Origin of the sequence: Streptomyces sp. NPDC059866, assembly GCF_042731325.1 — a bacterium.
Lineage (GTDB): Bacteria > Actinomycetota > Actinomycetes > Streptomycetales > Streptomycetaceae > Streptomyces > Streptomyces flavusporus.
Window position 1 is genome coordinate 1 of sequence record NZ_JBHWJT010000009.1, and the last position, 226267, is coordinate 226267.

Annotated in this window: 206 protein-coding genes, 3 tRNA genes and 7 pseudogenes; 136 read left to right on the forward strand and 80 right to left on the reverse strand. The window is 70.5% G+C overall.

All coding sequences use genetic code 11. The features are described from left to right. Nucleotides 1–335: 335 nt before the first annotated feature. The 4 genes and pseudogenes from ACFV7R_RS15555 to ACFV7R_RS15570 all read left to right on the forward strand — a co-directional run. A pseudogene (locus tag ACFV7R_RS15555) lies at nucleotides 336–2183 on the forward strand (HAMP domain-containing protein); the annotation flags it as partial. A gap of 158 nt (nucleotides 2184–2341) precedes the next feature. After that, nucleotides 2342–3610, forward strand: coding sequence for a poly-gamma-glutamate synthase PgsB (gene pgsB / locus ACFV7R_RS15560; RefSeq protein ID WP_385263805.1), 1269 nt, complete (start codon nucleotides 2342–2344; stop codon nucleotides 3608–3610). Beyond that, nucleotides 3607–4089 (forward strand): poly-gamma-glutamate biosynthesis protein PgsC/CapC, encoded by a 483-nt coding sequence (locus ACFV7R_RS15565; protein WP_385263806.1) that lies wholly within the window; start codon nucleotides 3607–3609, stop codon nucleotides 4087–4089. Before pgsB ends, ACFV7R_RS15565 begins: the two co-directional genes overlap by 4 nt. Nucleotides 4090–4146: 57 nt before the next feature. Next, entirely contained in the window at nucleotides 4147–5262 is a 1116-nt protein-coding gene (locus ACFV7R_RS15570) for an NlpC/P60 family protein (RefSeq protein ID WP_385263808.1), read from the forward strand. 492 nt (nucleotides 5263–5754) lie between these two features. Here the strand turns inward: ACFV7R_RS15570 and ACFV7R_RS15575 are convergent. After that, nucleotides 5755–5835 (reverse strand): annotated as a pseudogene (locus ACFV7R_RS15575) (DNA-binding response regulator); the annotation flags it as partial. A 1-nt stretch (nucleotide 5836) separates the two neighbouring features. On the opposite strand from ACFV7R_RS15575, the pseudogene ACFV7R_RS15580 reads away from it, so the two are divergent. Together ACFV7R_RS15580 and ACFV7R_RS15585 are read left to right on the forward strand one after the other, a co-directional pair. Further along, a pseudogene (locus tag ACFV7R_RS15580) lies at nucleotides 5837–6289 on the forward strand (LuxR C-terminal-related transcriptional regulator); the annotation flags it as partial. Continuing rightward, on the forward strand, nucleotides 6289–7425 hold the full coding sequence (locus ACFV7R_RS15585; protein ID WP_385264115.1) for a sensor histidine kinase: 1137 nt from the start codon (nucleotides 6289–6291) through the stop codon (nucleotides 7423–7425). The pseudogene ACFV7R_RS15580 and the gene ACFV7R_RS15585, both read left to right, overlap by 1 nt. Nucleotides 7426–7908: 483 nt before the next feature. On the opposite strand, the gene ACFV7R_RS15590 is transcribed toward ACFV7R_RS15585, so the two are convergent. Then, a tRNA-Gly gene (locus ACFV7R_RS15590) sits at nucleotides 7909–7982 on the reverse strand. A gap of 507 nt (nucleotides 7983–8489) precedes the next feature. Here ACFV7R_RS15590 and dcd point away from each other — a divergent pair. The 6 genes from dcd (at nucleotide 8490) to ACFV7R_RS15620 (ending at nucleotide 15137) form a co-directional block, all read left to right on the forward strand. Further along, nucleotides 8490–9065, forward strand: coding sequence for a dCTP deaminase (gene dcd, locus ACFV7R_RS15595; RefSeq protein ID WP_129799045.1), 576 nt, complete (start codon nucleotides 8490–8492; stop codon nucleotides 9063–9065). Between the two features lie 7 nt (nucleotides 9066–9072). Then, nucleotides 9073–9588, forward strand: coding sequence for a phosphoribosyltransferase (locus ACFV7R_RS15600; RefSeq protein ID WP_385263809.1), 516 nt, complete (start codon nucleotides 9073–9075; stop codon nucleotides 9586–9588). Between the two features lie 199 nt (nucleotides 9589–9787). Further along, a complete protein-coding gene (locus ACFV7R_RS15605; RefSeq protein ID WP_385263811.1) occupies nucleotides 9788–10471 on the forward strand; it encodes a hypothetical protein in 684 nt (227 codons plus the stop codon). A gap of 27 nt (nucleotides 10472–10498) precedes the next feature. Then, nucleotides 10499–11584, forward strand: coding sequence for a helix-turn-helix domain-containing protein (locus ACFV7R_RS15610; RefSeq protein WP_385263812.1), 1086 nt, complete (start codon nucleotides 10499–10501; stop codon nucleotides 11582–11584). A gap of 176 nt (nucleotides 11585–11760) precedes the next feature. After that, entirely contained in the window at nucleotides 11761–12621 is an 861-nt protein-coding gene (locus tag ACFV7R_RS15615; protein WP_385263814.1) for a hypothetical protein, read from the forward strand. A gap of 812 nt (nucleotides 12622–13433) precedes the next feature. Further along, nucleotides 13434–15137 (forward strand): IS1182 family transposase, encoded by a 1704-nt coding sequence (locus tag ACFV7R_RS15620; RefSeq protein ID WP_385263815.1) that lies wholly within the window; start codon nucleotides 13434–13436, stop codon nucleotides 15135–15137. Between the two features lie 685 nt (nucleotides 15138–15822). Here the strand turns inward: ACFV7R_RS15620 and ACFV7R_RS15625 are convergent. Continuing rightward, nucleotides 15823–16488 carry a YdcF family protein gene (locus ACFV7R_RS15625; RefSeq protein ID WP_385263817.1) on the reverse strand — a complete coding sequence of 222 codons (666 nt, stop codon included), beginning with the start codon at nucleotides 16486–16488 and terminating at the stop codon, nucleotides 15823–15825. After that, complete coding sequence (locus ACFV7R_RS15630; RefSeq protein WP_385263818.1) at nucleotides 16485–17279, reverse strand: GntR family transcriptional regulator; 795 nt, start codon at nucleotides 17277–17279, stop codon at nucleotides 16485–16487. Before ACFV7R_RS15630 ends, ACFV7R_RS15625 begins: the two co-directional genes overlap by 4 nt. A gap of 159 nt (nucleotides 17280–17438) precedes the next feature. Between ACFV7R_RS15630 and ACFV7R_RS15635 the strand changes: the two genes are divergently transcribed. From ACFV7R_RS15635 to repSA, 11 genes are all read left to right on the forward strand, one after another. Then, on the forward strand, nucleotides 17439–17771 hold the full coding sequence (locus ACFV7R_RS15635) for a hypothetical protein (RefSeq protein WP_385263820.1): 333 nt from the start codon (nucleotides 17439–17441) through the stop codon (nucleotides 17769–17771). 2 nt (nucleotides 17772–17773) lie between these two features. Continuing rightward, nucleotides 17774–19120 (forward strand): FtsK/SpoIIIE domain-containing protein, encoded by a 1347-nt coding sequence (locus ACFV7R_RS15640; RefSeq protein WP_385263821.1) that lies wholly within the window; start codon nucleotides 17774–17776, stop codon nucleotides 19118–19120. A gap of 78 nt (nucleotides 19121–19198) precedes the next feature. Further along, nucleotides 19199–19417: a hypothetical protein gene (locus ACFV7R_RS15645; RefSeq protein WP_385263823.1), complete on the forward strand. Its 219-nt coding sequence runs from the start codon at nucleotides 19199–19201 to the stop codon at nucleotides 19415–19417. A 5-nt stretch (nucleotides 19418–19422) separates the two neighbouring features. Continuing rightward, nucleotides 19423–19593 carry a hypothetical protein gene (locus ACFV7R_RS15650; RefSeq protein ID WP_385263824.1) on the forward strand — a complete coding sequence of 57 codons (171 nt, stop codon included), beginning with the start codon at nucleotides 19423–19425 and terminating at the stop codon, nucleotides 19591–19593. A gap of 80 nt (nucleotides 19594–19673) precedes the next feature. Further along, complete coding sequence (locus ACFV7R_RS15655; protein ID WP_385263825.1) at nucleotides 19674–20309, forward strand: DUF2637 domain-containing protein; 636 nt, start codon at nucleotides 19674–19676, stop codon at nucleotides 20307–20309. Nucleotides 20310–20330: 21 nt separating this feature from the next. Further along, nucleotides 20331–20516, forward strand: a complete 186-nt coding sequence (locus ACFV7R_RS15660) for a mobile element transfer protein (RefSeq protein WP_385263827.1) — start codon at nucleotides 20331–20333, stop codon at nucleotides 20514–20516. Nucleotides 20517–20534: 18 nt separating this feature from the next. Beyond that, nucleotides 20535–20840 carry a hypothetical protein gene (locus tag ACFV7R_RS15665; protein ID WP_385263829.1) on the forward strand — a complete coding sequence of 102 codons (306 nt, stop codon included), beginning with the start codon at nucleotides 20535–20537 and terminating at the stop codon, nucleotides 20838–20840. A gap of 92 nt (nucleotides 20841–20932) precedes the next feature. After that, nucleotides 20933–21112 (forward strand): hypothetical protein, encoded by a 180-nt coding sequence (locus tag ACFV7R_RS15670; RefSeq protein WP_385263830.1) that lies wholly within the window; start codon nucleotides 20933–20935, stop codon nucleotides 21110–21112. 5 nt (nucleotides 21113–21117) lie between these two features. Further along, the gene (locus ACFV7R_RS15675; protein ID WP_385263832.1) at nucleotides 21118–21807 is read left to right on the forward strand and encodes a DNA methylase; all 690 of its coding nucleotides are present in this window, start codon (nucleotides 21118–21120) and stop codon (nucleotides 21805–21807) included. After that, on the forward strand, nucleotides 21804–22040 hold the full coding sequence (locus ACFV7R_RS15680; RefSeq protein WP_385263834.1) for a hypothetical protein: 237 nt from the start codon (nucleotides 21804–21806) through the stop codon (nucleotides 22038–22040). Before ACFV7R_RS15675 ends, ACFV7R_RS15680 begins: the two co-directional genes overlap by 4 nt. Further along, entirely contained in the window at nucleotides 22037–23428 is a 1392-nt protein-coding gene (repSA, locus tag ACFV7R_RS15685) for a replication initiator protein RepSA (protein WP_385263836.1), read from the forward strand. The genes ACFV7R_RS15680 and repSA overlap by 4 nt, the downstream gene beginning before the upstream one ends. 140 nt (nucleotides 23429–23568) lie before the next feature. On the opposite strand, the gene ACFV7R_RS15690 is transcribed toward repSA, so the two are convergent. The 7 genes from ACFV7R_RS15690 to ACFV7R_RS15720 all read right to left on the reverse strand — a co-directional run bounded on the left by ACFV7R_RS15690 (nucleotide 23569) and on the right by ACFV7R_RS15720 (nucleotide 34575). Further along, nucleotides 23569–25002: a recombinase family protein gene (locus ACFV7R_RS15690; RefSeq protein ID WP_385263838.1), complete on the reverse strand. Its 1434-nt coding sequence runs from the start codon at nucleotides 25000–25002 to the stop codon at nucleotides 23569–23571. A 181-nt stretch (nucleotides 25003–25183) separates the two neighbouring features. After that, nucleotides 25184–26176 (reverse strand): Yip1 family protein, encoded by a 993-nt coding sequence (locus tag ACFV7R_RS15695; RefSeq protein ID WP_385263840.1) that lies wholly within the window; start codon nucleotides 26174–26176, stop codon nucleotides 25184–25186. Nucleotides 26177–26246: 70 nt separating this feature from the next. Next, complete coding sequence (locus tag ACFV7R_RS15700) at nucleotides 26247–27683, reverse strand: FG-GAP-like repeat-containing protein (protein WP_385263842.1); 1437 nt, start codon at nucleotides 27681–27683, stop codon at nucleotides 26247–26249. Between the two features lie 44 nt (nucleotides 27684–27727). Next, nucleotides 27728–29059: an FG-GAP and VCBS repeat-containing protein gene (locus ACFV7R_RS15705; RefSeq protein WP_385263843.1), complete on the reverse strand. Its 1332-nt coding sequence runs from the start codon at nucleotides 29057–29059 to the stop codon at nucleotides 27728–27730. Nucleotides 29060–29079: 20 nt separating this feature from the next. After that, complete coding sequence (locus ACFV7R_RS15710; RefSeq protein ID WP_385263844.1) at nucleotides 29080–30495, reverse strand: FG-GAP-like repeat-containing protein; 1416 nt, start codon at nucleotides 30493–30495, stop codon at nucleotides 29080–29082. A gap of 63 nt (nucleotides 30496–30558) precedes the next feature. Then, nucleotides 30559–32067, reverse strand: coding sequence for a VCBS repeat-containing protein (locus tag ACFV7R_RS15715; RefSeq protein ID WP_385263846.1), 1509 nt, complete (start codon nucleotides 32065–32067; stop codon nucleotides 30559–30561). 240 nt (nucleotides 32068–32307) lie between these two features. Then, nucleotides 32308–34575 carry a (Fe-S)-binding protein gene (locus ACFV7R_RS15720; protein ID WP_385263847.1) on the reverse strand — a complete coding sequence of 756 codons (2268 nt, stop codon included), beginning with the start codon at nucleotides 34573–34575 and terminating at the stop codon, nucleotides 32308–32310. 416 nt (nucleotides 34576–34991) lie between these two features. Between ACFV7R_RS15720 and dnaK the strand changes: the two genes are divergently transcribed. From dnaK to ACFV7R_RS15740, 4 genes are read left to right on the forward strand one after another with little or no spacing between them, the layout of a single operon-like run. Then, nucleotides 34992–36842, forward strand: coding sequence for a molecular chaperone DnaK (gene dnaK / locus ACFV7R_RS15725; protein WP_385263848.1), 1851 nt, complete (start codon nucleotides 34992–34994; stop codon nucleotides 36840–36842). Continuing rightward, entirely contained in the window at nucleotides 36839–37483 is a 645-nt protein-coding gene (grpE, locus tag ACFV7R_RS15730; RefSeq protein WP_129799053.1) for a nucleotide exchange factor GrpE, read from the forward strand. Before dnaK ends, grpE begins: the two co-directional genes overlap by 4 nt. A 42-nt stretch (nucleotides 37484–37525) precedes the next feature. Further along, nucleotides 37526–38704, forward strand: a complete 1179-nt coding sequence (gene dnaJ / locus ACFV7R_RS15735; RefSeq protein ID WP_129799054.1) for a molecular chaperone DnaJ — start codon at nucleotides 37526–37528, stop codon at nucleotides 38702–38704. Between the two features lie 5 nt (nucleotides 38705–38709). Then, nucleotides 38710–39162 (forward strand): heat shock protein transcriptional repressor HspR, encoded by a 453-nt coding sequence (locus tag ACFV7R_RS15740; RefSeq protein WP_129799145.1) that lies wholly within the window; start codon nucleotides 38710–38712, stop codon nucleotides 39160–39162. Between the two features lie 195 nt (nucleotides 39163–39357). Here ACFV7R_RS15740 and ACFV7R_RS15745 read toward each other — a convergent pair whose 3' ends face one another. Beyond that, on the reverse strand, nucleotides 39358–40191 hold the full coding sequence (locus ACFV7R_RS15745; protein ID WP_385263850.1) for a DUF6597 domain-containing transcriptional factor: 834 nt from the start codon (nucleotides 40189–40191) through the stop codon (nucleotides 39358–39360). Between the two features lie 62 nt (nucleotides 40192–40253). Here ACFV7R_RS15745 and ACFV7R_RS15750 point away from each other — a divergent pair, with 62 nt between their 5' ends. After that, complete coding sequence (locus ACFV7R_RS15750; RefSeq protein ID WP_385263852.1) at nucleotides 40254–40883, forward strand: TIGR03086 family metal-binding protein; 630 nt, start codon at nucleotides 40254–40256, stop codon at nucleotides 40881–40883. Here ACFV7R_RS15750 and ACFV7R_RS15755 read toward each other — a convergent pair. Next, a complete protein-coding gene (locus ACFV7R_RS15755; RefSeq protein ID WP_385263853.1) occupies nucleotides 40880–41212 on the reverse strand; it encodes a DUF899 family protein in 333 nt (110 codons plus the stop codon). The genes ACFV7R_RS15750 and ACFV7R_RS15755 overlap by 4 nt on opposite strands. A 56-nt stretch (nucleotides 41213–41268) precedes the next feature. On the opposite strand from ACFV7R_RS15755, the gene ACFV7R_RS15760 reads away from it, so the two are divergent. Then, nucleotides 41269–41571, forward strand: coding sequence for a Uma2 family endonuclease (locus ACFV7R_RS15760; RefSeq protein ID WP_385263854.1), 303 nt, complete (start codon nucleotides 41269–41271; stop codon nucleotides 41569–41571). A 16-nt stretch (nucleotides 41572–41587) separates the two neighbouring features. On the opposite strand, the gene ACFV7R_RS15765 is transcribed toward ACFV7R_RS15760, so the two are convergent. Next, the gene (locus ACFV7R_RS15765) at nucleotides 41588–41998 is read right to left on the reverse strand and encodes a hypothetical protein (RefSeq protein ID WP_385263856.1); all 411 of its coding nucleotides are present in this window, start codon (nucleotides 41996–41998) and stop codon (nucleotides 41588–41590) included. Between the two features lie 222 nt (nucleotides 41999–42220). On the opposite strand from ACFV7R_RS15765, the gene ACFV7R_RS15770 reads away from it, so the two are divergent. Both ACFV7R_RS15770 and ACFV7R_RS15775 read left to right on the forward strand, forming a co-directional pair. Beyond that, entirely contained in the window at nucleotides 42221–43312 is a 1092-nt protein-coding gene (locus ACFV7R_RS15770) for a sugar ABC transporter substrate-binding protein (RefSeq protein ID WP_385263857.1), read from the forward strand. A 216-nt stretch (nucleotides 43313–43528) separates the two neighbouring features. Beyond that, complete coding sequence (locus ACFV7R_RS15775) at nucleotides 43529–44575, forward strand: response regulator transcription factor (RefSeq protein WP_385263859.1); 1047 nt, start codon at nucleotides 43529–43531, stop codon at nucleotides 44573–44575. Nucleotides 44576–44590: 15 nt separating this feature from the next. Here the strand turns inward: ACFV7R_RS15775 and ACFV7R_RS15780 are convergent, their stop codons facing one another. Further along, nucleotides 44591–45547, reverse strand: coding sequence for a helix-turn-helix transcriptional regulator (locus ACFV7R_RS15780; RefSeq protein WP_385263861.1), 957 nt, complete (start codon nucleotides 45545–45547; stop codon nucleotides 44591–44593). A gap of 366 nt (nucleotides 45548–45913) precedes the next feature. On the opposite strand from ACFV7R_RS15780, the gene ACFV7R_RS15785 reads away from it, so the two are divergent. Continuing rightward, nucleotides 45914–46249, forward strand: a complete 336-nt coding sequence (locus ACFV7R_RS15785; protein WP_385263863.1) for a hypothetical protein — start codon at nucleotides 45914–45916, stop codon at nucleotides 46247–46249. A 155-nt stretch (nucleotides 46250–46404) separates the two neighbouring features. Here ACFV7R_RS15785 and ACFV7R_RS15790 read toward each other — a convergent pair whose 3' ends face one another. Continuing rightward, nucleotides 46405–46821, reverse strand: a complete 417-nt coding sequence (locus ACFV7R_RS15790) for a pyridoxamine 5'-phosphate oxidase family protein (RefSeq protein ID WP_385263864.1) — start codon at nucleotides 46819–46821, stop codon at nucleotides 46405–46407. A gap of 132 nt (nucleotides 46822–46953) precedes the next feature. Here ACFV7R_RS15790 and clpB point away from each other — a divergent pair, with 132 nt between their 5' ends. Together clpB and ACFV7R_RS15800 are read left to right on the forward strand one after the other, a co-directional pair. After that, the gene (gene clpB / locus ACFV7R_RS15795) at nucleotides 46954–49554 is read left to right on the forward strand and encodes an ATP-dependent chaperone ClpB (protein ID WP_385263866.1); all 2601 of its coding nucleotides are present in this window, start codon (nucleotides 46954–46956) and stop codon (nucleotides 49552–49554) included. Nucleotides 49555–49672: 118 nt separating this feature from the next. Then, complete coding sequence (locus tag ACFV7R_RS15800) at nucleotides 49673–50200, forward strand: YbjN domain-containing protein (RefSeq protein WP_129799062.1); 528 nt, start codon at nucleotides 49673–49675, stop codon at nucleotides 50198–50200. A 274-nt stretch (nucleotides 50201–50474) separates the two neighbouring features. On the opposite strand, the gene ACFV7R_RS15805 is transcribed toward ACFV7R_RS15800, so the two are convergent. Continuing rightward, nucleotides 50475–51668, reverse strand: a complete 1194-nt coding sequence (locus tag ACFV7R_RS15805) for a pyridoxal phosphate-dependent aminotransferase (protein WP_385263867.1) — start codon at nucleotides 51666–51668, stop codon at nucleotides 50475–50477. Nucleotides 51669–51797: 129 nt separating this feature from the next. Between ACFV7R_RS15805 and ACFV7R_RS15810 the strand changes: the two genes are divergently transcribed. The 15 genes from ACFV7R_RS15810 to ACFV7R_RS15880 all read left to right on the forward strand — a co-directional run bounded on the left by ACFV7R_RS15810 (nucleotide 51798) and on the right by ACFV7R_RS15880 (nucleotide 66781). Beyond that, entirely contained in the window at nucleotides 51798–52052 is a 255-nt protein-coding gene (locus ACFV7R_RS15810) for a hypothetical protein (RefSeq protein WP_385263869.1), read from the forward strand. A gap of 362 nt (nucleotides 52053–52414) precedes the next feature. Beyond that, nucleotides 52415–52951, forward strand: coding sequence for a DUF2617 family protein (locus ACFV7R_RS15815; protein ID WP_385263870.1), 537 nt, complete (start codon nucleotides 52415–52417; stop codon nucleotides 52949–52951). 117 nt (nucleotides 52952–53068) lie between these two features. Then, nucleotides 53069–54607 carry a polyamine aminopropyltransferase gene (locus ACFV7R_RS15820; protein ID WP_385263871.1) on the forward strand — a complete coding sequence of 513 codons (1539 nt, stop codon included), beginning with the start codon at nucleotides 53069–53071 and terminating at the stop codon, nucleotides 54605–54607. Between the two features lie 88 nt (nucleotides 54608–54695). Continuing rightward, a complete protein-coding gene (locus ACFV7R_RS15825; protein ID WP_385263873.1) occupies nucleotides 54696–55529 on the forward strand; it encodes an SRPBCC family protein in 834 nt (277 codons plus the stop codon). A gap of 41 nt (nucleotides 55530–55570) precedes the next feature. Beyond that, the gene (locus tag ACFV7R_RS15830) at nucleotides 55571–56359 is read left to right on the forward strand and encodes an aldose 1-epimerase (protein ID WP_385263874.1); all 789 of its coding nucleotides are present in this window, start codon (nucleotides 55571–55573) and stop codon (nucleotides 56357–56359) included. Nucleotides 56360–56369: 10 nt separating this feature from the next. Further along, on the forward strand, nucleotides 56370–56921 hold the full coding sequence (pyrE, locus tag ACFV7R_RS15835; RefSeq protein WP_385263876.1) for an orotate phosphoribosyltransferase: 552 nt from the start codon (nucleotides 56370–56372) through the stop codon (nucleotides 56919–56921). 122 nt (nucleotides 56922–57043) lie between these two features. Continuing rightward, nucleotides 57044–58075: a class II fructose-bisphosphate aldolase gene (gene fbaA, locus ACFV7R_RS15840; protein ID WP_129799069.1), complete on the forward strand. Its 1032-nt coding sequence runs from the start codon at nucleotides 57044–57046 to the stop codon at nucleotides 58073–58075. Between the two features lie 97 nt (nucleotides 58076–58172). Continuing rightward, nucleotides 58173–59645: an MFS transporter gene (locus tag ACFV7R_RS15845; protein WP_385263878.1), complete on the forward strand. Its 1473-nt coding sequence runs from the start codon at nucleotides 58173–58175 to the stop codon at nucleotides 59643–59645. Between the two features lie 57 nt (nucleotides 59646–59702). Next, nucleotides 59703–60116 carry a DUF3151 domain-containing protein gene (locus ACFV7R_RS15850; RefSeq protein ID WP_129799070.1) on the forward strand — a complete coding sequence of 138 codons (414 nt, stop codon included), beginning with the start codon at nucleotides 59703–59705 and terminating at the stop codon, nucleotides 60114–60116. A gap of 149 nt (nucleotides 60117–60265) precedes the next feature. After that, entirely contained in the window at nucleotides 60266–61096 is an 831-nt protein-coding gene (locus ACFV7R_RS15855) for a tryptophan 2,3-dioxygenase family protein (RefSeq protein ID WP_385263880.1), read from the forward strand. Continuing rightward, nucleotides 61089–62300: a kynureninase gene (gene kynU, locus ACFV7R_RS15860; RefSeq protein WP_385263882.1), complete on the forward strand. Its 1212-nt coding sequence runs from the start codon at nucleotides 61089–61091 to the stop codon at nucleotides 62298–62300. Before ACFV7R_RS15855 ends, kynU begins: the two co-directional genes overlap by 8 nt. A 227-nt stretch (nucleotides 62301–62527) precedes the next feature. Beyond that, nucleotides 62528–63424 carry an alpha/beta hydrolase gene (locus ACFV7R_RS15865; RefSeq protein WP_385263883.1) on the forward strand — a complete coding sequence of 299 codons (897 nt, stop codon included), beginning with the start codon at nucleotides 62528–62530 and terminating at the stop codon, nucleotides 63422–63424. A gap of 74 nt (nucleotides 63425–63498) precedes the next feature. Beyond that, nucleotides 63499–64839 (forward strand): sensor histidine kinase, encoded by a 1341-nt coding sequence (locus ACFV7R_RS15870; RefSeq protein WP_385263885.1) that lies wholly within the window; start codon nucleotides 63499–63501, stop codon nucleotides 64837–64839. Continuing rightward, nucleotides 64836–65501 carry a response regulator gene (locus ACFV7R_RS15875; protein WP_385263887.1) on the forward strand — a complete coding sequence of 222 codons (666 nt, stop codon included), beginning with the start codon at nucleotides 64836–64838 and terminating at the stop codon, nucleotides 65499–65501. The genes ACFV7R_RS15870 and ACFV7R_RS15875 overlap by 4 nt, the downstream gene beginning before the upstream one ends. A gap of 62 nt (nucleotides 65502–65563) precedes the next feature. Beyond that, entirely contained in the window at nucleotides 65564–66781 is a 1218-nt protein-coding gene (locus ACFV7R_RS15880; protein ID WP_385263888.1) for a cytochrome P450, read from the forward strand. Here ACFV7R_RS15880 and ACFV7R_RS15885 read toward each other — a convergent pair. From ACFV7R_RS15885 to ACFV7R_RS15895, 3 genes are read right to left on the reverse strand one after another with little or no spacing between them, the layout of a single operon-like run. Continuing rightward, the gene (locus ACFV7R_RS15885; RefSeq protein WP_385263889.1) at nucleotides 66747–66989 is read right to left on the reverse strand and encodes a hypothetical protein; all 243 of its coding nucleotides are present in this window, start codon (nucleotides 66987–66989) and stop codon (nucleotides 66747–66749) included. The genes ACFV7R_RS15880 and ACFV7R_RS15885 overlap by 35 nt on opposite strands. A 41-nt stretch (nucleotides 66990–67030) precedes the next feature. After that, nucleotides 67031–68638 (reverse strand): ABC transporter permease, encoded by a 1608-nt coding sequence (locus ACFV7R_RS15890; protein ID WP_385263891.1) that lies wholly within the window; start codon nucleotides 68636–68638, stop codon nucleotides 67031–67033. Further along, complete coding sequence (locus tag ACFV7R_RS15895) at nucleotides 68635–69543, reverse strand: ATP-binding cassette domain-containing protein (protein ID WP_385263893.1); 909 nt, start codon at nucleotides 69541–69543, stop codon at nucleotides 68635–68637. Before ACFV7R_RS15895 ends, ACFV7R_RS15890 begins: the two co-directional genes overlap by 4 nt. A 73-nt stretch (nucleotides 69544–69616) precedes the next feature. Between ACFV7R_RS15895 and ACFV7R_RS15900 the strand changes: the two genes are divergently transcribed. After that, nucleotides 69617–70117 carry a GbsR/MarR family transcriptional regulator gene (locus ACFV7R_RS15900; RefSeq protein ID WP_385263894.1) on the forward strand — a complete coding sequence of 167 codons (501 nt, stop codon included), beginning with the start codon at nucleotides 69617–69619 and terminating at the stop codon, nucleotides 70115–70117. Nucleotides 70118–70141: 24 nt separating this feature from the next. Here ACFV7R_RS15900 and ACFV7R_RS15905 read toward each other — a convergent pair whose 3' ends face one another. Further along, nucleotides 70142–71005, reverse strand: a complete 864-nt coding sequence (locus ACFV7R_RS15905) for a diacylglycerol kinase (RefSeq protein ID WP_385263895.1) — start codon at nucleotides 71003–71005, stop codon at nucleotides 70142–70144. 187 nt (nucleotides 71006–71192) lie between these two features. Here ACFV7R_RS15905 and ACFV7R_RS15910 point away from each other — a divergent pair, with 187 nt between their 5' ends. The 3 genes from ACFV7R_RS15910 to ACFV7R_RS15920 all read left to right on the forward strand — a co-directional run bounded on the left by ACFV7R_RS15910 (nucleotide 71193) and on the right by ACFV7R_RS15920 (nucleotide 77552). After that, complete coding sequence (locus ACFV7R_RS15910; RefSeq protein WP_129803702.1) at nucleotides 71193–72476, forward strand: adenylosuccinate synthase; 1284 nt, start codon at nucleotides 71193–71195, stop codon at nucleotides 72474–72476. 121 nt (nucleotides 72477–72597) lie between these two features. Then, a complete protein-coding gene (locus ACFV7R_RS15915) occupies nucleotides 72598–73014 on the forward strand; it encodes a hypothetical protein (RefSeq protein WP_385263897.1) in 417 nt (138 codons plus the stop codon). A 2-nt stretch (nucleotides 73015–73016) separates the two neighbouring features. Continuing rightward, nucleotides 73017–77552 carry a hypothetical protein gene (locus ACFV7R_RS15920; protein WP_385263898.1) on the forward strand — a complete coding sequence of 1512 codons (4536 nt, stop codon included), beginning with the start codon at nucleotides 73017–73019 and terminating at the stop codon, nucleotides 77550–77552. A gap of 11 nt (nucleotides 77553–77563) precedes the next feature. Here ACFV7R_RS15920 and ACFV7R_RS15925 read toward each other — a convergent pair whose 3' ends face one another. Then, nucleotides 77564–78175, reverse strand: coding sequence for a TetR/AcrR family transcriptional regulator (locus tag ACFV7R_RS15925; RefSeq protein ID WP_385263899.1), 612 nt, complete (start codon nucleotides 78173–78175; stop codon nucleotides 77564–77566). A gap of 336 nt (nucleotides 78176–78511) precedes the next feature. Between ACFV7R_RS15925 and ACFV7R_RS15930 the strand changes: the two genes are divergently transcribed. The 3 genes from ACFV7R_RS15930 (at nucleotide 78512) to ACFV7R_RS15940 (ending at nucleotide 80150) form a co-directional block, all read left to right on the forward strand. Further along, nucleotides 78512–79321 carry a hypothetical protein gene (locus ACFV7R_RS15930; protein WP_385263900.1) on the forward strand — a complete coding sequence of 270 codons (810 nt, stop codon included), beginning with the start codon at nucleotides 78512–78514 and terminating at the stop codon, nucleotides 79319–79321. A 113-nt stretch (nucleotides 79322–79434) separates the two neighbouring features. Then, nucleotides 79435–79701, forward strand: a complete 267-nt coding sequence (locus tag ACFV7R_RS15935) for a hypothetical protein (RefSeq protein ID WP_224739904.1) — start codon at nucleotides 79435–79437, stop codon at nucleotides 79699–79701. Further along, a complete protein-coding gene (locus ACFV7R_RS15940; RefSeq protein WP_385263901.1) occupies nucleotides 79698–80150 on the forward strand; it encodes a hypothetical protein in 453 nt (150 codons plus the stop codon). Before ACFV7R_RS15935 ends, ACFV7R_RS15940 begins: the two co-directional genes overlap by 4 nt. Nucleotides 80151–80202: 52 nt before the next feature. On the opposite strand, the gene ACFV7R_RS15945 is transcribed toward ACFV7R_RS15940, so the two are convergent. The 3 genes from ACFV7R_RS15945 to ACFV7R_RS15955 form a co-directional block, all read right to left on the reverse strand. Then, a complete protein-coding gene (locus ACFV7R_RS15945; RefSeq protein WP_385263903.1) occupies nucleotides 80203–80853 on the reverse strand; it encodes a hypothetical protein in 651 nt (216 codons plus the stop codon). 108 nt (nucleotides 80854–80961) lie between these two features. Next, a complete protein-coding gene (locus tag ACFV7R_RS15950; RefSeq protein ID WP_385264117.1) occupies nucleotides 80962–81663 on the reverse strand; it encodes a GntR family transcriptional regulator in 702 nt (233 codons plus the stop codon). An 89-nt stretch (nucleotides 81664–81752) separates the two neighbouring features. Further along, a complete protein-coding gene (locus ACFV7R_RS15955) occupies nucleotides 81753–83108 on the reverse strand; it encodes an aspartate aminotransferase family protein (protein ID WP_385263904.1) in 1356 nt (451 codons plus the stop codon). A gap of 184 nt (nucleotides 83109–83292) precedes the next feature. Between ACFV7R_RS15955 and ACFV7R_RS15960 the strand changes: the two genes are divergently transcribed. The 4 genes from ACFV7R_RS15960 to ACFV7R_RS15975 all read left to right on the forward strand — a co-directional run bounded on the left by ACFV7R_RS15960 (nucleotide 83293) and on the right by ACFV7R_RS15975 (nucleotide 88143). After that, a complete protein-coding gene (locus tag ACFV7R_RS15960) occupies nucleotides 83293–83904 on the forward strand; it encodes a type 1 glutamine amidotransferase family protein (protein ID WP_385263905.1) in 612 nt (203 codons plus the stop codon). Beyond that, a complete protein-coding gene (locus ACFV7R_RS15965) occupies nucleotides 83901–84359 on the forward strand; it encodes a MarR family winged helix-turn-helix transcriptional regulator (protein ID WP_385263906.1) in 459 nt (152 codons plus the stop codon). The genes ACFV7R_RS15960 and ACFV7R_RS15965 overlap by 4 nt, the downstream gene beginning before the upstream one ends. A 94-nt stretch (nucleotides 84360–84453) precedes the next feature. After that, a complete protein-coding gene (locus tag ACFV7R_RS15970) occupies nucleotides 84454–86457 on the forward strand; it encodes a serine/threonine-protein kinase (protein WP_385263907.1) in 2004 nt (667 codons plus the stop codon). Nucleotides 86458–86601: 144 nt separating this feature from the next. Continuing rightward, nucleotides 86602–88143 (forward strand): substrate-binding domain-containing protein, encoded by a 1542-nt coding sequence (locus ACFV7R_RS15975; protein ID WP_385263908.1) that lies wholly within the window; start codon nucleotides 86602–86604, stop codon nucleotides 88141–88143. Nucleotides 88144–88271: 128 nt separating this feature from the next. On the opposite strand, the gene ACFV7R_RS15980 is transcribed toward ACFV7R_RS15975, so the two are convergent. Then, a complete protein-coding gene (locus ACFV7R_RS15980) occupies nucleotides 88272–89018 on the reverse strand; it encodes an SLATT domain-containing protein (RefSeq protein WP_385263909.1) in 747 nt (248 codons plus the stop codon). Nucleotides 89019–89311: 293 nt separating this feature from the next. Here ACFV7R_RS15980 and ACFV7R_RS15985 point away from each other — a divergent pair, with 293 nt between their 5' ends. The 7 genes from ACFV7R_RS15985 to ACFV7R_RS16015 all read left to right on the forward strand — a co-directional run bounded on the left by ACFV7R_RS15985 (nucleotide 89312) and on the right by ACFV7R_RS16015 (nucleotide 95831). Then, nucleotides 89312–89650 carry a YbaB/EbfC family nucleoid-associated protein gene (locus ACFV7R_RS15985; RefSeq protein WP_385263910.1) on the forward strand — a complete coding sequence of 113 codons (339 nt, stop codon included), beginning with the start codon at nucleotides 89312–89314 and terminating at the stop codon, nucleotides 89648–89650. A 59-nt stretch (nucleotides 89651–89709) separates the two neighbouring features. Then, nucleotides 89710–90309 (forward strand): recombination mediator RecR, encoded by a 600-nt coding sequence (recR, locus tag ACFV7R_RS15990; protein WP_129799593.1) that lies wholly within the window; start codon nucleotides 89710–89712, stop codon nucleotides 90307–90309. After that, the gene (locus tag ACFV7R_RS15995; RefSeq protein ID WP_129799592.1) at nucleotides 90302–90958 is read left to right on the forward strand and encodes a DUF5063 domain-containing protein; all 657 of its coding nucleotides are present in this window, start codon (nucleotides 90302–90304) and stop codon (nucleotides 90956–90958) included. Before recR ends, ACFV7R_RS15995 begins: the two co-directional genes overlap by 8 nt. Before the next feature lie 301 nt (nucleotides 90959–91259). Further along, the gene (locus ACFV7R_RS16000) at nucleotides 91260–92537 is read left to right on the forward strand and encodes an aspartate kinase (protein ID WP_385263912.1); all 1278 of its coding nucleotides are present in this window, start codon (nucleotides 91260–91262) and stop codon (nucleotides 92535–92537) included. Further along, nucleotides 92534–93586: an aspartate-semialdehyde dehydrogenase gene (locus ACFV7R_RS16005; RefSeq protein ID WP_385263913.1), complete on the forward strand. Its 1053-nt coding sequence runs from the start codon at nucleotides 92534–92536 to the stop codon at nucleotides 93584–93586. Before ACFV7R_RS16000 ends, ACFV7R_RS16005 begins: the two co-directional genes overlap by 4 nt. Before the next feature lie 383 nt (nucleotides 93587–93969). Then, nucleotides 93970–94644 (forward strand): SigE family RNA polymerase sigma factor, encoded by a 675-nt coding sequence (locus tag ACFV7R_RS16010; protein ID WP_385263915.1) that lies wholly within the window; start codon nucleotides 93970–93972, stop codon nucleotides 94642–94644. After that, on the forward strand, nucleotides 94641–95831 hold the full coding sequence (locus tag ACFV7R_RS16015; RefSeq protein WP_385263916.1) for a hypothetical protein: 1191 nt from the start codon (nucleotides 94641–94643) through the stop codon (nucleotides 95829–95831). The genes ACFV7R_RS16010 and ACFV7R_RS16015 overlap by 4 nt, the downstream gene beginning before the upstream one ends. 30 nt (nucleotides 95832–95861) lie before the next feature. Here the strand turns inward: ACFV7R_RS16015 and ACFV7R_RS16020 are convergent, their stop codons facing one another. Continuing rightward, the gene (locus ACFV7R_RS16020; protein WP_385263917.1) at nucleotides 95862–96656 is read right to left on the reverse strand and encodes an SURF1 family protein; all 795 of its coding nucleotides are present in this window, start codon (nucleotides 96654–96656) and stop codon (nucleotides 95862–95864) included. 54 nt (nucleotides 96657–96710) lie between these two features. Continuing rightward, complete coding sequence (locus ACFV7R_RS16025; RefSeq protein WP_385264119.1) at nucleotides 96711–97085, reverse strand: nuclear transport factor 2 family protein; 375 nt, start codon at nucleotides 97083–97085, stop codon at nucleotides 96711–96713. 136 nt (nucleotides 97086–97221) lie between these two features. Between ACFV7R_RS16025 and ACFV7R_RS16030 the strand changes: the two genes are divergently transcribed. Then, entirely contained in the window at nucleotides 97222–99057 is a 1836-nt protein-coding gene (locus tag ACFV7R_RS16030) for a S9 family peptidase (protein WP_385263919.1), read from the forward strand. Between the two features lie 72 nt (nucleotides 99058–99129). Here ACFV7R_RS16030 and ACFV7R_RS16035 read toward each other — a convergent pair whose 3' ends face one another. After that, a complete protein-coding gene (locus ACFV7R_RS16035) occupies nucleotides 99130–101055 on the reverse strand; it encodes an NAD-binding protein (RefSeq protein WP_385264121.1) in 1926 nt (641 codons plus the stop codon). 208 nt (nucleotides 101056–101263) lie between these two features. Between ACFV7R_RS16035 and ACFV7R_RS16040 the strand changes: the two genes are divergently transcribed. The 5 genes from ACFV7R_RS16040 to ACFV7R_RS16060 all read left to right on the forward strand — a co-directional run bounded on the left by ACFV7R_RS16040 (nucleotide 101264) and on the right by ACFV7R_RS16060 (nucleotide 106067). Then, a complete protein-coding gene (locus ACFV7R_RS16040; RefSeq protein ID WP_385263920.1) occupies nucleotides 101264–102280 on the forward strand; it encodes a permease in 1017 nt (338 codons plus the stop codon). Then, a complete protein-coding gene (locus tag ACFV7R_RS16045) occupies nucleotides 102277–102975 on the forward strand; it encodes a TIGR03943 family putative permease subunit (protein ID WP_385263922.1) in 699 nt (232 codons plus the stop codon). Before ACFV7R_RS16040 ends, ACFV7R_RS16045 begins: the two co-directional genes overlap by 4 nt. 323 nt (nucleotides 102976–103298) lie before the next feature. Beyond that, entirely contained in the window at nucleotides 103299–104165 is an 867-nt protein-coding gene (locus ACFV7R_RS16050; protein WP_385263924.1) for a potassium channel family protein, read from the forward strand. A gap of 130 nt (nucleotides 104166–104295) precedes the next feature. Then, a complete protein-coding gene (locus tag ACFV7R_RS16055) occupies nucleotides 104296–105276 on the forward strand; it encodes an ATP-binding cassette domain-containing protein (RefSeq protein WP_385263925.1) in 981 nt (326 codons plus the stop codon). Then, entirely contained in the window at nucleotides 105273–106067 is a 795-nt protein-coding gene (locus ACFV7R_RS16060) for an ABC transporter permease (protein ID WP_385263926.1), read from the forward strand. Before ACFV7R_RS16055 ends, ACFV7R_RS16060 begins: the two co-directional genes overlap by 4 nt. On the opposite strand, the gene ACFV7R_RS16065 is transcribed toward ACFV7R_RS16060, so the two are convergent. After that, nucleotides 106045–109200: an ATP-binding protein gene (locus ACFV7R_RS16065; protein ID WP_385263928.1), complete on the reverse strand. Its 3156-nt coding sequence runs from the start codon at nucleotides 109198–109200 to the stop codon at nucleotides 106045–106047. The two genes, ACFV7R_RS16060 and ACFV7R_RS16065, sit on opposite strands and share 23 nt — an antisense overlap. Before the next feature lie 124 nt (nucleotides 109201–109324). Further along, the gene (locus ACFV7R_RS16070) at nucleotides 109325–110374 is read right to left on the reverse strand and encodes an aldo/keto reductase (protein ID WP_385263929.1); all 1050 of its coding nucleotides are present in this window, start codon (nucleotides 110372–110374) and stop codon (nucleotides 109325–109327) included. A gap of 224 nt (nucleotides 110375–110598) precedes the next feature. Here ACFV7R_RS16070 and ACFV7R_RS16075 point away from each other — a divergent pair, with 224 nt between their 5' ends. Together ACFV7R_RS16075 and ACFV7R_RS16080 are read left to right on the forward strand one after the other, a co-directional pair. Beyond that, entirely contained in the window at nucleotides 110599–111300 is a 702-nt protein-coding gene (locus ACFV7R_RS16075; RefSeq protein ID WP_385263930.1) for a TetR/AcrR family transcriptional regulator C-terminal domain-containing protein, read from the forward strand. Between the two features lie 251 nt (nucleotides 111301–111551). Then, nucleotides 111552–112541 carry an NAD(P)-dependent alcohol dehydrogenase gene (locus ACFV7R_RS16080; protein WP_385263931.1) on the forward strand — a complete coding sequence of 330 codons (990 nt, stop codon included), beginning with the start codon at nucleotides 111552–111554 and terminating at the stop codon, nucleotides 112539–112541. Nucleotides 112542–112779: 238 nt separating this feature from the next. On the opposite strand, the gene ACFV7R_RS16085 is transcribed toward ACFV7R_RS16080, so the two are convergent. Beyond that, the gene (locus tag ACFV7R_RS16085; RefSeq protein WP_385263932.1) at nucleotides 112780–113370 is read right to left on the reverse strand and encodes a flavodoxin family protein; all 591 of its coding nucleotides are present in this window, start codon (nucleotides 113368–113370) and stop codon (nucleotides 112780–112782) included. 269 nt (nucleotides 113371–113639) lie between these two features. On the opposite strand from ACFV7R_RS16085, the gene ACFV7R_RS16090 reads away from it, so the two are divergent. Both ACFV7R_RS16090 and ACFV7R_RS16095 read left to right on the forward strand, forming a co-directional pair. Continuing rightward, nucleotides 113640–113867, forward strand: a complete 228-nt coding sequence (locus tag ACFV7R_RS16090; RefSeq protein WP_385263933.1) for a type II toxin-antitoxin system VapB family antitoxin — start codon at nucleotides 113640–113642, stop codon at nucleotides 113865–113867. Next, nucleotides 113864–114271, forward strand: a complete 408-nt coding sequence (locus ACFV7R_RS16095) for a PIN domain nuclease (RefSeq protein WP_385263935.1) — start codon at nucleotides 113864–113866, stop codon at nucleotides 114269–114271. The genes ACFV7R_RS16090 and ACFV7R_RS16095 overlap by 4 nt, the downstream gene beginning before the upstream one ends. Before the next feature lie 238 nt (nucleotides 114272–114509). Here the strand turns inward: ACFV7R_RS16095 and ACFV7R_RS16100 are convergent, their stop codons facing one another. The 6 genes from ACFV7R_RS16100 to ACFV7R_RS16125 form a co-directional block, all read right to left on the reverse strand. Then, on the reverse strand, nucleotides 114510–114728 hold the full coding sequence (locus ACFV7R_RS16100; RefSeq protein WP_385263936.1) for a DUF397 domain-containing protein: 219 nt from the start codon (nucleotides 114726–114728) through the stop codon (nucleotides 114510–114512). Between the two features lie 276 nt (nucleotides 114729–115004). Further along, entirely contained in the window at nucleotides 115005–116075 is a 1071-nt protein-coding gene (locus tag ACFV7R_RS16105; protein WP_385263938.1) for a hypothetical protein, read from the reverse strand. Between the two features lie 7 nt (nucleotides 116076–116082). Beyond that, the gene (locus ACFV7R_RS16110; RefSeq protein ID WP_385263939.1) at nucleotides 116083–116697 is read right to left on the reverse strand and encodes a hypothetical protein; all 615 of its coding nucleotides are present in this window, start codon (nucleotides 116695–116697) and stop codon (nucleotides 116083–116085) included. After that, on the reverse strand, nucleotides 116694–116885 hold the full coding sequence (locus ACFV7R_RS16115; protein WP_385263940.1) for a hypothetical protein: 192 nt from the start codon (nucleotides 116883–116885) through the stop codon (nucleotides 116694–116696). Before ACFV7R_RS16115 ends, ACFV7R_RS16110 begins: the two co-directional genes overlap by 4 nt. 118 nt (nucleotides 116886–117003) lie before the next feature. Further along, nucleotides 117004–117564, reverse strand: a complete 561-nt coding sequence (locus ACFV7R_RS16120) for a hypothetical protein (RefSeq protein WP_385263942.1) — start codon at nucleotides 117562–117564, stop codon at nucleotides 117004–117006. A gap of 5 nt (nucleotides 117565–117569) precedes the next feature. Beyond that, the gene (locus tag ACFV7R_RS16125; RefSeq protein ID WP_385263943.1) at nucleotides 117570–117770 is read right to left on the reverse strand and encodes a hypothetical protein; all 201 of its coding nucleotides are present in this window, start codon (nucleotides 117768–117770) and stop codon (nucleotides 117570–117572) included. A gap of 76 nt (nucleotides 117771–117846) precedes the next feature. Between ACFV7R_RS16125 and ACFV7R_RS16130 the strand changes: the two genes are divergently transcribed. Continuing rightward, the gene (locus tag ACFV7R_RS16130; protein ID WP_385263945.1) at nucleotides 117847–118422 is read left to right on the forward strand and encodes a TetR/AcrR family transcriptional regulator; all 576 of its coding nucleotides are present in this window, start codon (nucleotides 117847–117849) and stop codon (nucleotides 118420–118422) included. A gap of 336 nt (nucleotides 118423–118758) precedes the next feature. Here the strand turns inward: ACFV7R_RS16130 and ACFV7R_RS16135 are convergent, their stop codons facing one another. Both ACFV7R_RS16135 and ACFV7R_RS16140 read right to left on the reverse strand, forming a co-directional pair. Beyond that, the gene (locus tag ACFV7R_RS16135; RefSeq protein ID WP_385263946.1) at nucleotides 118759–119301 is read right to left on the reverse strand and encodes a DUF4396 domain-containing protein; all 543 of its coding nucleotides are present in this window, start codon (nucleotides 119299–119301) and stop codon (nucleotides 118759–118761) included. A gap of 184 nt (nucleotides 119302–119485) precedes the next feature. Then, nucleotides 119486–119611, reverse strand: a pseudogene (locus ACFV7R_RS16140) (multicopper oxidase domain-containing protein); the annotation flags it as partial. A gap of 90 nt (nucleotides 119612–119701) precedes the next feature. Between ACFV7R_RS16140 and ACFV7R_RS16145 the strand changes: the two are divergent. Together ACFV7R_RS16145 and ACFV7R_RS16150 are read left to right on the forward strand one after the other, a co-directional pair. Next, complete coding sequence (locus ACFV7R_RS16145) at nucleotides 119702–120133, forward strand: hypothetical protein (RefSeq protein WP_385263947.1); 432 nt, start codon at nucleotides 119702–119704, stop codon at nucleotides 120131–120133. 205 nt (nucleotides 120134–120338) lie between these two features. Continuing rightward, the gene (locus ACFV7R_RS16150) at nucleotides 120339–121214 is read left to right on the forward strand and encodes a hypothetical protein (protein ID WP_385263948.1); all 876 of its coding nucleotides are present in this window, start codon (nucleotides 120339–120341) and stop codon (nucleotides 121212–121214) included. A 12-nt stretch (nucleotides 121215–121226) separates the two neighbouring features. Here the strand turns inward: ACFV7R_RS16150 and ACFV7R_RS16155 are convergent, their stop codons facing one another. Next, entirely contained in the window at nucleotides 121227–121685 is a 459-nt protein-coding gene (locus tag ACFV7R_RS16155; RefSeq protein WP_385263950.1) for a MerR family DNA-binding protein, read from the reverse strand. On the opposite strand from ACFV7R_RS16155, the pseudogene ACFV7R_RS16160 reads away from it, so the two are divergent. Beyond that, nucleotides 121684–122429 (forward strand): annotated as a pseudogene (locus ACFV7R_RS16160) (tRNA-dependent cyclodipeptide synthase). The gene ACFV7R_RS16155 and the pseudogene ACFV7R_RS16160 sit on opposite strands and share 2 nt — an antisense overlap. A gap of 28 nt (nucleotides 122430–122457) precedes the next feature. Here the strand turns inward: ACFV7R_RS16160 and ACFV7R_RS16165 are convergent. Both ACFV7R_RS16165 and ACFV7R_RS16170 read right to left on the reverse strand, forming a co-directional pair. Continuing rightward, nucleotides 122458–123330: a F510_1955 family glycosylhydrolase gene (locus tag ACFV7R_RS16165; RefSeq protein ID WP_385263952.1), complete on the reverse strand. Its 873-nt coding sequence runs from the start codon at nucleotides 123328–123330 to the stop codon at nucleotides 122458–122460. A gap of 38 nt (nucleotides 123331–123368) precedes the next feature. Then, a complete protein-coding gene (locus ACFV7R_RS16170; protein ID WP_385263954.1) occupies nucleotides 123369–124139 on the reverse strand; it encodes a cytochrome c biogenesis CcdA family protein in 771 nt (256 codons plus the stop codon). 126 nt (nucleotides 124140–124265) lie between these two features. Here ACFV7R_RS16170 and ACFV7R_RS16175 point away from each other — a divergent pair, with 126 nt between their 5' ends. The 3 genes from ACFV7R_RS16175 (at nucleotide 124266) to ACFV7R_RS16185 (ending at nucleotide 125546) form a co-directional block, all read left to right on the forward strand. Continuing rightward, on the forward strand, nucleotides 124266–124517 hold the full coding sequence (locus tag ACFV7R_RS16175) for a hypothetical protein (RefSeq protein ID WP_385263955.1): 252 nt from the start codon (nucleotides 124266–124268) through the stop codon (nucleotides 124515–124517). After that, nucleotides 124514–124741, forward strand: a complete 228-nt coding sequence (locus tag ACFV7R_RS16180) for a hypothetical protein (protein WP_385263956.1) — start codon at nucleotides 124514–124516, stop codon at nucleotides 124739–124741. Before ACFV7R_RS16175 ends, ACFV7R_RS16180 begins: the two co-directional genes overlap by 4 nt. A gap of 115 nt (nucleotides 124742–124856) precedes the next feature. Beyond that, nucleotides 124857–125546, forward strand: a complete 690-nt coding sequence (locus ACFV7R_RS16185) for a class I SAM-dependent methyltransferase (protein WP_385263957.1) — start codon at nucleotides 124857–124859, stop codon at nucleotides 125544–125546. A gap of 32 nt (nucleotides 125547–125578) precedes the next feature. Here the strand turns inward: ACFV7R_RS16185 and ACFV7R_RS16190 are convergent, their stop codons facing one another. From ACFV7R_RS16190 to ACFV7R_RS16230, 9 genes are all read right to left on the reverse strand, one after another. Then, a complete protein-coding gene (locus tag ACFV7R_RS16190; protein ID WP_385264122.1) occupies nucleotides 125579–126214 on the reverse strand; it encodes a DUF305 domain-containing protein in 636 nt (211 codons plus the stop codon). A gap of 38 nt (nucleotides 126215–126252) precedes the next feature. Continuing rightward, complete coding sequence (locus ACFV7R_RS16195; RefSeq protein ID WP_385263958.1) at nucleotides 126253–126954, reverse strand: DUF3105 domain-containing protein; 702 nt, start codon at nucleotides 126952–126954, stop codon at nucleotides 126253–126255. Nucleotides 126955–127034: 80 nt separating this feature from the next. Further along, nucleotides 127035–127412, reverse strand: a complete 378-nt coding sequence (locus tag ACFV7R_RS16200; RefSeq protein WP_385263959.1) for a hypothetical protein — start codon at nucleotides 127410–127412, stop codon at nucleotides 127035–127037. A gap of 2 nt (nucleotides 127413–127414) precedes the next feature. After that, nucleotides 127415–129403 carry a copper resistance protein CopC gene (locus ACFV7R_RS16205; protein WP_385263960.1) on the reverse strand — a complete coding sequence of 663 codons (1989 nt, stop codon included), beginning with the start codon at nucleotides 129401–129403 and terminating at the stop codon, nucleotides 127415–127417. Nucleotides 129404–129446: 43 nt separating this feature from the next. Continuing rightward, complete coding sequence (locus ACFV7R_RS16210) at nucleotides 129447–130424, reverse strand: M56 family metallopeptidase (RefSeq protein WP_385263961.1); 978 nt, start codon at nucleotides 130422–130424, stop codon at nucleotides 129447–129449. After that, nucleotides 130421–130795: a BlaI/MecI/CopY family transcriptional regulator gene (locus ACFV7R_RS16215; RefSeq protein ID WP_385263963.1), complete on the reverse strand. Its 375-nt coding sequence runs from the start codon at nucleotides 130793–130795 to the stop codon at nucleotides 130421–130423. Before ACFV7R_RS16215 ends, ACFV7R_RS16210 begins: the two co-directional genes overlap by 4 nt. Nucleotides 130796–131120: 325 nt before the next feature. Continuing rightward, a tRNA-Pro gene (locus ACFV7R_RS16220) sits at nucleotides 131121–131194 on the reverse strand. Nucleotides 131195–131228: 34 nt separating this feature from the next. After that, nucleotides 131229–132023: a Pr6Pr family membrane protein gene (locus ACFV7R_RS16225; protein ID WP_385263964.1), complete on the reverse strand. Its 795-nt coding sequence runs from the start codon at nucleotides 132021–132023 to the stop codon at nucleotides 131229–131231. A 175-nt stretch (nucleotides 132024–132198) separates the two neighbouring features. Further along, complete coding sequence (locus ACFV7R_RS16230; protein WP_385263966.1) at nucleotides 132199–133125, reverse strand: metallophosphoesterase; 927 nt, start codon at nucleotides 133123–133125, stop codon at nucleotides 132199–132201. Nucleotides 133126–133219: 94 nt separating this feature from the next. Between ACFV7R_RS16230 and ACFV7R_RS16235 the strand changes: the two genes are divergently transcribed. Continuing rightward, a complete protein-coding gene (locus ACFV7R_RS16235; protein WP_385263967.1) occupies nucleotides 133220–133684 on the forward strand; it encodes a GatB/YqeY domain-containing protein in 465 nt (154 codons plus the stop codon). A gap of 95 nt (nucleotides 133685–133779) precedes the next feature. Here ACFV7R_RS16235 and ACFV7R_RS16240 read toward each other — a convergent pair whose 3' ends face one another. Then, on the reverse strand, nucleotides 133780–136053 hold the full coding sequence (locus ACFV7R_RS16240; protein WP_385263968.1) for a transglycosylase domain-containing protein: 2274 nt from the start codon (nucleotides 136051–136053) through the stop codon (nucleotides 133780–133782). 418 nt (nucleotides 136054–136471) lie between these two features. Between ACFV7R_RS16240 and wblA the strand changes: the two genes are divergently transcribed. Further along, nucleotides 136472–136810 carry a transcriptional regulator WblA gene (gene wblA / locus ACFV7R_RS16245; protein ID WP_167529677.1) on the forward strand — a complete coding sequence of 113 codons (339 nt, stop codon included), beginning with the start codon at nucleotides 136472–136474 and terminating at the stop codon, nucleotides 136808–136810. Between the two features lie 81 nt (nucleotides 136811–136891). Here the strand turns inward: wblA and ACFV7R_RS16250 are convergent, their stop codons facing one another. Then, a complete protein-coding gene (locus tag ACFV7R_RS16250) occupies nucleotides 136892–138268 on the reverse strand; it encodes an ArsA family ATPase (protein WP_385263970.1) in 1377 nt (458 codons plus the stop codon). Continuing rightward, entirely contained in the window at nucleotides 138265–139242 is a 978-nt protein-coding gene (locus ACFV7R_RS16255; RefSeq protein ID WP_385263972.1) for an ArsA-related P-loop ATPase, read from the reverse strand. The genes ACFV7R_RS16250 and ACFV7R_RS16255 overlap by 4 nt, the downstream gene beginning before the upstream one ends. Nucleotides 139243–139348: 106 nt before the next feature. Here ACFV7R_RS16255 and ACFV7R_RS16260 point away from each other — a divergent pair, with 106 nt between their 5' ends. From ACFV7R_RS16260 to ACFV7R_RS16275, 4 genes are all read left to right on the forward strand, one after another. Beyond that, nucleotides 139349–139510 carry a DUF4177 domain-containing protein gene (locus ACFV7R_RS16260; RefSeq protein ID WP_003975360.1) on the forward strand — a complete coding sequence of 54 codons (162 nt, stop codon included), beginning with the start codon at nucleotides 139349–139351 and terminating at the stop codon, nucleotides 139508–139510. Further along, entirely contained in the window at nucleotides 139507–139974 is a 468-nt protein-coding gene (locus ACFV7R_RS16265) for a RidA family protein (protein WP_385263973.1), read from the forward strand. The genes ACFV7R_RS16260 and ACFV7R_RS16265 overlap by 4 nt, the downstream gene beginning before the upstream one ends. A 107-nt stretch (nucleotides 139975–140081) precedes the next feature. Beyond that, nucleotides 140082–140951 (forward strand): NUDIX hydrolase, encoded by an 870-nt coding sequence (locus ACFV7R_RS16270; RefSeq protein ID WP_385263974.1) that lies wholly within the window; start codon nucleotides 140082–140084, stop codon nucleotides 140949–140951. Then, entirely contained in the window at nucleotides 140948–141778 is an 831-nt protein-coding gene (locus tag ACFV7R_RS16275) for an MBL fold metallo-hydrolase (protein ID WP_385263975.1), read from the forward strand. Before ACFV7R_RS16270 ends, ACFV7R_RS16275 begins: the two co-directional genes overlap by 4 nt. 18 nt (nucleotides 141779–141796) lie before the next feature. On the opposite strand, the gene ACFV7R_RS16280 is transcribed toward ACFV7R_RS16275, so the two are convergent. Continuing rightward, nucleotides 141797–142618 carry a nucleotidyltransferase domain-containing protein gene (locus tag ACFV7R_RS16280; protein ID WP_385263976.1) on the reverse strand — a complete coding sequence of 274 codons (822 nt, stop codon included), beginning with the start codon at nucleotides 142616–142618 and terminating at the stop codon, nucleotides 141797–141799. A gap of 170 nt (nucleotides 142619–142788) precedes the next feature. Beyond that, on the reverse strand, nucleotides 142789–143463 hold the full coding sequence (locus ACFV7R_RS16285; RefSeq protein ID WP_133928442.1) for a Crp/Fnr family transcriptional regulator: 675 nt from the start codon (nucleotides 143461–143463) through the stop codon (nucleotides 142789–142791). A gap of 278 nt (nucleotides 143464–143741) precedes the next feature. On the opposite strand from ACFV7R_RS16285, the gene nth reads away from it, so the two are divergent. From nth to ACFV7R_RS16300, 3 genes are all read left to right on the forward strand, one after another. After that, a complete protein-coding gene (gene nth, locus ACFV7R_RS16290) occupies nucleotides 143742–144830 on the forward strand; it encodes an endonuclease III (RefSeq protein ID WP_385263977.1) in 1089 nt (362 codons plus the stop codon). A gap of 94 nt (nucleotides 144831–144924) precedes the next feature. Further along, nucleotides 144925–145620 (forward strand): NUDIX hydrolase, encoded by a 696-nt coding sequence (locus tag ACFV7R_RS16295; protein ID WP_385263979.1) that lies wholly within the window; start codon nucleotides 144925–144927, stop codon nucleotides 145618–145620. 78 nt (nucleotides 145621–145698) lie between these two features. Further along, nucleotides 145699–146898 (forward strand): MarP family serine protease, encoded by a 1200-nt coding sequence (locus ACFV7R_RS16300; protein WP_129799556.1) that lies wholly within the window; start codon nucleotides 145699–145701, stop codon nucleotides 146896–146898. A gap of 15 nt (nucleotides 146899–146913) precedes the next feature. On the opposite strand, the gene ACFV7R_RS16305 is transcribed toward ACFV7R_RS16300, so the two are convergent. From ACFV7R_RS16305 to ACFV7R_RS16330, 6 genes are all read right to left on the reverse strand, one after another. Next, complete coding sequence (locus tag ACFV7R_RS16305; protein ID WP_224734534.1) at nucleotides 146914–147093, reverse strand: hypothetical protein; 180 nt, start codon at nucleotides 147091–147093, stop codon at nucleotides 146914–146916. A gap of 262 nt (nucleotides 147094–147355) precedes the next feature. Further along, entirely contained in the window at nucleotides 147356–148294 is a 939-nt protein-coding gene (locus ACFV7R_RS16310) for an alpha/beta fold hydrolase (RefSeq protein ID WP_385263981.1), read from the reverse strand. Continuing rightward, entirely contained in the window at nucleotides 148291–148797 is a 507-nt protein-coding gene (locus ACFV7R_RS16315) for a phage holin family protein (RefSeq protein WP_129799553.1), read from the reverse strand. The genes ACFV7R_RS16310 and ACFV7R_RS16315 overlap by 4 nt, the downstream gene beginning before the upstream one ends. A 78-nt stretch (nucleotides 148798–148875) precedes the next feature. Beyond that, nucleotides 148876–150306 (reverse strand): Na+/H+ antiporter NhaA, encoded by a 1431-nt coding sequence (gene nhaA / locus ACFV7R_RS16320; protein WP_385263982.1) that lies wholly within the window; start codon nucleotides 150304–150306, stop codon nucleotides 148876–148878. Between the two features lie 222 nt (nucleotides 150307–150528). Next, nucleotides 150529–152484 carry an acetate--CoA ligase gene (gene acs, locus ACFV7R_RS16325; protein WP_385263983.1) on the reverse strand — a complete coding sequence of 652 codons (1956 nt, stop codon included), beginning with the start codon at nucleotides 152482–152484 and terminating at the stop codon, nucleotides 150529–150531. A 233-nt stretch (nucleotides 152485–152717) separates the two neighbouring features. Then, nucleotides 152718–155240 carry a bifunctional SulP family inorganic anion transporter/carbonic anhydrase gene (locus tag ACFV7R_RS16330; RefSeq protein WP_385263984.1) on the reverse strand — a complete coding sequence of 841 codons (2523 nt, stop codon included), beginning with the start codon at nucleotides 155238–155240 and terminating at the stop codon, nucleotides 152718–152720. Between the two features lie 295 nt (nucleotides 155241–155535). Here ACFV7R_RS16330 and ACFV7R_RS16335 point away from each other — a divergent pair, with 295 nt between their 5' ends. Further along, a complete protein-coding gene (locus ACFV7R_RS16335) occupies nucleotides 155536–156798 on the forward strand; it encodes a hypothetical protein (RefSeq protein WP_385263986.1) in 1263 nt (420 codons plus the stop codon). A 6-nt stretch (nucleotides 156799–156804) separates the two neighbouring features. Here the strand turns inward: ACFV7R_RS16335 and ACFV7R_RS16340 are convergent, their stop codons facing one another. Beyond that, a complete protein-coding gene (locus tag ACFV7R_RS16340) occupies nucleotides 156805–157785 on the reverse strand; it encodes an ATP-binding protein (protein WP_385263987.1) in 981 nt (326 codons plus the stop codon). Nucleotides 157786–157886: 101 nt separating this feature from the next. On the opposite strand from ACFV7R_RS16340, the gene ACFV7R_RS16345 reads away from it, so the two are divergent. Further along, nucleotides 157887–158711 (forward strand): oxidoreductase, encoded by an 825-nt coding sequence (locus ACFV7R_RS16345; RefSeq protein ID WP_385263988.1) that lies wholly within the window; start codon nucleotides 157887–157889, stop codon nucleotides 158709–158711. 355 nt (nucleotides 158712–159066) lie between these two features. Here ACFV7R_RS16345 and ACFV7R_RS16350 read toward each other — a convergent pair whose 3' ends face one another. Beyond that, nucleotides 159067–159900, reverse strand: coding sequence for an HAD family hydrolase (locus tag ACFV7R_RS16350; RefSeq protein WP_385263990.1), 834 nt, complete (start codon nucleotides 159898–159900; stop codon nucleotides 159067–159069). 589 nt (nucleotides 159901–160489) lie between these two features. Here ACFV7R_RS16350 and ssd point away from each other — a divergent pair. The 7 genes from ssd to ACFV7R_RS16385 all read left to right on the forward strand — a co-directional run bounded on the left by ssd (nucleotide 160490) and on the right by ACFV7R_RS16385 (nucleotide 165738). After that, nucleotides 160490–161590: a septum site-determining protein Ssd gene (ssd, locus tag ACFV7R_RS16355; protein ID WP_385263992.1), complete on the forward strand. Its 1101-nt coding sequence runs from the start codon at nucleotides 160490–160492 to the stop codon at nucleotides 161588–161590. Continuing rightward, entirely contained in the window at nucleotides 161587–163005 is a 1419-nt protein-coding gene (locus ACFV7R_RS16360; protein WP_385263993.1) for a TadA family conjugal transfer-associated ATPase, read from the forward strand. Before ssd ends, ACFV7R_RS16360 begins: the two co-directional genes overlap by 4 nt. Next, nucleotides 162998–163858 (forward strand): type II secretion system F family protein, encoded by an 861-nt coding sequence (locus tag ACFV7R_RS16365; protein ID WP_385264123.1) that lies wholly within the window; start codon nucleotides 162998–163000, stop codon nucleotides 163856–163858. Before ACFV7R_RS16360 ends, ACFV7R_RS16365 begins: the two co-directional genes overlap by 8 nt. Then, the gene (locus ACFV7R_RS16370; protein WP_385263995.1) at nucleotides 163855–164640 is read left to right on the forward strand and encodes a type II secretion system F family protein; all 786 of its coding nucleotides are present in this window, start codon (nucleotides 163855–163857) and stop codon (nucleotides 164638–164640) included. The genes ACFV7R_RS16365 and ACFV7R_RS16370 overlap by 4 nt, the downstream gene beginning before the upstream one ends. A gap of 126 nt (nucleotides 164641–164766) precedes the next feature. Continuing rightward, on the forward strand, nucleotides 164767–164976 hold the full coding sequence (locus ACFV7R_RS16375) for a DUF4244 domain-containing protein (protein ID WP_385263997.1): 210 nt from the start codon (nucleotides 164767–164769) through the stop codon (nucleotides 164974–164976). Next, the gene (locus tag ACFV7R_RS16380; protein WP_385263998.1) at nucleotides 164963–165337 is read left to right on the forward strand and encodes a TadE family type IV pilus minor pilin; all 375 of its coding nucleotides are present in this window, start codon (nucleotides 164963–164965) and stop codon (nucleotides 165335–165337) included. The genes ACFV7R_RS16375 and ACFV7R_RS16380 overlap by 14 nt, the downstream gene beginning before the upstream one ends. After that, nucleotides 165334–165738 (forward strand): Rv3654c family TadE-like protein, encoded by a 405-nt coding sequence (locus ACFV7R_RS16385; protein ID WP_385263999.1) that lies wholly within the window; start codon nucleotides 165334–165336, stop codon nucleotides 165736–165738. Before ACFV7R_RS16380 ends, ACFV7R_RS16385 begins: the two co-directional genes overlap by 4 nt. Here the strand turns inward: ACFV7R_RS16385 and ACFV7R_RS16390 are convergent. Beyond that, complete coding sequence (locus ACFV7R_RS16390; protein WP_385264000.1) at nucleotides 165644–168157, reverse strand: DEAD/DEAH box helicase; 2514 nt, start codon at nucleotides 168155–168157, stop codon at nucleotides 165644–165646. The two genes, ACFV7R_RS16385 and ACFV7R_RS16390, sit on opposite strands and share 95 nt — an antisense overlap. 79 nt (nucleotides 168158–168236) lie before the next feature. On the opposite strand from ACFV7R_RS16390, the gene bldG reads away from it, so the two are divergent. The 12 genes from bldG to ACFV7R_RS16450 all read left to right on the forward strand — a co-directional run bounded on the left by bldG (nucleotide 168237) and on the right by ACFV7R_RS16450 (nucleotide 186810). Then, the gene (bldG, locus tag ACFV7R_RS16395) at nucleotides 168237–168578 is read left to right on the forward strand and encodes an anti-sigma factor antagonist BldG (protein WP_024885807.1); all 342 of its coding nucleotides are present in this window, start codon (nucleotides 168237–168239) and stop codon (nucleotides 168576–168578) included. A gap of 105 nt (nucleotides 168579–168683) precedes the next feature. Then, nucleotides 168684–169124: an ATP-binding protein gene (locus ACFV7R_RS16400; RefSeq protein ID WP_224735333.1), complete on the forward strand. Its 441-nt coding sequence runs from the start codon at nucleotides 168684–168686 to the stop codon at nucleotides 169122–169124. Between the two features lie 313 nt (nucleotides 169125–169437). Beyond that, nucleotides 169438–171852, forward strand: coding sequence for a sodium-translocating pyrophosphatase (locus ACFV7R_RS16405; RefSeq protein ID WP_385264001.1), 2415 nt, complete (start codon nucleotides 169438–169440; stop codon nucleotides 171850–171852). 192 nt (nucleotides 171853–172044) lie between these two features. Beyond that, on the forward strand, nucleotides 172045–172635 hold the full coding sequence (locus ACFV7R_RS16410; RefSeq protein WP_385264002.1) for a small secreted protein: 591 nt from the start codon (nucleotides 172045–172047) through the stop codon (nucleotides 172633–172635). 65 nt (nucleotides 172636–172700) lie between these two features. Then, on the forward strand, nucleotides 172701–174230 hold the full coding sequence (locus tag ACFV7R_RS16415) for a methyltransferase (protein WP_385264003.1): 1530 nt from the start codon (nucleotides 172701–172703) through the stop codon (nucleotides 174228–174230). A 257-nt stretch (nucleotides 174231–174487) separates the two neighbouring features. Further along, entirely contained in the window at nucleotides 174488–176704 is a 2217-nt protein-coding gene (locus ACFV7R_RS16420) for a protein kinase (protein ID WP_385264004.1), read from the forward strand. Between the two features lie 164 nt (nucleotides 176705–176868). Beyond that, entirely contained in the window at nucleotides 176869–177066 is a 198-nt protein-coding gene (locus ACFV7R_RS16425) for a hypothetical protein (RefSeq protein ID WP_385264006.1), read from the forward strand. A gap of 251 nt (nucleotides 177067–177317) precedes the next feature. Beyond that, nucleotides 177318–180140, forward strand: coding sequence for a type I DNA topoisomerase (gene topA, locus ACFV7R_RS16430; protein WP_385264007.1), 2823 nt, complete (start codon nucleotides 177318–177320; stop codon nucleotides 180138–180140). A gap of 137 nt (nucleotides 180141–180277) precedes the next feature. Continuing rightward, a complete protein-coding gene (gene tmk, locus ACFV7R_RS16435) occupies nucleotides 180278–183523 on the forward strand; it encodes a dTMP kinase (protein WP_385264009.1) in 3246 nt (1081 codons plus the stop codon). 96 nt (nucleotides 183524–183619) lie between these two features. Continuing rightward, nucleotides 183620–184825 (forward strand): DNA polymerase III subunit delta', encoded by a 1206-nt coding sequence (locus ACFV7R_RS16440; RefSeq protein ID WP_385264010.1) that lies wholly within the window; start codon nucleotides 183620–183622, stop codon nucleotides 184823–184825. Nucleotides 184826–185022: 197 nt separating this feature from the next. Beyond that, complete coding sequence (locus ACFV7R_RS16445; RefSeq protein WP_385264011.1) at nucleotides 185023–186627, forward strand: alpha/beta hydrolase; 1605 nt, start codon at nucleotides 185023–185025, stop codon at nucleotides 186625–186627. Between the two features lie 109 nt (nucleotides 186628–186736). Further along, nucleotides 186737–186810: transfer RNA gene (locus ACFV7R_RS16450), tRNA-Thr, on the forward strand. A 234-nt stretch (nucleotides 186811–187044) separates the two neighbouring features. On the opposite strand, the gene ACFV7R_RS16455 is transcribed toward ACFV7R_RS16450, so the two are convergent. The 5 genes and pseudogenes from ACFV7R_RS16455 to ACFV7R_RS16475 all read right to left on the reverse strand — a co-directional run bounded on the left by ACFV7R_RS16455 (nucleotide 187045) and on the right by ACFV7R_RS16475 (nucleotide 191683). Beyond that, nucleotides 187045–188574: an FAD-dependent monooxygenase gene (locus ACFV7R_RS16455; protein ID WP_385264013.1), complete on the reverse strand. Its 1530-nt coding sequence runs from the start codon at nucleotides 188572–188574 to the stop codon at nucleotides 187045–187047. 394 nt (nucleotides 188575–188968) lie between these two features. Continuing rightward, nucleotides 188969–189322 (reverse strand): annotated as a pseudogene (locus tag ACFV7R_RS16460) (serine hydrolase); the annotation flags it as partial. A 326-nt stretch (nucleotides 189323–189648) separates the two neighbouring features. Next, nucleotides 189649–189996, reverse strand: coding sequence for a hypothetical protein (locus ACFV7R_RS16465; RefSeq protein ID WP_385264014.1), 348 nt, complete (start codon nucleotides 189994–189996; stop codon nucleotides 189649–189651). 83 nt (nucleotides 189997–190079) lie between these two features. Beyond that, complete coding sequence (locus tag ACFV7R_RS16470) at nucleotides 190080–191057, reverse strand: GNAT family N-acetyltransferase (protein WP_385264016.1); 978 nt, start codon at nucleotides 191055–191057, stop codon at nucleotides 190080–190082. Between the two features lie 77 nt (nucleotides 191058–191134). After that, entirely contained in the window at nucleotides 191135–191683 is a 549-nt protein-coding gene (locus ACFV7R_RS16475) for a carboxymuconolactone decarboxylase family protein (RefSeq protein WP_385264017.1), read from the reverse strand. A gap of 81 nt (nucleotides 191684–191764) precedes the next feature. Between ACFV7R_RS16475 and ACFV7R_RS16480 the strand changes: the two genes are divergently transcribed. Further along, entirely contained in the window at nucleotides 191765–194650 is a 2886-nt protein-coding gene (locus tag ACFV7R_RS16480; RefSeq protein WP_385264019.1) for a tetratricopeptide repeat protein, read from the forward strand. A 188-nt stretch (nucleotides 194651–194838) separates the two neighbouring features. Here the strand turns inward: ACFV7R_RS16480 and ACFV7R_RS16485 are convergent, their stop codons facing one another. Then, a complete protein-coding gene (locus tag ACFV7R_RS16485) occupies nucleotides 194839–195798 on the reverse strand; it encodes a D-2-hydroxyacid dehydrogenase family protein (protein WP_385264020.1) in 960 nt (319 codons plus the stop codon). 455 nt (nucleotides 195799–196253) lie between these two features. Between ACFV7R_RS16485 and ACFV7R_RS16490 the strand changes: the two genes are divergently transcribed. Further along, nucleotides 196254–199661, forward strand: a complete 3408-nt coding sequence (locus ACFV7R_RS16490) for a BTAD domain-containing putative transcriptional regulator (RefSeq protein ID WP_385264124.1) — start codon at nucleotides 196254–196256, stop codon at nucleotides 199659–199661. A gap of 51 nt (nucleotides 199662–199712) precedes the next feature. Here the strand turns inward: ACFV7R_RS16490 and ACFV7R_RS16495 are convergent, their stop codons facing one another. After that, nucleotides 199713–201407, reverse strand: a complete 1695-nt coding sequence (locus ACFV7R_RS16495; protein ID WP_385264021.1) for a bifunctional 3'-5' exonuclease/DNA polymerase — start codon at nucleotides 201405–201407, stop codon at nucleotides 199713–199715. Nucleotides 201408–201442: 35 nt separating this feature from the next. Then, nucleotides 201443–202189 carry a Clp protease N-terminal domain-containing protein gene (locus ACFV7R_RS16500; RefSeq protein WP_385264022.1) on the reverse strand — a complete coding sequence of 249 codons (747 nt, stop codon included), beginning with the start codon at nucleotides 202187–202189 and terminating at the stop codon, nucleotides 201443–201445. 137 nt (nucleotides 202190–202326) lie between these two features. Here ACFV7R_RS16500 and ACFV7R_RS16505 point away from each other — a divergent pair, with 137 nt between their 5' ends. Both ACFV7R_RS16505 and ACFV7R_RS16510 read left to right on the forward strand, forming a co-directional pair. Next, a complete protein-coding gene (locus tag ACFV7R_RS16505) occupies nucleotides 202327–203454 on the forward strand; it encodes a DUF2786 domain-containing protein (protein WP_385264024.1) in 1128 nt (375 codons plus the stop codon). Nucleotides 203455–203532: 78 nt separating this feature from the next. Beyond that, nucleotides 203533–205758 (forward strand): FUSC family protein, encoded by a 2226-nt coding sequence (locus ACFV7R_RS16510; RefSeq protein ID WP_385264026.1) that lies wholly within the window; start codon nucleotides 203533–203535, stop codon nucleotides 205756–205758. Between the two features lie 106 nt (nucleotides 205759–205864). On the opposite strand, the gene ACFV7R_RS16515 is transcribed toward ACFV7R_RS16510, so the two are convergent. The 3 genes from ACFV7R_RS16515 to rpmB all read right to left on the reverse strand — a co-directional run bounded on the left by ACFV7R_RS16515 (nucleotide 205865) and on the right by rpmB (nucleotide 207044). Next, entirely contained in the window at nucleotides 205865–206392 is a 528-nt protein-coding gene (locus tag ACFV7R_RS16515; RefSeq protein WP_385264027.1) for a hypothetical protein, read from the reverse strand. Nucleotides 206393–206470: 78 nt separating this feature from the next. Beyond that, entirely contained in the window at nucleotides 206471–206776 is a 306-nt protein-coding gene (gene rpsN, locus ACFV7R_RS16520; RefSeq protein WP_385264028.1) for a 30S ribosomal protein S14, read from the reverse strand. A 31-nt stretch (nucleotides 206777–206807) separates the two neighbouring features. Beyond that, nucleotides 206808–207044 carry a 50S ribosomal protein L28 gene (rpmB, locus tag ACFV7R_RS16525; protein WP_129799523.1) on the reverse strand — a complete coding sequence of 79 codons (237 nt, stop codon included), beginning with the start codon at nucleotides 207042–207044 and terminating at the stop codon, nucleotides 206808–206810. Between the two features lie 66 nt (nucleotides 207045–207110). On the opposite strand from rpmB, the gene rpmG reads away from it, so the two are divergent. From rpmG to ACFV7R_RS16550, 5 genes are all read left to right on the forward strand, one after another. After that, a complete protein-coding gene (rpmG, locus tag ACFV7R_RS16530; protein ID WP_009192555.1) occupies nucleotides 207111–207275 on the forward strand; it encodes a 50S ribosomal protein L33 in 165 nt (54 codons plus the stop codon). A 9-nt stretch (nucleotides 207276–207284) separates the two neighbouring features. Beyond that, the gene (locus ACFV7R_RS16535; protein WP_385264030.1) at nucleotides 207285–207569 is read left to right on the forward strand and encodes a type B 50S ribosomal protein L31; all 285 of its coding nucleotides are present in this window, start codon (nucleotides 207285–207287) and stop codon (nucleotides 207567–207569) included. 3 nt (nucleotides 207570–207572) lie between these two features. Next, on the forward strand, nucleotides 207573–208724 hold the full coding sequence (locus tag ACFV7R_RS16540; RefSeq protein WP_385264031.1) for a CobW family GTP-binding protein: 1152 nt from the start codon (nucleotides 207573–207575) through the stop codon (nucleotides 208722–208724). Nucleotides 208725–208729: 5 nt separating this feature from the next. Further along, nucleotides 208730–208963, forward strand: coding sequence for a 30S ribosomal protein S18 (gene rpsR, locus ACFV7R_RS16545; RefSeq protein WP_129799520.1), 234 nt, complete (start codon nucleotides 208730–208732; stop codon nucleotides 208961–208963). A gap of 389 nt (nucleotides 208964–209352) precedes the next feature. Further along, on the forward strand, nucleotides 209353–209652 hold the full coding sequence (locus ACFV7R_RS16550; RefSeq protein ID WP_206306893.1) for a DUF397 domain-containing protein: 300 nt from the start codon (nucleotides 209353–209355) through the stop codon (nucleotides 209650–209652). 92 nt (nucleotides 209653–209744) lie between these two features. On the opposite strand, the gene ACFV7R_RS16555 is transcribed toward ACFV7R_RS16550, so the two are convergent. Next, on the reverse strand, nucleotides 209745–210239 hold the full coding sequence (locus tag ACFV7R_RS16555; RefSeq protein ID WP_385264033.1) for an ATP-binding protein: 495 nt from the start codon (nucleotides 210237–210239) through the stop codon (nucleotides 209745–209747). Nucleotides 210240–210581: 342 nt separating this feature from the next. Between ACFV7R_RS16555 and ACFV7R_RS16560 the strand changes: the two genes are divergently transcribed. From ACFV7R_RS16560 to ACFV7R_RS16600, 9 genes and pseudogenes are all read left to right on the forward strand, one after another. Then, nucleotides 210582–211406 (forward strand): helix-turn-helix domain-containing protein, encoded by an 825-nt coding sequence (locus tag ACFV7R_RS16560; RefSeq protein WP_385264126.1) that lies wholly within the window; start codon nucleotides 210582–210584, stop codon nucleotides 211404–211406. A gap of 111 nt (nucleotides 211407–211517) precedes the next feature. Then, nucleotides 211518–212978: an aldehyde dehydrogenase family protein gene (locus ACFV7R_RS16565; protein WP_385264034.1), complete on the forward strand. Its 1461-nt coding sequence runs from the start codon at nucleotides 211518–211520 to the stop codon at nucleotides 212976–212978. 89 nt (nucleotides 212979–213067) lie between these two features. Continuing rightward, nucleotides 213068–213337 (forward strand): annotated as a pseudogene (locus ACFV7R_RS16570) (type II toxin-antitoxin system prevent-host-death family antitoxin); the annotation flags it as partial. Between the two features lie 80 nt (nucleotides 213338–213417). After that, the gene (locus ACFV7R_RS16575) at nucleotides 213418–214059 is read left to right on the forward strand and encodes a PadR family transcriptional regulator (RefSeq protein WP_385264036.1); all 642 of its coding nucleotides are present in this window, start codon (nucleotides 213418–213420) and stop codon (nucleotides 214057–214059) included. A 73-nt stretch (nucleotides 214060–214132) separates the two neighbouring features. Next, a complete protein-coding gene (locus tag ACFV7R_RS16580) occupies nucleotides 214133–215083 on the forward strand; it encodes an ATP-binding cassette domain-containing protein (RefSeq protein ID WP_385264037.1) in 951 nt (316 codons plus the stop codon). Further along, entirely contained in the window at nucleotides 215080–215841 is a 762-nt protein-coding gene (locus ACFV7R_RS16585; protein WP_385264039.1) for an ABC transporter permease, read from the forward strand. Before ACFV7R_RS16580 ends, ACFV7R_RS16585 begins: the two co-directional genes overlap by 4 nt. Nucleotides 215842–215952: 111 nt before the next feature. Beyond that, nucleotides 215953–217164: a WD40/YVTN/BNR-like repeat-containing protein gene (locus tag ACFV7R_RS16590; protein WP_385264041.1), complete on the forward strand. Its 1212-nt coding sequence runs from the start codon at nucleotides 215953–215955 to the stop codon at nucleotides 217162–217164. Nucleotides 217165–217264: 100 nt separating this feature from the next. Then, nucleotides 217265–218026 (forward strand): MerR family transcriptional regulator, encoded by a 762-nt coding sequence (locus tag ACFV7R_RS16595; RefSeq protein WP_385264042.1) that lies wholly within the window; start codon nucleotides 217265–217267, stop codon nucleotides 218024–218026. A 183-nt stretch (nucleotides 218027–218209) separates the two neighbouring features. Beyond that, nucleotides 218210–219178 carry a DedA family protein gene (locus ACFV7R_RS16600; RefSeq protein ID WP_385264044.1) on the forward strand — a complete coding sequence of 323 codons (969 nt, stop codon included), beginning with the start codon at nucleotides 218210–218212 and terminating at the stop codon, nucleotides 219176–219178. A gap of 13 nt (nucleotides 219179–219191) precedes the next feature. Here ACFV7R_RS16600 and ACFV7R_RS16605 read toward each other — a convergent pair whose 3' ends face one another. Together ACFV7R_RS16605 and ACFV7R_RS16610 are read right to left on the reverse strand one after the other, a co-directional pair. Continuing rightward, nucleotides 219192–220859: a threonine/serine exporter ThrE family protein gene (locus ACFV7R_RS16605; RefSeq protein WP_385264128.1), complete on the reverse strand. Its 1668-nt coding sequence runs from the start codon at nucleotides 220857–220859 to the stop codon at nucleotides 219192–219194. A gap of 123 nt (nucleotides 220860–220982) precedes the next feature. Next, nucleotides 220983–221474, reverse strand: a complete 492-nt coding sequence (locus ACFV7R_RS16610; RefSeq protein WP_053756473.1) for an inorganic diphosphatase — start codon at nucleotides 221472–221474, stop codon at nucleotides 220983–220985. A 79-nt stretch (nucleotides 221475–221553) separates the two neighbouring features. On the opposite strand from ACFV7R_RS16610, the gene dacB reads away from it, so the two are divergent. The 4 genes from dacB to hpt all read left to right on the forward strand — a co-directional run bounded on the left by dacB (nucleotide 221554) and on the right by hpt (nucleotide 226209). Further along, on the forward strand, nucleotides 221554–223149 hold the full coding sequence (dacB, locus tag ACFV7R_RS16615; protein ID WP_385264046.1) for a D-alanyl-D-alanine carboxypeptidase/D-alanyl-D-alanine-endopeptidase: 1596 nt from the start codon (nucleotides 221554–221556) through the stop codon (nucleotides 223147–223149). Between the two features lie 98 nt (nucleotides 223150–223247). After that, a complete protein-coding gene (locus ACFV7R_RS16620; protein ID WP_129799509.1) occupies nucleotides 223248–224381 on the forward strand; it encodes a zinc-dependent metalloprotease in 1134 nt (377 codons plus the stop codon). A gap of 191 nt (nucleotides 224382–224572) precedes the next feature. Beyond that, nucleotides 224573–225598 carry a tRNA lysidine(34) synthetase TilS gene (tilS, locus tag ACFV7R_RS16625; RefSeq protein WP_385264047.1) on the forward strand — a complete coding sequence of 342 codons (1026 nt, stop codon included), beginning with the start codon at nucleotides 224573–224575 and terminating at the stop codon, nucleotides 225596–225598. Nucleotides 225599–225648: 50 nt separating this feature from the next. Then, on the forward strand, nucleotides 225649–226209 hold the full coding sequence (hpt, locus tag ACFV7R_RS16630) for a hypoxanthine phosphoribosyltransferase (RefSeq protein WP_094057060.1): 561 nt from the start codon (nucleotides 225649–225651) through the stop codon (nucleotides 226207–226209). The last annotated feature ends 58 nt before the right edge of the window (nucleotides 226210–226267 follow it).

Below are 226267 nucleotides of genomic sequence, written 5' to 3' on the forward strand. Positions count from 1 at the left end.
GACGCCAACGTCAGCCGCACGTCGTCCGCGGCTACTTCGGCGGCCCACACGTCCGCTACATCCTCGAATAGAACCCTTTGAGTTTCGGATCAATAGGAGGTGTCCGGCCGCCACTGGCGGCCCTGCCGGTTCTGTTGGCGCTCGTCGCGGGCCTGACGGTGTTCGCCGTCGGGAGCGATGCCGAACGCGGCGTTCCCGAGGCCGTCCTCAGCTCCCAGCAGCACATCGCCGAGGACGGGGCGGTCGCGCTGCAGGGCGCCGTCGACCAGAGCGTCACCGATCTGCGGACAGCGGCCGCGGACTTCGCGGGCTCCAAGTCCGCACCGGCGGACGGAATGCTGGCCCGCCTCAACCAGACCTACCCCAAGTGGCGCGGTACCGCCGTCGTCGACCAGTCCACCGGTCGGCTGCTCGCCGCGCAGGGCGAGGCCCTACCGCTCGGGAAGGTGAACCTTCGGGGACTGCCGGCGAACCCGCCACCGAGACTGGTGCGGGACGACTCGGGCGTCACCCGGCTGCTGGCCTTTGCGACGCTGTCGCAAGGCGGCAGGCAGGAGTTGCTCGTCGCCTCCCAGAGCGTGAAGCTGCCGGGCATCTCCGTCGGCAAGCAGCACACGCTCAACGTCGTGGACCGTGACGGAGCCACCCTCACCTCGGCCGGGCCGGGAGCCGGCACCGAGCAGGCCAAGTCGCTGGCCGGCACCGCCGCCCGCCAGGCGCAGAGCAGGGGACCGTCGGACACCGCCGCCGGCGGCTTCGACGGTCCGAGCGGCAGCCTCGTCCGGGCAGCGGACGGCAACACCCGTACCGCCGTCGGGTACGCCGCAGTGGCCCGGGGGCTTGCCTCGAAGGAGAGTCCGAGCAGCGGACTCGGACTGACGGTCGTCACGACGGTGCAGACCGAGCGCAATGGGACCGGTGACCTGCGTCTCGCCCTCCTCGCCGCGGCCGTGCTCCTGGCCCTCGCGGCCGGAGTCACCGCCGCCCTCCACCTGGTGGTGCAGCGCCCTGTGCTGCGGTTGCGCCGCGACGCGCAGCGGCTCGGCTCGGGTGACCTCACGGCTCCCGTCCACGTGTCCCGCTTCGGAGAACCCGCCCGCATCGGCGCCGCACTGGAGGCGCTACGCCTTCAACTCCGCGGCAGGGGCGGGCCGTCGCAGGAGACGGTCGCGCAGCCACCGGCCAAGGGGCGTGTTCCGCGTGGGACCGGCAAGGGCCGGCGCCGGCTCGGACTGCGCACCGTCCTTGTGGTGTGCGCGTTCGCTCTGCTGGCCTGGCCCGCGTCGATGCTGCTGACGCTCGGCAGCACCTTGCCGCACCCGGCTGCGGTCGTACCCCGGCTGATCTCCGACGACCAGCGGCAACGCACCGAGACGACGGCGGATCGCGTGCGCAGGGGGATCAACGACGGATACGCGGACCTCACCCATCTGGCCACCATGATCGACGCTTCCCGGTCGGAGGAGGCGCGCAAGGCCCTCGACAGGTCCCTGGAGCAGCACGGCCGGTACCGGTCCCTGTACGTCGTCGACGGCGCCGGCAAGATCCTCGCCCGCGCCGGGGACGAACCCCGTACCCCGACGAAGGTCCGCATCAGGCCCGGGGTCAGGCAGACGAACACCTCCGGCACGGAGCCGGTGCTCGCCGCCGTGGCCGCTCAGCCGGTCAAGGGTGGGACGGCGACATCCGGACGCCACTATGTCGTGGGCGAGTTCAAGGTCCAGTACCTGACCGGCATCCTCAACCGGCCCGGTCTCGGCTCGGTGTGGCTGGTGGACTCCGAGCATCGGGTCATCGCGTCCAACAAGGGGTTCGTGGCCTTCGGGCGGGTCTCCGACAGCCGGCTGCGGGCCCAGATGAAGGACGATCGCACGACCAAGGGCTCCGCCGAGCTGCTGCTCGGCTGGAGGGATCCGGCGGTGGCCGCCGTGGCGCCGTGCAACAACAAGCTGGGCGTCGCGGGCGCACTCGGCTGGAAGGTCGCCTCGATCAGGTCGGTGTTCTGGATCGGCCTGCCTGAGTACGAGGCACAGCGGCGGATCATGCTCGTCGGTCTGCTGGGGGTGACCACGGGCGCCCTCTGCATCGGCTGGCTGTACCTCGTCGTCGTACGTCCGTTGCGTGAAGTCGCCCAGGGCGCCGAGGCGTTGGCAGCCGGGGACCGCCGAACGGTGCTCTACCCGCGCTACCACGACGAGGTGGGATCCATCGCCCGCAGCCTCGAACTGATCAGACAGCGACTGCCCTGCACCGACGCACCGCCCGCGCCCGGTTCCCCGGACGGGGCGCCCTCCCCCTCCCCTTCCCCTTCCCCTTCCCCGGCCCCAGGAGCTGACCCGCCATGCTCTTCCTGTACTGCGTCCTCGCGGCGTGCTGCGCCGGCCTGCTCGTCGCGGGTGTCGTCGAACAGCGCCGCCATGACGCGAATCTGGCCGTCATACCCACCCGAGTGCTGGTCAACGGCATTCGCGGCAAGTCCTCCATCACCCGGCTGTGCGCGGGCGCGCTGCGCGGCAGCGGCCTGGTGACCGTTGCCAAGACCACGGGCACCGCGGCCCGGTTCATCCACCCCGATGCCACCGAGGAGCCGGTCTACCGCAAGTTCGGCATCGCCAACGTCGTGGAGCAGATCGGCATCGTCCGGCGGGCCGCCGGCTACCGGCCCGATGTCCTGGTCATGGAGTGCATGGCCGTCATGCCCGCACTCCAGGAGATCAACCAGTCCAAGCTGATCCGCTCCACCATCGGCGTGCTCTGCAACGTCCGCGAGGACCATCTCGCCGAGATGGGCCCGACGCTGGACGACGTGGCCCGTTCCCTGTGCCGCTCGATGCCGGAGGACGGCATCTGTGTCACTGCCGAGAAGGAGCGCTTCCACATCCTCCAGGAGGAGGCCGACGCCCGGAACTGCAAGCTGGTCTACGCCGACCCGGAAACGGTCACCGACGAGGAACTGCGCGGCTTCAGCTGGTTCACCTTCAAGGAGAACGTCGCCATCGCCATCGCGGTCGCCGAACTGCTCGGCGTCGACCGCGCGACCGCGCTGAAGGGCATGTACGAGGCGCCGCCGGACCCGGGTGTGCTGTCCGTCGAGCGGTACCGCACCCCTGACGGAAAGCAACTGCGCTTCGCGAACGTCTTCGCCGCCAACGACCCCGAGTCGACGCTGATGAACATCAAGCAGCTGCTCGAGCTGGGCGCGATCCACCGTCCGTTGCACGTCGTCATCAACTGCCGTCCCGACCGTGTGGAGCGCAACGGGCAGATGGGCGCGCTCATCCCCCAGCTCGACCCGGAGACGGTGTTCCTCATCGGCCACCCCACCAAGTCGGCCGCCGACGCCATACCCACGCACTGGACCGGGAACGTCGTCGATCTCGGCGGTGACCGCCGCGACCCCGACCAGCTCACCACGGAGCTGCTGGCTCACCTGGGGCCGGACGCCTCGGTCGTCGCCATCGGCAACATCCACGGCCAGGGCGAACTCTTCCTGGAGCGGCTCGCGGCACTGCCGCCCGACTACCCCGCCGCCGCCGACCCCGCCGATCCGAGCGACGCCCTCACATCGCCCGGCGCCCACCACAACTCCTCCCACGGAGCATCCCGTTGATCCCCGCAGTAGTCACGCCGCAGATCGCCGCCATCGGCATCGCACTCGGTCTGGTGTTCTCCCTCCTGTGCTACCTGACCACTAACCTCTCACCGGGCGGCATGATCACCCCCGGCTGGCTCGCCCTCACCCTCGTCGACGATCTGCGGCGCGCCGCCATGGTCGCGGCCGTGGCAGGCCTGACCTACCTGCTGATCAAGCTGCTGCAGCGCTTCGTCATCCTCTACGGCAAGCGGCTGTTCGCCGCCGTCGTGCTCACCGGTGTCCTGCTCCAGGCCGGGCTCTCCCTGTTGCTCCAACAGCAGTTCCCGCTGCTGTTCGCCCATCAGGCCCTCGGGTTCATCGTCCCCCGTCTCATCGCCTACCAGCTCGAGAGGCAGCCCAAGACAGCGACGGTCCTCTCCACCGGCGCGGTCACCTTCGCCACCTACGTGATCTTGGTGTCCGGGCTGCTGCTGGGCGCCCTGCCCACGAAATGAGCCGCCCCCGCACCGACCTGCGGCGCCATCTCCCTTTCCCCCCATCGGAGTTGACCAGTGAAACGCCTCCTGTCCAGAATCCGTAGGTTCTCCCTGACCAGGAACACGGTCCTGTTCCTGGTGACAGCCGTCCTGCTCGCGGCGAGCTGCGAGCTGTCCCTGCAGCTCAAGCACCGTACCGACAAAACGGATGCCTCACCGGCAACACAGACATCAAAGGCATCACAGGCATCGCAAGCATCACTGGGTGACCGAATCCGGGTCAGGAGCGGCCCGCTGCACTTCGAGCGGATCGACAACCCCGCCCGCACGGTGGCACGCGACCCGCGCGGCACCGTCGTCGCCACGTTCACCGACGGCGCCCGCACGGCCGTACTGACCGGGCCCAGCAGGACCTTCGCGGAGCCGCGTACGACGGATGCCAAGGTCGTCACCAAGAGCTGGGTGCGGTTGTTGCCCAAGCCCTGGGCCCGTGGCGCGGAGCGGAGCGGCTGGTTCAGGACCTGGCTCACGTCCCGGCTCGGCAGCCGCGACCCCGACATCCTCGCCACGGCCTTCGACTACGTCGCCGGTGCCCCGGTCCGGACGACGGCAGCGGGAGTCAAATACAGCGGTGCCGCCCGCTACACACCCGACACCGCCAGCGGCTCCGGGCGTGCTGCGCAAGGGAAGCCGAAGCTGCGCACGGGCTCGGACTTCTACGACTACCTGGGCATCCCCTGGACCTTCCCCGACACGGTCACCCGCCGCCCCGAGAAGGACCGCGCGCGCTCCGTCGACAGCTCCGGCTATGTCCGGCTGGTGTACGGATACCGCTCGGGGTTCCCGCTGAACAGCAGGGACAACGCGGCGGGCAGCGGGCTGCAGCGGACCCCCGACGCGATCGCCCACGGGCGGCTCGGCGTACCCGTCATTCCCCTCACCGACCGCCGCCCCGCCGTCATCCAACAGCTCCAGCCCGGCGACCTGGCCTTCTTTCGAACACGGGAGCTGCCCGGCAAACGGCTCGGCCACATCGGCATCTACCTCGGCCTGGACACCGCCGACCACCCGCGCTTCATCTCCAGCCGGAAGAACGCGGGCGGCCCCACCATGGGTGACAAGGGCGGCACCTCACGGCTCGACGGCGACGGCTACTACGCCCAGGGGCTGCGAGGGGCCCGGCGCCTCTGACAGCGGTAAGGGCCGGTGCCGTCTGCCGGGCCTCGTCCGTTGTAGCGACCCCTGTGCTCACGCCGGTCGACGCCCTTGTGTAGGTCCCGGTGGTGCGGCCGCCGGCCTGTTCCGAGTTCTGAAGCGGATTCAAATGATCTCTGTCCTGATTGTGATCACCGCGGTGGTGGCTGGCCGGGTGGTCGCTGGTCGCCGGCCGGCTGGAGCAACGGCATGTGCGGGCTCCTCTGGTACTGGTGCTCGCAGGCGTGGTCACGGGCGTGTTCACCCACAGCCATATCGCTGTCACCCTGAACTCCGAGGTCGCTCAGCATGTGGCCGAGGTCATCCTGGCCGTCCTGCTGTTCGTCGACGCCACCGAGCTGCCGGGCGGGCGACTGTTCGGCAACGACCCCGGCTCCGCCGCGCGGGCACTGCTCGTGACCCTGCCACTGAGCCTGATCACGATGGTGCTGCTGGGAACGCTGCTGCTGCCCGGGCTTCCGGTGGCGCTGCTGCTGCTCGCGGCTCGGGCAGCGTCCGGACCTCCCTGAGGACGGTCAGGCCGTCCACATCCGGCATGCGGATGTCGACGGTGGCCATGCTGACCACCTTCGACACTGACGAGTGCATCCTGACCGCGCTGCGTTCGGGAGCCGCGGGCTTCCTGCTCAAGGACACCGAGCCCGAACAACTCGCCCACCTCGTACGCACCCTGGCCGCCGGTGGCGTGGTGATGTCCCCGAAAGCCTCGCGGGCTCTGCTGCGCGGCCATCCTGGGGCGGACGCGCCCCAGGTCGCGGAGGACGTGGCGCGCGTGAACCTGCTCACCGACCGCGAACGTGACGTCCTCGTCCTGATCGCGGAAGGACTGTCCAACGCCGACATCGGCACCTGCATCCATCTGAGCGCGGGCACTGTCAAGGACCACGTCAGCTCGATCCTGACCAAGCTCCGGGTCTCCAGCCGCGTCCAGGCGGCGCTCCTCGCGGAGCGGGCCGGACTGCTCGGCGACGACGGCGCCAACAGGGCAGGGGGCAACGGATGATGAGCACGGCTCAGGAACGGTGGCGGCGGGTGCCGCCCTGGGCCGTCGACGCGGGCCTCGTCGTGCTGGCCGCCCTCGACGCCTGGATCAACCTCTACGACGAGGCGACACCGTTCATATGGGCCTGCGCCGCCCTCGGCTGCGCCGGACTGCTCCTGCGCAGGCGCTTTCCACTGACCGTCTTCCTGTTGACCCTGCCCATGACCCTGTTCATGGACGTGGCGGTCGCGCCGATCGCCGCCCTGTACACGCTGGCCACGCGCACCCGCAACCGCCCTCTGCTGGCCGGCTGCGCCCTGCTGAACGCGGCGGCGAGCACCCTCGCCTGGCCCCTGTCCGACACGTTTTCCGGCGACACATTTCCCGGCGACCGCACCTGGACGCTCATCCAGTTCGTCTACACGCTGGCCACGGCCTTCGCCCCGATCCTGTTCGGCCAGCTCGTGCAGGCCAGACACGACGTGGCCCGCCAGCTCGTCGAGGTCGAAGTGGCCCGCGAACACGAACGCGCCCTGTACGCCCAGACCGTCCTCGCCCGCGAACGCGCCCAACTGGCCCGCGAGATGCACGACGTCGTCTCCCACCAGGTCAGCCTCATCGCCGTACAGGCCGGAGCCCTGCAGGTCGCCGCCAAGGATCCCGGCGCCCGCGACGCTGCCTGCACCATCCGCACCCTGAGCGTGAACACCCTCGACGAACTCCGCCACATGGTCACCCTGCTGCGCGCCTCCAGCGGCAAGGAAACCGAACTCACCCCCCAGCCCACCCTCGCCGACCTCCAGCAGCTGATCGCCAACAGCGGCATGGAGACCACCCTGACGGGCGGGCTCCCGCCCGGCATCAGCACCACCGCCCAACGCACCATTTACCGCACGGTCCAAGAAGCCCTCACGAACGTACGCAAGCACGCTCCCGGCGCCCGCGCCGAGGTGCGCCTGTGGCACGACGCGCAGCACTTCGGCGTCACCGTCACCAACACCGCCCCCACCCGCCCGTCCGTCGCCCTGCCCAGCGCCCGGCACGGCCTGATCGGCCTGAGAGAACGCGCCGAACTGCTCAACGGCACCCTCACCGCCGAACCCTCCCCACAGGGCGAATACAAGATCGAACTACGGGCCCCCACCCGGCCCGCCTGAGCACAGCCCGCCCGACACGGATCGGCGCTACTTCGCGGAACGCGACCTGGCCCCGTACCTCTCGGCCAAGGTGCTGACGTTGGTTCCCTTCCACAGGGCCTCTACCCGATCTCGTGGAGGCACCGGACAGGGCCTACCGGCCACCTCGCCGACCGGATCGGCCGCAAACCTCTCATCGCCACCGGCATGCTCGTTCAGTCGGCCGGTTTTCATCCTGCGAGGCGCGGCCTCGTTGATCCGCGTCGCGCGCGACGCACGGTCCAGCTTCTCGTCCGCCAGTACTACGGCCGCAGCCCTTAGGGGGGCCTGTCACTATGCCCGCCCGGCACACCGGCAACACCCTCGCCGCCGACACCGGCGCCAAGCTCAGGACCTCATGGCCCGCGCCGGCCAGTCCTCGGAGCGGGGGCACGAATCTGGCACGCGACCGCTGATCACCACGGACAGCAAAAAGGCCCGGGTCTCTGACCTGGGCCTTCCTCATGGAGCGGGTGACGAGAATCGAACTCGCGCTCTCAGCTTGGGAAGCTGATGTTCTACCATTAAACTACACCCGCGTAAGACGACGACCACGTCGGCGTCGGAATGCTCGCCCACTGTACCTCATCGCTGGCCCCCGGTGCTCAAGCCGTGGGGCCGGTGGCTTGTTCCGGGGGAGGGATGTGGCTGCGGGGGAACGGAGTTGGGGCGTACGGTGGAGGGGCGGGAGAGGGGTTGGGCGGGTCCGGAGTGCCGCCTGGAGGGGCATCCCTTTCGTCCCGTAATGTGGCCTTCCTCGTCAGGGCATCAAGCCAGACGCGGCTCTTTGGGGAAGGGACTTCAGGACTTGATGGAGCGCACCGTCGTCCGTTGTGCCGATGGGCACGTGTTCACCACCGCTTCGCTCCCGATGCAGCAGGCCGAACGCCTCGGCCCGAGGCGGCTCGTCCGCTGTCCGCGATGTGCGCGGTTGCGCAGCGTCGTGCCGGTGAGCTTCGAGAAGCAGTAGCGGTATCCGATCAGCAGTGGGCGCGCGGAGTCGTCACGATTGTCGTGGCTCCGCGCGCCTTGCGTATCCTCGGGACGTGCTTCTCTCAGACAAGGACATCCGGGCCGAGATCGACGCCGGGCGGGTGCGGATCGATCCCTATGACGAATCCATGGTGCAGCCGTCGAGCGTCGATGTGCGGCTGGACCGGTACTTCCGGGTGTTCGAGAATCACCGGTACCCCCACATCGACCCCTCCGTCGAGCAGGCCGATCTGACGCGGCTCGTGGAGCCGGAGGGGGACGAGCCGTTCATTCTCCATCCCGGGGAGTTCGTGCTCGCCTCGACGTTCGAGGTGATCACGCTGCCTGATGATCTTGCCTCCCGGTTGGAGGGGAAGAGCTCGCTCGGGCGGCTCGGGCTCGTGACGCACTCCACCGCCGGTTTCATCGATCCGGGGTTCTCCGGGCATGTGACGCTGGAGCTGTCCAATCTCGCGACGCTGCCCATCAAGCTGTGGCCGGGCATGAAGATCGGACAGCTGTGCCTGTTCCGGCTCAGCTCGCCGGCCGAGTTCCCGTACGGGAGTGAGCGGTACGGGTCGCGGTACCAGGGGCAGCGGGGACCCACTGCCTCGCGGTCCTTCGTCAATTTCCATCGGACGCAGGTGTGAGCCCGGCATGAGCGACGTGGACGTACGAGAGAACCTCAGCTACGAGCAGTTCGGGGTTGCCGTGCGCGAGCTTGCGCAGGCCATCGCCGATGACGGGTACGAGCCCGACGTGGTGCTGTCGATCGCGCGGGGTGGTGTGTTCGTCGCCGGCGGGCTCGCCTACGCCCTCGACTGCAAGAACATTCATCTCGTGAACGTCGAGTTCTACACGGGGGTGGGGACCACGCTCGAGATGCCCGTCATGCTCGCGCCCGTTCCCAACGTCGTCGACTTCTCCGACAAGAAGGTCCTCATCGCCGACGATGTCGCCGACACCGGCAAGACGCTCAAGCTGGTGCGGGACTTCTGTCTCGACGCGGTCGCCGAGGTGCGGTCCGCCGTCATCTATGAGAAGTCCCACTCGCTGGTGCAGTGCGAGTACGTGTGGAAGCGGACCGACGAGTGGATCAACTTCCCGTGGAGTGTCTTGCCTGTAGTACATAAGTCGGGCGAGCCGATCACGCCGTCGAAGGAAGCGCTCTGACCTGCACGCCTTCTTCACACGCTTCCTGTAATCATGAGATGGGCCTCGGCGTTGAGTCGGGGCCCATGCGCATGCCTGGAGGGGGACTCAGGGCCACTGCCGCCGTTGAGTTACTTGACGGTAGCCCAGTTCCGAACTAAAGTTCGAATGCGCCCGGTTCCAAAATTTCGCCCTCCCATGAGGTAGGATTTTTGGAACGATGATCGGGGAGGACTCTATGGAAGCCGTGTGCCACGTCGGAGACGATGCAGTCCAGCGACTGCACTCCCTCGGGCTCGTACCCAACGACATCTACACGCCGTTGGGGAAGGCATCGGCTGAGGCCCGGCTCGCTACGGAGCTGGACTCGCCTGGCATGGCCGGCTACACGTTTTGGTCGCGCTGCAACCGGTTCTTCCGGGAGCAGATGCAGGAGAAGGCTGGCTGGGGGTACAGCAACTCTCAGCAGATCCTTCGGTGTCTCCACCCGTCTGAAGATTTCGCCATCACGGCCGTCAGTGCTTCTGGTCCTGTCGGTGATGAGAACGCTTCATGGTCGGGTGCGATACGCACCAAGAACCCTAAAGGGCCCGCTGTTGCCCGCCTCGTTCAGAGGAATGAGGAGCAGCTTGCGCTGTTCTCTGTCCCTGGCCTTCGGGCTGAGGCCCCTGACGTGAGCGAGCTGCCGACGTGGTTCCTCCTCTACAAGTCGACGAAAGAAGGACTTTCCTTCGAACTTTCCATGCCTGTCCAAATGCATGGAAAGTACGTGGATACCTGGCGCGAGCGCATCATCCTCCCGGATAATCCCTTCCGAGGCCCGGAATTCGACATCAAGCGGCTGGACGAGGTCGTCGAAGATGTTGCTGTTGAGGTCCCGGTGGAGTTCAAGGGAGCAATTTAACTCGAACTACCTATGGAGATGGTCGTCATGTTGACCTCCTCGCGGCTAATTCTTGCGCGAAAGCGAAGGCGGATGACGCTGTCTCGGTTGGCGCAAGAGTCTGGCGTTTCAGTGCGAAGCTTGACGGCCTTTGAGAATGGCCATAAGGAGCCTTCATCTGAAACGCTGGATCTCTTGGCTAGCGCTCTGGATCTCCCTATTTCGTTCTTCTCGGCACCGGAGGTTGAGGAGATCGAGGTGGATGCCTTGTCGTTCCGTGCTCTGTCGAAGATGAGTGCGTTGGACAGGGATGCGGCGCGGAGTGCTGGCAGGCTCGCCATTGAGATAAATCAATGGTTGGAAGACCGGTTCAGCTTGCCTGAGCCTGATGTGCCAACCCTTCCTCACCTTAGTCCCGAGGATGCTGCGGAGCGTGTTCGTGCCCTCTGGGGGCTGGGTGAGGCTCCCATCCCAAACATGATTCATCTCCTTGAGTCTCATGGTGTGCGAGTCTTCTCGCTAGCCGCGGATTGTGTTGCTGTTGATGCCTTCTCGTTGCGGTGGAAAGAAAAGACCCCGTTCGTCTTTCTTAATCTTGAGAAGAGCGGTGAGCGAGGGCGCTTTGATGCTGCTCACGAGCTTGGTCACCTTGTTCTTCATGCTGCACACCGGATTCCTCATGGGCAAGAGGCGGAGCAGGAAGCTCAACAATTTGCCTCGGCTTTTCTGATGCCTCGGGCGGGTATTTATGCGCAGATGCTTCATGGCGCGGATGCCAAGAGGATTTTGAGTGCGAAAAGGAAGTGGAAGGTCGCCGCGGTCGCTCTAGCCTATAGGCTAAAAGATCTCGACCTAGTCACTGATTGGGGATATCGAACCGCCGTTAAGTTGCTTTCTCAGATGGGGTATCGGAGGGGCGAGCCTGATGGTATCGTGCGCGAAACATCGCAGCTTCTAAGCAAGGTTTTCTCTGCGTTGAGGGCCGGCGGATTCTCGTCGTCGAAGATGGCTGAAGACCTGGACATCACGGTTGATGAGCTAAATAAGCATGTCTTTGGGCTCGTGCCACTTGTTATTGAGGGGGATAGCGAGCCAGGGAAAGGCCATTCGCGCCCGAATCTGCGACTTGTGTAACCGCCTCAACCCGCCACTTTTCGCCTAGCTTTAGCTATCCGTCTGTCGGTGGGGCCTGTGGGTGGGGGTTGCGGTGCGTCCCTTTTGCGTATCTTGGCTAATCCCTTTGAGGCTTACCTAGTCGTGCACTAAGGTGCGAGTTGAAAAGCCGCGTGGCGGTCTTATGGGGAGGATGAGTGGGCGAGCTTTTGTATCCGGAGTACCGCAGTTACTCCGAAACGAGGGTTATCGTGAACAATGCCATGATGGCGTTGTTGGCAGGTTCGCGGCTCGCGGGGCATACTCTGCAGCTCACGACGGGTTCCCAGCGAACCCTTGGCGAACTTTTTCCCGCTGTGGAGCACATAAAGCGATTCAATCTGCGCAGCGATGCAGCTCGATCTCTCCTTCATGACGCAGATCATCATCTGGCCTCGGTAGCGCTGCCCTACGCTTTGGCCACGCACGAAGACTTCGTGATGTCGAGCATTGATCTATTGCGAAGCCAAGGCTTCCCAATACGAAGGGCCGGAAAGCCAATCAAGGCATGGAATATGCACGAGGTTTTGTTCAACTCGTCAGGCTACGCCGTCCCGGGTGACTTGCTCGAAAGTTTTCACCTCCTACGCGAGATGAGGAACTGCACTATCCACGCTGGTGGCAAGGTGCAACCGGAGCTATCGACACGCATCGCCGCGATGGGGGCAGCCTCCACGATGGAATGGCAACGCCTTAACGGACAATCCCCAAGCAGCGTTGTTCAATCTGGTCAGGTGACACTGATCGCCGAGCACATCTTCACGGCATTCGCCATCACGAAAAACCTGGGGCGAGAAATTAATGCCGCCTTGACTTCGGCGATACCCAGCTCGTCGTGGGCTCGCGCTGCGGTAGAGGACTACCAAGGCGTAACGTCGAAAATAAGAAACTCGTCAGGTTGGCGCCGCAGCCTGGTCGGGTATGCACAAAAGTACTACGAGCCTGCAAAATTGACGGAAGCGGACCTCGAACAAGCAGCGAGAGGGTTGGGGTACTGGACCCTAGCCACTTGGAGATAAAATAGGGGCTCTTCCTATTGAGCTACATCCGACAAAGTCGGAGCCGGGACTCGAACCCGGGTCTCCACTATTCTGCGGAAGTCCTGGTCATGAACCATCGGGAGCAGAACTCCAGATTTCCTGCGCGGGATCTTACCACGGCGGGAGCTGAGGGCGAGGCGGCGGTCACCTGACGTTCTGCCCTAACCCACCAACCCTTAGCTCCCATCCCGTCCGCCGTCGACCCACACACCGTGGAGCGGGCGTGGTCCCTGGCGTCCAGGTGGAGCGCGCCACTGTACGAACGACCTGGACGCCAGGGACCACGTCTGCTCGGCTCTGCCTGGGTCGGCGGTGGACGGGATGGGAGCTCCCCGCGCACGCCACTACGGGCCCGCGGTCGGGAACGGTGCCCCCTCCATCCCGGTGCCGGCCGGTCCCCCGCCGGAGGCGGACTACCTCGCTCGCCTCCGCGAGCTTGGGCAAGGAACCCCCGGCTTCTTGCCTCAGTAACAGAGGTGCGGCCTACGGCCGCGCAAACCTTGGCAGCTCGCTGCGCTCGCGCGCGACGGCGTTCGGGAGCTCCCGCCCGCCGCGTGCTTCCGGGCCGACTCGGACCTGGCGTGCCCGACGGGTCGGCACAGTCCCTGCGACTCTCCCGGCTACGCTCGCGCGGGAGCGTCCCGCAGCGCGTGGCTGCGGGGCGCCGATCCACTTTCGCAACAGGCCCTAGCTTGACTCTGTCGGGGATCTTGGAGTTTCGCGATGCGACAGCATTGTCAACGGGCATGCTCGGGTAGTTCCGATGACCGATGCAGCTGTCGAGGTGCCCGTTGTCCCTCCGCCCCCGCTCCGGTGAGCAAGTCCCGCCTCTGACCGCGCAGGTCGCGCGGGCGAGCAACCCGGGCGGCACGACGGCGATATGGGTGCGTGACCGGCTGGACGGGCTGTGGTGTGACGAGGACTTCGTCGACTGGTACCCGCGGGACGGGCGTCCGGGTCTCTCGCCCGCTCAGCTGGCCACCGTCTGTGTGCTGCAGTTTCTGCTCGGCCTGTCGGACCGGCAGGCTGCCGAGGCGGTCCGCTGCCGCATCGACTTCAAGTACGCCATGGCCATGGAGCTGGATGACCCCGGCTTCCACCACAGCGTGCTGGCCGACTTCCGTGACCGTCTCACCGAAGACGACCGGGCCGACCGCCTCCTCGACCTCGTCCTGGCCCGCCTCAAGGACGCTGGCCTGGTACGCGAGCGCACCACGCAGCGCACCGACTCCACCCACGTCCTGGCCGCGGTGCGCGACCTGACCCGCCTGGAACTGATCACCGAGGCGGTACGTGCCGCACTGGAAGAAGTCGCCGGCACCTCCCCTCACCTGCTGGACAAGCTGGTCGACGAGGAGTGGGGGCGCCGCTACGGCCGGCCGGTCCGCCTGGGCAAGAACCCCACCAAACCCAAGACCAGGATCCTCGCCACCGGAAACGACGCCGTCCTGCTCCTGGAACACCTCTACCGTCACGGGGAAGGCCGGGCGTTCGGCCCTCGTATCCAGGCCCTGCGCCAGATCATGGTGCAGAACTACCACCGTGACGCCGCAGGACGCCTGCTCTGGCGCACTGCCGAGGACGACGGACCGGGGCTGCCACCCTCGTCCCGGGCGATCGTCTCGCCCTACGACACCACGGCCCGCTACGCACGGCACGGACACATCATCAGCTGGAGAGGGTTCTCCGCTCACCTGACCGAGACTTGCGCTCCGGACAGCCCCAACGTGATCACGGACGTGGCCACCAGCGCGGCCACCACCCACGACAGTCAGGTCCTGCCCGGCATCCACACCCGCTTGTCGCGGCGCGGGCTGTTGCCGCACGAGCACCTGGTCGACAGCGGCTACACCTCCCTGGTCCACCTGGAACAAGCCGCCCGTGATCACCAGGTCACCGTCTCCGGGCCACTCCGGAGCAACCCCACCCGCCAACACCGCCGGAACGAGGGCTTCGCCCGGGACGACTTCCACATCGACTACGACCGCCGGCAGGTCACCTGCCCCCAGGGCCAGGTCAGCCAGGGCTGGCACGGCCCCTACCCGACCTCCTCGCCCACTGCGGCCCCGCTGATCGTGGCCAGGTTCACCAAGGCTCAGTGCCAGCCCTGCCCGGCCCGTGCCCAGTGCACCACCTCCCGCGAGAGCACCCGCACCGTGGGGTTTCCCCCACGAGAACTCCGCGACCTGCAGCTGCGTGTCCGTACCGAGCAGCAGACCCCCGAGTGGAAGGCTCGCTACGCGGTGCGCTCCGGAGTGGAGGGAACCGTCAACGAATTCGCCCACGGCCACGGCATGCGACGATGCCGCTACCGAGGCCAGAGCAAGGCCCACGTCCAGCACGTCCTGACCGCCATCGCCATCAACATCGAGCGCCTCAGCGGACTACCGCCGACCGAGGAAGCACCCACGCCCCGCCGGCCGACGGCCTTCCAGAGCTATCTCGACCAGCACAAGATCCCTCGGCTCACCTCCTGGCGAACCCTTGGCAGCTGACCTGGACAACTCCAAGATCCCCGACAGAGTCAAGCTAGTGGGGTTTAGTCGACCGTCTGCCCGTCGTATATACCGCCCCTGCAGGTCGGGAGCACGGGCGTCGACCGATCGATCGTTCCGCCGCCGTCCGTGCACTCACCCGGGGTGACGCTGCCGGGCGGGGTGACGCTGCCGGCGGTGGCGGTGGCGGCGCCTGTGAGGCCGAGTCCGGCGAGGGCTGCCGTGGCGATGACGGCGGTGAGGATTCGTCGAATGCGCATTTGGTTCGCCTTTCACGGATTGCCTCGGTTGGGGCACTAATCAGCTTGATGTTCACCCATGTGGGTGGCACATCATGTTGGGCCATTCGGGTGACAGTGCTGTCGGGTGCGGGGTCGGTGACGCGACCCGTCGGACAGGCCCTGGAACGAAGAGACCACCCCGGCCGGATGGGTGGTTTCTTCGTTGTTCCGGAGGGGGCAGCGTCCGCAACCATCGTCTTGGCCGTGGGCCGCTCTATGCGGTGATCGACTCATGGCCACCGGCCCTGTCCACCAGTGGGCGCGCGTCGGCGCAGCGCGGGCGGAGCGGGCCGGAGGCAGGAGCGGCGCCCGGAGCGGAGCCGGGAAGCGCGCCCGGCGGAGCGGAGCGCAGCCGGGGCTTGATGAGGTAGAGAAACCTGTAACAGCTCTCGCTCTTGCCTTGGTCAGGCTGAAGGCGCGTTGGTGGTCATGAGTCGACTCGTGAATCCGGCTTGGCACAGGCGCTCGTACGCCTCGAACACATCGGCGGGTACCGGTTGGCTGATCATGAACCCCTGCTCCGGGTAGATCATCAATCGCTGAAGCGCACCGACCAGCATGTCGATCACCAGGCGGGCGTCACCGATGGAGTCGACGTACTCGTCCAACGTCATCGGAGTGGAGGCGCTGATCACCTCGACTTCGGGCCAGAGCTTGCGTGCCGTGGCGTACGCTCGCCGCTCCTCGTACGGCTTGCTGATCAGGAGCACTGAGGACACCTCGATGCCGGCCTCTTCAAGCAGCTCTCGTGAGAAGCGGATGTTCTCACCTGTGTTGCGGGCGCGCGGCTCCACGAGAACGGCCGTACTGGGGACACCGAGCTCCAGTGCCCGTTCCTGGTAGTGGACGGCTTCACCGCGGGGCATGCGTTCCCGTGTCGTGGGGCTGGTGGCACCGGTGAACACGAGCAGTGGAACCATGCCGCGCTTGTACAGGTCCACTGCCGTGTCGGCCACCCCGAGGTCGTGGCTGCCGAGCCCGATCGCAACCGAGCATGGCCGGGGTGAGTGGCCCATCTGGTGGTAGTCCCAAACGCGCCGGGCATCTGCCCAATCCTGTGTCGAGATCACTGCTGACCTTCCCTGTCCCTCGCCGAGTCGGGCACCTTGAACTCGTACTCCCACGCGAAGCGCGATGCCGCGTGTACCCCGATGGCGAATTCCACGACGGTGCCCGTGGCCGTATAGGTCGTTCGATGCAGCTCGACGACCGGTTCGCCGGGCGGCAGTTGAAGGAGCTTCACCTCGTCCGGTGTGGCGGCACGGGCAAACAGTCGCTCTTTCATGTGATCGATCTCGTAACCCGCGTCGTACAGCACGCGAAATCCGCCGCCTCGGCCGGCGGGCCCCGGCGTGGGGTCCACCAGGCGCGTGCCCTCAACGTGCTCGGGTCGGTAGTAGCTGGTCAGCGTGTGCGTCGGCTGGTCGCCTTCCTTGACCAGCCGCGCGCGGGCGTAGACCTCGGCGCCTTCCGGTAGTCCATGTGCGGCTGCTACCTCCGGTGGCGCTACGACGCGACTGACCGTCTGGGTCTGCTCGTTCCGGCGGTACCCCCGGCCGGAGGCCACACGGTCCGCGATGAAGGCGACCTCGTCACCGTCCCGCCACTTGGCTTTGTCGTACCGGGCGATACCCAAGCGCTTGAGGGGAACTTGCTGGCGCACGACCGTGCCGTGGCCGCGCGACGAGGTGACCAGGCCTTCGGCTTCCAGCGCCTTGTAGGCGGCATGCACGGTGGCCTTGGAGCCTTCGCCTGCCTCGACAAGGTCTCTGATGTGCGGCAACTGCTGGCCGGGGGCGTAGTCACCCCTTCTGATCTGCTCAGCCAGCTTGTCTGCCAGCTCTCGCCACTTGGGCGCCATCTCGAACCCCTCTCGACGAGGTCTAGTGAAACATAGTCCTAGGACTGTTGACAGTCCTAGGACTGCGGTGCACTATCTCTCTTAGTTGCTCGCAGTCCTAGGACAGCGAGCGCCGGAAGGCCCTTTCGGGCTGCTCTGACGTCAACGCAGGGAGTACTGATGCCGTCCTTCAAGATCGACCTTTCGACCGCCGTGGTGTTCGTGGCGACCGCGCCGGAACCGAAGATGGCCAACAAGCGGACCGGAGAGCGGGCCATCGACCGCGAGACCGAGGCTCCGCTGTCGACCGTCGGCCTGCTGGTCTCCGACGAGGGTGAGGGCAACCTCTACCAGGTCACCGTTCCCGAGACGGGCGTCCCGGCCAGCCTGACGCCGGGCATGCCGGTGGCCGTGACCGGGCTGAAGGCTCGGGACTGGGAGAACGAGTTCAACGGGCAGAAGCGCCACGGGATCTCGTTCCGCGCCGTCGCGATCACCCCGCTGGGGGCCTGACCATGACGGACCTGGTCACCTGGCTGGAGGTGGGCGGTGCTGCGGCCGGTGCCGGGGGGCTCTGCTTCGCCAAGGAGCGTGCCCCGCGGGCGTACTGGTCGCTGGTCGGCCTGCCGGTCACTTGGGGCCGGTTCACCTGGACGTACGGCTCGACCATGGACGTGTGCGGGCTGACGGTGCACCCGTCCCGGCTGCGGGCGTTCATGACCCGCAACGTGGCTCGCCGCGAGGTGCGGCCGGTGCCGCCCCGGGTGCGCCGTGTCCGCCCGACCTCGACGGGGCTGCGGGTCTCCCTCCGCCTCCCCGCCGGTCTGGAGCCCGCCGACATCGTCGCCTCCTCCGAGCGCCTCCGTCACGCCTGGGGTGTGCACTCGGTGACCGTGGTGGAGACCAAGCCGGGCCACGTCGAGCTGCGCATGACGGGCTACGACGTACTGGCCAGGGTCAAGATGCCGCGTCGGGCCGTGCCCCGTGACCTGGTCGTGCCGGTGGCGCTGCGGGAGGACGGCACGGTCTTCGAGCGGGACTACCGCAAGATTCCGCACGCCCTGACCCTGGGCGCGAACCAGTCCGGCAAGTCCATGTATCAGCGCAACCTCATCAAGGGCCTCGCGCGGCTGCCGGTCGGCCTCGTGGGCATCGACTGCAAGCGCGGGGTCGAGCAATCCCGCTATGCGCCCCGCCTGTCGGCGCTGGCCACCGATCGGGAGAACGCCGGCCACCTCATCGACGCACTGGTCGGGGAGATGGAAGACCGCTTCGACCTGCTCTCCCTGTACGGGGTCTCTGACCTGTGGGAACTGCCCGAGAAGATACGGCCCGTGCCGCTGGTCGTGCTGATCGACGAGGTGGCAGAGCTGTTCCTGGTGACCTCCAAGAAGGACGAGCCCGCCCGCGACCACACCGTCATGCAGCTGGTCCGGCTGGGGCAGATGGCCCGCGCGATCGGCATCTACCTGGAGGCCTGCGGGCAGCGCTTCGGCTCCGACCTGGGCAGGGGCGCGACCGCCCTGCGCGCTCAGCTCACCGGCCGTGTGGTGCACCGGGTCAACGACAAGCAGACGGCGGAGATGGGCCTGGGCGACATCGCCCCGGACGCGGTGCTCTCGGTAACCGGGATCCGGGCGGACCGTCCCGGTGTCGCGGTGGCCGGTGACGCCTCCGGCTACTGGTCCCGTATCCGCACCCCCGAGACCACCCCGGCCGAAGCCGTCGCCGTCTGCCGGGAGTTCGCCCATCTCACCCCCGAGCTGCCGTTCCTCGCCCCGTTCCGCCCGGTGGGGCAGATCACGGTGCCGCCCATGCCCACCGCGCCACCGCTGGTGCCAGCACAGGTCCCCGGCGAGTAACCAACCCCGCTCCACGGTCGGCGCGACCGCCTCGCGCCAAGTCCGTACCCGAGCCATGCCGAAAACAGGAGGACAGCAATGGCCGGCAAGCCCTGGTTCGAACTCACTCCGGTGGAACGGGACGACGCCAACCGGCTGGGCTTTCTCTTCGAGACCTTGCAGAACGACTTGCAACTCGGCCTGGTCGTCGACCACTTCGTCGTGGTCCTGACCGATGCTCTCGACTCCGAGTTCGCCACCCGCGCCGAAGGCGCCTACCCGCCCGCCGGACACGGCTACCCGCGTCTGGAGTCGTGATCGCTATGGCCGCTCGGAAGACCGCCAAGCCCCAGATCAAGCAGTGCCCGCCCTGCAAGGGCACCGGCGAGGTATCCCGCCCCGTCCGCGTCGGCCGCAAGCGCCAGTACGCCGGCGAACAGTCCGGCATCTGTCTGGGCTGCCTGGGCTCCGGCGAGATCCCCGTCGACGACTGAACCCCTGCCGGGACCGGGCGGCCGGACAACGCTCCCCGCCCGGGTCCTGGCCCAATCCCCTGAAAAGGAGGTGAAGACCGGTGTCCGTCAAGATCCGAGCCGTCGTCCTCGTCCTCGCTCTGATCGCCGGCTCCCTGTCCTTCGCCCACCTCCACGACCTCGCCGCAGCCGCCGGCCAAACCGGCTGGAAAGCCTGGGCCTACCCCATCTCCGTCGACCTGCTGCTGGTCTGCGTCCTGCACCGCCTCCGCGGCGACCGGTCCATGGCTGCCTGGTTCTGGTTCCTGATCGCCCTGGTCGCATCCCTCGGCGCCAACATCGCCACCGCCGGCGTCCTCGACCTCGACCACGTCCCGCCCTGGCTGCGCGTCGTCGTCGCCGGCTGGCCCGCGTTGGCCTTCCTCGGCGGCACCCTCCTCGCCCACCAACCCACCGACCACACGCCGGCTCCCGCTTCGGAGCCCGCACCCGTGGTCGACCGCGCCGAGGCAACCGAACCGCCCCCGGCACCGGAGATCACCACTCCTGAGCCTGCACCGGCCCTGCTCGTGGCGGCTCCGGCCGTGACCGTGCCGCCGGCTCTGGTCGACCACGCTCGCAAGGTCGCCACCGAGCACCGCACCCGCACCGGAACCGACATCGACACGGCCACCCTGCGCGCCCGTCTCGGAGTCCCGGAAGACCTCGCCGGCGCGATCGTCGCCCAACTCGCCTAATCCATAAGGAGGTTGATCCTCGTGCGCCCGAACCGCTTCTACGACGTGATCCGCATCGGCCCGGTGAAGGTCGGCACGTTCAACAACGGACGCGGCCAGACCCGGCACACCGCCGCCTGCACCGCCCCCAAGTGCGGGTTCTCCACCGAGCACGCGAATCGCTCGGCCGCCGAACTCGCCGCCCGCACCCACCGCTGCACCGCCTGACCCGGAGGGAGACCTGTCATGCGTCTGCCCGACGAACAGCTCAGGGCCGGGCACATCCCCGCCGACCTGTACCGGCAGATCCCGCCCGGGACCGACGTGCGCCACGTCGTGATCGTCCAGGAGGCTCCGCGCTCCTACACCGGCCCGATCGTCCTCACTCTCGTGATCACCGCCGGATCCGTCGCGGTGCTGCTGGTGATCGCGTTCGTCACCCAGATCATCGCGGCCTCGATCGTCTCGGTGCTCTCGGCCACCTGCGGCATCAGCTACACGATCAGCCGCACATCCAAGCGCAAAGGCTCTCCGCCGGCGCTGGGCAAGTAACGCCCCCCGGGGCGGCCTCAACCGCCAAGTATCCGCCGCCCCGGACGGCTCCACACCTTCCAGATTCATTGATCCGAAAGGGCACACCCATCATGCCTGTCCGCGTCCCGAACCGTCCGGTCTGCCACCACTGCGACGGCTTCCCCGTCGTCTCCATCACCACCGGCGACCGCCACCGCGACCGCTCCCGCGTCCTGCTCCGCGTCGTCTGCCACGTCTGCCAGGGCACCGGCCACACCACCCCCGCCGCCCTCGCGCGGGCCGGGAAGTGATCGCCATGCGACTGCGGGTCCTGGACCTGTTCTCCTGCGCCGGCGGAGCCGCCGTGGGCTACGACCTGGCCGGGTTCGAGGTCGACGGCTGCGACATCGCCGACCGCCCCCGCTACCCCTTCGCCTACCACCAGGGCGACGCCCTCGAATACCTCGCCCACCTGATCGCCACCGGCGACATCGAGCGGTACGTCCTCGTGCACGCCTCCCCGCCCTGCCAGGCCGGTTGCGCCCTGACCGTGGGCACCAACGCCTCCCAGGGCTGGGGCGGCACCCACACCGATCTCGTCACCGCCACCCGCGAACTGCTCGACCTCACGGGTCTGCCCTACGTCATCGAGCAGCCCAACGGCCGTGCCGAGATCCGCAAAGACCTCACGCTGTGCGGCGAGACGTTCGGCCTCGGCGTGCTGCGGCACCGCAACTTCGAACTCGGCCGGTGGGCGACCGCGAGGCCGGCGCATCCCAAGCACCGGGGATACGTGCGGGGCTGGCGCCACGGCATCTACCGCGACGGCCCGTATGTGGCCGCGTACGGGGACGGCGGCGGCAAGGCCACCGTGGCCGAGATGCAGGCTGCCATGGGGATCACCTGGACCGACGTCCACGAGGAACTCACCGAGGCGATCCCGCCCGCCTACACGAAGTGGATCGGCCACGCCTTCCTGACTGCCCGTCGGGAGGTCTTCGCGTGAGGAGCCTCACCACTTCGGCACACATCGAGCCGGACACCCGCTTCTGCGTCACGCCCTTCGCAGACAGCGCCGAGCCCTTCGTCAGCCTCCGCCTTGAGGGCGAGTTCGTCGCGGTCGCGTTGATCGCCTCCCTCGGCACCTCCGAGGCACTGCGCAGCCTGGCCGCCGCAGCGATCGAAGCCGCCGGCGCCCTGGACGCCATGGCCACCGACACGCCGGAGGTGCCCGCGTGACCGACGCCGCCACCATGGCGGGCCTGGACCCGGCCACCCTCGCCGACGTGCTGAGGCTGGCCGGGTCGAACGGCTTCGACCGCATCCAAGAGCAGATCCGCCGCACCGGCGGCTGCGCCGACCCGATCCACCTGCAAGGCTCCACCGTCACCCGCGACGCCCTGACGGGACAGGTGCTGCACTCGTACTCGACGGACAGCGAACCCAGCGGACGGCTCCGCATCGCCTGCGGCAACCGCCGCGCCTCCCGGTGCCCGGCCTGCGCCTGGACCTACGCCGGCGACACCTACCACCTCATCCGCGCCGGACTGGTCGGCGACCCCGACAAAGGCACCCCTGACACGATCCGCGATCACCCGCGCGTCTTCGCCACCCTCACCGCGCCCTCCTTCGGGCGCGTCCATAACCGCCCCGGCAACCGCCCGTGTGCTTGCGGCACCCGCCACAGCGAGGACGCTCCCGAACTCGGCACCCCGCTCGACCCCGCGTCGTACGACTACGCCGGCGCGGTGCTGTGGAACAACCACGCCTCCGAGCTGTGGCGCTACTTCACGATCTACCTGCGCCGCGAGATCGCCCGCCGCGCCGGCCTCACCCAGAAGGACGCCCGCGAACAGTCCCGGGTGTCCTTCGGCAAGGTCGCCGAGTACCAGAAGCGCGGCGCCGTGCACTTCCACGCCGTGATCCGCTTCGACGGCCCCGACGGGCCCGACGATCCCCCGCCGGCCTGGGCCACCCTCGACCTGCTCACCGACGCCATCCGTGCCGCCGCCGCCCGCGTCGCGGTCGACGTGCCCCCGGCCGGTGACCAGCCCGCCCGCACGCTGGGCTGGGGCACGCAGCTCGACGTGCAGCCGATCGGCGCCTTCGGCCATGGCGAGGAGATCACCGAACAGGCTGTGGCCTCGTACGTGGCCAAGTACGCCACCAAGGCGGCCGAGACGACCGGCACCGTCGATCGCCGGATCGGCAACAAAGAGGCCCTGGTCCTGCTCCGCGTACCCGACCACCCCGCCCGGCTCATCGAGGCCTGCCTGGACCTGCACGCGCTCTACCCGGACCGCAAGCTCCGCGACTGGGCTCACATGCTCGGCTTCCGCGGCCACTTCTCCACCAAGTCCCGCCGCTACTCCACCACCCTCGGCGCCCTGCGGCAGACCCGCGCCGACTACCGCGCAGCCCAACAGCGCGAAGCCCTCGGCCTGCCCGACCCCGGCGACGACACCGAGGCGACCACCCTGACCCTCGCCCACTGGACCTACGCCGGCCACGGCCACACCCCCGGCGAATCCTGGATCGCGGCCAGCATTCGCCGGGAGATCCAGCTCAACCGTGAGACCGCCCGCGAGGAACTGGCTGGGGGTGTGCTTGATGAGCACAGCAGCTAAGTCGAAGTCTCGGCAGCAGGAAGCGAAGACAAGCGTGATGACCACGGAGGAGTGGTTGCGCATGCACCTTCGACGTGCCCCTGCGCGCGACGAGGAATGGGTGCGCCGCGCGCTCCTTCTTCAGGGGCGAGCCTGAAGCATCACCGCCATACCGGCTCGATCAGGCTGGGGTCGAAAATGCGCTTCCCTCGACCAGCCGGATGAATCATGACGGCTGACAGACTGTGTAGCACGATCTCCTGTTGGCGTTCGACGGGGAGGTCGAAGAACTCGTCCACGGTGAGATCGCCCGCTCCGGCCTGCGCTTCAGCCTGCTTCTTCTCCTTGTAGAACCGGGCGCGTGCCAACTTCAGCTCGTCCCGCGCGCGCTCCTTGGCGGGCAGAAGCTGAAGGAGCGTCGACACAGAGATCTGCTTGGACTTCTCGGCCTCGAGGAGTTGGGTGATCTCTTGGGAGATCGCTTCGAGTTCCTGTTCCTGGGACCATCGCTGATCAACTGGCGTGGCAGCGGTTGCCGCACGCTCCCGCTGCTCCTCCAGGACGAGTTGCGCGATCAGACGGTCGACTGGCTCGCCTGTGCGTCCGACCTTGCCGCAACCGCCGTTCACTACGGAGCACTGGTACTTGTACTTCGATGCCTTCGATCCGGGCTGCCATTGCTGGTTGATCTGGCCCCGGATCTTCGTCTTGCACAATGCGCAGCGAGCGATGCCGGAGAGCAGGTATTTCCGCGCCCGGTTCTTGTTGGGGTAGTCCAGCTTCCGCTCAGCGACGGCGGCACACACGGCCTCCCACTCTTCGACCGTGTTGATCGTCTCCCACTCGCCCATGACCGGCTGACCGTCGTCGCCGTAGAGGATCTCCCCGTGGTAGGTCCGGTACCCGACGAGTCGGGGACTGGTCAGGATGTGCTCCACATGGTGGTGCGCCATCCGCTTGGTTCCGGCCCGCGGATTGCCCAAGCCCTGCTCCCACCAGCGCTGACGGATGGTCCCGATGCGTACGCCAGCCAGGATCTCGCGCTGAGCCTCGCGAATGGCTGCGGCGGCCTCCGGGTCCACCTTGTTGCGAGCGTCCTTGCGCCATCCGTACGGCGCCGGCCCGCCGCTGTCCTTGCCCTGCTGGGCCAGCTCCAGGTGCTTGCGCTTGATCCGGCGTGACGCGTCGTGCGAGGACTTGTTGGCGAACGCGACCATGATGCGCGCCATGGTCCGGCCGTCCGGCGTAGCGATGTTGATGTCGTTGGTGACGGTGGCGAACTCCAGCCGGGGCCGGTCGTCGAAGATCTCGATCAGCCGTTCCAGGTCACGTGGCTGTCGGGCGAGCCTGTCCAGGTCGTACGCGACGATGCCGTCGATGAGGCCGGCACGGAGGTCCTTCAGCATCAGCTCGAACTCATCGCGCACAACGTTGCGCTTGAACGCCGATACGTCGTTGTCCTCGTAGACCTTCACGGGCTGCCACGATCGAAGATCTGCGAGACGTTCGCAGTCCTGCCGCTGACGGGCGACACCCAGCGCCTCGCCCTCGTCGTCCCGTGAGATGCGGGTGTAGATCCCCACCCTACGCGCCACGATCGGCCTCCCCTGCCTCCTGAGCAGGGTCAGACTACTAGGGTCATTCAGTCAAGTCAGCTTGGTCCGTTCAGCAGCCCGTGGTGAAGCGGACGGGGCAGGTGCTGGACGCCTGATCAGGGACCTCACATGACAGGGCCCCCGGCTGCGCGCCGGGGGCCCTGTCATGTCGTGCCGACCCTCAGAACGTGCCCAGCTTCACGATCGACAGCAGTGCGATCAGCTGGATCGCGGAGGCGCCCAGGGCCTTCGGCCACGGCAGGTCGTGGGAGCGGCTGACCATGAGGGTGAGGAGGGCGCCGCCGGCGACCCAGGTGGCCCAGCCCAGGATCTGGACGAAGGGGGCGTCGCCGCCCATGAACATCGCGACGATCAGACGGGGGGCGTCCGAGAGGGACATGATGAGCATGGAGAGGCCGACCGTCGGCTGCCAGGCGCCGTTGCCGCCGAGCTGGCGGGCCAGGGTGTGCGTGACCACGCCCAGGACGAAGGCGCTGAGCACCATGGCCACGGCCGTCGTCAGGACGATCGGTATCGCGTTGGAGAGGGTGGCGCTGATCGCGTCCTCGCGGGCGCCGTCGAAGCCGAAGACCGCGAGCAGGCCGTAGAGGAAGGTCACGACGAGGGCGGGGACCCACATCGTGTAGTCGCGCATCCGGAGGAAGGTCTGGTTGGGGGCGAGGACGATGCCCCTCAGCAGGTCCTTCCAGTGCAGACGCGGGCCGATCGGGGCCGACGGCGCGGTCGAGCCCGCGTGGTAGGTCTCCCCCTGGCTGTAAGGCTCCTCGCCGACGGAGAACGCCTGGGTGTGGCCGGGGTTGTTGGCGGCGTACGGGTCCGGGGCGCCGTGCCGGTGGCCGTCGTCGCCGAAGTACTCCGGTTCGCCGCCGCCCTGAGGGCCGTAGCCGCCGTTCGACTGCGGCCAGTGGCCGCCGCCGTAGTTCTGCTGCCCCGGGTGGGGGTGCCGCTGCGGCGCCGGGGGATAGCCGTACGACGGTCCCTGCGGCGCCTGCTGTCCGTACGGGGGGTGTTGCGGTCGCGTGTGCGGGGCGCGGTTGTCCCGGCCGCCGCGTCCGATCCTGAATCCAGCCACGTCATCGAACGTACCTGGTCTCGGAGGTCCGCGTGCCGGGCCCGGGGTTGCGGGCCCGGCTTTGCGGCCGAGCTGTGACATCCCTTACGGGGAGCACCGCGGGATACCGGGGCCGGCCCTTAAGGGGCGTCCCGCAGGGGCAGTTGGCCGGTCACTGCAGAATGCCCTGGCCCAGTCGCGGGTAGCCGGTCGCCGGCACGCCCACCGACGCCGGCCCCCAGCTCGTGGCGCCCTTCGTCGTCACGCCCGACGACGACCCGCGCAGGCTCCATACGCCGCCGTCCGCGTCGTTCTCGCCGTCGGCGCCGGCGAACAGGTCCGCGCGGCCGTCGCCGTTGACGTCGGTGAGGCGGACCGTCCAGCCGAAGCGGTCGGAGGCCTCTGCGGTGCCGGGGACGCCGGCGGTGTTCTGGGTGATGGACTGGGCGCCGGTCGTGGTCAGGCCGCCCGGCGCGCCCCGCAGCACGGTGACACTGCCGGCGAGCTTCGCGGTGCCGATGGTCTCGAAGTTGGCGGAGACCGCCAGGTCGGCGTAGCCGTCGCCGTTGATGTCGTCGACGGAGAGCCAGTGCCCGAACCAGTCGTCCGGCTCGTCGGCGCCCGGCACTCCCGGGGTGTCCTGGGTGATGGTCTGGGCGGGCTGGGTTCGGGTGCCGCTGCTGCTGCCGAGGTACACGTTGACGGAGCCGCCGTCGCCCTCCTGGACGGAGCCGGGGGGCGCGCCGGTGACGACGTCGTCGTAGCCGTCGCCGTTGAGGTCGCCCACGGCGGCGGCCGTCTGCCAGCTGTCGCTGTGCAGGACGGTCTGCCTGACCGGGCCGGAGGGCGAGCCGAGGTAGACGTGGGTGGCGTCGTAGTACGTGTACGGGTCCTCGATGAGGTACGTGCCGGTGATGACGAGGTCGTCGGTGCCGTCGCCGTTGACGTCGCCGGAGGTGAGGGCCTCGGCGCCGTGCACGATGCCCGTGTAGAGGTCGGCGGTGAGCTCGACGCTGGATGCGGGGGCGACGTTCTTGCCGATGCCGTGGTGGATCCAGATGTCCTTGCCCGTGCTGCCGACGGCGAGCTCGGGCCGGCCGTCCCCGTCGAAGTCGCCGACGGCCAGGGACATGCCGTAGGAGTCGTGCGCGGAGCGGGCCGGGTCGGCGATCGACTGGCCGCCCGACAGGCCGCTGCGGCCGCCCCAGACGACCACGACCGCGCCGCCGTCCTTGTCGCCGTCGACGTCCTCGTCCTCGGCGCCGATCACCAGGTCGGCGTAGCCGTCGTTGTTGAGGTCGCCGGAGGTGAGCCGCTTGCCGAAGTTGTCCTCCGTCTCGGCGGAGCCGGGGATGCCCGCGGTGTTCTGCGAGATCACCGTGCGGCGGGTGGTGCTGAGGCCGGAGGACGAGCCGTACTGGACGACGACGGCGCCGGCGCGGGTCACGCCGCCGACGGTGGCGTACGGCGCGGCGGTCACCAGGTCGCGGTAGCCGTCGCCGTTGAAGTCGTCGGCGTACCGGGCGGGCGCGGCAGTGGCCGTGGCGGGCAGGGCGGTCAGCAGGCCGGTGGTGAGGGTGGCGGCCAGGAGGAGGGTGCGCTTGCGCATCGGGTCCGTTCGGGAGGTCGGAACAGAGAAGTCGGGAAGTGCGCTCAGTCGGCGAAGGAGCCGCCGAACTCCGGGAGGACGAAGGCGCCGGTCGTCGTCGTGCCGCCCGAAGCGCCGCGCAGCACCAGGGAGGTGCCGGCCGCGCCGATGCCGAGGTCGGCCTTGCCGTCCTTGGTCACATCGCGCAGGCGCAGGGTGTAGCCGAAGGACATGTACGCGTCGGCGGGGCCGGTCACGGTCTGCGGGATCCAGGAGGAGCGCAGGCCGGACAGGCCGCCGGAGCCGCCGCGGAAGAGGTGCACCCCGCCCTGGTCCTCGTTGCCGCTGACGTCCTCGTGCGGGACGCCGACCGCGAGGTCCGCGTAGCCGTCGCCGTCGGCGTCGCCCGCCGAGACGGCGTACCCGAAGTTGTCCTCCGGCTCCGGGCTGCCGGAGACGCCGGAGCTGGCCTGGTTGTAGGTGTGCGAGCCGCTCGGTCCCGAGGCGGTGCCGCGCCAGACGAGGACCGAGCCCTTGCCGTCGGTGGACCACGGGCGGCCGAAGGCGATGTCGCCGTAGCCGTCCTTGTCGAAGTCGCCGATCGCGGCGGTCGACGCGGCGACCGTCTTGGAGGCGCCCGAAGTCAGGCCGCTCGACGCCCCCTTGAGGAACCAGGCGCGCTCGACCGGCTGGTTGTCGATGAACTGCTCGCCCAGGATCACCAGGTCGGTCTTGCCGTCACCGTTGACCTTGCCGGCGGCGAGGGCGTTCGAGTACCAGCCCGCGCCCTCCTTGTCGATCTCGCTGACGGCGCCGGTGGAGCCGGACTTGGTGAAGCCGCCCCGGTACAGCCAGGTCTCGGAGCCGCCGATCACCGCGAGGTCGGGCGAGCCGTCCCCGGTGAAGTCGCCGGTGGCCACATCGCGGCCGAAGTAGCTCTTCGCACCGGACTTCGGGGCGACGGCGGTGCCGCCGGACAGGCCCGAGGCCGAGCCCCAGACGATGGTCACCGAGCCGTGGTACTGCGTACTGCCCACGTGCTCCGTCGAGTTGCCGACGACCAGGTCCGCGTACCCGTCCCTGTTGAGGTCCGCGCTGGCGATGCTCTCGCCGAACTGGTCGTCCTCCTCGCCGGTGCCGGGGACGCCGGGGCTGTCCTGGTGGATGAACTGGGTGCGGGTGCCGGGGCCGTTCGCGGTGCCGTAGACGATCGTGACGGTGCCGCCCTTGCGGCCCGCGTCGTTGTAGCCGCCGTACGCCAGGTCCCGGTGGCCGTCGCCGTTGAAGTCGTCATAGTGCTTGGCGACCGCCGCCACGGCGGGGGCGGAGGCGAGCAGCGGGGTGAGGCCGGTCGCCAGGAGCGTGGCGGCGAGCGCGGCGGCGGTGCGTCGGGTCATGAACGGGGTCTCCTTGTACGTCACTTGGCCAGCTCCCAGCCGAAGGTCGCGCCCTTGACGCCCGCGCCCGAGGCGGTGAGGGACTTGGCGCCGGTGGTGGTCAGGCCGGAGGCGGTGCCGCGCAGGTAGGTGATCGAGCCGTTCGCGTTCTCGTAGCCGGCGCCGGTCACCAGGTCGGCCTTGCCGTTCTTGTCGAGGTCGAGCAGGCGCACCGTCATGCCGAAGGAGTCGCCGGTCTCGGCGGTGCCGGGCACGCCCGCGGTGTTCTGGCTGTACGACTTGGCGCCTGTGGTCGTCAGGCCCGTGGCCGAGCCGAACAGCACGGTCACCGTGCCGGCGTTGCGCGCCGAGCCGATGTCCTCGCCGTCGGCGCCGACGGCGACATCGGCGTACGAGTCGCCGTTGATGTCGCCGACGTCGACCGCGGAGCCGAAGTTGTCGTAGGTCTCGTCGGTGCCGGGGACGCCCGGGGTGTCCTGGTGGATGACGGTCGGGGTCTGCTGCGGGTCGGGGCCGTTCGGGCCGCCGTACCAGACGCTGATCCGGCCGCCCTTGCCGCCCGCGTAGTCGCTGAGGACGAGGTCGCCGTAGCCGTCGCCGTTGATGTCGCCGGTCGCGCCGAGGGCGCCGTCGGCGTTCGGCAGGGCGGTCAGGGCGTAGTCGGACTCGGGGTGGTCCGCGTCGCCGAAGGGGTCGTAGTGGAAGTAGCGGATGTCACCGGCCGGGTCGCCGTCGTGGTGCATCGGGTACACCCGCTCGGCCGCCTTGTCGCCCGTCAGGTCACCGGCGATGACCTCGTACGTCGTGCCGAGTTCGCCCACGCCGGTGTGGCTGAGCGGGGTGCCGGTGCGGGTGAAGGGGCCGCGGTAGAGATGGGTGTGGGTCTGGCCGGTGACGGTCACGTCCGTCCTGCCGTCGCCGTCGAAGTCGCCGGTGGCGACGCCACGGCCGTAGCCGCCCCACTCGGCGAGCTCCCCCGCCGAAGGCTGGGGAAGCGCGGAGCCGCCGGTCAGGCCGGAGGAGCCGCCCCAGATGACGGTGACGCTGCCGACGCCCTTCCGGGTGCCGATGCTCTCGAACTCGGCGCCGACGACCAGGTCGGCGTAGCCGTCGGCGTTCAGGTCGCCGGCGGCGAGGCTCGCGCCGAAGCGGTCGTCGGACTCGGCGGCGCCGGGGACGCCGGTGGAGTTCTGGGTGATGACGGTCTTCTTGGTGGACGGCACGCCCGAGGACGAGCCGTACAGCACGACCACGGCACCGGCGCCGCTCGCCGAGCCGACGTCGGCGACCGGCGCGCCGATGGCGATGTCCCGGTAGCCGTCGCCGTTGAAGTCGCTCGCGAGTCCCGAGGGCGCGGCGGTGGCGGTGGTGGCCGGAAGGGCGGTGAGCAGGCCGGTGGTCAGGGTGGCGGCCAGCAGGAGGGTGCGCTTGCGCAAGGCGTGACTCCAGGAGAGGCCGGGCCCGCGGGTGCGGGCCCGGCATGCGGTTCTACGGCGGTTTCAGTCGGCGAAGTTGGCGCCGAAGTACGGAGTGCCGGTCGACGCGACGCCCGTCCAGTGCGGGGCGACGGAGTCGGCGCCGGTCGTGGTGATCTTCGAGCCGTTGGACGGCAGGAAGGTGACCAGCCCGTTGCCGTCGTTCTCGGCGGAGCCCGCGAGGAGGTCGGCCCTGCCGTCGCCGGTGACGTCGTCGAGCTTGACGTCGATGCCGAACATGTCGTTGTCCTCGTTGGTGCCGGGCACGCTCGCGGTGTCCTGGGAGAAGGACTGGGCGCCCGACGCGGTGTTCAGGCCGCTCGCCGTGCCGTAGAGGATCGTGACCGCACCGGTGTCGACGTCGTCGCCGATGTTCTCCCCGGCGACGCCGATCGCGAGGTCGAGGAAGCCGTCGCCGTTGACGTCGCCGAGGTCGAGCTCGTAGCCGAAGTAGTCGTTGCCCTCGGCGGTGCCGGGGACGTTGTTGGTGTCCTGGGTGATGCCGGTGGCGGCGGTGGTGAGGGGGCCGCCGTCCGAGCCGCGGATCACCCAGACCTTGCCGCCCTTGCCGGAGTCGGGGACCGGGGTGCCGTCCTCGGTGGTGGTGTTCCAGTGCGCGCCGCTGACGACATCGCCGTAGCCGTCGTGGTCGATGTCGCCGATCGCGGTGATCACGCCGGGCTTGAGGGGCTCGGCACCGGAGACGTTCAGGCCGCCTGAGCCGCCGGGGATGAAGTAGTTGCGGTTCCAGCCGTAGTCGGTTTCGGTCTCGTAGCCGTCGACCACCAGGTCGGTCTCCGGGCCGCCGTTGATGTTGCCGGCGGTCAGGTTCATGGGGCCGCCCACCTCGCTGCCGTCCATGATCGGGGGCTTGATCGTGTACCGGCCGCCCGGCGCGCCGGAGGAGTCGAAGCCGCCCTTGAGGACGTGGATGGTGCCGGTGTTGCTGCCGACGGCCAGGTCGGCCTTGCCGTCGCCGTCGAAGTCGCCGGCGGCGAGGGTCTTGCCCCAGAAGTCGTGCGCGGACCGGGCCGGGTCGGCGACGACGGAGCCGCCTTGGAGGCCGGAGGCCGAGCCCCACAGGATGGTGACCATGCCGCCGTCGGTGTCGCCGTCGATGTCCTCGCCCGGGGCGCTGACGGCGAGGTCGTCGTAGCCGTCGCCGTTGAAGTCGGCGTAGGCGGAGTCCCGGCCGAAGGAGTCGCCGGCCTCGGCGCCGCCGGGGATGCCGTTGGAGTTCTGGCTGATGGTGGAGTTCGGCGTGGCGGGCTCTAGGTCGCCGGAATAGGTGCCGTCCGACACGCCGGCGGGGGTGCCGTAGAGGGCGACGATCTGGCCGGCGTTCTTCTTGGCGTTCACGTAGGCGCCGTCGGCGGAGAAGGCGACGTCGCCGACGCCGTCGCCGTTGAAGTCGGCCTGCGGGACGTGCGTGGAGTCCGCGGCCGTCGCCGTCGCCGCGGAGAACGTGAGCAGCCCGCCCGTCAGCGCGGCCGCGGTGGCCGTCGCGAGGGCGAGTCGCAGGGTGTGCTGCATGCGGGGTCTCCTGCTGCATGCGGGGATGCCCGGCGGGCATCCGCAGTCAATGGGGTGCGGACCGTCCGTGTTTGCCGGGAGTTCTCTTCGGGTCCACGTGGCAGTCGGCGATCAAGAGACCTGTGCGGACGGGCAAGGGTTGTACGTGAGTTCGGTAACTCTTGGGGAACGGGGCCCGTGAACGCCGACGCTCCCACGCCGGGAGCGGCGTGGGAGCGTCGGCCGTGGGGACCGGGTCGGTTACTTCACCGGCTCCGGTTCCGATTCCGTCTCCGTGTCCGACGAACCCTCCGGGGCGGCCGGCGTCTTCACGGAGTCCAGCAGCAGCTGGGCGACGTCGACGACCTGGATGGACTCCTTCGCCTGACCGTCGTTCTTCTTGCCGTTGACCGAGTCGGTCAGCATGACCAGGCAGAACGGGCAGGCCGTGGACACGATGTCGGGGTTGAGGGAGAGGGCCTCGTCGACACGCTCGTTGTTGATGCGCTTGCCGATCCGCTCCTCCATCCACATCCGTGCACCACCGGCGCCGCAGCAGAAGCCGCGCTCCTTGTGGCGGTGCATCTCCTGCTGGCGCAGGCCCGGAACGGCGGTCATGATCTCGCGCGGGGGCGTGTAGATCTTGTTGTGGCGGCCCAGGTAGCAGGGGTCGTGGTACGTGATGAGGCCCTCGACCGGGGTGACCGGGATCAGCTTGCCCTCGTCGATGAGGTGCTGGAGCAGCTGGGTGTGGTGGATCACCTCGTAGTCGCCGCCGAGCTGCGGGTACTCGTTGCCGAGGGTGTTGAGGCAGTGGGGGCACGTCGCGACGATCTTCTTCGCCGACTTGGGCTTGCGGGTCGACTCGTCCTCGTCGTCCTCGCCGAACGCCATGTTCAGCGCCGCCACGTTCTCCATGCCGAGCTCCTGGAACAGCGGCTCGTTGCCGAGGCGCCGTGCCGAGTCACCCGTGCACTTCTCGTCCCCGCCCATGATCGCGAACTTGACGCCCGCCATGTGGAGGAGTTCCGCGAAGGCCTTCGTGGTCTTCTTGGCGCGGTCCTCGAGGGCGCCCGCACAGCCGACCCAGTACAGGTACTCGACCTCGGACAGGTCCTCGATGTCCTTGCCGACGACCGGCACCTCGAAGTCGACTTCCTTCGTCCACTCCAGGCGCTGCTTCTTGGCCAGGCCCCAGGGGTTGCCCTTCTTCTCCAGGTTCTTGAGCATCGTGCCCGCCTCGGACGGGAACGCGCTCTCGATCATCACCTGGTAGCGGCGCATGTCGACGATGTGGTCGATGTGCTCGATGTCGACCGGGCACTGCTCGACGCAGGCACCGCAGGTGGTGCAGGACCACAGCACGTCCGGGTCGATGACGCCGTTCTCCTCGACGGTGCCGATCAGCGGACGCTCGGCCTCGGCGAGAGCGGCGGCCGGGACGTCCTTCAGCTGCTCCTCGGACGCCTTCTCCTCGCCCTCCATCGTCTTGCCGCCGCCGGCCAGCAGGTACGGCGCCTTGGCGTGCGCGTGGTCCCGCAGCGACATGATCAGCAGCTTCGGGGAGAGCGGCTTGCCCGTGTTCCAGGCCGGGCACTGCGACTGGCAGCGGCCGCACTCGGTGCAGGTGGAGAAGTCCAGCAGGCCCTTCCAGGAGAACTGCTCGACCTGGCTGACACCGAAGACGTCGTCCTCGCCGGGGTCGGTGAAGTCGATCGGCTTGCCGCCGGACGTCATGGGCTGGAGCGCGCCGAGGGCGGTCTCACCCGTCGCGTTGCGCTTGAACCAGATGTTCGGGAAGGCGAGGAAGCGGTGCCAGGCCACACCCATGTTGGTGTTCAGCGAGACCACGATCATCCAGATGAACGAGGTGCTGATCTTCACCATCGCGACGAAGTAGACCAGGTTCTGCAGCGCGGTGACGCTCAGGCCCTTGAAGGCCAGCACCAGCGGGTACGAGGCGAAGTACGCGGCCTCGTAGTGCTCCACGTGGTGGATCGCACCCTCCAGGCCGCGCAGCACGTAGATCGCGAGGCCGATGGTGAGGATGACGTACTCGACGAAGTACGCCTGGCCGGACTTGGAGCCTGCGAAGCGCGACTTGCGGCCCGCTCGGGACGGCAGGCTCAGCAGACGGATGACCATCAGGACGGCGATGCCCAGGACGGTCATCACGCCGATGAACTCGATGTACAGCTCGAACGGCAGGAACCCGCCGATGATCGGCAGCGTCCAGTCGGCCTGGAAGAGCTGGCCGAAGGCCTGGGCGAGGGTCGGCGGCAGCGTCAGGAAGCCGACCGCCACGAACCAGTGGGCGACGCCGACGATGCCCCAGCGGTTCATCCGGGTATGGCCGAGGAACTCCCGCACCAGCGTCACGCTGCGCGCGTAGGGGTTGTCGGTCCGGCTGCCGGCCGGGACCGGCTGGCCCAGTCTGAAGTACCGGACGAACTGGCCGATGGCGCGCGCGAGCAGCGCAACGCCGACCACGGTCAGGACCAGCGACACGATGATCGCGGCGAGTTGCATTGGGGGCTCCTCGGGCCTGCGAGGGGGGAGATCTGTTGATTACTAAGCGGTAACTTATGCGGTCCGTCTGAGACTACCCATTTCCTCGGTCGCACTGTAGCCAGGGGGCCGGTGATCTGCGTCGCTGAGGCATACCTGACCGTATGGGGCATGGCGCGCCAGGCTGATCCCAGTATTTCTCACATATCGTGACATTCCGCTTGGCGTGGGGCTGTGCTCTGTGCGGCTGCGGGTGAGGGTCACCGGACGGGTGAAGGCAACCTCGGCTCGTCCCGCTGCGTCTCTGCAGGTCACCGGGCGGTTGCGCGTAAGGAGCGGATAAGAGTTGAGTCCGCTCGACTCAGGTCTGTTGACCCGGCGGCGGGCGTCATGCACACTTGAGTCCGTTCCACTCAAGTCAGCTGGAGGAATCAACCATGGCACGTGCGGTCGGCATCGACCTGGGCACGACTAACTCCGTCGTCAGCGTTCTGGAGGGCGGCGAGCCCACCGTCATCACCAACGCCGAGGGCGCCAGGACCACGCCGTCCGTCGTCGCCTTCGCCAAGAACGGTGAGGTGCTCGTCGGCGAGGTCGCCAAGCGCCAGGCGGTCACCAACGTCGACAGGACCATCCGGTCGGTCAAGCGCCACATGGGCACCGACTGGAAGATCAACCTCGACGGCAAGGACTTCAACCCGCAGCAGATCAGCGCCTTCGTGCTGCAGAAGCTGAAGCGGGACGCCGAGGCCTACCTGGGCGAGAAGGTGACCGACGCGGTCATCACCGTCCCGGCGTACTTCAACGACTCGGAGCGCCAGGCCACCAAGGAGGCCGGCGAGATCGCGGGCCTGAACGTCCTGCGCATCGTCAACGAGCCGACCGCCGCCGCCCTGGCGTACGGCCTCGACAAGGACGACCAGACGATCCTCGTCTTCGACCTCGGTGGCGGCACCTTCGACGTGTCCCTCCTGGAGATCGGCGACGGCGTCGTCGAGGTGAAGGCCACCAACGGTGACAACCACCTCGGTGGTGACGACTGGGACCAGCGCGTCGTCGACTACCTGGTGAAGCAGTTCCAGTCCGGTCACGGCGTGGACCTCAGCAAGGACAAGATGGCGCTCCAGCGCCTGCGCGAGGCCGCCGAGAAGGCGAAGATCGAGCTGTCCTCGTCCACCGAGACCTCGATCAACCTGCCCTACATCACGGCCTCCGCCGAGGGTCCGCTGCACCTGGACGAGAAGCTCACCCGCGCCCAGTTCCAGCAGCTGACCGCCGACCTGCTGGAGCGCTGCAAGACGCCGTTCCACAACGTCATCAAGGACGCCGGCATCCAGCTGAGCGAGATCGACCACGTCGTCCTCGTCGGTGGCTCCACCCGTATGCCGGCCGTCGCCGAGCTGGTCAAGGAGCTGACCGGCGGCAAGGACGCCAACAAGGGCGTCAACCCGGACGAGGTCGTCGCCATCGGCGCCGCCCTGCAGGCCGGTGTGCTCAAGGGCGAGGTCAAGGACGTCCTGCTCCTCGACGTGACCCCGCTGTCCCTCGGTATCGAGACCAAGGGCGGCATCATGACCAAGCTGATCGAGCGCAACACCACGATCCCGACGAAGCGTTCGGAGATCTTCACCACGGCCGAGGACAACCAGCCGTCGGTGCAGATCCAGGTCTACCAGGGCGAGCGCGAGATCGCGGCGTACAACAAGAAGCTCGGCATGTTCGAGCTGACCGGTCTGCCCCCGGCGCCGCGCGGCGTCCCGCAGATCGAGGTCTCCTTCGACATCGACGCCAACGGCATCATGCACGTCACGGCGAAGGACCTCGGCACCGGCAAGGAGCAGAAGATGACCGTCACCGGCGGCTCCTCGCTGCCGAAGGACGAGGTCGACCGGATGCGCCAGGAGGCCGAGCAGTACGCGGAGGAGGACCACCGCCGCCGCGAGGCCGCCGAGTCCCGCAACCAGGGCGAGCAGCTCGTCTACCAGACCGAGAAGTTCCTCAAGGACAACGAGGACAAGGTCCCGGGCGACGTCAAGACCGAGGTCGAGGCCGCCGTCGAGGAGCTGAAGACCGCGCTGAAGGGCGAGGACACCGCCGAGATCCGCACGGCCACCGAGAAGGTCGCCGCGGTCTCCCAGAAGGTGGGCCAGGCCATGTACGCCGACGCCAATGCCGCACAGGCCGCGGGTGGCCCCGAGGGTGCCACCGCCGGTGGGGCCAAGCCGGCCGACGACGACGTCGTGGACGCCGAGATCGTGGACGACGAGCGTAAGGACGGTGCCGCGTGACGGAGGAGACCCCGGGCTTTGAAGAGAAGCCCGACGTCCCCTCCGGCGCCACTCCTGACGACGCCGAGCCGCAGGCCGCTCCCGCAGAGGGGGCGGCCCCGGCCGGGGACGCAAGCGCAGATGCCGGTCTGCTGGCCCAGCTGGACCAGGTGCGCACCGCGCTCAACGAGCGCACCGTGGACCTCCAGCGGCTTCAGGCCGAGTACCAGAACTACCGCCGCCGGGTCGAGCGTGACCGGATCACGGTCAAGGAGATCGCCGTCGCGAACCTCCTGACCGAGCTCCTGCCCGTGCTCGACGACATCGGACGGGCGCGGGAACACGGCGAGCTGGTCGGCGGCTTCAAGTCCGTCGCCGAGTCGCTGGAGACCGTGGCGGCCAAGATGGGCCTGCAGCAGTTCGGCAAGGAGGGCGAGCCCTTCGACCCGACGATCCACGAGGCCCTGATGCACTCGTACGCGCCGGACGTCACGGAGACGACCTGCGTCGCGATCCTCCAGCCGGGGTATCGCATCGGCGAGCGCACCATCCGCCCCGCGCGGGTGGCCGTCGCCGAGCCGCAGCCGGGCGCGCAGACGGTGAAGGCCGAGGAATCGGCCGAGGGCGACGACAAGGAGAACGGTGGCCCGGACGAGGGCTGACGTTGAACTGACGAGGAACCACGGGAAGGGGGTACGTCGGGGATGAGCACCAAGGACTTCATCGAGAAGGACTACTACAAGGTCCTCGGCGTCCCCAAGGACGCCACCGAGGCCGAGATCAAGAAGGCGTACCGCAAGCTCGCTCGCGAGTACCACCCGGACGCCAACAAGGGCAACGCCAAGGCCGAGGAGCGCTTCAAGGAGATCTCCGAGGCGAACGACATCCTCGGCGACCCCAAGAAGCGCAAGGAGTACGACGAGGCCCGCGCCCTGTTCGGCAACGGTGGCTTCCGCCCGGGCCCCGGCGCGGGCGGCGGCTCGTTCAACTTCGACCTGGGCGACCTCTTCGGAGGCGGTACCCAGGGCGGGGGCGCGGCCGGCGGCTTCGGCGGCGGACTCGGTGACGTCTTCGGGGGCCTGTTCAACCGGGGCGGCACCACGGGTACGCGGACGCAGCCGCGCCGCGGCCAGGACATCGAGTCCGAGGTCACCCTCAGCTTCACCGAGGCGATCGAGGGCGCGACGGTGCCGCTCAGGATGTCCTCCCAGTCACCGTGCAAGGCCTGTTCGGGCACCGGCGACGCGAACGGCACACCGCGCGTGTGCCCGACCTGCGTCGGCACCGGCCAGGTGGCGCGCGGATCGGGCGGCGGCTTCTCCCTGACCGACCCGTGCCCGGACTGCAAGGGCCGCGGTCTGATCGCGGAGAACCCCTGCGAGGTCTGCAAGGGCAGCGGCCGCGCGAAGTCGTCCCGCACCATGCAGGTCCGCATCCCCGCCGGGGTGTCGGACGGCCAGCGCATCCGCCTGCGGGGCAAGGGCGCACCGGGCGAGCGGGGCGGTCCGGCGGGCGACCTGTATGTCGTCGTGCACGTCGACGCCCACCCGGTGTTCGGCCGCAAGGGCGACAACCTGACGGTGACCGTCCCGGTGACGTTCGCCGAGGCGGCCCTCGGCGGCGAGGTCAGGGTCCCCACCCTGGGCGGCCCGCCGGTCACTCTGAAGCTGCCTCCGGGCACGCCCAACGGCCGCACCATGCGGGCCCGGGGCAAGGGCGCGGTCCGCACGGACGGCACCCGCGGCGACCTCCTGGTCACCGTCGAGGTAAGTGTCCCGAAGGACCTGACGGGGAAGGCTCGTGACGCACTCGAGGCGTATCGCGAGGCGACCGCGGGCGAGGATCCGCGGGCGGAGCTGTTCCAGGCCGCGAAGGGAGCATGAGTCAGATGGACGGCCGTCGACGCAACCCGTATGAGCTGACCGAGGAGACCCCGGTCTACGTCATCTCGGTGGCGGCCCAGCTGTCCGGCCTGCACCCGCAGACACTGCGCCAGTACGACCGCCTGGGCCTGGTGTCTCCGGACCGCACGGCCGGCCGGGGCCGCCGCTACTCGGCCCGCGACATCGAACTGCTGCGCACCGTCCAGCAGTTGTCGCAGGACGAGGGCATCAATCTGGCCGGCATCAAGCGCATCATCGAACTGGAGAACCAGGTCGCGGCCCTCCAGTCCCGGGTGGCCGAGCTGGAGGCCGCCCTCGACGGTGCCGCCGCGGCGATGCAGCAGCGCGAGGCCGCGGTGCACGCCTCGTACCGGCGCGACCTGGTGCCGTACCAGGAGGTGCAGCAGACCAGCGCGTTGGTGGTGTGGCGGCCGAAGCGGCAGCAGTCGTCGGACTGAGGCGTACGTGTACGTGAAGGGGCCCGGAGGATTCTCCGGGCCCCTTCGCTGCCCTCCGAGCCCTGGACGGGGAACTCCGCGCCCACTTCCCGGTAGCGCTGGACGAGTTCCGGCTTGCTCCCGCCGGAGGGCCTCGATGTCGAAGCGTTCTTTGGGGCCGGTTCACAGATGACCGTGGAAGGGAGGGTCAGAGGTTCAGGCCGAAGCGCGCCGGGGCGAGGCGGCCGCCGCGTACGCCGTCGGCGGCACGCCCACCGTCGTGGTGAAGTCCCGTACGAGATGGGCCTGGTCGGCGTAGCCGAGGTCGGCGGCGAGCGCGGCCCAGTCGACGTCGCGCCGGGTGCCGGCGAGTTCCAGGGCCTCGTGGATGCGGTAGCGGAGGATCACCCACTTGGGGCTGACCCCGACGTACGCCGAGAAGAGCCGCTGCAGCGCCCGCACCGACAGTCCCTGGCCGCGGGCGAAGTCGCCTACGCGGCGCACGGCGCGGTCGGCGCGGATGCGCTGGACGAGGTCCATGGCGAGGTCGGCCTGCGGATCGGGCGCGTGGGGAAGGGAGAGCAGGAAGGCGTCGAGGGCGGCCACCCGGGCGCGGTCGTCGGCGGGTGTGACGACCGACCGGGCGATGTCCTCTGTGGCCTGCTGGAACACCTCCTGGGCGGGCGACGCGCGGCCGGTCCAGTGCGACACCGGTTCGCCGGGTGCGTACGGCCGGAAGCCACCGGGCCGGAACTTGGCCCCGCACACCCGTCCCCGCCCGGTCAGCTTCCTGGTGTACAGGCCGAGCGCAACGCCGGTCAGCTCGCCGTACGGCGGACCCTCGTCCTCGTCCCACTGGAAGGTGAGGTTGACGGCCGGGTGCGGGACGATGCGGGAGGCATAGGGCTCGGGCAGGTCCCAGTCGATGAGCCAGTACCACTCGACGTACCGGCGCAGCGGCTCGGTGGGCTCGTGGCGGCGGAACCGCACGCGGTTCAGCAGCCCGGAGGGGTCGACGATCCCGCGGGAGTCGTGGCGGGGTGCGGCCATGGCCGGATCGTACGTCGCGTTTCTTCAAGAAGGGCAGTCCCGGGCGTCCCTACGGTCTGGATATGGACACGAAACGCGGTGAAGCGAAGAGCCACACCCTGGGTGATCTGCTGGCGAGGGCGCGGGAGCGGGCCGTTCCGGTGGTCCGGGCGGTTCCCGACGAGCTGCTCGCCGCTCCCACGCCGTGTGCCGACTACGACGTGAAGTCCCTGGTCAACCATCTGTTCCAGGTGGTCGTCGAGTTCCAGAAACTGGCCGCCAAGGGTGAGTCGGATTTCTCCTCGACGCCCGACCGGGTCGGCGCGGGTCCGGACTGGCGTGAGCGGTTCGCGGACGAGACGGACAAGCTGGTGGCGGCCTGGGCCGCACCCGGCGCGGAGGACGGCACGGCTGGGGCGTGGCAGATGCCGGCGCGGCTCGTCGGCTCGATGGCGCTGCTCGATCTGACCGTGCACGTGTGGGACCTGGCGCGAGCCATCGGCCGGGAGTACCCGGTGGACGAAGCGGCGGAGGCGGTGGTGGAGCAGCTCACCGGCACGGTCGCCGAACTGGCGCCGACCGCCCGGGCGACGGGGGTGTTCGCGGACCCGGTGGCGGTGGCGGAGACCGCTTCGGCATTCGAGCGGCTGCTTGCGCAGACCGGTCGGGATCCACACTGGACGCCCTCCGGGCCGGGGCGGAAGGGGGACTAGTACTGGTCCGGGTTGTCCCGGCGCCAGTCCCATGAACGGTCAGGAGCAGCAGCCCGAGTTGCCCGCCGGGGAGGTGCGCCGCCGAGGTCGTCGTCGCGGCCGGCGACGAGCCGTTCGTGGGACTCGGCGGGCACGGAGTACCAGGGCATCTCCCAGCCCATGAAGCGGCGGCAGCGGTCGGACTCCGCGTGGGGGCCCTGGCAGAGGACGGCGAAGGCGACGTCGCGCTGGTGCAGACAGGACAGTTCGCGGACCTGGCCGGTGAAGAAGGTGCAGCCCTCGCACTGGTCGGCGGCGGGGCGGCCGTCGTGCCACCTGTGATACGACACGAACAGCTGGGTACGTCGCCCCGGAGGACACAGAACCGTGCGGGGACGAGGACGACATGGGAGTCAGGGCCGACTCCGTGCACCTCATCGTCGAAGTTGCCTCCCCCGGCAAGCGCAACCAGGACCGCGACCGCATCCGCAAGCGCCGCGAGTACGCCCGCGCCGGCATCCCGGTGTACGTCATCATCGACGACTACGACGGCCAGGGCGCCGTCACCCTCTTCACCGGACCCCGCCCGGACAAGGCCGACTGGGAGGACATCCACCGCGTCCCCTACGGCACCGACGTCACCGTCCCCGAAGGCCCCGCCAAGGGCTTCGTCATCGGCGAGGCGATCACTGGGCCCAGGCGGGGCTGAAGTACCAGGAGGAAGGTCAGCGGTCGACCATGAACTCCAGTGAGGAGTTCTGCTCGCTCGTGCGCCCGTAGGCGTCCACGGCGAACACCGTCGCCATGCAGGGGCCGTTGTACGGCGGTGTCCACTCGATGGTGCCGGTAGTGGACAAGTGGGTGCCGCTGTCTCCGCAGGCGCCGGAGACCTCCCAGGAGTACCCCTTCAGCAGCCGTCCCTCGTCACCCGCTCCGGGCTTGGCCGTGACCTGGATGGGGAATCGCGTGCCACCCGCAGAGACCAGCGTCAGCTGCGGTGCGGCCGGGCCGGTCGCGGTGGCGGGCGTGAGGCGGTCGACGGTTGCCTGACCGGAGGGCACCGACTCGGCGCCCGCGCCGTCCACGGCGACAACGTAGTAGGCCGAAAGTAGTTGGTTGTACGGATCTTCGTTCACGCTCCAACTCCCCGTGGATGGAGGGGAAGTGAAGGGCGTCGGGAGGGGGTTTCGCGGTGTGTTCACGGGCTAAGCGGAACGTGATGTTGTCATCTCGTTAAGTAGTTTCCCTTGACGCTGGGGGGCGCCGCCGCGTTGGCTTTCCAGTCATCCGGGTCGCAGTGTCGCGGCCATGTCCGGAAGGCAGTAGAAGTGAGCTCCCGTATGCGTCGTCGTATCGCCATGTCCGTGGTCGCATCGTCGTTGACCCTGTCGCTGGCAGGCTGTGGCGTGCTGGGCGCGACGGGCGACAGCGCCGACGCGAGCCCGACCAAGGGCAACGACGTCACCGTGGGCCTGCTGCTCCCGGAGAAGGCCAACACGCGCTACGACAAGTTCGACTACCCCATCATCAAGGAGCGGGTCGCCGCCCTCACCAAGAACAAGGGCAAGGTCCAGTACGCCAACGCCGACGCGAGCGCGACCAGGCAGGCGGGCCAGCTCCAGAAGATGATCGACGACCGGGTCGACGTCATCCTGCTGGACGCCGTCGATGCGCACGCCATCGCGAGCAGCGTCGAAAAGGCCAAGGAAGCGGGTATTCCGGTCATCGCCTACGACCGGCTCGCCGAGGGTCCCATCGACGCGTACATCTCCTTCGACAACGAACTCGTCGGCGAGGTCCAGGGCCGCTCTCTCCTCGAGGCGCTCGGCAGCGACATCGACACCTCCGACAAGATCGTCATGATGAACGGCTCGCCCACCGACCCCAACGCCAAGCAGTTCAAGCAGGGCGCGCTGTCCGAGCTGAACGGCAATGTGACCATCGCCCGGTCCTTCGACACCAAGGACTGGAAGCCGGAGAACGCCCAGGCCAACATGGCGGAGGCCATCGAGGCGATCGGCAAGGACAACATCGTCGCCGTCTACGCCGCCAACGACGGCATGGCCGGCGGCGTCATCGAGGCCCTGGAGGCCGCCGGGGTGACCAAGCTGCCGCCGATCACCGGACAGGACGCCGAGCTCGTGGCCGTGCAGCGGATCGTCACCGGCGAGCAGTTCATGAGCGTGTACAAGTCCTACCCGCAGGAGGCCGAGGCCGCCGCCGAGATGGCCGTGGCCAAGGTCCAGGGCAAGGACATCCAGTTCGACGCCCTCACCCGCGACAGGGTCGACAGCCCCACGGACAAGGACATCCCCGCCCAGCTCGTCACCGTCACCGCCCTGACCCAGGAGAACATCAAGGACACGGTCGTCGCGGACGGCATCTACAAGGTCTCGGAGATCTGCACCGCCGAGTACAAGGCGGCGTGCACGGCCATCGGGCTCAAGTAGCCCGGCACAGTCCTGTACAGAAGGGGGCTCGCGTCGTCGGCGCGAGCCCCCTTCGGCGGTTGCAGGTTGTTGCAACGGAACAGCCTGGGGTGGGGGCGAACCCGGCCATACCGGTGGTTTCCCTCGGTCATCGGGGAGTGAGCCGTGTTGCGGAGCAGGTCCCGTCCGCGCATAGTTGCGCTGCGGAAGACGCTGGAACCGGGGGTGGGATGGGCCATGGCCGGGCACGGGACGGACGAGCATCCACATGGTGCTGACCGACTGTGCGAGGCCGGGGATCGTGTGTATTCCCGGGCCGTGCGGCGGGGACGCGTGTCGCGCCGCGATGCCGACGCGGTGCCCTGCTTGCTGGAACTCGCCCTGCTGCACCCCGACCCCGACGACATGGACTGGCTGGTGCCGACCTCGCCGCAGGAGGTCATGACCCGGCTGCTGCGCGGGGTGTACGACGAGATCAGCGCCAGCCAGCGGCGGATGGGCTCGGCGGTCACGGCCTTCGAGTGGTACGCCGGTCTCGGCGGGCGCACGTCCACGGCGGGAGCCGGCGAGGGCACCGCCATCCGGGTCCTGGACGGCTCCTCCCGCATCCAGGCGGCCCTGGACAAGGCGACCGAGGAGTGCACGACGGAGGTCCTCACCGTCCAGCCCGGCGGCATCCGGCGCGAGCACGAGCTCTCCGAGGGTCTGCACCGGGCGCTCGCGCTGCGCGGCCGGGGCGTGCGCATGCGCGACCTGTACAACCATGTGGCCCGGCACGGGCAGGGCCTGCTGAACTACCTCGACCTGATGGGCGACGCGGTTCAGGCGCGCACCCTGGACGAGGTCATCGACCGGCTGATCCTCTTCGACCGCACGGTCGCCTTCATCCCCGCGAACGCCGACCGCACGATGGCGCTGGAGCTGCGTCACCCCGCGCTCGTCGAGTACCTGGTGACGGTCTTCGACCGCCTGTGGCGCCTCGCGATCCCCCTGACCGCCCCTCTCCCCGACACCGGCATCGAGGGCATCTCCCACCGCGAGCAGTCCATCGCGGCACTCCTGGCGGAGGGCCACCAGGACGCGGTGATCGCGGAGCGGCTCGGGATCAGCGTCCGTACGTGCCGGGCGCACATTGCGCGGCTGTCCGAGACGCTGGGGGCGGCGAGCCGGACGCAGCTGGGCGTACGCATCGCCCAGGTGGGTCTGGACGGGCCACCACGCCCCGTCGAACCGGCGAAGGCCGCGATCAGCCTTCCTGATCAAGGATCCCCGACTGCGCGATGAGGTGGCCCGGCGCCGTCAGCCGTTGGGTCCCTCCTGCTTGAGGATCCCTGACTGTGCGATGAGATAGCCGAGTTGGGCACGGCTGCCGCTGCCCAGGGATGACGCCAGTTTGGCTATGTGAGCGCGGCAGGTGCGTACGTTCATGCCCAGCCGACGAGCTATGGCCTCGTCCACGTGGCCCTCCACAAGCAGCTTGGCGATGGAGTGCTGGATGTCGGTGATGCCGTCGGGGGCGGTTTCGTAGGGGGCGCCGGCGCTCAGCGGGACGGCGCGGTTCCACATGAACTCGAAGACCTGGATCAGGTAGCGGACGAGCCCCGGGTGCCGAAGCTCCAATGCGACCTGCCGGTCGTCGCGGACCGGGATGAAGGCGACGGTCTCGTCGCAGATGATGAGCCGCTCGACCAACTCGTCGATCGTGCGGTACTCCGCCTTCCCGTCGGTGAACTGTTCCATGTAGGCCAGCCGCTCCGGACTGTGCCGTGCAGTGTGCTGGTAGAGGGTCCGGATCCGCACTCCCCGCTCGGTGAGTGTCCTGTCGCGTTCCAGCCCCTCGATGAGCCTGTTCTCGGGACGCCGGCCACGACTCGGCTGAACCGTGAGCACTTCGACCTGGCACTGGGCTGTGGCCAGGTCGAGAGCGGAGTTGATCCGGTCGAGGCCCTCGAGGACCGTGATCGAGTGAGCCGGCGTCACCTGCTGGGCGCTGAGGGCCATGAACGGCTCGAAGGCGTCTGCCAGCTCGATCGACATGCGCCTGCGCTCGGTGATCTCGCGCTCTATGGGATTGAGTCGCTGGGCCAGGGCGACCGACGGCGGAAGGGGTACCAGCCAGTTCGGGTCGTCCGGATCAGGATGGAGGAGGGCGAAGTCCATCAGGCAGGGGGCGGATTCAACATCCGTGCGGGCGATACGTCCGGTACGGAGAGCGTTGGCGTAGAGCCGACCGCCTTCGTCACACAGCTCGGTCATCGCATGGGGATGCGTCGCATTAGTCCCATTTGTTTCCAAATCTCCACCCCCCAGGGTCCTGAACATGCAGGAACATGATGCATCGATTGTGTGGCCATGACGTGCCTGAATGAGCCATCGTCTTATCGCACGGGGGAAGAGGGGACCTTCAAGTGAGGACGAAGCCGACTATGCGTAAGAGAATGCTTCGCTCGGTGCTTGTCGCCGCCTTCTCCGCCGTCGTGGCCGTCGGGACGCTGAGTGGCCTGTCGAGCGTGAAGAGTGATGCGTCGGCGGACAGTGTGCGGTCAGCGCCAGCGGTGTCCAGTGTGACTTCCGGCGGTGGGGACGCCATCGCAGTCCCGGCTGACACTGTCTGGGACTGACATGACTACTCCACCCGACGACCGCTCCTTCCGCCGGGAAATGGCCACCGCCTACCGCTCCGGCTGGCACTTCATCGACCTGGCCACCGCCATCCCCCACAACGGTGACTCGCTGATGGTGACCGTCTTCGGCGAGCCCGTGGTGGTGACCCGGGACGACGACGGCGACGTACGGGCGTACCGGTGTCTGCGGCGGCCTCGGGGGGCGCCGCAGCCCGTGCGATGTGCCATTCGGTACGGAATGATCTTTGTGAACCTTGACCAGCGTGACCACAGGCTGGCGGAGTCGGAACCCTCCGACCCCATGACCATCTCGGCCACCCCCCGCAGTGCCTGACGCGATTCCCCCGTCGTAACAGATCGCTCAGGTGCTTCCCCCCGCAGCGGCGTCACCGTGACCTGAACACGGTGACGCCGCTGCAGTTTTCACGGACAATTCCGGACATCGCCCGCGCCGCGCCTGGCTGGAACCGGCCCCTTCGCGCCCGCCGCTCAGCCCCGCCCCAGTGCCCGCGTCAGCTCGATCTCGATCACCACGCGGGACGGATTGGGCCCCGGCGCCCGTTCGTAGCGTTCCGCATAGCGCCGCTCGGCCTCCGCGATCCGCTCCGGCTCGGTCCGCACGAAGGCCCGGCCCTCCAGCGTCGCCCACCGCCGCCCGGCCACCTGGCACACGGCCACCCGTGCCCCGTCCGGGCCGGCCGCGAGGACGTGCCGTACCTTCGCGCTCGTCTTGTTCGTGATCACCCGAGCCAGCCGGGCGTCCGGGTCGTATGTCACTCCGACGGGTACCACGTGCGGGGTGCCGTCCGGACGCAGGGTCGTCAGGGTGCACAGGTGCCGTTCCCGCCAGAAGGTGAGATACGAAGGGTCCGGATCGCCCGGATCAACGGAATAGGTGTTCGCCACAAGCCCGCAACCTAGCCGCTGGAGGCCTCCCGACTCGCCCTTGAGTGGAATAGACTCAACTTTGTGTACGTTGCCCGAGTCAGTACTGGGAGACGTGGCACCGAAGCTCACGCAAGGAGGAGAACGGATACCGTGGACGCCGAGCTGACCAACCGGAGCCGGGACGCGATCAATGCCGCCGGCAACCGGGCCGTGACCGAGGGGCACCCTGACCTCACCCCCGCTCACCTGCTTCTTGCTCTGCTCCAGGGGCAGGACAACGAGAACATCACCGACCTGCTGGCCGCCGTCGACGCCGATCAGGCAGCCGTACGCGCCGGTGCGGAGAAGGCCCTCGCCCAGCTGCCCAGCGTGACCGGGTCCACGGTCGCGCCGCCGCAGCCGAACCGCGAACTGCTCGCCGTGATCGCCGACGCCCAGGCCAGGGCGCAGGACCTCGGCGACGAGTACGTATCCACCGAGCACCTCCTCATCGGCATCGCCGCGAAGGGCGGCGCGGCCGGCGAGGTGCTGACCCGGCAGGGCGCCGACGTGAAGAAGCTGCTGGAGGCCTTCCGCAAGGCCCGCGGCGGGCGCCGGGTGACCACGGCCGACCCCGAGGGGTCGTACAAGGCCCTGGAGAAGTTCGGGACCGACTTCACCGCCGCCGCCCGGGACGGCAAGCTCGACCCCGTCATCGGGCGGGACCAGGAGATCCGGCGGGTCGTGCAGGTGCTCAGCCGCCGCACCAAGAACAACCCCGTCCTCATCGGTGAGCCCGGCGTCGGCAAGACCGCCGTCGTCGAAGGACTCGCCCAGCGGATCGTCAAGGGCGACGTCCCCGAGTCCCTCCGCGACAAGCGGCTCGTCGCGCTCGACCTCGGCGCCATGGTCGCCGGGGCCAAGTACCGCGGGGAGTTCGAGGAGCGGCTGAAGACCGTGCTCGCCGAGATCAAGGACTCCGACGGGCAGATCATCACCTTCATCGACGAGCTGCACACCGTGGTCGGCGCGGGCGCCGGCGGCGACTCCGCCATGGACGCGGGCAACATGCTCAAGCCCATGCTCGCCCGCGGTGAGCTGCGCATGGTCGGCGCCACCACCCTCGACGAGTACCGCGAGCGGATCGAGAAGGACGCGGCCCTGGAGCGGCGCTTCCAGCAGGTGCTGGTCGCCGAGCCGACCGTCGAGGACACCATCGCCATCCTGCGCGGACTCAAGGGGCGCTACGAGGCCCACCACAAGGTCCAGATCGCGGACAGCGCGCTGGTCGCCGCCGCGACCCTGTCCGACCGGTACATCACCTCCCGCTTCCTGCCCGACAAGGCCATCGACCTGGTCGACGAGGCGGCCTCCCGGCTGCGTATGGAGATCGACTCCTCGCCCGTCGAGATCGACGAACTCCAGCGTGCCGTCGACCGGTTGAAGATGGAGGAGCTGGCGCTCGCCAAGGAGACCGACCCCGCCTCCCGGGAGCGCCTGGAGAAGCTGCGCCGCGACCTCGCCGACAAGGAGGAGGAACTGCGCGGCCTGACCGCCCGCTGGGAGAAGGAGAAGCAGTCCCTCAACCGGGTCGGTGAGCTGAAGGAGAAGCTCGACGAACTGCGCGGACAGGCCGAACGCGCCCAGCGCGACGGTGACTTCGACACCGCGTCCAAGCTGCTGTACGGGGAGATCCCGGCCCTGGAGCGCGACCTGGAGGCCGCCTCGGAGGCCGAGGAGGAGGTCTCCCGGGACACCATGGTCAAGGAGGAGGTCGGCTCCGACGACATCGCCGACGTCGTCGCCTCCTGGACCGGGATTCCGGCAGGCCGGCTCCTGGAGGGCGAGACGCAGAAGCTGTTGCGCATGGAGGACGAGATCGGCAGGCGGCTGATCGGCCAGACCGAGGCCGTGCGGGCGGTCTCCGACGCCGTACGGCGGTCGCGCGCCGGGATCGCCGACCCGGACCGGCCCACCGGCTCCTTCCTCTTCCTGGGCCCGACGGGCGTCGGCAAGACGGAGCTGGCCAAGGCCCTGGCGGACTTCCTCTTCGACGACGAGCGGGCGATGGTCCGGATCGACATGTCGGAGTACAGCGAGAAGCACAGCGTCGCCCGCCTGGTCGGCGCCCCGCCCGGCTACGTCGGCTACGAGGAGGGCGGCCAGCTGACCGAAGCGGTGCGGCGCAGGCCGTACAGCGTCGTACTCCTCGACGAGGTGGAGAAGGCCCACCCGGAGGTCTTCGACATCCTGCTCCAGGTGCTGGACGACGGGCGGCTCACCGACGGGCAGGGGCGGACCGTCGACTTCCGCAACACCATCCTGGTGCTGACCTCGAACCTGGGCAGTCAGTTCCTGGTCGATCCGCTGACGAGTGAGGAGGAGAAGAAGGAGCAGGTCCTGGAGGTGGTGAGGACGTCCTTCAAGCCGGAGTTCCTCAACCGGCTCGACGACCTGGTCGTCTTCTCGGCCCTGTCCAAGGACGAGCTGAGCCGGATCGCCCGCCTCCAGATCGACCGCCTCGCCAGGCGGCTGGCCGAACGCCGGCTCACCCTGGAGGTCACGGACGAGGCGCTGGCCTGGCTCGCCGACGAGGGCATGGACCCGGCGTACGGTGCCCGCCCGCTGCGCCGCCTCGTCCAGACCGCCATCGGCGACCGGCTCGCCAAGGAGATCCTCTCCGGCGAGATCAAGGACGGCGACACGGTCCGGGTGGACACCTTCGGGGAGGGGCTGATCGTGGGACCGGCGACGGGCAAGTCGCTGAAGTGAATCTCTCCGCCGACCGGCCGGATGATGTCAGCCAAGGGCTGACAGGTTCCGTCGGGGGTTGCCACCCCCCTCCCCGCATGAGGGAGGATGGCGGAATCCGTACGAAGGGAAATTCACGGTGACCATCGACCCGTCCTCGATTCCGAACTTCGGGGGCCAGCCCCAGCCGCAGCCCCAAGGACCGGCGGGCCCCGTCGTCCCGGATCAGGACCTTGTGAAGCAGCTCCTCGACCAGATGGAGCTGAAGTACGTCGTCGACGAAGAGGGTGACCTCGCGGCGCCGTGGGAGCAGTTCCGTACGTACTTCATGTTCCGTGGCGAGGGTGACCAGCAGGTCTTCTCGGTGCGGACGTTCTACGACCGCCCCCACCCCATCGACGAGAAGTCGCAGCTTCTGGAGTCCATCGACGACTGGAACCGGCGGACCCTGTGGCCCAAGGTCTACAGCCACACCCACGATGACGGCACCGTCCGCCTCATCGGCGAGGCCCAGATGCTGATCGGCACCGGCGTGAACCTGGAGTTCTTCGTCTCGTCGACGGTGAGCTGGGTGCGCGCGGCCATCGAGTTCGACCGCTGGCTGGTCGAGCAGCTCGGCCTGGAGAAGGAGATCAACGACGCGGAGAAGCCCGAGGACGGCGAGTAGGCGAACGGCCGGAACCCGGCCGGAGCCCGGCCAGGGCACGGACCACCAGGTCACGTGCCCCGGTCGGGCTCTTGCCATTTTGCGCGCTGACCGATTGCTCCGATTGCTTCGGTTGCCCCGATTGCAGACAAGCGCATTGCCCACCCCGGTACGGCCCGGCAAATAAAGGCCCGGTAAATAAACTCGAGGGCATTCACGATTTCGAGTACGCCGGCCCGCGCGAAAAGAGCGGCGCGGATTTCATTCCGCCCCCGGGCTTCTTCCCCTGCCGCCCCTACAGCGCCCCGAGCCGCTTCACCGCCTCCTGAAGCACCTCCGTCCGCTTGCAGAACGCGAACCGCACGAACGGTGCGCCCGCCTCGCGGTGGTCGTAGAACACGGCGTTCGGGATGGCGACGACGCCGGCGCGTTCCGGCAGGCCCCGGCAGAAGGCGAAGCCGTCCCTCTCGCCGAGGGGCCGGATGTCGGTGGTGACGAAGTACGTGCCCGTGGGCCTGAAGACCCCGAAGCCTGCCTCCGTCAGCCCCGCCACCAGCAGATCCCGCTTGGCCTCCAGGTCGTCCCGGAATGCCGTGAAGTAGCTGTCGGGAAGGGCGAGGGCCTCGGCCACCGCGTACTGGAAGGGCCCCGACGCCACGTACGTCAGGAACTGCTTGGCCGAACGGACGGCCGTGACGAGACCGGGCGCGGAGGTGATCCAGCCGACCTTCCAGCCGGTGAAGGAGAACGTCTTGCCGGCGGAGCCGATCGTCACCGTCCGCTCCCGCATCCCCGGGAAGGTGGCCAGCGGCACGTGCTCGGCGTCGTCGAAGACCAGGTGCTCGTACACCTCGTCGGTCACGACCAGCAGGTCCCGCTCCACGGCCAGTTCGGCGACCGCGGCCAGCTCCGCACGGGTCAGTACGGTGCCGGTCGGATTGTGCGGGGTGTTGATCAGCAGCAGCCGGGTGCGGTCGGTGACCGCGTCGCGCAACTCGTCGAGGTCCAGCCGGAACGAGGCGCTCTCCCCGATGTGCGGCCGCAGGGTGACCGGCACCCGCGTGCCGCCCGCCAGGGCGATGCAGGCCGCGTAGGAGTCGTAGTACGGCTCGAGGGCGATGACCTCGTCGCCGGGCTCGACCAGCGCCAGCAGTGCCGCGGCGATCGCCTCCGTGGCGCCGGCCGTGACCAGGACCTCGGTGTCGGGGTCGTAGGTGAGCCCGTAGCGCCGCTGCTGGTGCGCGGCGACGGCGGTGCGCAGTTCGGGGATGCCCGGGCCCGGCGGGTACTGGTTGCCGCGGCCGTCGCGCAGTGCCCGTACGGCCGCCTCGCGGACCTCCTGAGGGCCGTCGGTGTCCGGGAAGCCCTGGCCCAGGTTGATCGAACCGGTGCGCAGGGCCAGCGCGGACATCTCCGCGAAGATCGTCGTCCCGAACTCGGTGAGGCGGCGGTTCAGGAAGGGGCGCGAGGTGTCGGTCATGGCGGTCATCCTGCGCCCAAGCTCTGGAGTTCCTCAACTCTGCTTTGGGGCGCGTGAGGGGTGGGCATTTCCCGGTCACGCACCACACGAGGCGCCCACGGGGGGCCGCTTCGGGGGAACTGGAAGGAGGGTGACGCCATGGTCATCGGCATCATCCTGGCCGTGATCGCGGTCGTGCTGGCACTGGTGGTGGCAGGCGTACGGGGCAGCGCGACCCGTTCACGGCGCCCGGCGGCGCGGGGGCACAGCCGGAGTGGTTCGGACTCCGGCGGCAGCTGGTGGGCCGGCGGCGGGGGAGACGCCGGCTCGTCGGGCGACTCCGGGGGCGGGCACTCCTGCGGGGGCGGCTCGTCCTGCGGAGGCGGCGGGGGTGGATGCGGTGGAGGCAGCTGACACGGGGCAGCTGAGCTCCTGAACGGGGAAGCGCATCCACGCCGGCGCCCGCCGGGACTTCGCTCCCGGCGGGCGCCCTTGTCGCCATTTCACGCCCCCGATCCGGCGTACGCCGTATCGCTCAGGCGTACGCCGTGGTTGAACAGTTGAACTGTGGAGCCCTCTGAGGGATGGAAACCCTACGAAGTTGGGTAAAAACACTGTGGCGGCGCCACAGTTCATGATTCCCTCTAAATCCCGACGCAGCCCTCGGACGTCCTGCGGACACCCTTCCTGACCGGGCTGACGGGCCGATCGCCCGGTGTCGACCGGGGCGCGCCGGACCACCCCGCCTTTCTTTTGCGTGCTAGCGGAGCCGACCCATGCTCACGACCCTGAACACTTCCTACACCGATACGCGCGCGGCCGACCTCGCCTGGGCGCTGGGCCGTGAACCGCTGCCCGCCCTTGCCACCCTCGACCTCGAACTGGCCGGGGCGAAGCTCCAGTTGAGACTGCTCGGCGCATCCCACCAGGTGCTCCTGCAGGAGGAGCAGGCCAGTTGCTCGGAGACGGTGGCGTGCATCCCCGGCAGCAGCACGCCCCTGCCGCTGGGCGTCGCCAAGCGGGTCGGTGACTGGGAGTACGAGTTCGCGGCCCGCGTCGAGGTCCTCTCGCCCGGCTCCTTCGCCGGCCGCGCCCAGGAACTGCTGGCCCTCGTCTCCGACCACCCGCACGGTCTCGCCGGCGTCTTCCCCGGCAGCCCGCACGCGTTCACGGCCCTGCTCGCCCAGCGCCACGAGGGCCAGGTCCACTGGCGCACCTGGCACGCCTACCCACAGGACGGACAGCTGGTGGCGACCCGGACGAGAGTGGGCGTCAGGGCGCGGGGGCGGGGCGCCGACCCGACCGGTGTGTGATGTGATGCCCGGCCCGTCCGGTGGGGCGCCCGGGCAAACCCGGAGTGCCTGTACGAACGTTGGTTCCACACGTGTGGGTGACGAAGCGTGCCATTCCTGTGACGTAACGTCGCAGTCGTGATCGACCCGTACGCACCGGCCCCGCCCGGCACGCCGCCCTCCTGGCGCGCGCCCGCGCGGATCCCCGTGCGGCAGGCGACCGGACGGTTGCTGGTCCTCGCGGGCGTCTTCGTCTGCGCGGCCTGCGGGCTCGTGTACGAACTCGAACTCGTCGCCCTCGCCTCGTACTTGACCGGTGACTCCGTCACCCAGGCCTCCGTCGTCCTGTCCGTCATGGTGTTCGCGATGGGCATCGGCTCCCTCGCCGCGAAGCGGCTGCGCCGGCACGCGGCCGCCGCCTTCGGCGCCGTCGAGGCCACGCTCGCCCTCATCGGCGGCTCGAGCGCGATGGCCCTGTACGCCGCCTTCGCCTGGACCGGCGACTGGGGCGGCCTGGGAGCCGGCGGCCCGCGCTGGCTGCTGGTCGCCTTCTCCCTCGCCATCGGCCTGCTGATCGGCGCGGAGATTCCCCTGCTGATGGAGCTGATCCAGCGCATCCGCCGCCAGGACGCGGGCGGAGCGGTGGCCGACCTGTTCGCCGCGGACTACGTGGGCGCCCTGGTCGGCGGTCTGGCCTTCCCCTTCCTTCTCCTGCCCTTCCTGGGCCAGTTGACCGGCGTCCTGCTCACCGGTGCGGTCAACGTCGTCGCCGGCGGCGCCCTCGTCCTCGGCCTGTTCCACCGCGATCTGACCCGGCGCGCCCGCCGGCTGATGCTGGTTGCCAACCTCGCCGTCCTCGGGATCCTGGCCGGGGCCGCCGTCCTCGTCGACGACTTCGAACGGGCGGCCCGGCAGGCGGTGTACGGCAGGGACGTGCGGGTGGCGCTGCAGACCGACGTCCAGGAAGTGGTCCTCACCGGCGGCACGGACGGCCGCCCACTCGACCTCTTCCTCGACGGCCGGCTCCGGGTCAGCGGCGACGACGAGCGGCGCTACCACGAGGCGCTGGTCCACCCCGCGATGAACGGTCCCCGCGCACGCGTGCTGATCCTCGGCGGTGGCGACGGCCTGGCCGCCCGGGAGGTGCTGCGGCATCCGGGCGTGCGGCGGGTCGACGTCGTCGAACTCGACGCCGAGATGGTGCGGTTGGCCGGCCGGGACCCGGCGCTCTCCGCCCTCAACGGGCATGCGTACGACGACCCGCGCGTGCACGTGACCACGGCCGACGCCTTCCGCTGGCTGCGCGGGGCGCCGACGGCGGCGTACGACGTGGTGATCTCGGATCTGCCCGACCCGGGCATCACGGCCGGCACGAAGCTGTACTCGCAGGAGTTCTACGGCCTGGCGCGACGCACCCTGGCCGACGGCGGCCGGCTCACCGTCCACGCCGGCCCGGTCACCTCCCGGCCCCGCGTCTTCTGGACGGTCGACACGACCGTCCGCGCCGCCGGCCTGCACACCGCCCCGTACCGCGTCGCGGGCCGCGACTCCGCATCGGACTGGGGTTTCGTCCTGGCCGCCCCCGGATCCACCCCGCCCCTGGACCCCGGCCGACGCGCCCCCACCCCTCGGCTCACGGGACTGCCACCGTCGACGCTGGTGCACCCGAGGTACTGAAGCGCCGTCATCACGCACCCACCGACACCGGACGAGTTACCGCCGAGGGGAGGATAAGACCCGCCCACCACGAGTAGGCTCCGCAGACATGGAGCATGAGGTGTTCGTTCCGGTTCCCGCAGACCGACTGAGCGCGGTGCTGGCCGACCCCGCGCGGGTCGCCCGGGCGGTCCCCGGGCTCCAGCAGGAGGCGGGCGCGGAACCCGTCGCCGGGCGGCTCAAGGTCCGGGTCGGGAACACCACCATCACCTACCGGGGCACCGTGCGCGTCTGCGCACAGGAGAACGGCACGTACGCCGTCGAGGGCGACGCCACCGAGACCCGCGGCACCGGCTCGGTCAAACTCGCGCTCACGCTCCGCGTCCGCGACACCGACGGCGGCTCCACCCTCACCTTCGACGGCACCGCGTCGGCGGACGGCCGCGTCACCGAACTGTCGGCTCAGGCGGTCGCCTCCGCCGTGACCCGGCTCCTGAACCGCACGGCGGAGCGGCTGGGCACGGAGGCGCAGACGCCGGAAGCTCAGGCCCCGGAGACCGCGGCTTCCGCACCCCCTCAGGAGCACACCTCCGTCTTCGACGCCGAGGTCCCGCCCCCCTCCCTCGCCCCGGACGCCGATGACGAGCCGGACGTCGCCGACGAGCCGGACGCCGACGACACCGGCGCCGAGGCGGAATCGGACCCCACCCGTGACTTCGAGGATGCCTCCGAACCGCCCGCCGAGGCGGCCCACGCACGCCGGACGATGATCGGCCGCAGCGCCGAGGAAGTGGACCACGCCCCGCCGCGCGGCCGTTACGCCCCCGTGCCGGCCCCGCAGACCGTCGCCTCGAACAGCACCCTGCGCTGGGCGGCCCCGGCAGCGGCCCTGGCCCTGGCCTCGGCGATCATCCTGGGCCGAGCCCTCCGCCGCCGTCACTGATCCCGACCACCCACCCTTGATCGGCCCAGTAGGGTCGTCCCGTGAGTAACGAAGACATCACGCTGACCGCGGGCGACGCGGAGGTGGCGCTGCAGCCGGGGAACGGCGGCCGGGTCTCAGGGCTGCGTGTCGGTGGGGTCGAGCTGCTGCGGCAGGGCGAGAGGTTCGGGTGCTTCCCGATGGTCCCCTGGTGCGGCCGGATCCGGGACGGCCGCTTCCGGGACGGGGCCGCCCTGCAGCAGATGCCCCTCAACGCCCCGCCGCACGCCATCCACGGCACCGCACGCGACGGCGCCTGGCGCACCGCCCGCGTCACCGCCGACGAGGCGGTGCTGACGTACGACCTGGTCGAGCCGTGGCCGTACTCCGGCCGCGTCACCCAGGCGGCCGCCCTCACCCCGGACTCCCTGACGCTCACCATGTCCGTGGAGACGTACGAGTCCTCCTTCCCGGCCCAGATCGGCTGGCACCCGTGGTTCAACCGCACCCTCCGGGGCAGCGACGTACAGCTGGACTTCGCTCCCGCCTGGCAGGAGGAGCGAGGCGACGACCACCTGCCCACCGGCAGGCGGACCGACCCCCGGCCGGGCCCCTGGGACGACTGCTTCGGCATGCCCGGGGGGGTCGACGTCACGCTCACCTGGCCGGGGCTGCTGGAACTGAAGGTCACCAGCCCCGAGGAGTGGGTCGTCGTCTACGACGAGCAGGAGGCCGCCGTGTGCGTCGAGCCGCAGACCGGTCCCCCCGACGGCCTCAACACCCTCCCGCGCCTGGTCACGCCCCTGGAACCGCTGGAGGCGACGACCACCTGGAGCTGGCGCCGCCTTTAAGCTGGCCGGTATGACGACGGACGTACGTGGCGCGCTGCTGCAGCAGATCAAGGACAAGGCCGTGGTGCACGGCAAGGTGACCCTCTCCTCGGGTCTGGAGGCCGACTACTACGTCGACCTGCGTCGCATCACCCTCGACGGCGAGGCCGCGCCCCTGGTCGGGCAGGTGCTGCTGGATCTGACCGCCGACCTGGAGTTCGACGCGGTGGGCGGTCTGACCATGGGCGCCGACCCGGTGGCCGCCGCCATGCTGCACGCCGCCGCGGCGCGCGGGAAGCGGCTCGACGCGTTCGTCGTGCGCAAGGCCGCCAAGGCGCACGGGCTGCAGCGGCGCGTCGAGGGCCCCGGCATCAAGGGCCGCCGGGTGCTCGTCGTCGAGGACACCTCCACCACCGGCGGTTCGCCGCTCACCGCCGTGGAGGCGGTGCGCGAGGCCGGCGCCGAGGTGGTGGCCGTCGCGACGATCGTCGACCGGGCCACCGGCGCCGCGGAGAAGATCCAGGAGGGCGCGGGGGTGCCGTACCTCTTCGCGTACTCGAAGGACGAGCTGGGACTCGACTGACCGCGGGGTCGACCATTCGGTCAGGTCTGGAAAGATGGGGCCGACGATGACGTCGCACCCAAGGTCTAGGTCAGGGCCGTAAGCACGCAGAACGCCAACCCGCACATACAAGGAGCGGACAGATGCCCATCGCAACCCCCGAGGTCTACAACGAGATGCTCGACCGGGCGAAGGCAGGCAAGTTCGCCTACCCGGCCATCAACGTCACCTCGTCCCAGACCCTGCACGCGGCACTGCGCGGCTTCGCCGAAGCCGAGAGCGACGGCATCATCCAGATCTCGACCGGCGGCGCCGAGTTCCTGGGCGGCCAGCACAACAAGGACATGGTCACCGGCGCGGTCGCCCTGGCCGAGTTCGCGCACATCGTCGCCAAGAAGTACGACGTGACGGTCGCCCTGCACACGGACCACTGCCCGAAGGACAAGCTCGACGGGTACGTCCGTCCGCTGCTCGCCGTCTCGGAGGAGCGGGTCGCGCGCGGCGAGAACCCCCTCTTCCAGTCCCACATGTGGGACGGCTCCGCGGAGACCCTCGCCGACAACCTGGCCATCGGCCAGGAGCTGCTGGCCCGCGCCGCCGCCGCGAAGATCATCCTCGAGGTGGAGATCACCCCCACCGGCGGTGAGGAGGACGGCGTCACCCACGAGATCAACGACGAGCTGTACACGACCGTCGACGACGCCATCCGTACGGCCGAGGCGCTGGGCCTGGGCGAGAAGGGCCGCTACCTGCTCGCCGCGTCCTTCGGCAATGTGCACGGCGTGTACAAGCCGGGCAACGTCGTCCTGCGTCCCGAGCTGCTGAAGGAGCTCAACGAGGGCGTCGCCGCCAAGTACGGCCGCCCGGCCGACAGCAAGCCGTTCGACTTCGTCTTCCACGGCGGTTCCGGCTCCACCGAGCAGGAGATCCTCACCGCGCTGGAGAACGGCGTCGTGAAGATGAACATCGACACGGACACGCAGTACGCCTTCACGCGTCCCGTCGCCGACCACATGTTCAAGAACTACGACGGCGTCCTGAAGGTCGACGGCGAGGTCGGCTCCAAGAAGACCTACGACCCGCGGACCTGGGGCAAGGTGGCCGAGGCGTCGATGGCCAAGCGGGTCGTCGAGGCCTGCCAGAACCTGCGGTCGGCCGGCAACAGGCTCAAGTAACCGGCGCTCCGGTTCGACGGGGCCCGGCACCCGCGCGCGGGTGCCGGGCCCGTGGTACGTCTGGCTGAAAGTCCCCCGACGAGGGATGATCGGCCACATGTCCGTGCGGCTGGCCTCCCCGCAGGGGAAGTGGATCCTGCTCACCACGGTGCTCGGCTCCAGCATGGCCATGCTGGACTCGACCGTCGTCAACGTCGCCCTGCCCCGCATCGGCCGCGACCTGGACGCCGACCTCGCCGCGCTCCAGTGGACGGTCAACGCGTACATGCTGACGCTGGCCGGGCTGATCCTGCTGGGCGGTTCGCTCGGCGACCACTACGGCCGCCGCAAGGTCTTCGTCATCGGTGTGGTGTGGTTCGCGGCGGCCTCCCTGTTGTGCGGCCTCGCGCCCAACGCCGAGGTACTCATCGCCGCCCGCGCCCTCCAGGGCATGGGCGGCGCACTGCTCACGCCGGGGTCGCTCGCCCTCATCCAGACCTCCTTCCATCCCGACGACCGGGGCCGGGCCGTCGGGCTGTGGTCGGGGTTCGGGGGCATCGGGGCCGCCGTCGGCCCGTTCGTCGGCGGCTGGCTGGTGGACGGGCCGGGCTGGCGGTGGGTCTTCCTGCTCAACGTCCCGCTCGCGCTGGTCTGCGTCCCCATCGCTCTGCGGCACGTCCCCGAGTCGGCCGACGGCAAGAGTCACGGCCGCTTCGACGTGCTCGGCGCGGTGCTGGGCGCTCTGGCGCTCGCCCTGGTGACGTACGCGCTGATCGAGGCCCAGGAGGGCTCCGTGGTCGTCGCTGTGACGGCCGTCGCGGGCGTCGCGGCCGGCATCGCCTTCGGCTACGTCGAGAAGCGCCGCCCGGACCCGATGATGCCGCTGGACATCTTCCGGTCCCGCCAGTTCACGGCGGTCAACCTGGTCACCCTGTGTGTGTACGCGGCCTTCGGCGGCTTCTTCTTCCTCGCCGCGCTCCAGCTCCAGGTCGTGTCCGGCTACTCGGCCCTCGCCGCCGGTACGGCCCTGCTGCCGACGACCGTCCTGATGCTGCTGTTCTCCGCCCGCTCCGGCCAGCTGGGCGAGCTCATCGGCCCGCGCATCCCGCTCACCGCCGGCCCGCTGCTGTGCGCGGCCGGGATGCTGCTGATGCTGCGGGTGGGCCCCGACGCCTCGTACCTGACGGACGTCCTGCCCGCGCTGCTGGTGCTGGGCCTCGGCATGGTCACCCTGGTCGCCCCGCTGACCGCCACCGTCATGGGCTCCGTCGACGCCGCACGCGCGGGCGTGGCCAGCGGCATCAACAACGCCGCCGCACGGGCGGCGGGCCTGCTCGCGGTCGCCGCGCTGCCGCTGCTCGCAGGGATGGGACCGGAGGCGTACCGCTCGGCGGACGCCTTCAACGCCGCGTTCCGGCGCGCGATGCCGCTGTGCGCGGTGGTACTGGTGGCGGGTGCGGTGCTGGCCTTCGCGTTCGTACGACGGCCCGCCCCGGACTGCAAGCGCCCCGAGTGCCGTACGCACGGCCATGTGGTGAGCCCCCCGCTGGAACGGCCGCCGCAGCCGGAACCCGGGTCGATCGCCTCGTAGAACCCGCAGGGCCCCCGTCACGGTTCCCGGTCGACCGGGATGTACCAGACTGGACCCATGACGATTCACGAGAACCTCCTCGGGGGACCGCCCCCGACCCACCTCCCCGACGACCCGGAGCCGCGCGAGCTGCTCGCGAACGGTGCCGCGCCCGCCGACGTCGCGGCGCAGTACCCGACGTCCTCGCTGGCCTGGGCCCAGCTGGCCGACGAGGCGTTCGAGCGGGGCAGCGTCGTGGAGTCGTACGCCTATGCCCGTACGGGCTATCACCGGGGCCTGGACGCGCTGCGCCGCAGCGGCTGGAAGGGCCACGGCCCCGTGCCCTGGGAGCACGAGCCGAACCGCGGCTTCCTGCGCGCCCTGCACGCGCTCGCCCGGGCGGCGGGGGCGATCGGTGAGCAGGAGGAGTACGAGCGCTGCACGCAGTTCCTGAAGGACTCCTCGCCGACGGCGGCGCAGACGCTGGGCTGATTTTTCGAGTGCGTGAGGCCCGCCCGGTGTGACCAGGCGGGCCTTGCGAGGCCCCCGGGCGATCCCTGAGGATGCGGGTGGGGACCGGGGCCCCCGTGTCGATAACGGCAGGGGCGGACCGCTACCCGGAGTTACAACAGGAGACAGCGATGTCCCACGAGGCTCACGAGCCCGAGACCCCGCATCTCGATTTCCAGGGCACGACGCCGTACGAGGACTACGTCAAGGCGGATGTGCTCACCCACCTCCAGCACACCCTCTCCGACGATCCCGGAGAGATGGTCTTCCTGGTCACGACCCAGGTGATGGAGCTGTGGTTCACCGTCATCGTCCATGAGTGGGAGACCGCCGCGAAGGCGCTGCGCGAGGACCGGGTGCCGGTGGCGGTGGACGCGCTGAAGCGTTCCGTACGGGAGCTTCAGGCGCTGAACGCCTCATGGCAACCGCTCGCGCACCTCACGCCGGCCCAGTTCAACTCGTACCGCTCCGCGCTCGGCGAGGGCTCCGGCTTCCAGTCGGCGATGTACCGCCGCATGGAGTTCCTGCTCGGCGAGAAGTCCGCGTCCATGCTGGTCCCACACCGGGGTGCCCCGCGCGTGCACGCCGAACTGGAGAAGGCGCTGCACGAGCCCAGCCTGTACGACGAGGTGCTGCGTCTGCTCGCGCGACGCGGCCACGCGATCCCGGACGCCGTCGTGATGCGTGACGTGGCGCAGCGGTACGAGGCGTCGCCCGAGGTCGAGGCGGCCTGGACGGCCGTCTACTCGGGAGATCCCGGTGACGAAGTCGCCCGGCTGGGCGAGGCGCTGACCGACGTCGCCGAGCTGGTGTGGCGCTGGCGGAACGACCACCTGGTCGCCACGCGCAGGGCGATGGGCGCGAAGCCCGGGACGGGCGGTTCCGCCGGGGTGGCCTGGCTGGAGAAGCGCGCACAGAAGAACGTTTTCCCCGAGCTGTGGACGGCGAGGTCCCATGTCTGAACTGGCCGTCAAGGCGGAGAAACTGGACGCGGCGGACGAACTGGCCGTTCTGCGTGAGCGGTTCGTGCTCGACACCGGGTCCGATCATGCGGCTGACGCCGCGGGTGTCTACCTGGACGGCAACTCGCTGGGCGCGCTTCCGGTGTCCGTGCCGGGCCGGGTCGACGACGTGGTCCGCCGCCAGTGGGGTGAGCTGCGCATCCGGTCCTGGGAGGAGAGCGGCTGGTGGACGGCGCCCGAACGGATCGGCGACCGGATCGCTCCGCTGGTGGGGGCGGCGCCCGGGCAGATCGTGGTGGGTGACTCCACGAGCGTGAACGTGTTCAAGGCCCTGGTGGCGGCGGTGCGGATGGCGGGCGCCGGGCGGGACGAGATCGTCGTCGACGCGACGACCTTCCCGACGGACGGGTACATCGCCGAGTCGGCGGCCCGGATGACGGGCTGCACGCTGCGGCCGGTGCTGCCGGGCGAGGTGCCCGGTGTGCTGTCCGGCCGTACGGCCGTGGTGCTGCTGAACCACGTGGACTACCGGACGGGCCGCCTGCACGACCTCCCCGGCCTGACGGCCGCCGTGCACGAGGCGGGCGCGGTGGTGGTCTGGGACCTGTGCCACAGCGCGGGCGCGCTGCCGGTGGGGCTGGACGAGCACGGGGCGGATCTGGCGGTCGGGTGCACGTACAAGTACCTCAACGGGGGCCCGGGCTCACCGGCGTACCTCTATGTCCGTGCCGATCTGCAGGACCGCTTCGACTCCCCCCTGCCGGGCTGGAACTCGCACGCGGACCCCTTCGGCATGCGCACCGCCTACGAGCCCGGCGCGGGCGCCGCACGGGGCCGGGTGGGCACGCCGGACATCCTCTCCATGCTCGCCCTGGAGGCGGCGCTGGAGGTGTGGGACGACGTCTCCGTCGATGCCGTGCGGGCGAAGTCCCTCGCGCTGACGGACTTCTTCCTGGAATGCGTCGGGGAGTACGTCCCCGAGGGCCGCGTCGCATCACTGACACCGGTGGCGCACGAGGAACGCGGCAGCCAGGTGGCGCTGCGGTGCGCGGACGCCGGGGATGTGATGAAGGCGCTCATCGAACGGGGCGTGGTCGGCGACTTCCGCCACCCGGACGTACTGCGCTTCGGCTTCACGCCGCTGTACGTCGGGTTCGCGGATGTGGAACGGGCGGCGCGGGTGTTGGGGGAGGTGCTGGCCTAGCTGCGGGCAGTCGTGCCTCCCCCAGTGCCTTAAGGGCCTGGGGGGACCCCCAGGGCGGCACGGGTGGGCGCAGCGGCACCCCGCCACGCCGGGCTGCCGCTGCGCCCCCCCGGCCCGTGTCAGCCCACGTCACCCGCCTGATACCGTCCCCGCCAACGGCCGTCATCCCACCTGGTCCGTCACCCCCGCTTTCGTCCAAACCCGTTTCACCGCTGAGAGGTTGGAGCATGCCGGACAACGTCCCAGCAGCCCGGGCCGCCGCCGAGGAGGAGTCGGCCTTCTCGCACCCGCCCGTCGACCCCGACGCCGTCGCCGCGTACGGCGACCACCCCGACCAGGTGATCGACTTCTACGCGCCGCGCGGCGAGGTCGGCCCGGGCGGCCCGGCGCCGCTGGTCGTCGTCCTGCACGGCGGGGCCTGGCGGGCACCGTACGACCGCCGGCATGTCACGCCGTTCGCGGATTTTCTGGCGCGGCGGGGGTTCGCCGTGGCCAATGTGGAGTACCGGCGCGGGGCGGAGGACGCGGACAGCTCGGCGGGTTCTGGTGGGGGCGGCCCGGTCGCCGGACGCTGGCCGGAGACCTTCGACGACGTCGCCGCCGCGCTGGACGCACTGCCGGCGCTCGTACGGGAGGCGCTCCCGCAGGCCGATCCGCGCCGGACCGTGCTCACCGGCCACTCGGCCGGCGGCCACCTGGCCCTCTGGGCGGCGGCGCGCCATGTCCTCCCGGCGGACGCCCCCTGGCGCACCGACCGCCCCGCTGCCCTGCGGGGTGTGGTCGCCCTGGCCCCGATCGCCGACTTCACGGTCGCCGACAAGCTGGACGTCTGCGGGGGTGCTGCGCGACAACTCCTGGGCGGAGGAGTGGAGTTCGCGGAGCGTCGGCCCTACGCCGACCCCGCGCTCCTGCTCCCGACCGGCATCGCCACGACGCTCGTCCAGGGCCGCACGGACATCGTCGTCCCGCAGGCGGTCGGCGAGTCGTACGCGGACACGGCGGCGAAGGCGGGGGAGGTGGTCGGTCTGACGCTGCTGGAGGACGTCGGTCACTTTCCGCTGATCGATCCGGCGGCGGACGCGTGTGCGGTGGTGGCGGAGGAGATCGCGCAGTTGGCCTGGTAGTACCTGAGACGGATCCTGAAGGACCCCTCTCACTGGGGACGACGCGACCCCCGCCGCCGCCTACCGTTCTGTACGTGACCGAGACGACCCAGATGCCGACCCCGCCGCCGCCGGACGCGGCCAAGCCGCGCAGCCCGGAGTTCCGGCTGGCCGCGGACGCCCTGCGCGGGCTGCGGCAGGACCTGTTCCACGACGCCTTCGCCTACCGCCCGCTACCCCGTATGAGCGTGGACGGGCCGGTGACCCGGCGGCTGCCGGGCCGCCTGCGGGAGTACGCGGCCTGGACACCGCATGTCATGATCGCCGCGGTCGCCCTGATCGCGCTGCTCATGGCCAGCGTCGACTACGACGGCACGGCCGTCCTGATCGGTCCGCTCGCCGTGCTCCCCATCCTGCTGACCATGCTCCGGCCGGTCGGAGCGTTCTGGCTGTCCATGGCGGCCACCCCGGTCAGCCAGGTCTTCGGCAGCTTCTCGGACGGCTATCCGTGGCAGCCCGCGAGCTTCGTCTGCCATCTGACCGTGCTGACGGTCGTGGCCATACGCACCAGGCCGCGCACGGCGGGGTACATGTGGGCGGTCACCGCAGCGTACGGCTTCGTGGCGGACGTGATATTCGGCCCGTCGTTCTACTACGGCGACGACACCGCCCCCATGCTGGTCTTCTCCGCGCTGATCCTCCTCGTCGTCGCCGTCTGGCACACCCGCAAGGAGGCCCGGCAGGAGGTGACCGCCCAGCAGACCGTGACCGCGCAGGAGCGGTCCAAGCGCACCCTGCTGGAGGAGCGCACGACGATCGCCCGCGAGCTGCACGACGTCGTCGCCCACCACATGTCGGTCGTCGCCATCCAGGCGGAGGCGGCGCCCTACCGGGTGGAGAACCCGCCGCCGGAGCTGGAGCGGGCCTTCGCCACCATCCGGGAGAACGCGGTGGCGGCCCTCACCGAACTGCGCCGCGTCCTGGGCGTCGTCCGCGCCGAGGACTACGAGGCCCCCGACGCACCGCAGCCCACGCTCGCCGACCTGGACGCACTGCTCGACAATGTGCGGGATGCGGGCCTGACCGTGGACAAGGCGGTGACCGGAGCGGTGCGCGAACTCCCGCAGGGCGTGGAGCTGTCGGCGTACCGAATAGTCCAGGAGGCGCTGAGCAACACCTTGCGGCACGCGCCCGGTGCGGACGCCCGTGTCGAGATCGGGTACGTCCTCGGCGGCCTCGGCCTGCGCATAGTCAACGGTCCGCCGCCCGCGCCGGACCTGGTCAAGCCCTCGCCGGGTGCCGGGCACGGCATCACCGGGATGCGGGAGCGCGTCTCCATGCTGAACGGCGAGATGACGGCGGGCCGGACGGACGACGGAGGCTATGAGGTGGCGGTGTTCCTGCCGGTGACCAGCCCGGGTGAAGGTGACGCATGACCATCCGGGTACTGGTCGCGGACGACCAGATGATGGTCCGCGAGGGCTTCTCGGTCCTGTTGAACGCGATGCCGGACATCGAGGTCGTCGGCGAGGCCGTCAACGGGCGCGAGGCGGTGGAGCGGGTGCGGGAACTCGCCCCCGACATCGTGCTGATGGACATTCGGATGCCGGAACTGAACGGCATCGAGGCGACCCGGGAGATCGTCGCCGCGGACGGTTCGGCGAAGGTGCTGGTACTGACCACCTTCGACCTCGACGAGTACGTGTACCAGGCGCTGCGCGCGGGAGCCTCCGGCTTCCTGCTGAAGGACGCCTCGGCACGCCAACTCGCCGACGGGGTAAGGGTGGTGGCGGCCGGGGAGGCCCTCCTTGCGCCCTCCGTCACCAGGCGGCTGATCACGGAGTTCTCGAAGCTGTCCGACGCCCCGCGCCTGATGTCCTCCGCGCACGCGGCGTACGGGGACCTCACCGAGCGGGAGACGGAGGTGCTGGTCCTGATCGCGCAGGGCCTGTCGAACGCGGAGATAGCCGAGCGGCTGGTGGTCGCCGAGTCGACGATCAAGACCCACGTCAGCCGGATCCTGGTGAAGCTGGGCCTCAGGGACCGTACGCAGGCGGCGGTGTTCGCGTACGAGGCGCGGCTGGTGACGCCGGGCTGAGCGAACGCCCGGCCGTCGGACACCCCTGGTCAGACGGCGGGGTCCCGGGCTAGCGTCCGTTCATGGCAGCTGCTTCTGACCTCGCCTTCGACCCGTGGGACCCGGCGTTCGTCGCCGACCCCTACCCCGCCTACGCGGAGCTGCGGGCTCGAGGCCGCGTGCTCTACTTCGAGCCCACCGACCAGTGGCTGGTCCCGCACCACGCGGACGTCTCGGCGCTGCTGCGCGACCGGCGCCTGGGCCGGACGTACCAGCACCGGTTCAGTCACGAGGACTTCGGGCGCACGCCGCCCCCGCCGGAGCACGAGCCGTTCCACACGCTCAACGACCACGGAATGCTGGACCTGGAGCCGCCGGACCACACGCGGATCCGGCGCCTGGTGTCGAAGGCGTTCACACCGCGGACGGTCGAGCGGCTGAAGCCGTATGTGGACGGCCTGGCCGGCGACCTGGTCTCCCGCCTGGTCGAGGCGGGCGGCGGGGACCTGCTGACGGATGTGGCGGAGCCGCTGCCGGTGGCGGTGATCGCCGAGATGCTCGGCATCCCGGAGTCCGACCGCGCCCCGCTGCGCCCCTGGTCGGCCGACATCTGCGGGATGTACGAGCTGAACCCGTCCGAGGAGGCGGCGACGAAGGCGGTGCGGGCGTCGGTCGAGTTCTCGCAGTACCTGAGGGAGCTGATCGCCCAGCGCCGCAAGGAACCCGGCGAGGACCTCGTCTCCGGCCTGATCGCGGCGCACGACGAGGGTGACCGCCTCACCGAGCAGGAGATGATCTCGACCTGCGTCCTGCTGCTGAACGCGGGCCACGAGGCCACGGTGAACGCCACGGTCAACGGCTGGTGGGCGTTGTTCCGCAAGCCGGACCAGCTGGCCGCCCTGCGCGCGGACCACTCCCTGATCCCCTCGGCGGTCGAGGAGCTGATGCGCTACGACACCCCGCTCCAGCTCTTCGAACGCTGGGTGCTGGACGAGATCGAGATCGACGGCACGGTGATCCCGCGCGGCGCGGAGATCGCCATGCTCTTCGGTTCCGCCAACCACGACCCCGAGGTCTTCCGGAACCCGGGGCGCCTCGACCTCACCCGCAAGGACAACCCGCACATCTCCTTCAGCGCCGGTATCCACTACTGCATCGGCGCCCCGTTGGCCCGTATCGAGCTGGCGGCCTCGATGCGGGCCCTGCTGGAGAAGGCCCCGACGCTCACCCTGGCGGCGGAGCCGGAGCGCAAGCCGAACTTCGTGATCAGGGGCCTCGACGGGCTGAGCGTCGCGACCTGACGCGCTGGGCCAGGGCCCAGACGGCGAGGCCGACCGCGATCCCGCCGAGGATCGCGAGCGGCAGTTCGGCGTAGAGGACCTTCCAGTCCGGGCTCTGCTCGAACCGCCACAGCCGTTCCCGCACACCGACCGCCCACACGGCGAGCCCCGTACCGGCCCCGGCGGCCACGGTCAGACATCCCAGAGCGGCCTGCGTACGTTCCCCCATGCCCGGGAGGGACGCGCACAGGCCGCCCGAAGGTTCCCCGGTCAGCTGCTGGTCACGTCCCGCCGCCGCAGTCCCGCCAGCCCACCGGCCACCAGCACCACCGCGATCCCGGTCAGGACGGACACCGCGCCCCACTCCATCTCCCCGCCCGGCAGCTTGGGCAGATGCCCGAACGGCGACACGTCCAGCACCGCCTGCGGAACATCCAGTGCGGGCCCGATCCACCCGATGAGCAGCACCGCTCCGGCAACGCCCCAGGCGGCCACAGCCAGCTGCGGCGACACCCCGTAGAGCAGTACCGCGAGCCCGCCGATCACCCAGATCGCCGGCAGCTGGATCAGACAGGCGCCCAGGATCGGCCAGAACTCCTTGCCGTACCCGGCGGCGAGGCCGAGCCCGGCGAGCAGCATGATCAGGACGGTGCCGCCGAAGGCGATCAGCAGGTGGCCAAAGGCCCAGCGCAGCCGTCCGACCGCACCGGCCAGCACCGGTTCCGCCCGTCCGGACGTCTCCTCGCCGTGCAGCCGCAGTACGGACGCGACGATGTACAGGGCGGCGACCAGTCCGAGCATGCCGACCATCGACGCCAGGAAGGTGTCGGTGAGGGCCGACTGGCCGCCCATGCGCCGGAAGATCTCGCGGGCCTGCTCGTTGTCGCCGACCAGGTCGGCCGCGCCCTCGGTCATCGCGCCGTAGACGATCCCGGCGAGCAGGAAGCCGATGCTCCAGCCGAGCACGCTGCCCCGCTGCAACCGCCAGGCCAGTGCCCCCGCGGTACCCAGCCGGCCGTCCGCCGGCCCCGGGCGGCTCGGCAGGAAGCTCATGCCGACGTCGCGGCGCCCGGCGAGCTCGTAGGCCGCCGCCCCCTGGATGACCGCGGCGGCCGCGAACAGCAGCAGCACCCACCACCGTTCGTTCGCGAAGGGCCGCAGGTTCTCCAGCCAGCCGATCGGCGAGATCCAGGTCAGGAGGGACGAACCGTCGTCCGTCGCCGAGTCGCCCGCCGCGCGCAGCACGAATGCGGCGCCGAGCACCGCGGCCGTCAGCCCGCGTGCCAGTCGCGCGCTCTCCGTGAACTGGGCGACGATCGCGGCCATCGTCGCGAACACCATCCCGACGCCGGCGATGCCGAGCCCGAGGGCCAGTGCCCCCGAGGCTCCCTGACCGGCCAGACCCCCGGCGATCAGCAGCGCGAGCACCGCATTGGCGACCGCCGCCGCGAGCAGCGCCGCGGTCAGCGGGGCGCGCCGGCCCACCATGGCCGAGGAGATCATCTCCTGCCGGCCGCTCTCCTCCTCGTCACGGGTGTGCCGTACGACGATGAGCAGGCTCATCACGGCGGCGAGCAGCCCTGCGTACACGCCGATCCGCCAGGCGGTCAGCGCGCCGAACGAGTCGTCGAAGACCGGGCCGAGCATGGCGCGCAGCGAGGCGTTGGTCTCCATCTGCTGCAGCAGGTCGGCGCGTTCGGCGGCGGTGCCGTACAGGTTCTTGAGCGTGTTCGGCATGGACAGCACCATGAGCGCGTTGACGCCGACCCAGATCGGGATCATGGCCCGGTCGCGGCGCAGCGCGAAGCGCAACAGCGTGCCGGTGCCGGCCAGTTGGCGCGAGCCGCCGGCCCGTACGGCGAAGGCCGCGGCGGTCATCGCGCAGCCACCTCGTCACCGATCTCGTCCTGGTAGTGCCGCAGGAACAGCTCCTCCAGAGTGGGCGGCGTCGACGTCAGGGACCGCACGCCGGACTCGCTGAGCGACTTCAGTACGTCGTTCAGCTTGTCGGTGTCGACCTGGAGGCGGACCCGCCGGTCCTGGATGTCGAGGTCGTGCACGCCGGGCAGGTGGGAGAGCCCGTTGGGCGGACCGGCCAGCTCGGCGGTCACGCTGGTCCGCGTCAGATGGCGCAGGTCGGCGAGCGAACCGGTCTCCACCGTGCGCCCCTTGCGGATGATGCTGACCCGGTCGCAGAGCTCCTCGACCTCGCTGAGGATGTGCGAGGAGAGCAGGATCGTCCGGCCGCGCTCGCGCTCCTCCTCGACGCAGCGCTGGAAGACCTCCTCCATCAGCGGGTCCAGGCCCGAGGTCGGCTCGTCGAGGATCAGCAGGTCCACGTCCGAGGCGAACGCGGCGACGAGGGCGACCTTCTGGCGGTTGCCCTTGGAGTACGTGCGGCCCTTCTTCGTCGGGTCCAGCTCGAACCGCTCGATGAGTTCCGTGCGGCGCCGCTTGTCCAGGCCTCCGCGCAGACGGCCGTACAGGTCGATGACCTCGCCGCCGGAGAGGTTGCGCCACAGGGTGACGTCGCCGGGGACGTAGGCGATGCGGCGGTGCACCTCCACCGCGTCCGTCCAGGGATCGCGGCCGAGCACCTGGGCGGCGCCGGAGTCGGCGTGCAGCAGACCGAGCAGGACACGGATGGTGGTGGACTTGCCGGCGCCGTTGGGGCCGAGGAAGCCGTGGACCTCGCCGGTCTCGACGTCCAGGTCCAGGCCGTCGAGCGCATGGGTCTTGCCGAACGACTTGTGCAGTCCGGAGACGGTGATTGCCTTCGTCATGCTTCAGAACGTACGCTTCTTTCAGAAACTTGTGAAGTTAAGGAAGCGTATAAATCCCCGATAGGATGAGCGCATGACGGAATCAGCGGAGGCCGGACGGGACGCGGAGGCCGTGTCGAAGTTCGTGGAGGGCTTCGCCGCCCAGCTCGTCGAGGCCGGGATGCAGCGTATGGCCGCTCGCGTGTTCGCCGCGCTGCTCGCGTCCGACTCCGGCGCCATGACCTCCGCCGAACTCGGCGCACAGCTCCAGGTCAGCCCTGCCGCCGTTTCCGGCGCGGTGCGCTATCTCGCCCAGGTGCACATGGTCTCCCGTGAACGGGAACCCGGCTCGCGGCGCGAGCGGTACCGGGTGCACAGCGATCAGTGGTACGAGGCGCTGACCAACCGCGACGCCGTGCTCAAACGCTGGGAGCAGACCCTGCGCGAGGGCGTCGACAGCCTCGGCGCCGCGACCCCCGGTGGGCAGCGGATCGCCGAGACGCTCGCCTTCTTCGAGTACCTGGAGGGCGAGCTCGGCAAGCTGATGGAACGCTGGCGGGAGCACCGGGACAAGGAGTTCGGCAGCAGTTCGTAGACGACAGGCGCAGGAACAAGGCCCTCACCCCGGCACCGTCAGGCCCAGCGCTCCCTCCCACACCGTCCACGTCCGCCTCCGCACCGGGCCTGCCACCGCCGCGTCCGCGCGGTACCGGAAGTCGGCCCCGGACACCGTCACGCTCCGCCCGGCCGCCCTCAGAGGTGCTGCCTCCGCACCGACCGACGCCGGCCGCACCTCCACGTCCGCAGCGCCCGAGCCGTCCGGCGCCACGGACACCGCTTCCAGCGGCTGGCCGACGTCCACCAGCGTCACGCCGTCGACCTCGACCCGCAGCCGGGAGGGCCGGGCAACGGTTCCCGCCTCCGGCGCCGCCCCTCGGGAGGACCGCGCCGGCACCAGCGTCCGTACCAGCGACTGGCACGTCCGCAGCCACGGCCGCGCAGCCGCCGCACCCGGCCGATCGTCCGCCTCACGCACGGGAACCGGCGGAATCCGCAGCGTGCCCAGCACCACCCCGTCACTGTCGTCGACGAGCAGATCCAGCCGCCGCTCGACCCCCTCCAGCACGGCCCGCGCCGCCGCCACCGCCCCCGTCGGCACACCCAGTGCCCCGGCGAGCTCGAGAGCCGAGCCGACCGGCACGACCGACAGCACACATCCGGCCAGCTCCCGCTGCCGGTGCAGCAGCGACACGGCCCGCATCAGAGCACGGTCGTCACCGACCACCACCGGCCGTCGCGACCCCCTGCGCTCAAGCGCCCGCGCGAATTCCTCCGGCCCGTCCGGCAGGCACACCTTCGTCGCCGCACCCGCGCTGAGCACGTCTTTCGCGATCCGCACGGACTCCCCGTCCGTCCTCCGGGCGACCGGATCGATCACCACCAGCAGCTGATCGGACATCGCGAAAGTCGCCACCTCGGTCATGCCTCGCTTCCTCGGGTAGCATCTTTGTGCAAGAGCCCCTTGCGCTATTGCGCCAGGGGCTTCGTCTATTCCGGGGCATCCGGTCCGACAGGTTGCGGCCGACGAAGGTCGCCGGTGTACGAGGCACAGGCCGTGCCGCGTACGCCTCTGACCTTGGACATGCCCCACCCGGAAGGGGTGTACGCGCGTGCCCGCACTTGTGCTGCTCGGTGCTCAGTGGGGTGACGAAGGCAAGGGAAAGGCAACGGACCTCCTCGGCGGATCCGTCGACTACGTGGTGCGTTACCAGGGTGGCAACAACGCCGGCCACACGGTGGTCGTGGGTGACCAGAAGTATGCCCTCCACCTGCTCCCTTCCGGAATCCTGTCCCCCGGCTGCACGCCGGTCATCGGCAACGGCGTTGTCGTCGACCCCTCGGTCCTGCTCTCCGAGCTGAGCGGGCTGAACGAGCGCGGCGTCGACACGTCCAAGCTCCTGATCAGCGGCAACGCGCACATCATCACGCCATACAACGTCACTGTCGACAAGGTGACGGAGCGCTTCCTCGGCAAGCGCAAGATCGGCACGACCGGCCGCGGCATCGGTCCGACGTACGCGGACAAGATCAACCGTGTCGGCATCCGGGTCCAGGACCTGTACGACGAGTCGATCCTCCAGCAGAAGGTCGAGGCCGCGCTCGACGTCAAGAACCAGATCCTCACCAAGCTCTACAACCGCCGCGCGATCGCCGTGGAGCAGGTCGTCGAGGAGCTGCTGGGCTACGCGGAGCAGATCAAGCCGTACGTCGCCGACACGGTCCTGATCCTCAACCAGGCCCTAGAGGACAACAAGGTCGTCCTCTTCGAGGGCGGCCAGGGCACGCTCCTGGACATCGACCACGGCACGTATCCCTTCGTCACCTCCTCGAACCCGACCGCGGGCGGCGCCTGCACGGGCGCAGGCGTCGGCCCCACGAAGATCAGCCGTGTCATCGGCATCCTGAAGGCCTACACGACCCGAGTCGGCGCGGGCCCGTTCCCGACGGAGCTCTTCGACGAGGACGGCGAGGCGCTGCGCCGTATCGGCGGCGAGCGGGGCGTGACGACCGGCCGTGACCGCCGCTGCGGCTGGTTCGACGCGGTCATCGCCCGGTACGCGACCCGGGTCAACGGCCTGACCGACTTCTTCCTGACGAAGCTGGACGTCCTCACGGGCTGGGAGCAGATCCCGGTCTGCGTCGCCTACGAGATCGACGGGCAGCGCGTCGACGAGCTCCCGTACTCCCAGTCCGACTTCCACCACGCCAAGCCGGTCTACGAGATGCTCCCCGGCTGGTCGGAGGACATCTCGAAGGCGAAGACCTTCGCCGACCTCCCGAAGAACGCCCAGAGCTACGTCAAGGCGCTGGAGGAGATGTCCGGCGCCCCGATCTCCGCGATCGGCGTGGGCCCGGGCCGGGACGAGACGATCGAGATCAACTCGTTCATCTGACATCTGATCCCTGGACTCTTTGCACGACATCCCCAACTGCCCCGTTTGCACGGGTAGTTGGGGATGTTAGTTTTGCAGTGACAGTTGCGGTTGGGTACTGGTGTTCTCCAGAGGGAGCAAGGTGCGCATCACACTGGCCGTTGACACGGAGACCGGCGACCGCGCCGGCGCCACGGACGACCTGTACGACTGGCTGCGTCAGGATCCCCAGTTGCTGAGTCTGGTCCGGCGGGAGTCCCCGGTCGGCGTCCCGGCGGGGGCCATGGGGGCGTGGAGCGAGGTGCTGACGCTGGTCCTGGCCCCGGGCGGGCCGACGGCGGCCGTCGGAGCGGCGGTGGTGGTCTGGCTGCAGAACCGCCGGGGCAACCAGACCGTCACCATCAACCAGCCGGACGGCACCCAGGTCGTCGTCTCCTCCGAGAAGGTCCGCGGGCTGACGGCGGAAGGCGCGAGCGAGCTGGCGCAGCAGGTCGCGGAGGCCCTTCGGCAGCGACCGGCCACCGACGGGACGGAAGACCGGGCCGGGCAGGGAGACTGACCATGCCGTCACGGGGGAGGCCGGACCTGACGGGGCCCGGCTGCCGGGCGGTGGTGGTCGGCACCGGAAGCCACCCGGGCGATCGGCTGGCTGCGCTCCCGTCCGCCGTACCGTCGGCGAAGGCCCTGGCCGAGGCGCTGGCCACGGAGTGCGGCATGGGCGACCGGGTCCGGCTGCTGTGCGACCCCGAGTCACCGAGCGAGGTCCTTGCGGCACTCGCCGAGGCCGTGGACCTCGCCGGACCGACGCAGGGCCGGTACGAGAGCGGAGCCGTCGTCTTCTGCCACGTCGGCCACGGACTGCGCGGGCCGGGCGGGCGGCTGTATCTGGCGACGGCGGCGACCAGGTCCCTCACCGACACCGCGCACTCCGTCCCGTACGACGAGATCGAGCGCTACCTCAGCGACGGGCCCGCAGATCCGCTCGTCATCCTCGACTGCTGCTTCGCCGGAAACGCCCGGGAGCCGCGCCGCCCGCCGGCCTCGGACCCGTTCGGCGGCAGCCGGCCCCAGGGCAGCTATCTGCTCGCCTCCGCCCTGCGCGACACCCTGGCGTACGCCCCCGAGGGCGCCGAGTACACCCTGTTCACCGGTGAGCTGCTGAACCTGCTGCGGGAGGGCGACGCAGGCGGCCCGCCCCGCCTGACGCCGGGCAGCCTCTACCGGCTCCTCGACCAGCGGCTGCAGGGCGGCCCCGCGCGGCCGTACGGTGGCGGCACGGCCCGCATGGCGGAACGGGTCCTCACCGCCAACCGCCGCTACACCCCGAGCCCCGAGACTGCCTCCACCCCCGATGACCCGGACGCGGTCAGCCCCTACCCGGGCATCGTGCCGTTCCTGCCCGAGCAGCATCACCTCTTCTTCGGCCGCGAGAAGGTGACCCGCGAGCTGCTGCGGCGCGTCGCGCAGACCCGGCCCGGCGAGCCGCTGGTGGTGATCGGCACCTCGGGCGTCGGCAAGTCCTCGCTGCTGCGGGCCGGGCTGAGCACGGCGGCCGAGGACGCGGGGCTGGGAAGCGTACGGATCGTGTCGGCGCCGGGCGCGCAGCCGTTCCGGGCGCTCGCGGAGGCCTGGGCGGCAGCCGTGGACCGGCCGCTCACCGAGGTCGTACGGGATCTGGAACAGGGCCGCTTCAGCCGCCCCGCCTCCGACGCCAAGGCAGTACGGGCGCCGGGAGTCCTGGTCGTCGACCAGCTCGAGCAGTACTTCACGCACGGCGCCGACGCGACCGAGCAGCGGCGCTTCGCCACCGCGCTCACCGCCGCCGACGGCCCCCGCATCGTGCTGGCCCTGCGAGCCGACTACCACGACGACGCCCTGCGCGACCGTCATCTGGCCCCGCTCGTGGCGCGGGACCACTTCACCGTGCCCGCCCTCGACGACGCCGAGGTCGAGGCGGCCATCGTGGGACCCGCCCGGTACGAGGGACTCCAGTGGGAGGAGGGCGTCCCGCAGATCCTGCGGCGCGAGGTGAACGAGGAGCGGGCGGGCGGCGGGCCGGGCGACGCGGCCGCGCTGCCGTTCCTGGCCCACGTGCTGCGGGAGATATGGCTGCGTCGGCGCGGTACGACACTCACCTACGCCGCCTACCAGCAGGCCGGCGGCATTCGGGACGCCGTCGCCCGCACCGCCGAGGGCATCTACGCAGATCTCGACGACGACGGCCGAGCCCGACTGCGCCGACTGATGCTGGCGATGGTCCAGGTCGCCGACGGCGAGGGAAGGCTGGTGCGCCGCCGGGTCCCGCGGGAGGAACTGGCCGGTTCCGCCGAGGACCTGCTGCGCCGCCTCGCGGATGCCCGCCTCGTCGTCGTGGACGAGCAGGGCGGTGCACAGCTCGGCCACGACTCGCTGCTCTACGCGTGGCAGCGGCTGCAGGGCTGGATCGCCGAGGTGCGCGGCGATCTGCTGCGGCTGCGGCGGCTGACAGAATCGGCGGAGTCGTGGTCCGACCACGGCAGCGGTCTGTGGACGGGGACGGGCCTGGACGAGGCGAAGGCGCTCGTCGCTGCCGAGGAGTCCTCCCGGCTCCCCGTCCGACAGGTGGTACGGGACTTCGTCACCGCCGCCGACCAGGCGCAGCGGCGCAGGCGATCCGTCACGCGGGCCTGGATCGCGGGGTTGTCCGCCCTCGCCCTGGTGGCCGGGGTGTTGGCGGGCTGGGCGTTCTACGAGAACGGCCAGGCGGCGGATCGGGAACGGAGTCTGATCGCGCGGGAACTGGCCATCAAGGCCGACATCATGCGCGAACGCGACCCGCGGGCGGCGCTGCAGCTCAGCCTCGCCGCGTACCGCACGGCGCAGACCTCGGAGACGCGGTCGAGCCTGTACGCGGCGGCGACCACGGTGGCGCCGACGCATCTGTCGCCGGCTCAGGGAGAGCGCAAGCCGGTGCTCAATCTCGCCTACAGCCCGGACGGTGAGGTGCTGGCCGCCAGTCACCGAGGCGGGCGGGTGCGGTTGTGGGATGTGTCGAAGCCCGCGGTGCCGGCTGAGGCGGGCGGGTTCAAGGCGGACGGCAACGCGGCCATCGCCTATCACCCCCGTACGCGGGTGCTGGCTGCGCAGACGGCGACGTCGCTGACGCTCTGGGACACCACCGACGCGATGAAACCCAAGCGGGTGGCGCGGCTGTCGATCGCCGAGGGCGCGACGTTCACCCTCGCGTTCAGTGGAGACGGCAGGACGCTGGCGGCGGGCAGCGAGGCGGGACGGCTCCGGCTGTGGGACGTGAGCGACCCGGCGCACCCCGCGCTGCGGGTGGAGCGGACGATCGCCGAGACGGAGGTGATCTCGCTGGCGTTCACCCGCGACGGACGTCACCTGATCACCGGCAACGGCAACGAGGAAGGGGACGGCGGACAGCCCGCCCAGGTGCGGCTGTGGGACCTCACCGATCCGGACCGGCCCGAGCTGCTGGACACCGAGCGGGCCGAGACGGTCATGGCGGTCGCCGCACACCCGAAGCGCGACCTGGTCGTCGCGACCGGGGCCAGTGGGAAGGCCGCCTGGTGGGAGCTGGCGGACGGACGGGAACTGCGGCGTGTCGAGGTGGAGGAGTACCGGGACTACTTGGGCAGCGACCCGGACGGCATTCCCTCGCTCAGTTTCAGCGGGGACGGCAGACTCCTCGCGGGCGCGGACCGGGACAACGGCGTTCACCGGCGCGACGTGACCGGAAAGGTGTCGGAGGTGGAGAACTGGCAGTCTCTCTCGGCGCTGCCGTCGGGCGAGCCCGCCCAGTCGGTCGCCTACAGTCCGGACAGCCGGTATCTCGCGGCTGGTGATGTGGCCGGCGAAATACGGCTGTGGCCCGGCCGGACGTGGGCGTCCGCGATCGAGGGCAGGGTGCCGTCCATCGTCGAGGCAGGCACCAGTGCCTTCAGCGGCGACGGCAGGCTGGTCCTCGCCCAGACCGAGAACGCCGATTACACGACCAGGACACGAGTGTGGGACATCAGTGACCTCCGTGCACCGAGGGTCCACTACACACTGCCGAAGGGCTGGGAGGCGAACTACTTCCTCAACAGCCCCAAGACACCTGTCCTTCTTGCTCATTACTGGACCAAGGGACTGGAGCACACCTTCCAGTTCTGGGAGTTCGACTCCGACGGCGGGCCGACAAGGGGCGGCAGCATCCACCTCACCGCCGACGTCCCGCGCGTCGTGGTGAGCCCGGACGGCCGGCTGCTGGCCGCGGGTTCGGCAGAGGAACGCGGCATCGCCCTGTACGACATCAAGGACCCGGCGAAGCCGGTACGCGTCGCCACGGTCGACGCACCGGTCAGCGGGGGCCTCTTCAGCACGGGAGACCTCTGGTTCGCCGGGGACCGCTCACTGGCGACCGTCGAGAACAAACGGCACCTCAGACTGTGGGACCTCTCCGACCCGGCCCGACCCCGCAAGGGAGGACGCATCAAGGACGTGGCGCTGATGAAGGGCGCGATGTACGACGCCGGGTCCCAGCAACTCGTCACGGAGGATGTCGGGGACAACATCCTCGTGTGGGACCTGTCCCGTCCCGCGTACCCGGAGGGGGGCGCCCGGATCCCCGGCGCTCCCGGTGACTACTTCCCCACCGTCAAGGGGGAGTTGGCGACAGCGCTCAGCGACGGCACCGTCGAGTTCTGGGACGTCACCGACCCCACCGATCCGAAGAAGAAGCACGACCTACTGCTCGACCGTGCGGTCTCCTCCATCTCCATGACCCCGGACGGCCGCCACGTGGTGACGGGCGGCCCGTACCGCATCTGGACCGTCGGCCCGGACGGCAGGTGGGACACCCCGGAGTTCGTCGAGCTGCCGAACGCGGAGGACGTCCAGGTACCCCGCTCGGACCTGCCCGAGGGCCCTCGCTGGCTGGCGGTCACCATCGAGCGGACCTGGGGCAGCTCCCTGGCCGACCGGAGCACCTACGTCCTGGACTTCGACAGCGACCACCTCTACACGGAGATGTGCAAGTCGTACCCCCTGAGCGTCCCGAAGGACCAGTGGAAACGGCTGTTCCCGCACCTGTCCTACCGCACGTCCTGCGACTGACACCGGCGGGCTCAGGGCTCGCAGTCGGTGCATGGGGGCGAGACGCCGAGGCAGAGATGTACGGCCGTACTCAACCGGGCGTCGATCACGGCGCGTTCTGAGAGATCCGAGGCGTCAGCGGGCGGGGTGAGGGCGTAGGGCAGGGCGGTGGTGAGGACGGCGAGTGTGACCATGTCCTGCGTGGCGCCCCTCGGCAGGTGTCCGGTCACGTGTTGGCTCAGCCAGGACCAGGCCATGTCGTGCCACACGGTCGTCGGACGCAGCACGGCGGCATGGACCAGCTCCGGGGCGGTCAGGGCCATGGTCCTGGCAACGGGGTGCTCGCGCAGCAGACGCGCCGCCCGCACCACGAAGCTGACCTCGAGACAGTGTGGCGGCGGCAGAGGGCCGGGCACCTCGCGGGCCACATGGAGCAGGCGGGCGAGCTCCGCCACGGTGGCGTCCCGGATCAGTGCTTGCGGGCCGGCCCAGTTCCGGTAGAGGTAGGAGCGGTTGCAGCGGGCCAGGCGCGCGATGTGTGTCACGCCGACCTGCCGGGGGCCGTGCTGGGCCAGCGCGTCCAGGGCCGCGCGGTGCACCGCGCCCGTCCCCGGCTGCCAAACAGAGGGGGTCGATCGACTCATGGCGGTCAGCTTGGGAAGGGCGGGGTGGTACCTGACCGGAAAAGTGCGACAGATCTGGAGGAAGTGTTGCGGTTTTTCGGGCATTGAACCGCCGCAGGGTGCTGGTCACTGGAGTTCTCCTGCCAACTGCTCGATGAGGCCCAGCGATTCACCAGGGCCCAGGGCCCTGCGGGCCGCCCTTCACTCTCCGGAGTGAATCAAGCGAACTCCCGCCCAGGAAAAGCCAGTTCCAGCTTGCGCTCGTCGCTCTGCGTGGCCATAGAGTCACGCCAACAAGAGAACGCCCCCGCGGTGCGCCAACACCCGGGGGCTCGACACCCGGAGCCAAATCTCCAGATGCGCATTCATCGTACGACGCCCACGCGCGCCTTTTCCGTCTTCTCCAACGCTCTTCTCCGCGACCGGAGCATCTCCTGGTGCGCGGTAGGCGTACTGACGTACCTCCTGAGTCTCCCGAACGGCGCCCGCGCCACCATCCGTACGCTCGCCGAACAGCGCAAGGAGGGGCGGGCCCGGATCGCCGCCGCGCTGCATGAGCTGGAGGAATCCCGTTATCTGCGGCGGGTGGTGCGCAAGGACCGGGAGACGGGCCAACTCACCACCGTCTACGAGGTGTTCGACACTCCGTACGAGGACGAGCCACCAACGGGTGATTCCGAGGAAGCCCAGAACCTGGCCTCCGGCGAGTCGGAATCCACCCCGTCGGGCGCTCCCCCTTCGGGGGAAAAGACCGGGGAACAAGAACCTCCCTCCCCGCCGTCGCCCGACTCGCACGCGCCGAGCGAGCGCACCGCGCTCGCCGCGAAGCTGCTGGGCTCCCTCGGCCGTACGGATCCCCGGCTCACGCTCGGCGCCGCCGAGGCACTGCGGCTGGCGCCGCTCGTCGAGGCGTGGTGGGACGCGGGGGCCAGCAGCGCGCAGGTGCGGGCGGCGCTGACGGACGGGCTGCCGTCGCCCGTGTACTCGCCGCGCGCCCTCGTCGAGAACCGCCTGCGCCGCAAGCGGCCCGACGCATCAACTGCCCCGCCGGTCACGACCGTCCAGGTCGAGATCCGCAAGCCCGGCGCCTCCGTCTACCGCGAGGCTGCCCGGCGGGGCGGCGCCCTCGCCCGCGCGCTGCTGCGCGGGCAGCCGGCGCCCGCGTAGGCAGACAGACTCCCGGCTCGCATCCGCGCGCCGGGCCCTTCGAAAGAAACGGAGTGCCGATGACCGTCACACTCGTACGCCCCGAGGTGGTATACCGCCGGTATGCTGTCCTCATGCCTGATACCACGATCAAGGTCGACCCCGCCGTCCGTGACCGTCTCCAGGAGCTGGCCCGCGATCGCGGCATGAGCATGCGGGACCTCGTGGCGGAGCTGGCCGGCGCCACGCCCACCAAGGAAGAGCTGCGCAAGCGGTACGAGGAGACCAAGGCGTACGTGGAGGAGCACTTCCTCGGCAGGCCGTACACCGAGGAGGACGAGAAGGCCGGCGAGAAGCTGTGGGCCGACCTGGAGGCCGGGCGCATCGGGGAGGTCCAGTGACTGACAAGGACCGATACCCGCTGCCGCGAGCCGTCATCTTCGACGACACCGCCGCCCTTGCCCTCGGCGCGGGGAACAGCATGGCCTCCCGGCTCGTCGTCGAGGCCGAGAAGGACCCAGCCCTGTGCGTCTACATCCCGGCGCTCAGCCTCGCCGCCGCCGAGCGGGAGCGAGCCGGGGTGGCCGAGCATCTCGGCGCGCTGCCGTCCGTCAACATCGAGGGGCTCGACTTCGCCGCAGCGACCGCCGTGGGCAAGCGCCTGCGGACCGCGGCCGCTGGGGATGATGGCACGTACGGCAAGGACGAGCCGGACTGGAGCGGCGCTCACGTGCTGCACCTCGCCCTGCCCACCGTCGAGTGGCCGCACGGCCGTCCCGTCCTGACGAGGACACCCACCCGCTACCGCGGCACGGGCGTCCGCACCATCCGCATCGTCGAGCAGAACTGACGGCGGTCCTGGCGGGGAGGGCGCCGGAGTGCCCGCGTCCTCCCGCAGGGCCTCAGCTGAAGACGATCATCGAACCCTGCGCGAGACTCCGCGTCGCCGCCGCATGCAGCCCCAGCCAGACGTGGCGTTCCCGGGCGAAGGGGCTGGGGTCGTACGGAGCGGGGACCGCTGGCTCCTCCAACTCCGTGGGGGCCAGCGGGGGTTGGGGGGCGGCCGGGGGGTTGGCCGGGTCGATGCCGATCGACGGGGCCACGAACTCCAGCTCCCTCAGCAGTGACTGCGAGGAGCCCAACGGGCCGCCACCGGCGAGGAGTTCGTCGTCGGAGAGCGGGTGCGGGAAGTCGACGGGGACGTACGCCCCGGCGTGGTCGTAGTGCCAGACGAGATGTGACTGCTGGGCTGTCGTCTCGAACATCTCCAGGAGCTGTTCGTAGTCGCCGCCGAGCTCGTCCACCGGTGTCACCGGCAGCCCGCAGACCTGGAGCAGGTAGGCGCGGCGCAGAAAGTGCAGGGCGTCGTAGTCGAAGCCGGCCACCGGGGCGACCTCCCCGGACAGTCCCGGCATGTACTGGTACACCGGCACCGGCGGCAGCCCGGCCTCGGCGAGCACCTTGTTGTATTGCGCGAGTTCCTCGGCGAACGGGTTGTCGGGGGTGTGGCACAACACGTCGACGAGCGGTACCAGCCACAGGTCACAGGCCAAAAGAGGGCTCCTCGCAAGCGCGTAGCACGAACGACACAGCACGGTGGTCAGGGCAGCGTAATGCGTGGGGGCCGCACGGGTCCCCACCTGTACAGGTCCCATACCCGCTCAGCTCGCGGTGAGGCTCTCGACCAGGGCGAGGGAGTGAGCGTTGTGGGCGGCGATGATCGAGCGGGCGGCGACGGTGTCGCGGCGCACCAGGGCGTCGACCAGTTCGGTGTGGTCCGCCCATAGGTGGCCGCGCAGATCGGTCACCCGGCGCAGATGCTGCACCGCGCACACCCAGGACTGCACGCGCAGCCGGTGCAGGAAGTCCACGAGGTACGGGTTGCCGAACAGGCTGCTGAGCTCGCGCCAGAAACGCAGGTCGTAGCCGATCAGGACGGTGAGATCACCGGCGTTGGCGGCGCGCTGCGCCTCCTCGCCGCGCCGGCGTACGCCCGCGAACGCGGCCGCCGCCCGCGGATCCGTGAGGTCCCGGAACTCCTTGCGGCCCTCGTCGAGGGCGTGGAACATTCCGTCGATCACCAGGGTGCGGGCCTCGACGAGGCCACGGAAGTCGCGCAGGGAGTACTCGCGGACGCGGAAGCCCCGGTGCTGGTCGGCCTCCAGCAGACCCTGCGCGGACAGGTCGACCAGCGCCTCACGCACCGGTGTCGCGGAGACGCCGTACTGCTCGGCGATCTCCTTCACCGTGAACGCCTGCCCCGGCTGCAGCCGCCCGGACAACACCTCGTCCCGCAGCGCGTCCGCGATCTGCTGCCGCAGGGTGCTACGGGTCACGGCGCCGTTGCCGCTGGTGCCGGGCATGGTCGAGGGCTTCCTCTCGCTGCGCAGAATGGCGTGCTCGTACATGTCTACGAGCACGCCACCTTACGCGTTCGGATGCCGGGCCGCGGTTATGCCGTGTACTCGTCAGCCACCGTCAGGGCGGCGTCCAGCGCCGCCAGCCCCTCCTTCAGCTCCGCCTCGGTCACGTTGCACGGCGGCACGACATGGGTGCGGTTCATGTTCACGAACGGCCACACCCCGCCCGCCTTCGCCGCTGCCGCGAACGCCGCCATCGGCGCGTTCGCCTCACCGGCCGCGTTGTACGGCACCAGCGGCTCGCGGGTCTCCTTGTTCTTCACCAGGTCGAGGGCCCAGAACATGCCCACGCCGCGTACCTCGCCCACGCAGGCGTGCCGCTCGGCCAGCTCCCGCAGCGCGGGTTGAAGGACCTCGGCGCCCAGCCGGGAGGCGTTCTCCACGACGCCTTCCTCGGCCATCACGTTGATCGTGGCGACGGCGGCGGCGCAGGCCAGCGGGTGGCCGGAGTACGTCAGCCCGCCGGGGTACGGCCGCTTCCCGAACGTCTCCGCGATCTTCCCGGAGATGGCGACGCCGCCCAGCGGCACGTATCCGGAGTTCACGCCCTTCGCGAAGGTCATCAGGTCCGGTACGACGTCGAACAGGTCCGCCGCGAACCATTCGCCGGTCCGTCCGAACCCGGCCATGACCTCGTCCAGGACGAAGACGATGCCGTACTTGTCGCATATCTCACGCACCCCGGCGAGATATCCCGGCGGCGGAACCATGATCCCCGCCGTCCCCGGGATCGTCTCCAGGATGATCGCGGCGATGGTCGACGGCCCTTCGAAGGCGATCGTCGTCTCCAGGTGCTCCAGCGCCCGCTCGCACTCCTGCTCCTCGGTCTCGGCGTAGAAGCGGGAGCGGTAGAGGAAGGGTGCCCAGAAGTGCACGACGCCGGCCGTGGCGCTGTCGGAGGCCCAGCGGCGCGGGTCGCCGGTGAGGTTCACGGCCTGCTGGGTGCCGCCGTGGTACGAGCGGTAGGCGGAGAGCACCTTCGGGCGGCCCGTGTGCAGCCGGGCCATGCGCACCGCGTGCTCGACGGCGTCGGCACCGCCGTTGGTGAAGAAGATCTTGTCCAGGTCGCCCGGGGTGCGCTCGGCGATGAGCCGGGCCGCTTCGGAGCGGGCCTCGATGGCGAAGGCGGGCGCGAACGTGGACAGGGTGGCGGCCTGTTCCTGGATCGCGGCGACGACCTTCGGGTGCTGGTAGCCGATGTTCGTGTAGACGAGCCCGCTGGTGAAGTCGAGGTAGCGCCTGCCGTCGTAGTCCCAGAAGTACGACCCCTCCGCGCCGGCGACGGCGAGCGGGTCGATGAGCTCCTGTGCGGACCAGGAGTGGAAGACATGCGCACGGTCCGCGGCCTTCACGGCGGCGCCGGCCTCGGGGTTTGGCTGAGGGGTCATGCGGCCGAGGGTAGGTGTCCGCGATACGGACGCGATATCGGCGTCCTGTCTGCGGTCCGGGGGTTTCCGCGACAGGTTGTCGACGGGTGGGAGCCGATGAGATGTATTGACAGCACGTTGTCCAATTGACAGAATGCTGTCATCGTGGAGCGCACCTTTGGAGAACGTCCTCGGAGGAGGAGTCATGAACGCAGGCCGCAAGCCCGTCCATCACGCCGTGTACGACACCCTCGCCGACTGGGAGACCGGCCACGCGACGGCACACCTCGCCCGCGCCGGGTACGAGATCCGCACCGTCGGCCCGTCCACCGACCCGGTCACCAGCATCGGCGGACTGCGCATCCTGCCCGACCTCGCCCTGGACGACGTACGCCCCGAGGACAGCGCCCTGCTGATCCTCCCGGGCGGCGACCTCTGGGACACCGGTAACGACCTCGCGCCCTTCGCCCGCAAGGCGCGGGAGTTCCTCGACGCCGGTGTGCCCGTCGCCGCGATCTGCGGGGCCACCGCCGGGCTCGCCCGCGAGGGACTGCTCGACGACCGCACCCACACCAGCGCCGTGTCCTTCTACCTCGCGGCCACCGGCTACGGCGGCGGCGAGCGGTACGTCGACGCCGATGCCGTCACCGACGGCAAGCTGATCACGGCCGGTCCGACCGAGCCCGTCGCCTTCGCCCGGGAGATCTTCCGGCTGCTCGGCGTGTACGAGGGCGATGTGCTCGACGCCTGGTACCGGCTGTTCCACGACTCCGACGCGGAGGCGTACGCCGTACTCGAGCAGGCGGGCGGGCAGTGAGCCGGGAGCGACAGGACCTGTTCAGCCGCAGCGCGCTCGGCGCGTTCCGGCTGAACGGTCAATTCCTCGCTGTGGCCGAGGAGTTGGCGCGGCCCGTCGGTCTGACGGCGGCCTGGTGGCAGGTGCTGGGGGCGGTGCTGCGGGAACCGCTGCCGGTGGCCGGGATCGCCCGCGTCATGGGCATCACCCGGCAGAGCGTGCAGCGCATCGCCGATCTGCTGGTCGAGCGTGGCCTGGCCGAGTACCGGCCCAACCCCGCCCACCGCCGCGCCAAGCTCCTCGCGCCGACGGCCGAGGGGCGGGCCGCCGTCGACCGGATCGGCCCGGCGCACGCCGCCTACGCCGACCGGCTCGCCGAGGCCCTCGGGGACGACGGGCTCGCCGAGGCGGTACGGGTGCTGGAACGACTGTCCGAGGCGCTGGAACAGGTGGGCCCGCCCGTTACGGAACCGTAGAGGAACCGTGCAGACCATGCCCTCCGCGGCCTGACGACCCGCACTATCCTCGGTCCGAACTGGGCGTGTACTTGGGGGAGGGGCGGGCGCGGCCATGGAGAAACTGGGGCCTGGGGACCCACCGAGGATCGGCGCGTACCGGCTGCTCGCGCGGCTCGGCGCCGGCGGAATGGGGCAGGTGTACCTCGCCCGGTCGGACCGCGGCCGGACCGTCGCCGTCAAGCTGGTCCGGGCGGAACTGGCCGCGCAGGAGGAGTTCCGCGCCCGGTTCCGGCAGGAGGTGCAGTCCGCCCGGCAGGTCGGCGGGCACTGGACCGCGCCCGTGCTCGACGCCGACACCGAGGCGGCCGTGCCCTGGGTGGCCACCGGATACGTCGCCGGGCCGAGCCTCCAGCAGGTCGTGGGGCACGACCACGGGGCGCTGCCCGAGCGGTCGGTACGGATCCTCGCGGCCGGGCTCGCGCACGCGCTGAAGGACATCCACGCCGCCGGGATCGTCCACCGGGACCTGAAGCCCTCCAACGTGCTCGTGACCATCGACGGCCCACGGGTCATCGACTTCGGGATCGCGCGGGCACTGGAGACGGTGACCGACGGGGGTCTGACCCGGACCGGCGCGCTCATCGGCTCGCCCGGGTTCATGGCGCCCGAGCAGGTGCGCGGCGACCGCATCACACCCGCGTGCGACGTGTTCTGCCTGGGCTCGGTGCTGGCCTACGCCGCCACCGGCAACCTGCCCTTCGGCGGCGCCGACAGCGGCGTGCACGCCCTGATGTTCCGCATCGCCCAGGAGGAACCCGACCTGGAGGGCGTGCCCGAGGGGATCGCCGACCTCGTGCGCCACTGCCTGAAGAAGGACCCCGCCGCCCGGCCCACGCTGGACGGCATCCTGGAACGCACGGGAGCGGAGGACACCGTCACCGGCGGGCGTTCCCGGGACCCGTGGCTGCCCAGCGGACTGGTGGCCCAACTCGGGCGGCACGCGGTGCGGTTGCTGGAGACGGAGAACCCCGAGGGACCCGGCGCCGAGGAAACGGGCCGCGGCCCGGACGCCACACCCGAACACGCCCCCGCCGCGGACGAGTCCGCCCCGCCGGCAACCCCCGCCCCACCCCCGTCCCTCGACCACCTCCCGACCATCGCCGCCGGCTCACCCCATCCCGCATACGGCTACCCACAACAGGGCCACGGCCACCCACAGTCACCGCCACCGGCCAACCCGTACGGGGGCCCGGCGGGCGGCGCACCGCGGGGTGGGCCGGCCGGTGGACCGTACGGCGCCCCGGGGGACGGCATCCCGCAGGGCGGCGCACCAGGGGGTGGACCGTACGGCGCCCAGGCGAGCGGGAGTTTCTACGGCGCCCCGCCAGGCGGCAGCCCCCACGGCGCCCCGCCGAGCGGCGCACCGTACGGCGCAGCCGCCCCCGGCAACCCCTACGGCGGGCTCGGCCCCACCCCGCCGTACGGCCCGCCCCCCGCCGACCCCACCGTCACCTCGCCCTACGGCCCGCCCGAGGACCGCCCGCGCCGAAGTGGGCGTGCCACCGTCGCGTTGGTCGTGGTCGCGGTGGTCGTCGCGCTTGCCGCCGGAGGGTCGGTGTACGCGCTCCTGGACGGCGGGGGCAGCCCCGATCCCGGGCCGACCGTCGCCGGGACGAGTACCGCGCCCACGGCCTCCGCCCCCAAGACGCCCGCTTCGTCCCCGACGTCCACACCGTCGGCCTCCTCCGAGTCCGCCGACGGGACGATCCCGGCCGCGTACCTGGGCACGTGGACGACAACGATCGACAACGCGAACGGGCAGCACACCCGTCGGCTCACCCTCCAGCAGGGCGAGGTGGGCGACACGGTCCTGTCCCTCACCGCCGACGGACCCGCCGAGGACGGCGGCAGCTACCACTGCGTCTTCGAGGCCGGGTTGGCCGAGCAGCCGAGTTCCGACGGCCCCGTGCGGATCGGACCGTCCACGGTGACCGTCGGCGAACCGGCCACCGCCTGCACCCCCGGCGCGGCGACCGAGATCACCCTGCAACCGGACGGCAGTCTGCAGCGGGTGAACGCGGCCACCGGGGAGAAACTGACGTACCGGCGCCAGTGACGTCCACCGGGCCACGACTGAAGTCCCGTTTCCCGTGGGTAAGTTGAACGTACAGCGAACATCGGGGCGAAGGACCTGACGTGCCCTTCGGGCAGACGTACGGTGATCCCACCATTCGGCTCTGGGAGTGGCGGGGGACCACCGGTGGAGTGGCTGACCAATGAGAACGTCATCGCTGTGGGCACGTCCGTCGTCGGTGTCCTCGTGCCCCTCGCGATGTTCCTGTACGACCGCCGGGTGCCGCGCCAGAAGCGGATCGGCTACCGCGTACAGATGGACAGCCCCATAGGTGACGGGGCGTCTCCCAACCCCCGCCTCGGGGACTTCGACGTCCCGAACATGGCCGACGCCTCGCTCGTCCTGCTGCGCATCGAGAACGACGGATCACAGAGCGTCTCCCGCGACGACTACACCGCGTTCGAGGCCTACGGCCTGACCGCCGAGTTCACGGGACGCACGGTACAGGCCGTCGCGGTCACCCAGCCGTCCGGTATCGAGCACCTGGGCAGCCACTTCAGGCGCGGCAACGGGTTCGAGCACGACGGCAACAAGGTGTACATCCCGCGTGTCCCGCTCAATCCCGGTGACCACTTCAAGCTGCTCGTGCTGCTCTCCGGTGGCCGGGTGAACGGGGAGGTCAAGCTGATCGGTGACCTCCAGGACGGTCGGGTCCATCGCAACAGGGCTCCCAAGCCGGACGAGAAGCAGCGCACGTTCAGCCTCCCGGCCCAGCTGGTCAGCGGCGCGCTCGCGCTTGCCGTGCTCGGCCTCGCCGGCATCATCCTCCTGCGAGACGGCAACCCCATCGAGTGCGAGCAGGGCGAGCTGACCGTGACCGGCTCGACCGCCTTCGAGCCGGTCGTCGAGAAGCTCGCGAAGCAGTACGAGAAGAAGTGCGAGGGCGCGGACATCTCGGTCGAGACGCGCGGCAGCGAGGCCGGCGTGGCCGAACTCGCCCACCTGGCCGAGCAGTCGGAGGAATCCGCCCGGAACGTGATCGCCTTCTCGGACGGCCCGATGGGCAAGCGCTGGAACCTGATGGGGGAGAAGGTCGCGCTGTCCGTCTTCACCCTCGTCGTCCACAAGGACGACGAACCCGCCAAGGACGTCGATCTCGGCTCGGGCGGTCTGTCCCTGCAGGAGGTGCAGGACATCTACGCGGGCAAGTACACGCGCTGGGGAGAGGTCCTGCCGAAGGAGGAGGCGATCGCCGACCTGCCCATCGTCCTGGTCAGCCGGGGGGACGAGTCGGGCACGCGGCAGATCTTCCAGGAACGGGTGCTCGGCGACTGGGAGAAGGCGCAGAGCACGTCACTGGACTGCAGGCCGCCCGAGCCCGTCGGCGACGCGGTCACCCGCTGCGAACTCGCCTCCACCAAGGACGTGCTGGACATGGTCGAGGACCAGCCCGGCGCCATCGGCTACAGCGAACTCACCTCCGCCGCGGAGCGGAAGGGCGTGCACATGGTCGCCCTGGGCGGCGACAAGCCCGACGACCGGCAGATCGAGCAGGGCGGCAGCCGCTATCCGTACAAGGACATCGAGTACGCCTACACCCACGGCACCCCGCGCCCCGGCTCCCTCGCCGCGAGCTTCCTCGCCTACTTCGACGAGTCCACCAGCCAGAAGGTGATCCGGGAAAAGGGCCACCTACCGTGCCTGCGGGACCCGAAGCTGTGCGAGTGAGTCAGGCCGCGGGCAGTCGTGCCGCTGGGGCGGCACGGGTGGGCGCGGGCGGCACCCCGTAAGCGCCGGGCTGCGCGACCCACCCCCGGCCGACCGCAACGCCGGCCACGAGGAAACCGGCGCGCCGATCACCTCGGCTCCGGCGGCCGCTGCCGAGGCATGTTCGGCCGCGCAGCCCCCGGCGGCACCGCAAGCCTCCCCTGGCCCGCACCGCAGTCCGCCCGCCCGCCGAACCCCACCGCCGACTGAATCCCCAACGGCCCGGCCCCGGTACGGAACTCCACCATCCAGTCCGCCGTCTCCGTCCGCACCAGCTCCGTCACGTCCTCGGTGAACCGCCGCAACACGGACAGGCACCGCTCGGCCGCCTCACTCGCCGTCCCCTCCGTCGGCCCCAGCACCTCCCGCACACTCTCCGACGCCCAGTCGAACTGCAACGCGAGCAGCCTGCGCTGTACGGCCTGCGCGGTGGCAACGTCCCTTATCCACCCGGACGTCACCCCGAAGAACCGGTCCACGGCCACGCACGCCACCGCGAGCAGCAGCGCCAGATACCCCCAGGGCGCCGCCCCGCCGACCACCCGGGTCAGATCCAGCAACGGCAGCGCGGCCCCGGCCACCGCCCCCAGCGCCGCCCCGCACCGCAGCGACCGCGCGGCCCGCCGCTTCCACACCCGGTCGGCGAGATACCAGGCCGCCGTGTCCAGCGCCCCCCGCTCCACCCATCGGTACAGCTCGTCCAGCCGCTCCGCGGGCTCGGCCCAGTCCCCGAGCGGAAAGGCCCGCCCGGCCAGATCGCCCGGCCGCAGCCCGGCCGCACCCTCGCCACGCCCGTCCTGAGGCGGCCCCTCGGGCTGCATCTCCGGCTGACCCACCCGGCACTCCCTACCGATCACAACTGATCACGGTGCGTGACATGTCGTACGACGTACGGCCTGTCAGTCGTACGCGACGCCTGATGTTGATGCGCCTGACCCTTCCTACCGCCCAATGGGTGGCGAAGGCCCGGGTTTCCCCACTTTTCCGCCTGGAAGAGGGTCTTGATCAGGTATAGGAGATCTGGTCGACTCACTCGAAAGAGTGCTGGAGCGACGGCCGCATGGACCACGTAGGCTCGTGCTGAACGGGAAAAGCCCGTGCCGCACGAGCCCCGGAAGAGGAGCTGATCGTGATCCCCGGTGGTGGCCAGCCCAATATGCAGCAGCTGCTGCAGCAGGCCCAGAAGATGCAGCAGGACCTGGCGAGGGCGCAGGAGGAACTGGCGCAGACCGAGGTCGAAGGCCAGGCCGGCGGCGGTCTGGTGACGGCCACTGTGAGCGGAGCCGGTGAGCTGCGCGCCCTGCAGATCGACCCGAAGGCGGTGGACCCGGAGGACACCGAGACCCTCGCCGACCTGGTCGTCGCGGCCGTCCACGCGGCCAACGAGAACGCGCAGAACCTCCAGCAGGAGAAGCTGGGCCCGCTGGCCCAGGGCCTGGGCGGCGGTATCCCCGGCCTGCCCTTCTAAGACGGGCCGCGGGAAACTACCGTACGTACTGCACGACACTCAGGAAGGGCGGCAGTCCGTTGTACGAAGGCGTGGTCCAGGACCTCATCGACGAGCTGGGGCGGCTGCCCGGCGTCGGTCCCAAGAGCGCGCAGCGGATCGCCTTCCATGTCCTGCAGGCGGAACCGGCGGACGTACGGCGCCTGGCCCAGGCCCTCCTCGAGGTGAAGGCGAAGGTCCGTTTCTGCGCGACCTGCGGCAATGTCGCGCAGGAGGAGCTGTGCAACATCTGCCGTGACAGCCGCCGCGACCCGGCGGTGATCTGTGTGGTGGAGGAGCCGAAGGACGTCGTGGCCATCGAGCGGACGCGCGAGTTCCGCGGCCGCTATCACGTCCTGGGGGGCGCGATCAGCCCGATCGAGGGTGTCGGCCCGGACGATCTGCGTATACGAGAACTTCTCGCGAGGTTGGCCGACGGGACGGTCACGGAACTCATCCTGGCCACGGACCCGAATCTGGAGGGCGAGGCGACGGCGACCTACCTCGCCCGCATGATCAAGCCCATGGGCCTCAAGGTCACCCGCCTGGCCAGCGGCCTCCCGGTGGGTGGCGACCTGGAATACGCGGACGAGGTCACCCTCGGCCGCGCCTTCGAGGGGAGACGACTCCTAGATGTCTGACGCCACGCTGCACTCCACGACACAGGACCCGGACGACTTCGCGGTCCAGATCGCGGACCAGGTAGAGAGCTTCCTGGTGGCCGTCTCCGAGGTGGCCAGAGGCGACGAGCCGGACTCGGCCGTGCCTTTCCTTCTGCTGGAGGTCTCCCAACTCCTGCTGGCCGGCGGCCGATTGGGTGCGCACGAGGACATCGTTCCCGACGAGCGCTACGAGCCCGACCCGGGCCCCGAGCCGGACGTCGACGGGTTGCGGGAGAACCTGGCCCGGCTCCTGGAGCCGATCGACGTCTACTCCGAGGTCTTCGACCCGTACGAGCCCCGCAAGGCCCCGGTGCCGGCCCGTATCTCCGACGACCTCGCGGACGTCATCACCGACCTCCGCCACGGCATGGCCCACTACCGCGCCGGGCGCACGACGGAGGCGCTGTGGTGGTGGCAGTTCTCCTACTTCTCCAACTGGGGTGCGACAGCGTCCGCGACGCTGCGCGCACTGCAGTCCGTGGTCGCGCATGTGCGGCTGAACCAGCCGCTGGAGGAACTGGACGGCCTCGACACCGACCAGGGCATGGGCGACGACACCCTCGAGTTCGAGGCCGGCAAGGTCATGCAGCAGGAGATCGCGGGCCCGCTGGGACTCCGCACCCAGTAGCTGAATGCGGCGCATCACGGCTCGTATCCGTGCGATGACCTCCGTACGCCGAACGGCTTGGACACGTAGTCGTCGGCACCGGCTCCAGGCCGGCCACCCGGTCCGTCTCGTCGCTGTGGGCGCACTCGGTCATCAGAGGCCACTTGTGACCCGCGGCACTTTTCCGAGTGTCATCAGCGCATGCCGGGCATATGCAGTCCGAGAACGAGCGGCCGGACATCTCACCATGCGATATCTGGGAAGGGAATTTCGGACGCTCGTTAAAATGAGCCGACACACACGGACTGAGCGAGGAGCGCACGTGGGCCTTGTCGTGCAGAAGTACGGAGGCTCCTCCGTAGCCGATGCCGAGGGCATCAAGCGCGTCGCCAAGCGAATCGTGGAAGCCAAGAAGAACGGCCACCAGGTGGTGGCGGTGGTTTCCGCGATGGGCGACACGACGGACGAGCTGATCGATCTCGCCGAGCAGGTTTCCCCGATTCCTGCCGGGCGCGAGCTCGACATGCTGCTGACCGCCGGAGAGCGGATCTCCATGGCACTGCTGGCCATGGCGATCAAAAACCTGGGCCACTCGGCCCAGTCGTTCACGGGCAGCCAGGCAGGTGTCATCACCGACTCGGTCCACAACAAAGCCCGGATCATCGATGTCACGCCGGGCCGGATCAGGGACTCGCTGGACGAGGGCAACATCGCCATCGTCGCCGGATTCCAGGGCGTCAGCCAGGACACCAAGGACATCACGACGCTGGGCCGCGGCGGCTCCGACACCACGGCCGTGGCGCTGGCCGCCGCCCTCGACGCCGAGGTGTGCGAGATCTACACCGACGTCGACGGCGTGTTCACCGCCGACCCGCGCGTGGTGAAGAAGGCCCGGAAGATCGACTGGATCTCGTTCGAGGACATGCTCGAGCTGGCCGCGTCCGGGTCGAAGGTGCTGCTCCACCGCTGTGTGGAGTACGCCCGCCGCTACAACATCCCGATCCATGTCCGGTCCAGCTTCAGCGGACTGCAGGGCACGTGGGTCAGCAGCGAGCCGATCAAGCAAGGGGACAAGCAGGTGGAGCAGGCCATCATCTCCGGTGTCGCGCACGACACCTCCGAGGCCAAGATCACGGTCGTCGGCGTGCCGGACAAGCCCGGCGAGGCCGCCGCCATCTTCCGCACGATCGCCGATGCCGAGATCAACATCGACATGGTCGTGCAGAACGTGTCCGCCGCCTCCACCGGGCTCACGGACATCTCCTTCACGCTGCCGAAGACCGAGGGCCGCAAGGCCATCGACGCCCTGGAGAAGAACAAGGCCGGCATCGGCTTCGACTCGCTGCGCTACGACGACCAGATCGGCAAGATCTCCCTGGTCGGCGCCGGTATGAAGACCAACCCGGGCGTCACGGCCGCGTTCTTCGAGGCGCTGAGCGACGCGAGTGTGAACATCGAGCTGATCTCGACCTCCGAGATCCGCATCTCGGTCGTCACCCGCGCCGACGACGTGTCCGAGGCCGTCCGCGCGGTGCACACCGCCTTCGGTCTGGACTCCGACAGCGACGAAGCCGTCGTCTACGGAGGCACCGGGCGATGACCATCCGACCGACGCTCGCGGTCGTGGGAGCGACCGGGGTCGTCGGCACGGTCATACTCCAGATCCTGTCCCAGCACGCGGACATCTGGGGCGAGATCCGTCTGATCGCCTCGCCGCGCTCGGCCGGCCGCAAGCTGGCCGTGCGCGGCGAGGAGGTCGAGGTGGTCGCCCTCGGCGAGGAGGCGTTCGACGGGGTCGACATCGCCATGTTCGACCTGCCGGACGAGCTCGCCGCACAGTGGGCGCCGATCGCCGCCGCCAAGGGCGCCGTCGTCGTGGACAATTCGGGCGCCTTCCGGATGGACCCGGATGTGCCGCTGGTCGTGCCGGAGGTCAATCCGCATGCGGCCCGGGTGCGTCCGCGCGGCATCATCGCCAACCCCAACTGCACGACGCTGTCCATGATCGTCGCCCTGGGTGCGCTGCACGCCGGGTTCGGACTGCGTGAACTGGTCGTCTCCGCGTACCAGGCGGTGAGCGGGGCCGGGCGGGCCGGTGTGGAGACGCTGCGGCAGCAGCTGTCCCTGGTGGCCGGTACGGAGCTGGGGACCCATCCCGGTGACATACGGCGGGTCGTGGGGGACAGCACCGGACCGTTCCCGGAGCCGGTGGCGCTGAACGTCGTGCCGTGGGCCGGGTCGGTGCGTGAGGACGGCTGGTCGTCGGAGGAGATGAAGGTGCGGGACGAGTCCCGCAAGATCCTCGGACTGCCGCGGCTGCCCGTCGCGGTGACGTGTGTCCGGGTGCCGGTGGTGACCGTGCACTCGCTGACCGTGCACGCCCGCTTCGAGGACGAGGTGACGGTGGACCGGGCCCGTGAGATTCTCGCCACCACGCCGGGGGTCGTCCTGTTCGACAATCCGGCGGCCGGGGAGTTCCCGACGCCCGCCGATGTGGTGGGCACCGACCCGACCTGGGTCGGGCGGGTACGCCGGGCCCTGGACGATCCGACGGCGCTCGAGCTCTTCGTGTGCGGCGACAATCTGCGCAAAGGGGCCGCGCTCAACACCGCACAGATCGCCGAGCTCGTGGCTGCGGAGATGTCGTGAAGGCAAGTGAACGGAAAAGGTCTCGGCGATGGCCTGATCTGTTTGTAGGATCCATGGAAGCTGTGCACGCCAGGTGAGCCGGACAAGTGGTCCGGACCACTTGTTTCGGGCCCCTCGGCGTTCGAAGATTTCCTCCCCGCCCTCCGCAACCGCGCGGAGGGCGGGGAGCGTCTATGCGGTCGCCCTTCCGGGGTGTGGAGACGCGTTGATCCAGGCGTGGGGACGCCGTGAACGGTGCGTGGGGACGCCCGTTCGTATGGGACATAGGGGAAGAGCGGACGCATGAGGGCATATGGGGCACCGTCAGTCGTGCTGCCTGACGCGAGAACGAGAATGACGCCCGGCACGTACAACCCTGGAGGGGGGAGACGTGTCCAACTGGCGTGGCAGAGGTACTCGAGTTTCCTGCGGCAACCCGCGGCACGGCCCTTCGGCCGCCCCGGCCCGTCCGCACCCGTATGGGCGCGCCCGGCGGCATGCCGGTGATCGCCCCGATGCCTGCAGCGCGGCCCGCCCGCATCCCGAATCAGCGTGACGGCGCCGACGACGTCGATGCGGCGGCGGCCGGCACCACCGTCGACCACCTCACCGAGACCTACCGCACGCACTACCGCTCGCTGCTCGGTCTCGCCGCCCTCCTCCTGGACGACACCGCCTCCTGCGAGGACGTCGTGCAGGAGGCGTTCATCCGCGTCCACTCGGCCCGCAAACGGGTCCGCGACCCGGAGAAGACGCTGGCGTATCTGCGTCAGACGGTCGTCAATCTCTCGCGCTCGGCATTGCGCCGCCGCATCCTCGGCCTCAAGCTGCTGTCGAAGCCCATGCCCGACATGGCGAGCGCCGAGGAGGGGGCGTACGACCAGTTGGAGCGCGACTCCCTGATCAAGGCGATGAAGGGCCTGCAGCGCCGCCAGCGCGAGGTCCTGGTGCTGCGCTACTTCGCGGACATGACGGAGGCCCAGGTCGCCGAGACGCTCGGGATATCGCTGGGCTCGGTCAAGGCGTACGGCTCGCGCGGCATCGCGGCCCTCCGGATCGCCATGGAGGCGCCGGCATGACCGACGAGAACGAGCGGCGGCATCCGTACGAGCCGCATGAGCCGTACGAGTGGCGTGAGCCGACAGGCGAGGAGGGGCCGGGGGGCGCCTCGCACGAGCAAGAGCCGAAGCAATCGCACGCTGGGAACGGAACTGTGAACCACGGCCCCGACGACCAGAGCCCCGAGGGGTTCGACTCGGACGAGCTGGCACTGCGCAGGATGCTGCATCAGGCGGTGCAGGAGATCGAGCCGCGCGACGGCACGCTGGACCACCTTCGGCGGGCCGTGCCCGCCCGGCGGGCGCGCAAGCGGCAGGCCGCCGTCGGCATGGCGGCCGCGGCGCTGTTCGTCTGCACCGCCGTCCCGGCCCTGGTGCACGTCTCCAACTCCACCGGTCCCGACGCCGACCCGTCCATCGCCGGTCACGGCGCGCAGGCACAGGGCGGCGCGGGCGAGGGCAAGAGCACCGAGGGCGCGGGCAGCGGCGGCGCGGCCTCCACGGACAAGGCCGAGGACCCCGGCAAGGGCAGCCCGACGCACCGGGAGACAGGCCCGGGCGGAAGCCCCGAGACCGGCGCCGAAGCCAGCCCCGACGTCGCCTACCCCTCGGCGACCAGCGCGGTCAGCGCCCCGGTGTGTACGGCCGAGCAGCTCGGCTCGGCCACCGCGACCACCGATGTCCCCGACTCCGGCGGGACGGTCTACGGCACCTTCCGGATCATGAACGTCTCCTCCGCGGGCTGTACGGTCGGCGGCGCCGGCACGGTCAGTCCCCTCGCACAGGGCGCGGCGGACCCCACCAAGATCACCGTGGTCGCCCACACGTCCGGCGACGCGGCGGCCGGCCTGCCGGACCCGTCCCTCGAGGTCCCGCAGCTGGTGCTGCAACCGGGCTCCGCGTACGAGGTGAAGTTCGCCTGGGTGCCTTCGGAGACCTGCTCCACCGACCCCGGCGGCGACAGCGGCGGCACGGGCGGTCCTTCGCCCGACCCGACGCCCACCACCGACCCCGGTACCACGACCGACGGCAGCTCCACCGGCGGCGACACCGGCACGTCCACCCAGCTGGTCACGGAGGACGGTACGGCCGACGGGAGCGTCGTCGTCTCCTACACGGCGGAGGCAGGGGCGCCGTCGGTTTCCGCGACGGTGGCCGACGCGTGTGCGGGGACCGTGTACCGGACCGGGGTGCTGTCCGGCTCGTAGATCCTCGTCGGTGCTGAGGTCCTGTTGTCCTCAGACCCCGGACGGGGTGGAAACGCGCTGCTCGTCCTCCGGCACCAGCCCCATCTCCGCGTCCCGCACGAACTCCACCTCGCGGCGGAACAGCCGGAACCACATGAAGACGACGAAGCCCGCGAAGACGAACCACTCGCCGGTGTAGCCGAGGTTCTGGAAGGCCTTGAGGTCGAGTCCGGTGTCCGGCGCCGCGCTCACCGGCACGGCCCGCATTCCGGAGTCGCCCTTGTCGAGCGTGATCCACGCGTCGTAGAGGTCGTACGGCACCAGGTTCACCAGCGACGCCGCGCTGATCGCCGCGGTCTGCCCGGACGGCAGCCCGCCCTGCGCGCTGACGCCGTTCTCGCCCGGGTTCTCGGACGCCTGGAGCGCGCCGGTGACCGTGACCTCGCCGGAGGGCGGGGCCGGGGCCTCGGCCGGGTCGGCGGCGCCGGGCAGCCAGCCCCGGACGACCGGGAGGGCCTTGCCGTCGTCGGTGCGCAGCAGGGTCAGGACGTAGTGGCCGCGCCTGCCGTCCAGTTCCCGGTCCGGGACGAGCAGCTGCTCGCCGTACGTGCCGGTCGCGGTGGTCCGGTCGCCGGAGGTCTCCTTGTCCACCGGCAGCAGCTCGGCGAGCGGCCGGGCCGCCTTGGTCTTGTCCGACGCGGCCTGCTCACCCGCGCTGCGGTGGTCCTCGACCCGGTCCTCGAACCGGCTCAGCTGCCAGGACCCCATGAAGATGCAGAAGGGGATGGCGAGCAGCACGAAGACGTTGATCCCCCACCAGCGGGGCGTCAGCAGAAACCGGTACACGCCACCAACGGTACGGGGCTCGCGGGAAGCGCCCGGCCGCGGGGTGGCTGTGGGTCAGTACCGCTCGCTCAGGTGCTCGCGGCCGGCCGGGGGCTCGTACGGCTCCGGCCAGAAGTCGGTTATGGAGTCGATCCGCCCGTCACCGGTGAAGGTGAAGAACGAGATGGCGTACATCTCCTCCAGGCCCACGGTGGCGTGGATCCAGGAGACGACGTGATCCGGCTCGGCGACGAGTCGCTCGATCCGCAGGTGCCAGTCGCCGGGGTACTCCTTGTTGAACTGCACGAACCGGTCCCGGCCGCTGATCTTCTCCCGCGTCTGCGGCAGCGTGTACACGACGTCCTCGGCCAGGGTCTCGGCGAACGCGTCCCAGTGCCGGGCCTCGGCGGTGGCCCAGAACCTCTCGACGGTCTTGCGCGGATCGGTCATCGCGGTCATGGGAGGGAGTGTGCACCCTGCCACTGACAATCGGCCCCGGTCCGGCCGGAAGGGGGGCCGGTGGAGGTTTTCCACAGGCTGGGGACCTCGGCGGCGGATTGTCGGTCGGACCAGGCAGTATGGGGCCATGACTGAGAGCAACGGGTCCGCCGCGCAGGATCAGCGCAAGCAGGGCGAGAACATGCCGGACTGGGAGAAGCGCTTCCGGGCGCCGCGGGTGTCGCTGCCCGACTGGGCGGAGGACGCACCCGACCGCTCCCTGTTCGTGTCGAACGCGACGGGGACGTACGAGCTGTACGCCTGGAACCGTTCGACGGGTGAGCAGCGCCAGGTGACGAACCGGCCGAACGGTACGACGGACGGCGTGCTCTCCCCGGACGGCGCGTGGATCTGGTGGTTCGACGACAAGGACGGCGACGAGTTCGGCGTCTGGCGCCGCCAGCCCTTCACCGGCGGCGAGGACGAGCTCGCCGTACCGGGCCTGGACCCGTCCTACCCGGCGGGCCTCGCCCTGGGCCGGGACGGACGTACGGCGGTGGTGGGCCGCTCCACCGACGAGGACGGTACGACGATCCACATCGCGCGTCTGGGCGAGGCGCCGGTGGAGATCTACCGGCACCGTGAGTCGGCGGGCGTCGGCGACCTCTCCCACGACGGTTCGCTGATCGCCGTGGAGCACACCGAGCACGGGGACGCGATGCACTCGGCGCTGCGCGTGCTGCGCCCCGACGGCACGCCGGTCGCCGAACTCGACGACACCAAGGGCGGCACCGTCGAGCTGGGCCTGGAGGTCCTCGGCTTCGCGCCGGTCGACGGTGACACGCGCCTGCTCATCGGCCACCAGAGGCGCGGCCGCTGGGAGCCGCTGGTGTGGGACGTGGCGACGGGCGAGGAGACGGACCTGGCGCTGGAGCTGCCCGGTGATGTCAGCGCCGAGTGGTACCCGGACGGCTCCGGCCTGCTGATCGGGCACAGCCACGAGGCCCGCGGCGAGCTGTTCCGCTACGACTTCGCCGCGCGCGAGCTGGCGAAGGTCCCGACCCCGCCCGGCACGGTCTCCGGCGCGACCGCCCGACCCGACGGCAGCGTGGAGTACCTGTGGTCGTCGGCGGCCGAGCCGTCGTCGGTGCGCTCGACGGCGGGCCGGGTGGTCCTCGACCCGCCCGGCATGAAGTCCCCGGGTTCGGTGCCGGTGGAGGACGTGTGGGTGGAGGGCCCCGGCGGCCGTATCCACGCCCTGGTCCAGAAGCCGGCCGGTGCCTCCGGCCCGCTCCCCACGGTGTTCGACATCCACGGCGGCCCGACCTGGCACGACAGCGACTCCTTCGCCGCGGGCCCGGCCGCCTGGGTGGACCACGGGTACGCGGTCGTGCGGGTCAACTACCGCGGCTCCACCGGCTACGGCCGCGCCTGGACGGACGCGCTGAAGCACCGGGTCGGCCTGATCGAGCTGGAGGACATCGCGGCGGTCCGGGAGTGGGCGATCACCTCGGGCCTCGCCGACCCCGACCGGCTGATCCTGACCGGCGGCTCCTGGGGCGGCTACCTCACGCTCCTCGGCCTCGGCACCCAGCCGGACGCGTGGACGCTGGGCATCGCGGCGGTCCCGGTGGCCGACTACGTCACCGCGTACCACGACGAGATGGAGGCCCTGAAGGCCATGGACCGCACCCTCCTGGGCGGCACCCCGGAGGAGGTCCCCGAGCGCTTCGAGGCGTCGTCCCCCCTCACCTACGTCGACCAGGTCAAGGCCCCGGTGTACATCTCGGCCGGCGTGAACGACCCGCGCTGCCCCATCCGCCAGATCGAGAACTACGTCAAGCGCCTGCAGGCGCGCGGCGCGATCCACGAGGTCTACCGGTACGACGCGGGACACGGCTCGCTGGTCGTCGACGAGCGGATCAAGCAGGTGAAGCTGGAACTGGACTTCGCGGAGAGACACCTGGGCGGCGCGGGCGCCTGACGGCAGCGTCGCCGTCACCGGGGGAGACGGACGGCGGGGTCGAGGGCAACCGTACGACCGCGACCCCGCCCGTCACCTTGCCGCCCGCGCCCGCGGCCGCCTCCCCAGCAGGTCCGCCAGCCCCCGCCGGGTCGCCGCCAGTACCACCCGGTCGTCGGCCCGCAGAACATACGTCGGCGGGAGGTCCCACACGAGGTCCGAGGTGGGTGGAGTGTCGCCGGGGCCGGTGGAGGACGGGCCCACCGCAAGATCCGGCCGGCGTTCCTCCGGTGCCGCCGCGTCCAGGGCCAGCACCCGCCACGACCCGGCCTGGAAGGCGTCGGCCACCGTCTTCCCCTCCAACTGCCGGATCCCGCGCACGTCCACGGCGGCGAAGAGCAGCACCCGCCGCTCGACCGGGATGGCCCCCAGCACCTGACGGCCCATCATGGCCCCGGCGAAGGAGGGCGCCGCGAGATGGGTGACGCTGCGGCTGCGGGTGAGCGCACGCGGGTGCGCGGCCCGCAGGGTGCGGTACACGGCGGCCGCGAAGTCGTCGTCGTACAGGCGGAGCACGACCCGCAGATCGGGCCGTACGGACCGGGCGTACAGCGCGGCTTCCAGGTTCGTCGTGTCCACGCTGGTCAGCGCGAGCAGGGCATGCGCCCGGTGAACCTTGGCGGCCTCCAGGACGCCCTCCTGCGTGACGTCCCCGAGCACCACCGGCACCCGTAACCGCCGGGCCGTCGCCATGCCGCGCGCCTCGGGATCGGCCTCGACGCACACCACCGGAATATGCAGTTCCCGCAGCCGGGTCAGCACACGGGTGCCGATCTTGCCGAGCCCGAGCAGCACGACGTGCCCGGCGAGTCCACGCGGCGGCCTGCGCAGCGCGGACGCGCTCCGGAACGTGCCGAGCGCCTCCAGTACGGCCGCCAGCAGCACCGGCAGCAGCAGCAACCCGACGACGGCGGACAGGAGTTGGAGGATCTGCCGTCCGGTGCTCGCGTCGGTGGCCGGGTCGTCGATACCGAGGATGTCGAGCAGCGTCAGATACGTCGCGCGCAGCGGATGGTCCCCGGTGACGACCGTCAGCGCGATCGCCAGCGCGAGCACGGCACCCACCAGGCCCGCGAGCGACCAGCGCAGCCGCCGGGAGAACAGCGACGCGAACGGCGGTACGACACCGACCCCGCGCCCCGAGGACTGCGCTGACCCGGAGTACGACACATGCTCCAGCACGACCGTGCCGCGCCCGGTCGCCGCGGCCACCTCCGCCTCGTCCGGCAGCAGCCGCGGCCCGCGTTCCCCGCTGCCCTCCGACCCGTCCGCACCGGCCGGGTCACTGCTCGTCGTCGACAGCAGCGCCAGCGTGCACAGCCCGGGATCGGCGACCTGACCCGGCGCCGGCGGGGTCCGCTCCACGGCCCGCAGCAGCAGCCCGTCGGTCTGTACGACCTTGCTGGTCCCGGCGAGCGCGGTCGCCGCCAGCGCCGGTGCGGCCGTGTCGGCGTCGGACAGCACGGTCGTGGAGGCGTCGACGGAGGCGGCCGAACCGCCGACCGCCAACGCCGCGGCCTGGTCGAGGAGTTCCTCGATGTGCTGCCCCAACCGCCGGTTGTAGAGCCGCAGGACGAGGCGCAGCCGGGGGTTGAGGCGACGGGCGGTGAGGGCGGCGCGGATGTTGGTCTCGTCGTCGTCGTACACGAGCGCCAGCGCGGTCGCCCGCTCCACGCCCGCGTCGGCGAGCACGCTCTCGGTCGGCTCGGCGGCCTCCACCAGCCGCTCGTTCCCGCCGCCCTCGCCACCGGAGGTGCCGTTGCCGTTCCCGGCGGCCCGGTTGGCCGCGTTCACCATCCGGTCGAGCAGCGCCGCCGACGCGGCCCGGGCCCGTCCGACGACCGGCTGGCGCACCCGGCGCCCGGCGGGTGGTACGACGAGCGTCACCTGCTCCTCGTACACCCCCCGCAGTTCGGCCGCGAGCCGGTGCGCGAGCCCGTCGTCACCGCACACCACCATGTGCGCGGTCGCGCCGTCCGGCTGACTCTGATTCGGAACGCTCCCCACGAGGGAAAAGACTGCCCCACCGGGACGGATGGTTCCAGCAACCGGCTGAACATCCGTTCCTCGCCCGCCGTACTGAAGGGGAGGCCTCGCACCTGGCACCGCGCACCCGGCACCTGGCGCCCGGCACCTCGCACCCGGCACAACGGAGGGACCCCGACCCGTGGCCGACACCGCCACCGAAGCAGCCCCGCGGCCCGATGAACGGGCGGGGCCGCCGGACCCGGAGGGCTGGCACCTCAGCTCCCCCCTGGTCCTCACCGTGACCCTGCTCCTGCTGCTCCTCGCCCAGGCGCCGATCCGCCGCGCCCTGTCCGCGCCGGTGATGCAGAGCTGGACGACAGTGTTCGTCGCGGTGGTCGTGCAGGCCCTGCCGTTCCTGGTGCTCGGCGTGCTGCTGTCGGCGGCCGTCGCCGTGTTCGTACCGCCGTCGGTCTTCGCCCGTGCGCTGCCCGCCCGGCCCGCCGCGGCCGTACCGGTCGCGGGGCTGGCGGGCGCGGTCGTCCCCGGCTGCGAGTGCGCGTCGGTGCCGGTGGCCGGCGCGCTGATGCGGCGCGGTGTCACCCCGGCCGCCGCACTGGCGTTCCTGCTCTCCGCGCCCGCGATCAACCCGATCGTGCTGACGGCGACGGCGGTCGCCTTCCCCGGCGAACCGGAGATGGTGCTGGCCCGTTTCGTCGCGAGCCTGGTCGTGGCGTGCGTGATGGGCTGGCTGTGGCAGCGGCTCGGCCGCGCCGACTGGCTGCGCCCGCCGGCCCGTCCGTCGTACGAGGGCCAGGGCCGGGGCGCGGCCTTCTGGGGGTCGGTGCGGCACGACGTGATGCACGCCGGTGGCTTTCTGGTGATCGGCGCGATGGCGGCGGCGACCCTCAAGGCGGTCGTCCCCGAGCAGTGGCTGCGCGCGGCGGCCGACCACCCGGTGGTGGCGGTGCTCGCCCTGGCCGTGCTCGCCGTACTGCTGTCGATCTGCTCGGAGGCGGACGCGTTCGTGGCCGCGTCGCTGACCCAGTTCTCGCCGACGGCCCGGCTGGCGTTCCTGGTGGTCGGGCCGATGGTGGACCTGAAGCTGTTCGCGATGCAGGCGGGCACCTTCGGGCGCGCCTTCGCCCTGCGCTTCGCCCCGGCGACCTTCGCCGTCGCCGTGGCCGTGGCCGCGCTGACCGGGGCGGTGCTGCTGTGAACCGGCACGCGCAGGCGGCGGTGCTGTTCCTGCTGGGCGCGTCCCTGCTGCACGCCGGGGCCACCGACCTGTCGCTGCGGTACGTCAAGGCGGGTCTGCGGCCGCTGCTGCTGGCCGCCGGTGCCGTCCTGGTCGCGGCGGCGGTGGCGACGGTGTGGTACGAGCGGCGGAACCCCGCACCGCGGCACCACGAACCCCGCGTCTCCTGGCTCCTGTTGCTGCCGGTCCTCGCCCTCATCCTCGTCGCACCGCCAGCCCTGGGCTCGTACAGCGCGATGCGCACGGGCACGGCCCTGCAGCAGCCTCCGGCCTACGCGCCGCTGCCCGCCGGGGATCCGGTCCGCCTGGGCGTCGCCGACTACGCGGCCCGCGCGGTGTACGACGACGGACGTTCGCTGCGCGACCGCCGGGTGAAGATCACCGGTTTCGTCGCGCTGGACCGGGCCGGCACGCCGTACCTGGTCCGTATCGCCCTCAACTGCTGCGCCGCCGACGGCCTCCCGGTCAAGATCGGCCTGACCGGGCGCACACCCCCGGTCCTGCAGCCGGACGCCTGGCTGGAGGTCACCGGCACCTACACCGCGCGCCGGACGAAGGACCCGGTCAACGGCGGCCCGATCCCGTTCCTCGACGTCACGACCGCGAGGCCGGTCCCGGAGCCCGCCGATCCGTACGACGAGAGCTGGAACAGCTGACTCGCCGTTGTTCATCCTGGTACTTCCGGCTGCGGCACGATCATCCGGCCGCGTGAAGGCCGGACATGGCCGGACATGAAGGACGGGAAGGGCTCCACCCGCTTCTCGCGGATCCGGATTGCGCGGTGCGCGGCTCGGGACCGCTTCCCCGCGTCTCGAATCGGGTCCTTCCCGTCAACTCCCAGCACACCACGTCTGCGGCCGGTCCACCAGGGCAGACCGGCCGGTACCGCTCGCTCAGCTCCAGGAACCCGGCCGGTTCGCTGCGGGTCGGCGAGGGCCGCCGCATGCTGGACCCGAGGCGGGTGAACCGGGGAGGTCGGATGGAATGGCTGGTCACGCTGATCGGTGCGGCGGTGGTGCTGATCATCCTGCGGGACGTGTTCCACACCCTGTGGCATCCCACCCGCCACGGTGGCCTGAGCAGGTTCGTGATGAGTCTGCTGTGGCGGCTGTCCACCCGGGGCCGCAACGCTCCCCGGGCCGCGGGTCTGGCCGGGCCGGTCGGCATGGTGACCGTGGTGGCCGCATGGGCCTGCACCGTGGCCGTGGGCTGGGCGCTGGTGTACTGGCCGCACATGCCGGGGGCGTTCTCCTTCTCCAGCGCGCTGAAGCCGGCCGAGCACTCCGGTCCGGTGGACGCCCTGTACCTCTCCCTGGTGACCGTCGCCACGCTCGGCCTGGGCGACATCGCACCCTCCGCCGACTGGCTGCGCATCGTCGCGCCCCTGGAGGCGCTGGTCGGCTTCACGCTGCTGACCGCCACCGTCTCCTGGATCCTCGGCATCTATCCCGCCCTCGCGCGGCGACGGGCGCTCGCACTGCGCGTCTCCCAGCTGCGCCGGGCCGGCTCGCCCGCCGGAAACCTGGCCTCCGATGCGGGGGCCGCCCTCCTCGACGGACTCGCGGCCGACATTGCACGCGCCTGTGTGGACTTCCTCCAGTACCCCGAGTCGTACTACTTCCACGACGGAACCGGTGACATCTCGCTGGCCCTCAACCTCGGCTACGCCGCCGAACTCGCCGAGCAGGCACAGCGCACCGGGCACCCGGGCACGCGAAACGCCGGGGCCGTGCTCGCCATCTCACTCGACGACCTCGCCGCCGTACTGGACGAACGCTTCCTGCACACCGCAGGCACCCGGCAGCAGATCCTGGCCTCCTACGCCGGCGACCACGGCAGCCGCTGAGCCGGCCCGCACCGTGGCGGGGCGCCATCGGACGCCCTGACCTGCAAGTTTCAACGCTCTGAAGCCCGCTCCAGGGCGCTGAAACCGGCTTGAAAGCGTTCTGAACCGCTCCGGCCGCAAGCTCTGCGGCATGACGACGACACATCAAGAACTCGCGATCGCAGCCACGGGGTTGTGCAAGTCCTACGGGGACAAGACCGTCCTCGACGGCATCGACATCCAGGTGCCCGCGGGCACGATCTTCTCTCTCCTCGGGCCGAACGGTGCGGGCAAGACCACGGCGGTCAACATCCTGTCCACGCTGATCTCCGCCGACGGCGGGCAGGCGCGGATCGCCGGGCACGATCTCACCGCAGAGGCCCAGGCGGTACGGGCCGCCATCGGTGTCACCGGGCAGTTCTCCGCCGTGGACGGGCTGATCACCGGCGAGGAGAACATGCTCCTGATGGCCGACCTGCACCACCTCTCCCGCAGCGAGGGCCGGCGGGTGACCGCGGAGTTGCTGGAGCGCTTCGACCTCACGGCGGCCGCGAAGAAGCCCGCCTCCACCTACTCCGGCGGCATGAAGCGCCGCCTGGACATCGCCATGACCCTGGTCGGCGGCCCGCGGATCATCTTCCTCGACGAGCCGACCACCGGCCTCGACCCGCGCTCCCGCCACACCATGTGGCAGATCATCCGCGAGCTGGTGTCCGGCGGTACCACCGTCTTCCTCACCACCCAGTACCTGGAGGAGGCCGACGAGCTCGCCGACCGCATCGCGGTGCTCAACGGTGGCAAGCTCGTCGCCCAGGGCAGTGCCGAGGAACTCAAGCGGCTCGTCCCCGGCGGTCACGTGCGGCTGCGCTTCTCCGACCCGGTGGCGTACGAACGCGCGGCGACCGCCCTGCGCGAGACGACACGCGACGACGAGACGCTCACCCTGCAGATCCCCAGCGGGGGCAGCCAGCGCGAGCTGCGCGCCATCCTCGACTGGCTCGACGCCGCCGGCGTCGAGGCCGACGAGCTGTCCGTGCACACCCCTGACCTCGACGACGTGTTCTTCGCCCTGACCGGCAGTCCCGTTCCCGCACAGACCACCGATTCCGCCGAGAAGGAGACCGTCCGATGAGCACCCCCGCCTACGCGCTCCGCGACAACCTCACCATGCTGCGGCGCAACCTCCTGCACGCCCGCCGCTACCCCTCCCTCACCCTCAACCTCCTGCTCAGCCCGGTCATCCTGCTGCTGCTCTTCGTGTACGTCTTCGGTGACGTGATGAGCGCCGGCATGAACGGCGGTACGGCGGACCGCTCCGAGTACGTCGCCTACGTCGTCCCCGGCATCCTTCTCATGACCATCGGCGGGATCTCGATCGGCACCGCGGTGTCCGTGGCGATGGACATGACCGAGGGCATCATCGCCCGGTTCCGCACCATGTCGATCTCGCGTACCTCCGTGCTGATCGGCCATGTGGCCGGCAGCGTGATCCAGTCGCTGATGGCGCTGGCCGTGGTGCTGGGCGTCGGTCTGGCCATCGGCTTCCGGCCCGATGCGACGCCGCTGGAGTGGCTCGCGGCGGCGGGGCTGCTGGCACTGGTCAGCGTGGCGCTGATCTGGCTCGCGGTCGGCATGGGCCTGGCGTCCCCCAACGCCGAGGGGGCCAGCAACCTCGCCCAGCCCCTGATGATCCTGCCGCTCCTGGGCAGCGCGTTCGTGCCGGTGGACGCCATGCCGGGCTGGTTCCGCTGGTTCGCCGAGTACCAGCCCTTCTCACCCGCCATCGAGACCCTGCGCGGCCTCCTCATGGGCACCGAGATCGGCACCAAGAACGCCGTCCTCACCGTGGCCTGGTGCCTGGGCCTGAGCCTGCTGGGCTACTGGTGGTCCAGGTCCCTGTTCAACCGCGAGCCGCGGAATTGAGTTCGCGCAGCGCCGCTGCCCGCAGTTCCTCCCGTCCCAGGGCGGCGTACTCCGACTCCGCGTCGGCGTACGCCGCCCTGTCGGCGTTCTCCGCCGCCTGCCGGGACCGGGCCAGGGAGAGGGTCGGGAACTCCCGTACCACCGGCATCCGTTCCGCCAGCGCCACCAGCCGTACGGCCGACGTGTCGCCCCGGGCGAGCCCGACGAAGCCGAGCGCGAGCAGGACCGTGCCGTACACCGGTAGTTCCACCGGAGCCCGGTCGCCGGAGGAGCCCGACGGGCCGGACAGCATCTCCAGCAGCCGCTCCCGCAGTTCCCCGGCCAGCTTCGCCACCGGCTCCAGCCGACCGTGCTGGGCGTGCGCCGCCACCGCGGCCGACTGCATCTGAAGCAACCACGGCTCCATGAACGGATCGTCGGCATACAGCAGGCTGGCCTCCCGCATCCCCTCCACAGCCTGCCGCCACAGCCCGAGTCCGACCTCGGTCAGCCCCCGGGCCAGCGCGATCTCCGCCCGGGCCGGATGATCGGGCGTGTAGATCTGGGCGGCCTCCGGCTGCTTGTCCAGGGCCGTGAGCCCCAGCCAGTACTCCGCCTCGTCGATCTCCCCGCGGTGCAGACAGGCCAGCACCAGCCCCCAGCCGATGCCGGCCAGGTCGAACCAGGCGCCGAACTCGCTGAGCTCGTCCCGCGCAGCCCGCAGATGGTCGTACGCCTCCGCGCCCCGCCCGGACTGCAGGCACAACTCACTGATCCGTCCATGCCCGAGCAGCCGCATGGCCGGATTACCCAGGGGTTCCAGCGCGTCGAGCATCCGCCGGGCGCACTCCAGCGCGCGCTCCGTCTGGTGCTCGGATTCCCATACGTAGCTGGCGACACCGGCCGCGACGCCCGCCAGCATGGGCTCGTCGGCTTCGCAGAGCTCCTGCAGCCGCGCGTACTCGGGCGGGCGTATGTCCGGGGCGGCGCACAGCACGACCCCCATCGCCCGAGGCAGGGTGTCCGGCCGGGCGGGCGGCAGGCGGCGCAGCGTGACGAGCTGGCGTACGGCGTGCGGGCCGAAGCCCATGAAGAGACTGGCGGCACACACGGCCGCCGCGCTGCGGGCCGGCTCCACGTCCTCGGGGTTCCCGGGTCCGGGGCGGAAATGGGACAGCGGCCCGGCGGTCTCGGCGGCGAGGGCGGCGAGCCGGGCGAAGTTGGAGTCGGTGGCCCACAACGAGGACAGCACGGCGGTGACGGCCGCGATGGCCGGCCCGTCGTCACGGTGCAGCGCGTGCCGCAGTGCCAGGACGAGGTTGTCCTGCTCGGCCCGCATCCGGCGCCAGGCGGGCAACGGGTCGCCACTGAACAGCACATCGTGATGAGCGCGGCCGAAATCCCGGGCCCAGGACAGGAACCGGTCGGTCACCACCTCCTCCCCGCCCGCCTCCGCCCGCCGGCCGGCGCTGAACTCCCTCAGCGTCTCCAGCATGTGGAAGCGTGCCCCGGAAGGGCTGTCGCCCACCTTGATCAGGGACTGGTCGGCCAGCTGCTCCAGCAGAGTCAGCGCGTCCCCCGCCTCGCCGAGCACGTACTCCGCCGCGTCCTCGGTGAAGCCGCCCGGGAACACCGACAACGCCCGCATCGCCGCCCGGCCCTCGGGCTCCAGCAGATTCCAGCTCCACTCGACCACCGCCCGCAGCGTGCGATGCCGCTCGGGAGTGTCGCGGGCGCCGCCGCGCAGCAGCGTGAAGCGGTCCTGGAGCCGACGCGAGATGTCGGCCACGGACAGCACCCGCACCCGGGCCGCGGCGAGTTCCACGGCCAGCGGCAGCCCGTCCAGATGCCGGCAGATCTGGGCCACCCGGTCGGCGGGCAGGTCCACACCGGGCCTCGCCGCCCGCGCCCGCTGCTCGAAGAGCTCGACGGAGGTCGCCAGGGACAGCTCCGGCAGCGCGTACACGGACTCCGAGGTCAGCCCCAGCGGGGCCCGGCTGGTGGCCAGGATCCGCAGCCCCTTCGACCGCGACACCAGGGCCTGTACGAGGTCGGCCACGCCCCGGATCACCTGCTCGCAGTTGTCCAGCACGAGGAGTACGGGCCCCGGACCCAGCGCGCCGACGATGCCGGACACCGCGTCCGCGCCGCCGGTGAACTGCCGCCCTTCCCCGGCCCCGACGGCGGAGGCCACCTCACCGGCCACGTCGTCGTCGGCGATGACACCGGCCAGGGTGACGAAATGGACCACCGGTTGCTCGGCCGCACGGCTCACCGCATGAGCGAGGCGGGTCTTGCCCAGCCCGCCCGGCCCGACGACGGTGACCACTCGGACCTCGCGCAGCAGATCCACGACGGCAGCGACATCGGCGTCCCGGCCCAGCAGGGGGTTCGGCTCGTGCGGTACGCCGTGACGGACCGGCGCCACGTCCGCGCTCAGCAACTCCTGGTACAGCGACCGGAGTTCGGGGCCGGGATCGGTGCCCAACTCGTCCCGCAGCCGACGGCGATAGGCGTCGTACCGGGTCAGCGCCGCGGCCCGGCCCGCGGTGGCCGCCTCACAGCGCAGCAGTTCCGCGAGGACCTCCTCGTCCCGCGGCAGTGCCGAGGCCAGCTCGGCCAGCGGTGCCGTCGCCTCCTCCCGTCGCCCCACCCGGGCCAGCGCGAGCGCCCGCGACCGGACCAGCGAACGGAACACCCGCACCCGGTCGGCCCGGAGCGCCACCACCGGATCGTGCAGCTCCTCTCCCGCCCCGGCGCCCACGCTCCCGTCCCACAACGCCAAACCGGCCTCGGCCTGCGCCAAGGCGCCCGCGTGATCCCTCGCCCTCGCCCGCTCGGCGCTCGCCGCCTCGTACAACAGCAGCGCGGAACAGTCGACCTGCGTCTCGTCCAGCGCCAGCCGGTACCCCGTCGCCGTGCTCACGACCAGATCGGCACCCAGCTGCGCCCTGAGCCGCGACACCAGCACCTGCACCGCCTTGCCCGGCCGTTCCGGCATGCCGTCCGGCCACAGCCCCTCCACCAGCCGGCCCGTACTGCACCCGGTACGCAGATCCTCCGCAAGCAACGCCAACAGGCCGCGCAGCCGGGGCGCGGTGATCTCCCGTCCACGGTGGGCGACTTGGGGCAGCAGGGCCAACTCGGTCGTCACGCATGCAGACTAGCCAGCGGGGCGCCGACGCACCCGTGGGGCGCCGTCCTCGCCGAACGCCTGAGGACGTGGGGATGCATCACCAGGCGCCGCCGGGGTTGCCTGCTTCAGGGGGTTGCCCGCTTCAGGCGGCGGTCCTGGACTCGACCGTGCGTCGTCGCAGCGCCGGCGTGGTGAGCGACGGCGGGGTCCAGACGCCGTCCGGCGGATAGACGTCGGTTCCGGGCGGCACGATCTCGTCGATCCGGTCGAGGACGGCGTCGTCCAGCACCACGGACGCGCCCTTGAGCGTGCTCCGCAGTTGCTCCATCGTGCGCGGGCCGATGATCACGGACGTGACGGCCGGATGCGTGAGCGGGAAGGCGACGGCCAACTCCGGCAGCGAGCAGCCCACTTCCTCGGCGACGGCGACGAGCTGCTCGACGGCCTCCAGCTTCGCGGCGGTGAGCGGCGCCGACGGATCGAAGCGGTCCGGGTGCAGGGTGGGGCGTCCGCTGCTCAGATCGAGCGCCCGGCCCTTGCGGTAGCGGCCGGTCAGGAACCCCGAGGCCAGCGGGCTCCAGGTCAGCACCCCCATGCCCAGGCGCTGCGCCACCGGCAGCACATGCCTCTCGACACCGCGGGCCAGCAGCGAGTAGGGCGGCTGCTCGGTGCGGAACCGCTGGAGCCCACGGCGGTCGGCCACGTGGTACGCCTCGACGATCTCTTCGGCGGGGAACGTGGAACAGCCGAAGGCTCTGATCTTGCCCTGCCGCACAAGATCGGTCAGGGCGGAGAGCGTCTCCTCGATGTCGGTCGTGTGGTCCGGCCGGTGCACCTGGTACAGGTCGATCCAGTCCGTTCCCAGCCGCCGCAGGCTGTCCTCCACCTCCCGGACGATCCAACGCCGCGAGTTGCCGCCCCGGTTGGGGCCGTCCCCCATGGGGAAGTGGACCTTGGTCGCCAGGACCACGTCGTCGCGGCGGCCCTTCAGCGCCTTGCCGACGACGGTCTCCGACTCCCCGGCCGAGTACATGTCGGCGGTGTCGATGAAGTTGATCCCCTCGTCGAGCGCGGCATGGATGATCCGGACGCAGTCGTCGTGGTCGGCATTGCCGACGAAACCGAACATCATCGTGCCGAGGCAGTAGGAGCTGACCTCGATGCCGGTCCCGCCCAGAACGCGGTGGCGCATGCAACTCTCCTTGGGCGACAGCCTATTGGGAATGCTGCGACCTTACGAGTTGGAGTCCGGTCCAGGGCAAGCACGGCCTGACGCCGAGCCCCTGCGCGGGGGTCTGGCGAGCCGCGTGGAGAAGCGCCGGCCGATCGCCCTCCCTTGCGGGGGTACCGTAGGTGGACGCTGTACACCTGTCCCGGCAGGGTGGCCGGCTCCGGATCTGGCCCGTACGAGAGGGGATGGTGGAGATTACCAGGCAGGCCGACGCCGTCCGGCAGCCTCGCGCCCCCTTGAGCAAGGAGCGGGTTCTGGACACCGCCGTCGCCCTGGCCGACGAAGGCGGGGTCGACGCGCTCAGCATGCGCAAGATCGCACAGGCCCTCGGCGTCGTGCCCATGGCGCTGTACAAGCACGTGGCGAACAAGAACGAGTTGCTGGACGGCATGATCGACGCCCTCGTGGGCGAGATCGATCCGCCGGCCACCGACACCGACTGGAAGACGGCCATCCGCCGACGGGTACTGTCGGCCCGCCGCATGCTGCTGCGTCACCCTTGGGCGTCCGGGGTCATCGAGGCGCGGATGAAGGCGAGGGCCGCCCCGACCCCTGCGGTGATGGAGTACCTGGACTCGATGATCGGGATCTTCCGGGCCGGGGGGTTCTCGATCGACCTGGTCCATCACGCGATGCACGTCATGGGCAGTCGTCTGCTGGGCTTCTCCCAGGAGTTGTTCCAGGACTCCTCCGACGGCGAGCCGGATCCGGACGCGATGCCGCCCGAGGAGATGGCCGCGCGCTTTCCCCACATCACCGAACTGGCCATGGCGGTCGCCCACGACGAGGAGTCCGTCGTCGGCTCGGGCTGCGACGACCAGTTCGAGTTCGAGTTCGCTCTGGATCTGACGCTGGACGGCCTCGAGCGGCTCCGGGGCACGACCTGATCCACCGGTGAGGGCCCCGGCCGCACCTGCCTGAGGTCTTCAGTCATCGCCGTCGCGTCGATTCCCGCCCGTGCGGCACACGCCTAGAACTCGGTTGGAAATCGGTCCCCTTCACTCCTTGTCAGGTGTACGCCGTACACCTACGCTCGGAGGTGTACGGCGTACACCCAGCGTTCGCTGCCGGCCGGCCGGTGCCGTACCCGGCGAAGGCAGCGGGCAGCAGCCGATCACGAGGTGATGGGGGAGACCCGATGAAGGCGATCATTCAGGACCGGTTCGGCCCGCCGGAGACCCTGCAACTGGCGGACACCGACCGGCCCGAGGCCGGGGCCGGCCAGGTGCTGGTGCGGGTGCGCGCCGCCGCGCTCAACCCCTACGACTGGCACATGCTGCGCGGCGACCCGTATGTGGCGCGGCTGACGGGAGCCGTGGGGCTGACCCGGCCGAAGTCCCGGATGGCGGGCATCGACGCGGCCGGCCAGGTGGAGGCGGTCGGCGCCGACGTGCGCGGCCTCCAGCCCGGCGACGAGGTGCTGGGCTTCTGCCCGGGCTCCTTCGCCGAGTACGCGCGCACCACTGCGGACCTGCTGGTGCCCAAGCCCGCGAGCCTGACCTTCGAGCAGGCCGCGGCCGTGCCGATGGGGGCGGTGACCGCCCTGCGCGGCATCCGGACCGTGGGTCAGGTGCAGGCCGGGCAGCGGGTGCTGGTCAACGGGGCCGGCGGCGGCGTGGGCACGTTCGCCGTGCAGATCGCCGCGGCCCTCGGCGCGGAGGTCACCGGGGTGTGCAGTGCCCGTAACGTCGAGCTGGTGCGCTCACTGGGCGCCGCGCACGTCATCGACTACACCCGCGAGGACTTCACCGACGGACGCGGACTCTACGACGTGATCCTGGACAACGTGGGCAATCGCCCGCTGAGCGGGCTGCGCCAGGCGCTCACGCCGACAGGGACCCTGGTGGCAAACGGCGGCGGCTCGCCCGGCCACCTGTTCGGGGCGATGGGCTCCATGCTGAGGCTGCTGGCGGTCAACACGTTCGCCCGGCAGCAGCTCCGCGTGATCCTCCCGACGGCCCCGGCCGGGCCGACCCACGAGGACCTGCTCGCCGTCACCGCGCTCATCGAGGCCGGCCGGCTCACCCCGGTGGTCGACCGGACCTACGCGCTGGCCGACGCGGCCGAGGGCGTACGCCATGTGGAACAGGGCCACGCCCGCGGCAAGGCCGTGGTCACCGTGCCGTGACGTGGGTTTCCAGCCGAGGCCGCCTCCCGGTACACGTACGGCCATGGTTCCACCAGCAAGTTGTCCGCACCGAGGACTGCGTCCAGCGCACGCGCCGGCTCCAGCGCCGGCTTCGAGGTGTGCGGATGCAGAGCAGCCGGCACACCCGAAGGTGTACCGGCTGCATGAATTCCCGGCCTGGGCGCCGTGCTGCCGGCAGACGCAGCGCGCCCTCGGGGCAGGCGGGGCGGCCGTTGGCTCAGGCGCCGACGGCCGCGCGTCCGGCGGCGTAGATGCGGGCCTGCTCGGCGATGCGGCGGCCGAGGTGCTCGGCGGTGGCTATATCGGCCTTGTGGACCTCGTCGGGGCCGTGGTCGGTGTGGGTCTGGGCGCCCGCGCCGAGGTAGAAGCCGAGGCGGTTGAGGTCGTCCTCGGAGGCGGTGGAGCTGTTCCAGCCCGGGTGCAGTCCGAGGTTGACCCAGGTCATGCCGTGCTGGGCCGCCAGGATGGAGAAGTACTGGAGCGTGTGGAGCTTGTCGCCGCTCTTCGCGCCGGAGTTGCTGAATCCGGCGGCGAGCTTGTCCTTCCACGAGTGGACGGACCAGCGCTTGGAGGTGGTCTCGGCGAACTGGTGGAAGGCACCGGAAGCCGTGCCCATGTAGGTCGGCGAACCGAAGACGATCGCGTCGGAGGCGTCGAGCAGCTCCCACTGCTCGTCGGTGATCTCGTCGACCTTGATCAGGTGGACGGTGGCTCCGGCCTCCACGGCGCCGCCGCGCACGGCCTCGGCGAGGACGGTTGTGTGGCCGTAGCCGGAGTGGTAGGCGATCGCGACAGCGGGGGTGGTCATAAATGTTCTCTTCCTGGCAGTGGGTCGGCCGGCTCCCTCCGGGAGCCAGGAGGTTGACGATCATCCGCGTGACGGCTCGAAGTCGACCTGTACCCACCAGACCGTGCAGCCTCCGTCCCCGTGACACCGATAGGGGGATTTGCAGGAATAAGCACCCCTGTCGCTGCCTGACGTCGGTCCGTAAGCGTCAGGGCTGGGTCGACCCATCCCTGCGATATATTCGATCATGTATATTGATACACTGTCCGGTGTATACGGAGGTGGGTCTCATGAGCAGAACCGTCATCGATCTCGACGACGACGCCCTGGAAGCCGCAGCGAAGGAGCTGGGCACTTCCACGAAACGGGACACCATCAACACCGCCCTACGTGAGATCGTGGCCCGCAACCGTCGCCTGCGCGCCCTGCATGAACTGCAGGATCTTGCGGATGAAGGCGCCCTCGATGTCGAACTCCTCCTGGACAAGCGCAAATACCGAGGTGGTTCCGCCCGGTGAGTGTGGCCGACCACCTCGTTGATACGTCGGCCCTGGCTCGCGTTCTGCTGCGTCAGGCAACCGAAGAGTGGGAACAGCGGATGGGCGCCGGGCTGATCGCCCTGTGCGACCTCACCGAACTGGAGATCCTCTACTCCGCACGTTCCGCGAAAGACCGTGAGGCGATCCAGGAACGACTGAACCAGTTCACCTGGTGCCCCATGCCCGACGGCATCCACCGGCGCGCCCGCGTCGTCCAGCGCGAGCTCACCGCCAAGGGTGAGCACCGCAGTGCCGGAGTCGTCGACCTCCTCGTGGCCGCAGCCGCGGAAGAAGCAGGACTCACCCTGCTGCACTACGACCGTGACTTCGAAACCATCGCCCGCACCACCGGGCAGCCGGTCCGAATGATCGACCTCAAGTAGCCGCTCCCGGCCGGGGGCCGTCGTCTGTGTGCGGTTGTCGCGGCGAACGTAACCGCCCGTGTCCCGCGCCTGCAAGCCGGTCACTCGGACGGGTGACGTGGGCTCTTGGCGGCAGGGAGGGTGGGTGGGCGGGTAGTTCTTTCCCCCGGTTCTTTCAGGAGGTCAGTGGCCCGCCGGACCCTCGCGGACAAGGGCCCGGTGAGTCCGGAAGGCGGACGGCGGCCGGGGCCCGGCGGCCTCAGGGACGGTGGTGCCCGGCCTTCAACTCGCCTATGAATGCGGCCCAGGAGGCGGCTTCGAAGCACAGCGCCGGACCGTGCGGGACCTTGCTGTCACGGACGGGGACGACGGCCCGGAACCCGTCGGCAACCTCCACCCAGTCGCCGCCTTCCTGATTGCTGTAGCTGCTCTTGCGCCAGGCGGCGCCGTTCAGATCGGGACGGGACCTTCGCTCCACGGTGGTTGTCCTCCATCACGGATCGGATCATGTCGAGGGCGTTCACCTGCGTTCATGGTCGGTTGAGCGCACCAGCGGGCCCGGCTCTGAGACTGCTCTGAACGCCCGTGACCGGGGCTGAATGAGACGGGTGCACGTCGGGTGGTCAGGTTCGTCAAGCCGTGGTCTCCAGGACAGGGCCGTGATGTGTCGGCCTTCGGTCTACCTTCAACTTGGCCTTGAAGAGGCCGAAAAGGCCGGCTTCGCACACTCACCACTCGTGGCCGACCAACCGGATCAGATGACATCGATGGCGACGGTGAAGCCCTCGGGCTTGTCCACGACGAGTTGCCCTTCAGGCGTCTTCATCGGCAGATTAGTGGGCAAGTCCTCGCGAGAGATGAGGTTCTTGTCCATAAGGAACTTAAGTAGGTCAAGAGACCTCTGTCGGTGCTCATTCGCCCGGCTCTCCTTGAGCGCTTCTAGGAGTAGGAGGGCTTGGCTGATGTCCTCAGGGTGAGCATCCAGGTGCTGCCTGAGCAACGACGACGGATCCAACTCCGCAGTGAGCCTGTTTCCTTCGTTGTCGACAAATGGAACCTCTACGCGAGCGTCTGCCGGCATGTCCCCTAGCGCAGCGCGCTGCCACAGCGCGTCGAACCGAGGGAGTTCCTTCTCCGGGGTCATACTGCGTGCACGGCTTGCCAGAATCTCGACCATGGCGTCAATAACGGTCCATCTAGGCAAGTTTGGACCGGTAAGTGCTGTGTGCAGAGTGCTGCGAGAGATGGACTCCCTGGCCTCCATACTGAGCGCACCGAACATTTCCGCCAAGGTGGGTCGACCAGCTTGCAGATGAAGGGTGTGTAGCGCGTCGTTGAGATCTCTCAACGGCCCATCCTCCAGTCGGGGGGCCAGACCGTAGTGCGGGTGGCCGGCGAGGACGCCGAGTCCGGTCTTCGATACGGAGTGCAGGATGCCCGCGACGAGTGCGGCCGACCGGGCTTGTGCGGCGAGGTCGGCCGCACCTTCCTGCGAGGTGAACACGACGTCGGGCCGCAGCCCGGACAGCAGGCCGCTGAGGACTGACGTGGTCCGGTGCTGGGGTACGGCGATGCAGTCCACGCTGTTCCACCGGTAGCGCAGTTCGCCCTGTGTCTCCTCATAGTGGGTGTGGTGGGCGTCGAGGAAACCGCGTAGCTGCGGGAGCTGTTCGGCTTGGTCCCAGGGGGCTTGATGGGAGCCCAGATAGACGGTCTGCCAGCCGGCTGCGGCGAGTTCCTCGGCGAGGAGTTGCTGGGTGACCTCGGCCCCGCCGATGAGGAGCGGGGGTGGGGTGCGCCGCCACGCGAGGAGGGCGGTGGGCATCGGGCGGTCACCTCGTCCAGAAGGTGACGAGGGATTCCACCGCGTGCGCGAGGTCGGCCGGGCCGGTGTCGGCGGGGATGACGGTCACTTCTCTCGCCACCGGCGGTCGCGCTCCTGAGACGAAGTAGTCCCGCGCATGGGCGAGGAACGCCGGATCGTGGAGGAAGTAGTCGGACTCCGCCGTCGTGTGCCCGGCCGTCTTGCGGCGCAGGCTCAGAACTTCGGCGGATACGTCGAGGTAGAGGGTGTGATGGGGGCGGAGAAACGGGAGCTCCTGGAGTCGGTCGCGGAGCTGGTCGTGGACGTCGTAACCGAACAGGGCGTCGAGGGCGTGGGCGTGGGCAAGGAGGGTGTCGACGGAACGGTCGAGGATCGCTACGGGCCTGGCGCTGGCGAGTGCCGCGCGGACACGGGCGTTCTCGATGTCCATGAACGTCTCGAAGGCGGCGAGCTGCGCGGCTGCGGAGTCGGTGCGGGCCGGGGGGATGTCGTCGCGGTGGGCGATGTGCTGGACGTAGCAGTCGGACACGTATGCCCGTTCCTCGATGCCGAGGTCGCGCAGGTGCTGTATCGCGGTGGACTTCCCCGCGTACGAGGGTCCTTCGAGGGCGAGGATCTTCACACTGACTCCGTCCGGTAGAAGCGTTCCGCGTAGGTTCCGGTGCCGGTCGGGAGGTCGGCGGCGGCGGTCCAGGCGTGCCGGATCGGCCGGTACATCTTTCGGGCCGGGTGCATCTGGGAGCCGTGCATCCGCAGGACGGTGGTCTTGTCGAGGATCACGTCGGTGATGTCGACCAGTTCGGTGGCCATGGTTGTGCCGGTGCGGGCGCGGAAGAGGTGTTGGTCGCATCCGGCGAGCGCGTAGGTGGACCAGAACGCGAGGTCTTCCCGGAACCATCGGCATCCGAGGCGGCCTCCTCAGCGCGCCTCAGAAGCCCCGCGCCGCGGTCGCCGTCTGCGCGGCAGAGCCAACGGCCCGTTCGGCTCGTTGCCTGTGCTGCACCCGCCATCCGTAGCGGGTGACGCCGCGCGGCTTGTATATCGACAGTGCTGTGGTCGTGAGCAGGACGGCCACGGCGGCCGCGGCGTCGGCCACGAGCTGGACCCTCAGTCCGTTGAGGTCGCCGCCGGACAGGCTCGTGCGTGCTGCCGCGTCCGCCACGCGCTCGGTCACCTGCATGTGCAGCAGAAGAAGGAACGTCGCCGCGACGGTCAGGGCGAGCTTCACCAGGACCCAGTAGTGGCGCAACAGGCCCCACGTCGTGCCCAGCGACTGGACGAGGCCGGTCAGCAACGATGCGAACGCCAGCGGGACGATCACGTACCAGCCGGTCGTCTCCATGGCGAGATACGCCCCGCGGACCCGCTGGGTGTCCGGGTCGGTCAGGCCGACGACGGCGAGGACCAGGAAGACAGCGACCGAGCCGAGCCAGCCGACCGACGACGCCACGTGCGCGGTGAGTGCGAGCCTGCGGAGGGCGGGCGGCATGGCCATCAGTGGCCGCCGTGCATGCCGGGACCCATGCCGCTCCCGGTCAGGTGCAGGATGAGGAACAGCACGACCACGGCGAGCGCCACGAGGCCCGAGACCTTCACCCAGCGCGGGGCGCCGGGAGCTGTCTCGTTGTCGGTCGGTGAGCCGGCCATGCGGACTCCCTCGGTCGGGCGAGGCCGGGCCTCGGACTTGTCTTCCATGCGCCAAGCTTTATCGAGACACTGTGTCTACGTCAAGGCGTGATGTATTGCCACCGTCACCACGTACACTGAGCGGGTGCCGAGGCTGTGGAACGAGACCATCGAGGAACATCGCCGCGCCGTGCGCGACGCGGTGCTGGAGACCACGGCGACGCTCGTGGCCGAGCAGGGGCTGCGGGGCGTGACGATGTCGCGGATCGCCGAGGAGAGCGGCATCGGGCGGGCCACGCTGTACAAGTACTTCCCGGACGTCGAGTCGATCATGGCGGCGTGGCACGAGGGGCAGATCGCCGGTCACCTTGCCGAACTCGCCGAGCTCAAGGACCGTCCCGGTACCCCTGGTGAGCGGCTCGAAGCGGTGCTGGAGCGCTACGCGTTGATCCAGCAGCAGCGGCACGGACATGGGGGAGAGCTGTCCGCCGTCCTGCACCGGGGTGACCATGTCGCGCACGCCGAGCAGCATCTGCGGCACTTCGTCCGGGGGCTGCTGGCCGAAGCGGTTCAGGCGGGCGAGGTCCGGGTCGACGTCTCTCCGGACGAACTGGCCGGCTACTGCCTGCACGCACTCGCCGGGGCCGGAACCCTGTCGTCGAAGGCTGCTGTGCGGCGGCTCGTGACGGTGACCCTGGCCGGCCTCCGTCCCCAGGACTGACTCGGCCGGGCCCCGGCGCGACGCGTAGGCAACGGGACGAGGTTGGGTGAAGGGCCCTGCGACTCGTACGGCTGGCCCTGTTGCTGCTGGGTGCCGGTGTCCTGCACACCCATGAGCCGCGCAGGGGCGCACGGTGGATCCTGCGCCCTGCTGCCCTGGTTGGCGCGGTGGTGGCACACGCTCTGTTCGCCGTCGCTGAATGGGCGAGCCGCGCGCCGCTGATGGACCTGGGCTCCGGCGCTCTGCCGGGTCTCGCCTCGTCTCGGTGACGCAAACGCGGTCGGGTCGTCCCTGTTCTGCCAGGGGCGACCCGACCGCGTGGGCCTGTGGGGTTCGTCAGTGGTAGGCGTGGACGACGGCGTGGCCCTTGCCGCGGCCGATCATCCATTTGTTGACCGGCGTGGTGATCAGGAAGGCGATCGCGAATCCGCCCAGCAGGGCCGACCAGAACAGTCCGTCGGACAGGTGGGCGTCCATCGCGCCCGGGGTGAGGGCGATGATCGCGTTGTCGACCAACTCCATCACGGCAATGGAGACGGTGTCGGCGGCCAGGGCCACCTTGACCGCGGACTTGAGGTCCAGTCCTGCCCGGCGCACGGCGAACAGCGTGAACGAGTAGCCGAAGAGGAACGCCAGCGCGATCGCCAGGACCATGGTGGCGACGTTGCCCCACATCAGCGCGGTGCCGATCATCATGCCGAGGATCTCGCCGATGGCGCAGCCGGTCAGGCAGTGCAGTGTCGCCTTCGCCGCCGTCGACCAGGACGCCCCCGTGTGACGCCCATGGTGCGCCGCTCCGGTGTGGTTGTGGTGGCCATGGTCGCCGGCGTGAGCGGAGTGGTCGTGCGTGGTGCCGGTCAGGTGTGCGCTGTGGTCCATGGCTCTCAGCCCCTTCGTCCGATGTGGCTCTGTCGAGCTCCACGGCCAGGACTGTATACCCCCAGGGGGTATGCGGCAATGGGTTGTCGGTGTGGAACAGGGCGCCGTATGGCCGGGAGTGAGGAACAGGCACGCTGGTGCTGCGGCGGGGGCAGACCGGAGGATTGGGCCGCCCCCGCCGGGGTCAGGCCCGATAGCCGAGGAGGGCCATCATCCCGGCCTCCCCCTGGTAGGCGTTGTGGCAGTGGAGCATCCACTGCCCGGGGTTGTCGGCGTCGAAGAGGATGGTTACCGTCTGCTTCGGCAGCACGGCCTCTGACGCCGACGAGCCATGGGTACGCTGATGCCGCCAGCACGAGGACGAGCGCTCCGCCCAGCGGCGCGGACGAGGGGTGGCGAGGTGACGAGGACAGCCGGAGCGGCCAGGGGCCCCCTGGGGCGCCTGCTGCTGCTCGGCCTGCTCCTCATCGGCCTCGGCGTCGTCCACACGCTGGCACATGCCGACGCCCATGACGGCGTCACCGGGCCCACGACCACCCATCACCTGGACCGGGCCGCGGCGGACCAGGATTCCGGCAGCGCGTTTCACGGACACAAGGCGGACACGGCCGGCGAAGACCCGCACCGTACGACCGCCCTTGCCGCCACGGACTCGGACTCCCTGCCCGAGGCCGACTGCTGGGCCTCCGTACCCACCGGGCCGTGGCCAGTCCCCCCGGCTCAGTCCGCAGCGGGGACCACGACCGGCTCGTGCGCGGCGCCGCCGACCGAAGGACTGCTGAGCTACCGCGCCCACTCGTCACCTCAGGCGCTGGGAGTCCTGCGGATCTAGAGAGCGGACCCGCTCCGACGGCACCACCATGCCTCGGCGCGGCTCACAGATCAGGTCCGCCGCTCCGATAAGGAGCTGCCCGACCGCTCTCCCCGTCCGTGTTCTCCCGGGCCGTCGTCCAGCGACACCTGCGCCGCACGTCCGTCACGTCCGTACAGGCGCATCACGCTGCGGACGGCCCCCGCCGAAAGGTGACATCGTTCCCGTGTCCCAGCACGACCTCGCCGAAGCCCGCTCGCTGTCGGCGCCGCCGTACGCCTCCCGCACGACGACGTATCCCTCCCGCCCACCCGCGCCGAACGGCCCGCACCTGTCCGATCGAGGCGACCCAGACCCCACACCGCGCAGCGCGGAACCCGCGCCGCCCGCGGGCAGGACCGGCGGCCGGCGCGGACGTCGCCGGGCCCCCAAGCGCACCCCGCTGCTCGGGGACTACCTGGGCTATGCCGCGACCTTCGTCGGAGCCGGGCTGATCAGCGGCGCCATCGTGCACCACCCGCTCGATCCCACCCGCTACACCCTCATCGCCGTCATAGGCGCCGCCGTCTTCCTCTGCGCCACGATCCTCAACGAGTTCGTCCTCACCCGCAGCCGCCCCAGCGCCGCGAAGGTCTGCGGCGTGGTGGCGGCCTCCCTGGCGCTGTCGTTCGGCATCGGCATGCTCAGCGGCGGTCTGCAGCACTTCGAGGATTTCCCCGAACGCGCGGCGATGCTCATCCCCTTCGGTCTCGCGCTCTCCTTCGTCTCGTACGTGCTGCGCCACCGTCCCGACCGGTGGCGCAGCATCCTCGGCCCGGCCGGGATCCTGGTGGCGGTTATGGCCGCCGTCGCCTTCGTCGGCCTGAAGGGCATCGCTCAGGAGATGGCGGCACAACCGGGCGGCGACGGCCACGGTCACAGCCACGGGGAAGAGCCCGCCACCGAAGCGGAGCCGGGGACGAGCGCCACAGACAGCCACCAGCACGAACCCGGCTCCTCCGAGAGCCCGGCCCACGGGTCGACCCCGAGTGAGAAGCCGACGACGACCACCACCTCCTCCCCGGCGGCCGATGACCACGGCGAACCAGGACACAGCCACTGACGGACTGCGCGCTCAATGCCCTTGAGCTCCGGGACGCCCCTGCTGCTCGAGACTGGCGGCGGTCTCTTCGATCAGGGGGCAGATCATGGTGGATACGTCTGCCTCCTCTGCGTGCCGGTCCGGTGCTCGGGTGGCGAGGGCGCGAGCGACGTGCAGCGAGTCGCGCAGGGCCTGCAATTCGGAGATACGGTGCTCGGTTTCTGCGAGGCGCATGTCCAAGAGGTGGGTCACCAGCGGACAGGGCGAGCGGCCGTCGTGGTGCGCATCGAGGACGTTCTTGATGTCTTTCAGGGGGAGTCCGAGCAGTTGGGCCCGGCGGATGAAGCGCAGGACGGGCAGGTGCTCGGGCTCGTAGATGCGGTAGTCGGAGGCGGTGCGGACAGGCGGATCGATGAGTCCGAGGGTTTCGTAGAGGCGTACGGCCTTGGCGGTCAGCCCGGTCTGCCGGGCGACGTGGCCGATGGTGAGCATGGGGGCTCCGTGGAGTGCGTGGTGCGGTTTGACCTTGTCCCGGGGGCAGGGTTCTAGGGTCCGGTTCGTGGATGAGCGGATCGTGGCTACGCCGCTGAGCGAGACGTGCGTCGGGGCGCTGGCGCGGGCGGAGCACGCCTGTGTGGGTGTCAGCCCGTTCAACAGCTACTTCTCGGTCGAGCGGATCCGGCTGCTGGCGGAGTGGGCGTACGGGCGATTCGCCCGCGTCGATTTCTTTGTGCCGGATGCGCCGAGCGCGTACACCTTCGAGGCGCTCGGTTACCCGCCGAGAAAGCGGCGTGGAAGGCCCGGCGGCAGGGGCAGTACACCCGCAACAGGATCCGGACGGCCCTTGACGCGCTTGGGCGGGGAAATGCCGGACGTGTGTGGGGCTGGGCCGAGCTGACGGCCAGCGCGGACTACCGTCGGCTGCACGCCGAGGTGCGTGAACTCTACGAGCAGGACCGGGAGTTCCGTGCCGTCTGCCGGGAGGCGAGGGGCTGGGTGCTGTCCGGCAGGCTGCCCGAGGGTGTGGCGGCGGACGAGCGTCAAGTCGAGTGCGCAGTGCGGTACTTCCTCGCTGAGCTGCCGCTGTTCGTCGACACCCCGTCCATCGTCGGAGCCGAGACGTCCGTCTTCTGCTACCACCGCCCGCCCGAGGTCCTGCGCCGCCTGTACGGGCGGCAGCTGGCCCGGTATCCGGCGCCGGGCCAGGGGTTCGCGGTGGTCGCGTCGGCGAACTGAGTCAAGAGGCCGCACCCGGCGGTGTCGGTCAGTGGCCTTCGGCGGTGGATATCGGCAGGCGCTCGCTGAAGGTCTTGCCGCCGTCGTGGGATTCGTAGACGCCGTCCTGGGTGGCGGCGAGGATGTGGTCCGCGGTGAGGGCGGTCAGGGCCTGGGGCCGGCCGCCGGGGACGGTGCCGGTCTGCTTCCAGGTGGTGCCGGAGTCGGTGCTGCGGTGCAGGCCGCCGGCGAGGTCGATGCCGTACAGGGCGTCGGGCGCGGGCCAGGAGAGGAAGGCCAGGACCTGTCCGGAGCCGGCGCCGAACTTCCTGCCGCCGTCCGTGCTCCGGGCGACGCCGGCCTCGGTCGTGGCCAGCAGCCGGTCGGGGTCCTTCGGACTGACGGCGATGTCGAGGGCGGCGAGCTGGGCGCGTGTGTCCCAGGTGGTGCGATTCTGGCTGACACGCAGAACCCCTTGGGTGCTGTCGTAGCCGTAGACGGTGTTGTGGGCGTACTTCAGGGCGTGGAAGTCGGTGGTGCCGCCCAGCGACAGGGTCTTCCAGGTCTTGCCGGAGTCGGTGGACTGGATCAGGCCCCGGTTGCCATGGTCGTCGCTGCCCTCGGCCGGGTGGCCGCTGCCGAGGAAGGTCTTGGGGCCGATGACGGTGAAGCCCATGTAGTCGGCCGTGTCGCCGACCCGCTGGGCGGTGCTGTTGTCGGTCACGGCGATCACGCCCTCGTGGGTGGCGACGTAGAGGCGTTTGTCGGCGGGGTCGATGCCCAGACCATGGACGTGGCTGACGGTGACGGCCTGGCTGTCGGAGCGGGCGTCCTTGGAGCCGTCGTCGGCGGAACAGGCGCTGAGCACGGCCGTGAGAAGGGCCGCGGCGGTGACGGCGACCAGGCGGGGGCGGGTCTTCATGGCTGGGTTCATTCCTCGGTGAGGCGGGTTGGCGGAGGTCACAGGGGGAGTTGGTAGGAGCCGATCCAGTAGCGCAGTTCGCCGATCATCCAGGTCCACGCGCCGCTTACCTGGAGCAGGCCGACCAGGACTAGGAGGCCGCCGCCGACCCTCATGACGGTGCGGGCGTGGCGGCGGGTGAACGACAGGGCGCTCAGCGACTTGCCGAGCGTGAGGGTCATCAGCAGGAACGGGATGCCGATGCCCAGTGCATAGAGGAAGGACAGGAACGCGCCCCGTCCCGCCGATCCGGTGGTCATCGACAGCGAAACCACCGCGGCCAGCGTCGGGCCGATGCACGGCGTCCAGCCCAGGCCGAACATCACACCCAGCAGCGGGGCGCTCGCCAGTCCGGCGCGTGGCGTGAAGCGCGGCTTGAAGGTACGCGAGAGCAGCGGGACGCGGTCCAGGACGCCCATGAACATCAGACCGAGCAGGATGGTGAGCGCCCCCAGTACGCGCGTGACGGTTTCCTGGTGGGCCAGCAGCACGTTGCCGAGTGATCCGAAGAAGGCTCCGTACGCGGCGAACAGCGCGGCGAAGCCGGACACGAACAGCGCCGTGCCGAGCAGGGCCCGGCGCCGTATGCGCCCGTCGGCCTGCGTGGCCTGGACGTCGGCTCCGGTCATGCCGGTGGCGTAGGAGAGGTAGCCGGGCACCAGCGGCAGGCAGCAGGGCGAGGCGACGGTGATCGCACCGGCCGCGAGGGCGATCGGCGCGGCCAGCAGCAGGGAGCCCGAGCTGACGGTGTCGGCGATGTCGAGCGGCAAGGCGGCGCCTTTCCTGGGCGGCGTACGGCGGCTCCCGCGCCCGGTGGGGAGGGGCGCGGTCGACAGGCACTCTATCTCCTATGTAGCTTAGGTCCTAAGTTGCATAGGAGATCGAGGAGTGCCGCCATGCGTGACCTGCTGTACGTCCTTCCGGTCCTCGCCTGCCCCCTGGGCATGGGCCTGATGATGTGGATGATGATGAGGCCCGGCCGCCGGACCCAGCCGAAAGACGCCGATCACCCGCCCTACGTGAGGTCCGCGGCCGACCAGCCCCAGTCCCCGCAGGACGTCGCCGCCCTGCGCGAGGAGATAGCCGACCTGCGTGCCGAACTGGACCGCCGCTCGGGGCAGGCATCGACGGTGGAGCGCACGCCGTGACGACCTACGCCCTGCCGCTGCTGGCGACGGCGGCGGCCTTCGGCCTGACGTACGTCTTCTGCATCCGCCCGATGCGCACGGGCCGCGCCTGCCACACCCCGGCCACGTACGAGCAGCCGGAGGCGGAGGTCAGCGCCCTGCGCGAAGAGGTCGCGCGGCTGCGCCGCGAGATCGAGGCTCACCCCGTTCCCGCGGGACCGCTCCACAAGGCTGACCCACGCTGAGCGCCCCTCTATATATGTACGGCTATGTATACGGCCGCGACGGCCCTGCCACTCCCCCGTACCGCGGGGCCGTCGCGGCGCCACGCGGGCATGGTTCCGGCATCCGGGCGGGACCATGGAAAGGCGCACCGCCAACGGAAGCAGCCGTGAGGAGGCCGAGATGACCGTCACCGGCCGCAAGGAACTGCAACACCCCCGCTTCGCTCGCCAGTACCTCAAGCTCGCCGAACAGTCCGACCGGCGCGGCGGCGCCGAGCACCGCCACCGCCTGCTCGCCGGACTGAGCGGCCGCGTCCTCGAAATCGGCGCCGGGCAGGGGCGCAACTTCCCGCACTACCCCGACACCGTCACCGAGGTCGTCGCCCTCGAACCCGACGACACCCTGCGCGCGGTCGCCGAGCAGCAGGCCGCCTCCGCACCGGTGCGGGTCACGGTCGTCGCCGGTGAGGCTGCCCAACTCCCCGGCAAGGGCGGGGAGTTCGACGCAGTGGTCGCCTCTCTCGTGCTGTGCTCCGTGGGCGACTTGGCGGGTGCGCTGGAGGAGATGGCCCGGGTACTGCGGCCCGGGGGCGAGCTGCGTTTCTACGAGCACGTGCGCTCGCCCCGTGCCTGGGTCGGCCTGCTGGAGGACGCGATCACGCCGTTGTGGAGCCGGGCCGGGGGAGGCTGTCACCCCAACCGCGACACCGAGGCCGCCATCCGCGCGGCCGGTTTCGCCGTCACCGACAGCGATTCATTCGGGTTCTCGCCCTCTCCCTTCATTCCGAAGGTCCGGCACGTCCTGGGCTCCGCCGTCCGGCCCTGATCGCCGGACGGCGAAGCCCCGGGCCTGGGCCGTCAGGCTGTCGCGCCGCGTGCCTTGAGCATGTCGGCCATCAGATCCATCTCGGCCTGCTGGCCCTCGACCATGCCCTGCGCCAGCCGCCGGACATCCTCGATCTTCGCTGTCTCGGCCGCCGCCTCGGACATTGCGACGCCACCCTTGTGATGTTCGGTCAACAGCTGCAGATAAAGGATCTCCGCGTCCTCGTCCTTCGCCTGGCGCAGCTGGTCCAGCTGTGTGTTGGTGGCCATGCCCGGCATGAGCGAGCCGTCGTGCGCCTCGTACATCGAACCGTGGCCCATCCAGGACATCGGCGGATCCTGCGAGGACTTGGGCAGGTCCCACGCGTCCAGCCAGCCCAGCAGCATGCCGCGCTGGTTGGCCTGGGTGTTGATGATGTCGTAGGCGAGCCGGCGCACGTCCTCGTCGTCGGTGCGGTCGCGGACGATGAACGACAGCTCCACCGCCTGCTGGTGATGCACCGCCATGTCACGGGCGAAGCCCGCGTCCACCGAGTCCCGGGACGGCGTCCCGCTGCCGTTGGCCGGCCACAGCAGGGCCACGGCGACCGCTACGGCGGTCAGCACCGCCGCGAGCGATCCGGCGATCAGGAGCCGGGACAGCCGCCGCGTGCCATCCCGTTCCGTCACGACGTCCTGTTCCTCGTCCACATCGATCTCCGTCGTGCTCACGCGGACTTCCCTCCGGTGCAGGCGGCACCGGGTTCGGGAGTCTGCGTGCCCTGGACGTACTTGTCGAGGAACTCGTCGACCCGCGCATCGGACGCCTTCGTGACGTTCAGCTGGTGCCCCCAGGCCGAGAGCGTGATCGGCGACGTCTGGCTCTTGTACGGGCTCATCAGGGTGTACGGCGTCTTCGTCACCTTCGCCGCGAGCGCTTTGACGTCTGCCTGGGCGGCCTTGTCGTTGTAGGTGATCCAGACGGCACCGTGCTCCAGGGAGTGCACGGCGTTCTCGTTCTGCAGCTCGGTGGTGTAGACGTTGCCGTTGCAGTTCTGCCAGACCGGGGCGTGGTTGCCGCCCACGGGCGGGGTCATGGGGTAGTCGACCTTGGTGTCGACGTGGGTCTGGCTCAGCTTCGACCAGGTCTTCTCGCCGGCGACCGGAGCCGCCTTGGCCTGCTCCTTGTCGTTGGCCTGGTCGATCAGGTACCAGCCGCCGCCCACCAGCCCGGCCAGGATCGCCGTGGACGCGACGACGGTGATGATCCGGACGCGGCGCTCGCGGGCGCGTTCGGCGCGGCGCTGTTCTTCTATCCGGGCGCGGCGGGCCGCGGCCTTGTCCCTGCCCGTGCTCTTGCCCTTGTTCTTGGGGTTGCCGGTGTTCTGGGGCTTGTTGGGGTTCGTGCTCTTGGACTTGGCGGATGCCATGGCGAAATGCCTTTCGTGCAGCGGAGATTGCAGCAGAGATCGACGGATGCCGGTTGATGAATGGAGAGGGGCATCCGGATCTAGGTCCGCAGCACTTGCAGCACGTGGAGGTTGGGTGGTCGGGGAGCCGCCGGGCCGGCAGTGACCGGTGTCGGGGCCGCGACAGGTCGCGTGTCGACGCGGGTGGGAAGAGCCTGGGGGAGGGGGTGTGGTGCGGGCCCGGTGGCCGGCGTGTCCACCACCGTCCCGCCCCCGCACTGGTCGTGGCCGGGCGCGGCGCAGGCATGCTCGCGGGTGTCGTCGCCCGGCGCGTCGGGCATGGGCGAGACGGCGGCGACGTACTGCACGGCCTGGGCGTACGTCTGGCCATGCGCGCACAGGCAGCCCACGCCCAGCACCGTGGCCAGGGCCATCCACAGGCCCAGGACCACGGACGCCGCCCGCCGCCGTGTGCCCATCGTCAGCCGCCCGTCTCCGTTGTTCCCAGTGTTCCTGGCGTTTCGGGATAGGTGAAGGAGCGGTGGATGAGGTGGTTGGGGGCGACCAGGGTTTCGCGTACGACCCGGTCGTGGTCGTCCAGCGTCAGTTCCAGGGCCAGGCGTTCGCCGGGATAGCCGAGGGCGAGCACCGTGCGCCCCTCGGCATCGGTGAACCGGGACGTCTGGGCGGCCCTGCCCTGGGCGTACGGCTCCGAGTCGATGAAGCGGTCGCCGGACAGCTCCAGCCGGGTCGGCGCGACGGCCGCCCCCGCGGTGTCGCTGGCCACCTGCTCATGCAGGGTGAACGTCTTCACCGCCCGCATCGCCTTCACCGTACGGGCCAGCAGCCCGGTGTCCGGACTCACGGGCCACATCACCCGCAGCGTCTCCTTGCCGCCGCCCCAGCCCTGCGCGGCGGCCCGCACGGTCAGCAGGTTGGCGCCGTTCTTCCACCTCACGGGGGCGTAGAAGCAGCCGTCACCGCAGCCGCGCAGCGCGACGGTCCGGGCGCGGCCGGACGCGTCGGCCAGCCGCAGCGATGCCTCGTACACCCGTGAGTCGTCGCGTTCGAGGTCGGTGGTCGGCGCGGTCAGCCGCAGCACCGCCTGTCCGGCCGACGCCGTGGCGGCGATGCCGATCTGGTCGGCCCGCCCACCCACGGTGATCGCATCGCCGGTGGCCGGGGGAGCGAACGGCAGCGCGTCGTCGTCGCCCCCCGGAGGACGGGTGACCGACAGCCAGGCCGTCACCGCCAGCACCGCGACCAGTGCCGACGCCTCGACGCGGACCAGCGTGCGGGGTGCTCTGCGGGTCATCGTGAACCGTGCGGCCAGCGCGAGCGCGCAGATGCCGGCGACGAGCGACAGCTTGACGGTGAGGACCTTCCCGAAGGAGGTGTCCAGCAGCTCGGACGGGGCGACCAGCAGCAGCCCGGACAGCGTCCCGGTGAGCAGGACGACGACCACCAGCACCAGGGCGAGACGCGAGTACCCGCCCAGCGCGGCACGGAACGCGGCATCCCACCTACGCACGATCCCGACGCGTACGAGATGCACGAGCGCGCCGATCCACACCGCGGCCGCCGTCAGATGCACCGTCGTCAGGACCGGCCCCCACCCCTCGGACGCAGCGGCAGGATGCGCCCGCAGCCCCTCCATGATCACGGCCGTCGCAAGCCCCGCCCACGCCACCGGCCGCCACCGGGAACCGGGCCTGCCCAGCGCCACCGCTGCGACCAGCCACGCCACCGTCGCGCAGACCGCGAGCACCCCGGCCCGCCCGCCCCACAGAGCCGAACCGGACGGTGAGGAGATCCCCTCGACCAGGCTGCCGCCGCCCGCGATCAGCACGACCAGCCCGAGCGAGGCCACCAGCCCACCCACCGCGCCGAATCGGGCCCACGACCGCGGCGTCCGGATCCCGTGCCGGGCCGCCAGCCGCTCGCCGACCAGCCCGCCCAGCGCCAGCGCGAACGCCGCGAACAGCACCCACCGCAGTACGGCGGTTGCCTCCGCCCCGCTGACCTGCTGCTGCCCTCCGGCCGACCCGGTGGACAGACCAGCCGCGGCGGATCCCACGGCGAAGCGGTAACTACCGCCCATCACATCGCCGTCCTGCGCGGTGGCCTGCCACTGCACCGTGTACACGCCCGCGCCCAGCGAGCCGCGCACCGGCACGGTCAACTGCCGCCCGCCCTCACTACGCGAAGGAGTCCCGACGTCGATCGTCTCCCCGGCGGTCGTTGTGATCCGCACGGTCCGCCCGCCGACGGCCTGCACTGGCTCGTCGAAGACGAGGGAGACGGCCTTCGGCGTGGTGGGCACCGCGCCCTCGATCGCCGGGGACGCGAACAGCAGCACCGCGTGCGCCTGAGAGGCCGGGGCACTGATCAGCAGCCCCGCAACGGCAAGGACCAGCGCGACGGCCAGCCGTACGGTCCGGCGGGCACAGCCGCCCCACACCTTGAACACCTAAGCATCATAGGAGCAAGCTTCTGCGCGTCGGTCGTCAGGGTCAGGCGGCACCGGTCGTCTCGGCCACCGGCGCCTCCATCAACGGGCAGGCGTGCATGTCGATCGACGCCACGGCCGGCTCGGTGGCCAGCACCACCGGCAGCGCCAGCACAGCGACCGCCGCCAGGGCCCCGCCCCACACCACGACCCGCCGCAGCGGCCGGTGAGGACCCATCAGCCGCCGCACCCGCCGGGCCACATCCCCGCCGGCCGCCAGCGCGGACGCCGGGGCCCCTGCCCCGGCGAGCTCCACCAGCGCCCCGGCCAACGTCAGCCTGCCCGAGCCACGGGTTGCCTCGTCGTCGGCCGCCATCTCCACCAGCCGCCGCGTCTCGGTTGCTGCCGTCCGAAACAGCGCCACCCGCGGAAAGGCCCGCACCAGCGCCTCCGCATACCCCAGCACCAGGTGGTGCCGACCCCGGATGTGCGCCCGCTCATGGGCGATCACCGCATCCAGGGCGGACGGCTCCAGCGCCGCCAGCGTCGCCGACGTCAGCACGATCCGGTGCCCGTACCCCGGCAGGCAGTACACCGCCGGACGGTCGTCGTCCAGCACGGTCACCCCGAGATCTGAGCGGTGGCTGCCGACGAGGGCCAGCACCTCCGCGTGCCGGGACCGCTCCCGCCGCGCCCGCCACAGCCCAGCCGCCAGACACCAGCCGACCCGGCCCACGACCGCCACTGCCAGCACGGTGCCGCTGGCAGCGACCGCCGCCCCGCCCGGTGCCGCGTACTGCGCCCGCAGTGACAGCACGCACGCCTGCAACATGTCCGCGAGACTTCCGCTGAACGCCACCGACGGCACTGCGACCGCCAGACCGGCCAGCGCGACGGACACCACCACGGTCGCGGTCAGCGCCTGCCACGCCCAGATCCCGAGCCGCGGCGAACGCGACGTCCACCCCGCCCGGGTCAGCCACATCGGCGCGAGCACCGCCAGGACGACGGCGTACCCGAGCAGCGGCAGGGCGATCTTCATCCCTGACCCCCGTCCGTCCGGTCGGCCAGGGCCGCCCGCAGCTCGGCGACCTCGTCCGCGTCCAGCTCGTCGAACAGCTTCACCAGCGTCGCCGTACGGTCCGCGCCGGTCGCCCAGACCTGGTCGATCAGCGAGGCCGCGTACTCCTCGCGGCTCTTGGTCGCCTTGTACCGGAAGGCCCGCCCGTCCTTGGCCCGGGTCAGCCACTCCTTACGGTGCAGGATCTCCATCACGGTCTGCACGGTGTTGTATGCGAGTGCCTGCGGCCGGTCGCTGTTCAGCCGTTCCAGCACCTCGCGCACGGTGAGCGGTGCGTCAGCGGCCCAGACGACGTCCATGATCGCCTGCTCCAGCTCGCCGAATCCCCTCACCGTGGTCCCTTCTGCCGTGCCCGCGTGCGTGCATTTCGCACGAAAACCTAAACGCCATAGTAGTTGCCGCCTTGTCGGGCCGAGCCGTCCTCACCGACTACGGCAGGCACGCTGCGGACCACCGCATCCGCCACTCGCCTGTAACCCGTACCCCCAGTCGGCGCGGTCTGGCCCCGCCGGGATCGCCGGGGCCAGGACAAGGACCCAGCTCCCCTGGGAGCCCGATTCCCAAGTCGGCTCCCAAATGGCTCCCAAAACGGGGCCGCACAGCAAATCAGGCCCGGTGCTGATCTCTCAGCACCGGGCCTGACCTGGTGTTTCTCTGTCGGGGTGGCGGGATTTGAACCCACGACCTCTTCGTCCCGAACGAAGCGCGCTGCCAAGCTGCGCTACACCCCGATCGCCGCCGCTTGTCGCGGCGACGACGTTTACTTTAGCCCACCGGTGGCTGGAGACGAAATCCGGTTTTCGTGCGGTGACGGATGGGGTTCGGGCGGGCGTGGTCGAGGGCGATGAGGAGGACGGCCACGGCGTAGACGGAGAGGCCGAGGAGGAGGGCGTTACCGAGGACGCCCTTGTAGCCGTGCCGGTCGACGTCGAGGAAGGAGTAGAGGTAGCGGCCGGGGGCGCCGGGGAGCAGGAACTCGCCTCGGGCGAAGGAGAAGGCCAGGTAGGCCAGGGGGTAGAGGAGCCACCCGCTCGCCTGGCGGAGGTGCAGGCGGCCGGGGGTGGTCAGAAGCAGCCAGTCCAGCAGGGCGGCGATCGGGACCGCCGTGTGGAGGGTGTGGTCGGCGATGTCCTGCAGGAGCGTCGGGGTGGTGTCACCGGTGATCGAGGCCGGCATCGCGAAGGGGCTCGCCTCGTTCGCCAGGAGCAGGTGGTGCACCAGCGCCGCGCTCAGGACGTAGAGGAGGGTCGCGCCGGTCAGGGTGGCCGGTAACGGGCGGCGGGCGGTCCAGGATCGGCGGGCGGAGAGGGTGAAGACCAGCGCCAGCAGGATGCTGCTCTGAATCGTGAAGTGACTCAGGACCCGGGGTGGGCTGCCGAGGAGCAGGTGGATCGTCACGCCGGTGGTTGCCGCCAGTGCGGTCAGCAGGCGGAAGACGGCCGTCAGGGGGCGGGGTGCGGGCGCCACCACCGCCGTGGCGGGGACGGGGGAGGGCAGCAGCGCGGGCATGCCCGGGATCGCGGGGAGGTCCGGGATGTCCCTGGGTATCGGGGCGGTCATGCCCTCACGCTAAGCAGGTCGGGCAAATGGGGCATTGCGGGTGGCCTGTGTGGGTTACTCCGCCGCCCGGTGCCGTGTGAGGTGTGGGGTGTGGGTTACTCCGCCGCCTGGCCCATACGTGGGGCACCCGCCCGGCGCCTACGTGGGGCACCCGCCCGCCCTGCCACGCCTCGAGCTACGCCCGCCCCACCAGCGTCAGCAACGTCGCCTCCGGTGGGCAGGCGAAGCGGACCGGGGTGTAGCGGCTGGTGCCGCAGCCTGCTGAGACGTGCAGGAAGGCGGTGCGGTCCTCCACCGTGTGCGTCGACAGGCCCTTCACACGGTCGGTGTCCAGGTCGCAGTTGGTGACGAAGGCGCCGTAGAAGGGGAGGCAGAGCTGGCCGCCGTGGGTGTGGCCGGCCAGGATCAGGGGGTAGCCGTCGGCTGTGAAGGCGTCCAGGCTGCGCAGGTACGGGGCATGGACCACGCCCATGGAGAAGTCGGCGGTCCCCGAGGGGCCGCCGGCGACCTGCGCGTAGCGGTCCCGCTTGATGTGCGGGTCGTCCACGCCCGTCAGTTCCACCGAGACGCCGTCGGCCTTCAGCGTGCCCCGGGTGTTCGTCAGGTTCAGCCAGCCCGCCGCGTCGAAACCGTCCCGCAGGTCCTCCCACGGGTTGTGGATCACGCCGACGGCGGGTGCGTTGCCGTTCAGACCGTGGCGGCCCTGTGCCTTTTCGATCAGGTAGCGGGCGGGGTTGCGCAGCGTCGGGCCGTAGTAGTCGTTGGAACCGAAGACGTACGCGCCCGGGAAGTCCAGCAGCGGCCCGAGCGCGTCCAGTACCTCCGGCACGCCCTCCGGGTCCGAGAGGTTGTCGCCCGTGTTGATCACGAAGTCCGGGCGCAGCCCGGCCAGCGAGCGCAGCCAGCGCTGCTTCTTGCGCTGCCCGCTGACCATGTGGATGTCGGAGACGTGCAGCACACGCAGCGGGCGCATGCCCTCGGGCAGTACCGGGACGGTGATCCGTCGCAGGCGGAAGGAACGGGCCTCGAACCCGGCCGAGTAGAGGAGACCGGCGGCCGCGACCGCCGTGATGCCGAGGGGTACTCCGTATCGCGCGCGCATGCCCCCATCGTGTCAGACCGGGCCCGGGCGACGTGCCCGGCCGTCCCTTAAATCAACAGGCGTCCGGCCGCCCACACCTGCGACAATCGAGCCCATGACCACGCTCAAGTCGAAGCTGCACGAAGACCTCAACGCCGCGATCAAGGAGCGCGACGAGCTCCGCTCCTCGACGCTCCGGCTGACGCTCGCCGCGATCACCAAGGAGGAGGTCGCGGGCAAGGAGAAGCGCGAGCTCTCCGACGATGAGGTCACGAAGGTGATCACCCGCGAGGCGAAGAAGCGGCGCGAGGCCGCCGACGCCTTTGCGCAGGGCGGTCGCCCCGAGCAGGCGGAGCGGGAGAAGGCGGAGGGCGAGGTGCTCGCCGCGTATCTGCCCAAGCAGCTGTCCGACGAGGAGCTGAACCGGATCGTCGCCCAGGCGGTCGAGGAGGCGAAGGCGGCCGGCGCGGAGGGGCCGCGGGCCATGGGCGCGGTCATGAAGATCGTGAACCCGAAGGTCGCCGGGCAGGCGGAGGGCGGCCGCGTCGCCGCCGTGGTGAAGAAGCTCCTCGCGGGCTGAGGTCGTAACCGACGACGGGCTGTACGGCAGCGATGGGGCGCCCCTCCTCGAAGAGAGGGGCGCCCCATCGCCGTACTACCGCCTCGGCCGGCCCGTCACGGCCAGTTCCCCCCGTTGTTGCCGTTGTTACCGCCGTTGTCGCCGCCCTGGATCCAGCCCTCGGGGATGGAGAAGGAGGGCGTCGGGAAGTCGCCGCCGATGAGGCCGCCGTTGCCGTTGCCGTTCCCGTTGTCACCGTTGCCGTTGTCGTTGTCCTCGTCGCCCCGGTCGCCGCGGTCCTCGTCCTCGTCGTCGTCCTCGGGGATCTCGACGAGGTTGAAGGACCCGCCTTCCTTGCCGACGAGGGCGCCGGACATGGCGTCCCGCCAGATGGGGCCCGGCACCTGGCCGCCGTAGACCTTTTCGTGCCAGACGCCGCCGATGGTGATGCCCTCCATCTGGACCTGCTGGGTGGCGCTGCCGACCCAGACCGCCCCGGACAGGTTCGGGGTGTAGCCGACGAACCAGGCGTTCTTGCGCTCGTCCGTCGTACCCGTCTTACCGGCGCTGTCCCGGTCGGTGAGGCCGGCCTCCTGGCCGGTACCGGAGTCGACCACACCCTGCAGCAGGGTGTTGACGGTGTCGGCCGTCTTCTCGGACATGGCCCGCGAGCAGGTCGACTTCGGCACCTCCAGCGACTTCTGCTCCTGGCCGATCTTCTGGGTGATCGACTCGATGGCGATCGGCGTGCAGTACATACCGCGCGAGGCGAAGGCGGCGTACGCGGTGGCCATCGTCAGTGGGGAGATGCCCTTGGAGCCGAGGGAGATGGCCGGGACCTCGGGGAGCTTCTCGCCGTTGCCCTGCACGACGTGCAGGTTGTCGGTCATCTTCACGACCGGGCAGAGACCGATGTCGGAGATCATCTGGACGAAGTAGGTGTTGACCGACTTCTCCATAGCCTCCCTGAGGCGGTACGGGCCGACCTCCGACTCGTCCTCGTTCTCGACGGTCGCCTTCTGCGGGCCCCCGTTCACCCACGGCTTGCCGGAACACGTCTGGACAGGGCTCGGGTAGTCCATGTCGTACGGCGCCGAGTACTCCTGCGTCACCGGCCGCCCCTCCTCCAGCGCGGCCGCCGCGACGAACGGCTTGAACGTCGAACCGGTCGGGAAGCCGTAGTTCGAGCCGCCCATGGAGGCGTCGACCGAGTAGTTGTACTCGGTCTCGTTCTTGCCGTAGCCGAACGGCTTCGACTGGCCCATGCCGAGGATCTTGCCGGTGCCGGGTTCGACCAGGGTGGTGGCCGCGGCGACCTGGTCGTCCTTGTTCACGTGGTCCTTGAGCGAGGCCTGGACCGACTCCTGCGCCTGCGGATCGAGGGTCGTACGGATCGTCAGGCCGCCCTGGTTCCAGATCTTCGCCCGCTCCTCCTTGGACTTGCCGAAGACCGGATCGCTCTTGAAGACCTTCTCGACGTACTTGCAGAAGAAACTGGCGCCCTTCACCGCGGTGATGCAGCCGTTCTGCGGTCGGCTGATCTTCAGCTCCAGCGGCTGCCCCTTGGCCTCGTCGGCCTCCGCCTGGGAGATGTTGCCGACATCGGCCATCCGCTGCAGCACGACGTTGCGCCGCTTGGTGGCCTCCGCCTCGTCGTTCACCGGGTCGTACCGGCTGGGCGACTGGACGATGCCGGCGAGGAGCGCCGACTCCTGGAGGCTGAGGTCCTTGGCCGACTTGGAGAAGTAGCGCTGGGCGGCGGCCTCGACGCCGTAGGCCTGCTGGCCGAAGAAGGTGATGTTCAGGTAGTTCTCGAGGATCTTCTTCTTGCCCAGCTCCTCCTCGACCTGGATCGCGTACTTCAGTTCGCGGATCTTGCGGCCGAGGGTCTGCTGGGTGGCCTGCGCGACCTTCGTCGGGTCGTCGCCGGCCTCCTCCACGAAGACGTTCTTCACATACTGCTGGGTGAGCGTGGACGCGCCCTCGGCCACGCCGCCGCTCTGCGCGTTGCGGTTGAGGGCGCGCAGGACGCCCTTCAGGTCGACCGCGCCGTGCTGGTAGAAGCGGGCGTCCTCGATGGCGACGATCGCCTTCTGCATGTACGGCGAGATGTCCTTGAGGTCGACCACCGTGCGGTCGCGTGAGTACACCGTGGCGATGTGGTCGCCCTTGGCGTCGAGGATCGTGGTGCGCTGGCTGAGCGGCGGGGTCTTCATGTTCGCCGGGAGCTCGTCGAAGCTCTCCACCGAGCCCTTTGCCGCAAGGCCCAGCGCGCCGACGGCGGGCAGCGCGATGCCGGCCATGACGGCTCCCGCGAGCACACTGACACCGAGGAACTTGGCGGCCTGCTGTGTTGGCGACAGACCACCACCCGAGCGCTTCTTTGGCATGAGGGCAGCCTACGTTCTCATTCGCCGGACACGCGTATATGCCTTGGCCTAAGCTGCTCTCAACTGTCACAGCAGTAGGGCCACGTATCAATACGTCCGGCGACCCCGAATCGTTCCGGATCCTCTCGGTCTTTTTTGCCGAGGTGGGTTGGGCACGTGTCCGAATCCGCCTTGTGTGTCACCTGGCGTCCGTTGTGACTCAGCTGAACCGTCCCGGATTGCCGGGATTGTCGCGCATGTCGTGGGCTCACTCCCCCGGGTGATCTGCCGCTTACCCATAGTCCGTTCGGGCCATTCAAGATTGGGCCCGAAGGGGGTGTTGCGCTGTGCCCACCTTCCGTAACGTCCTCAACTGGCGGCGGTGAATATGCCGCTGCCGCCGTGGGGGAGCCTCGATTCGGGAGAGGACGGCGCCGGTATGGGCTGGGTAACCGACTGGAGTGCGCAGGCGGCCTGCCGCACTACCGATCCGGATGAACTGTTCGTTCAGGGAGCAGCGCAGAACAGGGCCAAGGCGGTGTGCACCGGATGTCCGGTACGCACCGAATGCCTGGCCGATGCGCTCGACAACCGCGTCGAGTTCGGCGTGTGGGGAGGCATGACGGAACGGGAACGCCGCGCACTGCTGCGCAGGCGGCCCACTGTCACTTCATGGCGTCGGCTCCTCGAGACCGCGCGTACGGAGTACGAGCGCGGGGCCGGCCTCGTGCCCCTCGACGACGACGAGGTGTACGAGAACTACGCGGCAGTGAGCTGAGGGCGTCCCCTCGGCGTCCCCTCCGGGGGTTTCCCTCCGGCGGTCGGGGGCTGTACCCCCTCATGTGTCGCCGTCAGGCACTCATGCGCCGCCGTCAGACACGCGGACCTCGCCGTCAGGCAGCTCCGGCCGGTTGGCCGCGAGCCGGTCACCGATGTCCCGCAGTCCCGCGAGGTCATGCACATCGCCGGGCAGCGCGGCCACTTCGGCCACCGCCACCTCGGGGTGGAGCGCCGTGAAGCGGTCACGTGTGCGCTGCTCGCGGGCGAGCAGCTGCATACGCTCCGCGTGCAGCCTCAGCAGGCCCGCGGTGAGCTGGTCGGCGGATCGCTCCGAGTCCGGGTCGGCGGGGGAGCCGTCGTCCGTGACGGTGGGGGAACCTTCGTCCGGAGCAGCCGGTGGATCGGAAGCGGGAGATTCTGAACTGCCGTACGTGTCGGGAGAGTTACGAAGACCAGCTTTCCCTCCCCCCTGATCCACAATGCGGGTCTCCTCAAGATTTTCCGCGGCGGCGAGCGCCCGTTCGGCGGACAGCCGGAAGGCGCCGCTGCCGTGGACCCGGTTGAGCACCAGACCGGCCAGCGGCATGTCCTCGGCGGCCAGCCGCTCCACGAAGTACGCGGCCTCCCGCAGCGCGTCCCGCTCCGGGGCCGCCACCACGAGAAACGCGGTGCCGGGCGCCTGGAGCAGCTTGTACGTCGCGTCCGCGCGCGTACGGAAGCCGCCGAACATGGAGTCCATCGCCGCCACGAACGTCTGTACGTCCTTCAGCAGCTGACCGCCCAGCAGCTTCCCCAGCGCGCCGGTCATCATCGACATACCGACGTTCAGGAACTTCATCCCCGCCCGGCCGCCGACCTTCGCCGGGGCCAGCAGCACGCGGATCAGCTTGCCGTCCAGGAAGGAGCCCAGCCGCTTGGGCGCGTCCAGGAAGTCCAGCGCCGAACGGGACGGCGGCGTGTCGACGACGATCAGGTCCCACTCGTGCCGGGCCCGCAGCTGGCCCAGCTTCTCCATCGCCATGTACTCCTGCGTGCCCGCGAAGCCCGCCGAGAGCGACTGGTAGAAGGGGTTCGACAGAATCGCGGCCGCCCGGCCGGGGTCCGCATGCGCCTCGACGATCTCGTCGAAGGTGCGCTTCATGTCGAGCATCATGGCGTGCAGTTCACCTTCGCCGTCGATGCCCTTCACCCGGCGCGGGGTGTTGTCGAGGGAGTCGATGCCCATGGACTGCGCCAGCCGGCGCGCCGGGTCGATGGTGAGGACGACGACCTTCCGGCCGCGCTCGGCGGCCCTGAGGCCCAGCGCCGCCGCCGTGGTGGTCTTGCCGACCCCGCCCGAGCCGCAGCACACGATGATGCGGGTCTGCGGGTCGTCGAGGAGCGGATCGAGGTCGAGCACGCGCGCGGGGGAGAGATGGCGGGCGCCTTCCGGGGCGTGGGCCGGGTCCGGACTCATGCGATCCCCTGCTTCCGCAGTTCGTTGGCCAGTTCGTACAGGCCCGCCAGGTCCATGCCCTCGGCGAGCAGCGGCAGTTCGTGCAGCGGCAGGCCCAGCTCACCCAGGGCGGAGCGCTGTTCGTGCTCCAGCAGGTACCGCTCGGCATACTCCTCGGCCTGCGCCAGCAGCGGGTCCACGAGCTTCTCGGCGTTCTGCCCCCGGCGCGCCCCGCCGAGTCCGGCGGCCGACAGCGACCGCGCGATGTCGGTCCGCGGAACGGTCCGTACGAACTCGAGGTCGGCCGCGTCGAGCACCCCGGGCCGCACCATGTTCACGATGACCCGCCCCACCGGCAGCCGGGCGGCCCGCAACTCGGCGATCCCGTCCGCCGTCTCCTGGACGGGCATCTCCTCCAGGAGCGACACCAGATGAACCGCCGTCTCCGGCGACTTCAGCACCCGCATCACGGCCTGCGCCTGATTGTGTATCGGACCGACCTTGGCGAGCCCGGCGACCTCGTCGTTGACGTTGAGGAAGCGGGTGATGCGACCGGTGGGCGGCGCGTCCATGACGACGTAGTCGTACACGAACCGCCCCGACCTGTCCTTGCGCCGGACCGCCTCGCACGCCTTGCCGGTCAGGAGTACGTCACGCAGACCGGGCGCGATGGTGGTGGCGAAGTCGATGGCGCCGAGCTTCTTCAGAGCCCGTCCGGCACTGCCCATCTTGTAGAACATCTGGAGGTAGTCCAGAAGGGCCAGTTCGGGATCGATGGCGAGGGCGTGCACCTCCCCGCCGCCCGGAGCTACGGCGATCTTCCGCTCCTCATAGGGCAGCGCCTCCGTTTCGAAGAGCTGTGCGATGCCCTGCCGACCCTCGACCTCGACGAGAAGCGTCCGCTTCCCTTCCGTGGCCAGAGCCAGCGCGAGGGCTGCGGCGACCGTTGTCTTGCCGGTCCCGCCCTTGCCGCTGACGACCTGGAGCCTGCTCACGTCTTCGAGCGTAACCAGTCCGCGCCGGAACCAATCCGGGGCCTGTGGACAACGGCGGCCCCCGGCGTCCGCGTACCCCGCCGACCACAGCGGATACAGTCGGCCCATGACCAAGTGGGAATACGCAACCGTGCCGCTGCTCGTCCACGCAACGAAGCAGATTCTGGACACCTGGGGCGAGGACGGCTGGGAGCTCGTCCAGGTGGTGCCCGGGCCGAACAACCCCGAGCAGCTCGTGGCCTACCTCAAGCGGGAGAAGCAGGCGTGAGCGGGGTCGAGGCGAAGCTCGCCGAGCTGGGCCTTGCGCTGCCGGCGGTCGTCCCGCCGCTGGCCGCCTACCAGCCGGCCGTACAGACCGGGCCGTACGTCTACACCGCCGGCCAGCTGCCGATGGTGGACGGCAAGCTTCCGGTCACCGGCAAGGTCGGCGCGGAGGTCACCCCCGAGGAGGCCAGGGAACTCGCCCGTACCTGCGCCCTGAACGCGCTCGCGGCCGTCAAGTCCGTCGCAGGCGACCTGGACCGTATCGCGCGCGTCGTGAAGGTCGTCGGATTCGTGGCCTCGGCGTCGGACTTCACGGGGCAGCCGACCGTCCTCAACGGCGCGAGCGAGCTGCTCGGCGAGGTCCTCGGCGACAAGGGCGTGCACGCACGCAGCGCGGTCGGCGTGGCGGTGCTGCCGCTGGACGCGCCCGTGGAGGTCGAGATCCAGGTGGAGCTCACCCAGCCTTAGGGCGTGTCCGGCGGATCATGCCGGAATCGCGGGGCCTGGCACGCCCTGGCAGCCGGGGCGATCACTGCCTCTCGAACATCCGCTCACCACGGGATAGCCTCGCGCCCATGGTGAACGGTCAGTGGTACCCCGCGGAGTGGCCGGACCGTATCCGCGCGCTTGCGGCGGGCACGCTCACGCCGGTGACCCCGAAGCGCGCGGCCACGGTCATGCTCCTGAAGGACACCGGCACCGGCCCCGCTGTCCACATGCTGCGCCGACGCGCGTCCATGGCCTTCGCCGCGGGCGCGTACGCGTACCCGGGCGGCGGTGTCGACCCGCGCGACGACGAGCACCACGTCGGCTGGGCGGGCCCCACGCGCGCGTGGTGGGCGACACGGCTGGGCGTCGACGAGACGGCCGCCCAGGCGATCGTCTGCGCGGCCGTACGGGAGACGTACGAGGAGGCCGGCGTCCTCCTGGCCGGACCGGCCCCCGACTCGGTCGTCGGCGACACCACGGGCCCGGACTGGGAGGCGGACCGCGCCGCCCTCGTCGCCCGTGACCTCTCCTTCGCGGAGTTCCTGGACCGGCGGGGCCTGGTCCTGCGCTCCGACCTGCTCGGCGCGTGGACCCGCTGGATCACCCCGGAGTTCGAGGCCCGCCGCTACGACACCTGGTTCTTCGTCGCCGCCCTCCCCGAGGGCCAGCGCACCCGCAACGCCTCCACGGAGGCGGACCGCACGGTGTGGATCCGGCCCGCGCAGGCGGCCGCGTCGTACGACAAGGGCGAGCTGCTGATGATGCCGCCCACGATCGCGACCCTGCGGCAGCTGACGGCGTACGGCACGGCCGCCGAGGCGCTCGCGGCGGCCCCGGACCGCGACCTGACGCCCGTCCTGGCGCAGGCCCGTCTGGAGGGCGACGAGATCGTGCTCGCCTGGCCGGGACACGACGAGTTCACCAAGCACATCCCGACCGGTGGAGCCCCCGCATGACGGACGCAAGCGCCCTTCCCGGCCAGCCTCGCGGCGGGGTCCTCTCCGGCCCCGCCACCCCGCGGGCGGTCAACGTCCTCGCGCCCAACGCGTCCGCGATGACCCTGGACGGCACCAACACCTGGATCCTGGCGGAACCCGACTCCTCGGTGGCCGTCGTGATCGACCCGGGCCCCCTGGACGAGAACCACCTGCGCACTGTCGTCGACACCGCTGAACAGGCCGACCGGCGCATCGCCCTGACCCTCCTGACCCACGGTCACCCGGACCACGCGGCGGGCGCCGCCCGCTTCGCCGAGCTGACCGGCACCAAGGTGCGGGCGCTGGACCCGGCGCTGCGGTTGGGCGACGAGGGTCTGGCCGCCGGAAACGTGGTCACGGTCGGTGGCCTGGAGCTCAGGGTCGTACCGACGCCGGGCCACACCGCGGACTCCCTCTCCTTCCACCTCCCGGCCGACCGGGCCGTCCTGACCGGCGACACCATCCTGGGGCGTGGTACGACGGTCGTGGCGCACCCCGACGGCCGCCTGGGCGACTATCTGGACTCCCTGCGGCGCCTGAGGTCCCTCACGGTCGACGACGGCGTCCACACGGTGCTCCCGGGCCACGGACCCGTCCTGGACGACGCTCAGGGCGCCGTGGAGTACTACCTCGCCCATCGTGCCCACCGGCTCGCCCAGGTGGAGACGGCCGTCGAGGACGGCTACCGGACGCCGGCCGAGATCGTCGCCCACGTGTACGCGGACGTGGACCGCTCCCTGTGGCCGGCCGCGGAGCTGTCGGTACGGGCGCAGCTGGACTACCTCGAGGAGCACGGGCTCATCTAGCCCGGCCGGGCCGGTGGCTCAGTCGGGGCGGGGCGCCTTGATGCCGTGCACGCGCGCGTACTCCCCGGCGAGCCACGGCCCGAGGTCGTCGACGTACGACCTGAGAAGGGCAGGGTCTCCCGTCGGCTCGTACCCGGCGACGGCCGCGGTCTTCATCTGCTCCGCGCGCGTGGGGTGGTACGCGCCGAAGATCTCGGCCATCTCCGTCAGATCGCTGGTCCAGCCGCCCCAGCGGGGCATGACGAGCGTGAAGCCGGTGCGGACGAGATGCCGGGACATGAAGCGCACGAGCGGCCGGCGGGCCTCGTCGGTGTCGTCGGCGGCGGCGATCCGCTCGCGCCAGCGGGGCAGGAGAAGGGCGAGATCGCCGTTGGTCTCGCGGGCGAGGAGGCCATCGGGCCGGTAGCGCGGCAGGTACTCGGCGAGATCCTCCCCGAGCAGCGGCGTGCACAGACAGGCGACGAACCAGCCCAGGTCGTGCGTCTCCAGCTCGCTCAGCAGCCGCGTACGGCTGTACAGCAGCGTCCCGACGCCGTCGATCTCGGGGAACTCCTCGTCGAATGCCTCGCCCAGGGCACGAGCGGCGGCGCGGTCCGTGTCACCGGGCTCCTCGCGCAGGGCGACCAGCAGATCCAGGTCGCTGCGCCCCACGCGCGCGGTGCCGCGCGGAATCGACCCGTAGAGGTACGCGCTGTGCAGCCGCGTCCCGAAGACGTCCGGCAGCCGGTCCCGGGCGGCGGCGACGACGGGACGGAAGGGGGACTGGACGCGCTCGAGGGAGCCCTCGCGGGTGAGGTGGCCCTGGGAGTCGAGGCCTTTGGGGGGAACGGTTCCGGCCATGGGGTCACTGTGCCGTGGCCGGCCCGTACGTGCGGTGGATTTTCATCGCGTCGGCGTCAGACAGCCCGTCCGGCGTTGGAGGACGAGGCCGTTCAGGCCGAAGCGGGGGTCTGGGGGGCTGGGGGGGCTGCAGCCCCCAGGACGACGACCACAACGAGGCCTGCCAACGCTCAGCGCGAGCGCTTCGCCAGCCTCTCCACGTCCAGCAGAATCACCGCACGCGCCTCCAGGCGGAGCCACCCGCGCTGGGCGAAGTCCGCCAGCGCCTTGTTGACCGTCTCGCGGGACGCGCCGACCAGCTGGGCCAGCTCCTCCTGCGTCAGGTCGTGGACGACGTGGATGCCCTCCTCGGACTGCACGCCGAACCGGCGGGAGAGGTCCAGCAGGGCGCGGGCCACACGGCCCGGGACGTCCGAGAAGACGAGGTCGGACATCGCGTCGTTGGTCTTGCGCAGCCGACGGGCGACGGCGCGCAGCAGCGCGGAGGCGACCTCGGGGCGGGCGTTCAGCCAGGGCTGGAGGTCGCCGTGGCCGAGGCCGAGCAGCTTGACCTCGGTGAGCGCGGTGGCAGTCGCGGTACGCGGGCCGGGGTCGAAGAGCGACAGTTCGCCGATGAGCTCGCTCGGTCCGACGACGGCCAGCATGTTCTCGCGGCCGTCGGGGGACGTGCGGTGAAGCTTGACCTTGCCCTCGGTGACCACGTAGAGCCGGTCGCCCGGGTCGCCCTCGTGGAACAGGGAGTCACCCCTTGCGAGGGTCACCTCACTCATGGAGGCGCGCAGCTCCGCGGCCTGCTCGTCGTCGAGCGCCGCGAAGAGCGGATTGCGCCGCAGAACGTCGTCCACGAGTTCTCTCCTTGTCGACCTGCTCAGGGGAATCTTGCTCCCCCGTGTGTACCAGGGGACCCTGGTGCCCATTTTGCCGGACGGACCAAACAGTGTGATCTGTCACAAGGATGCCGCACGGCTGTCCCCAGGTAAGCGGCAGGGGTCCAATTGGGCGCCGATCTTCGGGGTCCAGGGCGGATGTCGGTGCAGGGCCTTAGGCTGGCCGAGTGTCCAAATAGCCGGTGAGAGCACAGGCCTAGGGGGCTGCACGGGTGGTTGTACGTCGGGATTCTGCCGTGGGCGAACAGGAGCCCGATGGCGGAAAGAAAGCGGCAAAAGCGACAAAAGGGGCGTCGGTAAAAAGCGCGACCGAGAAGAAAGCGACCGCGAAGAAGACGCCGGCCAAGAAGGCCACGGCGAAGAAGACGCCGACGAAGAAGCCGGCGGCGAAGAAGGCCCCCGCGAAGAAGTCCGCGGCCGCCGGGACGGCCACCGCCGTGACCCGGAAGGCGACCCTCGGGCGGAAGAAGGCCGTCGTCGCCCCCGAAAAGGCCTCCGCCGCCGTCAAGAAGGCCCCGCCCGCGGAGACCGTCACCCCGAAGCCGCCCAGCAACGAGTCCCGTACGGCCCTGGTCCGCCGCGCCCGCCGCATCAATCGCGAACTCGCCGAGGTCTACCCGTACGCGCACCCGGAGCTCGATTTCGAGAACCCCTTCCAGCTCCTGGTCGCCACGGTCCTGTCCGCCCAGACCACGGACCTGCGCGTCAACCAGACGACCCCGGCCTTGTTCGCCAGGTACCCGGGCCCCGAGGACCTGGCCGCCGCCAACCCGGAGGAGGTCGAGGAGATCCTGCGGCCGTGCGGATTCTTCCGGGCCAAGACCAAGTCGGTGATGGGGCTGTCGAAGGCGTTGGTGGAGGAGTTCGGCGGCGAGGTTCCCGGACGGCTCGACGACCTCGTGAAGCTGCCCGGCGTCGGCCGCAAGACCGCGTTCGTGGTGCTCGGCAACGCCTTCGGTCGTCCCGGCATCACCGTGGACACGCACTTCCAGCGGCTGGTGCGACGCTGGCAGTGGACCGAGGAGACCGACCCGGACAAGATCGAGGCCGCCGTCGGCGCGCTCTTCCCCAAGAGCGAGTGGACGATGCTCTCGCACTATGTGATCTTCCACGGCCGCCGTATCTGCCACTCCCGCAAGCCCGCCTGCGGCGCCTGCCCCATCGCCCCGCTCTGCCCGGCGTACGGCGAGGGCGAGACGGACCCGGAGAAGGCGAAGAAGCTGCTCAAGTACGAGAAGGGCGGCTACCCCGGCCAGCGGCTGAAGCCCCCGCAGGCCTATCTGGACGCAGGCGGCAAGCCGGCCCCGCCGCTGGGGGCCGGATGACGGGAGAAGCGGCGCACACTGCACAGACCTCGGAGCGGCCGGAACGATCTCGGTGCCGTCCGGCGTTGGACGTAAGCGGACGACGGGGGTGGCGATGACACGTGCGAGTCATACTCAGGGCGGTTCGGTGACGCTCAGCAAGGAGGGTCTGCCCGCCTGGCTGGACCCGGTGGTGCACGCCGTGGAGACGGTCGAGCCGTTGCAGCTGAGCCGCTTCCTGCCTCCGGCGGACGGCGCCGGCCGCCAGTCCGCCGTACTCATCCTGTTCGGCGAGGGCGAGCGCGGCCCCGAGCTGCTGCTGATGGAGCGGGCGAGCTCACTGCGCTCGCATGCCGGCCAGCCCTCCTTCCCCGGCGGTGCTCTCGACCCCGAGGACGGCGACCCCACGGCGGACGGGCCGCTGTGGGCCGCTCTGCGCGAGGCCGAGGAGGAAACCGGCCTCGACCCGTCCGGTGTGCAGCTGTTCGGTGTGCTGCCCAAGCTCTACATCCCGGTCAGCGGATTCGTCGTCACGCCGGTACTCGGCTGGTGGCGCGAGCCGAGCCCGGTCGGCGTCGTGGACCCGAACGAGACCGCCCGGGTCTTCACGGTTCCCGTGGCGGATCTCACGGACCCCGCCCACCGCGCGACCGCCGTTCACCCCAGCGGTCACCGGGGCCCGGCATTTCTGGTCGAATCGGCCCTGGTGTGGGGCTTCACAGCCGGAATCATCGACCGCCTGCTGCACTTCGCGGGCTGGGAGAAGCCGTGGGACCGCGACAAGCAGGTCCCGCTGGACTGGCGGTCATGACAGGGTGGCCCTCGTGCTGTTGCCGGGCCCCCGGCCGACCAGGAGTGATCGCGAAGTGATGAGGCGAGGCTTGAAGCGGTGAACGTGCTGGACATCCTGTTGCTGGTCGCCGCCGTGTGGTTCGCGATCGTGGGCTACCGCCAGGGCTTCGTCGTCGGCATCCTGTCGGTGATCGGCTTCCTGGGCGGCGGCCTCGTCGCCGTCTACGCCCTGCCCGTCATCTGGGACGCGCTCACCGACAACTCCGAGGTGAACACGACCGCCGCCGTGGTCGCCGTCGTCGTCGTGATCGTCTGTGCCTCGGTCGGCCAGGCCCTGACCACGCACCTCGGCAACAAGCTGCGCCGGTACATCACCTGGTCCCCGGCCCGCGCCCTGGACGCGACCGGCGGCGCCCTCGTCAACGTCGTCGCCATGCTGCTGGTGGCGTGGCTGATCGGCTCGGCGCTGGCCGGTACCACGCTGCCGACCCTCGGCAAGGAGGTGCGCAACTCCAAGGTGCTGCTCGGGGTGTCCCGGGCCCTGCCCGCACAGGCCGACACCTGGTTCGCGGACTTCTCCTCGGTCCTTGCGCAGAACGGCTTCCCGCAGGTCTTCAGCCCGTTCTCGAACGAGCCGATCACCGATGTCCAGCCCCCGGACCCCGCCCTCGCGAACAGTGCCGTCGCCGCCCGCGCCCAGCGCTCCATCGTCAAGGTGATGGGCACCGCCCAGAGCTGCGGCAAGGTCCTGGAGGGCACCGGCTTCGTCTTCGACGAGCGCCGGGTCATGACCAACGCGCATGTCGTCGGGGGCGTCGACGAGCCCACCGTCCAGATAGGCGGCGAGGGCAGGCGGTACGACGCGACGGTCGTCCTGTACGACTGGGAGCGCGACATCGCCGTACTCGACGTACCCGACCTGGACGCGCCCGCCCTCGAGTTCACCTCCGAGGACGCGGCCAGCGGTGACAGCGCGATCGTCGCGGGCTTCCCGGAGAACGGCGCGTACGACGTGCGCTCCGCGCGCGTCCGCGGGCGCATAACGGCCAACGGACCGGACATCTACCACCGGGGCACGGTCCGCCGTGATGTCTACTCGCTGTACGCGATCGTCCGCCAGGGCAACTCCGGCGGCCCGCTGCTCACACCCGAAGGCAAGGTCTACGGCGTGGTCTTCGCGAAGTCCCTCGACGACGCCGAGACGGGGTACGCGCTGACCGTGGACGAGATCCGCGAGGACATCACCAAGGGGCGTACGGCCAACCAGCAGGTGGGCAGCGACAGCTGCGCCCTGTGAGGGCCGTTCGAGGGATCAGCCGCGCGGGTGACGCAGGCGCATCGAGACCCAGCGCGCACGCCGGCGCAGAATGCGTGGGATGCCCACCCTGAGTTCCGTGCCCGCCAGTTGCGGGGTGCCCCGCTGGTGGGAGCTCAGGCCATTGCCCGAGCGGCGAGTGCGTGCTGCGTCACTGTAGTCGTGCGTCCAGCCCATACCCCGACGTCTGCCCCTGGCCCAAGGTCGATAACCGCCGCCGACGCGTCCAATTGGCCTATGCGCCAGGCATTTGGCAGTTCGTAGTACAGGCGTTCAGAACCGCATACCGGGCGCATCGGCTCGGTCACCGATCGGGTTCCGGGTCTTTCAGCCAGTTGACGAGCTCGGAGGAGAACGCCACCGGATCCTCCTCGTGCGGGCTGTGCTTTCCCGGGGGGTAACCCCCGGACCCCCAGCCGGGTGGCATTCCCGGCGCGCGTCATCGGTCGGGCTCGGGATCCCGCAGCCAGTTGACGAGCTCGGAGGAGAACGCCACCGGATCCTCCTCGTGCGGGAAATGGCCGAGACCGTCGAACAGCCGCCAGCGGTACGGCGCTTCGACGTACTCTCCGGAACCGGCCGCGCTCCTGGTCCTCATCACCGGGTCGAGGGAGCCGTGCAGATGCAGCGTCGGCACGCGCACGGGCCGCTTCATGCGCCGGTTGAACTGGAGGCCGTCGGGCCGGGCGAGGGATCGCACCATCCAGCGGTAGGGCTCGATGGAGCAGTGCGCCGTCGAAGGGATGCAGATCGCCCTCCGGTACGTCTCCACGGCCCCGTCCTCCGGCAGCCGCGGGCCGGACCAGTCCCGGATCAGCCGGCCCACCAGCGCCCCGTCGTCCGCGAGGAGCTGCCGCTCCGGGATCCACGGCCGCTGGAACCCCCAGATGTGGGAACTCGAGGCCGTCTGCTTGACGTCGGAGAGCATCGCCGAGCGCCAGCGCCGCGGATGCGGCATCGACGCGACCGCGAGGCGCCGGACGAGCTTCGGCCGCATCACGGCCGTCGTCCACGCCAGATAACCGCCCAGGTCATGGCCGACGAGCGCGGCGTCCGGTTCGCCCAGGGACCGTACGACGCCCGTGATGTCGAGGGCCAGGTTGGCCGGGTCGTAACCCCGGGGCGTGCGGTCGCTGCCGCCGACGCCCCTCAGGTCCATGGCGACGGCCCGGAACCCGGCGTCGGCGAGCGCCACCAGTTGGTGCCGCCAGGTCCACCAGAACTGCGGGAAGCCGTGCAGCAGCAGCACCAGCGGTCCGTCGCCCAGCTCCGCGATGTGGAACCGCGCGCCGTTCGCCGCGACGTCCCGGTGCAGCCAGGGACCTTCGGGTCGTACGACCGAGGCGGGTTGCGCCGAAGGGGTGTCGGGTTCCGTCATGACGACGAGCGTGCCACAGCCTCGATGGCCTCGGGCACGCGGTCCCGGGGCAGCTCGGGAAGTTCCGGGCGATCCGGTCGCGGATGCGGCTTGGCCTTCTGCAGGACGCCCGCGCTCTCCTTCACCGACGCGGCGACCTTCTGCGGGCCGCGGCCCTTCTTGGCCTTCTTCGCGAACACGAGGCCGATCAGGGCGAGGACGAGGGCGATGAGGACGTTCGCCGCGAAGGACAGCAGGAAGCAGACCGCGAGGTTCCAGTCGCTCCAGGTCCGGATGCCGTAGGCCAGGGCGAAGTTCAGCATCGGCAGGGAGAAGACGAGGAGTCCGGCGGCCGCGACGAACGCGCCCCCGGACGTCGCTCCGCGCTTGACGTCCTGCCTGATCTGCGCCTTCGCCAGTGCGATCTCGTCGTGCACCAGCGCCGACATCTCGGTCGTCGCCGAGGCGAACAACTGACCGATGCTGCGTTCGGCGCCGACCGGGCTGCCGTCGGGTGCGCTCATCGCGGTCTCCCTCTTCTGCGTACGGGTCCGTCCATGCCTGATTGCGTACGGTCCCGACTTTTGTACCGTCCCGTCAGATCATGCCGGACCGTCGTTCTCCTCGCCTGCCCCGCCCGCGACTTCGGCAAGCTCGCGTCGCTCCGCCTCCCTGACCGCGGCGAGCCTGCGGTGCTCCGCGGCCTTGCGGTCGTAGATCTCCGCCATCCGCAGGTGGTACGCCGGGTCGTGCTCCTCGTAGATGTCCGGGATGCCGTCGAGGTCGTCGTCGCGCTCCTCGGCCTCGCACAGCCGGCGGTACTTGACGTTGCGCACCTTCAGCAGCGTGCCGGCGACCAGCGCGGCTATGAGGGAGCCCGTCAGTACGGCCGCCTTCACCTCGTCCGTCAGGACCGTGTCGCCCTCGAAGGCCAGTTCACCGATGAGCAGCGAGACGGTGAAACCGATGCCGGCGAGCGACGCGACGGCGAAGACGTCGGCCCATTGGAGGTCGTCGCTGAGCGTGGCCCGGGTGAAGCGGGCGGTGAGCCAGGTACCGCCGAAGATGCCGATCGTCTTGCCGACGACCAGACCGAGGACGACCCCCAGGGTCTCCGGCTTGGTGAACACGTCCTTCATGGAGTCGCCGGAGATCGAGACGCCTGCGCTGAACAGGGCGAACAGCGGTACGGCCAGGCCCGCGGACAGGGGGCGCACCAGGTGCTCGATGCGCTGGCCGGGGGAGTGGTCCTCACTCTTGTGGGTGGTGCAGCGCAGCATCAGGCCCATGGCGACGCCGGCGATGGTGGCGTGGACGCCGCTGTTGTACATCAGCGCCCAGATCACCAGGGCGAGCGGGACGTACACGTACCAGCCGCGTACTCCCTTGCGCAGCAGCAGCCAGAAGACGCCGAGGCCGGCGACCGCGCCGCCGAGCGCCGCGAAGTCGATCGTCTCGGTGAAGAAGACCGCGATGATGAGGATCGCGAAGAGGTCGTCGACGACGGCGAGGGTGAGCAGGAAGGCGCGCAGCGCGCTCGGCAGGGATGTGCCGATGACGGCGAGCACGGCGAGCGCGAAGGCGATGTCCGTGGCGGTGGGCACGGCCCAGCCGTCCAGGGAGCCGCCGCCGAGGACGTTGGTGAGCGTGTAGACGAGCGCCGGTACGGCCATGCCGCACAGTGCGGCGACCACGGGCAGGGCGGCCGCCTTGGGGTCGCGCAGATCGCCGGCGACCAGCTCACGCTTGAGCTCGATACCGGCGACGAAGAAGAAGACCGCCAGGAGGCCGTCGGCCGCCCAGTGCTCGATCGAGAGGTCGAGGCCGAGGGCCGCGGGGCCCAGGTGGAAGTGGCTGACGGTCTCGTAACTGTCGTGCAGCGCGGGTATGTTCGCCCAGAGCAGCGAGGTGACGGCGGCGAGGAGCAGCAGCACACCGCCGACGGTCTCGGTGCGCAGCGCGTCCACGACGAAGGTCCGCTCGGGCAGCGACAGGCGTGCGAATACCTTGCGAGGGTTGAGGGGCGCGGTCACGGCGAGACCTCCGGTCGGTGGGCAGCACGGAGCACATGCCGACCAGACTTCCCGGCGCACCTGAGATCACTGTTGCGTTGTTGACGCTTTTCTTAGCTTACCTAAGATGCGGCGGACCGGTCCGGTGAACTTCACGTTAGGTGCAAAAAGGGCACCCGGCGCGCCTGTCAGGCGTCTTTCGCCGGGTGCCCTGTCGGGGCCGCCCTCAGCCCTCGAGCGTTCTCAGTCCTCGCTGGATGCCGCCGGGAGCTTCGCCTGGATGAGATCCATGACCGTGGAGTCGGTCAGCGTTGTGACATCGCCGAGCTGGCGGTTCTCCGCGACGTCCCGCAGCAGCCGACGCATGATCTTGCCGGAGCGGGTCTTCGGCAGCTCCGCCACCGGCAGGATCCGCTTCGGCTTGGCGATCGGGCCGAGGGTGGCGCCCACATGGTTGCGCAGCTCGGCCACCAGGTCCTCGGTCTCCGCCGCCGTACCGCGCAGGATCACGAAGGCGACGATCGCCTGCCCGGTCGTCTCGTCGGCGGCGCCGACCACGGCCGCCTCGGCGACGGACGGGTGCGACACGAGCGCCGACTCCACCTCGGTCGTGGAGATGTTGTGGCCGGACACCAGCATCACGTCGTCCACCCGGCCCAGCAGCCAGATGTCGCCGTCGTCGTCCTTCTTCGCCCCGTCACCGGCGAAGTACTTGCCCTCGAACCGCGACCAGTACGTGTCGATGAACCGCTGGTCGTCGCCCCAGATCGTGCGCAGCATCGACGGCCACGGCTCGGTCAGCACCAGGTAGCCACCGCCGCCGTTCGGCACCTCGTTCGCCTCGTCGTCGACGACCGTCGCCGAGATGCCGGGCAGCGGCGTCTGCGCGGAACCCGGCTTGGTCTCCGTCACGCCGGGCAGCGGCGAGATCATCATCGCGCCGGTCTCGGTCTGCCACCAGGTGTCCACGATCGGCGTACGGTCGGAGCCGATGTGCTTGCGGTACCAGATCCACGCCTCGGGGTTGATCGGCTCACCGACGGAGCCGAGGACACGCAGGGAGGACAGGTCGAACTTCGCGGGGATGTCGTCGCCCCACTTCATGAACGTACGGATCGCGGTCGGCGCCGTGTACAGGATCGTCACCCCGTACTTCTGCACGATCTCCCAGAACCGGCCCTGGTGCGGGGTGTCCGGCGTGCCCTCGTACATCACCTGCGTGGCGCCGTTGGCGAGCGGACCGTACACGATGTACGAGTGCCCGGTGACCCAGCCGACGTCGGCGGTGCACCAGTAGACGTCGGTGGCCGGCTTGAGGTCGAAGACGGCGTGGTGGGTGTAGGCAGCCTGGGTGAGGTAGCCGCCGGAGGTGTGCAGGATGCCCTTCGGCTTCCCCGTCGTACCGGATGTGTAGAGGATGAACAGCGGGTGTTCGGCCTCGAACGCCTCCGGGGTGTGCTCGGCGGACTGCCGCTCGACGAGCTCGTGCCACCACGCGTCCCGCTCGTCGTTCCAGGCGACGTCCTGGCCGGTGCGGCGCACCACGAGCACATGCTCGACGTTGTCCACACGTGCGATCGCGTCGTCGACGGCCGGCTTGAGCGCGGACGGCTTGCCCCGCCGGTAGCCACCGTCGGAGGTGATGACGACCCGTGCGTCGGCGTCCTGGATGCGGGTGGCGAGCGCGTCGGCCGAGAAGCCGCCGAAGACCACGGAGTGCGCGGCGCCGATCCTGGCGCAGGCCAGCATCGCGATCGCGGTCTCGGGGATCATCGGCATATAGACCGCGACCCGGTCGCCCTTGCGAACTCCCAGTTCCAGCAGGGCGTTGGCGGCCTTGGAGACCTCGTCCTTGAGCTCGGCGTAGGTGATGGCGCGGCTGTCTCCGGGCTCGCCCTCGAAGTGGATGGCGACGCGGTCGCCCTGCCCGGCCTCGACATGCCGGTCGACGCAGTTGTACGCGACGTTCAGCTCGCCGTCCTTGAACCACTTCGCGAACGGCGGGTTCGACCAGTCCAGTGTCTCGCTCGGCTCCTTGGCCCAGGTCAGCCGACGGGCCTGCTCGGCCCAGAAGCCGAGCCTGTCAGCCTTGGCCCGTTCATACGCCTCCGCCGTGACGTTGGCGTCGGCGGCCAGGTCGGCGGGGGGTGCGAACCTACGCTCCTCACGAAGCAGGTTGGCCAGGCTCTCGTTGCTCACGACATCTCCCTCTCGAAGGGTGTCCGTTGTGTCCCAGGCCACAGCTCATCAGACCTGGTGGTCCGATGACAAGGGTCGACTGAATATTGGTTTAGACCTGTCGAGGGTCGTACCCATGGGTGACCGGGTCGGCTTCGAACCGCTTCCGACGCCGGTCATCCCTTCCCACGGACCGCGCGCGGACCCGGTTCAGTCCTGTAACGCCCCTCACACCTCCGGACCCGGGCCACGCGTCATGCGGACAGGTCCACCGGCCGCACGGTGTCGAACACCTTCTCCTCCTCCGCATCGACGAGCAGATATGCCTGTGCCTCCCCTACGTGGAAGTACATCCCGTTCAGCTCCAGCGCGCCCTCGCGCAGCGCGCGGGACACCGACTCGTGGGCGCGCAGGTGCTCCAGTTGCTGCACGACGTTGGTCAGGCAGAGCTGCTCGACCGCGTCGGCGGGCGCGCGCCCGGCCAGCCGGGCCCAGGGCCGCCCGGTGTCGGCCATGCGCTCGAGGCTGGGCAGGCCGTGCCGCAGCCACCGCCTGAGGGGCGTCCGCGCGCCGTCCGGCTCGGAGCTGAGCAGCGCCTGCATGGCTCCGCACCCGGAGTGCCCGCACACCGTGATGGACCGCACCTTCAGCACGTCCACCGCGTACTCGATCGCCGCCGCCACCGAGTCGTCCCCGCTCTCCTCGCCGGGCTGGGGGCACCTCCCAGCGTTAGCTGGGGGAGGCACGAGGTTGCCCACATTGCGCACCACGAACAGGTCCCCGGGACCACTGGAGGTGATCATCGAGGTGACCAGGCGTGAGTCGGCGCAGGTGAGGAAGAGCTGGGACGGCCGTTGCCCCTCCCGGGCCAGTCGGGCCAGCTCGCCCCGCACCAGAGGAGCGGTGTTGCGCTGGAACGCGCTGATTCCGCGCACCAGTTGATGGCTGCTCGGCTCTTGACCGCCGGCGTCATCCGGCCCGGGCAGCCCCTCCCGGTCGCGCATGACGCTGACGTGGACGCCCTCACCGCACGTGCCCGGACCATCTCCGGCGGTCTCGGGACCGTCCGTTCCGCCCGGATCCTCACCGGCCGGCTGCGCGGACTGCGGGCGGGCCCGTTCGCACTGGTGGTTGCGCCAGGGTGTCCAGGGCCGGCATCGGCAGCTGCCCGAGTCGGCCGACTCGGGGGTCCAGGAACCTCCGTGGCGGCCGGAGGCGCCGGTGGGCTCGGCGATCCGGACCCCGGCACGGCGGCCCGTCAGTTCGACGGAACCACCCCGTGCGGTGTGCGTCTTCTGCCAGTCGTGCAGAGTCTCGTACGCCGCGTGGTCCATGAACGAGCCGTCCAATTCGACGACCACGTCCGCCCCGTGGGGCACGAGGTGCAGGGCCCGGCTGAGCCTTGGCACCGCGAGGAACGTCAACTGCCCTCGTACATGTACGTGATGGACTCCTTCCGTCTCGTAGTGCGTGATACGTGTGCGGGTGAGGCGGTGCAGGGCGACACCGACGGCCACGGCGATCCCCAGCGCCACACCCTCCAGGACGCCGAGGAGCACCACGGCGAGGGTGGTGACGGCGTACACCAGCACCTCTCGGTGGCGGGTCACCGTGCGGATGTGGTGCAGGGACACCATCTGAATGCCGACGGCCATCACCAGGGCGGCGAGCGAGGCGAGCGGGATGAGCTCCAGGATCGGGACCATCAGCAGCGCGGCGACTACTACGAGAACGCCGTGCAGCATCGTGGAGTTCCGGCTGACGGCACCGGCTCGCACATTCGCCGCGCTGCGCACCGCGACCCCGGTGACGGGCAGTCCGCCGAGGGCGCCCGAGACCATGTTGGCGGCGCCCTGGCCGCGCAGCTCCCGGTCGAGGTCGGCGCGTGGCACGGGCGGTCCCCCGGGGCGGGAGGCGGCCAGCCTGTCCACGGCCACCGCGGACAGCAGCGACTCGACGCCGCCGACCAGCGTGATCGTCAATACGGCGGCGACGAGCCCGAGCACCGGTCCTTCCGGCAGCCCGGCCAGGGCGTGGCTGCTCCACGACGGCAGGTCGACCCGGGGCAGTCGCAGCCCGCCGAGTGCGGCCACAGCGGTGGCCGCCGCCACCGCGGCGAGCGCCGCCGGGACCAGCCGTACGACTCGCCCCACCTGCCCGGGGATCCGCGGCCAGACGAGCAGGACGGCCAGGGTCAGGACGCTCATGGACAGAGCAGTCGGATGCAGGTCGGCCAGCTGGGCGGGCAGTTCGCGCACGTTGTCGACGACGGAGCTGTGGGGGGCGCCGCCGAGGACGATGTGCAGCTGGGCCACGGCGATGGTGACGCCGATACCTGCGAGCATGCCGTGCACGATGGCGGGGCTGACGGCGAGCGCGGTGCGCGCCACGCGCAGGAAGCCCAGGCCGACTTGGGTGAGGCCGGCGAGGACGGTGATGGCGCACGTCGTACGCCAGCCGTAGCGCTGGATGAGGTCGGCGGTGACCACTGTCAGGCCGGCTGCGGGGCCGCTCACCTGGAGCGGGGCGCCGCCGAGCCGGCCGACGACGAGTCCGCCCACGGCGGCGGCGACGAGGCCGGCCTGCAGGGGCGCGCCGGTGGCGAGGGCGATGCCGAGGGACAGCGGCAGGGCGATCAGGAAGACGGCGATGGAGGCCGAGACGTCGGCGCCCGCGACGGGGAAGCGGCGGTGCCGGGGCGGTGGCGGACTGTGCGGTGGGCGGGTGCGTTCGGGGCCGTAGGGGTCGGTGGTGCGGGTGGGGACGCAGGCTGACATGTTTCCCGTCTCCTCCGGGGCAGCGCGGTCGCGGAACAGGTGGTCCCGCCCGGCGGCGGGGTGGGGTCGCGGCCGTGGGTCACGGCGTGCAGCAGCGGGATGTGGCAACTCTCAGTAAATGAATCGTAATGCAGAGTAAAGGTCAGGCATGGATTTTCCCGGCAAATGGGTTAGATCGTCGCCTCAGTGAGTGAAACGAGCTTTTGATCGGCTTGTCGTACTAATTCCTTCTCCTTCTCATGCGACCTTGGCCGCGCTGCCAACTCATCGACTGGAGAAGGAAGGTGGGCGGAACATGGCCGCCACCCAGAGGATCGCCGCGGTCGCCGTGGCCGCCGCGGCCTGTGCCGCATCGCTCGCCGGTTGCACGACCGGCTCCGACAGTTCGGAGGAGGGGGCCCCCGGCCCGCAGCAGGGCGCCGGGGTACCCAGGAGCCCGGTCCGCCTGATCGGTGACGGCTCTACCGCGTTCACCGGGGCGCAGCCGTATCTGCCCCGCCCCGAGCGGCTGAAGCCCGGTGCGAAACCCCCGCAGTTCGTGGTGTTCTCCTGGGACGGCGCCGGCGAGGACAGCCAGCACCTGTTCTCCCACTTCCGCAGGGTCGCCAGGGAGAACAACGCCACGATGACGTACTTCCTCAGCGGCGTGTACCTGCTGCCCGAGGACAAGAAGGACCTCTACCGCCCACCGCAGCACTCGCCCGGCCGCTCCGACATCGGCTTCAACGACCGCGAGGGCATCGCCGACACCGTGAAGCAACTACGGCTGGCGTGGTTGGAGGGCAATGAGATCGGCACCCACTTCAACGGTCACTTCTGCGGCAGCGGTGGCGTCGGCGAGTGGTCGGTGGAGGAGTGGAAGGAGGAGATCGCCCAGGCGAAGAAGTTCGTGAAGTCCTGGAAGACCAACGCCGACATGAAGGACGTCTCCCCCCTGCCCTTCGACTACGACAAGGAGCTGATCGGAGCACGCACTCCCTGCCTGGAGGGCCAGAAGAACTTCATGAAGGCAGCCCGCGAGCTGGGCTTCCGCTACGACACCAGCGGCGTCAACAACCAGGTCTGGCCCGGCAAGAAGGAGGGCCTGTGGGACCTGTCGATGCAACTCGTGCCATTCCCCGGGCACACCTACGAACAGCTGACCATGGACTACAACTTCATGGTCAACCAGTCGGGCACCACCCCCCAGGGCGACCCCGACAAGTACGAGTTCTGGGGCGACCAGATGCGCGACGGCCTGCTCCAGGGCTTCCAGCGGGCATACAACGGCAACCGCGCACCGCTGATCATCGGCAACCACTTCGAGTCCTGGAACGGCGGCGCCTACATGCGCGCCGTCGAGGAGGTCATCGAGCAGGTGTGCACCAAACCCGAGGTGCGCTGTGTCTCCTTCCGGCAGCTCGCGGACTGGCTGGACGCCCAGGACCCGAAGACCCTCGCGAAACTGCGCACGCTGAAGGTCGGCCAGGCCCCGAAGCACGGCTGGGCGTCCTTCCTGTCCGTGCGCCCCGCCCCGGCCCCGAAGGGAGTCCCCGGGGCGCCGGCGGACAGGCAGTAGGAGTCGTCACGCGGGGGTGGCGACACTCTCACTGAGCACGAACCCGGGGTCGATCTGCGCCGCCAGGTCGACCCCGAGGCGCTCATTGCCCCAGGACTGGGCGTTCTTCAGGTGGAAGTGCACCATCTGGTGGGTGTAGCGCTCCCAGTCGCGCAGTTCGTACGTCGCGTCGGCGGCCGTGCGCAACGTGCGCAGGGCCCGCTGGTTGACGTCCTCCAGGTGCTCGAACCGGGGCGGCCGGCCCTTCTCCATGGCGCGCACCCAGTCCGAGTGCCCGACGGTCTCGAGCAGGTCGTCCCCGACTTCGGCGTGGAGGAAGTCGAGGTCGTCCTGGCCCTGAACCTTGTTGCCGACGACCTTCAGTGCAACGCCGAAGTCACGGGCGTACTCCTTGTACTGGCGATAGACGGAGACCCCCTTCCGGGTCGGCTCGGCGACGAGGAACGTGATGTCGAAGCGGGTGAACAGGCCGGAGGCGAAGGAGTCCGAGCCTGCGGTCATGTCGACCACGACGTACTCGTCGCGGCCGTCCACCAGGTGGTTCAGGCACAGCTCCACCGCTCCGGTCTTGGAGTGGTAGCAGGCGACCCCCAGGTCGGCGTCCGTGAAGGGGCCGGTGACCATCAAACGGACGTCCCCGCCGTCGAGTTCCACCGGCCGGGCGCAGGCGTCGTAGACCGGATTGTCCTCGCGGACCCGGAGCAGCCGCGAGCCCTCGCCCGGCGGTGTGGTCTTGATCATCGAATCGGCCGAGCCGATGCGCGGGTTGGAACCGCGCAGGTAGTCCTTGATCAGGGTGAGCCGGTCGCCCATCGCGGGCAGTCGGGCGGCCTCCGCTTCCTCGAGACCGAGCGCGGCCCCGAGGTGCTGGTTGATGTCGGCGTCGATCGCGACGACCGGGGCGCCCGAGGCCGCCAGATGGCGGATGAACAGGGAGGACAGGGTGGTCTTGCCGCTGCCGCCCTTCCCGACGAAAGCAATTTTCATGTTCACCAAGGGTAGTGGCATGCTGGCGGTGCGTGGCAGGTGCAGGTGAAGAAGACCACTCCATCGTGGGGTGTGCGCCCGGGGTGGCTAGGGTCGTACTCATGAGTACGACAGGTGGGACCGCCGATCCGTTCGCGGCCCTGGGTGCGCTGCCCGGTGTGGCCGAGTCGGTGGAGTCCGTGCGCAAGGCCGTGGACCGGGTCTACGGGCACCGGATCATGCGCCGGCGGAGCAACGAGATCACCTCCGAGGCGGCGCTGCGTGGTGCCCGCGGTTCCGCGGCGCTGTCCGGCGCGGACTGGGCCCTGGAGGAGGTGCGCCGGCGCACCGACTTCAGTGGGGACGACGAGGCGCGGCTCGTGGGTGCGGCGCTCCGATTGACCGCCGAGGCCGGTCAACTGCTGTCCATCTGGCGGCAGTCGCCCCTGCGTGTGCTGGCCCGGCTGCACCTGGTGGCCGCCGCGGACAAGGCCGAGCAGGTGGGGCGGCCCCGTCGGCCGGGCGAGCCCGTCGACGAGCCGCTGATCGAGCAGCCGCTGCCGGATGCGGCCGAGGTGTCCGGGCGTCTGGAAGGCCTGGCCGAACTGATCATCGCGGGCAGTTCGGCTCCCGCGCTGGTCACGGCGGCCGTCGTGCACGGTGAGCTGCTCGCGCTGCGCCCCTTCGTCTCGCACAACGGCCTGGTCGCGCGCACGGCCGAGCGGATCGTCCTGGTGGGCAGCGGCCTCGACCCGAAGTCCGTCTGTCCGGCCGAGGTGGGGCACGCCGAGCTGGGCCGCACGGCCTATCGGGAGGCGTTCGACGGCTATCTCTCCGGCACTGCGGAGGGCATGGCGACGTGGATCGCCCACTGTGGCAGGGCGGTCGAGTTGGGCGTGCGCGAGTCGACGGCGGTGTGCGAGGCACTCCAGCGCGGGGCGGCGTAACCGTCCGAAAAGGGTTGCGGCGGTACGAGTTCTCGTACCGCCGCTGGCATGAGCGCCGAGTTACCAAGCGTCCTCGATATGTCGCCCATCAGGTCGGGAACTTTGCCCGTCACCTGGTGCGGCTGGCCCGTAATCGACGGGTCGACGTCGCGTGGGTGCCCAGTGTTCATGCTCGGTCCGTGGGGCCAGTGTGCGAATTTAGGTTGATCCCTTCGGATGGCCTTGGTCTCGCGGGCCGTTAAGTCCTTTGTACTCCAGGTCCGGAGTGAGTGGAAGTGGCGGCTGCACTTCTTTACTTTTAGCCCTAAAGCCGTATTAAACGGGCGCCGGTTTTCCCGGCGTGGGTGTGGCCAGGTCAGACGGCCGTCGCCCGGCGCCGGTTCGCGTACCAGACAAGGCCGGCGGTGGCCGCCGCGGCCCCTATGGCGGCGGCCGCGACGAGCGCCGGACGCGGCGGTACGGAGAGGGCGGGCAGCCGCTGCTTGAGCCGGACCGGGCGGTGGAAGTCGAGAATCGGCCACCCGCGCGCGAGTGCCTCACGGCGTAGTGCGCGGTCCGGATTCACGGCGTGCGGACGGCCGACGGACTCCAGCATCGGCAGGTCGGTCGCCGAATCGCTGTAGGCGTAGCAGCGCGACAGGTCGTACCCCTCGGACGCGGCCAGCTCCCTGACGGCCTCCGCCTTCGTCGGGCCGTAGGCGTAGTACTCGATCTCGCCCGTGTAGCACCCGTCGTCGCCCACGACCATGCGCGTGGCGACCACGCGGTCGGCGCCGAGCAGTTCGCCGATCGGCTCGACCACCTCGGAACCCGACGTGGACACGATCACCACATCGCGTCCGGCGGTGTGGTGCTCCTCGATGAGGGAGGCGGCCTCGTCGTAGATGATCGGGTCGATGATGTCGTGCAGCGTCTCGGCGACGATCTCCCTGACCTGCTGGACGTTCCAGCCGCGGCACAGCGCGGACAGGTATGCGCGCATGCGCTCGATCTGGTCATGGTCGGCGCCGCCCGCGAGGAACACGAACTGGGCATATGCGGAACGCAGGACCCCCCGGCGGTTGATCAGCCCGCCTTGGTAGAACGACTTGCTGAAGGTGAGCGTGCTCGACTTCGCAATGACCGTCTTGTCCAGATCAAAGAAGGCCGCTGTGCGGGGCAAGGGGTGGTTTTCCACGCCCCAGAGCATAGGGGCAGCCCATTCGGCGTAAGGTGGGGCGCGTGGGTTTGCCTGAGAGGGCTCTCGGGTACACCATGGAAGTCACGGATCGTTCGCGACCGTGCTAACCCGGTCCGACTCCTCCCCCCCCGAGTCGGCCGTGGGGACGACCCCCGCTCTCCCCCCCGGCGGGGGTCGTCGCATGTCCGGGTGGGTTTTCTTGTTCTCCCTGTGGTCGCGGTGCGGCCTCGAGGCGGCTGCGGCCGCCTCTTTTGCATGCCCATGATCCATCACTGTCGGTAGTCGTCGGACTGCTCTCCGGAAGTCGCACAGAAGATGGTGCAGGGCTCACCGGTATGGGTGACGGCGATATTCACAACCATCGAGTTGTCCACAGTTATCGACCAAGATCCACACGATTTCCGGGATCGCTGCACCGTGATTCCTGCGCAGCCGCTCGCGGCGAGTTCCTGACCGGTTCCGTTTGCCGGACGCGTATGGCCGGTTTCTGTCGGCTGTCCATATGGAGGCCGCCGGCCGGTTCTTCACACGTTCGGGAACCGCGGGGCCGCAGGGGCTGCGCGAACGAAGCAGACAAGCAGCGAAGGGGGAGGAAACCGTGACCGGAACCTTCACACACGATCCGCCGTCGGCCGCCGGAGGGCGGCAGAGCCGACCACTGATCATCACCGAGGACGCCGAACTCCTCGACGACCTGCTGCGCCTGTGCGCGGCGGCCGGGGCCACACCCGAGGTCCACCCCTGTGTGCCGGAGCGGGGCGGCGGCTGGGAGGCGGCACCACTCGTTCTCGTGGGGGACGACGCCGCGCGGCGGGTGCGAGGAGCCGCGCGCAGACACGGAGTGGTGCTGGTCGGCCGTGACCAGGACGACCCCGGTGTGTGGAAGCGGGCCGTCCGGATCGGTGCCGACCACGTCCTGATGCTGCCCGACGGCGAGCAGTGGCTGGTCGACCGCATCGCCGACGTCGCCGAGGGTGTCGGCCGGCCCGCGCTCACCGTCGGCGTCATCGGCGGCCGCGGCGGCGCCGGAGCGTCCACGTTGGCGTGCGCACTCGCCGTCACCTCCGCGCGCGAGGGACTGCGCACCCTCCTGGTGGACGCCGATCCGCTCGGCGGCGGACTCGACGTACTCCTCGGCGGTGAGACCGCCGAGGGACTGCGCTGGCCCGCCTTCGCCGCCTCGCGCGGGCGGGTGGGCAGCGGCGCCCTGGAGGAGTCGCTGCCCCGACTGCACTCGCTGCGGGTGCTGAGCTGGGACCGCGGCGACTGCGTCGCCATCCCGCCGCAGGCCGTACGGGCGGTGCTCGCCGCGGGCCGACGCCGGGGCGGCACCGTCGTGGTCGATCTGCCGCGCCGCATCGACGACTCGGTCGCCGAGGCCCTCGCCCAGGTCGACATCGGACTCCTCGTGGTCCCGGCCGAGCTGCGCGCGGTCACGGCGGCCGGGCGGGTGGCGTCCGCGGCCGGCATGGTGCTGCGGGACCTGCGGGTGGCGGTACGGGGGCCGTACACGCCCGGGCTGGACGACCGCGAGGTGGCCCGACTGCTCGGACTGCCGCTGGCCGGCGAGGTGCCCGTCGAGACGGGGCTGCTGCGCCCCCACGAGGGCAAGGCGCCGCCCGGCGCGGCCCGCGGTCCGCTGGCGCGCTTCTGCACGGGGTTCTGGGAGCGGGCGCTGGTCGAGGCGGGTGCCGCATGAACACCGTCACCGGGCCACTGCTGGACGGCGTGCGGCAGCGGCTGGCCGAGAGCGGCGCCGAACCCACCCCCGCGCGCGTGGCGCAGGCGCTGCGCGAGCAGGGGCGGGTGCTCGGAGACGCCGAAGTTCTGGGGGCCGCCGAGCAGTTGCGGTGCGAACTGGTAGGCAGCGGGCCGTTGGAGCCACTGCTCGCCGATCCGTCCGTGACCGACGTACTGGTGTCCGCTCCCGACCGGGTCTGGGTGGACCGGGGTGGCGGTCTGGAGCTGACGTCCGTCTCCTTCCCGGATGCGGCGGCGGTACGACGGCTCGCGCAACGCCTGGCCGCGGTGGCCGGGCGGCGCCTGGACGACGCCAGGCCGTGGGCCGACGCCCGGCTGCCGGACGGCACACGACTGCATGCGGTTCTGCCGCCGGTCGCCGTGGGCTGTACGTGCCTGTCCCTGCGCGTCGTGCGCCCGCGCGCGTTCACGCTCGACGAGCTCGTGGCGGCGGGCACGGTGCCGCCGGGCGGGGACCGCGTGCTGCGGGCACTGCTCCGGGCGCGGCTGTCCTTCCTGATCAGCGGCGGGACGGGCAGTGGCAAGACGACGCTGCTGAGCGCGCTGCTGGGGCTGGTCGGGCCGGGTGAGCGGATCGTGCTCGCCGAGGACTCGGCCGAGTTGCGGCCGGACCACCCGCATGTCGTACGCCTGGAGAGCAGACCCGCCAACCAGGAGGGCGCCGGGCTCGTCACGCTCCAGGACCTGGTGCGGCAGGCGCTGCGGATGCGGCCGGACCGGCTGGTCGTGGGAGAGGTGCGCGGACCCGAAGTGGTGCATCTGCTGGCCGCGTTGAACACCGGCCACGAGGGCGGCTGCGGGACCGTCCACGCCAACGCGGCGGCCGACGTACCGGCCCGCCTGGAAGCGCTCGGCACGGCGGCCGGGCTCGACCGGGCCGCGCTGCACAGCCAGTTGGCGGCTGCCCTGTCGGTCGTACTGCACCTCGTCCGCGACAGGACCGGGCGGCGGCGGATCGCCGAGGTCCATGTGCTGGAGCGGGACCCTTCGGGGCTGGTCAGGACGGTACCGGCGCTGCGGTGGGGCGCGGAGGCGTTTGTTCGCGAGCGGGGCTGGAAGCGGTTGTGGGCGTTGCTCGGCGGGGCGGGGTTGCCTTCCGGCGGGGCGGGTGAGACGGAGCTGCTTTCCGGCGAGGACGAGTGGGAGTCGGGCTGCGGCAGGGATGAGGAGGAGGTGCTCTACGGCAGGGATCAGCGGGGGCTGCTTGGCGGTGGGAACGAGCGGGAGCTGATCGACGGAGGGACAGAGCGGGGGCTGCCTGGCAGCAGGGATGAGCGGGGGCTGCTTGGCGGTGGGAACGAGCGGGAGCTGTTTCGCAGCAGGAGCGAGAGGGGCGGTGAGCGGTATGGGTGAGACGGCGTTGAGCGTGGCCGTCGTATGTGCCGGGGCGGCGGTGTGGCTGATGGGTGGCCGGTACTCCGGAGCGCGGCGGGCGCAACTGCTGCTTGCCGGCGGCGGGGTGGTGGGCAGTGGGCCTCCCGGGTGGCGGCGGCTGGCCGGCGAGCTGCGGCGGGTGCGGGGGCGGCTGCAGACCGAGTGGTGGGCGGTGGTCGCCGGCGCGGTGCTCGCGGTGCTGGGGTCGTCGGTGCTGCCGGTCGTCGCGGGGGCGGCCGGAGTGCCACTGCTGCGCCGGGCACGGCTGGCCGGGGAGGCGCGACGGACACGGGAGCGCCGGGCGGACGAGGTGATCGTGCTGTGCGGGACGCTCGCCGGCGAGGTGCGGGCCGGTCGGCAGCCGGGACAGGCGTTGCTGAGGGCCGCGCGTGACTCCGGGGGGCTCGGCGACGCGCAGGCAGCCGTGCTGGCGGCGGCGCGGTTCGGCGGGGACGTGCCGGGGGCGCTGGCGGCCGCGGCACGGCAGCCGGGGGCCGACGGGCTGCTGGGCCTCGCGGCGTGCTGGCGGGTCGCCGTGGACCGGGGCGCGGGACTCGCGGCCGGGCTCGACCGGCTCGAAGCGGCGCTGCGCGCCGAACGGGACCAACGTACCGAGCTGCGCGCCCAGTTGGCCGGCTCCCGCTCCACGGCGGTGATGCTCGCCGCGCTGCCCGCCCTCGGCCTGTTCCTCGGCGCCGCGTTGGGCGCGGACCCGCTGCACGTCCTGTTGCACACCGGCGCCGGGCTGGGCTGCCTGCTGATCGGCGGGGTGCTGGAGGGAGTGGGGTTGTGGTGGGCGCTGCGGATCGTGAAGGGAGCCGAGTCGACATGAGCGCGGACGTTGTCCACAGGCTGGGGGTGGTCCTGGGGGTCGCGCTGGTCCTGGCGTGGTTGCTGCGGCGGATGGAGGTCGCGCGGCGGGAACGCCGGGTACGGCGGCGGCTGGCCGGACTGCTGGCCCTGGACACCACGATCGCCGGCCCGCGGTTCGAGGTGGCGGGCGTGGTGCGGCGGTGGTGGCCGACGGTCGGTGTGGTGGGCTCCGGATGGGTCCTGGTCGGTGGGGGCGCGGGTGTCCTCGTGGGACTCGTCGGTGCGGTCGGGTTGTGGCGGTGGCGTCACCGGCGAGCCGTGCCGGACCGGGGTGAGGAGTCCGACGCCCATACGGCCGCCCGGCAACTTCCGCTCGCTGCCGATCTGTTGGCGGCCTGCATCGCGGCCGGCGCCGGTCCGGCGATCGCCGCACAGGCCGTCGGCGAGGCCCTGGGCGGCCCCGTCGGGGAGGCGCTCGCCCGGGGTGCGGCTGAGGTACGGCTCGGCGGCGAACCGGCCGAAGCCTGGCGGAGGTTGGCTGCGACACCGGGCGCCGCAGCCCTGGCACGGCTGCTGGAACGGGCCGGCGTCTCCGGGCTCCCCGCGGCCGGACCCGTCGCGAAGATCGCCGAGGACGCCCGCGCCGAATGGTCCCGCACCGCGACGGCTCGGGCCCGGCGGGCGGCCGTCATGGTCACCGCGCCCGTCGGGTTGTGCTTCCTGCCCTCGTTCATCGCGGTCGGCGTGCTGCCCGTGGTGATCGGGCTGGCGGGCGGGGTGCTGGGAGGGGGTGGTGGTTGAGGGGCGGCGAGGGTGTGGACGTACGGCGGACAGCAATTGACCACAGCAGTGAGCGCTGAGCGCTCAACCAATGAGCAACCAATGGTCGGCAAGCGATCAACGGCAGGGAACATCACGGGGGTTGAGATGAACAAGGCAGTACGGGCGTGTGTGCGCGCCCTGGTGTGCGGGATGCGCGGCGGGCGGAAGGAGGCCGGAATGGTCACCTCCGAGTACGCGGTGGGAATCGTCGCGGCGGTGGCCTTCGCGGTGCTCCTCTACAAGGTGGTGACGAGCGGGCAGGTCAGCGCGGAGCTGCAGGAGATCGTGAAGGATGCCCTCGATGCGCGGATGTGAGCGGCGTGCGCGGTGCGCGGACCAGGGGTTCGTGACGGCGGAAGCGGCCGTGGTGCTGCCCGTGCTGGTGATGTTCGCGATGGGGCTGGTGTGGGGACTGCTCGTCGTGGCCGCGCAGATCCAGTGCGTGGATGCGGCACGGACGGGCGCCCGTGCGGCGGCCCGGCAGGACCCGCACGACGCGGTCGTCGAAGTGGCTCGTGAGGCTGCCCCGCCCGGGGCGAAGGTCACGCTCAGCCGGGAGGGCGATCAGGTCCGGGTCGTGGTGGTGGCCGAGGCACCGGCGCTGGGCGGTCTGTCCTACGAGGTACGGGAGGAGGCCGTCGCGGCCGCCGAGGAGACGGCGGAGGCGGGCGGATGAGGGGCGGTGAATCGGACCGCGGGTCCGCCACCGTCTGGAGCGTCGGTGCGATCGCTGTCCTGTGTGTGGTGTTCGGCGTCGTACTCGCTCTGGGGCAGGCCGTCGTGACCCGGCATCGCGCGGCCGGCGGCGCGGACCTCGCGGCCCTCGCCGCGGCGGACCACTGGGCGCAGGGCGGCACGGCGGCCTGCGCCCGGGCGGACCGGGTGGCGCGGGCCCAGGGCACGCGGCTGGTGAGGTGCGTGCTCGTGGGTGAGGTCTCGGACGTGACGGCGGCGGCCGGGCGGGGGCCGTTCGCGGCGGAGATCAGGGCGCGGGCGGGTCCTGCGGGGCCGGTCCCGCCGACGGACCTTCCGGCTCCCCCGCCTTCCCCTCGGGCGCCCCCCGCAACAGCACCGTGAGCAACCGCACTGCTCCCCGTTTGTGCAGCGGATCGTTGCCGTTGCCGCACTTGGGGGACTGGATGCAGGACGGGCAGCCGGCGTCGCACTCGCAGGAGGCGATGGCCTGGCGGGTGGCGGTGAGCCAGGCGCGGGCGGTGCGGAAGGCGCGCTCCGCGAAGCCCGCGCCGCCGGGGTGGCCGTCGTACACGAAGACCGTCGGCAGGAGCGTGTCCGGGTGCAGCGGGACGGACACGCCGCCGATGTCCCAGCGGTCGCAGGTCGCGAACAGCGGCAGCATGCCGATGGACGCATGCTCGGCGGCGTGCAGCGCGCCGCCGAGGATCTCCGGGCTGATGCGGGCCTCGTCCAGCTGTTCGTCGGTGAGCGTCCACCACACCGCGCGCGTGCGGAGCGCACGAGGAGGGAGGTCGAGTTTGGTCTCGCCCAGGACCTCGCCGGTGATGAGGCGGCGGCGGAGGAAGGAGACGACCTGGTTGGTGACCTCCACGGAGCCGTAGCACAGGCGGCCCTCGCCCCAGGGGATCTCCACGTCCGTCTCCAGCACGGAGATCGACGTCGTGTCGCGGGCGACCGTCGAGTACGGCGGGTTGGCCTCCTCGACCAGGGCGACCGAGTCGTCCAGGTCGAGGGAGCGGACCAGATACGTACGGCCCTGGTGGAGGTGGACGGCGCCCTCGTGCACGGTCGTGTGCGCGGCGCCGGCGTCCACCGTGCCCAGCAGCCGACCGGTGCCGGCCTCGACGATCTGGACGGGTCGGCCGCCCTCGCCGCGGATGTCGGCCAGGTCGGCCGCCCGCTCCCGGCGGGTCCAGTGCCAGGCCTTCGTCCGGCGGCGCAGCAGCTTCGCGGCCTCCAGCTGCGGGAGCAGCTCTGCGCATGCGGGGCCGAACAGCTCCAGGTCGTCCTCGACCAGGGGGAGCTCCTCGGCGGCGGCGCACAGGTGGGGTGCGAGGACGTAGGGGTTGTCGGGGTCGAGGACGGTGGATTCCACCGGTTGGTCGAACAGGGCCTCCGGGTGGTGGACCAGGAACGTGTCCAGTGGGTCGTCACGGGCGACCAGGACGGCCAGGGCGCCCTGGCCCGAGCGGCCCGCCCGGCCGGCCTGCTGCCACAGGGACGCGCGCGTACCGGGATAACCGGCGATCACGACCGCGTCCAGGCCCGAGACGTCGACGCCCAGCTCCAGGGCGGTGGTCGCGGCCAGTCCGAGGAGCTCGCCGGAGTGCAGGGCGCGCTCCAGGGCACGGCGCTCCTCCGGGAGGTAGCCGCCGCGGTACGCGGCCACGCGCCGGGACAGCGAGCGGTCGATCTCTGCGAGCCGCTCCTGGGCGATCACGGAGATCAGCTCGGCGCCGCGCCGGGAGCGTACGAAGGCGACGGAGCGCACGCCCTGCACGGTGAGGTCGGTGAGCAGGTCGGCCGTCTCGGCGGTCGCCGTGCGCCGTACCGGCGCGCCCTTCTCGCCCCGCATCTCGGTGAGCGGGGGCTCCCAGAGGGCGAACACCAGCTCACCGCGCGGGGAGGCGTCGTCGGCCACCTCCACCACCGGAAGGCCGGTGAGGCGGCCGGCGGCCACGGCGGGCTCGGCGGCGGTCGCGGAGGCCAGCAGGAAGACCGGCGACGCGCCGTAGCGCGCGCACAGTCTGCGCAGCCTGCGCAGCACCTGGGCGACGTGCGAGCCGAAGACGCCGCGGTAGGTGTGGCACTCGTCGATGACGACGTACTTCAGCGACTTCAGGAAGGAGGCCCAGCGTGGGTGGGACGGCAATATGCCGCGGTGCAGCATGTCGGGGTTGGTGAGGACGTACGTGGCGTACTGGCGGATCCACTCGCGTTCCTCGAACGGGGTGTCGCCGTCGTACACGGCCGGCCGTACCGCCTGGCCCAGGGGATGTGAAAGTTCCTTCACGGCTCGGCACTGGTCCGCCGCAAGTGCCTTCGTGGGGGCCAGATAGAGGGCCGTGGCGCCGCGGCCGTTCGGAGCTGCCGAGCCGTCCAGGAGCGTCGAGAGGACGGGGACGAGGTAGGCCAGGGACTTGCCCGACGCCGTGCCGGTGGCGACGACGACCGAGTCGCCGTCCAGGGCGTGCTCGGCCGCCCGGGCCTGGTGGGCCCAGGGGTGTTCGATGCCCGCGGCCTGCACCGCCGCGACGACCTCGGAGCGGATCCGGTCGGGCCAGACTGCATGGCGGCCCGCCCGCGGGGGCAAGTGCTCCGTATGAGTGATGCGCGAAGCCCGGCTCGGCCCCGAGGCGAGCCGGTCCAGGACCGTGCCCGGCGCGGGGCGGGAGGCGGTGTCCGTCGGGGTTCGATCGGATCGGTGATTCTTGGCCATCGGCACCGAGTCTGTCACCGGCGTGACGGACAATGGGTCCAAGGCGTCGTGCACGCCTGCCGGTAAGTGATTGAATGCCATCGCGGCTGGCGAACCGTCCAGGGAGCTCTGCCGAGATGTCCCGAGGACGACCGCTCGATAGCAAGGTGCTGGAGGATCCGTGGACCTGTCCCTGTCGACCGAGACCATCGGCGATCGCACGATCGTCAGGGTCGGTGGCGAAATCGACGTATATACCGCGCCCAAGCTGCGCGAGCAGCTGGTCGAGCTGGTGAACGACGGCAGTTTCCACCTCGTCGTCGACATGGAGGGCGTGGACTTCCTCGACTCCACCGGGCTCGGCGTGCTGGTCGGCGGCCTGAAGCGAGTGCGAGCCCATGAGGGCTCACTGCGCCTGGTCTGCAACCAGGAACGCATTCTCAAGATCTTCCGTATCACCGGCCTCACCAAGGTGTTCCCGATCCACACCTCGGTCGAGGAAGCGGTGGCGGCCACCGACTGATCACCGCCCCGGGCCGTGTGCCCGGGGTGGAAGAGTTGAAGACGGGGGCTGGGCTGTCGGCGGCCCGGCCCCCTGACAGCACGCCCGTAGCTCCGAGGGGGATGCATGGCCACCGTCGAACTCCGCTTCAGTGCGCTGCCCGAGCACGTCAGGACCGCCCGACTGGTGGCGGCGGCGGTGGCGCGCAGGGCCGGGGTGGACGAGGCCGTCCTCGACGAGGTCAGGCTCGCTGTCGGCGAGGCCTGCTCCCGTGCCGTGGGCCTGCACCAGAGCAGCGGGATCACGGCGCCGGTGAAGGTGGCGCTGATCGAAGAGGAGAAACAGTTCTCCATCGAGGTCGGCGACGAGGCGCCGCACGCCGCCCCCGGGGGCGGAGAGCCCGGAGCCGCCGCCGACGACCCCGACGCGGAGGCCGAGGAGGACGAGATGGGCCTCGCCGTCATCAGCGGCCTGGTCGACGATGTGGAGGTTTCCACCGGGGAGCACGGCGGCCTGATCCGTATGACGTGGCCGACCACTCCGCCGCCGGCCGCGGCGCTCCCCTGACACACAACCCGAACAGCCGCACACCCGAGGGCCCTGCTGAGCAGGGCCCTCGGGTGTTTTTCCGCTAAGGGCACCGTAATTCGTGAAGGAATTCACGATCAATCGCTGCTCCGCGACCTTGATCAGTGGGTGAATTCGATCAAGCGTCCAACGGGTCTGGGGCATTACGACTTTCGGGTTCCGCGGTCTCCTGCGATCATTTGCTCCAGAGCATGTGAAGGCGAATTCCGTTTGCCGCGCCCTGTTTTGATCAGGTCCGGCTCCCTACAATCCGTCCACATCTTGAGCTCAGCCCAAGCGTCAAGGAGGACGAATGGCGGGGCTTTCTACCCCTCATCGGTTGGACCACACCGCAGACCACACCACAACCTTCGCAGCCGCAGTGCTGACCGACGACAACCGCGTCATGGTGATGGTCATCGCGGCCGTCGCGTTGGCTGCGCTCGTGGTCGCCGGCGTGCTGTTGCGCCAGGTGCTCGCGGCGGGCGAGGGCACCGACAGCATGAAGAAGATCGCAGCGGCCATCCAGGAAGGCGCGAACGCCTATCTGACCCGACAGCTGCGCACGCTCGGCGTATTCGCCGTCGTCGTGTTCTTCCTGCTCATGCTGCTGCCCGCGGACGACTGGAATCAGCGCGCCGGACGATCGGTGTTCTTCTTGATCGGCGCGGCGTTCTCGGCAGCCACCGGCTATATCGGCATGTGGCTCGCCGTACGCAGTAACGTGCGGGTCGCCGCGGCGGCCCGGGAAGCGACTCCGGCGGAGGGTGAGCCGGAAAAGGATCTCACTCTCGTCTCGCACAAAGCCATGAAGATCGCTTTCCGTACGGGTGGCGTCGTCGGCATGTTCACGGTGGGGCTCGGTCTGCTGGGCGCCTCCTGTGTGGTGCTGGTGTACACGGCCGACGCGCCGAAGGTGCTCGAGGGCTTCGGCCTCGGGGCCGCACTCATCGCCATGTTCATGCGTGTCGGCGGTGGCATCTTCACCAAGGCCGCCGACGTCGGCGCCGACCTGGTCGGCAAGGTCGAGAAGGGCATTCCGGAGGACGATCCGCGCAATGCCGCCACCATCGCCGACAACGTGGGCGACAACGTCGGCGACTGTGCCGGGATGGCGGCCGACCTCTTCGAGTCGTACGCCGTCACCCTGGTGGCCGCGCTGATCCTGGGCACGGCGGCCTTCGGCGACGCCGGACTGGCGTTCCCGCTGCTCGTCCCCGCGATCGGTGTGGTCACCGCGATGATCGGCATCTTCGCCGTGGCGCCGCGCCGCGCCGACCGCAGCGGGATGAGTGCGATCAACCGTGGCTTCTTCATCTCCGCGGTGATCTCGCTCGTCCTGGTGGCGATCGCCGTGTTCGTCTATCTGCCGTCGTCGTACGCCGACCTCGACGGCGTCACCGACGCCGCGATCCGGGCCAAGGACGGCGACCCGCGGATCCTGGCGCTCGTCGCGGTGGCGATCGGCATTCTGCTCGCCGCCGTGATCCAGCAGCTCACCGGCTACTTCACCGAGACCAACCGGCGCCCGGTGAAGGACATCGGCAAGACCTCGCTCACCGGCCCTGCCACCGTCGTCCTCGCCGGTATCTCGGTCGGCCTCGAATCGGCCGTCTACACCGCTCTGCTGATCGGTCTCGGCGTCTACGGAGCCTTCCTGCTCGGCGGTACGTCGATCATGCTGGCGCTGTTCGCGGTCGCGCTGGCCGGCACCGGTCTGCTCACCACGGTCGGCGTGATCGTCGCCATGGACACCTTCGGGCCGGTCTCCGACAACGCCCAGGGCATCGCCGAGATGTCCGGGGACGTCGAGGGCGCGGGCGCACAGGTGCTCACCAACCTGGACGCGGTGGGCAACACCACCAAGGCCATCACCAAGGGCATCGCCATCGCCACCGCCGTCCTGGCGGCGTCGGCGCTCTTCGGCTCGTACCGCGACGCGATCACCACGGGCGCGCGGGACGTGGGCGAGAAGCTCAGCGGCGAGGGCTCGCCGATGACGCTGGCGATGGACATCTCGCAGCCCAACAACCTCGTCGGCCTCATCGCGGGCGCGGCGGTCGTCTTCCTCTTCTCCGGGCTGGCGATCAATGCGGTGTCGCGGTCGGCGGGTTCGGTGGTGTTCGAGGTGCGGCGGCAGTTCCGTGAGCGGCCCGGGATCATGGACTACACCGAGAAACCGGAGTACGGAAAAGTCGTCGACATCTGTACGAGGGACGCGCTCAGGGAGCTGGCCACGCCGGGTCTGCTCGCGGTCATGGCGCCGATCTTCATCGGCTTCACGCTCGGTGTCGGCGCCCTCGGCGCCTATCTGGCGGGCGCGATCGGCGCCGGCACGCTGATGGCGGTGTTCCTCGCCAACTCCGGCGGCGCCTGGGACAACGCCAAGAAGCTCGTCGAGGACGGCCACCACGGCGGCAAGGGCAGCGAGGCGCACGCCGCGACGGTGATCGGTGACACGGTCGGCGACCCGTTCAAGGACACCGCCGGTCCCGCGATCAACCCGTTGCTGAAGGTGATGAACCTGGTGTCGCTGCTCATCGCGCCCGCCGTCATCAAGTTCAGCTACGGCGACGACGAGAACCTCGGCGTACGGATTCTGGTCGCGGTGCTCGCCCTCGTGGTGATCGTCGGCGCGGTGTACGTCTCCAAGCGGCGCGGCATCGCCATGGGGGACGAAGAGCCCGACCGGAGCTCCAAGTCGGCCGACACGGCGGTGGTTTCGTAGGCTGTCGGACAAGTCCCGGCTCAAAGGGCGGGCGGGAGGCGCGTGTTGACGCGTCGCCCGCCCGTCCCGCTGTGTTGACGCTCTAGCCGTGAGCCTTCTCTCTCCTGGCGCGAATGACGTAATTATGGTCATATTGGACGCTTGTCATGCGGTTGTCGCCCGCTTGGCGTGTATGTTCCGGGGCCGAGAGCCATGGAAGGGACCAATCCGGTGAACAAGAAGCTCGCGGCCGCACTGTCCGGCGGTGCGGTACTGGTACTGGCGCTGTCGGGATGCGGCGGCGACGACGGCAACGAGAAGCTGGATGCCTGGGCCAAGCAGGTCTGCGACGCCGTGCAGCCGCAGGCGAAGAAGATCGCGGCGGCGAACGCCGCGATCCAGAAGGAGACCTCGGACAGCAGCACGCCGACGGAGGTCCAGAAGACCGACGCGCAGGCCTTCCAGGACATGTCCGACGCCTACAAGGCGATCGGGACCGCCGTGAACAAGGCCGGCCCGCCGGACGTCGAGAACGGCGAGAAGAAGCAGCAGGACGCGGTCAAGGAGCTCAACGGCATCTCCTCGTCGTACGCCTCCCTGAGGAAGCAGGTAGACGCGCTCGACACCAAGGACCAGGCCAAGTTCGCCGACGGTCTCAAGGACATCGCCACCGAGCTGGACAAGCTCAGCCAGAGCGGCAACGACGCGCTCAGGACCCTGGAGGAGGGCGAGGTCGGACAGGCGATGGCCCAGCAGGAGAGCTGCCAGGGCGCATCCGCCTCGCCGTCCGTGACGCAGGGCTGACGTTCGCCTGCCGCCACTGCGTCACCGCGGTGAGCCGTGCGCGGTGACCGTCCGAGGTGGTCACAATGGGGGGTGTGAGTAACGCCAGCCTCTCCCCCCTGCCCTCCGCCGACCGTCCCGACGTCACCGCTCGGTTGCGCGACGCCCTGCTCGGGGCCGCCTTCACCGCCGACGGACTGCTCGAACTGCTCGGCGCTCCCGCGTACGCGGCGCTGGCCCGCGGCGAGACCGTGCCCGCACTCCGGGCGACCCGCGGGGACACGCCGCTGGAGATGCTCGTACGGCTGTTCCTGCTCCAGCAGCCCGTGCCGCACGTGCGCGTGGAGGGGGTTCTGCCCGTCGCCGAGTGCCTGGAGAGCGGGTGGCTCACGCGGGTCGGCGGGGACGAGCTCGCCGCGACCGTGGACGTACGGCCGTACGGCGGCCTGGACGGCGAGGACTGGTTCATCGTGTCCGACCTGGGATGTGCGGTCGGCGGCGCAGGGGGGATCGGACGGCGGGACGAAGGCGTCGTCCTGGGAGTGGGCGGCGCCTCCACCACCCTGGCCGGCCTCACCGTCCGCACGCCCGTGGCCTCGGCCCTCGACCTGGGCACCGGCTCCGGCATTCAGGTCCTGCACGCCGCCCGGCACGCCACGCGCGTGACGGCGACCGATGTGAATCCGCGCGCGCTGCACATCGCCGCGCTCACGCTCGCGCTGTCCGGCGCCCCCGCCGCGGACCTGCGCGAGGGATCGCTCTTCGAGCCGCTCCGGGACGACGAGAAGTACGACCTGATCGTGTCCAATCCGCCCTTCGTGATCTCTCCCGGCGCCCGGCTGACGTACCGCGACGGCGGAATGGGCGGGGACGATCTGTGCCGCTCGCTCGTTCAACAGACGGGTGCCCGCCTGAACAGGGGCGGATTCGCGCAGTTCCTCGCCAACTGGCAGCACGTGGAGGGGGAGGACTGGCAGGAGCGGCTGCGGTCGTGGGTGCCGCGCGGGTGCGATGCGTGGATCGTGCAGCGCGAGGTGCAGGACGTCACGCAGTACGCCGAGCTGTGGCTGCGGGATGCGGGCGACCACCGCGGTGACGTGGCCGAGTACGAGGCGCGGTACGACGCCTGGCTGGACGAGTTCGAGGCGCGCAAGGTGAAGGCCGTGGGGTTCGGCTGGATCACCCTGCGCAAGTCGGGGGCCGCGGTGCCCTCGATCACCGTGGAGGAGTGGCCGCATCCGGTCGAGCAGCCGCTCGGTGACACGGTCCGGGCGCACTTCGAACGCCTCGACTACCTGCGGGCACGCGATGACGCTGCCCTGCTCGAAGAGCGCTTCCGGCTCGCCGCGGAGGTCGTCCAGGAGCAGGTCGGGCTCCCCGGCGCCGAGGACCCGGAACACGTGGTGCTGCGTCAGAACCGCGGTATGCGCCGGGCCACGAAGGTGGACACGGTCGGTGCGGGCTTCGCGGGCGTCTGCGACGGCTCCCTGACCGCGGGCCGGATCCTGGACGCCATTGCCCAACTGGTGGGTGAGGACCCGGTGTTGCTGCGGGATCGGACGCCGGCGCAGATTCGGTTGCTGGTGGAGCAGGGGTTTCTTGAACCGGCGGGGTGATCGTCGGCCGGGGGTGTCGTACGCCCGGCTCGGGGCGCGTGAGGGTGGGGCGTACGCCGGGAGTGACGGTGTGCGTGAGTTGCTTGGCGTGTTGCCTCTGAGGTTTGAGTGGTTCATGAGGCGCATGGACTTGGTGCGAGCAGATCTTCAGAGATTGATCCTGTGAAGGTCTCCTGTCAGTGGCGCCTGCGAAGCTACCTTCGAGAGACGGACTCGGACGCGTCCTCGGGGAGGCGCGCTGTCTCGGGGGAGGCGTGATGGCGGGGGAGACGCCGGACCAGGGCGAGGGCCGGGTCATCAACGGCCGGTACCGACTGCTGCGCACACTCGGCGCGGGCGGAATGGGCCGCGTGTGGCTCGCGCACGACGAGGAGTTGGCGTGCGAAGTCGCGATGAAGGAGATCGCGCTTCCGGATGTGCCGATGGACGCGAGCGAGCCCGCCCAGCGCATCGCACGGGCCCGCAGCGAGGCCCGGCACGCGGCACGCCTGCGCGGTCATCCGCATGTGGCGACGGTGCACGACGTGGTGGAGCACGAAGGGCTGCCGTGGATCGTCATGGAGTACGTGCCCGACGCGGTCGATCTGCAGGCGGTGATCCGGAGTTCGGGTCCGCTGCCGCCCGCCCAGGTGGCCCGTATCGGCCTTGCCGTGCTCGACGCGCTCAACACCGGGCACCGTATCGGCATCCTCCACAGGGATGTGAAACCGGCCAACATCCTTCTGGCCCCCAACTCTTCCGGCGACCCGTACGCGCGCGTGCTGCTCACCGACTACGGCATCGCGCTGCAGCCGGGATCGCGCGAGCCCAGGATCACCGCGACCGCGGGCATCCTGGGCACCCCCGGCTACCTCGCCCCCGAGCGTGCCCGCGGTGAGCCGCCCACCCCGGCCGCCGACCTGTTCTCCCTGGGCGCCACGCTGTACACCGCCGTGGAGGGGCGCGGCCCCTTCGACCGCGATGACGAGTACGCGATTCTGACGGCCCTGCTCGGGGAGGAACCGACGCCGCCGGCCCGTGCGGGCCAACTGGCACCCGTCCTGCACGGGTTGCTGGTCAAGGACCCGCTGCGCAGGTCCGCGCCGGACGTGGTCGCGCGCAGCCTGGAGCGCGTGGCACAGGGGATGCCGGATGCCGGTCCCGCAGGGCAGGCCGCGGGCGCGTTGGCGGGAGCCGGTGCCTTCGGCCCGCCGCCGGGCGCGTTCGGGCCGCCTCCCGCGGGGGGTGCGGGCGGTTCCGGGAACCCTGGTACGCCGTCGGCTCCGCAGACGCCGGGCGCGCCACCGACGCCGAACACTCCCGGCGGCGGCTGGGGCCCGGACACGCCGGGGTCCGGTGCCCAGGGCGGCGGCGCGGACACACCCGGTGGGTCGGCGCACGGCGCCTGGCCACCGCCCGCCCCGCAGGGTCCCTACGACCGGGGCAACCCCTACGCGCAGGCGCCCGGCTCCCTCTACGTCGGCGGCGGACAGCCGCCGTACGCGGCGGGCAGTGGTTCCCCGACGTACACGGGCGGTTCCGGGGGGCAGGCCGGCCCCGGTCGCGGCGGCGACGGGCCGTCGGCACCGGCACCCAAAGGCGCCCGGAAGCGCCTCGCGCTCGTCGCCCTCGTCGTCGCCGGCGTCCTTGTGATCGCCGGCGGCACCTGGGCGGCCGTATCGCTGACAGGCGGAGACAAGAACGGTGTCGACAACGCGGCGGGCAAGTCGCCGTCGCCCGGCACGAAGGGGTCGCCGTCGCCGACCGAGCCCGTCCTGCCGTACGGGGACGTGGTCGGCCTGACCAGGCCACTGGAAGCCGGTGACTGTGTGCAGGCGGTCTGGACGGGGGCGCCGTTCAAGTCGTCCCCGAACCTCGGCGTGGTCGACTGCGCCGAGGACTGGCCGGACGGCCAGGTCCTGAGTATCGAGACGGCCACGGACCACGCCGACGCGCGCGCCGGCGGCGCGAAACGGTGCGAGGAGCAGAGCCGCACGGTCGTCGACGCGCTGCCGGACGCGGACGTCTACGCCGTGGTGCCGACCGAGGAGGGCTTCACCGCGGCGGGCAGTGGTACGGCATGTCTCGTACTCGGCCGTCATGCCGCGATAGGCGGCGAAGTGGGCCGGTTCCGCGACGCGGGCACGGACCTGTGGGTCGGCCAGATGAGCATCGGCGACTGCTGGACCTACAAGGAACTGGACGACGGCTACGAGGCGCCTCTCACCGACTGCGACAAGCCGCACACGGAACAGGTCATCGGGACCGTGCAGGCCCCCGCGAGCATGAGCTACGCCAAGGGCAGCGACAACGCGACCGAGCTGTGCGAGAACAAGTTCGAGTCCACCTGGGCGCCCGGTGCGGAGCGGACCGTCTACGGCTGGGTGGCCGACGAGGAGGACTGGGAGGCCGGCTTCAACAAGGTCGTGTGCACCGTGAGCCGGATCGACGACAAGAAGACGACCGGAAAGATACCGACGCCCGGCGAAGTCTGAGATCAGCTGAAATCGGCCGAAAAAAATATCCCCGGGCCGGCCGAAGGTGGATGCACAGGTCCGTCGGCCTCGCGTTCACGTCAGGTTCGCCTGTGCGCAGCCTGCGCGTGTCAACCTCCCGGGACTGCGCACTCGCGAACGGGAGAAAAGGGGCACGGGGAGCCATGGAGAGCGGACCGGCGATCTTCGCGGGACTGGTGTTCGCCCTGTTCGGAGGCGGGCTGCTGGTGTGGACGGCGACCCGGGTGCACCGCCGCGAGCCCGTCGCCCAGGGTGTGAGTCCCGTCGCATCGGCGACCGTCGCGAGTGTCGTCGCGGTGCTCGCGCTGGCCCTCGGGACGTGGTGCTTCACCCGCTTCTGAGGCCGCCGGTGGTGCGTTCACCTGGGTAATTGAGAGATCACGCTCCGGAACGGCGGATCAGATCGGTGGGCACTCCGGGCGGCAGGAATGGCGGTAGTCGGGTTACCGTTCGAGTGGCCGTTGTGGGCTTTTCCCGTTTGACACGGGGGCGGGATGTACCGTCACACTCCGCAGCGTCAGCCGTGAAAGGTGTCCCGACCCCGGGAGCAAGGCCTGGGGAGGCCCAGCGTCGACCGGAGAGAAGAGCGAAGTTGTCCCCGACCAGCGAGACCGCACAGGGCGGCCGCCGACTCGTCATCGTCGAGTCGCCTGCCAAGGCGAAGACGATCAAGGGCTACCTCGGCCCCGGATACGTCGTCGAGGCGAGCGTCGGGCACATCCGCGACCTCCCCAACGGCGCCGCGGAGGTGCCGGAGAAGTACACCGGCGAGGTCCGGCGCCTCGGTGTGGACGTCGAGCACGACTTCCAGCCGATCTATGTGGTCAACGCTGACAAGAAGGCACAGGTCAAGAAGCTCAAGGACCTGCTGAAGGACTCCGACGAGCTCTTCCTCGCCACCGATGAGGACCGGGAGGGCGAGGCCATCGCCTGGCACCTCCAGGAGGTCCTCAAGCCGAAGATCCCGGTCAAGCGCATGGTGTTCCACGAGATCACCAAGGACGCGATCCGGGAGGCCGTGGCCAATCCGCGCCAGCTCAACCAGAAGCTGGTCGACGCCCAGGAGACCCGCCGCATCCTCGACCGCCTCTACGGCTACGAGGTCTCGCCGGTCCTGTGGAAGAAGGTCATGCCGCGCCTGTCGGCCGGCCGCGTCCAGTCGGTCGCGACCCGGCTCGTGGTGGAGCGGGAACGCGAGCGCATCGCGTTTCGTTCGGCCGAGTACTGGGACCTGACGGGCACCTTCGCGACCGGCCGCGCGGGAGACTCGTCGGATCCGTCGTCACTGGTCGCCCGCCTCCAGACCGTCGACGGCAGGCGGGTTGCGCAGGGCCGCGACTTCGACTCCCTGGGACAACTCAAGAGCGCGAACACCCTCCACCTCGACGAGGCGAACGCCCGCGCCCTCGCCGCCGCCCTGGAGGACACCCGGTTCTCCGTCCGGTCCGTCGAGTCCAAGCCGTACCGCCGCTCGCCGTACGCCCCGTTCCGTACGACGACGCTGCAGCAGGAGGCCAGCCGTAAGCTCGGCTTCGGCGCGAAGGCCACGATGCAGATCGCGCAGAAGCTGTACGAGAACGGCTACATCACGTACATGCGTACGGACTCCACGACGCTGAGCGACACGGCGATCGCCGCCGCCCGCGCCCAGGTCACGCAGCTGTACGGTGCCGACTACCTGCCGCCGCAGCCGCGGACGTATGCGGGAAAGGTCAAGAACGCGCAGGAGGCGCACGAGGCGATCCGTCCCTCGGGTGATCGCTTCCGCACGCCCGCCGAGACGGGCCTGACCGGTGACCAGTTCAAGCTGTACGAGCTGATCTGGAAGCGGACGGTCGCCTCCCAGATGAAGGACGCGACGGGCAACTCCGTCACGGTGAAGATCGGCGGCACCGCGGCCGACGGCCGGGACGTCGAGTTCAGCGCGTCCGGCAAGACGATCACCTTCCACGGCTTCCTGAAGGCCTACGTCGAGGGCGCCGACGACCCGAACGCCGAGCTGGACGACCGCGAGCGCCGGCTGCCGCAGGTCGGCGAGGGCGACCCGCTGTCGGCCGAGGAGATCACGGTCGACGGGCACGCCACCAAGCCCCCGGCCCGCTACACCGAGGCCTCGCTGGTCAAGGAGCTGGAAGAGCGCGAGATCGGCCGCCCGTCGACGTATGCGTCGATCATCGGCACGATCCTCGACCGCGGCTATGTGTTCAAGAAGGGCACGGCACTCGTCCCGTCCTTCCTGTCCTTCGCCGTGGTCAACCTCCTGGAGAAGCACTTCGGGCGGCTCGTCGACTACGACTTCACCGCGAAGATGGAGGACGATCTCGACCGCATCGCGCGCGGCGAGGCGCAGGCCGTGCCGTGGCTGAAGCGGTTCTACTTCGGCGAAGACACGGGTGCGGGCGGTGCCGCGGACGCCGGCAACGGCGACGGGGACCACCTCGGCGGCCTCAAGGAGCTGGTGACCGACCTGGGCGCGATCGACGCGCGCGAGGTGTCCTCGTTCCCGGTGGGCAACGACATCGTGCTGCGCGTCGGCCGCTACGGGCCGTACATCGAGCGCGGTGAGAAGGACTCCGAGGGCCACCAGCGCGCCGACATCCCGTCCGACCTGGCGCCGGACGAGCTCACCGTCGAGCTCGCGGAGGAACTGCTCGCCAAGCCGAGCGGCGACTTCGAGCTGGGCGCGGACCCGGAGACCGGCCACACGATCGTCGCCAAGGACGGCCGCTACGGTCCGTACGTCACCGAGGTGCTGCCCGAGGGCACCCCGAAGACGGGCAAGAACGCCGTCAAGCCGCGTACGGCCTCGCTGTTCAAGTCGATGTCGCTGGACACGGTGACGCTCGAGGACGCGCTGAAGCTGATGTCGCTTCCGCGGGTCGTCGGCACCGACGCGGACGGCGTCGAGATCACCGCGCAGAACGGCCGCTACGGCCCGTATCTGAAGAAGGGCACGGACTCGCGGTCGCTGCAGTCCGAGGACCAGCTCTTCACGATCACGCTGGAGGAGGCGCAGGCGATCTACGCCCAGCCGAAGCAGCGTGGCCGTGCGGCCGCCAAGCCGCCGCTGAAGGAGCTGGGCGAGGACCCGGTCAGCGGCAAGCCGGTCGTCGTCAAGGACGGCCGCTTCGGCCCGTACGTCACCGACGGCGAGACCAACGCGACCCTGCGCTCCGGCGACAGTGTCGAGACGATCACCCCGGAGCGCGGTTTCGAACTGCTCGCCGAGAAGCGCGCGAAGGGGCCCGCCAAGAAGACGGCCAAGAAGGCGGCCGCGAAGAAGGCTCCTGCGAAGAAGGCGACGGCCGCGAAGAAGACCGCAGCCAAGAAGACGACCGCCGCGAAGAAGACCACGACGGCCAAGAAGACGGCCGCCAAGAAGGCGACGGCTTCGAAGACGGCGTCGGACGACTGAACCGAGGCCGGCCGTCAACGGGCCGCCCCTCACCGCGGATTCGCGAAACGAACGCCCCGGCATCATTTCGGTGTCGGGGCGTGCGGACGTTCGGGCATGCGCACGGGAGTGTCGGTGCGGCCCGATAGGCTGAACGCATGACGCGAGCCGAGCAGCCAACGGCCCATCACCCCGCCCCCGACGACACGCTGGTCGCGGACTCCCGCGAGCGTGCCGTCCGTGCGCTGCTGCGCCGACCGCAACTGAAGCGGTTGTGGAGCGCGCAGCTGGTGAGCGGGGTCGGTGACGTCCTCGCGCTTCTCGTGCTGGTCGTCCTCGTCCTCCAGGCGTCGATCGCCGAGGGGTCGTTCGGCGGGGGCTACCGGGGCGTGGCGTTCGCAGTGGCGACCGTGTTCGGGGTGCGCATCCTTGCGACGCTGCTCTTCGGAGCCGTGCTCCTCGGCCCGCTCACCGCGCTCACCTCCCAGGACGGCCCGCTGGACCGGCGCTGGACCATGGTCGGCGCGGACGGTCTGCGGGCCGCGCTGCTGATCGTCGCGCCGCTGTGGATCGACTGGATGCCCCAGGACGCTCTCGCCGTGCTCCTGGTGACCGTCTTCGTCACCGGTGTCGCCGAGCGCTTCTGGACGGTCTGCCGCGAAAGCGCCGCCCCCGCGCTGCTGCCGGCCCCGCCCCCGGAGGGCGCCACCGTACGACCGCTGCCGGACCACATGGACGCGCTGCGCCGTCTGTCGCTGCGCACCACCTTCGTGACGGTCCCCCTTGCGGGTGCCGCGCTTGTGGTCGCGGGATTGTTCAACAATCTGCTGGGTGCGGGGATCGACTGGTTCGGCCAGCACCAGGCGGCCCTCGGTTCGTACGTCGCGGCCGGTCTGTTCGCCGCGTCCCTGTCCGTTCTGACCTTCCTGGAGCTGCCCGGCACACGTACCCCGCGCGCGCGGTCGCCGCTCGAGGGACTGCGCCGCCCGAGGACGGGCACGGGTGCCGACAAGGGCCGCACCGGCGCGATCCCGCTGCTGGTGCTCGCCTGCGCCGCTGTTGCCGGAGCGGTCGCCGCCGCTGTGGCCGTCGCCGTGCTGCACGCCAAGGACCTGGGCGGCGGCCCGGTGACGTACGGGCTGCTGGTGCTCGCGCTGACCGGCGGTGTCGCCGTCGGCATCCGTACGGCGCCGAAGGTGCTGACGTCGCTGTCGCGGCGCCGGATGCTCGCGCTGGCGATCGCCTTCACCGGCGTGGCGCTGCTGGCCGCCGGGCTCGTCCCGGACGTCACCAGCGTGCTGCTGATCGGCGCGCTGGCCGGCATCGGCGCGGGCATGGCCGCCAACACCGGGCATGCGCTCCTCGACCAGGAGGCCGAGGACTTCCGGCGGGCCCGGACCACTGAGCACCTGCACGCGGTGGTACGGGTCTGTGTGGCGCTCGGCGCGCTGATCGCGCCCCTGGTGGCGGCGCTGATCGGGCCGCACCGGCTGGAGAACGGCAAGTTCGTGTTCGCGCACGGCGGGGCGGCGTTCACGCTGATGCTGGTCGGCGCGCTGCTGCTGCCGGTGGCCGCGCTGGTGCTGGCCAAGCTCGACGACCGCTCCGGCGTACCGCTGCGGCACGACCTGCGGGACGCGCTGCTCGGCGGTGACGACCCGGTGCAGGCTCCGACGCCCTCCGGTTTCTTCATCGCCCTGGAAGGCGGTGACGGCGCCGGAAAGTCCACCCAGGCCGAGGCGCTCGCCGAGTGGATAAGGGCCAAGGGCCACGAGGTCGTGCTGACCCGCGAGCCCGGGGCGACCCCGGTGGGCAAGCGGCTGCGGTCGATCCTGCTGGACGTGTCGAGCGCCGGGCTCTCGCACCGGGCGGAAGCGCTGCTGTATGCGGCGGACCGCGCCGAGCACGTGGACACGGTGGTGCGGCCTGCGCTGGAGCGCGGCGCGGTCGTCATCTCCGACCGCTACATCGATTCCTCGGTGGCGTACCAGGGCGCGGGCCGTGACCTGTCCCCGACCGAGATCGCCCGCATCAACCGGTGGGCGACGCACGGGCTCGTACCGCACCTGACCGTTCTGCTGGATGTTTCGCCGGAGGCCGCGCGGGAGCGGTTCACGGAGGCGCCGGACCGGCTGGAGTCGGAGCCGGCCGAGTTCCACACGCGCGTGCGGTCCGGTTTCCTGACACTGGCCTCGTCCGACCCCGGGCGGTACCTGGTCGTCGACGCCGGGCAGGAGCCCGAGGCCGTGGCGACGGTGATCCGGGCCCGGCTGGACCAGATGCTGCCGCTGTCCGAGGCCGAGGTGAAGGCCCAGGAGGAGGCGCGGAAGAAGGCCGAGGAGGAGGCCCGCCGCAAGGCCGAGGAAGAAGCCGCCCGCAAGGCTGAGGAGGAGCGCCTGGAGCGCGAGCGCCAGGAGCAGCTCGAGCGGTTGCGCGCCGAGGAGGAGGAGCGCAAGCGGCGCGAGCTGGAGGAGGCGCAGCGGCGCGAGGCCGAACGGCAGGCGGAGGAGGCCCGGCAGCGGGCCGAGGAAGCGCGCCGCCGGGCGGAGGAGGAGCGGGTGCGGCTCCTGGCCGAGGAGAAGGCGCGGGCCGAGGAAGAGGCCCGGCGCAAGGCCGAGGAGGAACGGCGCCGCAGGCAGGCCGAGGAGGAGGCCCGGCTGCGGGCCGAGGCTGAGGAACGCCGGCTGGAGAAGCAGCGCAAGGCCGAGGATGCGCTGTTGCGGGCCGAGGAGGCCCGGCGGGCGGCCGAGCAGGCCGCTGCGGCGGCCGCGGCGGGCCCCCGGCAGCCGACGGTTCCGGCCACGCCACCGGTCCCGCCGGAGGCGGTGACCGTCCCGACGCCGGTCGTGAAGCCCACGGGCGGGCCGCTGGAGGAGACGACGGTCCTGCGGCCGGTACGGGACGAAACGCCGGGCACTGACGAGCCCTCCGGTGACTCCGGCGCCGACCCCGAGGTGACCGCCGAACTGCCGCAGCCGCCCACGACTCAGGGCGCGGCGGACGAGACGGCTGTGCTGCCGCCGGTGGGTGCCGCGGACGAGACGGCTGTGCTGCCGCCGGTCGGTTCGGCGGATGAGACTGCTGTGCTGCCGCCGGTGGCGCCCGGTGCCGAGGACGAGACCGCGGTGCTGCCTCCCGGGCCGGGCGAGAACCCCGTGGACCGGGTTCCGCCGGGATTCTTCCGGGACGAGCGGCCGGGGGCCGGACCGGACGGCGGTGAGGACCGTACGAGGGAGCTGCCCCAGGTCGACGCCGAGGGGACGCCGCAGCGGCGCCCGCGGCCGGACTGGGCCGAGGAGACCCCGCTGGACGATCTGCCCACCCTGGCGGACGAGCTGCTCGGGCCCCGCGAGGACGCGTACGACGACGAGCAGGGCCGTCGAGGGCGGGGCAGGGACCGCTGAACTGCGGGGGTGGCGGCCGGCGCGGGCTCCGTTGTCAGTGGTCGCCCCCACAATGGATGGCGTACCGCGGAGTGTGACGGAAGGGCGGCGTGACCCATGAGCGTGTGGGACGACCTCGTCGGGCAGGAGAAGGTGAGCGAGCAGCTCACCGCCGCTGCCCGGGACGCCGACGCCCTGGTCACCGCAGCCGCGGCCGACGCCCCGCTGCCCGAGGCGTCCAGAATGACGCACGCCTGGCTGTTCACCGGGCCGCCCGGGGCGGGGCGGACGCAGGTGGCGCGGGCGTTCGCCGCCGCGTTGCAGTGCGTGAGCCCCGACCGCGCGCTGGGCGGCGCCCCCGGCTGCGGCTTCTGCGACGGGTGTCACACAGCGCTGGTCGGCACCCACGCCGACGTCACCACCGTCGTGGCCGTGGGCGCTCAGATCCTCGTCGACGACATGCGGGACACGGTGCGCAAGTCGTTCACCTCACCGGCGAACGGCCGCTGGCAGGTGATCCTCGTCGAGGACGCCGAGCGGCTGAACGAGAAGTCCGCCAACGCCGTCCTCAAGGCCGTCGAGGAGCCCGCCCCCCGCACGGTCTGGCTGCTGTGCGCCCCTTCGCTCGAAGACGTCCTGCCCACCATCCGCTCCCGCTGCCGCCACCTGAACCTGCGCACGCCCTCCGTGGACGCGGTCGCCGACATGCTCGTACGACGCGAGGGCGTCGAACCGGACGTCGCGGCCGCGGCGGCCCGTGCGACGCAGGGGCACGTGGACCGGGCCCGCCGACTCGCCACCGACCCGGCTGCCCGAGAACGCCGGGCCACCGTGCTGAAGCTGCCGCTCCGTATCGATGACATCGGCGGCTGCCTCAAGGCCGCCCAGGAGCTGGTCGACGCGGCCGCGGAGGACGCCAAGCAGCTCGCCGAGGAGATGGACGTCAAGGAGACCGAGGAGCTGAAGGCAGCGCTGGGCGCGGCCCAGGGCGGCCGGATGCCGCGCGGTACGGCGGGCGTGATGAAGGAGCTGGAGGACAAGCAGAAGCGCCGCAGGACGCGTACACAGCGCGACAGCCTCGACCTCGCGCTCACCGACCTCACCGCCTTCTACCGCGATGTTCTCGCCCTCCAGCTCGGCTCCCGGATCGCGCTCGCCAACACGGACGCCGAGGACACCCTGGAGCGGCTCGCCCGCGGCAGCTCCCCCGAGTCCACCCTGCGCCGCATCGAGGCGATCGCCGCCTGCCGCGACGCCCTCGACCGCAATATGGCGCCCCTGCTGGCCGTGGAGGCGATGACGATGGCGCTCAGATCGGGGTGACGGGGCGGGCCGCCCAGCCGTGGGTCGCGTGGGCCGGCCGCGGTGGCGCACCTGGCGCGTGCCGGTCAGGCGAAGTGAAGCTCTTTGCCGTGGGCGTCGTGTTGACGCGTACCTCGTTCGAGGGACAGCCCGCACTCGTCCGTGGCACAAGCAGCACACGCCGTGCCCAATCCATCGCACAGCGTTACGCTCGCTGAATGTACACAAGGCGCACCCACCGCTGGTCAAGGACCATGTTCAGTGCCAGGTCCCGTACCGGAGCCACCCTCGTCGCCGTCGCGGCGCTGTTCCTCTCCGCCTGTTCCTCCGGGAGCTCGACGAGTTCGGCCAGCTCCGCGGCCGGGGCGGCGGAGCTGACCGCGCTGCCCCGGGCCACCCCGTCCGACCTGGCTCCGTACTACGGGCAGAAGCTGAAATGGCGTGCCTGCGGTGTCCCCGGCTTCGAGTGCGCCACCCTGCGCGTGCCACTCGACTACGCCGAGCCGGCCGAGGGCGACGTGCGGCTGGCCGTGGCCCGCAAGAAGGCCACAGGCCCGGGCAAACGGCTGGGCTCGCTGCTGGTGAACCCGGGCGGACCGGGCGGCTCCGCGATCACCTACCTCCAGTCGTACGCCGGTGTCGGCTACCCGGCGGAGGTCCGCGCCCGCTACGACCTGGTCGCGGTCGATCCGCGCGGCGTCGCCCGCAGCGAGCCCGTCGAGTGTCTCGACGCGCGAGAGATGGACACGTACACGCAGACCGACGTCACGCCCGACGACAAGCGGGAGGTCGACGGACTCGTGGACGCCTACAAGGAGTTCGCGGAAGGGTGCGGCAAGCACTCGCCCGAGCTGCTGCGGCACATCTCGACAGTCGAGGCGGCCCGGGACATGGACGTCCTGCGGGCGGTCCTCGGGGACGAGAAGCTGACGTATGTGGGGGCGTCGTACGGCACGTTCCTCGGAGCGACGTACGCCGGGCTCTTCCCACAGCGGGCGGGACGGCTCGTCCTGGACGGTGCATTGGACCCGTCGCTGCCCGCGCGCCGGCTGAACCTCGACCAGACGGCGGGCTTCGAGACGGCGCTGACCGCGTTCGCGAAGGACTGCGTACGGCACACCGACTGTCCTCTCGGCAAGCCGGGGACGCCACCGGAGCAGGTCGGACGCAACCTGAAGGCGTTCTTCGACAAGCTCGACGCGAGGCCGCTGCCCACCGGCGACGCGGACGGCCGCAGGCTCACCGAGTCCCTCGGCACCACCGGCGTGATCGCGGCGATGTACGACGAGGCGGCCTGGCCGCACTTGCGCGAGGCGCTGACCTCGGCGATGAAGAAGAACGACGGCGCGGGTCTGCTGGCCCTGTCCGACACGTACTACGAGCGGGACCCCGACGGCGAATACTCGAACCTGATGTTCGCCAACGCCGCCGTGAACTGTCTGGACCTCCCGCCCGCCTTCGACACCCCGGACCAGGTCCGTGAGTCGCTCCCCGCCTTCGAGAAGGCGTCCCCGGTCTTCGGCGAGACCCTCGCCTGGGCCGCCCTGAACTGCGCGTACTGGCCGGTCGCGGCCACCGGCGAGCCGAAGCGCATCGAGGCGAAGGGCGCCGCCCCGATCGTCGTGGTCGGCACCACCCGGGACCCGGCGACCCCGTACCGCTGGGCCCAGTCCCTGTCCCGCCAGCTCTCCTCCGGCCGCCTCCTCACCCACCAGGGCGACGGCCACACCGCCTACGGCCGCGGCAGCGACTGCATCGACCGCACGATCAACGCGTACCTTCTGCGCGGCACCCCTCCGGCGGACGGAAAGCGCTGCTCATGACGCACGTCACCAGCCCCGGCATCCTCGGGCTCCGGGGCTGGTACGGAGCACCGCCGGAATCTGTGTAGACTTACCGACGTTGCTGATCGCACCATAGTGCGGACGGCGCGCCGCCTTAGCTCAGATGGCCAGAGCAACGCACTCGTAATGCGTAGGTCTCGGGTTCGAATCCCGAAGGCGGCTCAGAGAAACCCCAGGTCACACAGTCCGTGGCCTGGGGTTTTCAGTTGCTCAGGGCATGACGCGCCACCCGGCCGAGGTGCCGTGACTTTGCTTGCGTGAGCGGAGGGGCTGTCAGCCTTTCTTCGCGACCTTCTTGGCCTCGGCCCTCTTCTTCCCTTTGGCCTTCGCCTTCTCGAATCCATGACCTTGCCGGTCATTCAGCTGTATGCATCGGCGTGGCGATCTGTCGTCGTTTCACGGTGTGCCGAACCAGCCGGAGAGTGCTTCTCGCAGTGCGGGCGCGGCGGTGTCGGAAGGTTCGTCGATGGTCGCGGCCCAGGCGATGTGGGCATCCGGGCGGATCAGCAGGGCGTCGGCCGGTCGCCGGTCGGTCTTGGCGGTGTGGATGTCGACGCGATCCTGCCAGTCTCGCGCGGCCTCGCGCAGGTCCGAGCGTTCGGCGAGGTCGAGCAGGACGGGCCGGGCGGTGTGCATGAGCTCCGCGACGCTGGTCACGCCCTGGTCGGTGTGCAGGAACAGGTCGGGTGCGAAGGCACCGGCCAGCGCGTGGTGGCCGGGGCCGGGCATGGGGTAGCGGATGTCGGTGCCGGCGAGCAGCGCTCCCATCCGGAGCAACGGCTGCTCGTCGGTGAGCAGTTCCTGGAAGACCTCCCTGAGCGCTTCGGCGGCCGGGTCGTTACCGCGCCGCAGTGCCACCTGAGCTCGGGTGTGCAGCATGGTGCGGGCGCCGGCGAGATGGCGTTCGACGTGGTAGGTGTCCAGCAGACCGGCCGGTGCCCGGCCCTGGACTTCGGTGGCCAGTTTCCAGGCCAGGTTGACCGCGTCGAGCATGCCGGCATTGATCGCCACACCGGTGGCGGGGAACAGATGCGCCGCATCACCGGCCACCAGAACTCGCCCCTCCTGGTAACGCTCGGCCTGCCGGGCTTTGAAGGTGAACCGCGACAACCTGACGGTTTCCCCCAAGGGCAGGTCCACGCCGAGCACCCGGCGGATGCTGTCCTGGACCTCGGGCAGGGTCATCGGGATGTCATCGTCGTATTCGACGGTCTCGTCCTCGACGGTGTAGAGCGAGACGACCTCGGAGGCGGGCGATGCGGCGAGTCCGAACAGACCTCGGTCCGTCCGGGTGAAACCCGCGCGGAGCGTGCCGAAGCCGGGGACCTCGAGGTCGCCGTTGTCGAGCACGGTGACCGTGTCGGGCAGGGTGACCTGGGCCAGCCGGTTGACTTCCGGATAGGTGGTGCCGGGGAACGGGATGCCGGCCCAGTCACGGACCCGGCTGCGTGCGCCGTCGCACCCCACGACGTAGCGGGCGGCCAGCCGGTACGGCCCGGCCGGGCCACGCACGTCCACGGTCACCGCGGTCTCGTCCTGGCTCAGCCCGACCACCTCGTGTCCGCGGCGGATGTCGACACCCCGTTCGTCGGTGCACTCGTCGAGCACGCGCTCAAGCCGCTGCTGCGGGAGCGGCAGGGCGTGCATCGGAGGGTCCGCCAGCTGGGTGAAGTCCAGATGCACACCGCCGAACGGGAACCGGGGAGCCGGGAGCGGGCCGGTGCAGGCTGCTTCGAAGCGTTCCAGCATGCCTCGGTAGCGCAGCAGTTCCAGGATCTGGCCGCCGAGACCGCCGGCCTTGGGGATGTCCCTGCGCTGCGGGTGCCGCTCCAGGACCAGCGGTCGCACACCGGCCAGGCGCAGTTCGGCGGCCAGCATGAGACCCGTCGGGCCGGCGCCCACAATGATCACATCGGCGTCTGTCATCGGTTGATCCTCTCAGGGTTCGTCGACGAGGTGAGGGGTTTCGCCGTGTCCGTGCTGATGTGCGCGGGGGTGTTGCTGCGGTCTCGCAGGACGGTCAGGGCGAGTACGGCTGCCGCTGGCCGCCACCGGCGCTGGTCGAGAAAGCGCTGGACATGGTGAAGGTGAAGGCTTGGCGAGCGGTGTCGGCGAGGGCCATCGGGACAAAGGCCAGTCGGCCTGAGTGGAGCTGAAGCCGAGCACGTATTGCGGGGACTGGGAATCAGCACAGTCGCGTCTCTGGGCAGTTTCGGCCCACGGTGCCAGCCGTACCGCCCTGACCTGCGGCTTCATCCCGTCCGCGTCTCCGGGAGCCCCGAATTACGCGGAATGCGGGCCGACTGGGCTCGGGTCGGTGTCAGTCGTTGACTGCCTGGTAGAGCGTGGTCCAGAAGTCGTGGATCAGCCGCGCCGGATCCGGGACGGACAGCCCGACCTGGGTGAGCAGGATTCCGGTGAGCTGGTTGGTCGGGTCGGCGTAGGCCGAGGTGCCGGTTCCGCCGTCCCAGCCGAACTGGCCAATCGGCGCGTAGTCGCCGCGGTAGGTGCGCACTGCCATTCCGAAGCCCCAGCCGCCCTGCTGCCCCTGGCCGAAGGAGATGTGGACGTTGTTGGTGGCCAGGGCGTTGCGGGCGGCGTTCTGCTCGGGCGTCAGCCGGTTGGTGGTCATCAGTTCGACGGCGGGCCGGGACAAGATCCGCTCGTTCCCGTGCCAGCACGTCACGCAGTCTGCGCAGCCCTGCTTCAGAGAGGCCGCAGTTGCTGTTTCTCATGACGAATGTCCCTAGTATTCGATCTTCAAGGTCGGCCCGGGGGAGCTGGGCCTGGTGAGCCCGTGGTGCTCAGGTTCTTGTTCGACGTGGGCCGCTGACACGCGGCGAGAGGCGGTCGCGGCGTGTGGTCCGGGTGGACCAGGCCGTCCACGCGAGCGGTTGTCCGCTGGGTGAGCGGGCCGGGTCAGGGCCCTGGCGGGCCGCGGTCACTCCTGACTCGCACCACCCCATGCCAGGGTCCGGAGCAGACCTTCGTGATATCCCGTCAAGCGGCGTCGAGGGCTGCGATGATCTTGCGGGTCATCTCGGCCCTGGTGGGGCTGGGCCCGCCGCACTGGGTGGCTGCTGCTTCGATGGCGAGGATGACGGTGCTGCGGAAGTTGTCGGCCTCTGCCGGGGACTGCTTCTTGAGCAGTCCCATGGCCCCGGTCAGGGCCGGCAGGACGTGTTCGGCGAGTTGGGCCACGGACTTGCCGTTCAGGTTCACGCCCTTTGTCCTGTCGGCGAGCACGTGCCCGATCGGGCCGGTCGCGGAGGCCAGGGCGATGGACCCGTCGGAGGCGATCCGGTGCGGCGAGCCACCGGCGGCACCGGCGGCGGCCAGAAGCGACACGGCGCCGTACGCGGCGGTCCGCAGGGTCAGCTTGTCCTGATCGGTAAGGGTAAGGGCATGCGGATGCTCTCCTTGCGAAGTGGTCAGGTGGTGGGCAGGTCGAGCTGGTTTTCGTGGGTGCGGCGGTGGGATCGGAAGCCCAGCCGCTGGTTGACCGCGAGCATGTGGGTGTTGTCCTGGGTGTTGTCGGTCTCGATCTCGCTGATGCCGGGGTGCTCGGCACGCAGCCTGCGCACCATCGCGGCCTTGATCCACAAGCCGATCCCGTGGCCGCGGTGCGCGGGCACGACGGCGGTGTCGTACTGCAGTGCCCGGCGGGTCTCCCCGGCCCGGATGACGATCTCGGCGTATCCGGCCATCTCCCCCTTGCCGAGCGCGGCGGTCGTGAGCAGCAGGTCACCCCGGTCGGCCAGCACTTGGGCCATGGCGCGGACCCGGTCGGCGGTCCAGGTCTGGCTGCCGTAGTCCATGTCGCCGGTGGGCATGTCGTTCATCGCGTTCTTGGCCGCGGCGAAGGCGTCGGCCAGCTCGTCGGGAACCGTTCCGGTCCAACCGGCCAGCTCGTAGCCGGGATGCTCGATGTCGGCCTGGGCGTCGTCGGCCCGCGCGACGTCGAGCAGGAGGTGGTCCAGTGTCAGCACTCTCCGAAAGCCGCGCGCGGCGCAGAAGGCGTCACCGGGACCGCCGTCGACCGCGGCGGTGATCAGGCTGCGCCGCCGCTCCCCCTTTGCAGCGAGTACGGCCACGGCCAGCAGCTGCGAGCCCACTCCCGAGCGCCGCCGGTCCGGGTGGACGTGCAGTTCCAGCTCGGCCAGGTGATCTTGGCCCGGCGAGGTGAACAGCCGTAGCCCGGCCACACCGACCACCGCGCCGCCGGTGTCGGTGGCCAGCCAGAACAGCCGACGGCTGTCCAGCCCCTCAGCGGTGAGCTGGGCATGGACCTGCTCGGGTGTGGGCCGGGGCTCGTCGGGCAGATCGTCGGCGAGCGAGGCCACCAGGACCGCGTGCCAGGCGGTGGCTTTCTCAGCCGACACCGGAGACATCGGGGCAATGCGGATCATACGGAACTCCTCGGGTGGAATGTCTCGTGCGTAGCCCGGTACAGGTGGTCCGGCCAGAACGGCGTCATCGCTCTCCTTCAGTCGCTGTGGCGGACGAGCGGCCAGTCGATGTCAACGCGGGCCGCCTTGGCGAGGTAGTTGGTGAACACGTTGAGAGCCACATGGGCGACAACCTCGACGGTCTGTCCGTCGGACAGACCGTCGTGCCGGGCCATGGCCAGCTGATCGTCGGAAACAGCCCCGCGGTCCCGGACCACGGCGGAGGCCAGGGCCAAGACCGCGGCTCCCCAGGGATCGCCGGCTTCGCCCCTCCTCGCGCGGGCCGTCTCGAGCGCAGTCAGCCCGACCACCTTGGTCCCGCGGAACGAGTGCACTGACAGGCAGTAGTCGGACCTGTTCTCCTGTGCCACCAGCAGAGCGATGCGCTCGATCAAGTCCGGCGACAGGCTGGTTCCCTCCGGACCCAAGGCGCCGACGACGCCCAGGTACCCCTTCAATACGGCCAGGTTGTTGGCCATCACCTTGGCCAGATTGGGGATGACCCCCAGAGCCTCATGCGTGGCGGTGAACAGTCGTGCGGCTTCACCGGTGGCGATCTCCGGATCAACGATGTGAAGTCCCTGCATGCCGGCAATCCTGCGAGCAGGCCTTGATAGATTTCCGATGCGTTCTCGATGCAAGTGCTGGTGACCCCGGGGGGTGACGGCATGCGGTTCACGATCCTCGGCCCGGTGGAGGCCGTGGCTCCCGGTCCGCAGCCGCCCGGGCTGGCACCCCGGCATCGGGCGGTGCTTGCCTATCTGCTGCTGCATGCCGGGGTTGTGATCAGTACAGATCGGCTGATCGATGCGATGTGGGGGCCATTGCCGCCGGATTCTGCCCGCGCGCAGATCCAAACCACGATCGCCGCGATCCGGCGGATGCTGCGCGCTTCCGGAGCCGACCAGATGCTGGCAACTCGCCCGGCCGGCTACATGATCACCCTCGAGCCCGGCCAACTCGATCTGGACGAGTTCACCGTCCTGATCGCCAAGGCACAGGCCGTCTCCGGTGACCAGCAGGACGCCGCCGACCAGATCCGTGCCGCGCTCGCACTGTGGCGGGGAGAGCCGTTGGCCGATATCACCGCGGATTACGTCCAGAGCGCCAGAGCGCGACTGAACGGGCAGCGACTGACCGCCATCGAGCGCCTGGCCGACGTGGAACTGTCCCTGGGCCACCACGACAACCTCATCGACGAGCTGACCGTCCACGTGGCGGCCAATCCGATGCGGGAACGGCTCTGCGGCCAGTTGATGCTCGCCCTGCACCGCGCCGGACGCCAACCCGAGTCGTTGCAGGTGGCGAGAACCTTCCGGGCGACCCTGGTTGAACAGCAGGGACTGGACCCGGGCCACGCCTTCAGCAAGCTCGAACAGGCCATCCTGCTCGACGACCCCGACCTGCAGGCACCGGCCACCGCGCCGGCGAAGCCGCAACAGGTGAACTTCCTGCCCTACGACGTCCCGGATTTCACCGGACGAGAACGCGAGCTCGACAGGCTCGCCCGCTCGTGGACGAGTAACAACGGTCGAGTCGTGACGATCTCGGCGATCGACGGGATGGCCGGGGTCGGCAAAACGGCGCTCGCGGTCCATGCGGGACACCACCTCGCGAACCATTTCCCCGACGGGCAACTCTTCGTCGACCTGCAGGCGCACACCGCCGGCCAGGCACCCCTCGACGCCGGCGCCGCACTCGAGGTCCTCCTGGGGCAACTCGGCGTGCCCGCAGAACGCCTCCCGGCGTCCGTCGCCGAGCGCGCCGCGATGTGGCGCTCGGAGCTGTCCGGCCGTCGCGTGCTGGCCGTACTGGACAACGCGCTCAGCGCCGATCAGATACGACCGCTGCTGCCCGGCACCTCCCGCTGCCTCGTCCTGATCACCAGTCGCCGACGGCTGACCGACCTGGACGGCGCACAGGCCCTGTCCATGGATGTGCTGCCTGCCGCAGACGCCGTCACGCTGTTCACGGCGATCGTGGGAGAACGCGCGGTCGCCGAACCGGTCGCCGTCCTCGACGTACTGCACCTGTGCGGCTTTCTGCCCCTGGCCGTCCGCATCACCGCCGCCCGCCTGCACCATCGCCCCCGCTGGACCGTGGAATACCTGGCCGGCCGGCTTCGCGACCAGCGCCGCAGACTGTCTGAGCTGGCCACCTCGGAAAGAGGCGTGGCCGCCGCCTTCACCCTGTCCTACCAGCAACTGGATCCCGATCAGCAGCGCATGTTCCGGCTCCTGGGTCTGCAGCCGGGCCGTGACATCGGCCCCGCCGCGGCCGCCGCCCTGGCCGATCTTCCACTCGAGCGGGCCGAGATACTCATGGAAGATCTCCTGGACGCCCACATCCTGGCCCAGTACCAGCCCGGTCGCTACACCTTTCACGATCTGCTGCGCGAACACGCCCTGGCCACTGCGGACGCGCACGAAACCCCAGACGCCCAGCACCAGGCCCTCGGCCGGCTGTTCGACCACTACCTCCAGATCGCGAGCACCGCCGTCGACCGCCTCTACCCCGAGGGCAAGAACCGCAGGCCACGCGTCCCCGCGCCGGACGCCCTGACCTGGTCCCCACAGGACGAGGCCGAGGCGATCGCATGGCTGGACGCCGAGCGCGCGAACCTCATGGCCGTCGGCCAGCACGCCGCCGACACCGACGGGCTGACACGCACCAGCCGCCTGGCGGCCACCTTGCACCGCTACCTGCTCGGCCACGCCCATCACGTCGACGCACTGGCCCTCCACGGCCTGGCGCTCCAAGCAAGCCGGCGACACGGCGACACAGCGGCCGAGGCCCGCACTCTCCTCGACCTCGGCGAGGTGCATTTCTGGTGGTACGGCCACTTCGAGCAAGCGGCCGAAAACTACCGGCACGCCCTGAAACTCGCACGCGAAACCGGCGACCAGGGCGCCGAATCCCGGGCACTGCACAACCTCGGCATCACCCTCACGAGGCGGCGAGAGTACGACCAGGCCCAGGACAACTACCGGCAATCCCTCGCCCTGTTCCGCGAGCTCGGCGATCGCGCCGGCGAAGCCAACAGCCTGACCAACCTCGGCATCGTCCATCAGCACCATGGACGCTACGAAGACGCTCACGACCTCCATCGCCAGGCGCTGCGCCTCTATCGCGAGACCGGATCTCGCATCGGTGAAACCGTCGTCCTGAACAACCTCGGCCTGGTGTGCCGGCGGCAGGGCCGCTATGACCAGGCTCGCTACCATCATCGCGAGGCCTTGCACCTGTGCCGCACGTTCGGCTTTCCCGGAGACGAAGCCGAATCGCTCAACGGCTTGGCGGAAACCGCCCGATCCATGGGCGACCTCGCCCAGGCTGTGGACGACCACAACGCCGCGCTGGCTCTCGCCCGCGAGGTGAGCTACCGGCCCGAACAGGCTCGCGCTCACGATGGCCTGGCGCACGTCCACCGTGACCTCGGCCATATCGACCACGCCCGCGACCACGCCCTGCAGGCCCTGGACCTGTACACCGCCCTCGACGCCCCCGAGGCCGACGAGACCCGCACCTTCCTCAACGATCTCCATCAGCCATGACACACAGCTGAAAGATCGCCGCCTTCGCTCACCATGCTCGGCAAGGCCGCAACCGCGTGCTCAGGGCGGTCGACGCCGCCTCTGGTTCCGTGTCGTCGGCCTCGGGCGCATCACGCGCGTCGAGCGTGACAAGGAGATCGGTGAGCGCCTTGTGCGGCATGCCTGGCTGCGTGAGATGGCGGGGCGGGTCAGCCGAGGAGGCGTACCGGGTTTCCGGCGAGGTAGGCACGGATGTTGTCGACGGCCTGGCCGTAGTAGCGCTCGTAGTTGGCCTGGGTGACGTAGCCGAGGTGGGGGGTGGCCAGGAGGCGGGGGGCCGTGCGCATCGGGTGGTCGGCGGGGAGGGGTTCCGTGTCGAAGACGTCTACGGCCGCGCCGGCGATGCGGCCCTCGTGCAGGGCGGTGAGCAGGGCGTCCTGGTCGACGATCGCGGCGCGCGAGGTGTTGATCAGGTAGGCGGTCGGCTTCAGGAGGGCGAGTTCGGCGGGGCCGAGCAGGCCGCGGGTGCGGTCGCCGAGGGCCAGGTGGACGGAGACGAAGTCGCTGGTCGTGAGGAGGTCCTCCTTGGTGGCGGACCGGTGCACTCCGACCTCGTCCGCCCGCTCCTTGGTGAGGTTCTGGCTCCAGGCGGTGACCTCCATGCCGAACGCGAGGCCGATCCGGGCGACCCGGCTGCCGATCTTGCCGAGGCCCAGCAGGCCGAGCCTGCGGCCGTGCAGGTCGGCGCCGACCGTCGACTGCCAGGGGCCGCCGGCGCGCAGGGCGTTGTTCTCCTGGACGATTCCGCGGGCCAGACCCAGCAGCAGGGCCCAGGTGAGTTCGACCGGGGGAGTGGAGGAGCTCTCCGTGCCGCACACGGTGACGCCGCCTGCGCGGGCGGCGGCGTAGTCGATCACCGAGTTGCGCATGCCGGAGGCGATCAGCAGCTTGAGGCGGGGGAGGCGGTTCAGGAGCGTGGCCGGGAAGGCGACGCGTTCGCGCAGGGTCACCAAGAAGTCGAAGTCCGCGAGGGCCGTGGCGAGTTCGTCCTCGGTGGTGAAATGTTCGGAGAAGGTGACGACCTCCACCCGGTCGCTCACCGGTGACCAGTCGGCGACGGAGGTCGCGACGTTCTGGTGGTCGTCGAGCACGGCGCAGCGGAATCGCATGTCGGTTCTCTCCCCGGGTGTCGGTGTCTCACCCAAGGGTGGCGGGCGATCCCGCGGGGAGGGACGCGGGCCCCGGTCGTTCACCTCAGCCGACCGGAGCCCACAGGCGTCCCCGGATCCGGCCGCGGCGGCGACACTCCCCCGAGCGACGCGTGACGCGCGCACCGTCGGGCCAGATCCGTTGTAGTGATCACATCAGGCCCCACCAACGGATCGCTAACATATGGCCAACGGTTCTCCATGTCGTTGTCGGCCAATTGGCGTGAAGTCACCAGGCGGCGCCGGGATCGGTACCGGGAAACGGCCGGAACGGTAGCGGACTCCGGCGGAGGCCGTCATGGTGCAGATGGCGGGAAACCGCCGTGACGAGGGCGGAAATCCGCCAGGAATGGTGGTCCTCCGTCGTGGAGCGCGGTCGGGCGGCGCGGGCGCGCGGGAAGGCTGTGGGCGGTGTGATGCAGGGCGAACTGCGGTGCGGGCCTTGGTTCGGACTGCGGTTCGGTTTGCTGGGGCCGCCTGTGCTGTACGAGCCGTGTGAGGCGGAGTGGTGCGAGCCCTGTGGGTCGGACGGCGCCGCGGGCGCTGGGGAGCTTGGGGCAGCCGGGCGCGCTGGAGACATCGGGACTGCTGGTGGCGTCGGGGGCGCGGGGAGTGCGGGTGGGGCGGTTGCTGCTCGGCGCGCGGGCACGTGGGGTGCGAGCGCATGTGGGGAAGGAGCACGGCGCGCGGGCGCCGGGCGGCCGGCGCTCGCGGTGCGTGCCGTCCGTAGTGCCAAGGTTCGGGTTCTGCTCGCCGCGCTGCTGTTGGAAGCCGGCCGGGTCGTTCCGGTCGAGTCGCTGAAGGACGCGTTGTGGGGCGGGGCACCCCCTGCGTCCGCGCACGCCTCCCTGCACAACCATGTCGCCCGGCTGCGCCGGCTGCTCGACGATCCCGAACGGTTGCGCGCGGTGCAGCCGGGGTACCTGCTGCGGGTCGAACAGGGCGAGCTGGACGTCCACGTCTTCGAGGCGCATGTCGCAGCGGCGCGCGCCGCGCACGCCGGGCGGGACTGGGAGCGCACGGTGCACGAGTGCGCGGGGGCGCTCGCGCTGTGGCGGGGGGCGCCGCTGAGCGGGCTGCCGCCCGAGGTGAGCGGGTACGCCTTCGTGCAGCGGCTGATCGAGGCGCGGCTGCTCCTGCGGGAGTGGCGGTACGACGCCGAGCTGGCCCTCGGGGGTGAGCGACTCGCCGGTGTCGTACCGGAGTTGGCGGCACTGACCGCCGAGTATCCGCTGCGGGAGGCGTACCACCGCCAGCTGATGCTCGCCCTGCACCGCACCGGCCGCCGTGCGGAGGCGCTGGCCGTCCATCGCGATCTTCGCGCCCGGCTCGTCGAGGAGCTGGGGGTCGAGCCGGGGGCGGGGGTGCGGGAGGCGCATATGGAGGTGTTGCGGGGGGCCGCCGAGGGCGGTTCACGGGGGCCGTCCGACGAGGTCAAGGGGGATACGGCCGCGGGTGGTGAGGGTCGGCACGACCGCGGGGAGTGCGACGGTGGTTCCGCCTGTGCCGATGATCCGTCCATGGGGGACGGCTTGGTGGCCGACGCCACGCCCCGCGTGCCCCGTCCCTCCCAACTCCCGCCCCTGCCCGGCCACTTCACCGGCCGGCACTGCGTACGGGACGCACTGCGCCGAGCTCTCGCTGTGCCGGCCGCCGTGGCCGTCGTCAGCGGTATGGCCGGGGTCGGCAAGAGCGCCCTCGCGCTGCATGTGGCGCATGGGATGGCGGAACGTTTCTCCGATGGGCAGCTCTACGTCAACCTGCACGGCGCCACTCCGGGCATGACCCCCCTCACCCCCGGCCAGGCACTCACCGCCCTGCTCCGCGACCTCGGTACCGAGCCCTGCCGTATCCCCGAACACCCCGATGCGGCAGCCGCCTTGCTGCGCTCCCTGCTCGCGCCGACGCGCACGCTGATGGTGCTGGACGACGCCGCGAGCGCTGCGCAGGTACGGCCACTGCTGCCGGCCGGCACCGGCTGCGCGGTGATCGTCACCAGCCGTTCCCCGCTGACCGCCCTCGACGGCGCCCGCCGCTTCCCGCTCGCGCCGCTGACCGACGCGGAGAGCGCGGAGCTGCTGCGCGCAGTCTCCGGACGGGACGGCCTCGACGCCGCCCACCCGCTCGTCGAACTCACCGGACGGCTCCCGCTCGCCCTGCGCGTCGTCGCGGCCCGGCTCGCCGCCCGCCGGGCGCTCACCCCGGACGTGCTCGCCGGGCAACTGGCCGCCACCGAAGGGCGGTTGCACCATCTGGAGTACGACGACCTGAGCGTGCGCCGCTCCCTCGCCGTCGCGCACGACGCGCTCGCCGCCTCCGACCGCGAAGCCGACCGGAACGCGGCGCTGGCGCTGCGGCGCATCGGCGCGCTGGATCTGCCCACGTACGGTGCGCCGCTGCTCGCCCGGCTCACCGGCACCGACGAGCGGCGCGCCGAGGCCGCGCTGGACCGGCTGGTCGACGTGGCGCTCCTGGAGGAAACGGCGTACGGCCGCTACGCACCCCACGACCTCGTCCGGGACTTCGCCCGGGAACTTGCGGAGGCGGACCAGGGCGACGACGTGGCCGAGACCGCCCTGCGCTGGTACGCCGCCGTCGCCGAGCGCATCCTCACCGCCATCGTCGAACCCGGCCTCGACCAGGACGACCGCCGCCGCCCGACCGCGACCCAGCCCGCCGAACACGCCTCCCAGGTGGGAACGGTTCCTCCGTTCGACAGCCCGGAAGCGGCCTTCGCCTGGGGGGATGTCGAGCTCGCCAATGTCGTCGCGCTGGTCGAGCGCCATGCGCACACGGGGGCTGACCCGGGCGCGGACGACGGACGCCTCGAGGGCCGGCGGCCGGCTGATCGGCGGCCGGCCGCGCGGCGTCGAGGATCGGGCGACCGCGGCCCGGACCACAACCGACGCACGGACAACCGACCTGCCTGGCTCTCCACCCTCCTCCGTCTGCTCTTCCCCTACGTCCAGCGCAGCGGTCGCGTCGCCGAGATGGGGTTGCTCGGGCGGGCCGCGCTGGATCTGGCCCGGCGGCTCGAGGACGCGGCAGCCGAGGCGTATGCGCTGGGCGACCTCGCCAGACTGCACTTCCTGAGCGGACGTCAGGGCGAGGCGCTTGCGCTCAACGACCGGGCGCTGGAGATCTGGCGGCGGCTCGGTGCCGTCTCCTGGATCCGGCGCTGCCTCAACAACCGCGGGCTGCTGCTGGAAGGGCTGGGCCGGTACGCCGAGTCCGAGGACGCGCTGCGGCAGAGCCTGGAGTACTCCCGGCAGCTGAACGACCCGTACGGCGAGGCCGTCACCTACAGCCATCTCGGCAACCTGTACGAGCACACGGACCCCCGCGCCGCCATCGAACAGCACCGGCGCTCGCTCGCCATCGGCGTCGAGGTCGGTGCCGTCCTCGTGCAGCACTCCGCGCACTGCAACATCGGCTACGCCCATCTCACGCTCGGTGAACCGGACGCCGCCGCGGAGCACTTCGAGGAGAGCCTGCGCATCCTCGGCGGTCACGGCGACTGGCACGGCGAGTCCCAGACCCGGCTCGGCCTGGTCCGCGCCCTGCGGCTGCTCGGTCTCGCCGAACGCGCCGGTCGCGAGTGCGCGGAGCTGCTGCGCCGCGCGGAGGCCCGCGCCGACCGCTATACCGACGGTCTCGCCCGCCACCAGCACGGTCTGCTGCTGCGCGACCAGGGGCGGGCCGAGGAGGCGTACGAGGAGTGGCGCTCGGCCCTCGCTGCCCTGGACGGGACGGACGAACGGGCGGTCGTTGGGGAGCTCAGGGAGCTGATCTCCTCAGGCACAGGAGCGGACCCGGCCGAGTGAGCAGGCCGAGCGGCCGAAGCACCCGGCGCATTCGCGTCCTCACACCTGGCGTCACTTCGCGTCCGCATAGCACTCCACCACCGCCGTCGTGAACGGAAACCGCACCGGTGTCTCTCCGAAGGTGAGCCGCGCGGCCAGCTCCGCCGCCTCCCGGATCGCCGCCACGACCGTCTCGACCTCCTCCTGAGGGCAGTGCACGATCACCTCGTCGTGCTGGAAGAAGACCAGTTCGGCGGACAGGTCCGCGCAGGTCCGCCGTAGTGCGGCGAGCAGCAGCAGGGTCCAGTCGGCGGCGCTGCCCTGGACGACGAAGTTGCGGGCGAAGCGGCCGCGGGCACGGGCGTTGGTGGAGGCGTAGCCGGGGACCCATTCCTGGCCGCCGGCGACGGTCTCGCCGGGGTCGTCCTGGGGGATGCCCGCCTCCTCGGCCGCGTCTTCGCTCGCCCCGGCGGCCGGCGGGCAGGTCCGCCCCAGCCACGTCCGCACCAGTCGGCCCTCCTCGCCCGCCCGGGCGGCCTCGTCGACGTACGCCACCGCCCTGGGGAAGCGGCGTCTGAGGGCGGCGAGGTTCTTCAGGCCGTCGCCGGAGGTCTGGCCGTAGACGGCGCCGAGCACGGCGAGCTTGGCCTGGGCGCGGTCGCCGGAGAAGGCATGGTCGGAGACGGACTGGTACAGGTCGGTCTCCCGGCCGGCCACCTCCATCAGGCCGGGGTCGCGCGAGATCGCCGCCAGCACGCGCGGCTCCATCTGGTCGGCGTCTGCGACGACGAGCCGCCAGCCGGGGTCGGCGACGACGGCACGGCGGATGACCTTGGGGATCTGGAGCCCGCCCCCGCCGTTGGTGACCCAGCGTCCGGTGACGGTGCCGCCCGCGAGGAACTCCGGCCGGAAGCGCCCGTCGCGCACCCAGTCCTGGAGCCAGGACCAGCCGTGGGCGACCCAGATGCGGTACAGCTTCTTGTACTCGACCAGCGGTTTCACCGCCGGATGGTCGAGGGACTCGATCTCCCAGCGGCGGGTCGATCTGACCTTGATCCCGGCCTGTGCGAAGGCCTTGATCACATCGGCCGGCAGATCGGGCCTCACCCGGCGCCCGAACGCGTCGGACACCTCGTCCGCCAGCTCGGCCAGCCGCCGCGGCTCCCCGCCGCCCGCGTACCGCTCGCCGAGCAGTTCGTGCAGTACCCGGCGGTGCACCTCGGCGCTCCACGGCAGCCCGGCCTGGTTCATCTCGGCGGCGACGAGCATCCCCGCCGACTCGGCCGCCGTCAGCAGCCGCATCCGCTCCGGGTGTGCGGTCGCGTCGTGCCGCCGCTGCTGGTCGGCGTACACCTCGACGAGGTCGGCCAGCGGGACGTGCACCGACTGCGGCTCGAAGAGCAAGGACTGCGAGCCCGGTTCGGCCGCACGCTGGGGCGGATCCGGCGGCACGGGGCCGCCTCGCAGCCGGGCGAGGGCCGCGGCCGCCGACCTCGGCTCCCCGTACCGCCCCTCGTGGCCGAGCAGGAGCGTCTCGGCGTCCTCGATGTCGTAGCACCGCTCCACTCGCACCCCCGTGGCGAGCAGCCGCGGATAGACCTCGGCGGTGGACCGCCACACCCACCGCGTGACCTCCGGCCGTCCGCGCACGGCCTCGGCCGGATCCGCCGCCCACCGCGCCGGCCCGGCGAGCAGCCCCTCCGGACCGAGGGGGGCGATCTCCACGCCACCGTCCTCGGCCGGAGCGAGTGCCCACCGGTCGGTCATGCAAGCGAGTGTGGCAGGCGGGACTGACAACGCCGTCAGCTCTGCGCTTCGCCCTGCTCGTCGAATGTCACCTTGAGCTTGGCGAGTGCCGCAGCGAGGTACTCCTCCGTCGCGGGCTTGGTGAGGCCGAGGCCCGACAGGACCCCCTCGCCGTTCTCGAACTCCAGCAGGGCCAGCAGGATGTGCTCGGTGCCGATGTAGTTGTGGCCGAGGCGGAGGGCTTCGCGGAAGGTGAGTTCCAGGACCTTCTTGGCGCCGGGGCCGTAGGGGACGAGGTCCGGCGCCTCCTCCGCGGCCGGTGGCAGTGCGGCAGCGGCGGCCTGCCGCACGGTGTCCAGGAGGACGCCCTGCGCGGTGATCGCCTTGGCGGCCAGGCCCTCCGGTTCGGCCAGCAGCCCGAGGGCGAGGTGCTCGGGGCGGCCCTCGGCGTTGCGGGCGGCGACGGCCTCGTTGTGGGCGGCCATGACCGCATTGCGGGCGCGCGGGGTGTACCGCTGGAAGCCCTGGCTGGGGTCGAGGTCGGCCGACTCCTTGGGCACGAACCGCTTCTGTGCGGCCTGCCGGGTGACCCCCATGCTCTTGCCGATCTCGGTCCAGGAGGCACCCGATCGCCGGGCCTGGTCCACGAAGTGGCCGATCAGGTGGTCGGCCACCTCACCGAGGTGATCGGCGGCGATCACCGCGTCCTGGAGCTGTTCGAGGGGTTCGTCGTGGACCTTCTTGATGGCCGCGATGAGTTCGTCGAGACGTACGGATGACGTGATGGTCGGGTTCGTCGACATGTGTCAACCGTAGGTTGACGTGAGGGGGGTGTCAACCCGAGGTTGACAGCCGCTTCGGGGTGGCTCGGCGAAGCAGCGGCCCTCGGCCTGCACAAGGCCGGAGTCGCTCGGCACCCGCCCCATGGCACCATCGCCCGGTGAGCAGCACGAGCAGTCCGAGCGACGCCCCCGGCACCGTCGACCGAGCCTTCCGGCACGCCCTGTACGCCGACACCGACACCGCCCTCGACACCGGCGCCTCCCTCCTCGCCGCCGACCCTGCGGCGGACGCCGAACTCGCCCGCCGCGGCCAGGAGTTCGTCGCGGCGGCCTGGCGGCGTGGCTGGCAGCCGGCGGACGTCGTACGGCTCGTGCGGCGCGAGCTGGACGACGTACACGTACGACTGCTCTCGGCACTGATCCACGCGCAGAAGCCGTACGACCGCCCCCGCGGCCCCCGCTGGAACGCACAGCTCGACGACCTGTCCGCCGAAGCCCCGCCCCGCACCGACCGCTTCTCGCACGCGACCGCCGTCCTGGAGCTGTACCGCCTCCTGCTGCGCCTGCCCGCGCTGGAGCCACTGGAGGACGAACCGCGGCAGACGGGCAGGTCCGAGTCCCGCATGCTCACCCGCATCCGCGCGCTGCTGGCGAAGGCGGAGGCGACCGGGTTCCCTCAGGAGGCGGAGGCGCTCAGCGCCAAGGCGCAGGAGCTGATGGCCCGGCACAGCATCGACGAGGCACTGCTGTCGAGCCGCGACCACACCCCGCACGACGCCCCCGGCGCCTGCCGGATCGGCGTCGAACCACCGTACGAGCAGGCGAAGGTCGTGCTGCTGGACGCGGTGGCGACCGCCAACCATTGCCGTGCCGTGTGGAACGAAGCCTTCGGCTTCTCCACCGTCGTCGGCTTCGAGGCCGACCTGGAGGCGGTCGAGCTGCTCTACACCTCGCTCCTCGTGCAGGCCCAGACGGCGATGACCAAGGCGGAGGCCGCCCAGCGCGCGGGCGGCCGCAAGCGCACCAAGACCTTCCGGCAGTCTTTCCTGGCGGCCTACACCCACCGCATCGGCACCCGCCTGGCCGCGGCGGCACAGACGCAGGTGACCCAGGACCTGCTCCCGGTCCTCGCCTCGCGCGAGGTCGCGGTCACCGACCGGCTGGACCGCATGTTCCCGGAGACGACCACGACCCGCCTGCGCGGCGTCACTGACGAGGCGGGCTGGACGGAGGGCTCCGAGGCGGCCGACCGGGCGCAGACGAAGCCGCGTCGGCCCCTGCGCTGAGGGCACGGCCGCCGACGGTGCCGCCTGTGGTCAGACATGTCCCCCTGATGCGCACCACATCTACCGTAATCTGACGGAATGAGCTGGTTTCGGGCGCTGAGGAAGACCGCGCGCTCGGGGCTCAGTGTGCAGCGGACCCGGCTGGAACCGCTGCTCGCGCTGCGCGGCGCGGCCGGACTCGCGATCACCGTCTGGGTGAGCATGTGGGCGCTGGGGCCCGAGGCGGCGGTCAGCTCGGCCTTCGGGGCGTTCCAGGCGGCGATCGCCACCTTCCAGCGCAGCTGGCGCCCGCGCCCCGAGCTGGCCCTGGCCTCCGGCACCAGCCTGGCCGTCTCGACCTTCCTCGGCTACCTCACCATCAGCCACCTCGCCCTCTTCGTGGCCCTGCTGGTGCTGTGGACCTTCGCGGCCGGCCTGACCTGGGCCGCGGGCCCGACGGCCGGCCTGATCGCCTCGTCCAACGTGGCGATGATGCTGGTGACGGTCACCCTGCCGACCTCGGTCTCCCAGGCCGCGGGGCATGCGGCCATGATGATCTTCGGTGGTCTGGTGCAGGCGGCACTGATCGTGCTTGTTCCGGTACGACGCTGGGGCCGCCATCGCGACGCGCTCGCGGACGCCCTGGCCGCCGAGGCCGACTACGCACGTCGGCTGCGCCACGACCCCGTCGCGCTCTTCGACCCGCTGCCCCTGATGGTGGCCCGCGAGGCGGCCGCCGTGACCCCCCGCCAGGCCCGCCGCCGCCCCGCCGAACTGCACGGCGCCCGCGGCCTGGCCGAGCGCATCCGCCCGGTCCTAGCCTCCCTCGCCGACCCGGCCGTCGGCGTACCCGAGGAGGGCCGCGCACGCGACCTCGTCCGCGAACTGCTCGCTGCGGCGGCCACCATCCTCGACGCCGCCGCCGGCGCCATCCGCCGCGGCGGCCCGGTCGAGCTCCCGCCGGCCGCGGTGGCCGCGTTCAGCACCCCGGCCACGGGCGCCGTCCTGACGGGGCCGGCCCACCGCGCGGCGTCGCGACTGGGCCGTCTGCTGGGGGACGTGGTGGAGACGGCGAGCGGGGGAGGCGCCGGGCGACTCCAGCAGGTATCGACGCTCAAGGGCGGCGGAGGCGCCGGGCAGCGCCCGCCCGTAGCGACGTCCGAGAGCGGCAGAGGCACCGGGCAACGTCCGCCCGTAGCGACACCCGAGGAGTCAACCGGCCCTCCCTCCTCCCCGAAGACTCTCCTCCGCCCCACCTTCCCCGCACTGATCCCCGCTGCCCTCAGGTCCATCCGCACGGAACTCCACCCGAACTCACCGGTCACCCGCCACGCCATCCGCTCCACTGCCGTCACCGCCACCGGCTACCTCCTCGGCGCCGCCCTCCCGTTCGGCCACGGCTACTGGGCACCGCTCGCCGCGGTCATGATCATGCGCCCGGACTTCTCCCAGACCTACAGCCGTGCGGTCGCCCGCCTGGCCGGTACGGTCATCGGTGTAGGCGTGGCCACCGGCGCGCTCCAGGCCACTCACGTCGGCCCGCACCTCTCCGCCGCGCTGGCCGTGGCGAGCGCCGGGCTGATGTACCTCCTGATGAGCTCCGCCCAGTTCGTGGCTCAGGCCTGCATCGCCGCGTACGTCGTGTTCCTGCTCGGCACGGCCGGCGAGCAGTGGACGCAGACCGCCCCCGAACGCATCCTGCTCACCGTTGTCGGCGGTCTCCTCGCGATGGTCGCGTACGCCGTCTACCCGGCCTGGGAGACACCGCGCCTGCGCACCCTCCTCGCCGACTGGCTGGCCGCGCAGGGCCGGTACACCGCCGCGGTCGTACGGCACTACGCCGAACCCGTCGGCAAGGCAGCCCCCGACGTCCGCGAGGCCCTCCTGGCCGCACGCGATGCCCGCGCGGCCTGGCACGCGGCGGTGGCCCGGGCCGCGGACGAGCCCGTACGCCGGCGCGGCCTGTCCCTGGTCGCCGCCGACGACGCGGAGGACGCCCTGATGCAGATGGGCCGCGTGACGATGCTGATGGAGGCCCATCTCCCGGAGCGCGAGGCCCGCTCCGTCCTCCCTGCCGCCCGCCTCGCCGACGCTCTGCGTACGGCCACGGAAAAGGGCGCGAAGGCCGTCCGCGAGCGCCGGGTCCCACGCTGGGACGCTGTACGCGACGCCCTCGACGACCCGGCGTGGAGCATCGCCGACGACCCCGTCGTACGCCACGGCTCCCGCATGCTGAACCGTTGCCTCACGGAACTCTCCGAGGCCCTGGACCCGACGCCGCCCTCGTCGGACGACCACGGCCCACCGCAGCGGTCCGGGACGTGACCTCACGACCCGGATCCGGCCGTCACAGACCGCCGCAGCGGTCCGGGGCGTGACCTCACGACCTGGGCCGGCCGTCGCAGACCACCGCGACTGTCAGGGCGTCACATCACGACGACCCGAGCCCTGCCGTCGGCAGACCCGACGGCAGCTTTCCGCCCTCGGCCTTGGTGTAGGTCTCCGCGCCGAGACCGCCCTCCCACGTCACCTTCAGAGTCGTGGCGCCGACGGAGTCGACCGTGCCGGTCCCGCGTTCGTCGCTCCCGTCCGGGCAGGTGAGACGGATGGTCGGCGTGCCCGAGGCCTTGCCCACGCGCCCGCTGCACACGGTCCCGCCGGTGGCGAACAGCCCGGCGTCGTCACCGGTGACCACCAGCGCCACCGCCTCGCCGTCAGTCGTGGCGAGCCAACTGCCCTGCAGGTCGCCGGCCGCGGACGGCGATCCGCTGCTGTCGCCACCGCCCGTACCACCGCCGGTGTCGGCCGACGACGCGCTGGGGCTGGGCGCGGAGTCGTCCGTGGAGCCGTCGTCGCTGCACGCGGTCAGCGCAGTCAGCGCGAGCACGCCCGTCAGCGCGGCGGCCGCAATCCGCGGCCGCCGATGCACCAGCACGCGCGCGTAGGTCGCAGAAGTCACTGCATGCCCCCAGGGGTGAGCCGGTCAGCCGTACGACCGCAGCAAGCTACCAGCCCGTAACAGGATCGGCCCCAGGTCCTACCAGGACGACTTCCGCACCCCCGGCAGATACCCCGCGTGCGCCTGTTCCCGCAGACTCACCCGGGACAGTCCGAACGTCCGGAAGTAGCCGCGCGGACGGCCGTCCACCTGGTCCCGGTTGCGTACGCGCGTGGCGCTGGCGTCCCGCGGCTGCCTGCGCAACTCGCGCTGCGCGGCGAGCCGTTCGGACTCCGTGGAGGACGGCCGCCGGATGATCTCCTTCAGCTCGGCCCGTCGCGCGGCGTACCGCGCGACGATCTCCTGCCGCTGCTCGTTCTTCGCGATCTTGCTCTTCTTCGCCATCTCGGTTCCCTCTCCCTCTCGGAAGCCCTTCTCAGACCTTCACTCCGCGCGCGCGGATGCGGGCCACCGCCGCCTCGACGCCGATCGTGTCGACCGTCTTGATCGCCCTGGCGCTCAGCCGCAGGCGCACGTACCGGCCCTCGGTGGGCAGCCAGTAGCGCTTGGTCTGGATGTTGGGGTCGAAGCGGCGCGAAGTGCGCCGGTGCGAGTGGGAGATGCGGTTGCCGAAGCCGGGCTGTGCGCCGGTCAGCATGCAGTGGGCGGACATCGGTGGTGACGTACCTCTCTGCTCTCAGGGTGTGTAAATGGAATTCATTTTCAGTAAGGTACCAGCATGGCACGCAACGAACTCCGCCCGGTCATCAAGCTCCGGTCCACAGCCGGTACGGGCTACACGTACGTCACCCGCAAGAACCGCCGCAACGACCCGGACCGCCTGACCCTGCGCAAGTACGACCCGGTCGTCGGCCGCCACGTCGACTTCCGAGAGGAGCGCTGATCAGCCGTCATGCGCAAGGGAATCCACCCGGACTACGGTCCCGTCGTCTTCCGTGACCGTGCCGCGAACCACGCCTTCCTGACCCTCCCCCACTCTCGACTTCGCTCGAGCGGGGGGACCCCCATGCCGATGACGAGCGACAAGACGATCGAGTGGGAGGACGGCAACACCTACCCGGTGGTGGACGTCGAGATCTCGAACGTCAGCCACCCCTTCTACACCGGCACCGCCCGAGTCCTGGACACCGCCGGACGCGTCGAGCGCTTCGAACGCCGGTACGGGAAGCAGGGCTAGCCCATGCCCGAGCTCTCCGTCGTGATCGTCGGCGGGCTGCACGCCGACGCCCGTAAGGCGGCCGTCGAGCAGCTGCTCGCCGACGTGCCCGGCAGTGTCGTACTCCATCACGACCTGGCGACGGCCGCGGCCGGCACGGTCGTACGGACGGTCCGCGACGCCACCGGTGTCCGGGACGCCGGCGAGGCCCCGCTCGTCAACGACTGCGCGTGCTGCGCGCTGCGCGAGGACCTGGTGCCCGAGCTGCGGCGGCTCGGGGACGCCGGCGGCACCCCGCTCGCGGTCGTCGAGCTGTGGGACTCCGTCGAGCCGAAGGCCATGGCCGAGGTGGTCACGTCCGGCGGGCTCACGGTCACCGGCGTGATCACCGCCGTCGACCCGGCGCTGCTGCTGCCGTACCTCGGCAACGGCGACGACCTCGCCGAGCGCGGCCTCGCCGCCGCGGCCACCGACCAGCGCACCGTCGCCGACACCTTCGCCCGGCAGCTGGAGTACGCCACCGTCCTCGCCGTCCTGGACTCCCCGGAGGCCGACGACGAGGACCGCGAGCTGCTCGCCCAACTCCACCCGACGGCCCGTCAGGTCCCGATCGGCCACGGCGACCTGACGGGCGCGCGCTCCCCGCTGGCGCATGCTGCCCTCGCCGGCTTCGACGTCGAGGCGGCCGCCGCAGCTCAGCATCCGGCGTGCGCCCTGCTGCCCGCCGAGGCCGACGCGCACGGCGTCTCCACGCTCGTCTGGCACCGCCGCCGCCCCTTCCATCCGGAGCGGCTCTATCAGGCGCTGGAGGACCTGACCTGCGCCGCTGCCCGCAGCCGGGGCCGGTTCTGGCTCGCCGACAGGCCGGACACGCTGCTGCACTGGGACGCGGCCGGCGGTGCCCTGTGCGTGGAGAGCGCGGGTCCGTGGCTGGCCTCCCTGCCCGACGCGGCCTGGGAGATGGTGCCGCCGGTGCGCCGTGCCGCCGCAGCGCTGGACTGGCACTCCGAGCACGGCGACTGCTGCCAGCACCTGGTCTTCACGTCCCCCGGCCTCGACCGCGAGGGACTCGAGCAGTTGCTGGAGTCCTGCCTGCTGACCGACGCCGAGTACGCCGCCGGGCGCGATGCCTGGAAGCGGCTGCCACCCGCCTTCGACACCCTCCTGGAGGTCTGACTCCGATGCCCCGCAAGCCCGAGCGCAAGCCGGCCAAGAACCGTCCCAACCCGCTGGACCAGGCCGAGATCACGTACATCGACTACAAGGACACCGACCTGCTGCGGAAGTTCATCTCCGACCGCGGCAAGATCCGCAGCCGCCGCGTCACGCGCGTCACCGCCCAGCAGCAGCGGCTGCTGGCCCGTGCGATCAAGAACGCCCGGGAGATGGCGCTGCTGCCGTACTCCAGCCGCTGAGCACACCCGTACAGGTAGGCGATTCCCTGCGTTCGGCACGCAGGGAATCGCCTACTTCTCTTCTGCCGGCCGTCTTGGGACAGGAAGGTGGGAACACGAAGGCCGCGGAACGCGTCTCTTCCGGTGCACGAAGGATTCGATCCGGACGATCTGGTGCGGTTGATGGCGCGGAAGGGTCATGGACGGGGGAGGCGGTCGCATGTCCTGCGATCCCTGGGGCAGACGCTGGAACGACTTCGGTAAAGCGGTCGTCAAAGCTGTAACCGCAGGAACACCCCCCGTGCACGTGCATCTGCCCATGCATCTGCACGTGAACAGGGTTATGATCCGGCACAGTTGACCACTGCATCCATGGCCATACCAGCCAGTGCACCACCGGGGAGCGACCTGTGGATCACGACGTGTACGACGGTGACGTGTACGACGCTGACGTGCACCACGGCGCCGCGGCGTCCGGCGTGTACAACGGCATGGCCGCCACGAAACTGCACGATGTGGCCTGGCAGAAGAGCCGGCACAGCAACTCGCAGGGTTCCTGCGTGGAGTTCGCGCGGCTGCCGGGGGGACGGGTGGCCGTGCGCAACTCGAACTTCCCGGACGGCCCTGCCCTCGTCTACACGCGCGCGGAGATCGAGGCGATGCTCCTCGGCATCAAGGACGGCGAGTTCGACCACCTGATAGCGGGCTGACCCGTCCCCCTGCCGGGACAACTTCCGCGTATCGGTACGCAGACGCTCCGTAACGCGCGTAGAACCGCGGCACGAAGAAGTGCCGCGGTTCGTCACCCGTCGGGCTGAAGCCGGAACAGCGCCCAGACGACCTTGCCGCTGAGCGTGCCCGCGAGCGGATGCCAGCCCCAGCCGTCGCAGAAGGAGTCGACGAGGAACAGTCCGCGCCCCGACTCCGCCGAGAAGTCGTCGGCCTCGCGCGGGACCGGACTGTCGTTGCTGGGGTCGCGCACCGCGCACACCAGCCGCTCGGTCCACCGCATCAGGTGCAGCCGTACGGCCGGTTCCTCCGCTGCCCGCGGGCCCGCCGCCGGCAGCGCGTGCCGCAGGGCGTTGGTGACGAGTTCGGAAACCACCAGACAGACATCGTCGAAACGGTCCCCGATGTCCCACTGGTCGAGTGTTCCGCGCGTGAACCGCCGTGCGTCGCGGACCGCTTCGTAGCGGCCGGGCAGGGCACAGGAGGCGGCGTTGGACACGGCCGCGGGATCCAGCGGCGGAAGGCCCTGCCGTAACGGCTCGAGCATGGTCGATCCATTCGTCCCCATGCGAGGCACTCCCGGGAATTCGCGGTCAGCGATGCGGCGGTGGCGCGGGACCATGGTTTCGGATGCTTACAGCAGATGCAAGGGCAGATGCACGTGCACGCGACCGAATTGGCCCCTCCCGTACCGCTTGTTGGTCATTTTTTCCGCCAACTTCGGGCCGTCCGCTTGTCCTCTGCTTGCCCTCTCCTTCCCCCAGCAGTCGCGGAATCTTCGGCTTCTTTCCGTCTGTGTAATCGGACGAGTACTGCTCGGAGTGTTTTAGTGGCAGACTGCGGGCCCTGAAGACGGTTGGGGAGGCTGGCGAACGTGAGCGCGGGAGAGCCCGGATCGGTGGTGCGGCGGATGCTGCTCGGCTCGCAACTCAGGCGACTGCGTGAGGCGCGCGGCATCACGCGCGAGGCGGCGGGGTACCACATCCGCGCCTCCGAGTCGAAGATCAGCCGGATGGAGTTGGGCCGGGTGAGCTTCAAGACGAGGGACGTCGAGGACCTGCTGACGCTGTACGGGATCAGTGACGAGACGGAGCGCACCTCGCTGGTCTCGCTCGCCCGGGAGGCCAATGTCGCAGGCTGGTGGCACAGTTACTCGGACGTCCTGCCGAGCTGGTTCCCGACGTACGTCGGCCTGGAGGGCGCGGCCTCGCTGATCCGCGCCTACGAGGTGCAGTTCGTGCACGGACTGCTGCAGACCGAGGCGTACGCGCGCGCGGTCGTCCGGCGCGGCATGAAGGGCGCGAGCGATTCCGACGTCGAGAAGCGGGTGGCGCTGCGCCTGGAGCGGCAGAAACACCTGGTCTCCGAGAACGCCCCCGACTTCCACATCGTCCTGGACGAGGCCGCCCTGCGCCGCCCCTACGGCGACCGCGAGGTGATGCGCGGGCAGCTCCAGCACCTCATCGAGTTCTCCGAGCGGCCCAACGTACGGCTGCAGATCATGCCGTTCAGCTTCGGCGGCCACTCCGGCGAGTCCGGCGCCTTCACCATCCTCGGTTTCCCGGAGTCCGACCTGTCGGACGTCGTGTATCTGGAGCAGCTCACCAGCGCGCTGTACCTCGACAAGGCCGAGGACGTCGCCCAGTACGAGAAGGCTCTCAAGGAGCTGCAGCGGGACAGCCCGGGTCCGGCCGAGAGCCGGGATCTTCTCCGAGGTCTGCTCCAACTGTCGTAAGACATCAGTACGATGACGTGAGATCAGATCACAAGTCGATCGGGTGTCCGTGACGGCCGTGCCGTCCGGGCCGCCTCCGACTGGTCCTGCGGCAGGGGATTGAGGGATCACATGTCGTCCTACTTCACCGACCTGGCTCAGCAGTACATCGACGGCGAATGGCGGCCGGGCACCGGCTCCTGGGAGATCATCGACTTCAACCCGTACGACGGTGAGAAGCTCGCGGCGATCACCATAGCCACGGTCGACGAGATAGATCAGGCCTACCGTGCGGCCGCCCGGGCCCAGAAGGAGTGGGTCGAGGCCGGCCCGTTCGCCCGGCGTGCGGTCCTGGAGAAGGCGCTGCGCCTGCTCGAGGAGCGTGAGCAGGAGCTCACCGAGGTGATCATCGCCGAGCTGGGCGGTACTCATGTGAAGGCGGGCTTCGAACTCCACCTCGCCAAGGAGTTCCTGCGCGAGGCGGCGAGCCTCACGATGCGCCCCGAGGACCGTCTCATCCCCTCCCCGGACCCCGGCAAGGAGAACCGCCTCTACCGCCTCCCGGTCGGCGTCGTCGGTGTCATCAGCCCGTTCAACTTCCCGTTCCTGCTGTCGCTGAAGTCGGTCGCCCCGGCCCTCGCCCTGGGCAACGCCGTCGTCCTCAAGCCCCACCAGGACACCCCCGTCGCCGGCGGCTCCGCCATCGCGAAGCTCTTCGAGGACGCGGGGCTCCCGGCCGGTCTGCTCAACGTCGTCATCACGGACATCGCGGAGATCGGCGACGCCTTCCTCGCGCACCCGGTCCCCAAGGTCATCTCCTTCACGGGCTCCGACAAGGTCGGGCGCCACGTCGCCACCGTCTGCGCGCAGCACTTCAAGCGGGCGGTCCTCGAACTGGGCGGCAACAGCGCGCTGGTGGTGCTCGACGACGCCGACATCGACTACGCGGTCGACGCCGCCGTCTTCAGCCGGTACGTCCATCAGGGGCAGGTCTGCATGGCCGCCAACCGCGTGCTGGTGGACCGCTCGATCGCCGACGCGTTCACGGCGAAGTTCGTCGCCAAGGTGAAGTCCCTCAAGGCGGGCGACCCGCGCGACCCGCAGACGGTCATCGGCCCGGTCATCAACGCCTCCCAGGCGGAGTCGATCTCGGGCACGGTCGAGCAGGCGCTCGCCGAGGGCGCCACGGCCCTGGTGCGCGGCACGACGACCGGCAACCTGGTCGAGCCGTCGGTCCTGACGGACATCCCCGCCGACTCCGGCCTGCTGCGCCAGGAGGTCTTCGGCCCGGTCGCCTTCCTCATCCCCTTCGACGGCGAGGAGGAGGCCGTACGCCTCGTCAACGACACCCCGTACGGCCTCAGCGGCGCCGTCCACACCGGTGACGTCGAACGCGGCATCCGCTTCGCCCAGCGCATCGACACCGGCATGTTCCACGTCAACGACGGCACCGTCCACGACGAGCCGCTCGTCCCCTTCGGGGGCGAGAAGAACTCCGGCGTGGGCCGCCTGAACGGCGAGACGACGCTGGATGCGTTCACGACGCTGAAGTGGATCTCGGTGCAGCGGGGGCGGAGCGGGTTTCCGTTCTAGGAAGGCGGTTCCGGGCACAGCAGACATGCATCCAGGTGCACAGTGGATGCATGTCTGCCACGTATCCCATTGCGTAGGCGCGGGGCAAACTCGGCGAGCTGGCTCGCCGGGCCGCGCAGCACGAGCACATCATCCTGACTGACCGAGGTGTCCCGACCGCAGTGCTGATCTCCCCGGCCGAGCTGGAAGATCTGGAGGACGCCCTCGCGCTTGCCCGCCTGGAGCGGGACAGGGCCCTGGGGTGCACAGCACCGCCGCCTGCATCACGGCCCCTGGCGCGTCCTGTGCCGCGTCGATCCGGACACGCCCCCACTCCGCACACACTCCACATCGAGCACGTAGGCCGCACGGCCGTATGACCTGACCGTGAGTCCCCGACGGCAAGACCGCCTTCGAGTTGGTTGCCCTCGCCGGAAGCCGAGGTCATAACCTGGACGGCATGTCAGCGATCCGTCTCCTCGTGCTGGGTGCCGTCCGCCAGCACGGGCGGGCCCACGGCTACCAGGTGCGCAACGACCTGGAGTACTGGGGCGCGCACGAGTGGTCCAACGCCAAGCCCGGCTCGATCTACCACGCCCTGAAGCAGATGGCCAAGCAGGACCTGCTCCACGCGCACGAGATCGCCCCGTCCACCGCGGGCGGCCCCCCGCGCACCGAGTACGAGATCACCGACCAGGGCACCGAGGAGTACTTCCGGCTCCTGCGCGAGGCGCTGACCTCGTACGACCAGAAGATGGACATGAAGTCGGCGGCCATCGGGTTCATCGTGGACCTCCCGAGGGCGGAGGCGGTGGCGCTCCTGAAGGAGCGGACCCGGCGGATCGAGGAGTGGCGCGCCGCCGTCACCGAGCACTACGTCCCCGAGGACGGCCCCGAACAGCTCGGCCACATCGGCGAGATCATGAACCTCTGGATCCACACCGCGGATGCCGAAGCCGAATGGACCCTGGGTCTGATCGGTCGGATCGAGGGCGGCGCGTACACCTTCGCCGGGGAAGGCGACCCCTTCGTCGGCGTCCTGGCCGAGGGCCAGGAGAACCCATACGCGACTGCGGACCGGCGTCCCGAGGACGACCGTTAATCAAGTTTGACTAGAGGGTGGGCGGGTATTAGCCTCCCGCGGGTAGTCAAGTTTGACTAGCAAGGGAGTCTCAGTGGCCGACACGGCGATCACCGTCGAAGGGGCACGCAAGAAGTACGGCGACAAACCCGCACTGGACGGGCTCGACCTCACGGTCGCGCGCGGCGCGGTGCACTCAGTGCTCGGCCCGAACGGTGCCGGCAAGACCACCCTGGTCCGCATCCTCTCCACGCTGCTGCGCCCCGACGCGGGCCGCATCGAGGTGGCGGGCCACGACGTCGTCACGGAGGCGTACGACGTACGGCTGCGGATCGGCCTGCTCGGCCAGCACGCCGCCGTCGACGAGGAGTTGAGCGGCTACCAGAACCTGGAGATGTTCGGCCGCCTGTACCACCTGGGCACCCGCCACGCGCGCGTGCGGGCCGGTGAACTCCTGGAGCGCTTCGGCCTCGCGGACACCGGCCGTAAGGCGGTGAAGCAGTACAGCGGCGGTATGCGGCGCCGCCTCGACCTCGCCGCCTCACTGATCACCGAACCGGAGGTGCTCTTCCTGGACGAACCGACGACCGGCCTCGACCCGCGCGGCCGCGCCGAGGTGTGGGCCTCCGTCCGCTCCCTGGTCGGCGGCGGCACGACGGTCCTGCTCACCACCCAGTACCTGGAGGAGGCCGACCAGCTCGCCGACCGTATCTCGGTCGTCGACCGCGGCCGGGTCGTCGCCGACGGCACGGCCGACGCCCTGAAGGCGCTGACCGGCGGCGACCGCATCGACGTCGTCCTGCGCGACGCCGGCCACCTGGGCGCCGCCGTGGCCGTGCTGCCGGTGCCCAAGGACGACATCACCGTCGACACCGACCGGCGCATGCTCAGTGCGCAGGTCACCGACCGGATGGCGGCACTCTCCGGCGTCGTACGAGCCCTGGAGGAGGCCGGTATCGAGGCGGAGGACATCGCCCTGCGCCGGCCCACGCTCGACGAGGTGTTCCTGCATCTCACCGCAGACCGTGTGAAGGAGGCCGCGTGACCGCATACGCACTGACCGACTCCTGGACCATGACCCGCCGTGAACTCGCCCACTGGGCACGGCAACCGGTCCAGGTCGTCGTCAACGTGGCGTTCCCCGTGATGCTGCTGCTGATGTTCGGTTACCTGGTCGGCGGCGGTCGCGGTGTCAGCGGCGAGTACGTCGACTACCTCGTCCCCGGCATGCTCGCGCTCACCATGGCCTTCGGCCTGGAGGGCACGATGATCGCCGTCACCCAGGACCTCAACAAAGGCGTGATCGACCGCTTCCGGTCGATGCCCATGACCAACGGCGCCATCCTGGTGGGCCGTTCGGTGGCCGACATGCTCCAGTCGGCGCTCGCCCTGGCCGTCCTCATCGGCGTCGGCCTCGCGCTCGGCTGGCGTGCGCACGGCGGTGCGGCGGCCTTCCTCGGGGCGTTGGGCCTGTTGCTGCTGTTCCGCTTCGCGATGCTGTGGATCGGCATCCAGCTGGCCCTGGTGGCCGGAAAGCCGGAGTTGGTGCAGGCCGTGCAGATCCTGGTCTGGCCGGTCGGCTTCCTGTCCAACGCCTTCGCCACACCCGAGGCCATGCCCGGCTGGCTCGGCACGGTCGTCCAGTGGAACCCGATGTCCCACACGGCGACGGCCGTCCGCGACCTGTTCGGCAACCAGGGCGGGGAGGCGGGGCACGTCTGGCCCGCGGTCGTCTGGCCGCTGGTGCTGCTCGCGGTGTTCTTCCCGCTGGCCCTGCGCCGGTTCGCGCGCCTGAGCAAGTAGGGCGGCGCTCCCCGGCAGGGCGTTCGGCAGAAAGTTCGCCGGGGAGTGGAACCCGAAGCCGGTCCGCGGTGTACCAGAAGCAGATACCGGTCACCGCGGATCGGAGGATCCATGGATGTACGTCGATGGCGGCTGCTCCTTGTGGGAGCCCTGCTCGTGTGCCTTCTGGCAGCGTGCAGTGCCGGCACGGAGAGCGTGGACGAGGAGCCGGCGGGGGCACCCGCGAAGAAGAACACGCACGCCCCCGCGTCGTCGGGCTCCTCCTTCACCGCGCCCCCGAACATACCGTCGGCCACCGACCTGCCGGGTGCCTCCTACGACGTGGCCTTCGCCGCGGACGGCAGCGGTTTCACCCTCCGCGCGGACTGCGGCGAGGACCGCTGCCGTCAGTACGTCGCCGTACTCGAGGCGAACGCCGGGCTGTGGCGCCTGGCCGAGTCCCCGCTGCCGGACGTCACGGGCGACCGGGGCCTCACCGCCGGTCTCACCGTGCTCGGCCCGGGCCGCGCCCTGATCACCGACAGCTCCGAGCGGACCGGCGTGCCCAGCCGCACCTGGTTCACCCGCGACAACGGCCGCACCTGGAAACGCGGCACGGCGAAGCCGACGGGCACCACGCCGACCGTGCCCGAGAGCGCCTCTCTCGTCACCGAATGCCTGGCACTGGCGGCCGACGGCAACGAATGCGCCCGCAACAGACTGCTCGTCGTCATGCCGGACACCGGCGAGCACCGGATCCTGACGCATCAGCCGCCGCTCAAGGGAACCTTGGCACCGGCCGGCGACATCGCCGAGAACGCCCTGTTCGCAACAGGCCTGGACCCCGACTCCGGCCTGCCGGCCCTGGTCCTCAGCGAGGACCGCGGCCGCACCTGGCGTCCGACCCACATGACCGGCGTCGCCGAGCGGGCGTGGGCCATGAAGGTGGTCGCGGGCCGGAGCGCGCTGTACGCGGTCCAGCCGGGCCAGCTCCCCAGCCACGAGGAGGTGAAGAACGGCCTGATGACCATCCACGTCAGCACCGACGGCGGCACCACCTGGACCCGGATATGGCGCTATGGGGAGGGAGTCGAGCCGCTCTCCCTCGTCGGCGACCTGCTGGTGGCCGACGACAACAGCCTCGTCGTGTACGGCGAGACCGGCGTGTGGCGCAGTACCGATCAGGCCCGCACGTTCCGCTCCGACAGTCCCACCCGCGGCCCGGCGGGTTCGGTCCGCAGGACCCCGATCGGCTGGCTGTGGACCGACAGCTACGGCAATGGCATCTGCCGGATATCGTCCGACGGCCGCACCTGGCACATCTTCCATCTCGGCGAGGATTGAGCACCGATCCTCGGCGTGCCGAACCCGCCCGGCACAAACGACTTGCACCTCACGTGGCGTGAGGGCGGACCGTGGAGGGCGTACCGAGAAGGGAGCGGAAGTGAGCTACTCCGTGGGACAGGTCGCCGGATACGCCGGAGTCACGGTGCGCACCCTGCACCACTACGACGACATCGGCCTGCTCGTACCGAGCGAGCGCAGCCACGCGGGCCACCGGCGCTACAACGACGCCGACCTCGACCGGCTGCAGCAGATCCTGTTCTACCGCGAGCTCGGCTTCCCGCTCGACGAGGTCGCCGCCCTGCTCGACGATCCGGACGCGGACCCGCGCGCGCATCTGCGCCGCCAGCACGAGCTGCTGACCGCCCGGATCGAGAAGCTGCAGAAGATGGCGGCGGCCGTGGAGCACGCCATGGAGGCACGCAAGATGGGCATCAACCTCACGCCCGAGGAGAAGTTCGAGGTGTTCGGGGACTTCGACCCGGACCAGTACGAGGACGAGGTGCAGGAGCGCTGGGGCGACACCGATGCCTACCGGCAGTCCCAGCAGCGCACGGCTTCATTCACCAAGGAGGACTGGAAGCGCGTCACCGAGGAGTTCGACGCCATCCACCGGCGCATGGCCGACCTGATGGCCTCCGGCACGCCGGCCGACTCCGAGGCGGCCATGGACACGGCGGAGGAACACCGCCGGTTCATCTCCCGCTCGTACTACGACTGCTCGCACGAGATGCACAGCTGTCTCGGCGAGATGTACGTCGCCGACGCCCGGTTCACCGCGACGTACGAGAAGATCCGGCCCGGCCTGGCGGCGTACCTGCGCAACGCGATTCTTGCCAACGCGGCCCGGCACGCCTCGTAAGACCCTGGCCCGGGAACCCTGCTCCCGGGCCAGGACCACCGCCGGCCCACAGCCTCGTCCCAGCCGGCGCACAGTGCATCCGGCGGACACCGGTGGAACCTGGGGTGTACATCTTGCGTTGATAGCTTTGTCCGGCGGAACCGAACGCCGCACTTCCCCCTCACCCCACAGGAGCCCGGAACCGTGACGACGCTTGCCCTCGGACCGAGCTGGCTGGATCCGAACTATCTGCTGGACAACTTCGGGATCTGGGGCCTGCTCCTCATCGTCTTCGCCGAGTCGGGCCTGCTCATCGGCTTCTTCCTGCCGGGTGACTCGCTGCTGTTCACGGCGGGTCTGCTGATCACGTCGAATCAGCTGGACTTTCCGCTGTGGGCCGCGATCGTTCTGATCTGCATCGCCGCGATCCTCGGCGACCAGGCGGGCTACATGTTCGGCAAGAAGGTCGGCCCGTCGCTCTTCACCCGACCGGACTCCCGGCTCTTCAAGCAGGAGAACGTCACCAAGGCGCACGAGTTCTTCGAGAAGTACGGCCCGAAGTCCCTGGTCCTGGCCCGCTTCGTGCCCATCGTGCGGACGTTCACGCCGATCATCGCCGGCGTCAGCGGCATGCGGTACCGCTCGTTCCTCATCTTCAACGTCCTCGGCGGCATCCTGTGGGGGGCGGGCGTCACACTGCTCGGCGCCTGGCTGGGCAACATCGACTTCGTCAAGAGCAACATCGAAGCGATCCTCATCCTGATCGTCTTCGTCTCCGTGCTCCCGATCATCATCGAGTTCTGGCGCGCACGCTCGAAGAACAAGAAGAACCCGCCCCAGCAGCCGCAGCCTCCGGTCCAGCAGCAGGGCCCCCTGATGGACGACGCGACGACCCAGCTGCGCCGCGTGGAGCCGGACCACCAGGAGCAGCCCTACGGCGACCAGCCCTACGGCGACCAGGGCTACCCGCAGCAGGGGCACGACCGGCAGCAGTACGGATACGGCCAGAACCCGCAGCCGTACGCCCAGCAGTATCCGCAGGGGTACCAGCAGGGTTACCAGCAGCAGCCGTACGGTTCGCAGCAGGACTACCAGCAGCAGCCCTACGGTTCGCAGCAGGACTACCAGCAGGGCCAGGACCAGTACCCGTACGACCCTTACCGACAGAGCTGAAGGAGCCCGGGCGCTAGAAACCTCGCGTCCGCTTGGCGGCCTTCCGCCCCTCGGCGGAGCCGCCCGGCAGACGGAGGAACAACCGTGAGATCTCCGACCCGAGGTTCACCCCGATGGCGATGGCCATCGCAAGCGCGGCGGCCTTGGTGAGCGACCCCAGCCCTTCGTCGACCTCGTTCTGCGCAATCGACAGCAGACCGAAGTACGTTGCGGAACCGGGCAGCAGCGGCCCGATCGCCGCCGTGGTGTACGGCAGCGCGGACGCGAACCGGTACCGGGACAGCAGCTGCCCGAACAGCCCCACCAACCCCGCCGCCACCGCAGTGGAGGCAACCGGTGACAGGTCACCGGCGTAGTGCATCGCGCCGTACACCGACCACGCGACACCCCCGTTGAGGGTCACGGCGAGCACGGTGGCCCGTTCCTGCTGGAGCAGCACGGCGAACGTCAGCGACAGCAGCATCGACGCGGTGATCTGCACGACCGGCCGCTCGGCGATGCTCATCGCCGCGTCGGGGGTGAGCTGGGCGCCCAGCTGGACGCCGAAGTACAGCATCACCAGCACCCCGACGACGATGCCGACGAAGAGGTACATGACCTCCAGCAGCCGTGCCGCCGCGGTGATGTAGAAGCCGGTCAGGCCGTCCTGCACGCCCGCCACCAGCGCCCGCCCGGGCAGCAGCGCGAACAGCCCACCGGTGATGACCGCGGACGCCTTCACATCGACGTGTGCCAGCGTGAGCGCGACCCCCATCGCGGCCGGCGGCATCGCGGCGACCACGAACTGGTAGAACTCCGGCAACCCGCGCCCCGCGCACAGCCACGCCAGCCGGTCGCCGAGCATCGCGCCGAGCGCGGCCGCGAAGAACACGATCGCGTCACCGCCGACGAGCACCGAGGCCGCACCCGCGAGCAGCCCGCTCGCCGCGGTCAGCACCCAGGTGGGGTAGGGATGCCGGTTGCGGCGGATCTCCGCGAGGCGCCGGTAGGCCTCCTCCAGGGAGATGTGGCTCTCCGGGTCGCTCAGGTCGTCCACGAGCTGGTACACGGCCGCCAGCCGGGTGTAGTCGGTGCCCCGGCGGCGTACCGTCCGCGACGCCGTCACCGGATCGTCGACGAGGGACGGCTGGTACGAGATCGACAGCAGGGTGAAGGTGACGTTGGGCTCGCAGCGGTCCAGGCCGTAGGAGCGGCAGACCGCGAACATCGCCGCCTCCACGTCCTCGGCGCCCTCACCGCCCGCGAGCAGCAGCTCGCCGATACGCAGCGTCAGGTCGAGCACACGCGGAACGGCCGGACCGCCCTCTTCCGCCTTCGGTCCCGGCTCAGGCGCGGGCCGCTCGGCCACCGGCAGCCGCAGCATCGTGCGCATCCGGTCCTGCCAGGGCACGTCCTTGGTCAGCCGGACCACGGGCACACCGGTCGCCGGCGTGAACGCGGCCGGCGCGCCGCGGGCGCTGTAGGTGCTCGGCGGACTGAACGCCGACCCCTCCGGCTCGGCGTCGGCCGGCGACGGGACGTCCAGCCCCTCGGGTACGGCGAACTCGGACGAGGTCTCCGACTCGGCCCCCTGCCTCGGCACGGCCAGGCCCTGGGGGATCGCGAACTCCGAGGTGACCTCGGGATCGAACGTCGTCCGTGCCTCGTCCGACTGCGGCTTGCGGTTCTCCGCGTCCGTCACTTGAAGCAGTGCTCCCTGTACGACATCCAGCAGACGTACGACACCCAACAGGCCTCAGTATGCGCACGGACACGCGGACGGGCCGCACACGTGCGCGTGCGGCCCGTTACGGGGATACGAGGCTCAGTGACCGCCCTGCTCCTTGAACCGCTTGTACGACCGCTCGATCTCGGCCTCGGCCTCGGTCCGGCCCACCCAGTTGGCGCCCTCGACGGACTTGCCGGGCTCCAGGTCCTTGTAGACCTCGAAGAAGTGCTGGATCTCCAGGCGGTCGAACTCGGACACGTGGTGGATGTCCCGCAGGTGCTCCACGCGCGGGTCGTGGGCGGGCACGCACAGCAGCTTGTCGTCGCCGCCGGCCTCGTCCGTCATGCGGAACATGCCGATCGCACGGCACTGGATGAGGCAGCCGGGGAAGGTCGGCTCGTCCAGGATGACCAGCGCGTCCAGCGGGTCGCCGTCCTCGCCGAGGGTGTTCTCGACGAAGCCGTAGTCGGCCGGGTAGCTGGTCGAAGTGAACAGGCGGCGGTCCAGGCGGATACGACCGGTCTCGTGGTCCACCTCGTACTTGTTCCGCGAACCCTTCGGAATCTCGATCGTGACGTCGAACTCCACCGGTGGCTCCTCCATGATCAGCACACAGTTCTGGTGGTTAAGTGTCCCTCACGCAGCTGTGTGATCGCGAAAGGGGCTGGTGGTCGTGCCTGAGCTGAGGCCTTGGCGAGCCGCGAAACCGCGTCTGGCACGGGTCGCGAACGCCGTACGCCCCCGCTTTGCGCGGGTCACGGCCGTGACCGGTCCGCGGGTCACGCGGCTGGTACGCGCCACGAAACCGCAGGTCACACGGGTCGCGACGGCGAAGACCTGGCAGTACACCACGGGCGCCGCCACCGTCGGCCTGGCGCTGGCCGTTGTCGTGGTGACCGCCGCGGGGCCCTGGGACTCCTCAGGCCAGCGTACGGCGGAGCGGGAGTGGGCCGCCGCCCGGGAGGGCGGGGGTGGCACAGATCACGGCAGCCGTTCGGGTACATCCGACGCGGCGGCGGGCGCGCCCCAGCCCGCCCCCAGCGCGGCCTCCGTCCTGACCGGCCTGGGCCGCGCCGCGAACACGGTCAAGTCGGCCCCCGCCCGCCAGGCCCTGACCGGCGTCCTGAACCCACTCCTGAACGACCCCGCGCTCGGCGCCCGCCGCGCGGCCGCGGTCGTCGACGTGACCACGGGCAAGCACCTGTACGGCACCGGCACCCACGACGCGCTCACCCCCGCCTCCACCACGAAGATCGCCACCGCTGTCGCCGCCCTCTCCGCCCTGGGCCCCGACCACCGCCTCACCACCCGCACCGTCTACGAACCCGACACCGAGGAACTCATCCTGGTCGGCGGCGGCGACCCCACACTCACCGCCCGCAAGGGCAGCCGGGGCCTGGCCGACCTGCGCACACTCGCCCGGAAAACGGCCGCCGCCCTGAAGCAGCGCGACGTACGCCAGGTGACCCTCTCGTACGACACCACCCTCTACGCCGGACCCGAACGTCACCCCATCGGCGTCAACGACAACCTCGCCCCCGTCACCGCCCTGATGGCCGACGAGGCCCGTACGGACGGCTCGACGAGCGGCCCGGCACCCCGGGTGACGGATCCGGCGGCGGAGGCGACCCGGACGTTCGCGGGCTTCCTGCGGGACCACGGCATCAGGACGACGTCCCCGGGCCCGTCCAAGGCGACGGACCGGGCCGACGCCCTCGCCACGGTCTCCTCACCCCCGCTCTCGGCGCTGGTCGAGCGGATGCTGACCAACAGCGACAACGACATCGCCGAGGCCCTCGCCCGCCACACCGCCGTCGCGACCGGCGAGCGCGCCGACTTCGCCGGGGCGGGCCGCGCCATGCAGACCCAGCTGAGGAAGCTCGGCCTGCCGCTGAAGGGCGCCGTCCTCAGGGACGGCAGCGGTCTGAACCGCGACAACAGGCTGACCGTGGACCTGATCACCGCCCTGTTGCTGAAGGCGGCGGATCCCGCCCGCCCCGCGCTGCGCCCCACCCTCACGGGCCTCCCGGTCGCCGGCTTCACCGGCACGCTGTCCGACCGCTACGGCGACGGCGCGGCCGGCATCGTCCGCGCCAAGACCGGCACCCTCACGGGCGTGAACGCCCTCGCCGGAACGGTCGTGAACCAGGACGGCCGCCTGCTCGCCTTCGCCTTCCTGGCCACCGGCACCACGGACCCGACGGCGGCTCAGACGGCCCTGGACCGCGCAGCGACGGCCCTGGCGGCATGCGGCTGCCGCTGAGCCCTGCACGGCCGTGCACCACAGTGCCGGAACGAGCCTCAGCCGCTGCCGGCCCCTATGGCCTGCCCCCAGGGGGAGCGCTCACGTACCGTTGATGCATGACGAGCATCGGTGGTGCCGCATCTGCTGGGATGGTCGACTGGAATCTCGCGGTGGCGACCGCGACCCGGCTCGTACGGCCGGGCCCCGAAGTGAGCCGTGACGAGGCCCGGGCCGTCGTCGCGGAACTCCGCCGGCACGCCAAGGCGTCGGAGGAACACGTCCGGGGCTTCACCCGGATGGGCACCGAGGAGACCCACGACACCCCGGTCCTCGTCGTCGACCGCCCCGGCTGGGTGCGGGCGAACGTCGCCGGGTTCCGGGAGATCCTCAGGCCGCTCCTCGACAAGATGCAGGAGCGCCGTGGCAGCAGCCCGGGCGGCGCGGTCCTCGGCGCCGTCGGCGGCAAGGTCACCGGCGTCGAACTCGGCATGCTGCTGTCCTTCCTGGCCTCCCGCGTCCTCGGCCAGTACGAGACCTTCGCGCCGGCCACCCGCGAGCTCCCGGCCGGCGCGAACGGCGGCGGCCGGCTGCTGCTCGTCGCCCCGAACATCGTGCACGTGGAGCGCGAACTCGACGTGGAGCCCCACGACTTCCGCCTGTGGGTGTGCCTGCACGAGGAGACCCACCGCACGCAGTTCTCCGCGGTGCCCTGGCTGCGCGATCACCTGGAGGGCGAAATCCAGTCGTTCCTGGGGGAGACCGACGTCGACCCCGTGACCGTCCTGGAACGCATCCGGGAGGCCGCCCAGTCCCTCGTCGGGGGCCGTCCCGAGGGCGAGGAGGACGACGGCGGCCGGTCGCTGGTCGACCTCGTGCAGACGCCGTCGCAGCGGGAGATCCTCGGCCGTCTCACCGCGGTGATGTCCCTCCTGGAGGGCCACGCCGACTTCGTGATGGACGGGGTCGGTCCCGAGGTCGTGGGGAGCGTCGCGGAGATCCGGGAGAAGTTCCAGCAGCGCCGCGCCAAGGGCGCCTCCCGGCTGGATCTCGCCCTGCGCAAGCTGCTCGGTCTGGACGCCAAACTCAGGCAGTACCGGGACGGCGAACGCTTCGTACGGGCCGTCGTCGACGAGGTCGGCACGGACGGCTTCAACCGCGTGTGGACCTCCCCGAACACCCTCCCCACCAAGTCGGAGATCGCCAAACCGGCGGACTGGATCGCACGGGTGCACCGCCGGAGCGAGGCGTGAAACCCGGGGAGAGGTCGTGAGCCGGAGCCGGCCGACGGCAGGCAAACGCCCCTTCAATCACTCGTCCGAGGGACCGTGAGGCATGGGTAGGCGTGCAATGCTCGGGGAACGGCCCGGTTCTGTCACCATCTACACACTCTGAGTGACCGGACTCGGGCTCAACCCCGACAACTTCATGAAGGGAACCGGACATGGGTCCCCATCCTGCGGTCGCGGCGATACGCCTGGCGGTCCGCCGCGTACTCCACGACATCCTCAGCGAACACACCCCCACCACCGACCGGACCGCACACGAGCGTCCACCGTCGCCGCTCGTACTCGTGGCCTGCTCCGGCGGCGCCGACTCCATGGCGCTCGCCTCCGCCCTCGCGTTCGAGGCACCCAAACTCGGCATCCGCGCGGGCGGCATCACCGTCGACCACGGCCTGCAGCCCGGCTCCGGCATGCGCGCCGAGGAAGTCGTCCTGCGCCTGCGCGAACTCGGCCTGGACCCCGTCGAGTCCGCCGCCGTCACCGTCGGCCGCGAGGGCGGCCCGGAAGCCGCGGCCCGCGACGCCCGCTACGCCGCCCTCGACGCCGCTGCCGTGCGCCTCGACGCCGCTGCCGTCCTGCTCGGCCACACCCGCGACGACCAGGCCGAAACCGTCCTGCTCGGCCTCGCCCGCGGCTCCGGCATCCGCTCCCTGTCCGGAATGGCCGCGGTCTCGGGGGCCGGCGGCCGTTACCGCCGCCCCTTCCTCCAGCTCGACCGGCAGACCGCCCGCAAGGCCTGCATGGTCCAGTCCCTCCCCGTCTGGGACGACCCCCACAACGCGGACCCGGCGTACACCCGGTCGCGGCTGCGCCACGAGGGCCTGCCCGCCCTGGAGAAGGCGCTCGGCAAAGGCGTCGTGGAGGCGCTCGCCCGTACGGCCCAGCTCTCCCGCGACGACGCCGACGCCCTCGACGCCTGGGCCGGCCAGGTCGAGGCCTCCGTCCGGGACGCCGCCGGCCGTCTGGAGTGCGACAAGCTGTACGTCCTCCCGCCCGCCGTACGCCGCCGGATCCTGCGCCGGGCGGCCATCGAGGCCGGTGCCCCGGCCGGTTCGCTGTTCGCCCGCCACATCGAGGAAGTCGACCGGCTGATCACCGGTTGGCGCGGTCAGGGAGCCATCAATCTTCCGGGCAAAGTCGTCGCCCAGCGGCAGGGTGGCAGACTGGTGATTCGGCAAGGCTGAATCCGGACCCCCACCGACGGCTCGGGCAGCCGGTGGGACGACCGAAAGTGATGCGGGTGGACGCGAAAGACATGGGTGCCGACCTTCAGCAGGTACTCATCACCAAGGAAGAGATCGACGCGAAGCTGGCCGAGCTGGCCGCGAAGATCGACGCGGAGTACGCGGGCAAGGACCTGTTGATCGTCGGCGTCCTCAAGGGCGCGGTGATGGTGATGGCCGATCTCGCCCGGGCACTGTCCACCCCCGTCACCATGGACTGGATGGCCGTCTCCTCCTACGGCGCGGGCACCCAGTCCTCCGGTGTGGTGCGGATCCTCAAGGACCTCGACACCGACATCAAGGGCAAGCACGTCCTCATCGTCGAGGACATCATCGACTCCGGCCTGACCCTGTCCTGGCTGCTGTCCAACCTCGGCTCCCGCGAGCCTGCCTCCCTGAAGGTGTGCACGCTGCTGCGCAAGCCCGAGGCCGCCAAGGTCGCCATCGACGTGGAGTGGGTCGGCTTCGACATCCCCAACGAGTTCGTCGTGGGCTACGGCCTCGACTACGCCGAGAAGTACCGCAACCTCCCGTTCGTCGGTACGCTCGCGCCCCACGTCTACGGCGGCTGAGCCACCCGGGCCAAAGCCCCGCAGGATGATCGGGAACCCCGGCGGGCCTCGCGCCGTT

Excerpts from the sequence above, each read along its gene's own strand:
- pgsB (WP_385263805.1), top strand. The coding sequence starts at position 2,342 with ATGCTCTTCCTGTACTGCGTCCTCGCGGCGTGCTGCGCCGGCCTGCTC.
- ACFV7R_RS15585 (WP_385264115.1), top strand. The coding sequence starts at position 6,289 with ATGAGCACGGCTCAGGAACGGTGGCGGCGGGTGCCGCCCTGGGCCGTC.
- ACFV7R_RS15600 (WP_385263809.1), top strand. The coding sequence starts at position 9,073 with ATGAGCGACGTGGACGTACGAGAGAACCTCAGCTACGAGCAGTTCGGG.
- ACFV7R_RS15605 (WP_385263811.1), top strand. The coding sequence starts at position 9,788 with ATGATCGGGGAGGACTCTATGGAAGCCGTGTGCCACGTCGGAGACGAT.
- ACFV7R_RS15610 (WP_385263812.1), top strand. The coding sequence starts at position 10,499 with ATGTTGACCTCCTCGCGGCTAATTCTTGCGCGAAAGCGAAGGCGGATG.
- ACFV7R_RS15630 (WP_385263818.1), bottom strand. The coding sequence starts at position 17,279 with ATGGCGCCCAAGTGGCGAGAGCTGGCAGACAAGCTGGCTGAGCAGATC.
- ACFV7R_RS15635 (WP_385263820.1), top strand. The coding sequence starts at position 17,439 with ATGCCGTCCTTCAAGATCGACCTTTCGACCGCCGTGGTGTTCGTGGCG.
- ACFV7R_RS15640 (WP_385263821.1), top strand. The coding sequence starts at position 17,774 with ATGACGGACCTGGTCACCTGGCTGGAGGTGGGCGGTGCTGCGGCCGGT.
- ACFV7R_RS15645 (WP_385263823.1), top strand. The coding sequence starts at position 19,199 with ATGGCCGGCAAGCCCTGGTTCGAACTCACTCCGGTGGAACGGGACGAC.
- ACFV7R_RS15650 (WP_385263824.1), top strand. The coding sequence starts at position 19,423 with ATGGCCGCTCGGAAGACCGCCAAGCCCCAGATCAAGCAGTGCCCGCCC.
- ACFV7R_RS15665 (WP_385263829.1), top strand. The coding sequence starts at position 20,535 with ATGCGTCTGCCCGACGAACAGCTCAGGGCCGGGCACATCCCCGCCGAC.
- ACFV7R_RS15670 (WP_385263830.1), top strand. The coding sequence starts at position 20,933 with ATGCCTGTCCGCGTCCCGAACCGTCCGGTCTGCCACCACTGCGACGGC.
- ACFV7R_RS15675 (WP_385263832.1), top strand. The coding sequence starts at position 21,118 with ATGCGACTGCGGGTCCTGGACCTGTTCTCCTGCGCCGGCGGAGCCGCC.
- ACFV7R_RS15695 (WP_385263840.1), bottom strand. The coding sequence starts at position 26,176 with ATGTCACAGCTCGGCCGCAAAGCCGGGCCCGCAACCCCGGGCCCGGCA.
- ACFV7R_RS15700 (WP_385263842.1), bottom strand. The coding sequence starts at position 27,683 with ATGCGCAAGCGCACCCTCCTCCTGGCCGCCACCCTCACCACCGGCCTG.
- ACFV7R_RS15705 (WP_385263843.1), bottom strand. The coding sequence starts at position 29,059 with ATGACCCGACGCACCGCCGCCGCGCTCGCCGCCACGCTCCTGGCGACC.
- ACFV7R_RS15715 (WP_385263846.1), bottom strand. The coding sequence starts at position 32,067 with ATGCAGCACACCCTGCGACTCGCCCTCGCGACGGCCACCGCGGCCGCG.
- ACFV7R_RS15720 (WP_385263847.1), bottom strand. The coding sequence starts at position 34,575 with ATGCAACTCGCCGCGATCATCGTGTCGCTGGTCCTGACCGTGGTCGGC.
- dnaK (WP_385263848.1), top strand. The coding sequence starts at position 34,992 with ATGGCACGTGCGGTCGGCATCGACCTGGGCACGACTAACTCCGTCGTC.
- dnaJ (WP_129799054.1), top strand. The coding sequence starts at position 37,526 with ATGAGCACCAAGGACTTCATCGAGAAGGACTACTACAAGGTCCTCGGC.
- ACFV7R_RS15740 (WP_129799145.1), top strand. The coding sequence starts at position 38,710 with ATGGACGGCCGTCGACGCAACCCGTATGAGCTGACCGAGGAGACCCCG.
- ACFV7R_RS15745 (WP_385263850.1), bottom strand. The coding sequence starts at position 40,191 with ATGGCCGCACCCCGCCACGACTCCCGCGGGATCGTCGACCCCTCCGGG.
- ACFV7R_RS15750 (WP_385263852.1), top strand. The coding sequence starts at position 40,254 with ATGGACACGAAACGCGGTGAAGCGAAGAGCCACACCCTGGGTGATCTG.
- ACFV7R_RS15760 (WP_385263854.1), top strand. The coding sequence starts at position 41,269 with ATGGGAGTCAGGGCCGACTCCGTGCACCTCATCGTCGAAGTTGCCTCC.
- ACFV7R_RS15770 (WP_385263857.1), top strand. The coding sequence starts at position 42,221 with ATGTCCGTGGTCGCATCGTCGTTGACCCTGTCGCTGGCAGGCTGTGGC.
- ACFV7R_RS15775 (WP_385263859.1), top strand. The coding sequence starts at position 43,529 with ATGGCCGGGCACGGGACGGACGAGCATCCACATGGTGCTGACCGACTG.
- ACFV7R_RS15780 (WP_385263861.1), bottom strand. The coding sequence starts at position 45,547 with ATGACCGAGCTGTGTGACGAAGGCGGTCGGCTCTACGCCAACGCTCTC.
- ACFV7R_RS15785 (WP_385263863.1), top strand. The coding sequence starts at position 45,914 with ATGACTACTCCACCCGACGACCGCTCCTTCCGCCGGGAAATGGCCACC.
- ACFV7R_RS15805 (WP_385263867.1), bottom strand. The coding sequence starts at position 51,668 with ATGACCGCCATGACCGACACCTCGCGCCCCTTCCTGAACCGCCGCCTC.
- ACFV7R_RS15810 (WP_385263869.1), top strand. The coding sequence starts at position 51,798 with ATGGTCATCGGCATCATCCTGGCCGTGATCGCGGTCGTGCTGGCACTG.
- ACFV7R_RS15815 (WP_385263870.1), top strand. The coding sequence starts at position 52,415 with ATGCTCACGACCCTGAACACTTCCTACACCGATACGCGCGCGGCCGAC.
- ACFV7R_RS15825 (WP_385263873.1), top strand. The coding sequence starts at position 54,696 with ATGGAGCATGAGGTGTTCGTTCCGGTTCCCGCAGACCGACTGAGCGCG.
- pyrE (WP_385263876.1), top strand. The coding sequence starts at position 56,370 with ATGACGACGGACGTACGTGGCGCGCTGCTGCAGCAGATCAAGGACAAG.
- fbaA (WP_129799069.1), top strand. The coding sequence starts at position 57,044 with ATGCCCATCGCAACCCCCGAGGTCTACAACGAGATGCTCGACCGGGCG.
- ACFV7R_RS15845 (WP_385263878.1), top strand. The coding sequence starts at position 58,173 with ATGTCCGTGCGGCTGGCCTCCCCGCAGGGGAAGTGGATCCTGCTCACC.
- ACFV7R_RS15850 (WP_129799070.1), top strand. The coding sequence starts at position 59,703 with ATGACGATTCACGAGAACCTCCTCGGGGGACCGCCCCCGACCCACCTC.
- ACFV7R_RS15855 (WP_385263880.1), top strand. The coding sequence starts at position 60,266 with ATGTCCCACGAGGCTCACGAGCCCGAGACCCCGCATCTCGATTTCCAG.
- kynU (WP_385263882.1), top strand. The coding sequence starts at position 61,089 with ATGTCTGAACTGGCCGTCAAGGCGGAGAAACTGGACGCGGCGGACGAA.
- ACFV7R_RS15865 (WP_385263883.1), top strand. The coding sequence starts at position 62,528 with ATGCCGGACAACGTCCCAGCAGCCCGGGCCGCCGCCGAGGAGGAGTCG.
- ACFV7R_RS15875 (WP_385263887.1), top strand. The coding sequence starts at position 64,836 with ATGACCATCCGGGTACTGGTCGCGGACGACCAGATGATGGTCCGCGAG.
- ACFV7R_RS15880 (WP_385263888.1), top strand. The coding sequence starts at position 65,564 with ATGGCAGCTGCTTCTGACCTCGCCTTCGACCCGTGGGACCCGGCGTTC.
- ACFV7R_RS15885 (WP_385263889.1), bottom strand. The coding sequence starts at position 66,989 with ATGGGGGAACGTACGCAGGCCGCTCTGGGATGTCTGACCGTGGCCGCC.
- ACFV7R_RS15890 (WP_385263891.1), bottom strand. The coding sequence starts at position 68,638 with ATGACCGCCGCGGCCTTCGCCGTACGGGCCGGCGGCTCGCGCCAACTG.
- ACFV7R_RS15895 (WP_385263893.1), bottom strand. The coding sequence starts at position 69,543 with ATGACGAAGGCAATCACCGTCTCCGGACTGCACAAGTCGTTCGGCAAG.
- ACFV7R_RS15900 (WP_385263894.1), top strand. The coding sequence starts at position 69,617 with ATGACGGAATCAGCGGAGGCCGGACGGGACGCGGAGGCCGTGTCGAAG.
- ACFV7R_RS15905 (WP_385263895.1), bottom strand. The coding sequence starts at position 71,005 with ATGACCGAGGTGGCGACTTTCGCGATGTCCGATCAGCTGCTGGTGGTG.
- ACFV7R_RS15920 (WP_385263898.1), top strand. The coding sequence starts at position 73,017 with ATGCCGTCACGGGGGAGGCCGGACCTGACGGGGCCCGGCTGCCGGGCG.
- ACFV7R_RS15925 (WP_385263899.1), bottom strand. The coding sequence starts at position 78,175 with ATGAGTCGATCGACCCCCTCTGTTTGGCAGCCGGGGACGGGCGCGGTG.
- ACFV7R_RS15930 (WP_385263900.1), top strand. The coding sequence starts at position 78,512 with ATGCGCATTCATCGTACGACGCCCACGCGCGCCTTTTCCGTCTTCTCC.
- ACFV7R_RS15935 (WP_224739904.1), top strand. The coding sequence starts at position 79,435 with ATGCCTGATACCACGATCAAGGTCGACCCCGCCGTCCGTGACCGTCTC.
- ACFV7R_RS15950 (WP_385264117.1), bottom strand. The coding sequence starts at position 81,663 with ATGCCCGGCACCAGCGGCAACGGCGCCGTGACCCGTAGCACCCTGCGG.
- ACFV7R_RS15955 (WP_385263904.1), bottom strand. The coding sequence starts at position 83,108 with ATGACCCCTCAGCCAAACCCCGAGGCCGGCGCCGCCGTGAAGGCCGCG.
- ACFV7R_RS15960 (WP_385263905.1), top strand. The coding sequence starts at position 83,293 with ATGAACGCAGGCCGCAAGCCCGTCCATCACGCCGTGTACGACACCCTC.
- ACFV7R_RS15970 (WP_385263907.1), top strand. The coding sequence starts at position 84,454 with ATGGAGAAACTGGGGCCTGGGGACCCACCGAGGATCGGCGCGTACCGG.
- ACFV7R_RS15995 (WP_129799592.1), top strand. The coding sequence starts at position 90,302 with ATGTCTGACGCCACGCTGCACTCCACGACACAGGACCCGGACGACTTC.
- ACFV7R_RS16005 (WP_385263913.1), top strand. The coding sequence starts at position 92,534 with ATGACCATCCGACCGACGCTCGCGGTCGTGGGAGCGACCGGGGTCGTC.
- ACFV7R_RS16015 (WP_385263916.1), top strand. The coding sequence starts at position 94,641 with ATGACCGACGAGAACGAGCGGCGGCATCCGTACGAGCCGCATGAGCCG.
- ACFV7R_RS16025 (WP_385264119.1), bottom strand. The coding sequence starts at position 97,085 with ATGACCGATCCGCGCAAGACCGTCGAGAGGTTCTGGGCCACCGCCGAG.
- ACFV7R_RS16030 (WP_385263919.1), top strand. The coding sequence starts at position 97,222 with ATGACTGAGAGCAACGGGTCCGCCGCGCAGGATCAGCGCAAGCAGGGC.
- ACFV7R_RS16035 (WP_385264121.1), bottom strand. The coding sequence starts at position 101,055 with ATGGTGGTGTGCGGTGACGACGGGCTCGCGCACCGGCTCGCGGCCGAA.
- ACFV7R_RS16050 (WP_385263924.1), top strand. The coding sequence starts at position 103,299 with ATGGAATGGCTGGTCACGCTGATCGGTGCGGCGGTGGTGCTGATCATC.
- ACFV7R_RS16055 (WP_385263925.1), top strand. The coding sequence starts at position 104,296 with ATGACGACGACACATCAAGAACTCGCGATCGCAGCCACGGGGTTGTGC.
- ACFV7R_RS16060 (WP_385263926.1), top strand. The coding sequence starts at position 105,273 with ATGAGCACCCCCGCCTACGCGCTCCGCGACAACCTCACCATGCTGCGG.
- ACFV7R_RS16070 (WP_385263929.1), bottom strand. The coding sequence starts at position 110,374 with ATGCGCCACCGCGTTCTGGGCGGGACCGGCATCGAGGTCAGCTCCTAC.
- ACFV7R_RS16075 (WP_385263930.1), top strand. The coding sequence starts at position 110,599 with ATGGTGGAGATTACCAGGCAGGCCGACGCCGTCCGGCAGCCTCGCGCC.
- ACFV7R_RS16080 (WP_385263931.1), top strand. The coding sequence starts at position 111,552 with ATGAAGGCGATCATTCAGGACCGGTTCGGCCCGCCGGAGACCCTGCAA.
- ACFV7R_RS16085 (WP_385263932.1), bottom strand. The coding sequence starts at position 113,370 with ATGACCACCCCCGCTGTCGCGATCGCCTACCACTCCGGCTACGGCCAC.
- ACFV7R_RS16090 (WP_385263933.1), top strand. The coding sequence starts at position 113,640 with ATGAGCAGAACCGTCATCGATCTCGACGACGACGCCCTGGAAGCCGCA.
- ACFV7R_RS16105 (WP_385263938.1), bottom strand. The coding sequence starts at position 116,075 with ATGCCCACCGCCCTCCTCGCGTGGCGGCGCACCCCACCCCCGCTCCTC.
- ACFV7R_RS16115 (WP_385263940.1), bottom strand. The coding sequence starts at position 116,885 with ATGGCCACCGAACTGGTCGACATCACCGACGTGATCCTCGACAAGACC.
- ACFV7R_RS16120 (WP_385263942.1), bottom strand. The coding sequence starts at position 117,564 with ATGCCGCCCGCCCTCCGCAGGCTCGCACTCACCGCGCACGTGGCGTCG.
- ACFV7R_RS16125 (WP_385263943.1), bottom strand. The coding sequence starts at position 117,770 with ATGGAAGACAAGTCCGAGGCCCGGCCTCGCCCGACCGAGGGAGTCCGC.
- ACFV7R_RS16135 (WP_385263946.1), bottom strand. The coding sequence starts at position 119,301 with ATGGACCACAGCGCACACCTGACCGGCACCACGCACGACCACTCCGCT.
- ACFV7R_RS16155 (WP_385263950.1), bottom strand. The coding sequence starts at position 121,685 with ATGCTCACCATCGGCCACGTCGCCCGGCAGACCGGGCTGACCGCCAAG.
- ACFV7R_RS16165 (WP_385263952.1), bottom strand. The coding sequence starts at position 123,330 with ATGAAGACCCGCCCCCGCCTGGTCGCCGTCACCGCCGCGGCCCTTCTC.
- ACFV7R_RS16175 (WP_385263955.1), top strand. The coding sequence starts at position 124,266 with ATGCGTGACCTGCTGTACGTCCTTCCGGTCCTCGCCTGCCCCCTGGGC.
- ACFV7R_RS16185 (WP_385263957.1), top strand. The coding sequence starts at position 124,857 with ATGGAAAGGCGCACCGCCAACGGAAGCAGCCGTGAGGAGGCCGAGATG.
- ACFV7R_RS16195 (WP_385263958.1), bottom strand. The coding sequence starts at position 126,954 with ATGGCATCCGCCAAGTCCAAGAGCACGAACCCCAACAAGCCCCAGAAC.
- ACFV7R_RS16200 (WP_385263959.1), bottom strand. The coding sequence starts at position 127,412 with ATGGGCACACGGCGGCGGGCGGCGTCCGTGGTCCTGGGCCTGTGGATG.
- ACFV7R_RS16210 (WP_385263961.1), bottom strand. The coding sequence starts at position 130,424 with ATGAAGATCGCCCTGCCGCTGCTCGGGTACGCCGTCGTCCTGGCGGTG.
- ACFV7R_RS16225 (WP_385263964.1), bottom strand. The coding sequence starts at position 132,023 with ATGACCGCCCCGATACCCAGGGACATCCCGGACCTCCCCGCGATCCCG.
- ACFV7R_RS16230 (WP_385263966.1), bottom strand. The coding sequence starts at position 133,125 with ATGCGCGCGCGATACGGAGTACCCCTCGGCATCACGGCGGTCGCGGCC.
- ACFV7R_RS16235 (WP_385263967.1), top strand. The coding sequence starts at position 133,220 with ATGACCACGCTCAAGTCGAAGCTGCACGAAGACCTCAACGCCGCGATC.
- ACFV7R_RS16240 (WP_385263968.1), bottom strand. The coding sequence starts at position 136,053 with ATGCCAAAGAAGCGCTCGGGTGGTGGTCTGTCGCCAACACAGCAGGCC.
- wblA (WP_167529677.1), top strand. The coding sequence starts at position 136,472 with ATGGGCTGGGTAACCGACTGGAGTGCGCAGGCGGCCTGCCGCACTACC.
- ACFV7R_RS16250 (WP_385263970.1), bottom strand. The coding sequence starts at position 138,268 with ATGAGTCCGGACCCGGCCCACGCCCCGGAAGGCGCCCGCCATCTCTCC.
- ACFV7R_RS16260 (WP_003975360.1), top strand. The coding sequence starts at position 139,349 with ATGACCAAGTGGGAATACGCAACCGTGCCGCTGCTCGTCCACGCAACG.
- ACFV7R_RS16270 (WP_385263974.1), top strand. The coding sequence starts at position 140,082 with ATGGTGAACGGTCAGTGGTACCCCGCGGAGTGGCCGGACCGTATCCGC.
- ACFV7R_RS16275 (WP_385263975.1), top strand. The coding sequence starts at position 140,948 with ATGACGGACGCAAGCGCCCTTCCCGGCCAGCCTCGCGGCGGGGTCCTC.
- ACFV7R_RS16280 (WP_385263976.1), bottom strand. The coding sequence starts at position 142,618 with ATGGCCGGAACCGTTCCCCCCAAAGGCCTCGACTCCCAGGGCCACCTC.
- ACFV7R_RS16295 (WP_385263979.1), top strand. The coding sequence starts at position 144,925 with ATGACACGTGCGAGTCATACTCAGGGCGGTTCGGTGACGCTCAGCAAG.
- ACFV7R_RS16305 (WP_224734534.1), bottom strand. The coding sequence starts at position 147,093 with ATGGGCTGGACGCACGACTACAGTGACGCAGCACGCACTCGCCGCTCG.
- ACFV7R_RS16310 (WP_385263981.1), bottom strand. The coding sequence starts at position 148,294 with ATGACGGAACCCGACACCCCTTCGGCGCAACCCGCCTCGGTCGTACGA.
- ACFV7R_RS16315 (WP_129799553.1), bottom strand. The coding sequence starts at position 148,797 with ATGAGCGCACCCGACGGCAGCCCGGTCGGCGCCGAACGCAGCATCGGT.
- ACFV7R_RS16330 (WP_385263984.1), bottom strand. The coding sequence starts at position 155,240 with ATGTCAGCCTGCGTCCCCACCCGCACCACCGACCCCTACGGCCCCGAA.
- ACFV7R_RS16335 (WP_385263986.1), top strand. The coding sequence starts at position 155,536 with ATGGCCGCCACCCAGAGGATCGCCGCGGTCGCCGTGGCCGCCGCGGCC.
- ACFV7R_RS16340 (WP_385263987.1), bottom strand. The coding sequence starts at position 157,785 with ATGAAAATTGCTTTCGTCGGGAAGGGCGGCAGCGGCAAGACCACCCTG.
- ACFV7R_RS16345 (WP_385263988.1), top strand. The coding sequence starts at position 157,887 with ATGAGTACGACAGGTGGGACCGCCGATCCGTTCGCGGCCCTGGGTGCG.
- ACFV7R_RS16350 (WP_385263990.1), bottom strand. The coding sequence starts at position 159,900 with ATGCTCTGGGGCGTGGAAAACCACCCCTTGCCCCGCACAGCGGCCTTC.
- ACFV7R_RS16360 (WP_385263993.1), top strand. The coding sequence starts at position 161,587 with ATGAACACCGTCACCGGGCCACTGCTGGACGGCGTGCGGCAGCGGCTG.
- ACFV7R_RS16365 (WP_385264123.1), top strand. The coding sequence starts at position 162,998 with ATGGGTGAGACGGCGTTGAGCGTGGCCGTCGTATGTGCCGGGGCGGCG.
- ACFV7R_RS16370 (WP_385263995.1), top strand. The coding sequence starts at position 163,855 with ATGAGCGCGGACGTTGTCCACAGGCTGGGGGTGGTCCTGGGGGTCGCG.
- ACFV7R_RS16375 (WP_385263997.1), top strand. The coding sequence starts at position 164,767 with ATGAACAAGGCAGTACGGGCGTGTGTGCGCGCCCTGGTGTGCGGGATG.
- ACFV7R_RS16380 (WP_385263998.1), top strand. The coding sequence starts at position 164,963 with ATGCGCGGATGTGAGCGGCGTGCGCGGTGCGCGGACCAGGGGTTCGTG.
- ACFV7R_RS16385 (WP_385263999.1), top strand. The coding sequence starts at position 165,334 with ATGAGGGGCGGTGAATCGGACCGCGGGTCCGCCACCGTCTGGAGCGTC.
- ACFV7R_RS16390 (WP_385264000.1), bottom strand. The coding sequence starts at position 168,157 with ATGGCATTCAATCACTTACCGGCAGGCGTGCACGACGCCTTGGACCCA.
- ACFV7R_RS16400 (WP_224735333.1), top strand. The coding sequence starts at position 168,684 with ATGGCCACCGTCGAACTCCGCTTCAGTGCGCTGCCCGAGCACGTCAGG.
- ACFV7R_RS16405 (WP_385264001.1), top strand. The coding sequence starts at position 169,438 with ATGGCGGGGCTTTCTACCCCTCATCGGTTGGACCACACCGCAGACCAC.
- ACFV7R_RS16410 (WP_385264002.1), top strand. The coding sequence starts at position 172,045 with ATGGAAGGGACCAATCCGGTGAACAAGAAGCTCGCGGCCGCACTGTCC.
- ACFV7R_RS16415 (WP_385264003.1), top strand. The coding sequence starts at position 172,701 with ATGGGGGGTGTGAGTAACGCCAGCCTCTCCCCCCTGCCCTCCGCCGAC.
- ACFV7R_RS16420 (WP_385264004.1), top strand. The coding sequence starts at position 174,488 with ATGGCGGGGGAGACGCCGGACCAGGGCGAGGGCCGGGTCATCAACGGC.
- ACFV7R_RS16425 (WP_385264006.1), top strand. The coding sequence starts at position 176,869 with ATGGAGAGCGGACCGGCGATCTTCGCGGGACTGGTGTTCGCCCTGTTC.
- tmk (WP_385264009.1), top strand. The coding sequence starts at position 180,278 with ATGACGCGAGCCGAGCAGCCAACGGCCCATCACCCCGCCCCCGACGAC.
- ACFV7R_RS16440 (WP_385264010.1), top strand. The coding sequence starts at position 183,620 with ATGAGCGTGTGGGACGACCTCGTCGGGCAGGAGAAGGTGAGCGAGCAG.
- ACFV7R_RS16445 (WP_385264011.1), top strand. The coding sequence starts at position 185,023 with ATGTACACAAGGCGCACCCACCGCTGGTCAAGGACCATGTTCAGTGCC.
- ACFV7R_RS16455 (WP_385264013.1), bottom strand. The coding sequence starts at position 188,574 with ATGACAGACGCCGATGTGATCATTGTGGGCGCCGGCCCGACGGGTCTC.
- ACFV7R_RS16470 (WP_385264016.1), bottom strand. The coding sequence starts at position 191,057 with ATGATCCGCATTGCCCCGATGTCTCCGGTGTCGGCTGAGAAAGCCACC.
- ACFV7R_RS16475 (WP_385264017.1), bottom strand. The coding sequence starts at position 191,683 with ATGCAGGGACTTCACATCGTTGATCCGGAGATCGCCACCGGTGAAGCC.
- ACFV7R_RS16480 (WP_385264019.1), top strand. The coding sequence starts at position 191,765 with ATGCGGTTCACGATCCTCGGCCCGGTGGAGGCCGTGGCTCCCGGTCCG.
- ACFV7R_RS16485 (WP_385264020.1), bottom strand. The coding sequence starts at position 195,798 with ATGCGATTCCGCTGCGCCGTGCTCGACGACCACCAGAACGTCGCGACC.
- ACFV7R_RS16490 (WP_385264124.1), top strand. The coding sequence starts at position 196,254 with ATGCAGGGCGAACTGCGGTGCGGGCCTTGGTTCGGACTGCGGTTCGGT.
- ACFV7R_RS16495 (WP_385264021.1), bottom strand. The coding sequence starts at position 201,407 with ATGACCGACCGGTGGGCACTCGCTCCGGCCGAGGACGGTGGCGTGGAG.
- ACFV7R_RS16500 (WP_385264022.1), bottom strand. The coding sequence starts at position 202,189 with ATGTCGACGAACCCGACCATCACGTCATCCGTACGTCTCGACGAACTC.
- ACFV7R_RS16510 (WP_385264026.1), top strand. The coding sequence starts at position 203,533 with ATGAGCTGGTTTCGGGCGCTGAGGAAGACCGCGCGCTCGGGGCTCAGT.
- rpsN (WP_385264028.1), bottom strand. The coding sequence starts at position 206,776 with ATGGCGAAGAAGAGCAAGATCGCGAAGAACGAGCAGCGGCAGGAGATC.
- rpmB (WP_129799523.1), bottom strand. The coding sequence starts at position 207,044 with ATGTCCGCCCACTGCATGCTGACCGGCGCACAGCCCGGCTTCGGCAAC.
- rpmG (WP_009192555.1), top strand. The coding sequence starts at position 207,111 with ATGGCACGCAACGAACTCCGCCCGGTCATCAAGCTCCGGTCCACAGCC.
- ACFV7R_RS16535 (WP_385264030.1), top strand. The coding sequence starts at position 207,285 with ATGCGCAAGGGAATCCACCCGGACTACGGTCCCGTCGTCTTCCGTGAC.
- ACFV7R_RS16540 (WP_385264031.1), top strand. The coding sequence starts at position 207,573 with ATGCCCGAGCTCTCCGTCGTGATCGTCGGCGGGCTGCACGCCGACGCC.
- rpsR (WP_129799520.1), top strand. The coding sequence starts at position 208,730 with ATGCCCCGCAAGCCCGAGCGCAAGCCGGCCAAGAACCGTCCCAACCCG.
- ACFV7R_RS16555 (WP_385264033.1), bottom strand. The coding sequence starts at position 210,239 with ATGGGGACGAATGGATCGACCATGCTCGAGCCGTTACGGCAGGGCCTT.
- ACFV7R_RS16560 (WP_385264126.1), top strand. The coding sequence starts at position 210,582 with ATGCTGCTCGGCTCGCAACTCAGGCGACTGCGTGAGGCGCGCGGCATC.
- ACFV7R_RS16565 (WP_385264034.1), top strand. The coding sequence starts at position 211,518 with ATGTCGTCCTACTTCACCGACCTGGCTCAGCAGTACATCGACGGCGAA.
- ACFV7R_RS16575 (WP_385264036.1), top strand. The coding sequence starts at position 213,418 with ATGTCAGCGATCCGTCTCCTCGTGCTGGGTGCCGTCCGCCAGCACGGG.
- ACFV7R_RS16590 (WP_385264041.1), top strand. The coding sequence starts at position 215,953 with ATGGATGTACGTCGATGGCGGCTGCTCCTTGTGGGAGCCCTGCTCGTG.
- ACFV7R_RS16620 (WP_129799509.1), top strand. The coding sequence starts at position 223,248 with ATGACGAGCATCGGTGGTGCCGCATCTGCTGGGATGGTCGACTGGAAT.
- tilS (WP_385264047.1), top strand. The coding sequence starts at position 224,573 with ATGGGTCCCCATCCTGCGGTCGCGGCGATACGCCTGGCGGTCCGCCGC.
- hpt (WP_094057060.1), top strand. The coding sequence starts at position 225,649 with ATGCGGGTGGACGCGAAAGACATGGGTGCCGACCTTCAGCAGGTACTC.